Origin of the sequence: Citrobacter sp. Cpo103 (assembly GCF_030332605.1) — a bacterium.
Classification (GTDB): Bacteria; Pseudomonadota; Gammaproteobacteria; order Enterobacterales; family Enterobacteriaceae; genus Citrobacter; species Citrobacter portucalensis.
The window spans coordinates 458,574-689,259 of sequence record NZ_JAOWHO010000029.1 but is presented as its reverse complement, the minus strand read 5'-3'; the positions used below and the strand labels follow the sequence as shown (position 1 = coordinate 689,259).

The window sequence follows — 230,686 nt, the reverse complement described above, 5'->3', positions numbered from 1 at the left end:
TTCGAGCTTGATATCCATGACTTTAGCGTGTCGGAGATCAATCGCTGACTGAGGGCGAAAAAAATCCCGACCCTTATCGGGTCGGGATCAAGCTTGCTTATGCAAGAAGCACTTGTAAATTCGTTACACCAGAAAATCTGATGTGAACCAAACCTTATCTGCAATTTTTTTGCCTGACAAGTAAATAATTCTCACCGGAATGATAAATATAACTAATGGGTGAGAGATCACCAGGTTACGGTCGAGCCAAATGTTCAGGCATCCTGGGAGAGCTGTCTTCGCTCGCCAGGCACCACCAGTTCATCTTCACGGAATGCTTCCCGTTTAACGCCAAAGCCGTCGTACCAGCGACACTCCACCATTCCGCTGGCATACCCGGTAACGATCATACGTGGGCCACCCTCTTTGGAGGTGACTTCCTCACTGACAGAAAAGACCATACCCGCCTCCTGTATCAAGAGAAACCTTTACACCTTAGATGACAAAGAGGCGTTTTGCGTAATCAGTCCTGTAACAATTAGTGCGAAACTCCGCGCACTCTGGCGACAGCTTTTACCAGCAGAACGACAATCCCACCGATGATAAAGCCGAGCACCAGGTTAAGCAGGGTCGGAAGCATTAGCGAAATCAATGTACTTTGCTGCTGAGCAAAATGTTCAATCGCATGATGCAGCGGCGATATTCCGTGTACCACAATGCCGCCTCCCACTAAAAACATCGCCAGCGTGCCGACCACAGAAAGTGTTTTCATAAGCCAGGGGGCAACCACCAGCAACCCTTTGCCCAGCGACTGGGCAAGCAGGCTACGCTTTTCTGCCAACCAGTACCCAATGTCGTCAAGCTTAACGATAATCCCAACCAGGCCATACACGCCCACGGTCACCACTAACGCGATACCAGATAGTACCAACACCTGATTCAGCAAGGGTGCGTCCGCGACAATACCCAGCGTAATTGCGACAATCTCGGCAGACAAAATGAAGTCGGTACGTATTGCCCCTTTGATTTTATCCTTCTCAAAGGTGAGTGGATCCTGTGCGGCCAGAGCAGTCAGACGCTGCTGACGCTCTTCCGGGCTTTCTTTGTGCTTACGCGCCTCCAGGGTATGCAGAACCTTTTCCACCCCTTCAAAACAGAGAAATGCCCCGCCTACCATTAATAAGGGGGTGATCGCCCAGGGAATAAATGCGCTTATCAATAGCGCCAACGGCACTAGAATAACTTTGTTAACAAACGATCCTTTCGCCACGCTCCAGACTACCGGGAGTTCGCGGTTCGCCCGCACACCCGACACCTGCTGCGCATTAAGCGACAGATCATCCCCCAGCACGCCCGCGGTTTTTTTCGCGGCCAGTTTTCCCATCACTGAGATATCATCGAGCAGCGTGGCGATATCATCGAGTAAGGTCAGTAAGCTACTTCCTGCCAAAATTTTCACCCTCAATATTATTTTTTTGCAGTCATAAGTATGAAGTAAAACACGCCATGCTGAAACTGACCTTTCTGGTCAACAAGTTTTTAACATCAACACGTAATTATAAGTCTCGCCAGTAAGATAGTTTTGACGTTTACTATGTTGCACCTTTTTATTTTCACCGTGAGGGATTATGCGTTTCAGGCAATTGTTACCGCTTTTCAGTGCGCTATTCGCGCTGTACATCATTTGGGGTTCCACGTACTTCGTTATTCGCATTGGCGTTGAAAGCTGGCCGCCGTTAATGATGGCAGCCGTACGTTTTCTCTCCGCGGGAATTTTATTAACAAGTTTCTTACTTATTCGCGGGCATAAGCTGCCCCCCTTACGCCTAATCCTGAACGCCGCGTTAATTGGTATCCTGCTGCTGGCAGTGGGTAATGGGCTGGTCACCGTCGCAGAACATCAAAATGTCCCTTCTGGTATTGCCGCCGTGGTGGTCGCAACCGTCCCGCTATTTACGCTGTGTTTTAGCCACTTTTTTGGCATCAAAACGCGCAAGCTGGAATGGTTGGGGATAGCGATTGGGCTAGCAGGGATCATCATGCTAAACAGCGGAGGCAATTTAAGTGGCAATCCGTGGGGCGCTATTTTAATCCTGATCGGTTCGATAAGCTGGGCGTTTGGCTCGGTGTACGGTTCACGCATTACCCTACCCGTTGGCATGATGGCCGGAGCCATTGAAATGTTAGCCGCCGGTATAGTGCTGATGTGTGCATCGCTACTCTCCGGGGAAAAACTGACCACCATGCCAACATTTTCAGGCTTTATGGCGGTGGCTTACCTGGCCCTATTTGGTTCCATTATTGCCATTAATGCGTATATGTTCCTGATCCGCAATGTCAGCCCGGCGCTAGCCACCAGCTATGCCTACGTCAATCCGGTTGTTGCCGTGCTGTTAGGTACCGGTCTGGGGGGAGAAAGACTGGCTCCTATCGAATGGCTGGCACTCGGCGTGATCGTGTTTGCTGTGGTGCTGGTGACGTTGGGGAAATACCTGTTCCCTGTTAAAGCGGATGCCGTTGCTACCCCGTCGGAAAAAACGTTACAGTAAATGAATACCGAGAGTGTCGATCTGCGCGGTGTCACCACCGCCGCAGATCCACTCGATGACACGTTCAGATAACGCTTCATCGTCCAGCTTTTCGCGACCACGCAGGGCACACTCCCAGACAATCAGTACGCGCCAGCCCAGAACCTGCAACTTTTCACAATCCCGCGCATCGCGCTGGACATTTTTGCCTATTTTTTCCAGCCAGAATTCCGTTCGTGTCGCGGGGACTTTAAACAAATAGCAATCGTGGTGGTGCCAGAAACAGCCGTGAGTAAAAATCACACAATGATAATCATCCACCACAAAATCGGGGCGACCGGGTAACGTCCCATCCTGCACGCGAAAAGTTACCCCCTGCTCTGTCAGCACGCTGGCAAGGCGTTTTTCAATTGCGGTATCGCGGGTAGCTATCGCCCGCATATTTTTACTGCGTGTTGCTTTATCGTGAACGTCTGCCACGCTGATTCTCTTTCTCGCGAATAGCAACTGCCTGCCTGATTTTCGGCTCCAGCAGCCTGGCCACCGCCGCAAATGCCGGAACGACCACCGAATTACCAAACTGGCGATAAGCCTGGGTATCCGACACGGGGATCCTGAACTGATAGCCCTGCGGAGATTCAAACCCCATCAGACGCGCGCACTCTCTGGGCGTAAGTCTGCGTGGGCGGTGTCGCTGATTCTGCGGATCGTCAAAATCTTTTTCACCCAGCGCCATATCCCAGCCACGGTCAATCAGGATCTCCGCCCCATCCTTATAATAACGCGCAGATAATGTGCGCGTTACGCTATCAGGGTTACCGGGATACACCATGCCATAGCCAAATCCATTGCCCCGCGCCTGATGCTTTTTCGCATAGCGATAGAGGTATTTCCACAGCACCGACGTCAGCACATATTTCGCATCGACGGTCGGCTCAAGCAGTTCCGCCAGCGTGGTACGCCGCGGCGGATAACGCGTGACGATATCCCGCAGCGTGAAGTCTGATTTCAGATTTAGATCGCGTCGGAAGCCGACAAGCACGATACGTTCGCGATGCTGAGGCAAAAAATGTTGCCCATCGATAATTTTCGGATCGTCCGGACCGTTATCCGCCGCATCCGCCACGTCATAACCCAGCTCGTCCAGCGTTTGCATAATGATGCGAAACGTTTTGCCCTGATCGTGACTCTTCAGGTTTTTGACGTTTTCGAGCACAAATATGGCTGGCCGACGCGCATCGATAATGCGCACCACGTCAAAAAATAGCGTGCCTTGCGTATCACAGGCGAAACCATGGGCCCGCCCTAACGCGTTTTTCTTTGATACACCAGCCAGAGAAAATGGCTGGCAAGGGAATCCGGCCAACAGCACGTCGTGTTCAGGAACATGCTGGCGAATATGTTCTGCCGCCTGCTGGTCACTCACCCCGTCATGATGGCTGAGTGTGATATCACGAATATCTTCATTAAAGCGGTGTTGGAGCGGATCGCAGTAGTTGTTCGCTTTATAGGTGCGCACAGCATGCTTGTTCCACTCACTGGTAAACACGCACTGCCCGCCAATCGCTTCAAAGCCGCGACGAATACCGCCAATGCCAGCAAAAAGATCGATAAAGCGAAAGGCATAGTGCGGATGATGCGCAGGTGGTTTCGGCAACAAAGTATTCAGATGAATGAGCTCGCGGTCGCTGAGGCGATGCCATGTTTCATTAGCAACCACTCGCTTAAAGATGGCCGGGCTCCAGCGGTTCTCGCCAACGCCATTCAGATGAGCAACCAGCGTTTTCACGTCATATATTTCAAGCAACTTGGCCAACATCACCTGCACGTCGGTCTCGTTTTCATCTGTCATCGGGTTCATGGAGCCTGCTACTGAAAAATTATCCTGCATACATTTAACCGGCAGAAATGGATAACCGACAGATTAACATAAATTAGCGCGATTGACGTTTCAGCCGAACTGGCGACTAGCGCGCTTTAAAGGGTTGAATCGCGTCAAGATCCAGCATTTCGTATTCTCCTTTTAACTCCGCACTCAGCTTCGCCATATACGTCAGTAAAAAATCCGTATTATGTTGTGCCAAATGCCGCCCTCGTTCGGTTTGCATCGTCAACGGCAACGTCAATAATTTGGTCTGGAAGTGATCGAGCGCATACTGTTTATCGTCAAGACTACGCTTGCGGGCAAACGGATCTTCCGCATCAAACAGCGAAACCCCCAACGCCCCTGAAACGGCAAATACGCGCGCTAAACCAATTGCACCCAGCGCCTCAAGCCGGTCAGCATCCTGCACGATTTTGGCTTCAAGGGTTTCTGGCGCGATTTTGGCGCTAAAACTGTGCGCCTCAATGGCATGACACACTGCCAATAACCGCTGTCGTGGAAAATCCGGAAAATCGCGCATCAAAACGCGACGTGTTTCCAGAGCTGCCAGTACCGACGAACGATAACGCTCAGGATGGTTCTTCGGCAGGCTGACGAGATCGTGGAAGTAGCATGCGGTCAGCACCACCAGCCAGTCCACGGTGGCAGCTGTACTCAGCTTTTGCGTCGTCATCCACACACGTCGAAAGTGAAAGATGTCATGCGCAGCATCTTGTCCGGAATGGTTATCAGCTAACCAGGCTTCAAATCGCGACTGCCAGTCGTGCAGTTTCATGCTATCTCCCTTTGCAGAAAGAAAATCACCTTAGCAACAATTTTCATTGCAAACCACTGCCTGCCCCATCACATAATTATTTTTTATTATCACACCGAAAACAAAACCCTCATGAATTTATAAAACCCAAAATCCCAATATCGACAAATATATTATATGAATAACAAAAACAAATTCTCATGACAAATAAAATGCACTCCAAAAATAAATAATGCACCATACATAATGCATTGATTAAAAATGATTTATTTTGCAAATAACAATGTAATGCACATACATTCAAAGTTATAAAAAGGCACCCAAGAAACACTTGGAAATATTTTAAATACATTTGTTACATGTTATATTTTAAATTAAATGAACTTCATAGATAGTATCCAAATGTAGTCACTCGGATAGTGCTACATATTCATTTTAATTATCATGCAAAGGGAATACATAATGAAAAGAAAAGTATTGGCACTGCTTCTCCCTGCTTTATTAGCTGCAGGCGCAGCAAATGCGGCTGAAATCTATAATAAGAACGGCAATAAACTGGATCTGTACGGTAAAGTCGATGCACGTCATGTCTTCTCCGAAGATACTACTGAGGACGGGGACGCTACATATGTACGTCTGGGTTTTAAAGGTGAAACTCAGATTAATTCTGATCTGATCGGTTTTGGTCAGTGGGAATACAACATTCAGGCAAATGAAGTTGAAGATGGTAGTACGAATACTGCTACTCGTCTGGGTTTTGCGGGTCTGAAATTCAGTGATTATGGATCCTTCGACTATGGCCGTAACTATGGCGTGCTGTATGACATCGAAGCATGGACCGATATGTTGCCTGTATGGGGCGGTGATTCATACACCTACACTGATAACTTTATGACAGGCCGTACCAACGGTGTAGCAACTTACCGCAACACTGATTTCTTTGGCTTGGTTGAGGGCCTGAATTTTGCACTGCAGTATCAAGGTGCAAATGAGAGCGAAAACTCTGTCTTTGGTCAGGAAGGAACCAACAACGGTCGTAATGTGCGCAAACAGAACGGTGACGGTTTCGGTATGTCCACCACTTACGACTTCGGCATGGGTATCACTGCTGGTGCAGCATTCTCAACGTCTGACCGTACCAATGAACAACAGTATGGTACCACTGCAAATGGTGAAAAAGCAGAAGCCTGGACCGTTGGTCTGAAATACGATGCTAACGACATCTATCTGGCAACCATGTATGCGGAAACCCGCAATATGACCCCAGTAGGAAGTAGTAGCAAATGTGATAACTGTTTTGCTAACAAAACTCAGAACTTCGAAATAACGGCTCAATACCAGTTTGATTTCGGTCTGCGTCCGGAAATTTCTTACCTGCAGTCTAAAGGTAAGGACCTGACTGAAGACATGGGATTCATTACCAATAAGTACAACAACAAAGATCTGGTTAAGTACGTATCTATTGGTGCTAACTACTACTTCAACAAAAACTTCTCCACCTACGTTGATTACAAAATCAACCTGCTGGACGGTGATGATGCATTCTACGACGCTGTCGGTATTTCCACTGATGATGTCGTGGGTGTTGGTATGATCTATCAGTTCTAATTGACGCAAAAACAAGCAAGCCCGCTTCATATGAAGCGGGCTTTTTATTTATACGAAACGTATTTTTTTATCACACGGGCATTACAACGATAAACTTGTGAGGATACTCAAAGAAAAAAACATCCATGAGAACTGTCGTTGAAAGCGAGGCGTGCAAGTGCTTGAATAGTGGCGGAGAGAGGGGGATTTGAACCCCCGGTAGAGTTGCCCCTACTCCGGTTTTCGAGACCGGTCCATTCAGCCGCTCTGGCATCTCTCCGTTTTGGCGGTTGCCATGATGCCAGGTAATTTGGCATTTTAACAGACCCCGTTCCGTCAATTTCGTTCAAGTGACGAGTTTGCGAGCAAAACGATGATTAAGTGGCCCTGGAAAGAGCAAGAAACAACCCGGAGTGACGACTGGCCGTGGGACGACGCCCTGGCTATACCTCTTCTGGTGAATCTCACCGAGCAAGAACAAGCCAGGCTTATCGCCCTGGCCGAGCGCTTTTTACAGCAAAAAAGACTGGTAGCGCTTCAGGGGTTTGAACTTGACCCACTGAAAAGTGCGCGTATTGCGCTGCTTTTCTGTTTACCTGTTCTGGAATTAGGGATCGAGTGGCTCGACGGGTTTCATGAAGTTCTCATCTACCCTGCCCCGTTTGTCGTGGACGATGAATGGGAGGACGATATTGGGCTGGTGCATAATCAACGCGTTGTACAGTCCGGGCAGAGCTGGCAACAAGGTCCGATAATCCTTAACTGGCTCGACATTCAGGATTCTTTTGATGCCTCCGGCTTTAATCTGATCATCCATGAAGTGGCACATAAGCTTGATATGCGTAATGGCGACCGTGCCAGCGGTGTTCCGGCAATCCCCCTGCGCGATATCGCCAGCTGGGAGCACGACCTGCATGCCGCAATGAATAACATTCAGGATGAAATTGATCTGGTCGGTGACACCGCGTGCAGTATAGATGCCTACGCAGCGACCGATCCTGCCGAATGCTTTGCCGTTCTATCGGAGTATTTCTTCAGTGCCCCTGAATTATTTGCACCACGCTTTCCGGCCTTATGGCAGCGTTTTATTCAGTTTTACCGCCAGAACCCCATGGAGCGGTTACGCGATACCCGCTAAGGTGGCCATTGTCGCTCACCAAATGTGCATTAACGCTGAATTTGAAGATTAATTAACCAATTGAAATGACGTGCTAATTTTACTGTTGACACCTCATGGTGAGGTCAGTAATATGCGCCTCGTTCACACGATTCCTCTGTAGTTCAGTCGGTAGAACGGCGGACTGTTAATCCGTATGTCACTGGTTCGAGTCCAGTCAGAGGAGCCATATTCTCGTTTTCATGCCTCTTTGCGAATCCTTATCTAATGTTGGTTCAATAAGTTAGCGTGAAAAATCTTCCCGATGCATTTTGATTTTACTCTCTGCATCGGAAGAATTTGGTGGTCAGATTTGGGGTCAGTTTGGTTCGATTATGGAGTGACCCCCATATGTCTCTCAACGACACGAAAATCCGCAGTATCAAGCCTTCTGAAAAATCCTTCAAAGTCTCCGATTCACACGGTTTATACCTCCTGGTCAATCCAGGCGGCTCACGTCTTTGGTATCTTAAGTATCGAATTAACGGTAAAGAATCCCGCCTTGGCTTAGGCGCTTATCCCGATGTATCCCTTTCCGACGCCCGGCAACAACGAGACGGTATCCGCAAGTTGCTGGCGCAGAACATTAACCCCGCTCAGCAACGTATAGCCGAAAGAGCCGCCCGCTCACCGGAAAAGGTCTTTAAGACAGTGGCGCTGGCGTGGCATAAAAGCAATAAAAAATGGTCGCAGAACACCGCCGACCGTCTGCTTGCCAGCATGAACAGGCATATCTTCCCGGTCATCGGGCATCTGTCCGTTACGGAGCTTAAACCCCGTCATTTCATTGACCTGCTGAAAAGCATTGAGAAAAAAGGTCTGCTGGAAGTCGCGTCCCGCACGCGGCAGCACCTCTGTAACATCATGCGTCATGCGGTTCATCAGGGATTCATTGACAGCAACCCGGCGGCAAACCTTGACGGCGTGACAGCGCCCCCCGTTAAGCGCCACTACCCCGCCCTGCCGCTGGAACGCCTGCCGGAATTGCTGGGGCGCATTGATGGTTATCAGCAGGGACGAGAGTTAACCCGTCAAGCGGTCCTTCTGACCCTTCACCTGTTTATCCGTTCCAGTGAACTGCGTTTCGCCCGATGGAGCGAGTTTGATTTCAGGAACTGTATCTGGACCATCCCCGCTACCCGCGAAGCTCTTCCCGGTGTTCGTTATTCCGGACGCGGAGCCAAAATGCGCACGCCCCACATTGTTCCATTATCCCGGCAAGCCATCGTTATCCTGAAACAAGTAGAGGAAATCTCAGGTCATCTGGAACTGGTGTTCCCCGGTGACCATAACCCTTACAGGCCAATGTGTGAAAATACAGTCAACAAGGCACTGCGACTGATGGGCTATGACACAAAAATGGACATTTGCGGCCATGGCTTTCGGGCAATGGCATGCAGCGCCTTAATGGAATCCGGACTCTGGTCAAAGGATGCTGTTGAACGCCAAATGAGTCATCAGGAACGCAACAGCGTGCGGATAGCTTATATCCACAAAGCTGAACATCTGGAAGCCCGCAAAGCGATGATGCAGTGGTGGTCTGATTATCTTTATACATGCCGGGAAAACTATGTTCCCCCATATATATATAGTAAAAATATCAGTCATGAAGCTACCTGAGTCAGCAAAAAACTAATCAGGATTACGATAACAATAGCATCTGACAACGCAGATGCTGTTGTTATTTTTCTGTATCTTCTTCATGGTATTTCCCCTTCCATTTGTCCTTGTCAGTTGGTATTAAAATCCGCCCTGTAATTTTAGAACAAAACAATGAGGGGTATGATATTCATCAGAGGGTTATAACTCATCACGCTTTATACCAGAACTCTTTTTCAGAACAGGTTTATTCCTTCTGACAGCCCCTGGTGTATGATGCATTTCATTTCTCATCGCTCGGGTAAATACCTGCTGACTGGTAAACCCGAGCATAAAGCACACCTCTATGACGGGTATATCCGTATTCTCCAGTAAAAAACAAGCACGTCTTAGTTTTTCAAGCTTTATATATTTCCCTAGACTTATTCCTGCCACCTCCTTGAACATCCGTTGAAAATGCCATTTAGAATAACCAGCTTTTGCGGAAACATCCTCAACCTTCAGCGGCTCCTCCAGATGCTCATCAATCCATTGCATAATTTCATACACCACAAGCCGGTTTATATTTTTCTTTCGTATTTTATTTATATCCATATCCCCCCCACAATGAGGCAGTCTGGAATAACAGAAAGACAGCAATCCTTCTCATACCATCCGGTGATTAAGATTCCACATGATCCATAACGACCCGGTAATCACGATAAAGATAATGACCGCGGTAAAGACAATAACCACAAGGTTCCATCGTGTTTCAGAAGCGGTATTTAGATGCAGGAAATAGATAAGATGCACCAACACCTGAACAACAGCACACACCAGAACGCCTCCCAGGATGGATCCCTCAGTGGTGCCCCTACCCATAACCAGCCAGAACGGAATTGCAGTCAGCATGACCGACAGGAGAAAACCGGTCATATAAGACTTCACACTGCCGTGCGCGGCCCCTTCCGTATTTACAGAGTGATTCATGACATGACCCCCATCAGGTAAACGATACTGAATACACAAATCCAGATAACATCCAGGAAGTGCCAGAACAGGCTCAGGCACATAAGACGGGTGCGATTGATCTCAGACAGGTCCCGTCGGGCAATCTGATACATCAGGACCAGCATCCAGATCAGTCCGCAGGTCACATGCAGACCGTGAGTCCCCACCAGGGTAAAAAGCGCCGACAGAAAGCCACTGTGCTGCGGACCAAAATCCTCAGCAATCAGGTGACTGAACTCCCAGATTTCCATTCCGATAAAGCCCAGACCGGACAGAAATGTCAGGGTCAGCCAGCCAAGAACTCCCCCTTCACTGTTTTTGTCCATGCTGATAACGGCAAAACCATAGGCAATCGAACTCAGCAGAAGCAGTGCGGTTTCCACCAGGACAAACGAGGGTTCGAAGATATCTTTACCCGACGGGCCACCTGCGATGTTGTTTACCATGACGCCATAAGTCGCGAACAGAGTGGCGAAGATAATGCAGTCGCTCATCAGGTAGATCCAGAAGCCAAAAATCTTACTGTTTCCTGGCTCCTGATGCCCGTGCACTGCACGGGCGCGATCAGATGAATGCAGGGCTTCACTTACCATATGTCACACCGGCTTTGCTTATTTCTGCAAAACGCTGATCCTCGATTTTTTGGATCTCGGGCACTGGCACATAATAATCCACATCTTCATCGAAACTTTTAATCACCCACGTCAGGATAATCCCGAGGAATGACAAGCCCGCAAGCCACCAGATATGCCAGATAGCCCCGAAGCCAAACCCGATACAAAGCAGACCAATAATCAGCCCCGCCCCACTGTTTTTCGGCATATGAATTTCTTCATAGCGGGCTGGCTGTTTGTACACGTCGCCTTTTTCCTTCATTTCCCAGAACGCATCACGTTCACGGACAACGGGCACCTCAGCAAAGTTATAGAACGGCGGCGGGGAAGAGGTAGACCATTCCAGTGTCCGTCCACCCCACGGGTCCCCGGTCAGGTCACGGTTTTCGTGACGATCGCGCACTGACACCCAGAACATAATGACCTGGCACAGGATCCCACAGGCGATCAGCGCTGCACCGCCAGCGGCCACAACCAGCAGGGAATGGAACTGGGGGTCAATATTCTGACTCAGACGGCGGGTCATCCCCATGAACCCCAGTACATACAGCGGCATAAAGGCCACATAAAAACCAATGATCCAGAACCAGAAAGCCCGCTTGTTCCATTTTTCATTCAGGGTGAAACCTGTCGCTTTCGGGAACCAGTAGGTCACCCCAGCCATACTGCCGAACACCACCCCGCCGATAATCACATTATGGAAGTGGGCAATCAGGAACAGACTGTTGTGCAGAACGAAGTCAGCTCCTGGAACAGCCAGCAGGACCCCGGTCATTCCCCCTATGGAGAAAGTGACGATAAAGCCTATTGTCCATAACATGGAAGAGTGCATCTGAATGCGCCCCTGATACATGGTGAACAACCAGTTGAAGATTTTCACACCCGTCGGGATGGCAATAATCATCGTCATGATCCCGAAGAAGGCATTCACGTTCGCACCGGCTCCCATGGTAAAAAAGTGATGCAGCCATACCAGAAAGGAGAGCACCGTGATGGCGACCGTTGCCCAGACCAGTGAGGTATAACCGAAAAGGCGTTTTTTAGAGAAAGTTGCCACCACTTCCGAGTAGATCCCGAAGACCGGCAACACCAGGATATACACTTCCGGATGGCCCCACGCCCAAATCAGGTTGACGTACATCATCATGTTGCCGCCCATATCATTGGTAAAGAAATGGAAGCCCAGATAGCGGTCAAGGGTCAGCAATGTCAGCGTGACGGTCAGCACAGGGAAAGAGGCGATAATCAGTACGTTGGTACACAACGACGCCCAGGCGAACACCGGCATCTTAAACATCGTCATACCCGGTGCACGCATTTTCAGTATGGTGACGAAGAAGTTAATCCCGGTCAGTGTGGTCCCGATCCCCGACAGTTGGAGTGTCCATATCCAGTAATCCACCCCGACACCGGGACTGTACGCTAACTCCGAAAGCGGCGGATATGCCAGCCAGCCGGTGGTCGCAAACTCCCCCACTCCCAGGCAAAGATTAACCAGCACCACGCCTACCACCGTTAACCAGAAACTCAGGTTGTTCAGGAAAGGGAAAGCCACATCACGCGCACCAATCTGCAGAGGCACAACAATATTCATCAGGCCGATAACGAAAGGCATCGCCACGAAAAAAATCATGATTACACCGTGACCCGTAAAAATTTGATCATAGTGCCAGGGCGGCAGATACCCTGCCCCTTCCACTCCAGATGAGGCCAGTACCTGCTGGCTGCGCATCATGATTGCATCGGAAAAGCCGCGCAGTAACATCACAAACGCGACGATGATATACATGATCCCGAGCTTTTTATGGTCAACGGAGGTCAGCCATTCGGACCATAAATATTTCCACTTACCGTAATATGTGATGGCAGCAACAATTGCCACACCAAGTATCAGAATAGCAACGATCGTCACCCTGACAATCGGGTCCTCAGGTATGGCATCCAGCGTCAGTTTTCCTGTAAGCATAATTAATTTCCCCGCGCTCTGTGTGAGAGGTGTTGTTCCGGCTCTGACCCAGTCATGCCCGTCTCCTTATCGTGATCGTGTGCTTTAAATTTTTTAGTCACGTATCTGAACAGCGTCGGATCGACGACAGAGAAGAATTCAACCGAGTGGTTTTCGTCAGGCTCAGCCAATTTTTCAAAATCAGCCGGACCAAGCAGCATATCCGGTGATTTCTTCACATCAGCGATCCACTGTTCAAACGCGGTATTATCCGGTACGGCAGTCGCTTTAAATTTCATGCCGGAAAAGCCCCTGCCGCTGTAACTGGACGAGATTCCGTTGAAGGTTCCCGTTTCACCGGCGATCAGATGCAGCCGGGTCTGCATGCCCGGCATCGCATAAATCTGGCTGCCGAGTGCCGGAATAAAAAAGCCGTTCATCACGGAATTGGATGTAATACGCAAATTCAAGGGGGTATTTATCGGGAATACAATCTGATTGACGGTGGCAATACCCTGTTGGGGATAAATAAACAACCATTTCCAGTCCAGGGAGATGACTTCGATATCGATGGGTTTCACCGCAGAGGTCAGTGGCCTGGATGGGTCCAGCGCATGGGTAGACTTCCATGTCAGCACGGCCAGAAACAGAATAATCAGGACGGGCACCGTCCAGACCACCGCCTCCACTTTATTGGAGTGGGACCAGTCAGGCGTATATTTCGCCGTGGTATTCGTGGCCCGGTATTTCCAGGTAAACACAACTGCCATCAGAACCACAGGAATAACGACCACTAACATCAGACAAAATGCCGTAATGATTAGCGCCCGTTGTTCAATAGCGATTTGCCCTTTGGGATCAAGTAAAACGGCATGACATCCGCTCAGTAATAACGTCCCTGTTATTACCGGCAGGCACTTCACAATGGTCTTATATTTATGATGTCGCATGGGACAACCTCATTTCACGGACTTGCAGACCGGCAATAAATAATGAAACCTTTTCACGGGGAGACGCTCTGCCCTTCTCATTCCCGCTACCGCCATTCCTGTTATTTAATGGCCCGACATCTTCTGAAGCGGCCCTTTCGGTTTTTTGATTAGCCAGATAATGCCTATGGACCCCAGCATCAGAACGGTAGCCGACTGATAGAAATCGTTCGTTGCCAGCATGATGGCCTGACTATCGATCATTCTCGAAAACAGGGCCGCTGACGTGTCTGCCGGAATACCGGTCGCGCCCAGCGTGTTGCTGACAATCCCTGGCACGTCAGGATTGATTGCCGTCACCAGCTCCGCCCGGTTAAATTTTGTCATATGTTCCCAGTAGGTCTGGGTCAGGGAAGAGCCTACCGCCATGCACATGACACGCAGGAAGTTCTGCAGCCCGGAACCGGCTGCCACTTTCTCCGGCGGCAGTTCGGACACGCCCAGCGAGGTGAGCGTGATAAGGCAGGCGGGAACTCCGGCCCCCAGAACGAACATGGGAACGGCAACTGACATAAAGTCAGCCTGCGACGTCAGCAGGGCACGCATCACAAAGGAGACCGCCAGCACCCCCATGCCATAGCTCACCAGCAGACGGGGATCGACCTTCGGCAGCAGACGACCAATTATGGGCGAGCTCAGGACGGCCAGGATCCCAATGGGGCCCGTCGCATACCCGGCCCAGGTTGCCGTGTACCCCATCCATTGCTGTAACCAGAGGGGGGTCAGCACAATATTCCCGAAGAAAATACCGAACATCAGACAGAGCGTGACGGTTGATACCACCCAGTTACGTGACTTAAACACGCTCAGATCCAGCACCGGTTGCTCAGCGGTGAGCTCCCAGATAATCAGCGAGATCAGGGCAATAGCGGCCACAATGGCGCAGACAATGATGATATCCGAGGAAAACCAGTCCAGTTCACGCCCTTTATCCAGCATGATCTGAAAGGCTGCCACAAAGATGACGAGCAGACCCAGCCCCACGCTGTCCAGCCGGGAACGGCTGATATGTGTTTCTTTCCCCTTCAGCACCCACCAGGTCCCAAACCCCACAATCAGACCAAAGCCGATATTGATGTAAAATACCCACTGCCAGCTCCAGTTATCCGAGATAAGCCCACCCAGTATCGGACCGAATATAGGCGCTACTACCGTCATCATTCCCCAGAGCGCCACGGCAATGTTGGCCTGTTTCTTCGGGAAGGCTGCAAGCAGTAACGTGGAAGAAAGCGGGATCAGCGGGCCACCGGCAAGCCCCTGTAGCACACGGAAAATGGCCAGGCTCGGTAGTGACCAGGAAAGACCGCAGCAGACAGAAAAAATCACAAATGCAACAACAGAAAAAAGGAATACGCGCACCTGACCGAACTGCATCGCCAACCAGCCGGTCAGCGGCACCGTGATGGCTTCAGCCACCGCATAGGCGGTGATGATCCAGATTCCTTCTGTTGTCGACACGCCCAGGTAACCGGATATTGTGGGCATCGCGACGTTAGCAATGGTGGTATCGAGTACCACCATAAAATTCCCGAGCGAGAGCACGATTGCCGCAACCACCAGTTTGAATCCGGACAGAGGTGGAAATGCTGAACCAGACATACCTTATTTCTCCGTGTGGTCATCTTTGGCATTCGATGTCAGGTCCACCGTAACTTCCATGGACAGCCCGATGCGCAGAGGATTTTTACGCAGTTCTTCCCGCTCCAGACGAACGCGCACCGGCAGTCGCTGCACGACCTTAATCCAGTTACCCGTGGCATTCTGCGCCGGTATCAGTGAAAGCGCGGAACCGGAGCCGCCGTCAAATCCCTGAACCACGCCGTGATAAACAACACCGCTGCCGTACAGGTCTGAAGTCAGCTCTACCTTCTGGCCCGGTCTGACGTCGCTGAGCTGACCTTCCTTGAAATTCGCATCAACATAAATATCCTCGATGGGCACAACCCGCATCAGCCGGTTTCCGGCCTGAACATGCTGCCCGATATCCACTGAGCGCTGTGTTACCACTCCATCCACCGGGGCCCGGATAACCATACGCGCCAGGTTTATACGGGCCTGATCGAGACGGGTTCTGGCCGCCACCACAATGGGGTTAGTTTCAACGGTACTGTTTAGAAACAGGGCCTCGTTCGCCTGCCGGTATCCTTTTGCTTCGACACTGCCAGCGCGAGCAGCTTTCAGACTGGCTTCCGCTTCTCCCAGCGCGGCCGTTGCCTCCCGTAATTCTGTCTGCGCATCCGTAAAATCCTGCTCAGATACGGCCCCGGCTTTCACCAGATTCCGGCGACGTCGCTCATCAAGGGTGGCCTTATCAAACCGGGCCCGTGCCCTCGCCACATCATGTTCGGCGCTCTGAATACCTGCTTCACGCGAATCAAGCTGTCCGCCCAGAGCGGTGTCATTGGCCATAATCTGCATCACCTTCCGCCGGGCGCTGCCAAGCTCAGCTTCAGCCTGTGACACCGCAATTCTGGCGTCCGTATCATCAAGCACGACCAGTACATCACCGGCATGCACAAGCTGCGTGTTGACCACATTTACTTTCTTCACCGGTCCGCCGACAAGCGGCGTGACGTCTGCGACTTCGGCAGCGGTATAGGCGTTATCCGTTGAGACGGATTTACCGGCAAAGAAAATCAGCCAGATGGCATAACCGATGGCGATAAGAATCAGGACGCCACCAAACAAAGCGAATAATTTACGGCGATGCTTTTTTTTATCACCGCTATCCGGTTTTGCATTCGTGTTATCCAGAGCCCTGTCCATATCCTGTGGGCCGTTTTTATCTTTATCTTCAGTCATTACGGTTTCACCTGCGCATCAAATGTTGAACTGGATTCAAATCCGCCCCCAAGGGCTTTGACGAGTGACACATCCAAGACATAACCCCGGGAATGCATGGCTGTATTCGCCAGCTCAGCCTGGAGTAACGCATCTTCAGAAATGAGAACTTCCTGATAATCGGCCAGCCCACCCTGATACCGGGCTTTTGCCAGCTGATAAGCTTCCTCGCTGTGGGACAAAGCAGATGCGGTTGCTTCTGACCTGCCCACCAGAGCAGCAAGGCTCCGTGTAACATCAGCTGTTTCACGTAATGCCTGTGTCAGCGCCTCGTTATACGACGCCACCGCATATTCATATTCCGCTCTCGCACCTTTATAGTTAGCGCCTAAACGCCCGCCTTCAAAAAGGGGTAAGCTGATGGCAGGCCCGACGCTCCCGATATCAGAGCCCGAGCTGAACAGGTTATTCAGCCCCAGTGACTGGTATCCGACGAAGGCCATCAGGTTCACGTTCGGGTAAAACTGCGCTCTGGCAACACCGATATTGCTGGCGGCGGCTTCAACCCGCCACCGTGCGGCCACCACTTCCGGATTGCGTCCGAGCAGGTTTGCGTTCAGCGCATCAGGTAATCCGACAGGGCGGCGCATCTGCAACCGGGGTCTGAGGATATCCAGCCCTCTGTCCGGCCCCCGGCCCAGTAAAGCCGCGATGCCGTTTTGGGTTAATTTGATTTGCTCATCGGCTTCAGCCAGCGCCGCTCTGGCGGCATCCAGCCGGGCACCGCTTTCTTCCACGGAGACTCTGGAATCGAGTCCCTGAGCATGGCGTAACTGCACCAGCCTGACGGTATCCGTCCGGTTACGCAGCTGTCGGGCCGCAATATCACGACTGTCATACTGGTACTGCAGACGGATATAAGCGTCCGCGAGCATCGTCGTCAGCATCAGTTTCGCGGCGGCGGCATCTGCCTCAGCGGCGCTGGCTTCGGATGTCGCGGCACGCAGCGCATCCTGGTTTTTACCCCAGAAATCCAGTTCCCAGCTAAAGTTGAGGCTGGCCCGCCCCATATCATTCCATCCGTGCGGCACGGCTGTTTTAGGGTAGATGTAGTTGTAGCTGAGCTTCTCTTTATCAATGGACGCGCTGGCGTCCATTGACGGGTATAACCGGGAACGGGCGACACCGGTTCTGGCCGTGGCTTCACGCACCCGGGCTTCTGCCTGTGCCAGAGAAGGTGAATGCGCGGTGGCTTCACTCATCAGCTGGTTAAGCTGCGTATCGCCGAAGGCCATCCACCATTTTTCCTGCGGCCAGTCAGCATGTGGAGCGGAAAAACTGCGTTGTGAAATCAGCGCCGCAGCCTGCTCCGGCTGAGGAGCAGTTCCCAGATCGGGGATCGCAGCACATGACCCCAAAGCAAGGCTGAGCACGGAGATAACACATCCTTTCAGATAATGCGGACGGTACCTTACTGACTTCGTCCCATGTGCAAATCTGTAACCTGACACACACCTCATTCTTGATCGCCCTGTTTATTCTAGTTTATGGCGAACAAAGTAAACCGATCGGTTCGGTACAGTCAAGGCCAAATTGCACTCAACTACGTCGCAAAAATACGCGAGTAGCACTCAGGCCTGAACGATATGATTTCGAGTTTCATCTTATGGTAAGATCAAGCTTTATTCCGGATAAGGAAGTGCAGATGTCGGTATCAACAAAGACCTCAATTGACACTAGAAGAAAAAATAAAATACTTTCTAATGATATAGTTAGTAACTTACCTGAAAAAGCACAACGCGTGCTTGAAGGAGCAAAAGCTATTTTTCTGGAAAGAGGCTATGCAGCAGCATCAACAGATATGATCCAACAGGCTGCTGGGGTCTCAAAATCAACCGTATATGCATATTATCCGAATAAAGAAGCATTATTTACAGCGGTGATTGAGATAGAATGCGAGCGTTTTCTTCAAAAAGTACATAAAATTAAAATTTCGGGAAAAGATATTTATGATAAATTATTTAAAATAGCCCGAACGTATCTGGATATTGTGCTTTCTGAAAATGGCCTCGCCCTCTACCGTGTTGTAGCTTCTGAAGCACCGCGTTTTCCTGAATTAGGTAGACGTTTCTATTTAGCAGGTCCAAAAAAGATAAATAACATTGTTGCAGAAATACTACAACAAGCTGAATCTAAAGGAGAAATTTCGTTAGGTGGTATTGGGCGAAATGCAGTTGCTTCCTTATTCGTGAATATGGTACGCGGTGAGCCTCAAATACAGTGCTTAATGCATCCAAAATCTTCCACTTCTGCTGCACAGCGTGATCAATGGGCAAAGGATGCGGTCAATGCCTTTTTATTAGCCTTTCGTAAAGGATACTTATAATCATCTGTTATAAAGAAATTAGAAGATGCTCAGGAGTTTATAATATTATCAATTTGTTCCATATTATTATATGGAACACTACCATCAAGTGGATTACATTTTCCGAATCGTTCTTCTCTATAACTCTAGGCGACTAAATTTAGTTAGCGCCCTAACTTGCCTCTTGACAGAAATCTTGTCTATTCTGATCAAATCGAACCGTACCGTTCGTTTTAGTCAGGAGACGTTAGCATGATCGGAGTAGTAAGGTTTTCAGAACTAATGGAGCACTGGGAGGCAATTTCTCTACCAGCACCAGGAAGCATCTATGAGACAAAGCAGCGCTCAAGCAAATGCCTCAAACATAACCCTTGCAATATAAAAGATTGGATTACTATTGAATTCTCTCAACAGGGATCCTACAAACGAAAATATGAACATTTTCGCCATAAAGATCTTGTACTACTACTCTTTATTATTTCTGCTCGACATTTTATTCATAGAGTTTTATCTTCATTAGTCTTAATATTATTCAGTTCATCCTTCATTATGCTCTTAGGAAATCGTCTCCTCATCCATAGTTACAAGAGAAAATTTCATAGCGAACTAAAAACTAGTTTAACAATTTTATTTTTAAACTCTTTACTTTATAAAATAGGATTCATGTGTACATTATCGATAATATTCAGAAATAATGAAACCGTGAATCGTAATTTAAGTTTTGCATAGAAAAATATGTAAAAGGAGTTTTTCATGTTGAAAAGCAGCGAGATCATAAACAGTTCGCTTCCGAAACCTGACTGGGTAACCATACAAGAAGCCGTTAGCATAATTAATACAGAGAGCAACGAAAGAATCAAAGAGAGTGATATTTACCGTTATGCATTATATAATAAAATTAATCTCGCCATATACTTTCAATCTCCAATTATTCTGCGAAAAATAAAATATGCATTTCAAAAAGTAAAAATGCATCCAGCTAGAGGGACATTGATTCATCGTTTATGTCTGCTAGAAAAAAATAGCTTTATTAATGGATGGGACTCAATTTTCAGTACTGAGGGCAGATACGTCCACTCCACACAAAATATTATTGATACATCACTTATTGGATTTGAATGTATTTTGATAAAGCAATTTCTCGCATGCTCATTGAATATACCATTACCAATTATTGGGAAAAACACGGTAAATTATGGCATCACTGTTACAATGTCCAATGAAGTTTTTCAGCTGTTTGAAAAAACAACCTGGAAGTGTAGAATTGATCATCAAATAAAAAACCTACCAACAGATCTGGCATTTGATATTATGGAGAGAATTTCTTCAGAGGGAACGATAAATCAAAAGACAAAGCAAGAATATTTCCCCCTCTATAATTTGCCTCAGGATTCCTGCTTTGTTATTCGTTACTCAGAGATTGAGAAACTAATTAGCACCCAGGTTACAGAGAAATCCCTCCCCTCTTCAACCAGAATATCCACGCCCTTGTCAAGGTTATTTTGGCTCGCTTGTAGGCACAATGATGTTATCAGCCCATTAATAAAACAACCCTATAAATTATTGACAATTTTTGAAGAATGGGCGGCAGCTGATGGCATCACTGACCGTCTAAGCGGTGATACTTTAAAAACAGCACTAGAGCGTGGTTCCCCTCCTTCCTCATCCTTATTAAATTGATATTGTGTTTATCTGTCAATAATATGATCCCGTATTTAGTTTATTAAACCCCGTAATACGGGGTTTACCACTACCACTTCTCCTTCCGTTATGCTTTTTTATTATCTCCAGACATACCAATGTTTGTTTTGCTACAGGAGACAATCATGACATCACATCAGTTATTACGCTTAAAAAAGGTTGAAGAAAAAACCGGCTTGAAACGTTCACAAATCTATCTGTATATGAAAGAGGGTACATTTCCTCGTTCAATAAAAATCGGCCCAGCCAGTGTGGCCTGGCTGGAATCAGAAATTGACGAATGGATCAATATTAAATTGTCCCGGCGCTAAAGGCGGTCAAGGGAAGGCGAATCAAAGCCACTGATTCGACTAAATGCCCTCCGACAGGCTACATACCAAGATATTTCTGCATCTATCTTGCCTGTTGGACAAAATATACGGAGTACATATTATGATCCCTTCACTAAATTACGCCGTGCTCACCAATGCCCTGCAGGCGCTTAATGAAGGCAATATTCGTCACTGTGAAGAACTCGGTTTCACATTTGACGAAATGAATGCCCTCAGCCAGCTCTCGCCAGATGCACTCTTTACGCTGAGCCGAGCAGCCGCGCCTTTTATCGCGGTCTCGCTACGCCACGATGTTCTGCACCAGTTGCTGGCCCATTCTGGTCAGGAAGAACAGCGCCGACAACTGATTGACCGGGCCATACGACTGGGTGGCTCCATCGCACTGCTGAACCACTATTTCGGTCTCACCTCCAATGAAGTCTGCCTTCGCCGTCGGTTGCTGGGTGTCAGCGTGCCGTATGGCCGAACCCCTGAGCCGGATGAAAAGACAGATGTGGCTATCTGGCTGCAATGGCAGCAGCGCAGGGTAGAAAACCTTGAATCGCCCGATGCACTGATCACCATGATGCAGGTGACGGAAATCCTGCAGCCAGAGGCCGAAGCGCTGTCACTCACCACGGTCTGGAAACGTATCGCACTGTGCGAACAGGGAGCCGCTACTGGCAGGAGGACTCTCCATGCCGGATGAGATCGACCGCGATCAGGAATTTAATGAACAGCGACTGGAAGAGATGATTGAGCAAAACCGTTTTAAGCCGGGTTCAACACCATCATTATTTCACTGTCGTATATGTGGTAAACCTATTCCTGAAAAACGACGGCAGACCCTGCCGGGCATAACCACCTGTACAAAATGTCAGGAACAACTTGAGCATCGCAGACGCTAATAATAGCGATAAAGACGTTCGGAGATATTATTTCTCTGCACGTCTTTCTGTTTCCATGAAAATAGAATGCCTTCTTTATTATCTGTTCTGCATCCTTCTCCTTCTTTCCGCATCTGATAATCCTCGCCAGTTTATCTCTCTTTTTTTTGTTTTGAATTTATCGTTTATATCCCGCACTGAATATCTGATTCTGAAAATGCCATAACAACATGGTTGCCCTGATGGACGTTCATTCGTCCAGGCTGGGGATTGTTCTTTAACAAATTGGATCGGGCTGTCACGTAACCACAATTCAGGGTGCCGCTGAATGTTCTCGCTGACCCGTTAAAACCGGAATGCAGGATCGGGATGTGACCAATGTTTCACGCGCTTTTTTATCAGAGGAAAAATCATGCGAAAACCCCTATATCACGTCTTTATCACTCAGGAAAGTCAGCCCGATGCACAGGGCGAGAAAAACACGTACTGGACCCGGGTTGGTGTGGCCTTCGCACATAACGGTAAGCCTGGCCTGAATATCGTGCTGATCCCCGGTATTGCGGTTTCCGGCAGGCTGGTACTGCTCGAACCGAGAGAAGAGAGTGACATTTCACAGAATGCCGCAGCCGTTTAACCCGCTTTTGTCCTTCTCCCCGGTAACGTGTTTTTGTGTGCGCTGCCGGACCCACGGTTACGAGGCCACTATGCTTTCCACCGCAGCCTTTCTGGCGCTGGCGACGCAGTGCGCCACCAGTGTTCACCCGTCCACGGCGCTTGATGTGGCACGGGTCGAATCCGGTTTTCACCCTTACGCCATTGCTGAAATCGTGCCGGGCGGTAAAGGTGTGATTTCACATTTTCCCACGAGCCTGCCGGAGGCGATCCACCTCACCAGACAGCTGGCTGCACAAGGCCGACGCTATTCGGTCGGGCTGATGCAAATCACCAGCACCAATTTCCGCCATTACGGCGTCACGGCCAGCGACCTGCTTAACCCTTGCATCAACCTGTCGGTATATGAGCGCATTTTCGCCGACTGCTACCGGCGCGGCAGAACGCTGAAACGGGCGCTCAGTTGTTACTACTCCGGCAACTTTGAAACCGGACAGCGACCGGAATCCACCTTTAACCAGACCAGCTACGTGCAACGCATTGGCTATGTCGTCCCGTCCACGCGGGAAGACCGGCAGCGTGACCCTGACCGGAACGCACAGCCGTCTGTCCGTTATCCCGCCGTTGTGCTGCGCGGCGAGCCTGCCGGTGCCACTGTGCCGGTCCTGACTTCCCTGCATTATCCCGGTGCCGTCATTCGCGGCGCTACCCCCGTTATCTCTGATGAGGAGAAATGATCATGCGTAAACGCCGTTACTCCGCTGTTGCTTCCGTGCTGCTGTCTGCCCCGGTGCTGGCGGCGGACAGTGGTTTTAACAAGGCCAATGAAACACTGAGCAATACCTCGACCGGCCTGCTGGGACTGGCCGCCGTCACCATCACACTGGCGACTATGTGGGTGGGCTACAAGGTGCTGTTCGACGGCAAGAGCCTGCATGACATGCGTAACATCATCATCGGCGCGATCCTGATTGTCGGCGCGTCCGGCTTCGGTGCCTACTGGGCGTCATAAGGGAGGCAACGATGGCTACGCTGAATAAAGCACTGACGCGGCCTGCCGCCATTATGGGTATTCCTCTGGTGCCGTTCGTTCTCGTCAGCGGGGCCATCGTCCTGCTGGCAGTCTATGCCAGCTATTACCTGGCGATTCTGCTCATTCCTGCCTGGGCGGAAATGAAAAATAAAACCCGAAAGGACATTCATTATTTCAGTCTGCTCTGGCTGGCGTTTAAAACCCGTGGACGGCTTTTCACCAATACCCATTTTGGCGCGAATGCCCTGCTGGCAAACCAGTACGATAACGTTGATGTCTCGGAGTTTATTCAGAAAATGAAATTAAGCGAGCGTATTACGCTGGATAAATATATTCCGTATTCCTCCCATATTCACCCCTACGTCATCAGAAACCGTCACCGTGATTTGGTTGCCACCTGGGAGCTGGGCGGCACAGTCTTTGAATGTGAAGACGAACATCACCTGACCCTGATGGCTACGCACCTGAATAACGTTATTCGTTCGTATGAGGGTCTGCCGGTAACATTCTATATTCACCGGCTACGCGAAAAATACCATGATGCTTTTGAAGCCTGTTCGGGTATTCCCTTTTCCGATGACGTGACCCGGCGGTATTACCAGCCGGTAAAAGAAAAACCGTTCTGGCGGCACCGGCTGTTTTTCACCGTCTGCTACGCGCCGTTCTCTCAGATTGAGAAGAAAACCATGAAAGCGCAGTCGCACGGTAAACGCCAGGCAGCACTGGATGACGCGCTCAAAATCATGCTGGAATACCGCGAAGCACTGGGATCTTCATTATCCCGCTATATGGCAACGCCGCTGGGGATATATGAAGAAAACGGGCAGGTGTATTCCTCACAACTGGCGTTCTTCCATCGTCTGCTTACCGGTCAGTGGCAGAAGGTGGCCGTAACGCGCTCACCATTTTATGAAACGCTCAGTACGCCAGACGTCTTTTTCACCACCGACACCGGTGAATGCCAGACGGTCAGCGGTTCCCGTTTCTTCCGCAACCTGGAGATTAAGGATTATTCCCCGGAAACCCATACCGGTATGCTGGATGCGCTGCTGTACGCCGAAAGCGAGTATGTTCTGACGCAGTCCTTTACCTGCATGGCACGGGATGAGGCGCAGAATCATATCCGTCTGGCGGAAAAACGGCTTAACTCCACGGACGACGACGCGACTTCCCAGCGCGAAGAGCTGATTGTCCTGCGCGACCTGCTCCAGTCCGGACATGTGTCGTGCGGTAAATTCCACTTTTCCCTGCTGATCTCCTCAGACAATGCTGGACAGGTGGTGAAGGACACTAATGTTCTGGCCCAGCCCTTCGCCGATCTTGGTATTATGACGACGCTCTCCACCCTGTCACTGCCCGCCGCGTATCTGGCGCAACTGCCGGGCGTGTATACGCTGCGACCCCGACTGGTGGCCGTCAGCAGCCAGAATTTTGCCGATATAGCCTGCCTGCATAACTTCCATCCCCACAAACGCAGCGGTAATCCGTGGGGGGAATCCATCGCCATCCTCACATCTCCCGGCGGTGGCGGGTATTACCTGAACCTGCACGACAGCCAGGCCGGGCGGGATGACACCGGTGAGAAAACGCCGGGGAATACGGCGATTATCGGGAAAACCGGATCCGGCAAAACCCTGCTGATGACCATTATGCAACAACTGATGCAGAAGTACCGTAACCCGGCGTCGTTTGCGCCTTCTGCCACCATCAAACGGCTGACCACGGTGTATTTCGATAAGGACCGGGCAGCGGAGATGGCGATCCGCCAGGCGGGCGGGCGTTATTTCCGCATCCATACCGGCGAGCCCACCGGCTTCAACCCGTTTGCGCTGGAGCCAACCCGCCGGAACATCAGTTTCATCAAACGGCTGGTACGCATGCTGTGCCGCCGCAACGGTAAGCCGCTCGATCCGCGCGATGAGGAGCGGATCAGTGCCGCCGTGGACACCATCATGCTGGACTATCCGCCGGAGTACCGCCGGTACGGGATCACCCGGCTGCTGGAAGTGCTGCCGGAGCCGCCGACCACAGATGCCCGCACCAACGGGCTGCGTATTCGCCTGAAACAGTGGGCGCAGGGGGGCGAGTTCGGCTGGGTGTTTGATAACGAGGCCGATACTTTCACCATCAACGATGTCGATAACTTTGGTATCGACGGCACCGAATTTCTGGATGATGACGATATTCGCGGCCCCGTGACCTTTTACCTGCTGTACCGTGTGACCAGTCTTCTGGATGGTCGCCGCCTGGTGATGTTTATGGATGAGTTCTGGCGCTGGCTGGCCGATGTCGAATTTTCCCGCTTCTCCCTCAATATGCTGAAAGTCATCCGAAAGCTGAACGGTATCTTCGTTCCGGCAACACAGTCACCGGATGAAATCGTCAGACACCCCATCGCCCCGGCGATTATTGAGCAGTGCGGTACCCAGATTTTCCTCGCCAATCCGAAAGCAAGCTATGCGGATTACGTGGAGAAAATGAAAGTGCCGGACAGCGTTTATGAGACGGTCAGAAACCTTGATCCGGGCGAGCATTATATGGTCATCCTGAAAACACCTTTGCAGGCCGGAGAAACTCGCCCGTTTGTGGCAATGGCGAAAATGGATCTTTCCGGACTGGGTAAACTCACCCGGCTTCTCAGCGGCAGTGAGGACAACCTGAAAATATTCGATGCCATTTATCAGGACGGTATGCGACCTGATGAATGGAAAGACACTTTCCTTGAGCGGGCAATCTGAAAGCCAACCGGAGGTAATATCAATGCGTACCCGGGATCATCTTCTGGCATTATTGTTATTTTTCTCGACGCAGGCATTCAGCGCCGGAATACCGGTTTTCGATGCCGTGCAGAATACCGAATCCATTAATCAGTGGATGCAGAAACTACAGCAATGGGAGGATACGGTTACCCATTATAAAAGTGAACTTGATGCGTATAAAAAGCAACTGGCTACCGCAACCGGTGTGCGGAATATTCAGGGTTTTCTCAGCGATGCCAGAAGCCTGAAAACCGATATTGATAATCTCCGTAAGAGCGGTATTTCACTGGATGAACTGCTGACCACGCAGAACAGTTCATATTCTGCTGAACTGCAAAACCTTTACAGTAAATACAAATCGTTCAGCGTATGCAGCCCGGAACAGGAAGGAATAAAATCTCAGGCTCTGGCCGACAGTTGCAAACAGATAATCCTCAATCAGGCAATGGCGATTGAGAATACCACCGACGTTGAAAACAGGATCAACAGCACACTCAGCGATATATCAGACTTATCCGATCGTATATCGAATGCACAGGACTCGAAAGAGTCTCAGGATCTGGCTAACACCATCGCGGCGAAAAGCGTACAGTTAAATGCGCTGACGAATCAGTGGGAGATGTCTGTCAGACAGGCTGAACAGCGAACGACATTGCTGGAACAGCAAAGACAGAAAGCCTTTGAACAGCAGCAGCTAACGGCACCTGTTGCTGACCTTAATAATTTATAAGGAGGTTATCCGTGCTCAGATCCTTTTTAACCTTATGCGCACTTACAGGCGTTATCGTGCTGTCCGGCTGTAAGGAAACCAAATCCGAAGCCTGGTATAAGCAGCATCCAGACGAAACATATGCGGTTTATACGCAATGCCTGAAGGATGGTGAGGCAAGCGATAACTGCGAGTTTGCTCAACGGGCTGCCATTATGTTCGCTCAAATTGGCAAGCCCGGAATAAAAGAAAAATTTGAGACACTCTTTCAGCAGGAAGCCGAAAAGAGAAAATCCGTCACCCGGTAATATCTCCTCCAGCAAAACAGGGAGTTCTCCCTGTTTTTTATTTCCTTTCTTTATATATCAGGTGAGGCACCATGTCCGGTGGTATTTTTGTTGGTATGGACAAAAACATCATGGATGGACTGAATGCCGTACTGGAAGGTCAGTCTTCCGCTTACGGTACGATGATCAGCGTCATCATTGTCAGCTCTTTCACCTTATTTATTCTCTATCGCGGCTATCAGACACTGGCTGGCAAACTCCGGACCCCGGTTGAAGATGTCGTCTGGGATGTGGGGCGAATGTTGCTGATCACCACCTTTGCGTTAAACCGGGATGGCTGGCTGGATATGGCAGTAGCGGCTATCCAGGGACTTAAAGACGGTGTCAGCGGCGATGATAACGTCTGGGCGCTGCTCGATACTGTCTGGGAAAAGGCACAGACACTGGGGCAGACGCTGTTCAGTATGGACACCTCGACTTACGTCAAACTGAATGGTGGCTTTGCCGAAGTGCTGGTATGGGGCGGCGCGATCATTCTGTTACTGGCGGCCACCTTTGTGAACCTGCTCGCTGAAATTACCATCCTGTTAATGACGACCACCGCGCCGCTCTTTATTTTCTGCCTGCTGTACGGTTTTCTTAAGCCGATGTTTGATAACTGGCTGAAAACGATTTTCGCGGCAATATTGACGATCATGTTTTCCGCCTTATCCATCCGTATCGCCATCAATTACCTGAATAAAATCCTTGACGCAGCGACCCGGACATCCAATATCAGCAACATGGTGACGCTGGCGGCGCAGTGCCTGCTGGCCGGGATTGCGGCGGGTGTGGTGGTCTGGTTCTCCGCGAAGCTCGCCAGCGCACTCAGCGGGGCCGCCGTACAGGCGGTGCTGCAGGGGGCAGCCATGAGTGGTCTGAGCGGACTGGCGAATAAATCCGCCGACCTCGCCGGGCCGGGGATAAAGGGCGGTGCCCGCCTGGCTGCGAAAGGCGGCATGGCCGTCGTCGCTGCGGCGACCGGCAGGCTCACCGGCGCAGGCGCGGGTAAAACCGTGAGCGCCTGGCAGAAACGCGCCGCCGCCATCGAAAGCATGAAACGCCTGAACCAGCAGCGTCATCGTTAATCCTCCCGACCCTTAATTTCCTTTCCCCGTCACGCCGTGGCCTACGCCACCGGTGTGGCATTCCTGCATCCCTGCAATAAGGGGCTTCCATGAAATTCAGCATCTTCCTTCTGATGCTGTGCGCGCTCACCGGCTGCGCACGGCATCAGGGCGACCTTCCGCCGGTATCCGGCGAACCCGAGCCGGTGAATTCCCCCGCCATCATTCAGGAGCTGACTCACCATGTCTGATATTCAGAACGTTATTAATGTCTCCCGCTCTTTTGAATCCATCCTGCTGGAAAAGGAAGAGCGTTCCCGAAAAACCGCCTGGCGGGTGGCCGCTGCCGGACTGATTCTGGCCGCAATGGCAGTTGCGGCCATTATTATTCTGCTGCCGCTGAAAACTACCGACACTGAATTATGGTCAGTGGATAAACAGACCGGGCGCTATGAATATATGACCCGCGTGAAGGAGCGGGATATTTCGTCTGAAAAGGCACTGGCGCATTCACTGGCAGCACACTATGTCAGACTCCGCGAGGGATATAATTATTTCTCCCTCCAGCGTGATTATGACGACGTGCAGTTATTTAACAGCGACAGCGTGAACCGGGACTATCTGGACGGGTTTAACGGCGACCAGGCACCGGACGTGATTTTTAATAAGGCGGAATATGTTGTTGATATCGCCATTATATCCAATGTGCATGCGCCTGCCACCGGGCCGGATAATCTGGCAACCCTGCGTATCAAGCGCACTATCCGCCGTATTGCTGATAATTCCGTGAAAACGGATGTATGGAATATCCGCCTCACATACCGCTACGTCCCGCACCGGCAACTGACCGACAGCCAGCGCGAAGTAAACCCGCTGGGCTTTATCGTCACCAGCTACCAGCGCGACAAAGAGCTGAGGGGGGAATGATGCTGAAACATACCCTGCTCTTCACGGGTTTACTGGCGTCATGCGTGGCATGGAGCGCGGCGACACCACGCGGCAGCGCGTATGACAGCCGGATGCAGAACGTCACGTACAACAGCCAGAACGCCACGGTCGTCAGTACCCGCCCCGGCTACGTCACCATGCTGGTGTTTGATGACAATGAAACCGTTATCGATGCGCAGGCGGGCTTTCCCAAAGGCTGGACCGTGACGAAAAGCGATAACCGGGTGGGTGTCAGCCCGAATCCCATCGCCCAGCCGGTCACGGATGCCAGCGGCAACACCGTCAGCCAGGTCTTTCTGCCGACGGCAAAAGACTGGAAAACCAACCTGTTCGTGGTGACATCAAAGCGCGATTACAGCCTGGAACTGAACGTGCTGGATAAAGACTCGCCCGCCCAGGCCTTTGTTATCCGCTACCGCTATCCCGACGAACTGCGGAAAAAGTCAGCCGCCGCCAGTGCCACCCGCCAGCAACAACAGCAGGAAGCGCTGGACCGGCAGCGGATAGCGGCGGCATTCTGGCAGGCCACCACGCCGCGCAACTGGCGCTATACAAAACGGGTGGCAGCCGGTTCCGCCGCCATCGCCCCGGACTTTACCTGGGATGATGGTCGTTTTGTATATATCGGTTTTTCCCCCACGAAAACCCTGCCTTCCGTTTTCCGGGTGGTGAACGGCCAGGAGCAGGCAGTCACGCCCGGAACGGTTAAACGGGGCAACTACACCATTATGGCGGTTCCGGCATCGCCGCAACTGGTTCTGCGCTACGGGAGCTCGGTGGTGGGGATCGAAAACGACGGATTCGGGCGCATCCCGCTGACCAACAGTGACACCGTTTCACCCTCCGTTATGCTGGAGGAAAAATGACCGACAAACATTTCCCGGATGAACCGGAAAAAACCACCGCAGAACGGGAAGCGGAAGCCCGTGAACGCGCCCGCGCGGCAATGGCATATCAGGAGCCGGAGCAGAAAACGCCGCCCGGCCAGCCGGAAGTGACCCGTTTCCGTAAGGCTTCCGGTCGCCGCACGCTGATCGTCAGCCTGCTGAGTCTGGTCCTGGTCATCGCGCTGGCATCCGGTGGCGATCGTTTTCTCAGCGCCCTGAAAAGGGGCGATGAGAAGGAAACTGACACAGCACCGCCGCCCTCCATCGGCGCGGTGCGGCAGGAGCGTAAAAATCTGGGTATGGACAGTAACCCGTTTGGCCTGTTCGGGCAGCGCAAACAGCAAAGCGCAGACCCGGCCAGTCAGACCGTCACTACTGGACCAGCCCTGCCAGCGGAACCGCCCGCCCTGAACAAGGCGGCAGCGCTGGCAGGCGGGCAGAACAGCGGCAGTACAACGGCTGGCGGCAATGCCCACACGTCCCGTAGCGAACCGCGCAACAGCGCGGGAACGTCGGACAGCCCGCCAGCCTCCACGGCGTACACATCCTGTCAGTCGGTACTGATCAGAGGGGCGGATGGCCGCCTGCGCTGCCCGGATCCCGCCGCACCGGAAACCGCGTCGGATAAGCCTGACAGCGACTATCCGGGCGTCGCCCGTGTCACCGGTGTCAGACGGCTGGGCCTTGATCCCGATCTCTATATCCCGGTAGACCGCTATATTCCGTGTTCGATGATGCGGCGCTTCGTGTCCGATGTCGGTGGCCATATATCCTGCCTGATTGGGGAGGATGTCTGGAGCGCCAGTAATCATGTGAAGCTGATCCCGACCGGAACAGTCGCCCGTGGCGTCTACCGTACCGGGGCACTGCAACACGGGCGCAGCCGGATGTTTGTGCTGTGGACGGAGCTGCGCACGCCGGAGCCCGGCAGCCTGCAAATCCCGCTCACCGATACGCAGACCACCGGCCCGCTCGGTGAGGCGGGGATCGCAGGCTGGATCGACAGCCATTTCTGGGAGCGTTTCGGCAACGCCCTGATGCTGAGTACCGTGCAGGACGTGGCGGCAGCGGCATCAGATGCCGCGCCGGGTAAAGACCGCAATACCGACTATACCGAAAACACCCGCGCCGCCACGGCGGAAATGGCGAAAACGACGCTGGAAAACAGCATCAGTATCCCGCCCACGATGTACCTGAACCAGGGCGATGTGATCGGCATCATGACCGGCACGGATATTGATTTTTCCTCTGTTTATAAACTAAGGCTGAAAAAGAAATGGTATGAGCGCTGAAAACCTGTCACTGGATTTTATGAAAAGCCGGCTGTTTGGTGATTTTCTTGCTCAGGATGGCCTGACAGAAATTGCTGTTAACCGACCGGGTGAGCTGCATACAAAAATTCGGGGAAAATGGCAAAAACAGGCCTCCCCCATCACGTTGCGTCAGTGTCATGCCTTTGCCAGAGCGCTGGCGTCCTGGCATGACGATAATATTGACGATACATCACCCATCCTTTCTGCAACATTAGGGTCCGGCGAACGTATTCAGGCGATTATTCCCCCGGCCTGTGAACGTAATACGGTGTCCATTACGCTGCGCAAACCCTCGTTTGAGCAGAAAGCACATCAGTCATGGATTGATGCTGGATTTTATCAGCGCGTGGCCGGTCAGGAAAAAACGGAAAGCCAGGATAATGCACTGGTCCGGTTATATCACAGCGGGGATATTCCCCGCTTTATGGAAAAGGCGGTGGAATACGGCAAAACGATTTTTATTGTGGGTGAAACCGGCACAGGTAAAACCACCTATATGAAAACGCTACTGCATTATATTCCGCTGCATCTCCGGCTGGTAACGATTGAGGATAATCCCGAAATCCGTTTTTATCACCACGGCAATTATGTTCATCTTTTTTACCCGGCGGATGCCGGGGATAACGCCATTGTCACGCCAGGCAGGCTGATCCGTGCTAATTATCGTATGAACCCTGACCGGATATTACTGGCGGAAATTCGTGGACGGGAAGCGTGGGACGCGCTGAAAATTATCGGCTCCGGGCATGAGGGGTTAATCACCTCCCTGCATGCGGGCAGCCCGGAAGAATGTATTGAAGGGATTATTGACCGCTGCTATGAAAACCCCGACTGCCGGAACATTCCTTTCGATGTGCTGTTACGCAAGGTACTTAAAAGCATTGATGTCATCATCAGTATTGATATACACGGCGATGTGCGCCGGATGTGTGATATTTACTTTAAGCCAGTTCATTTAAATAGCATGAAAGAGACATTCAGAAAATAACTCCGGCAAATAACGTTATCCAGAATACGTAATCTTTCATTAATCATAACGGTGACTGAAATGAAAAAAGCAATATCCTCCGTATTATTTCTCTGCGTTATGGCGTTATGTTCAACATCTGTACTGGCTGCTGATGCCTGCGAAGTGGTGTTATGTATGTATGGTAAAGCAACCGGAAATGGCGGTGGCAGTGAATGTCAATCCGCTGAACGGGTATTCTTTAATATCGTAAAAAAGAATAAACATGGTTTTCTTCCTGACCATACGGCCAATGCCAGACAATCATTTTTAAGTGAATGTGATTCGGCAGACCCGGCGGCTATCGGTCAAATCATCAGTAAATATGGCCGCGTTCGTGATTAATACTGGCGAGACGGCACAGAGCATGACGGTTTTCAGGTTTTTACGGCTTCTGTTTTTCGCGGATTAAGGAGCGAAGAAACAGGGGCCGTAAAAATGAGGCAGCGGACAGAAATATTTTCGCGGGTTAAGGAGCGAAAATAATTCAGGCACCGCGCCTCACCTGCAAACAGCCGCGCCCACGCGGATTTTGCAGGCCGGGGGGAGCCGGATAAATTTCGCCGCCCCAGCGAGCGAAAAGCTGTCGCCCACGACAGCGGTTTATCTGGGGGGCATAGCCCCGCACACCGTCGCGGCTAAGTCTCCGGCCTGAAGCCGGTAGCGTGGCGCGACCACCCCCTTTAAAGGTCAGCTTCCCTTTTATTCCCGCTGCGAGGAACGAGCAAAGGGAAGAAAAAGGCGAAAGCGACCGTCTTAAAGGGGGTGGTCGCGCGTAGCGGGCGACGGTGTGCCGCCGTTGAAGTTGGGGGTTTTGGCGCGGCGTCCAGCCACGACATTACCCCCATGTGACATATCATAAGGGCGTCCAGCCCGCATGTACTGGCGCACGCCGTTTAGTGCAGGGAAGCATGCTTTCCTGCATATGGCCGCACAGCGGCCACCCTCTTTACCCCATACGCTCGCCCCGCCTTTTCGCCCGACACCGTGGGGCGAACTGATGGGGCGATGTCATGGGGCGAACCGCTGACGAAGGAGGCAACGTGATTTTGAATAAGCTGGCCGTTTCACTGTCGCCGATAGTGAATGGCGCGCTTAGCTTCATTGCTTTTATGCAACAGCATCAACTGATGCTGGCGCTGTTATCGGGGCTGACGATGCCGTTTTTCGCGTCGATGAAAAGCGATGAACGGCAAAAAGCCCCATTATGGCAAAAGCTGATTATTGCTTTCTCCATGCTGTGTTTTCTTTGCGGTACCATGGGGCCGGTACTTATCTGGATTATCCAGTGGCTTTATCGGGGCCGGGTCATAGCCAGCGTCCCCGTGCTCACCTGGCCGGTGCTTATTTCCTTTACTGTTGCCGGTTTTATTTTCCATATTATGCTGCGCAGGATATTAACCCCTGAATTAGACAAAATAAAGAAACGCCTTGTCAGAAAAACCACGCTTGAACGGGAATTACGCACCGATGTCCGCACAGTGAAATCACTGCTGCCGGAAACGCTGCATTATGATCCGCTGGATTATATAGACCTGAACAACGGGTTATTTATCGGCATGAACCGAGATATTCAGCCGATGTACCTGCCCTTAAAAGACTGGCAAAAACAACACGCAGATATTATCGGCACCACCGGCGCCGGTAAAGGGGTGGCCACCGGCATATTACTATATCAAAGCATTCTGGCCGGCGAAGGCGTTTTTGTTATGGACCCCAAGGATGATGAATGGGCCCCCCACCTTTACCGCAAAGCCTGCGAGGATGCAGGCAAACCCTTTGCCTTAATTGATCTAAGGAAACAGGCATACCAGTTAAACCTGATTGAAGAGATTAATGCAGATGAACTGGAAGAGCTTTTTGTTGCCGGCTTCAGTCTGGCAGAGAAAGGTCAGGAGTCGGACTTTTATCGCATTGACGACCGGAAAGCGGCCCGGATAGCCGCGCAGTTTGTCACCCGTAATACTGCCTCAACCATTCGGGATGTTTATAACGGAGACTACGTTCAGGGTATTGCCGATAAGGTAAAAGCCTTCTTCGGGAAAATTGAGGAGCTGGCCTTACTCAATGCCATCAATGCGCCCACCGGATTTTCGCTTAATAGGATATTTGAAGAAGGCGGTTGTTGTTATGTGATTGGCTCAATGCGCAACAGCAAAATCATTACCGCGCAGCGCATGCTACTGGTTCGCCTGTACCAGCTGGCAGAAAGGCGCGAGCGAGTGAAAGACGTGCCCCGCCCCATTGCTATTTATCTTTCCGAACTGAAATACCATTTATCCAGGCCCGCGCTGGAGGGTTTAGGCGCGGCGCGGGATAAAGGCGTGCATATTATTATGGACCATCAGTCGATTGCCGATTTAAAAGACTGCCCGGCAGATTTGAAAGGTGACGCCGTTGTCGGCGCGGTCGTTGAGAACGCCAAATTCAAACTGGTTTATCGTGTCATGGATCCGGACACTGCTGAATGGGTGGCCAGGATGTCCGGCACCATCTTAGTCGATGATGAGGTCCGCAAAGCGAAAACCGATGCCGTGCTGACAGAGACTATCGACAGTGAACGCACCATCAGGCAGGCAGAGCGTTTCTTTACCGACAGCAATATGATCCTGAACCTACCCGATTTTGTCAGCTTCATCTTCACGACAAAAACACTCCCGGCTGCTTCGCTGATTTCGCCCATCAGGGTGAAAAAACGCGAACTGGAGATCTGCGCTGTGTCGCCCGCGATTGCCGCCACCGCCGCAACGGTAAACATCATCCTGAATTTTAGCGAGGAGGAGACTTCCCCCGGACCCGCATCAACGCCGGATATCACCACAACGCGGCCCGATCTTTTTTTTGATGAGACGGGAGAAAAAGACACGACAATGCCGAATACCGACAAAGAAGAAAACCCGTCAATGCTGGATTTTTAAAGGGGGGAATGATGCTGATCACCGCATACAGCGAACGCCAGGCGCGACACCGCAAAAAAATACAACGACTGCTGAATTTCCTGAAAGAAGAGACGTACAGTGACTTTAAAACGCTGATGCTGCTGTTCGGCTTCAGGGATCATAAATCGCTGTATTCCCTTCTTTCAAAAGTCGAGGGAATGGGGTTAATACACAAGCATGTCCTGGTATCGCGCACGATGAAGATTTCATTGTGGGGCATTACCATTGACGGACTGGCCGTTGTATTGACCCCCGACGATGTGCTTTTCCCGGCGCGGTTTGAGCCTTCAAAAATCACCGGCTGGACGCTGGAGCACCACCTTGATAATCAGGTTGCCCGGATCATCCTTGAGCAAAAAGGCGCATCCGGATGGATAAACGGCGATCGCACAAACTTCTTCAGTCGTTATCAGACCAGCCATCGCCCGGACGGACTGATTACCCTGCCGGGCGGCACCGTGATCGCCATTGAGACCGAGCGCCGTCTTAAAACCAAAGCCCGTTATCAGTCGATCATCGCCAGTCATTTGCTTGCCCGAACCAGTAAAGACTGGATTTACGTTTTTTATATCGTGCCGGACCCGCAGAAAAAGCGCGGTCTTGAACGGCTGTTTGAAAGCATCAGGAACGTGATCGTTAACCATCAGCACATCCCGCTGGAAACCCGCCACCGGAATGTCTTTCGCATCTACACGCTCGACGAGCTGCAACGGCTCGATTTAAACCACGGCATATAGTTCTTCTCTATCACTTACAGTCCCAACCCACCCAACCAGCAGCGCAACGACCTGAAATAATACCCCTCGAAATACTCATCCAACATCAGAACAGACAGGACACCAAAATGAACAGAGAAACTGGCCGACTTTCGGACGTACTGACTGAAATGAGCGCAAAAGCGCTGGTGACATGGATGACGCATTCCGCTTTGCAGGACATACCGCGCGAAGCATTACTGGTTCGCGGCCACGATTTTGTGTATGCCCTACATGCAAATTTTGTGCTGCTGCGTGATGTTCTGTCAGAAACGATGGAAGATATTGAGCAGCAGAGCCATGACCTCGAAGAAAGACTGAATAGCCTGGAACAACGCCTTCAGACGCTTCAGAAAGATACTGATAATTTATATTAGCTCACCTTTGACCTAGCACAACTACGACATAGGGCCAAACCTAATCTGACAGGCAGCTTTGTGCCAAATATAGTCATTCGTACCCTGAGAGTTACACTTCTTAGTGATTCAGGGTATGCGCTTACTGGTTACGAATATTGTGCCAGAATCATGTGACTTGATGATTGCTGCTTTTCTTTCGAGCCAGTAGGTGCTCCACGTTCGCTAACGAATACTCAGGGCATGCAGATAAACTGCTGACTATATTTCTTTCGAAGAACGTGGAATGCATACCAATCCCCGATAAAAAGGAGTTGGTTATGACCGCGATAGATCAGTTTGCTGCTCATGTTGGTCTGGACTGGGCGGATAAAAAGCACGATGTCTGCGTTCAGTGTAAAAACGGTGAGCGCACATTCCATATAATTGAACACACGCCGGAAGCGCTTGATATCTGGCTCATCGGGTTGCACCAAAAGGTGAAAGGCAGGATCGCCATCGCCCTTGAGTTGAAGAAAGGCCCTGTGGTGTACGCTCTCCAGAAGTACCCTTTTGTCACTGTCTTTCCCGTGCACGTGCTATCGCTGTCCCGTTATCGGCAAACCTTATGGCCAAGTGGTGCGAAGGATGATCCACAGGATGCTGAGTTAGCTTTAGAGCTAATGCTACGTTATCCCCAAAAGATAAAAGCCATAGAACCCGACAATGCGGATATTCGGTTACTTCAGCAGTTAGTTGAGCAGCGTCGACTGCTGGTCGAAGACAAACGCCGCTTTGTGAACAGGCTCATCAACACGCTTAAGCAGTATTATCCTCAGCCGCTGGAGTGGTTCTCACTCCGGGGCAGCTTGCTGTTGTGTGAACTGATTATACGGTGGCCCAGTCTGCAGCAACTGAAGCGTGCCAGGCGCGACACGGTCCGCAACTTTCTGAATGCCAAAGGTGGCCGCGCAATGGTCCTTACCGGGCAGCGCGTTGCGAGTATTGATAACGCTATCCCATTGACTACAGATCAGAGTGTTATAGAGGCTAATGCCCTGATGGCAACAGCACTGGCGACACAAATTAAAGTCGTGAGTGAAATCATCAAAACCTATGACGAACGAATCGAAACACTGTTTGACACATTGCCTGATGCAGGGTTGTTCAAATCACTTCCGGGTATGGGGCCGTGCATGGGCCCACGGATGCTTGCTGCACCTGGTGATAACCGTGACCGGTTTAACAGCGCTGAAGAAATTCAAAACTATGCAGGTATTGCACCGGTGACAGAACGAAGTGGCCAGAAATCCTGGGTCCACTGGCGATGGCAGTGTGCCAGGTTCATCAGACAGACCTTTGTCGAATGGGCTGCCAAAACGGTTAACTCATCATACTGGGCCCGGCTGTATTATCAGGGGTTGCGAGTAAAAGGAAAATCTCACCAGTCTGCAATTCGGGCTCTGGCATTCAAGTGGATAAGGATCATTTACCGCTGCTGGAAGACCAGAACCCGGTACGACGAAGCAAAATATTTGCTGGCTCTTGAAGCGCGAAAATCGCCCTTACTGAAGGCATAAAAAGCTTGTCGAATGTCTCAGGGCGTGAAGCAGACGCTCTCCAAGACATGCTTCGACCAAGAATGGCAATCTATTACTGCTCTTTCAATTCAGTCAGCACCTGCCTTTGATCGACGACTACGTGTCCTCCCTCCCATTTCCGAAACCTCTGAATGCTTCTATAATCGTCGCGGGGTGACGAAGTGACGAAGTTCCTCAATGAATTTCTACAGCCTCTCTCATTTAAATATATAAATCAATGAGATGCGACAGGATAAATGAGCTTATTCGCTATGGTCACCGAAACATTTTTAACTCAGCGCCTTCGGGCGATAGTGAGCTATATATGGAAAATACTGAAAGCAGTATCCCCTTTAGTAAAATGACTGACGGCTTCAAACATGCGGTCGTGCATGTCGCTGTGTTTGTACCACCCAAAAGCTCTACATCTGAGTGGTCTCCTCTGCGTTTGCTGTTCGCATCGGTCTGGTTGTTGGCTTCAGGGAGGCAAGCTCCTTCAAGGCCTATCAAGCCTTACATGAAACGATTTAACAAAGAAGGTTCTATTGCGGTCGACCGTATAGTCATGACCGCAGAAGAAGCCCTTAAGTGGTATCGAAGTACATCGGAAGAACTTCGTACACCTGTTCCCCTTCATGGTTTCCGGGAAAATGCTGACGGTGAACCCCTATCAGCTGGCAGATTTAGTGACTTTCCAAGTTGGCCTGTGTTGGGGATACCTATGGAAAGCGAAGACATCGCCCTAAAATCCGAGCGTTCTTCACTCCCTTTCCGTAATCTTGGTATTATCAGATATTCACGTCGAATTTCAGACAGTCAGGAATGGCCGAGCTTCCTTGATATAGCAGGACAAAGCAAGCAGTGTCAGGAAGCATTCCAATTCTTGGAACACCACATGCATGTCGATTTTAGGGAGTACCCTGAATATATTGGGGGGATGACACTTGCAGTCCCTGATTGCGACGTTCATTCCATTCGACAGTTCGTTTTCCCTAAAGAGGACGGCTCCGAATCTTTGTACTTCCAAGTGAAGTCCCACCCAGGCCGTAAATTCCAAGGTTTAAGCTTGACCTCGATGGAAGGACAGGAAGGAATGCTCACCACCTTCGATACCGTTCCAATTCCAAAGGATGGCTTGGTTGTGATTGAAAGGCCGTCCTCTGTTCATGGAGCTGGTCTCATACTCACACATACTGAACGCGGGGTCTTACTGCAAACGCCCATGCGACAGTTCCTTCGACAAATGAATATGAATATTGAGGTTGTAGAGCGACGTGTCAAGGTTACTGCTCCTGAGACAGATAAAAAGAAAAGTCCAATCAATGAATACGTTACTGAAGATAAAACATTAGCGTCTTCACAAACATTGGGTAAAGCACCTAATACAACAAATGCCTTCCAGCGTTTGCTAGACGCGAAAAACGAGCGACTCCTTAATTACAGTGCCGAATTATATGATCAGACATGGTTTATGGCGGACCAGCGCAAAGAAGCGCTTGAGCACATCAGGGAAAAGCTTAAGCATGCTCGCTCAAGTATCTTCATTGCGGATCCCTACTTCGGCGCAAACCAAATTATCCAATATCTATATGCTATTGAGCGAGATGAGATCAAGATACAAATTTTAACCTCAGGCAGTGCTTTTAAACCAATCAAAGAGGTTGGTACTGAAGTCGATAGTGAGGATAGAGAGTTGACAAAGTACACGCACCAAGCATTGTTGCATAATCTGACTAAGTTCCAGACCATACGAAAAAATAGCATTGAAATCAAAGTCGCCAATACAGAAAATAGCTTATTTCATGATCGTTTCATAGCGATTGATGGTCGTGTATGGATGCTCGGTAGTTCGCTGAACTCTATCGGTATACGACCAACGTTGACCATGCGCATACCTCACGGTGAGAAAATCCTCAGTCACCTTATGCACCTCTACGATAACGCCCGTCCCTTCGAGGACTTTAAAGTCCCGCAAGAGAACCCTAAAAAGCTATGTGTGAACGGGAAACATGAGATAGAGGACTTGCAAAAAGTTCAAGAGACGCAACGATCGGAGGATGGAGCCGAAGTGCAGACAACTCAAGGAGCGCAGGATATGAATAATGGCTAAACTTCCTTTACAAACCGGTGTCAATATGGAACCACTGGTTGTAGAAACAAAATTTACTCCTAAATTACTCATACCTAGTGAGGAGCCCTATCTAGATGGGGCTCACTATCATTTTCCATGTTTTGGTTCCATAAAGTTACGTCATAATACTCAGAATGTGCGGTTAGTCGAGGAATTTAAAAAAGCAATTAGTACCGCACAACGGGTGTGGATAATTGATAAGCATCTATTTTCTGAAGATGGTAAGAATCCTATCCATACTCAAAGAATAAAGAAGGTTGTGGGTTGGTTTTATACAGAGCAAATTCAAACTATAAGAATTTTAACTGGTCATCATGATGACCAAGCCGAAATCGAGAAAGAATTTAAGGTATTAGAAGAAATTGTAACAGGTGCGCGCGCTAGGGTTGACACTCCTTTAAAGGTAGAGCTCTCATTTTTCCTCAAAAACTTCGATTATATTCACGATCGCTTTGCAATTATTGATGACGAGCTATGGCATTTTGGAGCTACTGTAGGTGGCTTCCATCGAGATGTAAATGCTGCGAGCAGAGGCTGGCCTGCTGATACCCATAAGGCAGTCCAATTTTTTGATACAGCTTGGAATATAGCCAACATAAACGGAAAGAAATAGTTATGAAAAAAGAATGGCAATTGCCTACCTCTTATAATTCTGAGCGCTACGAATCATACCTAATCGCCGAATCGGTGATTGAAGATTTTGCACAAGGCCGCGTTGAACTTCCCGATGTATTGGTAAAGTCTATTACAGAATACTTCTGTATCCAGGATGATGCCAAGGATGCTCTTAAGAGATTTTCCAACTATCTGATTGGTTTCAACGAGAACTTTGATGCGTCGGATGATCCGAGAATTCAGGCATGTTTAGCGATCGGAATTGTAACTGTTTGGGCTTCTTCAGAAACTGAAAACCGGTACACCACCTTCAGGGCCCTCGTCCGAAACTCATGGTGGTTCGAACAATTGTGGACAGAAGTGGCGCTGGTTGTAGCCCAGGAAAATGATCTTTTCAAAGAAGCACTCTTAAATTTAGCGGAACAACACTTCGTCGATGCTGAAAAGAAACTGCTTGATGAATACGGGAATGATCCATCAGACCCCATCACCCTTGATGAAATTTGGCATGGATACACTAGGGAAAGACGAACTGACGAATCTAGTTGGCCTTGGATTAAATTACTAGCAAAACTCGATTCCAATAAATTGTTTAAACGGATGGACTCCACACAAAACCTATTCTTGATAAATCGAATACTCGACAGCCCTGAGTTTTACAGTAACTACGACCTGTGGGAGCTACTCACTCTTAGGTCTTCATTTTGTTTCCAAAGTGATGGTTCGTGGAATGGTAGCCTATTGCTTCCTTGCTTACTCAGGTACGGAAGTATGAAACTCATTCATATTTCGGATAAGCGTGTATATCCTTCCTCAATATTAGAGCAGCAATTAGAGCAGCACAACGAATCTCTGCTCGCCTCTTTCGTAGAGACTGTATCCAAAAGGCCCGATTTCGAGGGGCTGTTCAAACGTTGGGGGGCATGGCTCACTCGCCAGCACCTTAAATTCCCCGATAACAATGCAAATCAAGAACGAACTCTGAGCAGCCAAGACATATTATGGGCATTAGCCGAAAAGCTCTCTTGTCCCTATTCCCCAACGGTTTCCGAACAATTAAATCTTTCTTGGGAGCCATGGGTTTACCAATCCATGCTAGCGCTTTTGCATTCGAGGTACCCAGAAAAATTTCCTGTACCCGATGTCAGCACCTTCATTGAAGAATGGGATTTAACGCCTACTGAGTGGGATTCTTTGAAAGGAAAGTTGCTTCGAAGCCATGTTAGTGAATATCACGTTACTCAGCCCAACAACTATGCTTGCCGAGTGCTCGGGTATTCAGTCGCATTAAGCGATGACTTCACCAGTCGCTGGCTGGATATGTGGAACTCTAGCGTTGCACTGAGAGAAATTCTCGAATTCCGTCCCATTTATAAAATATCCAAAGAATGGCAACCTTCGGATGCATCAAGACTGATGTGTACATTGGTTGATGTGGGCTTGGGTATTTTGGACTGTACTGCTAACGCACAGGAAACTCCCAATCCCAAAATGCTTGAGCAATCTGCCAAGTTATTTCAAGCCTTGTGGGAAGCTACAACTGAAATGCTGAGCATCGACTTCTATGGTGACGACTTTTGGCCAATAATGCAACAAAACCTAGTTATTCGCCGACTATGGTGGACAATCGAAGCAAAGAACGCGAATAAAGATCATTACAGCATATACCTAAATCAGACTGCCTATCCAACATCACGGGAAACATTGGCCCATGTCTCCAGCAATCCCTGTTCACTCATAAAACTACTTTCTTTGCTTGAGCAAAACAATATTCCGAAACAAGACTTGAAGGACTTGGCCAACCAGGCCGAAATTGACTTAGTCTCTCTCGCTTCTAGTGCAGCAAGATACCAGAGCGGACCTGAGATGAAATTCAAGATATATCCTTATCACGTTAACTTGATTAAAGAGTTAGCTAGGATCAGATAATAATATCGGGTGTATCGCCCCCCCCCCGGTTTTCTGACTGCATCCGAAAGACTCCTTTTCGCTCGTTGCCGACTATCAGGTGAAATCGTGTTCTAACAGAGAAGACTGCCAGATCAAGTCTGCTCTAATGTATCTAAAAGGAATGAGCGGGCTCTTTGCCGCCCGCTCCGCAGTCTGCGAATTTTCCTGGCACTGTATGCCAGTAAAATTCGCATTGGAATTATACACCCTAACACCACTGCTACTCCTCCCTCGCTATGTAAGGTTAAAGTCACATTCCTTTGCGGCTTCTTGCCCCTGCCCTCAGGCTTTATCCATTAAATAACTATGCGCTTTTGAGGCGGCGCTGACCGCTTTGAAAACATAACGCTTGTCGTTTTTTAGCGCCTGGAGCCATGAGGCAATATAGCTTTCATGCTGCACCTCTCCGACAATCCCCAAATCCGCCATCAGAAAAGCACTTCCCAGCTCCGCCACTAATTCCTCCTCCGCATAATCTGCACTGCCGAATTTCCCTTTCATTTCACGGTTAAGGCGTTTTTTACCACCGCTCCAGTGAACCAGCTCATGCAGGCCGGTAGCATAGAAATTAGCTGCATCAGAAAACAGATGGCGCTCTGGTAGCCATACTTCATCAGTTGAGGGTTGGAAAAAGGCGTTTTGTCCTTTCTCAATGATGTTTGCGCCGCTTTTTCGGATAAGATTTTCAGCCTCCGGCAACGGGTCAAAGGTTGCATCCGGGCTGATGGTTTCAGTTGTCAGCGGAAGACCATCAATTTGCTGAACGTTAAACACGGTGAAGGTTTTCAGCATTGGTATCTGGACAATTTCGCCGTCTTCGCTTTCCTTCTCTAAGGTTGCATAGAAAATGGCTGTCGTGCCGTGCTCCCCTTTGCGCACTTGCCCGCCTTCCGCTTGCGCCTGTTTATAGGTCATCCAGCGTGAATCGTTGAATCCTTGCTCTGACGCACTGCCCCACAACAACATGATATTCATCCCACTGTAAGCAGTACCTGTCGCGTAATTTGAAGGTAATCCTGACATACCAGGTACGCGCTGCCACGGGCATGACCACGGCTTAACTCCTGCTTCAAGTGCAGAAATGATGTTGTCAGTGACAGTCTGATAAATATCGGTTTTGGAAAATTTCGTTTTTGAGGAGCCTGACTGCTCCAGCGGGGATACGCTGGTTGCTGCTGCGGTGTTAGGGGCGCTAGTCTGGGTATGCAGGGAAATAGTCATGTTTTTTCTCCGTCAGTGGTGTGATTTTCGTCTTCGTATCGCCTGACGGTTCGCTTTCCCGACATCGTTCCGGCACGCAAGGACGCAGCATGCGTGCCATTTATCCTTGCGGGACGGGTTGTGTTGGGAAACGATTAACCGGAAGCCGATACAGGAACGAAAAGCGCACAGGAGAAAAAACTGCCCCGGCATAGCCGGGCGTAGACCCCTTACTCCACAGTGGTGAAAAGTAGATTGGTGGTTTTGAGTCTGGGACCGGCACTGACAAGAACTTCATGTAGGTGTTAGCATGCTTTTCTGCCGGGCGAGATGATCCTGCTAACCGGGGGGCGGTTTGTTCTTAAATTGTCTCGTTCCGGCATCAATCACCACCAAGTCTGTGCTTTCTCCTTATTGAGCACCGCGTACAGTCTATCTACCATCACACGGATTCAGGGTGAGAGATTTCTTGAAACAGGCCACAGCGCCGTAACCGTCGCATCCTACTTGGAGTCTCAACGGGTATTATCCTCAATTCCCCGCGCCGGATCGTCGGTTTTATCAGAGTTTCGGCGAAGAGCGCCATACTAGGTCAGGACGGTGAAATTCGTAGCGGAGTTGAAGGGAATGGACTTTAGCCGTGCGCGCACGACACAAAAAAGCGCTAACGCCTTATGTCGTCGATGGAGTTAGTCAGGAGGCCAATCCCGACGCCTGATTTTGCAGGCTCGGGGCAAAGAAACAGCGATTGATGATGAGCGGCAAGAAAATTACTGGAAAGTGGATCGCAGAAAATAAAAAATCCATCCATTGAGTATATAATTATGCTGTCTGTTAAGCATTCTTAATAAACCTCCCTGCTTTCCTCTATTATTTTTCGAGACAATATTTAGTGGTTTTTCTTCCATTGCAGGAAAAACTGAAATGCCGATCTTCTGGGTTCCTGAGTATCCACAACATAAAAATTTCGTGGGATATTGTTCTCCGAACTAGCGCCAAAGACATTCAATCCATACAGAGTAACGTCGCAACCTATCATCTCATTAGACTCAGGAATAAATCGAGTCGGAATATGGAATACTTTTGCCATATAACCATCAGGAAGTAGGAGTCGTAGAGTTGTAAAGTTATTATCCATCTCAACATCCAGTAATCGCCCATGAATATCGATGCTAAAATGACGATCGTCAGGGCAGGATTGTTGCCTGAAATGGCATGAATTTTTTGAGTAAATCGGGCACGAGCAACGGCCAGCACACTGAATACAATGTTTACCCGGCCGAGCTATATTAAGCGCAGAAAAAGAAGTATTACGAGGTAATATTTCATTAAATGAGACAAGAACACGATTGACGCATTCTTGCAGGCTGTTATCCAATACACCGGTCCAGCTACCCCCTACTCCGGCTAGTTCCAGTTCAATATTGATTTCAGGAGCTAGCTCTTTCACCATCATGCCATATGCCGCTATTTGTAACAAATATTCTTCTTTCGGCTGATTTTTTTCGTCTCTCACTTCGCCGGTTTTAAAGTCAACAACCCGTATCTGCCCGGCTTCTTTTCTGTAAATGAGATCAGCACGTCCCTGCATATCGAAACAAGTACTTTTCAGCAGTTTTTCCCGACCTACCGGAATAACACTTTCCCGCATTTTTATCATATCTGGCAAATGTCCAACCCGTTCATCAACCGGAGTAACAAGAGATTTGGCGTAACGAATGTATTTGATCAACGCCTGACGCGATACTAATCCAGCAATGCCATAGCGTTCCCAGACCCATAGCGCCAGTGCTCCTTGCTGAGTCTTTATCAAGGTCGCCAGAAAGTCGTTTTCAAGCCTCTGTATGATTGATTCAGGACTATTCTCACCACTTTTTTGCAACGTGTTAGCCAATCTGTGCACGGCACTCCCCAGAGCAGCCTGAGGAGGCAAAGGCAAACACCGGAAAGAATGCTGCTCGCTTTCCAGCAAGTACCTCATTGGGCAGGTAATAAATACGCCCAGCTTTGAGGGGAGCGCCGGGCGGGTACGCTCCAACGTCATTATATTCATTTTTCGCTCGAACGAGGTGGTGTGCACAGTTTTGCCATCACAGTCCCCATACGGCGAGAAAGCTCAAAGGTGTTTGTAAATACGATATCTTCCTCAAGCGAGAGCACCTCAAGTTCAGGATTAGCTTTAAAAACCCCGTCATAACTCCAGAAAGGATGCAGTACTGCCGCCCAGCGTTGTGGGCTAATACCTATCAGCGGGATATTTCCCACAATTTTTACTTCACTCCCCTTAAATAAAGACGATGCTTCTTCGGCCAGTCGTTTGGCATTAACCGTCCAGTCAATGATGCCGGGGGATGAAAAATCTCCACGTAGTCCGGCATCATAGGTTTTATCCAAAAGCAATTGAATGACATCCAGTCCCAGACGCCAGTCGAGCAAGCCATGATAAGCCTGATTACCGTATCGATGCAGGCAGTAATAACATGCCTGAAAACATACGTCGCGATGCTGTGGTTCTAAAAACTCTTTCAGTGGATAGGATCCTTCGTCATTGATAATCTCATTCATCACTTCAAGAACAATCGGAGAGCCAGAGCTCCCGATCTGCTGTAGTCGCTCGCATAATCCAGAACCATTAACCAGACGATCGGCCATTTGTAATATCGGTGCAGAAATACCGTTTTTTAAAATTTGTACGCGAGGCTCCAGAATTTCAATTTCTTCCGGATCAGTATCAAGTAGCTCTTTCGAAGCATAGTTGACGATGATAAAAGAAGCAGATAGCGCGGCCGCCCGAAATGCAGGAGTCAGTGCGCCTTGCAAGTACTGTAACTGGAGGTCCGCCGGAGTATCCACCAACATCAACGCCAGTAAATCGGTTACTTTAGGTGCCGAGAGATAAAACGATTTTCGGCTTTCCTGCATAGGGGTAAAGCGGTTTTTAAGTGATAAATCAGCCTCAAGAAGGTTACTGTCTACCCATACGTGGTTTGCCCATAGCGGCTGATATACTCCCGCCTTTCTGAATGGAACCCGTAGATTGCCTTGTATCGCATTGAAACCACTCCATGTTTTGTCCGCATAAACACCACGATTTAACCTGTTAAGGCAGGTTTGGGATTTTAGCTGGATGGCAACATTAGAGTCAGGTACAGATACTGCATTCTCAATTGAGTAAGCTTCAGCAATAGATACTCTGCTGGCCACCGTCAGGGTTTGGTCAAAGTCTTCTTTTGCAGATTTATCTTCAAGAGTGGTAATAAATCCGTTGGGTACGTAACACGAATATTGCTCAGCACCATCCATGATCCCACCGCAGGCGCTGCATACAGCGGTCATCGAGCCCACCAGTACCCAAACTTTGCACACCGGGCAAACGGTCATCGCCCTGCACTCTCCCGGTTCGTCAGCTTCAGTGAAAAATTCGGCCGGGTTTTTGTAGCTTTGCTTCAGCATTCCGGCATAGCCTGCGGTAAAGTAACGGCGCTTGTCCTGTACCAGATATTTTCCCGGTGCAAATTCCTGAATCGCAATATCCAGATCGCGATCCATGCTGGCGAACTGTACATCATGTTCGTCCGTACTCACCGGCCTTGTCAGCAGAAGTCGTGTTCGGGTTGGCATACCGTACATAGGGAATTTTCCCTGTTCGGCCAACGCTTCCGCCAGTCCCTTTCCTGCCATAGCGTCGTCGTCCAGTACTGATTTAATATCTTGTATTAGACATTCCGGCATCAGAGGGTGGATTATTGTACGGTAGAATATTTCATCCTGTTGCATACACGCTTGAGCAAACTCATCACGCGCGTTGATGGTTTCTTTCAGCGCGTTACGAATGCGCGGCAACCAGTTTGCCTGATTTTCTTTTAGCCAATGAACCTGAAAAAACTCTCCGTGATTGTCGGGTTTATGTCTGTCACCATCAACAGGCCACGACTGCCCCGAATCCACTACTTGCTCTCTGAGCCACTTAAAAGCGGCCACCAGCCAGATTTTGCGCACTAAGCGCTGGCAGATCATTTCCAGTTTAGTAGTTAAGAAAGGTGGCGGAGGGAGATCGCCGGTGATCTTTTCCGGGTTACGGAAGTAAAATAAATCATGGCTCTTGCTGCGACATGCCGTTAATACAAATGCAAAAGCCTGTCCACGTCGTCCCGCTCGCCCTACGCGTTGCTGGTAATTAAAACGTTGCGGCGGCATGTTGGCCTGAAAAACTGCGCGTAGATCGCCAATATCAACCCCCACTTCCATCGTGGTGGTAACAGAGAGTACATCCACCTCTCTGGCGGCTCTATCCAACTCAGGATGAGGTTCGAAGTCCTCCAGCCCTTTTGGCAATATGTCGTCATCATCAGCAATGAGGATACTTTTAAAACGGCGTAATCTCGCTGCCGGATTCCCCGTCATGCCCGTGAGTTCTTCAGAACGCATTCTACTGATACGGGAAGCATACGATATACGTTTACCGAGATAGTTTTGGGTTTGTAATTCCCCCGCGTTACCAGAAGATGTTTCAGGTAGTGGCGCATAACAGCGGGTGCAAAGTTTTGCCCCCTTGTGCAAATGCACGCGGCCACAGTGACTACAGCGCCAGAAAGGAGCGGTAGCCTCTACTAAACGAAAGTGCACTTTTCCAATGTCAATAATGCCGCCCTGATGACCAGAGCGTTTGAGGTGCACCAGAAAGTCCCCAATCAGCGATAATGTCTTGGCTCTGGAGTGGTTACAAAGCTCATCGCTAAAACGGCGCAACCGATTTTTAGGCTTCACATCCTCTGCAACATGCCAGCGCGTTTCTGTTGTTGTGTACTGGGACGGTGCGACTCGATAGGCATCCGCCAATACGCGAAGCATAGCGTCATAGACAGCCAACTGTTCCCGCGTGCAGCTGTTAGCCAGAGGAAGGCAGGGATAACCCCATCCTGCTTCTTCCAGCGCAAAATAGGTTTTACTGAACACGCTTTCCCCGACCAGTTGTTTTAAGTCGCGGGAGATTTCCTTCCGGGCAACGTCCAGATTATCCTCATAGGAAGGATGTTTCTTCCAACACCATTTGGTCTGTTTGTTTTTTTCAAATAATTGCTGCCATGCAAAAGTGATAGTTTCTTCATCATGTTTTTGTTTTGAGGGCTCAGGAACAGGAGATATCCCCGTTCGATCGGTAGGATGAATACCCGCGTCAACTAATGTTGCCAACAGAGGATTAAGGACGTTACCTGCGATTGGTGCTTCAGGCTCCAGTATGCTGCTCAGCGATACGCTGTCTGCCTGTGGCAGTAGCAAAAAGTCACTCAGCCGCTGTTTTTCGCCAAAAAGCTGTCCTAATTCTTTGTCTTCATCTGCAGAGAGCCGCCCCTCTTTAATCTCTTTGCTGATTAGTTCTTTTCTGCGTTTATTAAGTTGTTCTAACTGTATGGTCACTTCTTTATGGGAGCACTGACTCGCTGACAGTTCCTTCAGCGAGCGCACAACAATCTCACGGCGAACATCATCATGGTGACCTGACTCCAAATCGAGCGCCGCATTGGCAGCATCCTGCCGACTGTCAGAAAATGTGACCAGCCGTTCCCGATCGCCAGAGCGTTGTAATTCAGCCATCAACGTACTGGCTAGGAGCTGCGTGGTTTTCGCAAAGCCGACTCGAAAACTGCGAATAGGTGATAGTTTACCTTTACCATATTTATATGATGTACCACATGCCGGACACTGGAAAGGCAGCGCACTCCCCGGTGACTGGCTGGACGACTGGCCTCTTTTCCTAGAGGAAAAATCACCCGATGGGACATAATAGAACCAGCCTGCAATATGTGTTTGTTCAATCGACCTTATAGGCGATAACGTGTGTTGAATCGCCGCAGTAAACGGATCGTAACCAGCCTTAATCCACTTCCCAAAAGAGTCCTCATCGGCTGGAGTTCCTTCTCCTCTAGGCCAGAATCGATCGACGGTCGGCATAAACAACGCATATTCTTCGGCGGAACGTCGTTCAACCATAACCGATTTAGCATGTTCAGGTAGTTGATCAATATCGGGATCGTTGGGTAAAAGCTCTACGCGGCTATCCGTTGCCGAGAAAGAAGAGGGTTTGCCGCCAAAAAATAGTGTGGCGCAACACTCACAGTAGAGTAATTCTACGCGTCGTGATTTTTTGTTGTCATAGTGACGCTCGCCATAACGCAGGCCAGACTCAACCGTCAGATCGGCAAAAAAGTGCTGATCTCTTTCTTCTGTTGATGCACTTGAGGGGGAAGGTAGCGGTGCTGCATATAATCCTTCCAGCGCCCGTAAAAACGCATGGGCGCGAAAACGTGGCAATGGAATATCGTCGGGAAAGGGATGTGAAAACCACTCAGGCCAGCTATCTGTAGCAGCACGTAACCATATTAATGCACGAATCCCCTCACGTCCTTCGGAATGGGAGGGAAATATACGCGCTGCCAGAGCATTTATTGATGTAGCACGCAGAGACTTTTCACATGTATAGCAACCTTTTTCAAGCATACAGGCGGCCTGCACAACAACCCATTGAGCCAGTTTTTCCATACACTGCTCGTCATGATAGCCCCCCATACTTCGGGCAACGTTTGACCAGTGTTGCAAAGATGGCAGTGAGGATCCCTGTAGCTGTTTTACCGTATTGCAGAAGTCGTTGAGGTCTCCGTGGAAATGCAACGTATTATCCTGTGCTGGAGAAACCATGGCACCATTCACTACGCAATCTGCCCAGTCTTTGGCTGCTGCACTCACAGGCAGTCCTCGCTGACCGAACATCCCCCATAAGTACTCAACGCTTTTCTTACCTTCAGGGCCATCAACGGGCAGTGAGGCACTGGATGCCAGAATACGGAGCTTATGTCGGTGCTGTTCCTGATCTAGCCCCAGACGGTTTATGAGATGTTTGAGCAAATAACTGACTTCGGTCCCTGCTGTACCGCGCTGAAGATGCAGTTCGTCAAGGACAAGATAAAAATAGGCATCAGGATCGTGTTCAATCCATTCTCGGGTTTGGTCAAAAATAGGATCGTCAATCTCTCGTACCAACATCGTGGAAAGCATACTGGTGTTAGTAATCAGTATATCCGGAGGTGATTTTTGCATTTCCCAGCGGCTAAGCATTTCTCCGCCTGATACACCAGGGAAATTGAATTGCAGGTTATCATCATGATCCCGAATCCCCTGTCGCACAGCTTCCCGATGAGTGTCTTCAACGGATTGAAGATATTCGCGCAATTCAGTGATTTTACCAGCGACCCGTTTTTTCTCTATTTTCTCTTTTTCCTCACTCCCCGGTCGGGGATGGTTTAACCAGCCAGTGACTTTCGTTGCGCCAGTATAACGACCAAAAAAGATACGGTTGCCACCCAAGTGTAAATCCATAGCTTCATGTGCTTCTCGGGAATCAAGCGCCCGACGCATACGCACCATTTGATCTTCAACCAGTGCGTTCATTGGATACAAAATTAGCGCTCGCACAGCTTTTGGCCGTGCTGATGCTTCTGCCTCACGCATAAACGTAGGCTGAGTATTTACTCCACTATGCCACCACGGCTGCCAGCATTTAAGCGAGGGACTTTTCGGCCAACCACTCGCTTCTTTCACAATTTGAGCCAGAACTGGCAGCAGAAAAGATTCTGTTTTACCTGACCCTGTTCCTGATGTAACGATACCCGGCATTGCGGGCTGTACACCTCTTTTCAGCATGTCTAGCTGGTGGGTATAAAGTTTAAAACGTCCTTTGGTGGAGTCGGCTTTATCGCGAGGCAAAAGCCCTCCCAGACAAAGATCGATAAATGCGTCCCTTTGTTGCTCGGTAAACCCTGGCAGCCATTCCTCACCTTCAGCCACATTACGTAAATCACTGATGGTTAAACCATAATCCTGATATCTTGGCATTGGTTCCAGAAAAAGATCTGCACATAATGTACCTTGCTGTTCCAGTAAGCTACGTCGGTATGCCTGAATATCGGGCGAACCTATACGAAAAGCAGTTTCAAGATAGGTGATGTAAAAATCCCTTATTGATTCAAATGATTCCAGTGGGTTATTCATAAAATGCCCTTGTTTATTTATAGCTGGAACAGATGATCAAGCACGGTTACAGATGTACCGTGAGTGATTTCCTGAACATAAGGTATCAATGCAGGAGCCAATGGCTCAATTTCTGCGGTTATTTTTTCTGTGGTACTGCGCCCAATAGTGAAAGCCAGCATTGCCAGCGCCTGAGATTTTTCGTCGGAATAACCCAATGCGTTTAACACCGCCCGCATAGTTTGCTGTTGATTATCTTTAGGGTGAGCATCGGCGTATAATGAAGACCATAATTTGGAGGCCATGCACGCGGGCGCAATATCTGAAGTATATTCGGCTGGTGAGTATTCAGTCTGCTCAACCTGCGTACTGCTATATTCGGCTATAAATACGGGCAACTGATTGGCAACCGGCCCCTGTAGTGGGAACGTACTTTTACCAACGGCAAACGTCAATACAAACAATACAGGGTAACTTAACGAAAGGTGCCGCAAGGTATGATTTTGATCCTTCCAGCATAGTCCCGCAGAATATTCACTGCTAAACAGGCATTCGTTAAGTTCGGGAAGTAATGTTTCCGGCGGCATCCGGTTAAACCCACGTAGTTTTACTATCGTCATTAACCCGCTTGATTGTTGGTGCGCCAAGAAGTCACCCAGCGTCATAGAGCTCGTGCTATTTGTACTCCTGATTAGCACAGGCGATTTCATTAAGTCGCTGATACTAAAAAGATCACCATGAATAGAGACCTCCCCCCATATGCTTCCCGACAGAATATTGGCTAAAGAAACGACCGTTTTCTGGGCGTATTTTCCTGTTAATCCGACAACTGATACAACACTTGCGGCAGCAATCAGACTGAACAACAGATTTTCGCTTAGTCCGGTAATCGCTGCCTGTTCTTCGATCGCGGCCTGTAGCACTCTTTTGCTGTTTATTTCATTTACTTCCGGCGGTATTAAAGACCGAGGTAACGGAAGGCTCGAGGCGGGTTCGGTGATTCGTTGTGATGGTATATCGGGTGTGGGTGTGGCCGAACCAGCGATCATCGTTCGCAACAACGCCGTCTGTGCCAACGTTTCTATACCCGCCTGAGACGCTTGCTCAAAGGTTTGCCTGATTCGTGAATCCAGCTCAGCTTCCTGCTGGCGTAGCGCTTTTTTTATACGGTTTGTTTCGCTTTTTAGCGTCTTTTCCTGTCGGTTAATTTCTGCATCCAACTGCGCCTTCTTATCCATCAGTGATGCAATCGTCTGTCTAAGTTGTTCCTGCTCACTTTCATACTGAGCCAGTATTACTTGCTTCTCTGCATAGATTTGCGTCTTTATTGTCGGCAACGTCAACAGTTGTTGAATGCTACCGTCCAGAAATTCTCTTGAAACCGCAACCTTCTCAAGTTGCGTCAATGCACGTAAATACGCACTTCGATTATCTGACTCATATTCAGCCATAAAGTGAGCTAAACGCTGTAAGTGTGATTTGCTGAAAACAGGAAAATCTGTCGATGAATAGTCTAACTTTAACAGCCGTTTTATCCATGTAATGGCAGGCGCACAATCATATTTTTCGCTCAATCCGGGGAGTTGAGGCACTATAGTGATTGACTGAGAGCGCAGTTCCACACAAATTAATTCCCGATAAGAATCCAGAGGTACGTCAAAATCATATTTTTTAGGATCAAGAATGTCTCCGGGTAATCTTAGCGCCAGACCATCGGTTAAGAAGAAGATAGTAGGAGATTTATCTTGAGGTTGGTAACAGGTTAATAGCCATTCACGAATCGCATCCGGTTCGCCAGAATCATAGGGGATTTTGACAACGGAATATACGCGAGACTGGTAGTCAGTCAATGCACACTGGGCCGTTTTATCGGATGGCTTGTGTCTCGCTTGCCATATGCCTAATTCCCCATGGGTCACATTATTTGTAAAATGATTTAAAAATCCTATAACTTCGCCACGATCGGGATAGAGCATATGCCTGTGAGCATCTGAAAGATCCCGCAGTTCATCGCCAATAAACAGGCCAACGGGCGAAACAAAGAATACGCCAGAGGGAAGCACTTTCGTCACTTTACCGACAAAGGACACTCCATCGATATCGCCATTGATATCGTCTGGCGCAACAGGCTCTGCCAATAATACTATTCCGTTGTCAGCCTCTTCCTGAGGACGAACGACGCCAAACATTGAGATGAGCCTACCAAATTTTTGCCCCAGAGGCAGTGGGTGATTGGATAACTGTGACACCCACTGACCTGCAACTTCCGTTTCCCCCTTTAACGTAGCAACAAGCCCAGCAACGAACGCCGGAATTATTCGATCTGAAGGCGATATGTCACGTCCTTGACTTACGAATAGACACTGCTCGATATCTTCATCAGTAACACTAATCGTTGACTGCTCAGGTAATCTATCGCTGGACTCATGAGGATCATCATTATGGAGTAGTGTAATTTCTTCACCGCGAAGAAATTGTGCGACGATGTCAGGGCAAGGTTGAGTGACATAGAACCCAAGGATTGCACGCCATAGCGGTTTTGGTGATGAGATATCTTTATCGTTATTTTCTGCGAGCAGAATCTCATGAATGATTTTTTGGGGATCGCCTTGTTCTGGAAATTGTACGTGAGTACGAAACCACGTTAGCACAATGGAATGGGCCTTAGGTGGTAATGCGCTCAAAAAATGTAAAATCTTGTTCGGAACCTTTGGCAAATTGTCCGCTTTAGCACCAGCCATGATCAGCTTTTGCTGCGATTCTTTCAGGCAGTTCATCAACTCAAAAGGCTCTGCACCAAAGAGATACATCTGCCTCAATCTTTCTTTAATGATATGTTGTTTTTTAGACACCCTGAGTGAGCTCCTTAGTGATTGATTTAAGAGATTAATTGATGCTACTTATCCTGCGTAGCGCCAAAGCTCTCGCCCGCCGAGTGACCGCTCGATTAACCGGGAAAACAGCATTATCATCACACTCAACGCCTCCCCACAATTCATCCCCTCTACCAGCAAATATTATCCTTCCGTCATCACTGACGGTACAACAACCACCGGCGAAATGTAACCACCACTGAGTGACAGAAATCGGTAAAGTAATTAGTGATTTAGACCAGAAGAGATCGCCATAGTGACTTTGAGTACCAAGCGTTTTTTCCGACCTCATGACGTGAGCCATTAACGCCCAGGCAAAGCTATCAGTTTGCCAGTACCCCGTATCTGCCCGAATAAAATAACGATTACGTTGCTTTTCCCGACAGCGCATTAACAGGTCGCTATTTGTTGGCTGGATTTCTTCTGACCATTGGTTTTTTTTTGTCTGCCAGAACGCCACATAAATATCGGGTGGCAAAGCTGGGACTTGCTTTATTTGAGTCATGGATAACAGCACGCCACTTAATGGGCCAACAGAAAAATCTTCTCTGGCTAGAAACTGCCAATTGAACTGTTCAAGCAAATCTTTTACGCGATCGGTTCCTGACAAAATCAATTCAATACTGCCAAGTGCAAAATTATTATCCACTGTTGACCAACGTCTTACCCGTTCACTCTCTTTCAACAAACCTTGCAGATGATGACGCTCGCTTTTCGTCAACATACCGCCTACTCGGGCAGTGAGTCCTTGTACCTTCTCACAAACAGACAATGTACGTTTTGCCAGTGATACCACCGGATACGGCGCATGTCGTCTTTCTATTACGCAAAGCCAGCCTGAGGCAAAAAGCAACCGGCGCAACCGCCATGCAGGAATCCCTGTCGCTAGTGATACGGGCGTTATATGTGTATTAAGCTCATCAAATGGTAGCGTACTGCGTTTTTGAAAACGCAGTGCCAGTGCTTCAGCTAACCAGTCAAATGCGGCAGGAAGCATGTGCAAATCAAACTGTTTACTCTCTACAGGCACACGTTCATCACGTCGCCATAGCGACCATGATCCGCCTAGTGAGGTAGTTTTTTGGTTTTTCAGGGACTCCATTGACTCAACATTGTTTAATGGCACTAATGTTCCCCGTTGACCATCAATAAGCCAGTCATGTTGTTCGGCAACTTTACGATACGGAGCATCCGGCGCATGATCGAGGACGTGAATGTCAAAAACCAACGGTTCAACCTGTTTCTCAAGCGTTAACCGATAGCGGCAAAACGCCTGTCCTGATAATGAAGTGAGTTTTTCCGGAGAAATAAATAGTCCTTCACCGCCTTGTGTTGGTGTTAGTATGCCGCTGCCCAGTTCTGTATGATTGGAATCTCTGATTACATATTCCCCGCCAATAGCACCCACCATATGAATAACCGGCGTACTGGCTGGGTTAAGTAATATTGACTGTCCAAAACGGGCTGCACCTGTGATATAAGGTCGAGCAGGTATCCAACTCTGAACCATAAATCTACGAGCAGCACCAGGAAGTAATTTGGCAAGTTCGGTTAATTCCTGTCTACTCATCGTATCAAAGACGAGAACTTCCCAATCTTCAGAATCTGTATTTTTTCCTAGCGTCATAACAGTCAGTCCAGTATGTTCAAACATGCTGCGGATATGTACAGCATATTCACGACGAATAATCAAACAAACCAGACCATCGTCAAAATAATGACCATCCGAACTGATAAATCCAGAATCATCCCTGAAAAGGGGTAAACAACCAGCATATAGCGCCATGCCAACCCGCGATCTAGGTAAGCCTTTTTTTCTTTTTTGTAGAAATGGAAGTAAACTCGTTAATGTAGCATTAACGTTGGTCTGATAATAAATGCTACTGTAACTCCCCAATTTTTCTGGTAACGATTCAGTTTTAACGGTATCCAAAGTCTGAGCACCAACATCATCCATTAACAGATAAATTTCTGGAAGTTGCGGATCGGTAGCGTCTAAGTGAATGCAGAAAAGCCCATTCTCTCTAGCTTGTTGATTTTCTTCATGCCGCGTAATATCCCTCACAGCCCCCCAGAACGGGCTACTATATGCCTGATGCATGGCTGCAGTTGATAATAGCGTATAGAATTCTTTGAATTCACTGACGAATACTTCGCTAAAATCATCAATTCTCTGGTGTATTACTTTATTAACAGATTCAAATGTTGAATGGCTGTCCAGATTATTACGAACCAGTATGGCTCGCAAACGAATTTCATCTCTATAACAAGGAAAAGAAAGCCTCTTAGAATACCCAATCAGCTTTTCATTTTGGGGGTCGGGTAAAAATAACCGAGAACAACCCTGTTTACTCTGACTCCATTGTTCAACTCTTCGCCATAAGCTAGGCAAATCTCTAAAAATAAATTTCTTATTCCTATTCAGTCCCAATAATACAGAAAATCTAACCCTAAAGTCTCCTTCATCATGAGTATCATTATCAGCACTGGCGGCGAGTAACGTTAAATATAGAATAGAAAAATGAGGTGGGATGCCTTTTATTCGAGTCAGACTATCAAGCGTTGAATCATCTCTGAGATAACGTTGTATTTTTCTTTCATCCTTACCAAATGAATCAAGAAAGCTTTGCTTAGCTTCTTCTTTACTACGAGAACCCGCCAATTGCTCAAAAATTCTTCCAGTAGTATCGATTCGACTCAAAAATACGCCTGCACGGGAAGGCTCAAAAAAAACGGCGTTAACTAATGCTGCATTCCACTCTTCTAAAGAAATAGGGAAAGATATACTCATGATTTTTATTCGCCCTTCCTCAAATTCATTTTCAACCCATCACCAGAAAATAGATGTTGAAAAATGATTTCGGCCAGTAACGGAGGAACTGCATTGCCTATCTGAGTAAATCGAGATTCAATATCACCAATAGGCTCAAAATCATGACGAAACGTCTGTATTCTGGCACATTCCCGCCATGACAAACGCCTAGCCTGTTCCAGCTTAGGCCGGGTCGAATCAATAGCAACATGTTCATATTCTTCAGAAAAATCCCAGCGTTGCTTCCAGCCGTCCTCAAGATTTGACCATGTTAACTTCATCATTGGGCTGGCTGGATGCAACGTCACATGTCGCCAGTTCGCTACGACGGTATAAGCAGGACTATCCCATTTGGCCTTACGATTTCTGGACATAAAGTACCATGAGAAGTGCCCCTCGGGATCGTGAGGTCGTTCGTAAAACTCACCCTCTGGCCATAATGGCAAATCGCGGATAGCCTCACCATGGGAAACATAAGGTTTTAAGTGCGGGTTCTTTAAGGTCGCTTTACCATGCGTTGCTGCCGGAAATTCAAAATATTGCCCCAGATCGTTTCTGACACCAATAATAAACAGGCGCTTGCGTGACTGTGGAACACCGTAAGATTTTGCATTAACAAGATGGTGACTAACTTGATATCCTGCATCCCGATAGGCGTTAACTTGTTGTTCTAAAAAGCTACCTGCGCCCAACTGCTGTAATCCTGAAACGTTTTCAGCCACAAAATACTTAGGTCGAACGATATTCAATACCCGAAGAAATTGCTTATAAAGATTGGTCCGTGCATCGTCGCTGGGCTTTCTGTTACCAGCCATCGAAAATGACTGGCACGGGTAGCCACCAACGACAACATCCACAGATGGAAAAGTTTGAATTTGAGAGATATCGCCATGCTTAACATCAGTATCAGGAAAATACTTCGCTAATGTTTTACACGCGTTTTCAACGATATCGTTAGCAAAAACAATCTTTCCTCCGGCAGATTCAATACCAAAGTCCATCCCTCCACAGCCAGAAAACAGTGAAAGAACCCGGATTTCATCTCCTTCTCTTGCAAAAATACTATTCATATCACCATACCAGATGTCATCATTTTACTTGACCACACATATGATTTGCCTGAAATGGCAACTATTTTGTTCGAAAAATCATAGAATAAGATTATACCCCTGCATAATGGCATCGATCACTAACTATGTTATTTTTTTGAAAGTGTTTTTACCAGCCAAAGCCCCACCCACAGTCCAGCATCTAGTACCAGTACTCGGCTTACACCCTAACTTTGAAGCGGATTATCTGTAGGCAACCCGGTAAACCGGACCATTTACTTTTAGAGATCTTCCGGCATACTGACTATGTCCCCTGGATGAGATCGCCATGCGCAAAGCCGGATTAACCGAACACCAGATCATCGCCGTTATGAAGTCCGTCGAAGCCGAACGTACCGCTAAGGATGTCTGCCGCGATGCCGGGATCTCTGAGGCCTTGTACTGTAACTGGAAAGCGAAGTTCGGCGGTATGGAAGTCTCTGATATCAAAAAGATGAAAGACCTTGAGGATGAAAACCCCGACTGAAACAGATGCTTGCGGACCTGAGTCTCGAATGCCGCGGACTGAAAGACGTTATTGAAAATAAGCTTTAAAACCAGCGATAAAGCGTGGGTGGTCTATCGATTTTATGCACTATGCGCTGGTGTGCGGCAGGCGCTTCCGGACCTTCAACGTGGTGGATGATTTTAATCGCGAAGCCCTGGCGATCGAAATTGACCTGAATATCCCGGCGCAGCGGGTCGTGAGAGTGCTGGACAGGAACGTGGCAAACCGCGGATACCCGCTGGATGCATTCAATAGGTATCACGGCCCGGAGCTGGTCTAGCTGAAGCTGGCACAATGGGCAGAAGAGCATGGTGTGATGCTGGAATTTATCAGGCCCGGCAAGCCCACGCAGGATGCCTTTATCAAACGGTTCAACCGGACGTACCGGACAGAAATATTGGATTTTTATCTATTCAGAACCCTGAATGAAGCACGGGAAATTACAGAGCGCTGGCTGGCTGAATATAACGGCGTGCGACCTCACTCCCTGAACAACCTGACACCGGAAGAGTACCGGCTGATGGCTGAAATCCCATAAAGTGCGTGGAACTAAAACCGGTGCACTTACAGTCATTTTTGAAACATTGGCCAAATTTCTAGGGGTATCTCCCAATGTTAATTTTCCGATTATTTTAAAAACATGATGGATAAATGGTAGTTCAATAGAGAAGATAAGAAATCCGCCAGTAATTTACTTGAAAAAATTCATGAAGAGGGGAACCTAAATAAATACGAAAGTATAAGTTTTTAATACCAGTGAAGCTCAATTAGTTATACACTTTCAAGTTCCAGAAAAACTAATAATTCGGTTGTAGATGAAATTATTAAAAAGCTTGAAAATCAAACTAAACAACCATCGCATGGTGATATAAAAACTCTCACTTGTCATTCTTTTGATAATTGAAAAATAACATTAGATTAACAATTTTCTATTTATTTACCATCAATAAATATCATTTTTAAGACCAGATACCCCCCACCTATCCAAAGCATCCATTTTGCAATGCTATTAACTTTTTCCAAACGTTCTTTTGCATTATCTATTTTATGATAAAGTTCTAATGAGATTTTTTTGGCTGCATCCCTAACTTCTACCCCTTCATCAAATTTAGAATATCTTGAAAAAGAGTCATTAAGACTATTTTTTAAAGTTATATAGGATTCATATAAAACTTGATTGGACATAGAAGTTATGTAATATACGAGAAAGAGACCTATAAAAATCAATAAAGAATCCCAGAAGCCGCTAGCTTTAGCTAATCCACCGACCGCAATCAGGGCCCCAGGAATTGCAAAAGCTTTTGTCTGGCTAGATGAAACAAAATCATTTATTTTGGTTGTATACTCAAGATTTTTTTGTTCCAATTCAGACAATAATTTGTTAACGGAAAATCTATTTGTATATAACTCCAAAAGATCGTTATACCGGTTAAAAACCCTCTCGCTTATTGTGATTAGCGCTGAAATATCTTTACTCTCAATGTTATTAATCAAATCATATATAGCAGTACGAATAATAGATTTTCTTTCGGGAGACTGAGCATCCTCGACATCAAGCACTTTTATTATTTTATCAACTGAGTCTACAACTACCTTGTTATAGGGAGCTTTTATAATATAGTCCAATCTTTCGTAGGAATTAATAACTAACTCCTTACCACCATTATCACTTGGTATATAGAGTATAAACTTCCCTCCAATTTGATGATTAGCAACACTGGATAATACTGAAATCCATTTTAAGTAAACATCAATACTACCAATTTTATCATCAATTAATAGTGAAGAAATCTTCTCAGCGAGAATAATATAATCATTAGGAACATAACCTAAAGAAATACATGTTCTCAAAAAGGAATCTAGCGTACTATATATATTTGAATCATCCCTAAATGCCCCAGAAGACAACGGAAAAATAATCTCTTTACTTTCAACTTCAGGTTCTACGGCTAAACCATAATCTTTGATTAAGTTAGATATTATGTTAATATCAATTGATTGGTCTTCAAATTCGAGCAACATATAGCCGCTATCGACTTCAATTTTTGCCGATAAGATAGCATTTACTAATGTTTCAAAATCATTCATATCGCTCATCACTACTCCTTGTAAATTAACCAACTATTTTCTCGATTTCAGTTACTGCATTATGCGACAATCGTATTATTAATTGGCCATTAGCTCTATCATATATAACTTTTGCATTTGATGTATCATCCTCACTAATTGCATCAACAGATATTTTACATTCATATTCCTGTTCCGCATCAGAAATTTTTATTTCCCCAAAGCTACTTCCAGAAAATCTGCTTGGTTCGAAAAAATCATCAATAACATATTCATTAACATCCGCGAACTGTACAAACTTCCCTTTTAATTCTTTATTTTCAGGAAGGGTTTTCTCTATACAATTCCCTATATCTTCAATCGTTAACTTTCTATCATTGGGATCTTTTGCTTTTGATTTCATCAAAGCTTCGACTGCTTTCTTTACTTTAACTCTATCGATGTGCTTTAACTTCATTACCTTAACAAAATCATCAACAGCTCTATTTGTTTCATCAATACTTCTATTATTATCAATTTTTGGGTTACAACCCAATGCTCGCTTAAAGAATTCGCTACTAGATCGACCAGATATAAAGTGCAGATAAGGGTCGCCAATGTTTTCTGGGTAGCTTGCTTTGAATAAAGTCAAATCAACAAGGACAGCTTGTCGCAAGGAATCTATATCTATAGATGGTAATTTCTCTGGAATAAGATTCTTATCGAAATTAAAGACTCCCTTTCTATCCACCATGATAATAAAAAGACGACCACTACTTTCTTTATCATTATCTACATTGTAATGAATAAATATTATAGCCCCACCAGAAAGCCTTGATTTGTCATTATTCGCTTCACTTCTCATTCTATCCATCATTGACTGAACAAAGGATTTAAAATCTATATTTTTATTTAGATATTTACTGAAAGAAATAGGTGCACTTAATGGCATTTTATTTTCATCGATTACACCATGAAGTTTCCTTTTAAGTTTAAATTTTTTCTCGATTTGTTTAATGAAAAGCTGAACGTCTTCTGTATCTAATGTCCAAACTTCACCTAAAGACTCTTTAAAAATAGGGCCGGAGTCCCCTGATACTTTATCCAGAGTTGCTGTCAATGCAAACTGAGGGACATAACTTTCCTCCTGCACATCCAAGCTTGGGTCATAGCCACAAGCACATACTTCATCAGAATCAAGCTTGCTACCGCATGAGGGGCAATTATTATTTAAATTTTCATTACTATCAGCCATGTATGGTCCTTATTCAAAATCATTCCAACCGAGAACATATAAAAGCTACATAATATATTATATTCTTATATTTACTTGCTAGTAATCATTGAAGTATACAATCATGTATATAAAAACAGTATATTCCAATGACACTAAACAGCCAAAAGGTTTTACCTATTAATATATATAATTCTACGATTTTTTCTCTCTGAGGAAGAATACATCCAAGAGATATCCCTCTTTATCCATAGTGTCTAACTTTGCAGATGCAGATAAGACCTATTGGTGGTCATTCTGGTGGTCTTGACAGAACGGCAATTCAGGTTTAGCTTACATATTAGCCAGTTACTGGCAAAGGCGATCCCAGTCAGAGGAGCCATATTTAAGAAGCCTGCTCAGGAAACTAAGCAGGCTTTTTGCTTTTCCGGTCGCTATAAAAAACCCTCTAATAAGTCCCCTGCCTGCTCTGCACCGCTGTTACATGCCGCATCACAACGTTGATTAAAGTTATGTAAATGTAAATCGTTTAAACTTTGCAATTATTGTAAGTGCTAGTGATTATCATTTATTGTACGCGAGCCAAAGGAACGAGCCCCCGCTCGGTTCACTGTACGTTCCAATTACTCTGGGATATAAACGATGAATTCTCTGCCTCGCGCCGGACTGCGCCGTATCACACTTGCCTCTGCCCTGGTCTTCTCTGTTAGCCTACCGGCTTTCGCTCAGGAAACGTTAACGCTCTATACCACCCGTGAACCGGGTCTGATCCAGCCTTTGCTTGATAGCTGGACCAAAACCAGCGGCATCAAAGTCAGTACGGTCTATATCAAGGACGGTATGCTTGAGCGCGTTAAAGCTGAAGGTAAAAATTCACCTGCCGACCTGCTGATGACCGTCGATGCCGGTAACCTCATTGATTTAGTGGAAGCGGGTGTAACTCAGCCTGTAGAGTCAGAAGCACTGAAAACCGCTATTCCGGCTAATCTGCGCGGCGCAGATGATCAGTGGTTTGCGCTGTCGATGCGTGCCCGCGTGCTGTATGCCGAGAAGTCACTGCCAATCGATAACTGGCATTACGAACAACTCGCCAGCCCTGAGTACAAAGGTAAAGTCTGTATTCGTTCCGGACAGCACCCGTATAACACGGCGCTGATCGCCGCAATGATTGCTCATCACGGTGAAGCAAAGACCGAAGAATGGCTGCGCGGTGTGAAAGCTAACCTGGCGCGTAAAGCTACCGGTGGCGACCGCGATGTTGCTCGCGATATTCTCGGCGGAATTTGCGATATTGGTCTCGCCAACTCCTATTACGTCGGCCATATGAAAAACGCCAAAGAAGGCAGTGATGCACGTCAGTGGGGCGATGCGATTAAAGTCGTTAAACCCACCTTTGAAAATGGCGGTACACACGTCAACATCAGTGGCGCAGCTGTAGCCCGCTATGCGCCAAATAAAGCCGATGCCGTTAAGCTGATGGAATATCTGGTTTCCGCACCTGCCCAGCAGCAGTATGCGAAAGCGAACTTCGAATACCCGGTACTGAAAGGCGTGACGCTTGATCCGGTTATCAGCGCAACTATTGGTGAAATCAACGTCGATAAAACGCCGTTAACCGAAATCGTTAAATATCGTAAACAAGCTAGTCTGCTGGTAGATAAAGTTGGATTCGATCAATAAACCTCTGCAGTTTCCGACGTTACGCGGCCTGGTTTCCGGGCCGCAGTCATTATTAACGCCGCTACATCTTGGCGCGCTGTGCGTAGCGCTTGGCGTTCTGACACCGATCATTGCGCTGATTTGGCAGGCTACCCAGGCCGATTTATCTCACTGGGATAATCTCCTGACGTATGTACTGCCTGCCGCACTAAAAAATACCGTGCTGTTATTAGCCGGTGTCGCGGTGATGGTCGGCGTGATTGGCGTAGGCAGCGCATGGGCGGTAACGGCATGGGATTTTCCTGGACGTAAAATTCTTAGCTGGGCGTTACTGTTGCCGCTGGCAATGCCAACCTACATTGTGGCCTTTGCGTGGCTCGATCTGCTGCATCCGATTGGCCCCCTGCAAACCTTTATCCGTTTTTTACTGGGCTTTGACAGCCCAAGACAGTTCCGGCTGCCAGATTTACGCTCACTTTCCGGCGCAATCATCCTGCTCGGATTAGTGCTATACCCATACGTGTATCTGACAACCCGCGCTATGTTTATCAGCCAGCCGGCCCATTTACTGGAAGCCGCACGCACGCTGGGATGCAGCGCAACCGGAACCTTTTTTCGTGTTGCTTTGCCCATGGCCCGTCCGGCACTGGCCGTTGGGATCAGCCTGGCACTGCTGGAAACGCTCAACGATATTGGCGCATCGGAGTTTCTCGGGGTACAGACGTTAACCGTTACCGTGTACACCACATGGATCTCGCGTTCTGATTTATCTGCTGCGGCGCAAATTGCCTGCATGATGCTGATGTTTATATTCCTGATTCTGACACTGGAATTTTATGGTCGCAGAAAACAAGGATTCAGCAGCCGCAGCCTGCGGGAAATTCAACCTTCGCGCGTGCAGGGCTGGCGCGGTTGGCTGCTCGGTGGCGTTATTTCACTGCCGGTTGTACTGGGTTTTCTGGCACCGGTACTGTTTTTACTGTGGGAAAGCGCCAAACGCATAGGCGATGAGAACCCCCTTTCCTCTTCGTTACTGTCAGCATTGCAAAATACGCTATCGCTGGCAGCGGGAACCACGCTGGTGGTGGTTTGTGTCAGTATGCTGGTGGCCTGGAGCGCCCGCCATAGCGCCGCAGACAACGCCATGCCGGGATTTCGTCGCGGCGTGATGCGTCTGGCCTCTTTAGGCTATGCGGTTCCCGGCACAATTCTGGCGATTGGTTTTTTACCCCCCGCCATGGCTGTCGACCGCTGGCTGGCCGATTTACTGGATGTTCGCGGTCTGCCGCTGATGTCCGCAGGGATCCTGCTGGTAATTTGTTGTGCCATGCGATTCCAGGCGATTGCCATTGGCGCGCTGGATTCTGGTCTGGGCCGCATTCCACCTTCGCTGGAACAGGCGTCTCGTCTGTTGGGCGAGAATGGTGCGGGGACGTTTGCACGAGTCCATTTTCCCCTGCTGCGCCCGGCATTAGTCAGCAGTGCCCTGCTGGTTTTTGCTGATGCCATGAAAGAGCTGCCAACAACGTTGCTTTTGCGCCCGGTCAATTTTGAAACGCTGGCAACGTTACTGTATGCGGAAGCCGCACGTGGAACCTATGAAGAAGGTGCTATCGCCGCGCTAATGATTGTTTTAGCTGGCACGCTACCGGTTATTTTGTTGGTGCGTCACCAAATGACTCGCCGTGGTTAAGAGAGCAACAATGTCAGAAATTGCATTACGACTCCAGGATGTACACGTTGCTTATGGCAACAGCCAGCAATCGGTACTGAGCGGATTTTCAATGTCGGTACGTAAAGGTGAAATTGCCTGTCTGCTGGGTGCTTCAGGCTGCGGAAAAACCACGGTACTACGCGCAGTTGCCGGATTTGAACGCCTGCAAAACGGAGAGATCTATGTGTCACAGCGACGTGTTGCCGGTCCCGGCGTTCATCTGCCACCGGAAAAACGTCATGTCGGCATGGTCTTCCAGGAATATGCGTTATTCCCCCATCTGACCGCGCAGCAAAATGTGGCCTTTGGATTGCGTCGCATGCCGCGTGAGGAACAACAGGCCAGAGTGACTGAGCTGTTGAAAATGGTGGAGTTACACAGCCATGCCAACCGCTATCCGCATGAGCTTTCCGGCGGTCAACAACAGCGTATCGCCCTTGCGCGCGCGTTGGCGCCACATCCGGAAATCCTGTTGCTGGATGAACCCTTCTCCAGCCTGGATAAGCGCACACGTGAGCGTCTTGGCAACGAGGTACGGGATATTTTGCGCGCCGCCGGGCAAACGGCGCTGTTGGTTACCCACAGTGAACACGAAGCCCAACTAATGGCTGACCATATTGGCGTGGTAAAAATGGGGCAGTATCAAATTAAAAAAGCGACCCATCCGACCTGAAGTTCAACAAAGTCGCCCTGAAAATTAATAATGCTTCTGTACCAGGCTGATGTTCACCGGCATACCGGAGCGCCTTTCCAGTGCCTGACTTCCGCGGCTCACATCCACGTCATTCCCGCTGATAAAGGTGCGCAAAGCGGGAGTGACTGACAAAGGCACCTTTCTGTCAGACTCGTATTCCGAACGGTTTCGTGACAGCGGCTCATGTACTTCCACCCAGCGACTACCGTCCGGCTCTTCGCTGTATTTCACCGGTCGGTCAATTAATTGTACACGCGTCCCTACAGGCACCGTATCAAACAGGTACTTGATGTCATCATTCCGCAAACGGATGCACCCCTGACTTACCCGCAAACCAATACCGAAATTGGCATTTGTCCCGTGAATGGCATAAAGCCTGCCAATATAAATTGCATACAGGCCCATCGGATTTTCTGGCCCGGCAGGAACAAAAGCCGGCAAGCTTTCACCGCGAGCGGCGTATTCACGTCGGGTATTTGGCGTCGGCGTCCAGCTTGGTGCTTCCTGCTTACGTTCGACCGCCGTCACCCAGTTACGCGGCGTTTCTCTACCCGCCTGACCAATGCCAATGGGTAAAACCTCAACCGTATTGCTGCCAGCAGGATAATAGTAAAGCCGCATCTCGGCGACGTTGATGACAATCCCCTCGCGCACGGTATCCGGAAGTATCAGTTGCTGCGGTACAACCAGCGTTGAACCCGATTTAGGCAGAAAAACATCGACGCCCGGATTGGCTTCAAGCATATTGCTCAACCCCTGCCCGTACTGAGCGGCAAATGCCTCCAGCGGCTTGGTGTTTCCTGGTGGAACCGTAATAGTCAAAGGACTACCCACCAGGCGACTCCCCTCTGGCGGCAGCGGATAACTCACCGCCTGTGCGCCCTGACTCGCAAGCAGCATAATGAGTGAACAAAGCAGTTTTACACGACGCATCTTTTTCCTTTCCTTCGTCGCAACAGATATCCGTTAAGTATAGCTTTTATTATCTGTTTTAGTGGGTTACGACATATCTGCGCATAAAAAAACCTCGCCATCAGGCGAGGTTCAGGTTGAGCGGTAACTACGCTTCCTTACCATCTGGAAGCACAATATTGCTGGCAGCTAACTGCCCCATATTTTTGTACATAGCGCAGGCAGCTTCAATAATCGGCATCGCCAGCGCGGCCCCGCTACCTTCACCTAAACGCATCCCCATATTCAGATAAGGATCTAATTCAAGATGCGCCAGCGCGGTGCGGGCACCCTTCTCAGCGGAGAAGTGTGACGGGATTAGGTAGGGTTTAATCTGCGGTGCAATCTGGCTGGCCGCCAGAGCAGCAGAATACGAAAGAAAACCATCCAGCACGACCGGCAGGCCACAGGAGGCCGCACCAAGCATCACCCCCGCCATACCGACAAGATCAAACCCGCCAACCTTAGCCAGCACATCGACACCGTCAAGGCGATCCGGTTGATTGACGGCAATTGCCCGGCGCACAACGTCTACCTTATTCCCCACCCGAGAAAGAGGAAGGTTAGCGCCAATACCCACGACTTCCTCAGCATCACTGCCGGTCAGCACACTGACAATGGCCGCCGCAGGTGTGGTATTTGCCATACCAAGCTCACCGACACCAAACAGCGTTACGCCGTCTTTTGCCAGTTCATGGGTATAGCGGATGACTTCCAGCAACAGCTCTTCTGCCTGCGAACGGCTCATTGCCGGACCTTCGGCTATATTGCCGCAGCCGCGTGCCACACGCATATTCACCACACCGGGAATAGGTTCAGCATCAATCCCAACATCTATCACATGGACCTTCGCCCCCGCCTGAGCGGCCAGGACGCAGACGCCGGTCGTTCCACGCGTCATATTGGCAGCCTGAATAGCCGTGACAACTTTAGGCGAAACGGCAACCCCTTCATCCCACACACCGTGATCGGCGCACATCACCAGCATCGCTTTGCCATTCACATGCGGCACACCCTTCAGGCCAGGCATCCCGGCCAATTGTACGGCGAGAGATTCGAGTCGCCCCAAACTTCCCGGCGGCTTAAGCAAGCCGTCGATATGCTGCTGTGCACGCAGCATCGCGGCACTGTCGGGTGATGGGATCGTGCGGAGTAAAGAGGTTAAAGTCTGCATAAGTGTTCCAGTATGTGGGCTGACTCAGAGCAGAGCCAGCAAGAAAATCAACTCGCCAAGTTCAATGGCAGCGCCCAGCGTATCGCCGGTTTGCCCACCCAACGTGCGTTTTAATAACTGCCCAAGAATAAAAATCGCCACTATTGTGACAACCAGCGCTGCCACGCCGCGCATGCCGGGAAGTAGCACGGCGGCAAGGATCGCCGCTAATCCCAACGTAACGCAGGTTTGACGCCCGGTGACTTTGCCAATAAAAACGTTGCCCAGCCCTTCTTCGCGGGCATAGCGATGCCGATACATCAGCAACACCGCCGTTCCTCGCCCGGCGACACATGCAGCTGCCAGCACGGCCAGCATCGGCGTGCCACGCAAAGCCAGTTCACTCACCACCAGCACCTTCGCCAGTAAAACGAAAATTAACGCCAGTCCACCGTGGGTGCCCAGACGACTGTCGCGCATGATTTCCAGCATCCGCTCGCGTCGGCGCGCCGAAAAAATGCCGTCACAGGTATCCGCCAGACCATCCAGATGAAATCCCCCGGTCAGCAACGCCAGCGTCAGCACCGCAAAAAGGGCCGCCAACGGAATACCGCACCAGGGCTGGAGCGCCATAAAGACCAGCCCCGTCAGCCCTCCCAACACGACGCCAATCAGGGGAAACATCACAATACCGCGGGAATAATGCTCGAAATCCAGTCCTTGCGACCAGCGAGCAGGAACGGGCAAGCGACTGATAAAAGAGAGCATTGCCCAGAACAACTTACTCATTTAATTTTGACTCCAATTCCTGATACCACCAGCCAGACCTCATCCGCTGCCGCCGCCAGTCGCTGGTTCACGCGTCCTGCAATATCACGAAAATGCCGCGCCAGACGGTTCTCCGGCACAATCCCCATTCCCACTTCGTTAGTGACCAATACGATCTTTGCCGGGCAACGCTGACAGGCTGCGATCAGCGAACGGATTTCATCTTCGATAGACTGCTCCATCGCCGCATAATCCCAGCTGTCCGGATCGCTGTCACCGCCCAGCGCAAACAGCAGGTTGGTCACCATCGTGGTGATGCATTCCAGCAGAATAGCTTCCTGAGGATCATTCATGTCCGTGATCAGTTCATCAAGATGTTGCCAACGTTCGGCTGTCCGCCAGTGCGCAGGACGTCCATCGCGATGATGCTGAATTCGCGCAGCCATCTCCTCATCAAAAATCTGCGAAGTCGCAATATACAAAACGTTTGGGGAATCAGCGATCAGCGCTTCCGCATGCCGACTCTTACCGCTTCGCGCGCCGCCAGTAACCAGAATCATCATACTGGCTCCCGGTGTTGCTGCATGATGGTATAAATTTTCTCAATATCGATGTGTTGCCGCATCGCATCCGCCAGCAGATCAAACTGCTGCGATTTATATTGCGCGTAATGGAAGGTGGAATCCAGCGGAGCTAACCCTTTACGTTCTCGCAGGCCATTGATCAACGCTCGGGTGAAATCATCGCTGTCGAAAAGACCGTGAAGATAGGTGCCGAACGCCAGGCCATCCGGAGTGACCGCGCCGTCAGCAACGTTGCCGCCGTCTTTGTGCAACGTCATCACCGACCGGCATTCATCGGTTAATGCTGTTTCGCCCATATGAATTTCATAACCGCGAACGGATAACCCCGCCGTGCCCGCCAACCAGTCAGGCAGCGATGAGGACATTTTTCCCTCAACCAGGGTCGTGGTTTTGTGCTGGGCAAAATGGGTGACTGTATTGAGCAAGCCCAGCCCCGGCAGCGTACCGAGCCCCGACTCTACTTCATCAATGATGGTGTCACCGAGCATTTGATAGCCGCCGCAAATCCCCACCACCGGTACGTTATTACGATGTAATTGCACGACGCCATGTGCCATCCCGCTTTCACGCAGCCACACCAGATCGCCAAGGGTATTTTTACTACCCGGCAAAATCACCAGATCGGCCCCCGCCAACTCTTCAGGCTGACGAACATAGCGCACGCGCACATCCGGCTGCGCAGCAAGCGCATTAAAATCAGTAAAGTTAGATATGTGTGGAATTTGAACAACGGCGATGTCGATGTCGCGTTTGTCAGTGCGCAAATACTTGCCCTTTTGCAGCGCAACGCCATCTTCATCTTCCAGATCAACATCCAGCCATGGCATCACGCCCAGTACCGGAACACCGGTCAGCGCTTCAATTTGCTCGATACCGGAGTGCAGCAGCGTCACATCACCGCGAAACTTATTGATGATCACCCCTTTTACCCGCGCGCGTTCGTGATCATGCAACAGCGCCAGCGTGCCGTAAATGGAAGCAAACACTCCGCCACGATCGATATCCGCCACCAAAACGACAGGGCACTGAGCCATCTCTGCCATACCCATATTGACGATATCGCGATCGCGCAGGTTAATCTCTGCCGGGCTCCCCGCACCTTCCAGCACCAGCACATCAAACTCCTGCGCCAGGCTGTTATAAACTGACAGGATCTGTTCCCGCAGACGTGGCTTGTACTCGTGGTAACTCACCGCGTCCATATCGGTCGCCACTTTGCCCATTAGCACCACCTGCGCTTTTCGATCGCTGGTCGGTTTAAGCAGCACCGGGTTCATACGCACATCTGGCGTAATACCTGCGGCTTCAGCCTGAAAAATTTGCGCGCGGCCCATTTCTTTTCCCTCTGGCGTAATGCCAGAGTTCAGCGCCATGTTCTGCGATTTGAACGGCGCTGTATGCAGTCCATCCTGATAAAAAATACGACACAGCCCGGCGACCAATACGCTTTTACCTACATCAGATGCCGTTCCCTGCAACATTATTGCCTGCGTCATGACGCCTCCTTCAGTGCGTTCTCTCGCATACAGCTAAAAAATTCAGCCTCTGTTTTACACAGCGGGAAGCCCAGCTCTGTATGCAGCTTCACCAGCCAGGGCTGAGTTAATCCCGCTTGTTCAATCAGTTCAGTCTGGGCGAACACGTCGCCTGGCGCGCCGTGCGTGAGTACTTCGCCCCGGCGTAAAACGTACACCGCATCACTAACTTCATAGATAAGATCGATATCATGGCTGGAAATTACGACGCGGTTTCCTTGCGCAACGATGCGTTTGATTATCTCAATCATCTGCGTGCGGCCTGACGGGTCGAGGCCCGCAGTAGGTTCATCCAGCAGCAGATACTGCGCCTGCAACACCAACGCCCCGGCAATCGCTACGCGTTTTTTTTGCCCATGGCTTAAACACTGAATGGGCTGATGGCGAAAATGCTGGGCGTCGACCAGCGTAAGCGCATCTTCCACGCGGCGAGCGATTTCAGCCTCATCCACCCCAAGATTGCGCAGGCTAAAGGCGATATCGCTGTCAATATCGGTATAAAAGATTTGCTGATCGGGGTCCTGAAATACCGTTGCCACCTGTTGACGCAGCGCCAGCAGGCCGCGCTTGCTGTAATCCAGCGGTTTGCCCTGCCACATCACCGCGCCTTGCTGTGGGCGCAATAAGCCACTCAGGTTCATAAACAGCGTGGATTTCCCGCAACCATTAGCGCCTACCAGCCCGGTGACGGCATGCGTAGAAAAATCCAGCGTTAGCCCTTTGAGGATCGGGTCATCCTGATAGCGAAACCAAAGCGCTGAGGTGGCAAGCATACTTTTCCTTACAGGTGAAAATCACCCTGATACAGTTTGATATCCAGTGTGGTGGTCATTTGCTGGTAGCGGATCAACACGCGGGTAAACAGCAATCCCACCAGCATTGCCAGAGAGCGGTAGCCCAACGGCAAGCTACGATAACCAAAACGCAGCGTTTGTGCGCGATGAATAGCCAGCGCCTCGTCTAACAGGATAAAAATAAACCGCCAGGTCAGCAGGATCTGCTCAGTTAGCAGGCGAGGAACATGCGCGCGTTTGAGTAAGATAATTAATTGCGGAAACGGCAGATTCAGCACCAGCCAGAAAGTTGCCGCCAGCGCGGCAAGGCTGCGCCAGAAGGTTTCATTGGCGGTTACCAGACCTGGCGCGCTGATCCCCAACCAATAACTTCCCACAGGTATGCTGGCCAACAGCGTCTGTGGATCGCGGCTGATGCTAAACAAAATGGTCACCACGCCAACCGTGAGAAAACCAAACGGTAATGCCATCCAACGGCACCAGCGCCAGAAGGAAATACGCAGCAGCCAGCAGCTCAGCGCGGCAATAAGTAAAAGCTCAATACCCTGCCCCAATGGGGGCAGAGTAAACGCCAGAATCATCATCACCAGCCAGAGCAGAAATTTCCGCACCGGCGAGACATGAACCCAACGGCTTTGATAGCTAAGCCTGTCAAGCCCGGTCATCACGGCGTTGCCTACCCTTGGTGTAACCCAGGATATAGAAAATCACAGCTGCGCCCAGCGATCCCTGGAGTGTAAACAGCAGACTTTCAATTTCACCGCTTGCGGGTTCATACAACGGCTGGAACCAGGGCTCATAATGCGGGGCAATAGCCTGAATCTGGCTTTCCGCCTCACCATCTGAACCGCCGTATTCCCCACCGTGGTTGATAAAGAACGGCAGGATCACCAGCGCCACTACCATGCCCAATATAATCAGCGTCTTTTTCATCGTTAATGCCCTTGTGCGGTTATCAACTGGCGTTTGGTTAGCTGATCGTAAATCAGCACGGTAAGTAACCCTTCCGCAATCGCAATTGGGATCTGCGTCAGGCAGAAAATCCCCATGAATTTAATGATTGAGCCGGTAGCACCAGCAGAGGGATCCGGGAACGCAACGCCCAGCTGTACCGAGGTCACAAAATAGGTGACGAGATCCGCCAGCATCGCACACAGGAAGACGCAGACATCACGACGCAGCCCTGCGCGGCAGGCCATTTTCCACACCATGTAACCCACTACCGGGCCAATTACCGCCATCGACATGCCGTTCGCGCCGAGCGTCGTTAAACCACCGTGTGCCAGCAGCAGAGCCTGGAACAGCAGGACAATCGCCCCAAGGATGGCAACCACGCCCGGTCCAAACAGGATAACCGCCAGGCCTACACCGGTAGGATGTGAGCAGCTTCCTGTAACGGAAGGAATTTTCAGCGCCGACAGCACAAAAATAAAAGCGCCACACAGGGCCAGCAAAACCTTCTGGTGGTTATCCTCCTGCACAATTTGGCGCAGACGTACCAGCCCGTACCACAGGCAGGGTAAAAACAGCAGCCACCAGGCCAGCGCCCACATCGGCGGCAAGAAACCTTCCATAATGTGCATGGCGAACGCTTGTTCAGGAACAATCATCAGTAATAGCGCCGCAGCCAACCCGCTGAAAGACAGCTGTTTTAGCTGTTGTTCAAGCTTCATTGTGCATACTCCCACTGTTTATTGACCAGAATGGTCGAGAAATAAGGCAGCGGCTGATCGTCGCTCACCTCATCGAGATGACGCCAGCACTGTTCACCTGGCAGCGTGGCTTCAGACATCATTAATGCACAGTCCAACAAACCCTCTTGTTGTAGCAGCGCTTTAATACGCGCAAAACGACCGTACACTTTCATCAACACCAGACTGTCATGCTGTTTTAACGCTTGCTGGATTTCCGCTTCCGGTGCGGTACAGGAGACCACCGCCAGTGACTGCTGCTCCATAGCGAGCGGCGTTTTGGAACGCGCGGCAATCGCGGCGAAAGACGTGACGCCAGGAACGATTTCCAGCCAGTCAGGACAACCAATACGCTGAAGTAAAAAGACCCAGGTGCTGAACAGCATCGCATCGCCGAGAGTGATAAACCCCACCTGCTTACCGGCCTCGACTTCCTGAACCAGCGCGGCAGCAACTTCATCCCAGACGGCCTCTTTTTCAGCGCTGTCGGCACTCATAGGAAAATGACAGCAGCGGACTTCGGTCTGTTCACCGATATACTCACGTACAATCGACAATGCCAGACTGTCACCGCCTTTACGCCCGGCAGGCGCATAGAGAATATCCAGCGCGCCCAGCGTGCGTGCGGCACGCACGGTAATCAAGTCGGAAGCACCTGGCCCGGTGCTCAGTGCATACAGTTTTCCGCTCATGCTGCTTCCTCCAGCGCCACATTAAGCGCCTGCTGTAAATGTGCCACGAACATGGCGCGAACCGCCGGGTTCTCACCCAGACCACTAAGCCACGGCGTAGCCGGAATCCCTGCTGCATTGAACAACGTTTTCCAGGAATCATCTTCGTCGGAGGCCATATCGTTGATGGCATGGTCGCCAGCGACTAACATCAGCGGCATCAGATGCACCGCCGTCACCCCTTCCTGAGATAAACTTTCAATCAACACATCCACTTCCGGATAGCTTTCCACCGCCCCAACCCGCGCGGGAAAGCGCTGCGCCGTCATCATGTGGTCGAGACAGGCATAGGCGGCAAAAGCATGGTGGCTGGCGCCGTGTCCCATAAACACCACTTTTTCACTTTCGCCAAGCGCCGGCATCTGCTGTTGCAGCGCCAGCATCAACTGGGTGTAATCTTCATGGCTGCTCAGCAGCGGTACACCCAGCGTCAGGCGTGAAAACAGCGGACGCATACTTTGCACTTCGCGGACAATTTTTTCGTATTCGTCGCCATTGATAATGTGCAGTGACTGAATAGCCACATCCTGATACCCCTGCTCCGCCAGTTTTTGCAGCGCCTGCAGCGGCGTGTCGATTTCAATGCCGTCGCGCTGCTTGAGCTTGCGGATTATCATCCCGGAGGTAAACGCCCGGAACAGGTCGCGGTCAGGGCAGCTAGCTGCAAGATCGCGCTCACAGGCCACAATATTTTTCTCGCAGGTGTCGTGATAGCTGGTGCCAAAGCTGACCACCAGAAGCGCCTTTTTCATCTCAAACTCCTTAAGCAGTGGCCAGCCAGCGCGTTAAACGCACCCCAAAGGCGGCCTGACTTTCCAGTAACTCTTCTCCCGTCACCAATGGTGCCGGACGTGTAATCACGATGCAGGGGATTCCGGCATCCAGACAGGGCTGAACCTTTTCCTGATAACCACCTTCAGCGCCAGATGCTTTGGTGATCACCACATCAGCCTGGCACTGGCGATAAAACGCGGCGTTGAACTCGGCGCTGAACGGTCCGCACAGTGCGAAGATTTCACCGACACCAAATCCCAGATCCGCGCATTGCTGAATGACCTCAGGAACAGGCAGAACGCGCGCCAGCAGCGTTTTTTCAGGCAACCCTTCGCGCCAGATGGCCAGATCTTTACTGCCGGTCGTCAGCAGCACACGATCGCCGAAGCGTCGCGCCACCTCACAGGCTTGCGGAATGCTTTGTACGGTATACAGGTGCGGGTGAGTTAACCCACTCAACTGCTCAGGGCGCTGGTAGCGGCTTAGCAGTACGCCCGCCGCTTCGCAGGCGCTCATGATGTTGCGGCTCACCACCTCGGCGTACGGATGCGAGGCATCGATCACCCAGCGCGTCCGATTTTCCTGTAGCCAGGCAATCATTTGTTCGCGCTCCAGACGCCCGCAGCGCACCTGGCCTTTGATGTCTCCCGCCAGTTGTTTCCCTGTTGGGGTTGCAACTGACAGGGTGTAGGCCACGTTTGCCGCATCCAGTTGCTGGCACAGCATGCGCGCATCGCTCGTACCGCCCATGACCAGCACATCACCGTAATTCACAGCACATAACCTCGTGGCGTGATCATCAGGCCGTCCTGAACATAGGTTGTTTTGTTACCCACGATCACAAGGCTGGTCATATCAACCGGTTCGAAATCCATTTCACCGAGCGTGGTTAACCATTTTTCCTGCTTTTTACGTCCGGCAGACTTCACAATACCAACCGGCGTTTGCGCGCTTTTGCTGGCGGAAAGCAGCTCAAATGCGCGCGCCAGATGACCTTCGCGACCCCGACTGCGCGGGTTGTAGAAACAGATAACAAAGTCTGCCTCACCGGCGGCAACGATGCGTTTTTCAATAACCGGCCATGGCGTTAACAGATCGCTTAAGCTGATGTGGCAGAAGTCGTGCATCAGCGGCGCGCCCAGCAAAGAGGCCGCGGCAATACTAGCGGTCATGCCAGGTATTAGCCTGACCTCAACATCCAGCTTTTGCTTGCTGACCAGTTCGAGCACCAGCCCGGCCATACCGTAAATCCCCGCGTCACCGCTACTGATCAGCGCCACGTTATGACCCGCCTGTGCCAGTTCGATCGCCGCCTGGCAGCGTTCAATCTCTTTGCACATTCCGGTTTTGATCACCTGCTTGTCACCCGTGAACGCTTTTACCAGATGGGTGTAGGTTTTATAGCCAACGATGATTTCCGCTGCCTGCAGTGCTTCAACGGCTTCCATGGTCATCATTGCCTGCGAGCCAGGGCCAATTCCAATTACGCTTAACATCAGTGTGAAACTCCCAAAGTGATGGTGACGCCCTGTTCTCGCAGGGTCTCGCCTAACAGTTTTCCGTGGCTCAACAGCCAGGCTGCAGGACCGGAAACGCTTCCTGTACCTACCGTTTTGCGAACAAACGATGAGGCCGGAAAACGGTGCTCATGCTCACGCAGCGCGTCAGCGGTAAAGGTTTCGAAAGGAACGCGACAGCACGAAGCCAGTTGGATAAGTCCCTGTTCATCTTTTTTCAGCGTGATGCTGCCAATCGCTTTTAGCGCCAACGGATCGAGCTGTTGAGCTTCAAGTTGCCGGGCAAGCAGCGCAGCCAGCAGAGGGAACGGCGTATCACGGCGACAGCCAATTCCGGCCACAACCCGCTGTGGCACCAACTTCCAGTGCGGAACAGGCAGGTCAGGTAAATTGGTGCGTAAGGTGATGCACACCAACGCATCCAGTTCGGGGAGCTGGTTAAGATCGGTAACCGTAATAAATCCGCGCCGGTCGCAATGGCTGACATCCTGCGTCAGTTCGTCATCCCACCACAGACCAACCCGTTTATTGCTGACCAGCATCTGATTCACGATCTTCACCGCCGAACGGAAATCACTCATCCGGGCATTCAGTTGAAATGCCAGCGTATCCAGTGCCGCCATATCGTTCACATCCGTCGCGGTAGTGATAACCGGGTCAGCGCCCAACATGCCCGCCAGATAACGCGCCAACGCATTGGCACCGCCCGCGTGGCCGGAGAGCAGGCTGATGACATGCTGGGCACGTTCATCAATGACCACCACTGCCGGATCGCAGAATTTGTCATTGACCAGCGGGGCCAGTACGCGGACCGCAATGCCGGTCGCACCGATAAAAATCAGCGCCGAGTAATTCGTAAACGCTTCGCGGGCGGTATTCGCAAAACCGTTTTCAAAGGGAATAAACCCCTCCTCCAGCAGCTTTTCACTGGTAAAACAGGTAACCGGCAGCATGGCTGCCAGACGTTTCGCCAGCACAACGCCACCAGGAGTCAGGCAAAAAAGCGCAATTGACTCAGGCTTTACGGTATTCATGGCTAAAGTCCGCCGCATAGAGTTTGGAGTAGTGATACTCCGAGCCCAGGAAATTACCGACCAGAATAAGGGCCGTTTTACGGATGCCCGCATCGCGAACCTTGTCGCCAATATCCGCCAGGGTCCCGCGCACAGTCTGGCTTTCCGGCCAGGTCGCTTTATAGATCACCGCCACGGGCGTGGTCGCCGGATAGCCGCCTTCAATCAGACGCTCAGCCACCCGATGAATGCGCTGGACGGAAAGATAAATCGCCATAGATGTCTGGTGACTGGCAAAAGACTCCAACTGTTCACGTTCCGGTACCGGGGTGCGGCCTTCCAGGCGCGTAATGATCAGACTCTGTGAAACTTCAGGTACGGTGTACTCCACACCCAGCTCCGCCGCCGCGCCGAGGAACGCGCTGACGCCAGGCACCACCTGCCAGTCAATCCCGCGTTTGGTCAGCTCCTCACCCTGCTCGCGTACGGAACCGTACAACGAGACATCGCCGGTTTGCAGGCGCACAACGGTCTTGCCCGCTTTCACTCCAGCTTCCATCAGATCAAGGATCTGCTCCAGATGCAGTTCAGCGCTGTCGTGACATTCAGCACCGGCAGGGCAATACTCCAGCAGTTCAGTGTTAATCAGCGATCCGGCGTAGATAACAACCTGCGCCTGCTGTAGCAACCGGTAACCTTTGAGGGTAATCAGCTCGCGATCGCCAGGACCTGCGCCAACAAACCACACGCTACGGGGATCAAAAATCTCAGACATGGTTTCCTTCCTTCTGACAGGCGATAACAAATACGGGGTTATTCGGTTTGAAATAGTGACCACTGCCAAGCGTGGCAAGCGAGGAAACCTGTAACTGCAGGCAATCCACTCCCTGTACGCCAAGATGGTCCAGATGTGCCAGCGCGGTGTTGAGGTTTTCCTGGAGGATAAACGTCATCACCAAACGCCCTGCGGGATGCAATTGGCGCATCGACCAGTCAATCAGTTCGGTCAGATGGCCGCCGCTGCCGCCCATGAAGATGGCATCAGCCTTTTCCGTGATGGTCATTGGTGCGACACCGGGAAAAATATCGATATTTGCGCAGGCAAAATGCTGGCGGTTTTCATCCAGCAACCTGAGCGCCGCCGGGTTACGTTCGATGGCCGTTACACGTAATCCGGGATATTGCAACGCCGCCTCTATCGACACACTGCCGGTTCCGGCGCCAATATCAATCAGGTGACTGGCGCGGTGTAATTCAAGTTTTGAGAGGGCAAGTGCGCGTACCGCTTCTTTAGTCATCGGCACTTTCTCTCCACGCAGAAACAGCTCATCTTTCATCAAGGATCACCACTGCATTCATGTCATAGTCAGCGTTAACTTCACGCACAGGCAGGAAATGGATCTGTTCGTTTTCCATCGCCAGGTTTTCGCCAATCACCATCCAGCGATGCCCCTTGCCTCGGGCAATGAGCTGCTGTGCGATTTCACGCGGGCCACACAGCGCATCAGTCACCATCGCCACCTTGTTATGCCGCGCCAGCTCGTCGAAACAGACGCTGCGGCCATGGCTACTGGTCAGCCACATATCGTTCATATCAATACCGGACTGCGCGCACAGGTACTGCACCGCGCTAATACCGGGAATTATCCGCACATTCTCAATGCCAAAATGCGCCACCATGCGCGTCCCGATGCCGTAAAACAGCGGGTCGCCAGACGCCAGTACCACAACATGCTTCTCCTGGTGCGCACTAATCCAGCTCAGGAGTTCCGGGATATTGGCGCCAAGAGCAAACTGTTCACCGGCAAAATCCGGGAATTGCTGCAAATGCCGCTTTCCACCGACCAGAACATCCGCCGTCGCGACCGCTTCACGCGCCGCAGGCGTCATCAAATGCAAACCGGCTGGCCCCATCCCTACAACGGTTAACATTGCATCTCCTCAGCAATCTCTGCGACCGGGCGATTACTGCCAAGCACCTGATTATCAAAAGAAAACATGATAGCGTCGCAGGTCGGGGGATTTTTGGTAAAGCGCAGCGTTTGCAGGACACGCATACAGATGCGCTTAGCCAGGTGGTTATAAATGTGCTGAAAACCGTATGCGTCGATGTGTTCCATCGCCGCCTCGGTGGTATCGCAGTCGCTGACCAGCGTCAGCAGTTCCAGCGGTGCGCCAAGTAGCGCGAGGTGGGCCACCAGCGTTTCCATGCGGGCATCGGCAATATGGCTATGAGTGTGGAAGATCCCCGCCGCGATTTTGACGAGCTTACCGGGGTGCCCCACCAGCACGATTTGCCGGAACCCCAGACGTACGGCTTCTTCAATCATGTAACCGACAAAGTTGCTCATGGTGACCACAACCTGGGTGTCGATACCCATCTGCTCGCGAACAAAACGCTCGCCGTGGTTTCCAGGCACCAGTACGACACGCTCCAGCCCCGCCGCCCGCTTAATTTCCAGCTCCAGCGACAGTGAACGCTTCCAGCTCTCTTCCGACATCGGCGTGACAATACCCGTGGTGCCAATAATCGAAATGCCGCCCAAAATGCCAAGGCGCGAGTTGTAGGTTTTTTGCGCCCGTTCTTCGCCTTCTGGCGCGAAGATTTCAATCTGCGCCCCACGATTTGGGCCAATCGCTTCGCGGACGGCAGATTCAATGGTCTGGCGAGGTGTACGGTTAATCGCCGAACTGCCCACCGGCAGGCCAATCCCTTTGCGGGTTACCGTACCGACCCCTTCACCGCCCTGTAAGGCAATCACGCCACTATCGTCTAACGTCACGCGGGCAAAAATCAGCATGCCGTGGGTGGCGTCCACATCATCTCCACCGTCTTTGCGGATGGCCGCTATTGCCTGCTGCCCTTCGATATGCGGTGACTCCACGCTCAGGCACAGCGTCACCCCGGAAGGCGTCACGATGGAAACCTGATGGATGAGGTGTTGGCGCAATACCATCAACGCGGCAACTTTTGCCGCCGCCGTGGCGCACGATCCCGTGGTATATCCTTTACGCAGCGCTTTACCGTTGTGCCACACCGGCGTATCGAAGGCCTCGCTCATCGCGCCCCCTGCATGTGATAAAGCATGGCGTTGACGATAGCGGCGGCGACATTGCTTCCCCCTTTGCGGCCTAACGCTGCAATGGCGGGCAAATTGCTTTGGGTCAGGGCATCTTTCGACTCTTCAGCACCAACGAACCCGACCGGTACACCCACCACACCGCTGACGGCAACATCATGCTCAAGCAGGCGGAACAGCGCAGTCGGTGCGTTGCCAAAGACAAACAGCTTTTCCCCCTCTTCCTTCACCGCAATGTCGACAGCAGCCATGGACCGGGTAATACCCTGCTCTTTTGCCGTACGCACGACCCGCGGGTCACTGATGTAGCAGCGGCATTCACCGCCGAATTGTGCCAGCAGCGTTTTATTGATCCCGGAAAGCGCCATCGTGGTGTCGGTATAAATCACGCTCGAACGGCTAAGCGCGGCACAAAACTGCTCCAGCACATCACTGGAAAACCACAGAATGTCCAGCCAGTCGAAATCCGCCGTCGTGTGAATGACCCGCTTGATAATGGCTTCATGTAACGGACTGGCAAACTGATAGTCCGGACGCGTTTCACGGATGATCTCGCCAATAATGTCGAAACTTTTGGCTTCAATCGCCTGGGGTTGCTGGATATATTGCATTATGTTGTCCTCAGGCTACACCGACCCACAGCCACCGCAGCGCAATAAACAGCGCCAGTGCCAGCGTCGATGCCACCCACATCAGTCGAATCGTATGGGAAATGTCGTCTACCGAAATGTCGCGTTGAGCATCACCGATCCACGGTTTCTCAACGCGCTCGCCAAAGTAGTCATTAGGACCACCCAGACGAATGCCTAATGCCCCGGCTACGGATGCCTCTGACCACGCACAGTTTGGGCTGCTGTGGTTGTAGCGATCGCGCCAGCCAATCTGTAAAGCTCGCGAGCCGTCTTTACGGCATAAAAATGCCGCCACGCCCAGCAACAGCCAGCTCAGTCTTGCAGGAATAAAGTTCGCAACATCGTCCAGACGCGCGCTGACCATACCAATAGCGCGGTATTTTTCATGTTTGTAGCCCACCATGGAGTCAAGGGTGTTTACCGCTTTGTAGGCCATCGCCAGGGGCGCACCGCCGAGGAGGAGAAAGAACAACGGCGCGATAATGCCGTCTACGGTGTTTTCAGCCACGGTTTCCACCACCGCGCGATTGATCTGCTGCGGTTGCAGTTGTGAGGTATCACGCCCCACAATCCATGACAATTTTTCCCGACTCTGAGCAAGGTCACCGGCCCGCAGCGGACGTTCGACATCCTGCGCGGCCTTTGCCAGGCAGCGCCCGGCCAGCACGGTAAAGATCATCCATACCTCTACCACCCAACCCAACCAGGGATGAACAGATTCTGCCAGTGCCAGCACGCCCCAGGACACAGCCCAGGTCAGACCAACCACCACAATCCACATCACCGCACCGCCAATGCGCAGCGCACGGTCGCTATGACAGTAACGCCGAACAATTCGCTGCACGGCAGAAATCAGATTGCCAATCCAGCGCACCGGATGCGGCCAGTTCTGCGGATCGCCGATGATAAAATCAAGCAGCCAGGCAACACACCACGCAAGGATCGTCATAGCGCACTCCTCGCGGCTGCCAGCCAATGGTTAAGCATCTGCGGACGTTGAGCAAAATGAACGTGTAGATAGCTGGCGAAGGTGTTTCCGACCTGCCAGCCGCCGGACCAGGCTTGCAGCGTTTTACCATCGCGCACTTTGCGACAGTTCATCACCGCTGGCGTTTCAGGAGTAAAATCAGAGTAGTGGAATTCATGTCCGCGCAGCACTTCACCTTCTGCAGCTAACAATGTTTGCTGCGCGGCCTGCGCTTCGCAGTAGCCAAATCGGGTCAGACGTTTCCCCATTTTGCTGTGGCCGGGAATGATATCCGCCATCAGCCAGGTATCGCCGTTGCTGTCCTCAAGCGAACTGCCGAGATACATCAGCCCCCCGCACTCTGCATAAATCGCGACGCCACGTTGATGTGCCTCTCGCAGTTGATTCAGCATCGAGACATTGCGAGCCAGCGCCGCAGCGTGTAGCTCAGGATATCCGCCACCTAACCAGATCATCTGACAGTCCGGCAAACAGGTGTCGTGCAACGGGCTAAAACGAACAATATTTAGCCCCGTACGTTCCAGCAGCGTAATGTTATCCGGGTAGTAGAAGTTGAAGGCTTCGTCATCGGCAATTGCAACCGTTAGCCCTGCTCCGGCGTCTGCGGCGGGCAGCGTTGGCCATTCGCCAGCAGGAAGATTGGTTGACTGGCTTAATGTCAGCAGCGCGTCAATATCAAGAGTTTGCTCCAGTGTCGCGGCAAAAGCCTGCCACGGTTGCTGATTGATAACCGACTCACGTGCGGTTACTAAACCCAGATGACGTTCGGGAAGGGCAACGCCCTCCATACGTGGTACGTAGCCCAAGACGGGTACATCGCAGTAACGTTCGATTGCGACTTTCAGTAAGTGGTAATGCGTTTCGCTGTTAACCCGATTAACAATAACCCCGGCGATGTTCAGGGTGGGATCAAAATGCTGAAACCCCATTACCGTTGCGGCGATTGAAGTGGAAACGGCTTTACCATCAACCAGTAAGATGACCGGACAGCCTAACTGTTTAGCCATCGCGGCGGTGCTGCAGTAGTTTGGGTCGGTACCATAGCCGTCATACAGCCCCATCACACCTTCAATAACGGCAATATCCGCATGTTGCATCTGCTCGTTGAATAGAGCGTTCAGCGTGGGGACGGGAAGCATGAAGCTATCAAGATTACGGGAAGCGGTACCGCATACCGCTGTATGCCAGCCGGTATCAAGGTAATCAGGACCCACTTTGCATGGCTGGACGCGCAAACCGCGTTTTTTCAACAAGCTCAACAAGCCCAGCGTCACCGTGGTTTTACCACAGCCGCTTCCGGTACCTGCAAGAACAAATGCGTGAAAATTGGCCGCCATACCCTGATCCTGTTCAGGGTGGTAGGGGTGTAGAGATACCCAGTCTCTCGACTGTATGCATCTGAACCACCCACTTCCCACCGAAGTTGTTGGTAGTCACTGACAGGCAGGTCTTCTGGCTTAGCGTCATCCTCACCCGTCCTTCCCAATCTTGCGATCAGTGGTCCATACGGGGTCGTCAGCATCACAGCAGCGGGGGCTGCGGGGGATTCTCACCCCCTTCCCTACCACAAATGTGGCAAACCTGTCAGTTCAAGAGCCTGGTTAATTAAGCTCTCTGTTATGAGGTAATTTCACAACCTCATGACAATAATTCAATTTAATATCTTTCCGAGTTCATTCAGCCAATTTTCTGGCCTTAACCCACTTATTCATACGTTCACTTTTTGAATGAAAGTATCAGCTAAGAATAAAGAAAGTCATTCGCGCAGACACTGTATCTCATCACAAAAATAAAAACTGGTGCAGTTTATCCCTCTAATACCATTATTTTGTTGCGCTATGACAATTTATTGACTGCTGTTGTCACATTTCATTTTATAATGACTGACATAGCACCCGATATCAAAAATCGGCAATAGCAAAATATTGCTATTTAAGCGGATTCACCGCGTGAAATGACATTTATTTGCTGGCGAAATGCCTGCGGCGTAACCTGATAGGTCTGGCGGAAAACTTTGCAAAAATAACTTGTTTGCGAAAAGCCTAAATTACGCGCAATGCTGGCTATGCTCCAGTCACTGTGACAAAGCAGCTCTTTGGCACTGGCCATTCTTTGCTGGTTTACCCATGCGTTAAAACCAATACCCTGATATTTTTTGAACAATTTGCTGAAATAGTACGGGCTAAGGAAAACATGAGAGGCAACATCTTCCAGACGCAGATCGTCTGATAAATGTGCATCAATATAGCGCAGGGCTTTTTTCATTTTACTGTCATGAGGGTTGGTACTACGGTTAGCGCGTACCGGCTCTGACTGCTGCGGGTTATCTTTGATAACAACAAAATTAAGTTGTTTCTTAAGGCAATTTTCGACGATGAGCTTGAGTAAATCCGCTGAAGCAATGACTCGAGAATAGTCCATTTCAGGTACATTACGGAACTCGTTTACCAGTTCGGGATCGGCTTGCCAGCGGTCATCGACGTTCAGAATATCAACGAGGCCTACATCGTTACTTAAGCGTACTTGTCCACAAAGCACGAACCCTACCAGGTGTCCCGCGATGACCAGCGGAATTGAGAAATCGGTAAGCCCGGCATGGCAGCGATAAATGCAGGGTTGATCGGATTTAGAGGCTTCCAACCCTCCACAGCGGTCGCTCATACGACAACGCGTACTATGCTGAGGATGCTGGCGCATCAACTGGCAAAAAGGAGTGAAATTAAAAAGCTCAGAAATTTCATCACCGTGAATATTGACAACCACAACAGCCAGACTGGTGGCCTGTGCAAAATCCTGTGCGATTTTATTAATGAGTTCTGAGTTCAGGGCACTCGCAGAAATCATGATAAAACCTCTCAGTTAATTTATTGTTATAAATAAAACATATTATTCACACATTCATTTTCATCTCGCGATCCGGCGCGCTGATGAAAGTCAGCATTGAACATAACAAAAGTCTCCCATTGTTGGGAGACTTTTTAAGCCGTTCAGGAAACCGGATCACGAAAACAGTTTTTACCTTTCAATAATAAACATCTTTCGTGAAGCTAGCTCTCGTTTTCCTCCAACTTACACGAATTACACGGTAAATTTTTGCCAATAAAATAACGATAAATTGCTGCGCCCGCACAGGCGCCGATGATGGGAGCCACAATCGGCACAATAAAATATGGGATATCACGCCCACCTGTCATCGCAACATCACCCCACCCGGCCATCCAGGCAAACAATTTAGGACCAAAATCACGTGCCGGGTTCATCGCAAAGCCGGTAAGTGGACCGGTTGATGCGCCGATAACAGCAACCAGAATACCAATCAGCAGTGGTGCTAACGGGCCTTTGGGAACACCGTTACCGTCGTCCGTTAGCGCCATAATCATCCCCATCAGAATGGAGGTAATCACCACTTCGACCAGTGCGGCCTGCCAGACACTCAGTGCGGCGGCAGGATACGTACTAAAAATGCTGGCAAGTTGCAGGCTTTCCAGACTGCCGCGTACCATTTGGTGGGCTGATTCATACTCAATAAATAAGCTGCCGTACAACAAATAGGCCAGCATAGCGCCACCAAAGGCACCCGCTATCTGAGCGACAGAATAAGGCAGTACTTTACGCCCCGGAAAACAGGCAAACAACCAAAGTGCGATGGTAATCGCGGGGTTGAGATGGGCCCCAGAAATCCCGGCTGTCAGGTAAACTGCAAGCGAGATCCCCAAGCCCCATATGATGCAGATCTCCCACAATCCCAAACTGGCACCCGCGACCTTCAGGGCGCTCAGGCACCCAATACCAAAAAACAAAAATAGTCCGGTACCCAAAAACTCAGCAATACATTGCGCTCTTAGTGAATCGTTCATTGTGACACCTTCTAAGCAGAGTTCGTGTCTTTACCAGCGGACTCCTTGCTGGCAGGAAGATTACTTCAAGGCTTACTATAAAAATCTGTATCGGCAAATTGTTGGCAATCTGCAAGCGACATGCCCTTAAAAATCGTGTTGTGATAGCAAATTCTTGCCATCACCTTTAATAAAGCAGGCGGTAAAACGAGGATTTACCCTATTAAAAGTACATTTTCAAAATAATAAAATATTGCGAACAGCAGAATTCCATTTTCAAACGATCATCACAATTTCATTTTTCTCGCATAGCAAATGATATTTAAACTGTCACTCGGAAAAGTGTAAATATGGAATTAACATAACCAAATAGTCACATTGTTAAAACCAAAAACAACCAATAAAAACAAATTGTTATAATTGTGCGTAGCAATTTTATCTCACCATAACCCCACTATTTTTTCACTCTTACTTTCAACTCAGCCATTCTTTTTCCTCGCTTCTTTTTATAGTCATGAAAATCGGGACAACCCAGGCGAGGTCTTTATGCAACAAGAAGCGTTAGGAATGGTAGAAACCAAAGGCTTAACTGCAGCCATAGAGGCCGCAGATGCAATGGTGAAGTCAGCCAATGTAATGCTGGTCGGCTACGAAAAAATTGGTTCGGGGCTGGTAACAGTCATTGTTCGTGGCGATGTCGGCGCAGTCAAAGCAGCAACAGATGCAGGTGCCGCCGCAGCCCGTAATGTGGGAGAAGTGAAAGCCGTACACGTCATCCCACGCCCGCATACCGATGTAGAAAAAATCTTACCGAAGGGAATTAGCTAATGAGCAGCAATGAGCTGGTTGAACAGATCATGGCGCAGGTGATTGCTCGCGTGGCAACGCCGGAACAGCAGGCTATCCCTGAAAATAATCCTCCAACACGAGAAACGGCTATGGCAGAGAAAAGCTGCAGTTTAACGGAGTTTGTCGGTACCGCGATTGGCGACACCGTCGGTCTGGTAATCGCCAACGTAGACAGCGCCCTACTGGACGCAATGAAACTTGAAAAACGGTATCGCTCCATTGGCATCCTTGGCGCCCGTACTGGCGCAGGCCCGCACATCATGGCCGCCGATGAAGCGGTAAAAGCCACCAATACTGAAGTCGTCAGTATTGAGTTACCACGTGATACCAAAGGCGGCGCAGGTCATGGCTCGCTGATTATTCTTGTCGGCAACGATGTTTCCGACGTGAAACGCGGCATTGAAGTCGCACTGAAAGAACTGGATCGCACCTTTGGCGATGTTTATGCCAATGAAGCGGGTCACATCGAAATGCAGTACACCGCACGCGCCAGCTACGCACTTGAAAAAGCCTTTGGCGCACCGATTGGCCGTGCCTGTGGCGTTATCGTCGGCGCGCCGGCATCCGTTGGTGTCCTGATGGCCGATACGGCCCTGAAATCAGCCAACGTGGAAGTTGTGGCCTACAGCTCCCCTGCCCATGGCACCAGCTTCAGTAACGAAGCCATTCTGGTTATTTCGGGTGACTCTGGCGCTGTTCGTCAGGCCGTTATCTCCGCCCGTGAAATCGGTAAAACCGTACTCGGGACCCTCGGCTCAGAGCCGAAAAACGATCGTCCGTCCTACATCTGATATCAGTGAGGCTGATTCATGAGATCGAAAAGATTTGAAGCACTGGCGAAGCGCCCTGTGAATCAGGATGGTTTCGTTAAGGAGTGGATCGAAGAAGGCTTCATTGCGATGGAAAGCCCGAACGACCCCAAACCGTCGATTAAAATCGTCAACGGTACAGTCACTGAACTGGACGGTAAATCCGCCAGTGAATTTGACTTAATCGACCATTTCATTGCCCGCTACGGCATTAACCTGGCGCGCGCTGAAGAAGTCATGGCGATGGATTCGGTCAAACTGGCCAATATGCTTTGCGACCCTAACGTGAAGCGCAAAGACATAGTGCCGCTGACCACCGCAATGACGCCGGCAAAAATTGTCGAAGTGGTGTCCCATATGAACGTCGTTGAGATGATGATGGCGATGCAGAAAATGCGTGCTCGTCGTACACCCTCTCAACAAGCGCACGTCACTAACGTCAAAGATAACCCGGTGCAGATTGCCGCTGATGCCGCTGAAGGCGCATGGCGCGGGTTTGACGAACAGGAAACAACCGTTGCCGTTGCACGTTATGCGCCATTTAACGCCATTGCGCTGTTAGTCGGCTCGCAGGTTGGACGCCCTGGCGTATTAACCCAGTGCTCGCTGGAAGAAGCTACCGAACTTAAACTCGGCATGCTAGGCCACACCTGCTACGCGGAAACCATCTCCGTCTATGGTACTGAACCCGTCTTTACCGACGGCGATGACACGCCATGGTCGAAAGGCTTCCTCGCCTCGTCCTATGCATCCCGTGGTCTGAAAATGCGCTTTACCTCCGGTTCTGGCTCAGAAGTTCAGATGGGTTACGCCGAAGGCAAATCAATGCTTTATTTGGAAGCCCGCTGCATTTACATCACCAAAGCTGCGGGCGTACAGGGCCTGCAAAACGGTTCAGTAAGCTGCATCGGTGTCCCTTCCGCCGTGCCGTCAGGCATTCGTGCAGTTTTGGCTGAAAACCTGATTTGTTCCTCTCTGGATCTGGAATGCGCCTCCAGCAACGACCAAACCTTTACCCACTCGGATATGCGTCGTACTGCGCGTCTGCTGATGCAGTTCCTGCCGGGTACTGACTTCATTTCTTCTGGTTATTCCGCGGTGCCGAACTACGACAACATGTTTGCAGGTTCGAACGAGGATGCTGAAGATTTTGACGACTACAACGTTCTTCAGCGCGACCTGAAAGTAGACGGTGGTCTGCGTCCGGTTCGTGAAGAAGATGTTATCGCCATTCGTAACAAAGCGGCACGTGCGCTGCAGGCCGTCTTTGCCGGGATGGGATTACCACCAATCACTGATGAAGAAGTGGAAGCTGCGACCTACGCCCACGGTTCGAAAGATATGCCGGAACGTAACATCGTTGAAGACATCAAGTTTGCACAAGAGATCATCAATAAGAACCGTAACGGTCTGGAAGTGGTGAAAGCCCTTGCTCAGGGCGGATTTACCGATGTCGCTCAGGACATGCTCAACATCCAGAAAGCCAAGTTAACCGGGGATTACCTGCATACCTCCGCCATTATCGTTGGCGACGGACAGGTGCTATCCGCTGTCAATGATGTTAACGACTATGCCGGTCCGGCAACAGGTTATCGCCTGCAGGGCGAACGCTGGGAAGAGATCAAAAACATCCCTGGCGCACTTGATCCCAACGAGCTTGGCTAAGGGGTGAAAAATGGAAATTAATGAAAAACTGCTGCGCCAGATAATTGAAGATGTGTTGTCTGAAATGCAGACCAGCGACAAACCCGTCTCTTTCCGCGCATCTACAGCGGCAAGCGCACCTCAGGCTGCGGCGACACAGGGAGACAGCTTTCTGACCGAGATTGGTGAAGCCAAACAAGGCCAGCAACAGGACGAAGTGATTATTGCCGTAGGGCCGGCGTTCGGGCTCTCGCAAACCGTCAATATCGTAGGTATCCCGCATAAGAATATCTTGCGCGAAGTGATTGCCGGTATTGAAGAAGAAGGCATTAAAGCGCGCGTTATCCGCTGCTTTAAATCCTCCGATGTGGCGTTTGTCGCCGTTGAGGGGAACCGTCTGAGCGGTTCCGGGATCTCTATCGGCATCCAGTCAAAAGGTACCACGGTTATCCACCAGCAGGGGTTACCGCCGCTTTCAAACCTGGAGCTGTTCCCTCAGGCACCGCTTCTGACGCTGGAAACCTATCGTCAGATCGGTAAAAACGCCGCGCGTTATGCCAAGCGTGAATCTCCGCAACCGGTCCCTACTTTGAATGACCAGATGGCTCGTCCTAAGTACCAGGCGAAATCAGCCATTCTGCACATTAAAGAGACCAAATACGTTGTGACAGGCAAAAACCCGCAGGAACTGCGCGTGGCGCTTTGATAAAGGATACCTCCATGAATACCGACGCAATTGAATCGATGGTTCGGGATGTGTTGAGCCGGATGAACAGCCTGCAAGGCGAGTCCGCGACTCCGCCCGCGGTGAGTTCATCAGCACATACCGCGAAAGTCACGGATTACCCTCTCGCGAATAAACATCCTGAGTGGGTAAAAACTGCGACCAACAAAACGCTGGACGACTTCACGCTTGAAAATGTTCTGAGCAACAAAGTGACCGCGCAGGACATGCGCATCACCCCTGAAACACTGCGCCTGCAGGCGGAAATCGCCAAAGATGCCGGACGTGACAGGCTGGCGATGAACTTCGAGCGCGCAGCCGAGCTAACCGCTGTTCCTGACGATCGCATTCTTGAGATCTACAACGCGCTGCGCCCGTATCGCTCAACAAAAGATGAGCTGATGGCTATCGCCGACGATCTCGAAAATCGTTATCAGGCAAAAATCTGTGCAGCTTTCGTTCGTGAAGCGGCAGCGCTGTACGTTGAGCGTAAAAAACTCAAAGGCGACGACTAACTCAGGGACAGGATCATGCGATATATAGCTGGCATTGACATAGGCAACTCATCAACGGAAGTCGCTCTGGCTACTCTGGATGAGTCTGGCGTGCTGAGCATCACCGGCAGCGCGCTGGCAGAAACCACCGGAATTAAGGGCACATTACGTAATGTGTTTGGCATTCAGGAGGCTCTTACGCTGGCGGCAAAAAATGCCGGTATCAATGTCAGCGATATTTCGCTCATCCGTATTAACGAAGCCACCCCGGTCATTGGCGACGTGGCGATGGAAACAATAACCGAAACCATCATCACTGAATCCACCATGATCGGCCATAACCCTAAAACACCGGGCGGTGTCGGGTTAGGCGTGGGCGTCACTATTACGCCGGAAGACCTTCTCAGTCGCCCGGCGGATACGCCCTATATTCTGGTGGTGTCATCGGCATTTGATTTCGCCGATGTCGCTACGATGATTAATGCCTCCGTCCGTGCTGGATACCAGTTGACTGGTGTTATTTTACAACAGGACGATGGCGTGTTGGTCAGCAATCGTCTGACTCACCCCCTGCCCATCGTCGATGAAGTCCTTCATATCGACCGTATCCCGTTGGGGATGCTGGCTGCCATTGAGGTCGCTGTACCAGGAAAGGTCATTGAAACCCTTTCTAACCCCTACGGCATTGCAACTGTCTTTGGCCTCAATGCCGATGAGACTAAAAACATTGTTCCGATGGCACGGGCGCTGATCGGCAACCGTTCAGCCGTGGTGGTGAAAACGCCGTCAGGTGATGTGAAAGCGCGAGCGATTCCTGCCGGAAATCTGGAGCTACAGTCTCAAGGTCGTACCGTACGGGTCGACGTTGCCGCGGGCGCCGAAGCGATTATGAAAGCGGTTGGTGAATGCCCAAAACTGGATAACGTTACCGGAGAAGCTGGCACCAATATTGGCGGCATGCTGGAGCATGTGCGCCAGACGATGGCTGAATTAACCAACAAACCCAGTCATGAAATTTTTATTCAGGATCTGCTGGCGGTCGATACCTCGGTTCCCGTCAGTGTGACGGGTGGACTTGCAGGTGAGTTCTCACTGGAACAGGCTGTCGGCATAGCCTCCATGGTGAAATCAGACCGCCTGCAAATGGCGATGATTGCACAAGAGATCACGCAAAAGCTCAACATTGACGTCCAGGTTGGCGGGGCCGAAGCCGAAGCTGCCATTCTGGGAGCCTTAACAACTCCGGGCACAACACGACCACTGGCTATTCTGGATCTCGGCGCGGGTTCAACCGACGCTTCTATCATCAATCCTAAGGGCGAAATTATTGCCACGCACCTGGCAGGAGCAGGCGATATGGTCACGATGATCATTGCCCGTGAACTGGGTCTGGATGACCGTTATCTCGCTGAAGAGATTAAAAAGTATCCGTTGGCGAAAGTTGAGAGCTTGTTCCACCTTCGCCACGAAGACGGCAGCGTTCAGTTCTTCCCTACGCCTCTCCCACCAACGGTTTTTGCGCGCGTGTGCGTAGTGAAACCCGATGAACTGGTGCCACTGCCTGGTGAACTGGCGCTGGAGAAAGTACGGGCCATTCGTCGAAGCGCCAAGGAGCGCGTTTTCGTTACTAACGCACTCAGAGCGCTACGTCAGGTCAGTCCGACCGGGAACATTCGGGATATTCCCTTTGTGGTGCTGGTTGGCGGCTCATCTCTGGATTTTGAAGTTCCACAGCTGGTCACCGATGCTCTGGCGCATTATCGACTGGTTGCCGGGCGCGGCAACATTCGTGGTACCGAAGGTCCGCGCAATGCGGTTGCGACAGGACTGATTCTCTCCTGGCATAAGGCATTCGCTCATGGAAAGTAATCTCACCACACCAGCCATCGTTATCTTCACCAGTGCTGACTGTGCTGACGTCTGGAATGACGTACTGCTGGGTATTGAAGAAGAAGGGATCCCCTTTGTGATTCAGGAGAGTGGCTCAGCTGACGTTATCCACAACGCATGGTTGGCCGCCTGCCAGTCTCCATTGCTGGTCGGTATTGGCTGTAGCCGCGAAAAACTGGTCGTGCACTACAAAAACTTACCCACGTCAGCACCACTTTTTACGCTGACGTATCAACAAAATAGCCACGATCGCCGCAGCATTGGTAACAACGCTGCGCGGCTGGTTAAAGGCATTCCGTTCCGGGAATGCCACTCATAACCCATAGGAGAAAAGCAGTATGAATAACGCACTGGGACTGGTTGAAACAAAAGGGCTTGTCGGCGCTATTGAAGCCGCTGATGCCATGGTGAAATCCGCAAACGTGCAGTTGGTTGGATACGAAAAAATCGGCTCTGGCCTTATCACCGTTATGGTTCGCGGTGATGTCGGCGCGGTGAAAGCAGCCGTAGATGCTGGAAGCGCAGCCGCAAGCGCCGTTGGTGAGGTGAAATCCTGCCACGTTATCCCGCGTCCGCACAGCGACGTTGAAGCCATTTTACCTAAATCCGCATAAGTCGTTGCAACCAAGGAGCACAGCGTGAAGCAATCACTGGGATTACTTGAAGTTAGTGGTCTGGCATTAGCCATCAGTTGCGCGGACGTCATGGCGAAAGCCGCCTCCATCACGCTGGTGGGCCTCGAAAAAACCAACGGCTCAGGCTGGACGGTGATCAAGATAATCGGGGATGTGGCCTCCGTCCAGGCGGCCATTTCCACCGGTGTCAGTTTCGCTGACCAGCGAGATGGACTGGTGGCTCACAAAGTCATTTCCAGACCCGGGGACGGGATCCTGTCGCATAGCGTTGCCCTGGAGCCTGAGCCAACGCCAGAACCCATACCAGCCGTACCGCATGAAGAGATATTTGTAGTCCATGATGTACCCGAAGCCCCGCAAGATGCAGAGTTGATTAGCTGCAATTTGTGTCTTGATCCTGCCTGCCCTCGCCAAAAAGGCGAGCCGCGCACGCTTTGTTTTCACTCTGGCAAACGAGGTGAAGCGTAATGGATAAACAGCAACTGGAGACCACTGTCGCTAAGGTTCTGGATGAAATGCGCGAGCGCCCGATTCCGCTGGGGATCTCTAATCGTCATATTCATCTGTGCGCTGAAGATTACGGTCGCTTGTTTCCCAATCACCCCATTAGTGAGAAAAAAGGGCTATTGCAGCCAGGACAATATGCAGCAGAGCAGACTGTCACGCTGGTGGGGCCAAAAGGTCAGTTAAAAAATGTGCGTTTACTCGGCCCGCTGCGCAGTACCAGCCAGGTCGAAATTTCTCGTACCGACGCCCGCACGTTGGGAATTGCTGCTCCGCTGCGGATGTCGGGCAATATTCAGGGCACACCCGGTGTTCGTCTCGTCAGCCCATTTGCTGAACTGGACTTAGCATCCGGGGTGATCGTCGCCCAACGGCATATCCATATGTCGCCGCTCGATGCTCTGATTCTGCGGGTTTCCCATGGTGATAGAGTCTCGGTCGCCATTAATGGCGATGAACGTCGACTGATTTTCGATAACGTCGCCGTACGCGTTTCGCCGGATATGCGCCTCGAAATGCATATCGATACAGACGAAGCCAATGCTGCAGGCGCTGATAATCCCCAGGCATTCGCCACACTGGTGACCTCACGATGAACAACGAACTGCTGCAACGCATTATCGAGGAGGTTGTTTCCCGATTAAAAAAACGCGCGGAAAGCACGCTCACTCTTAGCGTCGCGCAGTTACGGGAAATCGATTCACGGACAGTATGCTGCCAGTACTCGTCGCTCCATCTCCAGCAAGTGGATCTGCCATTACTGGAGCGAATTGCCGAAGGCTGCCCAGCCAACATGTCTGTGGGAAAGATTCACGACGCGTTGGCATGCGGAGTCCGCGTGAAAATTTCACTACAACACCGATTATTACCCGCAATCCCCGTGAAAAAACTCGCACGTCTACCGCTGGAGTTCAATGACGAACGGGGACGAATCATCTTTTTGCATCCTGAGAAGCTTCTCAGCTATGCCGACGTCGCCCAATTAAGGGATGGCGTACTGGTGTTGCGCCGTCGGTGTGTCGTGACGGCTCTGGCTCAGGAAGCAGTCAGTCTGCGAAATGTCCAACTAATTAAGCAGGAGTGAGCTATGCATCTGGCACGGGTTACAGGCGTTGTGGTTTCCACGCAAAAATCCCCATCACTGGTGGGAAAAAAACTGTTGCTGGTACGTCGGGTAAGTGCTGACGGAGAGCTTCCTGCGTCCCCTGTGAGTGGAGATGAAGTCGCTGTTGATTCTGTCGGCGCGGGAACTGGCGAACTGGTATTACTCAGCAGCGGCTCCAGCGCCAGACACGTTTTTTCTGGCCCTAATGAGGCCATCGATCTGGCTATCGTCGGCATTGTCGACACGCTTTCTCGTTAGGAGGAACTATGGCGATTTATACCCGTACTGGTGATGCCGGAACAACAGCCCTCTTTACCGGACAGCGCGTGAGCAAAACGCATCCACGCGTGGAAGCCTACGGTACGCTGGACGAACTGAATGCGGCGCTAAGTCTGTGCATTTGTGCAGCGAAAAACCCGCAGCACCGGCAGTTACTTGAAAATATCCAGCTGCAGCTTTTTTGGTTCAGCGCCGAACTGGCAAGCGAAAGCGAAGAACCAACGCCGGAGCAGCGCTACATCAGCTCGGAAGAAATTGCGGCACTGGAAGCTGCCATCGATACCGCAATGGGAAGAGTACCGCCGCTGCGCAGCTTTATTTTACCTGGCCGCAGCGAAGCCGCCAGCCGACTGCACTTTGCCCGTACGCTGGCACGCCGCGCAGAGAGACGACTGGTCGAGCTCTCCACCGAGATATCCGTCAGACACGTGCTGATGCGTTATATCAATCGCCTGTCCGACTGCTTATATGCGCTTGCACGAGCAGAAGATCATGACGCCCATCAAAACGACATCATTCAGAAAGTGGCTGAGCGCTATCTCGCTGCCGTTCAAGCACCAGCCATAAAGGAGCCGACTATGTCTCTGTCTTTTCAGGAGCTCCACCAACTCACTCGCGCTGCGGTGACGAGAGCAGAAGAACTTCAGGTTCCGATCGTCATTAGCATTGTTGATGCGAACGGGACCCAAATGGTGACCTGGCGCATGCCTGACGCATTACTCGTGAGTAGCGAACTGGCACCCAAAAAAGCCTGGACTGCCGTGGCGATGAAAACCGCCACACATGAGCTGGCATCGGCAGTTCAACCCGGTGCTGCGCTTTACGGTCTGGAAAGCCATATGCAGGGAAAAGTCGTCACCTTCGGTGGCGGGTACGCATTATGGCGTGAGGGTTTACTCCTCGGGGGTCTTGGCATCAGCGGAGGAAGCGTTGAACAGGATATGGACATTGCAGAAACGGCCATTGCGGCGATTAACGTGAGAACACATCAATGAATACTTCAGAACTTGAAACCCTTATTCGTAATATTTTGAGTGAGCAACTCGCCCCGGCAAAAGCAGAAGTTAAGGGTAACGGTATTTTTCCGTCCGTTGGCGAAGCGATCGATGCCGCGCATCAGGCTTTTCTGCGTTACCAGCAATGTCCATTGAAAACCCGCAGCGCCATCATAAACGCCCTGCGCGAAGAACTGACGCCTCATCTTGCTTCACTGGCCGCTGAGAGCGCTGCCGAAACGGGTATGGGCAACAAAGAGGATAAGTTCCTTAAAAATAAAGCCGCGCTGGACAACACTCCTGGTATCGAAGATCTGACCACCACGGCGCTAACCGGCGATGGCGGCATGGTGTTATTCGAGTATTCACCGTTTGGCGTGATTGGTTCTGTCGCCCCCAGTACTAACCCGACAGAGACCATTATTAACAACAGCATCAGCATGCTGGCGGCAGGGAATAGCGTTTATTTCAGTCCGCATCCGGGTGCTAAAAAGGTTTCACTCAAGCTGATTGCCATGATTGAAGATATTGCTTTCCGTTGCTGCGGAATTCGTAATCTTGTCGTCACGGTCACAGAACCCACTTTTGAGGCTACCCAGCAGATGATGGCGCACCCTAAAATCGCAGTTCTGGCGATTACCGGTGGCCCAGGCATTGTTGCTATGGGCATGAAAAGCGGGAAAAAAGTCATCGGCGCAGGCGCAGGAAATCCACCCTGCATTGTTGATGAAACGGCCGACCTGGTTAAGGCGGCGGAAGATATCATCAATGGCGCATCCTTTGATTACAACCTCCCCTGCATTGCTGAGAAGAGCCTGATTGTTGTTGATGCCGTTGCCGAACGACTGGTTCAACAGATGCAGTCTTTTGGTGCGATGCTTCTCAATAGCGAAGAGGTAGACAAACTGCGCGCTGTCTGTCTACCAGAAGGCATAGCCAATAAAAAACTGGTGGGTAAAAGCCCGGCAACCTTACTGGAAGCAGCAGAAATACCGGTTCCGGCAAAAGCACCTCGATTACTGATAGGCATCGTCAAGGCTGACGACCCGTGGGTTACCAGCGAGCAATTAATGCCAATGCTCCCCGTTGTAACAGTGAGCGATTTTGACAGTGCATTAACGTTGGCCCTGGAGGTTGAAGAGGGATTGCATCACACCGCCATTATGCATTCGCAAAATGTGTCACGTTTGAACCTTGCCGCGCGCACGCTTCAGACCTCCATCTTTGTGAAAAATGGCCCCTCTTACGCCGGGATTGGCGTTGGTGGTGAAGGCTTTACCACCTTCACTATTGCGACGCCAACCGGTGAAGGAACAACATCTGCGCGCACTTTCGCACGCTCTCGTCGTTGCGTGCTGACAAACGGTTTTTCTATTCGTTAATGGGGCCGTTATGAATAGCTTTTCACTGCAAACTCGATTGTACAGCGGCCAGGGAAGTCTGGATGTGCTCAAGCGTTTCACGAATAAGCATATCTGGATTATTTGCGATGCTTTTCTCGCGCGTTCTCCCCTGATTGAAAAGCTGCGCAACGCTCTGCCAGCGGATAACCGCATCAGCATTTTCAGCGATATCACCCCCGATCCCACCATCGGTACGGTAGTTCAAGGGATTGCACAAATGCAGTCCCTGCGACCGGACGTCGTGATGGGTTTTGGTGGCGGCTCAGCACTGGACGCCGCAAAAGCCATCGTCTGGTTCAGCCGACAGTTCGGTATTGAAATTGAAACCTGTGTCGCAATTCCCACCACCAGCGGCACAGGCTCTGAAGTAACCAGCGCCTGCGTGATTAGCGATCCGGATAAAGGCATTAAATATCCATTGTTCAATAATGCGCTTTACCCGGACATGGCCATCCTTGATCCAACGTTGGTCGTCAGCGTACCACCTGCCATCACCGCGAATACCGGCATGGACGTGTTAACGCATGCGCTGGAGGCTTACGTATCCACGAAGGCCAGTGACTTCACCGATGCACTGGCTGAAAAAGCGGCTCAAATCGTCTTCCAGTACCTGCCTGTCGCCGTCAGCAAAGGCGACTGTCTGGCAACCAGGGGGAAAATGCACAATGCGTCAACGCTCGCGGGAATGGCATTTAGTCAGGCTGGACTGGGGATCAATCATGCGATTGCCCATCAGTTGGGTGGTCAGTTTCATCTGCCGCATGGACTTGCCAATGCGCTGCTGCTGACCCATGTCATTCATTTTAATGCCCGCGATCCGCGGGCTGCGAAGCGCTATGCCCGTTTTGCTAAAGCCTGCCATTTATGCCCGGATAACGCGAACGATACAGCGGCATTGAATGCGCTCATCCATCACATCGAGCTACTCAAAAAACAGTGTGCGTTGCCTTCTTTTGTTGACGCGCTTAAAGACGGAAAGCAAGTCTGGTCACAACGTATCCCGTCGATGGTTCAGGCCGCGCTGGCTGACGTCACGCTGCAAACCAATCCTCGTGTTGCCGACGCCAGTGCCATGCAGGAACTGCTTGAGGAATTATTATGAAGACAGCCATGACGGCAGAGTCCACGCTCTATGATGCGCAGACCATTCGTGAACGCGTTCGCGCAGCGGGTGTTGTCGGAGCCGGAGGCGCAGGCTTTCCTGCTCACGTAAAATTACAGGCGCAAGTCGATACCTTTCTGGTCAATGCGGCTGAATGTGAGCCAATGCTGAAAGTTGACCAGCAGTTGATGGCCGTCCAGGCTGAGCGACTTATCCGCGGCGTTCAATATGCCATGACGACTACCGGAGCCAGTGCCGGAATTATTGCACTCAAAGAGAAATACCAGAAGGCTATCAATGCATTAACGCCCCTTCTGCCTACCGGGATCCGCTTACATATTTTGCCCGATGTCTACCCGGCAGGTGACGAGGTTCTGACCATCTGGATGGCAACAGGTCGGAGAGTTCCGCCTGCCGCGCTGCCGGTCAGCGTCGGTGTGGTGGTCAATAACGTCCAGACCGTGCTCAACATCGCCAGAGCAGTTGAGCAGCAGTACCCCGTTACGCGTCGTACCCTGACCGTTAACGGCGCAGTCGCCAGTCCTATCACACTCACAGTCCCTATCGGAATGTCTTTACGTGACGTTCTGGCGCTGGCCGGTGGCACAACCGTTGACGATCCCGGCTTTATTAACGGTGGTCCGATGATGGGCGGCCTGATTACTTCACTGGATACCCCTGTCAGCAAGACCACCGGGGGCCTGCTGGTTTTGCCTAAGTCTCATGCGTTGATTCAGCGGCGGATGCAGGATGAACGCACCGTGCTTTCTGTAGCAAAGACCGTTTGCGAGCAGTGCCGTTTGTGTACGGATTTGTGCCCGAGGCATTTGATCGGTCATGAATTATCCCCGCATCTGCTGGTTCGTGCGGTTAATTATCAGCAGGCGGCCACACCGCAACTGCTGCTCACGGCCCTGACCTGTTCAGAATGCAATGTGTGTGAAAGCGTAGCCTGTCCGGTTGGGATTTCACCGATGCGCATCAACCGTATGCTTAAACGTGAATTGCGGGCGCTCAACCACCGTTATGAAGGGCCGCTAAATCCTGAGGATGAAATGGCGAAGTACCGACTGATCCCAGTTAAACGCCTTATTACAAAACTGGGTCTTAGCGACTGGTATCACGATGCGCCACTGGCTGAAACTGATTATTCCACAGATAAAACGACGCTGTTGTTACGCCAGCATATAGGTGCCAGCGCCATCCCATGTGTAGAACAAGGCGAACGCGTTGTTCGCGGTCAATGTGTTGCCGATGTGCCCTCCGGTGCATTAGGCGCGCCTGTTCACGCCAGTATTGACGGTATTGTCAGCGAAATCACTGAGCAATCCATCACGGTAATTAGAGGTTAATCATGTCTCAGGCTATAGGGATTTTAGAACTCACCAGCATTGCCAAAGGAATGGAAGCTGGCGATGCCATGTTAAAAAGCGCGAATGTGAATTTACTGGTCAGCAAGACCATCTGCCCGGGAAAATTTCTACTCATGCTCGGTGGTGACGTAGGTGCCGTACAACAGGCGATTGCCACTGGAACATCTCTTGCTGGCGATATGCTCGTTGACAGTCTGGTACTCCCCAACATTCATGCCAGCGTACTCCCCGCAATCAGCGGACTAAACAGCGTGGATAAGCGTCAGGCTGTTGGTATTGTCGAAACATGGAGCGTTGCTGCCTGCATCTGCGCCGCCGACCGGGCGGTTAAAGCCTCCAACGTCACGCTGGTACGCGTCCATATGGCATTTGGTATTGGCGGCAAGTGCTACATGGTCGTTGCTGGCGATGTATCCGATGTGAATAACGCGGTGACGGTTGCCAGTGAAAGTGCGGGTGAAAAAGGCCTGCTGGTTTACCGCTCGGTCATACCCCGCCCGCATGAAAGCATGTGGCGACAAATGGTGGAGGGATAATGGAAAGACAACCCACCACGGATCGAATGATTCAGGAATATGTACCTGGCAAACAGGTCACGCTGGCGCATCTTATTGCTAATCCAGGTAAAGATTTGTTCAAGAAACTGGGATTACCCGATTCGCTTTCCGCAATCGGTATTCTGACCATTACCCCCAGCGAAGCCTCAATCATCGCCTGTGATATCGCCACGAAATCCGGGGCGGTAGAGATTGGTTTTCTCGACCGGTTTACCGGCGCGGTGGTACTGACGGGTGATGTTTCTGCCGTTGAGTACGCACTGAAACAGGTAACCCGAACGCTGGGCGAAATGATGCGTTTTACCGCGTGCCCCATCACCCGGACGTAATCTCATGAAACGTATCATGCTAATTGGCCCCAGCCAGTGCGGTAAAACGTCGCTCACGCAGTGCATGCGGGGAGAGGCACTTCACTATCAGAAGACCCAGGCCATAGTCTGGTCTCCTACGACAATAGACACGCCGGGTGAATATCTTGAGAACCGCTGCCTGTACAGTGCGCTGCTGGCCAGCGCCTGTGAAGCAGACATTATTGCGCTGGTACTCAATGCTGACGCGCCGTGGTCACCATTTTCTCCCGGTTTTACCGGACCAATGAACCGACCCGTTATTGGCCTCGTTACCAAAGCCGATTTAGCCAACCCGCAGCGTATTTCTCTTGTGGAGAGTTGGTTAGTTCAGGCTGGTGCGCAAAAAGTATTTGTCACCAGCGCGCTGGAGAATACCGGGGTCGATGAGATGTTCATTTTTCTGAATGCAAAGGAACCTTCATGTCTCATAAAATAATGGCCATTAATGCAGGTAGTTCCTCGCTTAAATTTCAACTACTGGCGATGCCGCAGGGTAAAATGATCTGTCAGGGGTTGATTGAACGTATCGGTTTGTCTGATGCGCAAGTCAGCCTAAAAACGCCAGCGCAGAAATGGCAGGAGACTTTGCCCGTAGCCGATCACCGTGAAGCCGTAACGTTGCTCCTGGAAAAACTGCTCAACCACCACATTATCAGCAGTCTGGATGAGATCGACGGCGTGGGCCATCGCGTCGCGCACGGCGGGGAATCCTTTAAAGACTCAGCGCTGGTAACTGATGAAACGCTGGCAGAAATCGAGCGCCTCGCGGAACTGGCTCCTCTGCATAACCCGGTCAATGCGCTGGGGATCGCGGTATTCCGCCAGCTATTGCCCAAAACGCCAGCCGTTGCGGTGTTCGACACCGCCTTTCATCAAACGCTTGATGAGCCTTCTTTCATCTATCCCCTGCCCTGGCGTTACTATGCAGAGTTGGGTATTCGTCGCTATGGTTTTCATGGTACCAGCCACAAATACGTTAGCTCACAGCTTGCTGAAAAACTGGGTGTACCACTCAGCGCCCTGCGCGTTGTTTGTTGTCATCTGGGCAACGGCAGCAGCATCTGCGCCATCAAAGGCGGACAATCGGTGAATACGTCAATGGGCTTTACGCCGCAGTCTGGCGTGATGATGGGCACGCGAAGTGGCGATATCGATCCGTCCATTTTACCGTGGATTGCCCTGCGAGAAGGCAAAACACCGCAGCAGCTCAACCAATTGCTCAACAATGAGTCCGGATTGCTCGGTGTTTCTGGTATCTCACCTGACTACCGCGACGTTGAACATGCCGCAGATACGGGCAATCACCAGGCTGCGCTGGCGTTGACGCTTTTTGCTGAGCGCATTCGTGCCACCATTGGTAGCTATATTATGCAGATGGGCGGTCTGGATGCCCTGGTGTTTACCGGTGGTATTGGCGAAAACTCCGCACGGGCGCGCGCTGCGATCTGTCGTAATCTGAATTTCCTGGGTCTGGCCGTTGATGAGGAAAAAAATCAGCGTAATGCCACCTTCATTCAGACAGAAAATGCGATGGTCAAAGTAGCAGTGATTAATACCAATGAAGAGCTAATGATTGCGCAAGACGTTATGCGTTTAGCGATATCTGAAACTGTGACATTGGGCATTCCTGCATAATACTGCCGCACCGCAAATTGCGGCAAATCATGGTAATAGCGCGATCGCCATGACACTATGCGCCGAGGATTGCTGATCACATAGGTGAAGACGTGGCTGTTGCGCAATGTCCCGCATCGTGCGGAGAACTTATCCAGGGCTGGATACTGGGCAGTGAGAAATTGGTCTCCTGCCCGGTTGAATGGTATAGCACCGTTGAGGTCACTTCAGGTTCACCGCTGACAGATGAACGTCCACTTTCGCGGGCGATGGTTGAGAGGTTATTGCTGCACTGGCAATACCCGGCACAAATGAGTCAGGATATTCGAATTGATGTCCAGTCAACCATTCCTGTCGCTAAAGGGATGGCCAGCAGCACAGCGGATATCGCCGCCACGGCAATCGCCACGGCGCAGTATCTGGGGCATCAGCTAGACGAATCCACTCTGGCGCAGCTTTGCGTTTCGCTGGAACCTACCGACAGCACCGTTTTCCGCCAGCTTACGCTGTTCGATCATAACGACGCCTCCACGCAAATTGCCTGTGAAGCCCAGCCTCAACTCGATCTGCTGGTTCTCGAAAGTCCGGAAACCTTGCTTACTGCTGATTATCACCGTACTCCACGCCAGTCAGGATTACTGGCAGGCGCTCCAGCACTGAAACGCGCATGGGAAAAGGTACAGGAAGCCTGTATCAGTCAAAATCCCTATCGGATGGGTGAAGCCGCCACGCTGAGCGCGATCGCCAGCCAGTTGCTGTTACCTAAACCAAATTTTGATTCACTTTTAGCGCTGGTAGAAGAATGTGATTTATACGGTGTCAACGTTGCGCACAGTGGCAGCGTAGTCGGTCTGATGCTCGACAGAAAGCGTCATGATGTGGACTACATAAAATGGATGCTGACGCAGAAAAAATTGACGGAGCACTGGCCGGAACAGCATTTGTTGCGGATGGTAACTGGCGGGGTCGAACTGCAATAAGGGCCGCCGCTAAGCAGCGACCCGAACAAGCATAAAATCGTTACTCGGCTTTCGCTTCGCCGTTTTTCACTTCGCCCATCGCTTTCAGCTTTTTAGAGATGTCGCGGCGCTCTTTAGAGATCTCAGCGTTTTTGATGATGTAATCATCAACACGATCTTCATAATCGCTTTTCATGCTGGCGATAATGCCCTGAATCGCTTCCACGCTCATTCCAGGCTTGATGTAGTCACTCAGGTTGTCCAGCAGCAGAACACGTTTCTGGTTGTCACGGATCTTTTTCTCAACGTCCTGGATTTCACGTTGCAGTTTGTTTTTACGACGGAACAGACGAACAAATTCCAGCACGTCCTGGAAAGAAGGCTTGGTAGTTTCCATTTTTACACCCCTGATAATGTGAGATTCGGATTCGTTAAAACAACGGCTAAAGTGGGTCAACATTACTTTCATGCCCGCCATACTTCAAGTTGCATCTGCATCGACCATGCATGGTTGAAACCTGAATTATCGAGGGTAAAGCCATTGCAGTTACCAATGGTTTTAGCCTTTTTCAGTATCATACCTCTAATCGTTGCTGAATCGAAGCAGCAGTAGAACCAATCCCCTCATCTGCTCTTTATTTGCGCAGCGCGCGACAGATCAAATGAGAGAGCAACTCCAGCTGTCGCGCCATTTCCATATTTAGCCAAACGTAGCCGTGAATGGGCGTTTCAGCGACATTATCGCCCTTATGCTCAGCAATAAGCTGACGTAACTCCACCACGGTGTCATTGAGTTTTTCCGTATTGGCAAGCACCGGTTGTGGATTACCTTCATACAATGCGTGGGTTATCGTCAGTAGCGCCTGTTGTGTCCTGAGCTGGGTTTCACGCAAAGTGTGCGCATTCAACATGACAAAGTGGCTGGTACGGCTGGCCCAAAGCGCATTGATTTGCAGCTCAAGCATGCAGACCAGGTTACGATTAACCGTTTGAATAGCTTCAAAGATTGATTTTTGAATGTGGGTTTCCTTGCTGGCGGGGACGATGAGCCCACGCATTTTGACAACATCGCTTAAAAGCTGTTGTAAATGCTTCTCCAGTCGCGGTTGCTCCAGCAGGTTGGGAGATAGCGCAGCCTGATACACCCGATTGTACCCCGTTACACAATGCGCCAGTTGAATTCGCCAGTGTATAAATGCCCGCTGCGGCCAGATACCGGTAAACAGCATTGCCAGTAATGAACCCAAAATAACATCGCCACCGCGCCATAACGCTGTGTTCATATCTCCAGCGGGGGCACCCACAACGACCGCAAGCGTTATACCAATCAGCAACGCCTGATACGGCCTTTTACCCAACGCCAGCCAGCCGCAGAGAAACATCGCCACCGCGCACCATATCAGCATTAGCGGAAGTGAAAAGAGCTCCAGACGAAGGGCCACCAGCCCAAGTACCGATCCCAGAATTGTCCCGCCAATACGCTCAAACGCTCTGGGGACAACGTTCCCCCAAAAGGAAATAGGCCCCATGATTACCACCAGCGTAATCAGAGGCCATGTACCTTCAGGAATGTTCAACAGGCGAACCAACAGAAAAGTAAAAAGAAACGCCAGCGCAATGCGAACACCATGCACCACACGATAATGACGATACAAACGAATTTCAAAAGGACTCAGTGACTTATCTGCACGCACTCATGCACTCCGTCAGGGAATTGCAAAGAACAGAATTGTACCTGTTTTTTGAGTGAAAACATCACCCTGATGACCAGGACATTCATCCTGATTTACACCAAAAACAGTTACTTCGACTGTACCGGCACGTACATTTCAATGTCCCAGTAGCCGTCCTCCATGCCATTGTTCATATAAACTTCAAAGCAGGGTTTAGCGGCTATCGCATACGTCGAATCCTGCAGCAGGCGCTCAAAGAACTGATACCACGGCGTCGCGAAGTCATAATTTTCAACGCGCGCAACGGCGATAGCATAGTCGCCCCCCGCCAGTTCGGTCTGGATCACCCCTTCGCTGTTTTCTGGGATCTCAAAACCTTCAGGCACAGACACCACGGTATCACAACGCAGTTTTTCCGCCGGAACAACGTCAGGATTGTCGTAATAAACGGCTATCCATTCCAGCGGTACGATCTGCTTACCATCGACCCACATCATTAACTGCTCGAAACCCTGCTTTACCGTTTGTTCCCACGGTCCAACCATATGGAAACCAGCAATTATGCGTTTCTCGACCTGCTTTATCTCGTACTCCATATAACCTCCGCTATTACACTGTATTTATATACAGTGTAATTTTTAGGTATGACGGCCACAAGGAATCAGTGATTATTATGTGAGCAGATTCGCACTCTTGCCAGTCAGGCACATCAGGAAAAACTACGCCTTGTGGTGGAAGTAATCGCTCAAACGCGAGAAGATGCCGCCTTCGTTGACAGACTCCAGCGTAACCAGAGGCCAGTGCGCCACCAGTTTATCCCGATCGTAGAGTTCAATTTCCCCCACACGTTGATGGGCAGCAATGGGGGCAACCAGTTCTTTCTTATCAAGAACATATTTTGCCTTGATATTAGCGACTTCGGCTTTAGGCAGGGCCATCCAGAAATCCTGCTCTGTGCCAAGGCTAATTTTTTCTTTATCGCCATACCAGATCCGTTCAATACCAACTTGCTTACCGCTACGTAAAACCTGCACGGTATCAAAGTTCTGTTGTCCCCATTGCAGCAGTTTTCGCGCCTGGTCTTCACGCCCTTTCGCACTCTCCGCCCCCATCACAACCGCAATCAGGCGGCGCTGCCCATCAACGGCAGAAGCAATCAGGTTGAATCCAGCGCCGGAGGTATGTCCTGTCTTCAGACCATCGACGTTCATGGTTTTATCCCACAACAAACCGTTACGGTTTTGCTGCGTAATTCCGTTCCAGGTAAGGCTTTTTTCACTGTACATATGGTAGAAATCCGGCTCTCCATGGATGATAGCTCTCGACAGCACAGCCAGATCGTAAGCTGAGCTATGCTGACCTGGCGCATCCAGACCATGTACCGTTTCAAAATGCGTGTCCCGCAGGTTCAGCTTTTGCACATAGTTGTTCATCATCGCGACAAACTGCGGCTGCCCTCCGGCGATGTAATCCGCCAGCGCCACACAGGCATCATTACCGGAATCAACAATTAACCCGCGACTCAGATCGCGCACAGAAACGCGATCCCCTTCTTTCAGGAACATTAAGGACGAACCGACGAATACCGGATTATCTTTCGCCCAGGCATCTCGTCCTACAGTGACAATATCTGTCGGACTAATACGCTTGCTGTCGATTGCGCGATCGACAACATAGCCGGTCATCAGCTTGGTCAGGCTGGCAGGGTTGCGCTGCTGGTGTTCATTTCCGGCTGTCAGGATTTGGCCCGTGGTGTAATCCATTAATACCCACGCCCCGGCATTAATTGCTGGAGGCTGTGGAGCGAAACTGGCGACGTCGGTCGCATACGCGGGCGAAAAAATCATCGCAAATAGTGAAGCGGCAATAAACAAACGGCGTTTCAACAGCATGTCCTCAGGAAATGGAGAAATAGCCGTTCTTTTTACGGAAGTTCTGGCGAACAAACATGGATAAATTGCAAGAAAATGTGACATAAGGCACATTTTCTTGCTGTAAGGATAGGATTTCAGATATCAACCACGTCTGGCGTTACCCTTTGCGAGGTGCTGTCTCTGCGTGATGGCTGCGATGACGATGATAGCCATCTATCATGCTGCGGAAAATCTGCCCCGGAGTGTCACCCAGCGTGCACAGGTAAATATGTGCACAGATGAATAGTAAGCCGACAATCGCCAACACCATATGCAGCACCAGCATCACAGGCCCTGCCCCTATTACCTGCGGGTAGAGGCATAACAACCCGGTGATGATTAGCAGCGGAACCAGCGCATACATGATGGCCAGATAAGCCAGCTGTTGTAGCGGGTTAAATTTACTCTCTGCCGTTGCGGCAAACGGGTGTGGTTCCCCCTTCATGATACCATACAGATAAAAGCGCGTTTGCAACAAGCAGCGTGATATCAACCCGTTAAACTTCACCCGGTAATGACAACCGTTGCCGCTGGTTGCGTTGATTAGCACAAAACCAACCCAGAAGGCCAACAAGGCGAAACCGCACCAGGTATGTACCTGCACCATCAATGCCACCGGTCCGACAGAGAAGTGCCCAAACAGGCCGCTCAGCAAAAGCAGGATAAAAAGCAGCGCATTACCCCAGTGCCAGCGGCGAACTGCCAGCGAATAGAGGTAATCCCGATGTTCTTCTCCGGTTGCCGTTTTGGGTGCCAGCATCCGACGTAACAGCGCGTGCATAACCAGGCCCGCAATCATCAGCACAATAACAACGCCTGCATAAATAAGCCACAGCGGCCAGTAGTCCGGCGCATAGTTAAGCTCTGCTCCCCAGATAGAATTCATGCTTTACCCTCCTGATGGATCTCTTTACGCCGATAAACACTCACCGGGCCGCTACGCGTATCCAGCTGGCGATAAACCTCTTTTTGATTTATCCAGTGCTGAATTTCCGGGTCGTCGCGACGACCAAATTTCAGCGCATCCGTCGGACAAACGGAAACACAGGCGGGCGATTGTCCTGTCTCCAGTCGCGTATCTGCGCAGAAGTTACATTTGTCGGCAATTCCCGTTTGCGGATTGAGATAACGGACGTGGAACGGACAAGCGGCAACGCAGTAGTCACAGCCAATACAGCGAGACTTATCCACTTGCACAATGCCATTTTCGTCGCGAAATGACGCACCGGTCGGACAAACGCTGACACACGGCGCATCTTCACAATGCTGACAGGAAACGCGAACAAACTGGAAGTGGGACAGCACCTCGGGTTCATGTTCGGGTGAACGGATCTGCACCTGTAAGCGGCTAAATCCCTCTGGCACATCATTCAAAACTTTGCAGGCAACCGTACATGCCTGACAGCCGATACAGCGTTTCTCGTCATGCAGCATGACATAAGGGTTTGTAGATTGATTCATGATGTTCTCCTTTCTCATGCCCGACGAAGCGTAACGCCAGCGGTGTGGACTACCGTACCGGAAACCGGACTGGTAACATGCGGAAGCAAATTACCGCAGTGAATACCGTGCGTTGTCGCTGCGGTTTTGGCTCCCGCCTTGGCGCCAAATCCCATATAAACAAACAGCGTATCGGGCCGAATTCCGGCGGTGACCAGCGCTTTACCTTTTTCCTTGCCGGTCGCATTTTCCAGCCAGATGTCATCACCGCTTTTGATGCCTTTTTCGCGGGCCGTTTGCGGGTGGATCCACACCGCGTTATCCCACATCAACTCGCTAAGCAGTGGCACATATTGCGTCGCACCGTTGGTATGAACCGCCACTTTTCCCTGGATAAAATAGAGTTCACTGTCGCCTTTGAGCGCAAAATTGCGCGCGCGCGGAATACCGTAGCCAGGCAGGAGCGTTTCCAGCTCTTCGGAATAGAGTTCAATTTTTCCTGACGGAGATTTAAAGCGCAGTTGCTCGCCATAGGTACCGTCGCTGTCAACCGCCACCGCGCCCGGATAGCGTTCCACAAACTGACGCACCGCTTCAGGTTCACGCAGCAGCAACGGAATCCCCCACTCCCGGTACCCTTTCTGACGCAATTCAGCAGATAGCGCATGATCGCCATTAAGCTGGTACAACTGACGCGTTTGCATATCCTGCCATGGGTAGAATTGGCCAAGGCCTAACTGCACGGCCAGCTCTTTCCAGATTTGCCAGCTCGGACGCGCATCACCAATAGGCTCCACTACCTGTTGGCGCAGGGCATAGGCTGGATTCAGGCCCGACATGTCTGAAACTTCTTCATCGCGCTCAAGGTAAGTACATTCAGGCAAAAGGTAGTCGGCATACGCCGCGCTTTCGCTTAAATAGACATCACAACTGACCACAAGGTCGAGCTGTTCAACGGTTTTGACCAGATCCGGTCGACAGGTAACGGTTTGGAAAGGGTTGTGTCGGGACATAATCCATCCCTTCACCGGATAAGGCGTCTGGTTTAACACAGCATCAATGATGCTTTGCACCACACCACCGCCCGCCGCGATGTACTTAAACTGCGGGGCTACCAGATCGATACGCTGCGCCGTTGGCTTGGGTAATTTGACATCGGGTTTTGCCAGCACCGGAGCGACCTTCTCTCCAGCCAGCTTATTGTAAGTTGCCGCCACTTTTTTCTGGTACAAACCGCCTTCACGCTCAATATTGCCAAGCAGCACATTGAGGGTAAAGATCATGCGCCGCATATCAATTTCTTCTTGCGAAAACGTCGCGCGATGGCCCGGACTGACGATGGCATGCGGTGCGCAGGCGGCCATTTCGCGGGTGACCCGGACAATAACATCAGCGGGCACATCCGCAAGCTGCTGCGCCCATTCTGGCGTGGTCTCTTGTACCGCTTCTGCCAGTTGCTCAAACCCCGTGGTGTAGCGCGCCACAAAGTCAGCGTCATAAAGATTTTCATTGATCATGACGTGACACATGGCCATCAGCACCGGTAAGTCGCCGCCCGGTTTGAGCGCATGCCATTCATCCGCCTTGCTGGAGAATACGGACAAACGGGGATCGAAGCTGACCATCTTCGCCCCCTTCTCCTGCGCGGTCATCAGCTCATGCGTATCAGCAACCTCGATCCCTTCATAGAGGTTATGGCCAAAAGAGACCATATAACGGGTATTGGCGATATCCATGGCTAAATCACCACCCATCATAACTTTAGCGGCAATGGCTTTACCGGCAGGACACGTTGATGCGTGAGTAAAGGTATTCGGTGACCCGAAAGCCGTCGCGAGGTGGAATAAATGGCCAGACAGCGAGCCGGATTTAGACGAGAAGACGACTCCCTGGGGACCATATTGCGTTTTTATTGCCGTCATTTTTTCGGCGATTTCTTTATACGCCTGTTCCCAGCTAATAACCTGCCAGTCACCGCTCCCGCGAGGTCCTGTGCGTTTCATGGGTTTAACAATGCGATGAGGGTCGTTGACCAGGCTAACGCCGCTGCCGCCGCGAGCGCAGACACGTGTCCCCTGCTGTGGCGCATTAGGGTTTCCCTGAATAAAAACCGTTTTATTATTAATCACCTGAGCCTGAATTGGGCAGCGAAAAGAACACATCTCGCACAAACTTGGCGTCAGGGATGTTTTCCCTTTGATACTCTCCGGATAATTTCGTGCCAGTGCCCCGGGCGGGAAACTGCCTATCGCACAGGCTGAACAGCCTATACCCACTCCTCGCAAAAAATTACGCCGACTAATGCTCATATAACCTCCTGTTATTAGATATATCCAATAATTATATGGCGTTTAGATTATTTATTTTTTACATCAATCACATTTCATTACAATGCATGACAGCGAATTGACATAAATAAAAACCCATTGTTTATAAAAGATTTTTAAAGTTTCCAGAACACAACAAAGAAGAGGAAAATAACAATAATGGTTATCAGTTAGATTATTTACAAACCCGCAACTTCAAGATATTTTATTTCCGTAATTTATTTTAACAGTGCGAAATTTATTAATTAATTCCATTAATGCCCTGTTTATCTCAATTTTATTGCGTGCACAATCCAGCTTCGATAATGCCATGGCTGATTATCTCGCTATTTTTTGGTATTCTTGAACCAGCGCTAAATTGATCCCGGACATAACTGAACAATGAATGACGGCAAGCAGCAACCTGGTTTTCTCTTCCACGACTACGAGACCTTTGGTACCCATCCGGCGCTGGACAGACCCGCGCAATTTGCGGCTATCCGCACAGATAATGATTTCAACATCATCGGTGAACCAGAAGTCTTTTATTGCAAACCCGCGGACGATTATCTGCCGCAGCCTGAGGCGGTGTTGATTACGGGTATCACACCGCAGGAAGCACGTGAAAAGGGAGAAAATGAAGCCGCTTTTGCTGCACGCATCCACGCCCTGTTCACCGTACCGAAAACCTGTATCCTGGGCTATAACAACGTGCGCTTCGATGATGAGGTGACGCGTAACATCCTGTATCGCAATTTCTACGATCCCTATGCATGGAGCTGGCAGAACGATAATTCGCGCTGGGATCTGCTGGATGTGATGCGCGCCTGCTATGCCCTGCGCCCTGAAGGCATTAACTGGCCGGAAAACGACGACGGCTTACCCAGCTTCCGTCTGGAGCATTTGACCAAAGCCAACGGTATTGAGCATACCAATGCTCACGATGCGATGGCGGACGTATACGCCACAATTGCAATGGCGCAATTAGTGAAGTCGCGCCAGCCGCGTCTGTTTGATTATCTCTACAGCCATCGTAATAAGCACAAGCTGGCCGCGTTGATTGATGTCCCGCAAATGAAGCCGCTGGTCCATGTCTCTGGTATGTTCGGCGCATGGCGCGGCAACACCAGCTGGGTAGCGCCATTGGCGTGGCATCCGGAGAATCGCAACGCGGTTATTATGGTCGACTTAGCCGGTGATATTTCGCCGCTGCTCGAACTCGACAGTGACGCCCTGCGCGAGAGGCTTTACACGTCTAAAGCGGATCTGGGTGATAACCCGGCCGTACCGGTTAAACTGGTGCACATCAACAAATGCCCGGTACTGGCACAGGCGAATACCCTGCGTCCGGAAGATGCCGACCGTCTTGGCATTAACCGCCAGCACTGTCTGGATAATCTCAAAGTTCTGCGCGAAAATCCGCACATACGCGACAAAGTGGTTGCGATCTTTGCAGATGCAGAACCCTTTACACCATCAGATAACGTAGATGCCCAACTTTATAACGGCTTTTTCAGCGATGCTGACCGTGCGGCGATGAAAATCGTTCTGGAAACCGAACCACGCAATTTACCGGCGCTGGATATCTCCTTTGTCGATAAGCGCATTGAAAAACTGTTGTTTAATTACCGTGCACGTAACTTCCCGGGAACGCTGGACGAAGCAGAACAGCAACGCTGGCTGGACCATCGCCGCCAGGTATTCACACCGGAGTTTTTGCAAAATTACGCCAATGAACTGCAGTTATTGAGCCAGCAGTATGCGGATAACAAAGAAAAGTTGATGCTGCTGAAATCACTCTGGCAGTATGCCGAAGAGATTGTATAAGTCCCACGCATAAAAAAACGGAGAACATGTCTCCGTTTTTTTTAGTTAAATGCCGTTATTACGCGACATCTTCATCGTACTGCGGCACCGGGTTGCGGAAGCTTTTGGTCACACAAGCCAGGTAAATCAGACCAATACCGGCCCAGATCAGACCCAGAACCATTGAGCTCTCTTCCAGGTTAACCCACAGCGCACCAACTGTCAGCGCACCGCACATCGGCAGAAACAGATACTGGAAGTGGTCTTTCAGCGTCTTGTTACGCTTCTCACGGATCCAGAACTGGGAGATCACCGACAGGTTAACGAAGGTAAACGCCACCAGCGCACCAAAGTTAATCAGCGCCGTCGCCATCACCAGGTCGAAGTTGATTGCCAGCAGAGCAATCGCACCAACCAGAATGATGTTCATAGACGGAGTACGCCATTTCGGGTGTACATAACCGAAGAAACTTTTCGGGAACACGCCGTCACGCCCCATCACGTACATTAAACGCGCTACGCCAGCATGCGCCGCCATACCGGACGCCAGTACGGTAATGGTAGAGAAAATCAGCGCGCCAACCTGGAAGAACTTACCGGCGACGTACAGCATGATTTCCGGCTGTGAAGCGTCTGGATCTTTGAAGCGCGAGATATCCGGGAAGTACAGCTGCAACAGATAGGTGGAGACGATAAAGATCAGGCCACCAATCAGCGCAGTCAGGAAAATCGCACGCGGGATCACGCGCTCAGCGTCTTTGGTTTCTTCTGACAGGTTGCTGATACCGTCAAAACCGGTGAACGAGAAGCACAGGATGGTAGCGCCTGTGATCATCGGGATTACGTGTGCATCACCTGACCAGAACGGACGGCTACTCGCCAGCGTACCGGCACCTTCCCCTTCGAACACGCCATAAACGACCATGCCGAGGATCACTGCAATCAGCACCACCTGCAACAACACGATTACGGTGTTGAAATTCGCAACGGATTTAAGGCTGCGCAGGTTAAAGGCTGTCATAAAGGCCACCAGCGCCACCACGAATATCCATGACGGTATCGACGGCACCAGGGCTTCAAAATAAATTTTTGCCAACAGAATGTTGATCATCGGAGCGAACAGGTAGTCCAGCAGTGATGACCAACCCACCATAAAGCCAACGGTCGGGCTAATGGATTTCTGGGCGTAAGTGTAGGCAGAGCCTGCAGACGGATAGCGACGCACCAGTTTACCGTAGCTCAGTGCGGTAAAGAGGATGGCGATCAGTGCAAAGGCGTAAGCTGTCGGGACGTGACCATCGGTCATTCCTGATACGATACCGAATGTATCGAACAGCGTCATCGGCTGCATATAGGCAAGGCCCATCATGACAACCGGAACCAGCGTAAGCGTTTTACGTAATTCCACGCGAGAGGTGTTTGGAGTAGCGTTATGCGACATGGTTATCCCCCATTACGGCGAAAACCGTCGCGTAAGCAAAAAATTGCCCCATTTTTTGTTAATCCTCAGCGACAACAACTGTCGATTTTTAAGTAAGTATCTATCCGGTACGAAGCCCGGCCTCTTTTATGAATGATTGGTTTGATGCAAAAAAATAACCGACGCGTATTAAAACGTCGGTTAATGTCATTTTTTGCAAGCGGCGTATTTTGCCCTAAATTGGGGAGAAATAACAAGAGATTGAAGCGACCACAAAAGAATATTTTTTCTTAACTGATTGATTTGTCAGCAGCCGTTTTAACATACACCCCCGCAATAGCACTATTTGCTAAAATTTCATCTCGCCACCAGGCACTGGCCAACCCGGCGGTCTGTTCATTCCAGCCTATCCACACGGGCTCAAAGACAATTTGTGCGACCACTTTTTTCTCAATCAGTGCGCCGCTCTCCAGAAATCGCTGCGCCAGGTAGCGCGGAATATAACCACATCCCAGACCGCTGATTTGCAATTCCAGCTTGGTTTTGAAGTCAAAAACGGTAATAGCTTCCTGATCGTCAAGCACCTGGGAACCTGAGACGTTGGCATGCTGCGCATTGTCGCCCACCACAATGGCGCGAAAACGGCGAATGGTACGACGATTTAACGGTTCCTGTTCCTGCGCCAGCGGGTGATGCGGCGCAACCACAAACACCTGTTCCAAAACTCCCAACCGTGCAAAACCAAATTCGCTCGCTGCAGGGGGGTCATGCATGGCGCCAACGATAATATCCGCCCGGCCCTGAATGAGGGCATCCCAGGAGCCGCCCAGCACGCCATTGATAAATTTCAGGCGCGTCACGCTGTGGTGTTGATAGAAAGATTCGATGAGTGGGGCCAGCAGTGAAAAGGGAAACGTATCATCTACGCCAATAACCAGTTCATTCTCCCAGCCTTCGTGAAGTTTAATCGCCTGTTTTTCGAGTTCACGGACGGTGTGCAGCACCTCCCGCCCCTTTTCCAGCAGCATCTGTCCGGTGCGGGTGAACTTAGCCCGGTGTCCGCTGCGATCGAGTAGCTGAATATTAAGATCGCTTTCCAGCTTATGGACCGTGTAGCTAAGTGCAGACGGCGTCTTAAACAATTTTGCCGACGCCGCCGCGAAACTGCCCTCTTTTTCTAATGCATCGAGGATGATAAGAACGTCCAGCAGTGGTTTCATACTCGCCCCCTGGCGGTATACAGCGGCACTCTGCTGGATTGTCACTCCATTGGCATCACCAGCGGGTCGGGATACTGGTACTCAAACCCAAGCTCATTACAAATACGGTTGCCATCAATGACTTTACCTTTACCGTTATCCGTACCGCCGCGAAATTCCGGCGGCTCCATCCCCAACTGGCGGGCCATCTGCGGATAGAACACGTTACGCGCCGGATGCATAGGCGCACATATATTATAGATGTGTCCCCCTTTAGGCGCTTGCAGCAGTAACGTGATGGCAGATACTACATCGTCCAGATGCACCAGATTGACGCCATGATGTCCGTCAGGTGCCGTCTTGCCAGCGAAGAAGCGACCGGGATGTCTTCCCGGACCGACCAACCCGGCCAGACGCAAAATATCCACCGACGTGCCTGGCAAATTGTGCAACCAGTCTTCAAGTTCTTTCAGAACACGACCGCTCGCCGTGACCGGATTACGCGCCGTCCCCTCTTTCACAGTACCTTGAACGTCACCATAGACTGACGTCGAACTGGTAAAAATAATTCGAGGGATGCGGTACGCCAGCGCACTGTCCACCAGTTCCTGCATTGCCTGCAGGTAAAATGCCTCCCCGGGACCGCTACGGCGTGCAGGCAGCGTAATGACCAGCGCATCGGCGTCCATCAGTGCATCGAGATCGTCAGCCTCACAGACCAGTTCAGGTTCCAGGCGCAGCGAGTAGCTCTCGATACCGCTCATGCGGGCCGCTTCCACCCCATCCAATGTGGTTTTGCTGCCGGTAACCTGCCAGCCTCTCGCCGCCAGCGACATGGCTAACGGCATGCCTAACCAACCTAACCCGACAATTGCGACCTTTTTCATGCCTTCTCTCCTGACTTTTGGCCTATAACGCAAGGCTACGCCAGCCCACGGTGGCTGACAATTCATAGTATCAATATGAAATGAATTAATGATCAAAAAAAGCCCTTGCTTTCCGTAGCTAAAGTGGTTTAGGTTAAAAGACATCAAATGAATAAACATTCATCGAGAAAATTTATGACACGCGCTCAATTCAAACACCATCATCACCATCATCCTGACTAGTCTTTCAGGCGATGTGTGCTGGGAGACATTTAAATCTTCCAGCGGTGCATGAGCGTATGAGAAAGCCCCCGGAAGATTTCTTCCGGGGGCTTTTTTTGTGCGTGACCCAAACTGATTCAGACAGGATAACGAGGAATAAAGAATGTTAGACAACACCCGTTTACGCATAGCTATGCAGAAATCAGGCCGCTTAAGCGATGATTCACGCGAATTACTGGCCCGTTGCGGCATTAAAATTAATCTTCACACCCAGCGCCTGATTGCGATGGCGGAGAACATGCCGATCGATATTCTGCGCGTGCGTGATGACGATATCCCAGGTCTGGTGATGGACGGCGTCGTTGACCTCGGCATCATCGGGGAAAACGTTCTGGAAGAGGAACTGCTCAACCGCCGGGCCCAGGGTGAAGACCCTCGCTATTTTACCCTGCGCCGTCTGGACTTCGGTGGCTGCCGTCTCTCGCTGGCAACCCCGGTTGATGAAGCCTGGGATGGCCCGGCAGCGCTGAACGGTAAACGTATCGCGACCTCTTACCCACACCTGCTCAAACGTTATCTCGATCAGAAAGGAGTTTCGTTTAAATCTTGTCTGTTAAACGGCTCAGTAGAAGTCGCTCCCCGTGCGGGTCTGGCTGATGCGATTTGCGATCTGGTGTCCACCGGCGCAACGCTTGAAGCCAACGGTCTGCGCGAAGTAGAAGTGATCTACCGCTCTAAAGCCTGTCTGATTCAGCGCGACGGCGAAATGGCCGAAGCCAAGCAACAACTGATCGACAAACTGCTGACCCGTATCCAGGGGGTTATTCAGGCCCGCGAATCCAAATACATCATGATGCACGCGCCGAGCGAGCGTCTGGACGAGGTCATCGCCCTGCTGCCCGGCGCTGAGCGCCCTACCATTTTGCCTCTGGCAGGCGACCAGCAGCGCGTTGCCATGCACATGGTCAGCAGCGAAACCCTGTTCTGGGAAACAATGGAAAAACTGAAAGCGCTCGGTGCCAGCTCAATTCTGGTGTTGCCGATTGAGAAGATGATGGAGTGATCTGTTGCCTGATAGCGCTTCGCTTATCAGGCCTACAAGAATTGTCACAATTATTGATATTACGGGTCTTGTAGGCCGGATAAGGCAGCGCCGCCATCCGGCAACACCCGATGATGGAGTAACGACCATGAGCTTCAATACCCCGATTGACTGGAATAGCTGTAGCCCTGAGCAGCAGCGCGAACTGCTGATGCGCCCGGCAATTTCCGCCTCTGAAAGCATCAGCCGTACGGTGGCCGAGATCCTTGAGAACGTCAAAAATAACGGCGACCGGGCGCTGCGTGAATACAGCGCAAAGTTCGATAAAACCGAGGTTGGCGCGCTGCGCGTGACCGAGGAAGAAATCCAGCAATCCAGCAGTCGCCTGAGCAACGAGCTAAAACAAGCGATGCAGGCGGCAGTGAGAAATATTGATACTTTCCACACCGCGCAGATCCTGCCGCCGGTGGATATCGAAACCCAGCCAGGCGTGCGTTGCCAGCAGGTTACCCGCCCTATCGCTTCCGTGGGCCTGTATATTCCTGGAGGTTCGGCGCCGCTGTTTTCTACTGTATTAATGCTGGCGACCCCGGCGCGCATCGCTGGCTGCAAAAAAGTGGTGCTGTGCTCACCGCCGCCGATTGCCGATGAAATCCTCTACGCCGCGCAGCTGTGTGGCGTAAAAGAGGTGTTTAATGTGGGCGGCGCGCAGGCCATTGCCGCGCTGGCGCTGGGCACCGAATCTGTTCCTAAGGTCGATAAAATCTTCGGGCCAGGCAATGCATATGTGACCGAAGCCAAACGCCAGGTCAGCCAGCGTCTTGACGGCGCGGCCATCGACATGCCTGCTGGCCCGTCCGAAGTGCTGGTTATCGCCGATAGCGGCGCGACGCCGGACTTTGTTGCCTCTGACCTGCTTTCTCAGGCAGAACACGGCCCCGACTCGCAGGTTATTCTACTGACGCCAGACGCTACGCTTGCCGAAAGCGTTGCCAAAGCCGTTGAACGCCAGCTCGCTGAGCTTTCCCGCGCTGAGACCGCACGTCAGGCACTCTCCGCCAGCCGCTTAATCGTGGCGAAAGATCTGGCGCAGTGCGTTGAAATATCTAACGCCTACGGTCCGGAACACCTGATTATTCAGACCCGCAACGCGCGTGAACTGGTTGATGAGATCACCAGCGCCGGTTCGGTGTTCCTCGGCGACTGGTCGCCAGAATCCGCAGGCGACTATGCTTCTGGCACCAACCACGTTCTTCCGACCTACGGCTATACCGCGACCTGCTCAAGCCTTGGGCTGGCTGATTTCCAGAAACGGATGACCGTACAGGAATTAACCCCACAAGGTTTCTCTGCCCTGGCCTCAACCATTGAAACACTGGCCGCTGCTGAACGACTGACTGCCCACAAAAATGCCGTCACCCTGCGCGTTAACGCCCTGAAGGAGCAAGCATGAGCACTGACAACTTTCTCAGCGTCACTGATTTAGCCCGTAAGAATGTTCGCGAATTAACGCCCTATCAGTCTGCCCGTCGTCTCGGTGGTAACGGCGATGTCTGGCTCAACGCGAATGAATACCCCACTGCCGTGGAGTTCCAGCTCAGTCAGCAGACGCTGAACCGCTACCCGGAGTGTCAGCCGAAAGCGGTGATTGAGAATTACGCGCAGTATGCTGGCGTCAAACCGGAGCAGGTGCTGGTCAGCCGCGGCGCAGATGAAGGGATCGAACTGCTGGTGCGCGCTTTTTGCGAACCCGGTAAAGATGCCATTCTGTACTGCCCGCCAACTTACGGCATGTACAGCGTCAGTGCCGAAACGATTGGCGTTGAGTGCCGCACCGTTCCAACCCTTGATAGCTGGCAACTTGATTTGCAAGGCATCGCGGACAAGCTTGATGGCGTGAAAGTTGTTTACGTATGCAGCCCGAACAACCCAACCGGCCAACTGATCAAGCCACAGGATCTGCGTTCGCTGCTCGACATGACGCAGGATAAAGCTATCGTGGTTGCCGATGAAGCGTATATCGAGTTTTGCCCGCAGGCCACGCTGGCAGGCTGGCTGTCTGAGTATCCGCATCTGGTGATATTACGCACGTTGTCCAAAGCGTTTGCGCTCGCCGGTTTACGCTGCGGGTTTACGCTGGCGAATGAAGAGGTTATCAATCTGCTGTTAAAAGTGATTGCCCCTTACCCGCTCTCTACGCCGGTGGCAGATATCGCCGCCCAGGCGCTGACGCCGCAAGGGATTTCCGCCATGCGTAAACGCGTAGAGCAGATCCTGGAAGAGCGTCAGTATCTGGTAGATAACCTGAAAACAATTCGCTGTGTAGAGCAGGTATTCGATTCTGAAACCAACTATGTTCTGGCGCGCTTCACCGCATCAAGTAGTGTATTTAAATCTTTGTGGGATCAGGGCATTATCTTACGAGATCAGAATAAACAACCTTCGTTAAGCGGCTGCCTGCGAATTACTGTCGGAACCCGTGAAGAGAGCCAGCGCGTCATTGACGCCTTACGTGCGGAGCAAGTATGAGCCAGAAGTATCTTTTTATAGACCGTGATGGAACCCTGATTTCCGAACCGCCAAGTGACTTTCAGGTCGATCGCTTTGACAAACTCGCCTTCGAGCCGGAAGTTGTTCCCGTTTTGCTGAAACTGCAAAAAGCAGGTTTTAAGCTGGTTATGATCACTAACCAGGATGGACTCGGAACCCAGAGTTTCCCGCAGGCTGATTTTGACGGTCCGCATAACCTGATGATGCAAATTTTTACCTCTCAGGGCGTGACGTTTGATGAGGTACTGATTTGCCCGCACCTGCCAGCAGACGAGTGCGATTGCCGTAAGCCAAAAGTGAAGCTGGTTGAACAGTATCTGGTTGAACAGGCCATGGATATGGCGAACAGCTACGTCATTGGCGATCGGGCGACCGATATTCAGCTCGCTGAAAACATGGGCATTAGCGGATTGCGTTACCATCGCGATACCCTGAACTGGGCGATGATCGGCGAGCAGTTGACCAAACGTGACCGCTACGCACACGTTGAGCGTAATACTAAAGAAACGCAGATTGACGTCAAAGTCTGGCTGGACCGCGAAGGCCGCAGCAAAATCAATACTGGCGTTGGCTTCTTTGACCACATGCTGGATCAAATCGCCACCCACGGCGGTTTTCGCATGGAGATTGCCGTCAAGGGCGATCTGTATATAGACGATCACCACACCGTTGAAGATACCGGTCTGGCGCTGGGCGAAGCCTTAAAGCTGGCGTTAGGCGATAAACGCGGCATCAACCGTTTTGGTTTTGTACTGCCGATGGATGAGTGCCTGGCACGTTGCGCGCTGGATATCTCCGGCCGCCCACACCTAGAGTACCGCGCGGAGTTTACCTACCAGCGCGTTGGCGATCTGAGCACGGAGATGATCGAACACTTCTTCCGTTCACTCTCCTACACCATGGGCGTCACCCTGCACCTGAAAACCAAAGGCAAAAATGACCATCACCGTGTGGAGAGCCTGTTTAAAGCCTTTGGCCGTACGCTGCGTCAGGCGATTCGTGTAGAAGGCGACACGCTGCCCTCTTCAAAAGGAGTGCTGTAATGAACGTGGTGATTCTGGACACCGGCTGCGCCAATCTGCACTCGGTAAAATCCGCCGTCGCACGCCATGGATACGACCCGGTTGTCAGCCGTGACCCGGACGTGGTGCTGCGCGCCGATAAACTGTTTCTGCCGGGCGTCGGCACCGCGCAGGCGGCTATGGACCAGTTGCACGAGCGCGAACTGATTGAACTGATTAAAGCCTGTACGCAACCGGTACTGGGGATCTGTTTAGGTATGCAACTGCTGGGCCGTCGCAGCGAAGAGAGTAACGGTGTCTCACTACTGGGCATTATTGAACAGGACGTCCCGAAGATGACGGATTTCGGTCTGCCGCTGCCGCATATGGGCTGGAATCGCGTCTATCCGCAGGCGGGGAACCGTCTGTTCCAGGGCATTGAAGATGGTGCGTATTTCTACTTTGTACACAGCTACGCTATGCCGGTAAACCCGTGGACCATCGCCCAGTGCAATTACGGCGAACCGTTTACCGCGGCAGTACAAAAGGACAATTTCTTTGGCGTACAGTTTCACCCGGAACGTTCGGGCGCGGCTGGGGCACAGTTGCTGAAAAACTTTCTGGAGATGTAATGATTATTCCGGCATTAGATTTAATCGACGGCACGGTGGTGCGTCTTCATCAGGGCGATTACGCTAAGCAACGTGATTACGGCAACGATCCTCTCCCCCGTTTGCAGGATTATGCAGCCCAGGGTGCTGAAGTGCTGCACCTGGTTGATTTAACCGGCGCGAAAGACCCGGCACAGCGCCAGATCCCGCTGATCAAAACGCTGGTCGCTGGCGTCAACGTTCCGGTTCAGGTTGGCGGCGGCGTGCGTACAGAAGCAGACGTGGCGGCGCTTCTTGACGCAGGTGTGGCGCGCGTGGTGGTGGGTTCGACGGCGGTAAAATCCCCCGAGATAGTCAAGAGCTGGTTTGCCCGTTTTGGTGCCGATGCGCTGGTACTGGCGCTGGACGTTCGTATTGACGAGCACGGGAATAAACAGGTTGCGGTCAGTGGCTGGCAGGAAGATTCAGGGGTTTCACTGGAAGAACTGGTTGAGACCTATTTACCCGTCGGCCTGAAGCACGTGCTGTGCACCGATATCTCCCGCGACGGCACGCTGGCCGGCTCAAACGTCGCGCTGTATGAAGAAGTGTGCGCCAAATACCCGCAGGTGGCATTTCAGTCATCTGGCGGCATTGGCGGAATCGAGGACGTAGCGGCCCTGCGCGGGACCGGAGTTCGCGGCGTGATCGTCGGACGCGCCCTGCTGGAAGGAAAGTTCACCGTTGAGGAGGCCATTCAATGCTGGCAAAACGCATAATTCCTTGTCTGGACGTCCGTGACGGGCAGGTGGTAAAAGGCGTCCAGTTCCGCAATCACGAGATTATTGGTGACATCGTCCCGCTGGCAAAACGCTATGCCGATGAAGGTGCAGATGAACTGGTGTTCTATGATATCACCGCTTCCAGCGATGGCCGCGTAGTGGATAAAAGCTGGGTATCACGCGTGGCGGAAGTGATCGATATTCCGTTCTGCGTAGCTGGCGGCATTAAATCCATCGACGATGCGGCGCGCATTCTCTCCTTCGGGGCGGATAAAATCTCCATCAACTCCCCGGCGCTGGCCGAACCGGAGCTTATCACCCGTCTAGCGGACCGCTTCGGCGTGCAGTGCATCGTGGTGGGCATTGATACCTGGTATGACGCCGACACTGGTAAATATCATGTAAATCAGTATACCGGAGATGAAAGCCGTACCCGCGTCACGCAGTGGGAAACACTGGACTGGGTGCAGGAGGTCCAAAAACGCGGCGCGGGCGAAATCGTCCTGAACATGATGAACCAGGACGGCGTACGTAACGGTTATGACCTGGAACAACTGAAAAAAGTACGTGACGTTTGCCACGTCCCGCTGATTGCCTCCGGTGGCGCGGGCACCATGGAACACTTTCTCGAAGCCTTCCGGGATGCCGACGTTGACGGCGCGCTTGCCGCCTCCGTCTTCCACAAACAAATTATCAATATTGGCGAATTAAAAGCGTACCTGGCAACACAGGGCGTGGAGATCAGGATATGTTAACGAAGCAACAATGCCGCGAGCTGGACTGGGAAAAAGCCGACGGACTGATGCCAGTCATCGTGCAGCATGCGGTTTCCGGTGAAGTATTGATGCTGGGTTATATGAACCCGGAGGCGCTGGATAAAACGCTCGAAAGCGGCAAAGTAACCTTTTTCTCGCGGACCAAGCAGCGCCTGTGGACCAAAGGAGAGACCTCCGGTCACTTCCTGAATGTGGTGAGCATTGCGCCTGACTGCGACAACGACACCCTGCTGGTGCTGGTTAACCCGATTGGCCCGACCTGCCATAAAGGCACTTCAAGCTGCTTTGGTGACGCCAGCCACCAGTGGCTGTTCCTGTATCAGCTGGAGCAACTGCTGGCCGAACGTAAAACCGCTGACCCAGCCAGCTCCTACACCGCGAAACTGTATGCCAGCGGCACCAAACGCATCGCACAGAAAGTGGGTGAAGAAGGCGTAGAAACCGCGCTGGCCGCGACGGTGAACGACCGTTTTGAGCTGACAAATGAAGCTTCTGATCTCATGTATCACCTGCTGGTGCTGCTGCAAGACCAGGATCTCGACCTGACGACGGTGATTGAGAATTTACGCAAACGTCATCAGTAAGTTGCGGATATGAAAAAACCGGGCACTGCCCGGTTTTTTGTTGTCAGCTTTAGACTTACTCAGCTTTGGCTTTGTAACCACGCAGAGCATTTCGCCCCAGCACCACGCCTGCACCAATCATCCCACCAAGCAGAACCGCCAGCACGAGGGTAATCGCTTTTTTCGGGCTGTCACGACGAATCGGTAACGTTGGTTTCATCACATAGCGGTAGGCGTGTAACTCAGCCCCTTCAAGCTTAAGACTTTCGATATCCAACAGCTTTTGTTTGGTCTGGAAGTAGTTATCAGACAATATCAAAGGGCGTGTAGATTCGTGCTCAATCATGGACTTCAGGGCATCACTACCCAACAGGAACATACTGTCCTGCGTCACATCCTGCGTCTGCTGAATTTGCGGCTTAATCACCCCGGCCTGCTCGGCATAACGCAGCGCTTCCTGAATTTGCTTAATTCGCAGATCTTTTTGCTCCTGAGCGACCACTTCCTGAGTTTTCAGAGAGTCTTGCAACGTGGTTGTTTGCAACTTGATATTATCAACCAGGTCAAGCTCCAGCTCTTTAGCAACCTTTTCATCTGTTTGTTGAATGTATTCGGCGAGCTGACGCTGAGCGTCTTCTGGTGAGCTACCCACATAAGAAACCGCCAACGGCAGCGGTTGGCCTTTAACAGATTGTTCAATTGACAGTTTCTGTGGTTCTTCCTGATTATCAAGCGTTTCAGCCAATGCAGAGAGAGAAGTACTGAAACGACCAACCACGTTTGTCTGCAGTTCAGTAGCCTTGGGGGCGCTGACACCATACAACACATTGAGGGCGTTGTTATATGTGGCGATCTGACCAACATCCGGTTGAGTAATAATGGCTGTTGAGGTCCATTTCTCCTTAGCAACTGCCAGATAGCCCACAGCAAGCACTATGGCAATAACAATCGCGATAACGATTGTTACTTTCCCACGCCATAACTGTACCAGTAAATCAATCAGATCAATCTGTTCCGGATCGTGACTGCGCCCGGACATGTTGTTATCACTTACAGACATAGAAACCCTAGATAAGGAAAGACTTAAACTGGGATTAGTTTAGCTATAAATTGAGGCAATGCCATAGGATTAATGATAAAAAAATCAAATTGTTTCAGGGATTTTGATTGGTTTTTCAAACACTACTGGAATACGATACGTTTATAAAGTGGACTGATGCAGACACGCAATGGACGTAGAGACGCGCAAGCCCGCGGCCAGCATGCGCCCTATCCCGTTGACAATATCGGCAATAGTTAACTGGTTGATCTAATGGACTATATCCAGGCTCTGGAAGATGCACTGAGTATTGAAGCGAAGAAAAATATGCTACCGCTACAGCCAGGTGATGTTCTGGAAACCAGCGCGGACACTAAAGCACTGTATGAGGTAATTGGTTTTAAACCTGAAACCACGATAAAAGATAGGGTGAAGAACTTTGTTGGCTGGTACCGTGATTTCTACAAAGTTTGATTACTGGCCTGATTAAAATAAAAAAGGCCTTATATTAAGGCCTTTTTTATGGAGACGAGATTAATCACTACCAAACAAATCGCGGGTATATACTTTTTCTGCAACATCAGCTAATTCTGACACCATGCGGTTAGAAATAATAATGTCTGCTTCATTTTTGAACGTATTAAGATCACGCACTACCCGAGAGTGGAAAAATTCGTCCTCTTCTACGACAGGTTCGTAAATAATCACGGGCACGCCCTTTGCCTTAATGCGCTTCATGATGCCCTGAATGGATGATGCACGGAAATTATCGGAACCGCTTTTCATAATTAAACGGTATACGCCAACTACTTTAGGTTGACGGGCAAGAATAGAGTCTGCAATAAAGTCCTTACGCGTACGGTTAGCATCAACGATTGCGCCAATAATGTTATTCGGCACAGATGCATAATTCGCCAACAGCTGCTTAGTATCTTTCGGTAGACAGTAGCCGCCATAGCCGAATGACGGATTGTTGTAGTGATTACCGATACGCGGATCCAGGCACACTCCTTCAATAATCTGCCGTGAGTTCAGACCAAGGCTTTCGGCATAGCTATCCAGCTCGTTAAAGTAGGCCACACGTAACGCCAGATAGGTGTTAGCAAACAACTTGATGGCTTCGGCTTCAGTCGAGTCAGTAAATAAGGTCGGAATATCTTTCTTCACCGCCCCTTCCAGCAGCAACCCGGCAAAGCGCTCGGCACGTTCAGAATGTTCACCAATAACGATACGGGACGGATGCAGGTTGTCGTATAGAGCTTTACCCTCACGCAGGAATTCAGGGGAGAAGATGATATTATCTGTTCTATATTTTTGACGCATTGATTGAGTAAAACCGACAGGAACTGTCGATTTTATTATCATTATGGCATCTGGATTTATTTCAATAACATCCCGTATGACTGACTCGACACTGCTAGTATCAAAGTAATTAGTTTTAGGATCGTAGTCTGTTGGGGTTGCAATAATAACAAACTCTGCACTCTGATAAGCGTAGTATTTATCTAGTGTAGCTTCGAATTTTATATCTTTTGATTGCAGAAACTGTTCAATTTCTTGATCAACTATCGGAGATATCCTATTATTTAGCATCTCGACACGTGAGGGAACAATGTCCAGAGCAATGACCTTATGATGTTGGGCGATAAGAAGACTATTTGACAGACCAACATACCCAGTACCAGAAATGGTGATTTTCATTTCATGCTCTCAGTATTATCTTAATATTTAATCATGATGCCGTACATCTTGATAAGAGGATAATGTTTTAACTTTTTTTTGAATATCATGTCAACGAAGGTTAAAACAATTAAGATTTTCTTTATCAGATTACGCCAGGAATATTAAGAAAAGATTAAGCAATCAACTTAAATCAATAGAATTTGAGGTAAAAAAAAGCCCGGTCAAAAAACCGGGCTAGTGTACGTCAGAAGACTTACTCCATCCATTCGGTGTGGAATACACCTTCTTTATCTGTGCGTTTATACGTATGTGCACCAAAGTAGTCACGCTGGGCCTGGATCAGGTTAGCCGGCAGTACCGCAGAACGGTAGCTGTCGTAGTAGGCTACCGCTGCTGAGAAGGTCGGTACCGGAATACCGTTCTGCACAGCATAAGCCACTACATCACGCAGCGCTTGCTGATATTCATCAGCGATATTTTTAAAGTACGGAGCCAGCAGCAGGTTCGCGATGCCTTTGTTTTCAGCATACGCGTCAGTAATTTTCTGCAGGAACTGCGCACGAATGATGCAGCCCGCGCGGAAAATCTTCGCGATTTCGCCGTAGTTCAGATCCCAGTTGTACTCGTCAGACGCCGCACGCAGCTGAGAGAAGCCCTGTGCGTAGGAGACGATCTTGCCCAGGTACAGCGCGCGACGGACTTTCTCAATGAACTCGGCTTTATCGCCAGCCAGTTTAGCCTGCGGGCCGGACAGCACTTTAGATGCCGCAACGCGCTGGTCTTTCAAAGAAGAGATGTAGCGCGCGAATACAGACTCAGTGATCAGCGACAGCGGTTCGCCCAGATCCAGAGAGCTCTGGCTGGTCCATTTACCGGTGCCTTTGTTCGCCGCTTCGTCAAGGATCACATCAACCAAGTATTTACCGTCTTCATCTTTTTTGGTGAAGATGTCTTTAGTGATGTCGATCAGGTAACTGCTCAGCTCGCCTTCATTCCACTCGGTGAAGGTGGTAGCCAGCTCTTCGTTAGACAGGTTCAGGCCGCCTTTCAGCAGGGAATAAGCTTCAGCAATCAGCTGCATGTCGCCGTATTCAATACCGTTATGCACCATCTTCACATAGTGACCTGCACCATCAGCGCCGATGTAGGTTACGCACGGTTCACCATCTTCGGCAACAGCGGCAATCTTGGTCAGAATAGGCGCAACCAGCTCATACGCTTCTTTCTGGCCACCAGGCATGATAGATGGTCCTTTCAGAGCGCCCTCTTCACCGCCAGACACGCCGGTACCGATGAAGTTAAAACCTTCTGCGGACAGTTCACGGTTACGACGGATAGTGTCCTGAAAGAAGGTGTTACCACCATCAATAATGATGTCGCCTTTGTCCAGGTACGGCTTCAGGGAATCGATAGCAGCATCAGTTCCCGCCCCAGCTTTCACCATTAACAGGATACGACGTGGGGTTTCAAGAGACTCGACGAACTCTTTCACCGTGTAATAGGGAACCAGTTTCTTACCCGGATTCTCGGCAACAACTTCTTCAGTTTTTTCGCGGGAGCGGTTGAAGATGGAGACGGTATAACCACGGCTTTCGATGTTGAGCGCCAGGTTGCGCCCCATCACTGCCATACCGACGACGCCGATCTGTTGCTTGGACATTACATACTCCTGTCAGGTGTGGTACTGCGATACTTAACGCAGCTCAATATAGTATTAAAATAGCTCAGGATATGGAAATTAAATAACTAATTTTTTATACAGCAGATTAATATAGGAAGGACATAGTTCAATTTCATATCATTTGTATAAAAAATTTCAATTCTCTTTGCAAATGCCCTATAATGATTTCTTCAGATGAAATTATCAAAGCATCACTTACACATAGAAACTTTAAGAAACTTAAATGAAAAAAGCTGTAGATATTTAATTTCATTAATAGTCTATATATTTTAGACTATAGGCATAGTACTATTTAAATGAATCCACATGGAATAAAGACATAAGATAAAGCACTAAAATCGATGTAAACCACAATATAACCTCGTTATGAATCATTAAGATTAAGTCAATTACTAATAATCATACATAAACAGTTATATTATTGATATGGTCTTTTTATTTTTTAAAAAAAGATAAATGAATATACTTTTTATGTGCCATACAAAATTTTTTGAGAAAAATGAACGACTCGCTCTCTGTGCCAAATGAATAGCATAGTAATCAGTCAAGCAAGCTAATTGAATACCATTCGATTTAGCCCTATAGCAAATGTCAATATCTTCACAATACATAAAGTAGCGTTGATTAAACCCTTTAAGCTTCGAAAACAAAGGTGCAGTAAAGATCAAAAAAGAACCAGCAGCCCAATCGGCAGAAGATATACCATCTGAAATAGTTCTAAGAGTTACAGCATTTCTCTTTCCTAAAAAAAATGACTTTAGGAAATCAATAAAAACAGGAAAATTCCTAATCGATTCATCTCTCAGTGTTTTGTTTTCATCCAAATATAATGGAATAGTACATAATTGATGATTATCACGTTGCATTATAGAAACCAAGTCTAATATGGTAGTGCCATCCACAATAATATCCGGATTTATTACACAAAAGTAATCATCTCTATCAATTCCTATTTTATCACTTATATATTTAAACACATAGTTATTATTATGACCGAACCCTAACCCATAATCGCCATCATCAATAATAATGATATTTTTATTAAGGCGAAGCTTCGTTAATTTCCCTTTTGATAGTTGTCGATTATTTTTAATAATTACCGTTGCAACTTTAGATATTTCATCAAGAAGTGATGTACTAGATAGAATATCCTCATGCCCATGAGATATAATAGAAACAAATATAGTCATCTAACTATTAAACCTCTAATAACTCTTTAACAAGTAAACCATTACTATCTTTTTCAGAGATAATCAAATCATTTTCTGAAATAGGCCATTCAATATTAATCAAAGGATCATTCCAAATTAAACAGCATTCATCCGAAGGATTATAATACTCTGAACACTTGTATGAAAAATAAACACGTTCAGATAATGTTAAAAAACCATGGGCAAATCCAGGTGGTATCCATAATTGTTTATGTGTTTCTCCATCCAAATAAAAACCTTCCCAACCCAAATAAGTGCTAGAGTTTTTGCGCAGATCAATAATAACATCATAAATAGAACCTGACATCACTTGAATTAATTTACCTTGCGGGTTATGTTTTTGAAAATGCATCCCCCTTAGAACATTTTTAAATGAAAATGAAATATTATCCTGAACAAAATGATGGGAACCGAGAATATCCTCATATTTTCGGCGATTAAAGCTCTCCAAAAAGAAACCGCGTGTATCATGATAAACTTTCGGAGTTATTAGTTTAACATCATTAAGGGTACATTCAACTACGTCCATTATTTTTCCTTAAAAAGTAATCATCTAGAGATGAAAACAAATTATTATGGCCTTCAACGAATTTAGCACTAGTAAAAATTTGCTCAAACGATGTTTTTGCATTTTTGTTAAACCTATTATAATATATTTTATCTGAGCTTAACTTTTTAAGTAGATTACTTAACTCACCTTTTTCCAAATTAAATGGAATTGCAGCCTGAGTAAGATCGCATAATTTTTTATTACCACCTATAAAGGAAACTGCAACGGGACGTGATAAAGAAAGACATTCAAGTGGTAGTAAATCAAAGTATGTATGACGATTAGGAATCACAACAATATCGCAGGCATAAATCAATTCATTGATATCTGTTCTCCAACCATAATTCTTATAATTAGTCCTTTCCTCCTTTGTAATAGGACCAATACCAGCGGATATAAATAGAATATTTTCATTTTTCGTTAACTCTAACTCATCATAAAAATAATCATAACCTTTATGATAATTATATCTACCAAAAAAACCAACAACAAATTTATCACGTGGGATATCTAAACGTTCCCTGATCTCATTTTGCGGTATATCACACATCAATGGTGGTAAACCTGTTGTGACCTCAAACAATTTATGTTCATAGCTAACCTTTATGTCGGAATAGGATTCCAACCCTTCTTTCGCAGCGACAACTATAAAATCAGCAAGATAAAATATCCGATTCTCAAGATAACTCATTATTCTGAAATAGACAAATCTAAATAATAACGCGCCGTATTTTGCTTCAATATCATCCAGAGTTTCAACAGTATAGCTAACAGGGCCATGGGGCATAAAACCTATTTTCACTTTATCTTTCTTATAGCGTTTCAATATACGAGCGGCAACAGGGGCAGAGTGACATAAAACATATTTATAGTTATTAACGTTACCTTCCCCTGCAGTTGCTTTTAATCCAAGCAACGAGATTATATATTTAATACATAATAAATTTTTTAGCAAAAAATGAGGGATATTTTTTATTTTATTGTAAGAGGTATTACTTCTAATTTTACTTTCATTACTGTCATCGACAATGAAATTAGCATGAATGGATTTAGATGACTGATGAAGATTATAAAGATATCCTGCTGGCCCACCGCCGGGCCTTATACCCGAACAAAGGTGAAATATTTTATGCTCCATTTTTTTTTCCTCTCCTCTTGATTAAACTATATATTGTTCTTATATATGGATGTACACGTAAGATACCTAGCAAATATTTATAGTTATGTGTAAGCAAAAACTCCGAGAATAAAAAAGCACTTATTTGACAATAATTTTCTTTCGACTTAGATAGATCAGTTATTTGTAACTCATGACGACGGTAAGAATACAGTCGTTCAACCATATTCATAAATATAATTTTATTATCTCTAGCAAGCCTAATAAATAACTCATGATCTTCTGACATTAGCCCATATTTATAACCACCAACCGACATTAATATACTTTTCTTGCACATGATTGAAGCATGCACTATCGGATTTTTGTATGGTAGACAATTTCTTATAGACTCATTATCAGTGATTGATTTAAACTGTCTATTAGGCAGTTCTTCATCGTCTGGACCAATAAACTTACATGCAGTTCCCAATAATGAAATCGATTGATTTTCATTTAGAATAGAATATTGTTTTTCTAACCGATCAAAAGAACATATATCATCACCATCCATTCTGGCAATATACTCTGCCTTTGCTATGTTTATGCCATAATTTAATGCAAACGCAAATCCACCTAGTTTTGTACGATGTAGAACAATTCGTTTATCCATCTGTTCATATAATTTTAGCTCAGAAAACAAGTCATCATCACAACCGTTAGCAATAATTATAAACTCAAAATCTGTAAAAGATTGATTTAAAATACTATTTATTGCCTTATGTAAATAAGGAGTATACTTATTTATAGCCATTACAACTGATACTTTCGGCATTTAAGACCACCGTATTTTGTTTATACCAAATAAGGAAAAAAATAAAACACCAATAGATTGCGTAGGTGGGAGTAGAAAGCTTCAACAAAACAACGTTTATCAATAAAAAATCTTTAATTGAAAATTTGAGAATAAACATAAAAGTAACCAAATTAACAATCAAACCAACAACAATCCCATATAACGTAAAATTCGCGCCCCAAAATGTTAGATCGTATAATCCCTGATAATACAGTGGAAATGATTGGTTATAACCAACCAAACCATATCCAAACAACCATTTAAATCCTAAAAACAAATTTTTAATAGTATCTAGCTTTGTATTATTACTACCATCATCGCCACTTACAAACTGAATGTAACGCTCATGAATATTATCTTTAAAAAGAAAGATAACAATAAAACAAATAACACATGGAACAATTAAATTTCTTTTATTTTTGATAAAAAGACAACTTAAGAGTATAGCCTGGATGACTGCGATAAATGAAAAAGATAAAAACAAACTTGCTAATGTGACTGAAATTAAACCTGAGAACTTCCTTTCTTGCATATAAAGCATAACAAGTAACGCAACCATATGTAGAGAATATACTGCAGGCTCATCAAAAAATCCTGCAGCTCGAAACAGCTCTCCCCAATAAAAACGCCCCCCCAAGCCACCACTTAATAAATTGTAGTCAATCACATAATGAAAGAAATAATAGGAAACAAATTGTATATAAAAAGCCAGAAGATTTATAACGATAACAAATTTTATAGCGCTACTAAAAACATTATGATTAATTGAATTATCTTTATAAAACATGACTGCCATAAACATTCCAATCAATGACAGACATACATTATTAATAACCCTTGAATTATATATATCAAGAAAATAGCCAGACAAGCCAGCCATAGATATAATAAAAACCCCAAAGCTAGCGATTAAAAAATTCTTCCTATGAACAACTGGCTTTTTTAACAGAAAAAGACATAATGTTATCAATGGAATGGTTAACCAACTGATTATCACTCCCAATTTACTGGTTAATGCCACACCAGAAAATAACAAGTATAAATAGTTCATATGATGGCTTTTTAGTGATTTTTATTAATATAATTCAACGCGGATTTAATCACTTGATGCATATCATAATACTTATACTCTGCTAGGCGACCGCCAAAATGAACATTCTTTTCTTGCGAGGCTAACTCTCTGTAACGGGCAAAGAGCTCCATATTTTTCTTATCATTTATAGGGTAATACGCATCATCACCTCTCTTCCATTCAACAGGGTATTCCTTCGTAATAATAGTATGAGGGGTGTCTACATAATCAAAATGCTTGTGCTCAATAATTCTTGTATAGGGGATAGTACTCTCCGTATAGTTTATAACAGCATTCCCTTGGTGATTTTCAACGTTAAGTTCAGTATGTTCGAATTTTAGAGAACGATACTCTAATTCACCATGAGCATAATCGAAATACTCATCAATAGCACCAGTATAAATAATATTATTTGCTATTTTATTATACTCATTTTTATTTCTTAAATAATCTACACCTAATTCAACTTTAATACCATCCAGAAGTCCTTTGAAAATTTCCGTATAACCTCCAATTGGAATACCTTGATATCGATCTGAAAAATAATTGTTATCAAATGAAAATCTAACTGGCAGACGGCTAATAATAAAAGGTGGTAGTGTGGTTGCCTTACGCCCCCACTGTTTCTCAGTATAGCCCTTAATTAAAATGTTATATATATCCTCACCCACTAAAGATATAGCTTTCTCTTCTAAATTCGAAGGCGTCTTACCTAACAGTTTTGCACGCTGTTCATTAATAACCTCCATCGCCTCATGCGGTGTTTTTACCCCCCACAGTTGATAGAATGTATTCATGTTAAACGGTAAGTTATATAACTTATCTTTATGTATTGCTATTGGTGCATTAGTAAATCTATTGAAATCAGCATATTGGTTAACATAATCCCAAATCAACTTATCATTTGTATGAAAAATATGAGCTCCATATTTATGAACTTGTATGCCCTTTATATTATCAGTAAATGCATTTCCACCAATATGCTCTCTCTTCTCCAGAACTAAGACTTTTTTCCCTTTTTTATGTAATTCCCTAGCGCATACAGCACCATAGAAACCAGCTCCAACTATCAAATAATCATACATATGGCTTTACCTTTTAGATTAGATTTATTTTCTTCTTTTTTAAGAAAAAATACATCATTATTGTTACAAAAGACTCTGTTAGTAGCAGTGAAATGGCAGCGCCATTTTCTTGATAAAAATAAACAAGTGGAAAAATTATTGTAATGTTCATTACCCCGCTATAAATTAGAATCCTTCCAAATTCTTTTTTATAGCCATGAGTCAACATGGTTTGCACTCCAAATACATTACTTATAGCAACAATAAAGGGAATAAATGCCATCCATCTCAACACAGATACTGAATTTATATAACTACTACCAGCTACAATTTGAATGATTGGAGATGCAAAAAAGAATAAACATAAAGAACAAAAAAATGAAATACCACAAAAATATTTAAAAGTCTTTTTTATTAATTGCAATGCATTATTATAGTTATTACTAATCATAAAACATATTCGAGGATAGATTGCCTGGGCTATAGGATTTAATAATCCTTGAGTAGCACCTCGAATAGTATTCGCCGCATTATAGTAACCTACCGCAATGGGACTAATCATGGCTCCCAAGATTATTGCCGTGCTCGTTGTATATAAACTTATTGCTGATGTAGATACAAAAAGATGCCATCCATCAGTTAGACATTTTTTAATAATTAAAAAATCAAAATCAAAACCAGAAATCCATTTACCTCTAGCTATAATATATATTGAAATAAGTCCAGATAAAAACACTGCACAACTTTGAATTAGTGCAGCAATCCAAACATCACCCATATCTCTGACAAATACAAATGTCATTGGTATAACTATTATTCTAGCCAGTAAGGTAGAGATTGTAATCCACTTCATTTCTTCTATACCTTGAAAAAACCATACTGGATAAATTACATTCCCAATAATCAAAGGTAAAAAAGCAATAATCACAATAAAATTCTGATTAAAAATATCAAAAAGCATGCATATTACAAATAATAGAATTACTGAAATTATCGCCAATAGAGACTTTGCCCAAAAAAAACCCCAGAATAACTTTGTAAGAACAATTGTGTTATTTTTATTTTTTGCAACTGTTTCTGTTGCTGTCCAATTAAAACCGTACTCAATAAACAATATGAAATATTGAATAGTAGCTTGAAAAAAACCAAATAACCCGAAAGACACTGGACCTAATACCCTGAGCAAATACGGGAATGTTATCAGTGGAATAAGATAATTCCCGCCCTGCACAATAAAAAGGTAAAAAATATTTTTTTTCAACACTTGATTATACCTTTTTATTAACTATCAGCAATAAAAAACACAGCAATTAATATAATGATGATTTTGTCTATTCATATAATTTACATATCCAAATATATAAAAACTATCTTTTACAACAATGATAGATATATGCCATATGCGCTTTTACCAAATTTTGAAGCAGCCATGTCTAACTGTTCCTTTGTAATATAACCTTTTCTGTAAGAAATCTCTTCTAAACAAGCGACTTTGAGCCCTTGACGCTCTTCTATTGTAGCAATAAAATTACTTGCCGCGATTAAACTCTGATGAGTACCCGTATCCAACCAAGCATACCCCCGTCCCATCATTGCAACAGATAATCTTCCCTGTTCCATATAAATTCGGTTAATGTCGGTAATTTCAAGCTCACCACGTGCAGAAGGTTTTAAGTTCTTTGCCATTTCAACAACATCGTTGTCATAGAAATACAACCCGGTTACTGCATAATTACTTTTCGGTTCGAGTGGCTTTTCTTCAAGGCTAACTGCTGTACCACTTTTATCGAACTCAACTACACCGTAACGTTCAGGATCGTTGACATGGTAGGCAAATACTGTTGCACCGCTTTCTTTATTTACGGCAGTATCCATTAATTTTGGTAAGTCATGTCCGTAAAAAATGTTGTCACCCAGAACCAGAGCACAATCATCATTACCGATAAACTCTTCACCAATAATAAATGCCTGGGCTAGGCCATCCGGCGTCGGTTGTACTTTATATTGTAAATTTAGTCCCCACTGGCTACCGTCACCCAATAACTGTTCAAATCGTGGGGTATCCTGAGGAGTACTAATAATCAAGATGTCTCGAATCCCTGCCAACATTAGCGTCGAAAGCGGATAATAGATCATTGGTTTATCATAAATCGGCAGCAGTTGCTTGCTTACAGCCATAGTGACAGGATAAAGACGAGTACCTGATCCCCCAGCTAAAATAATCCCTTTACGCGTTTTCATTTCATCATCTCTTTGTGTACAAAATGCCCGCTCACGGGCATTAAAAAGGTTCAAATCGCCGTCGTCGTGAACAACTCATTCAGCATACGTTTTACACCAACGTCCCACTGCGGTAATACCAGACCAAAGTTATTCTGGAATTTGTCGGAGTTCAGGCGAGAATTTGTTGGGCGGCGTGCGGGTGTAGGATACGCACTGGTCGGCACTGCATTTAACTGGGTCAATGCCAGTTCAATTCCTGCTTTACGGGCTTCGTCGAACACCAGTGCAGCATAGTCATGCCAGGTCGTGGTTCCACCCGCAACCAAGTGGTAGAGTCCAGCCACGTCGGGTTTGTTCATCGCAACACGGATAGCATGCGCCGTACAGTCAGCGAGAAGTTCAGCCCCGGTTGGCGCACCGAACTGGTCATTAATCACCGAAAGCTCTACGCGCTCTTTTGCTAGTTTCAGCATCGTTTTCGCAAAATTATTGCCTTTACCTGCATACACCCAGCTGGTTCTGAAAATCAAATGGTTGGCGCAGTGCGTCTGAAGCGCCTTTTCTCCCGCCAGTTTGGTTTCACCGTAGACATTAAGCGGCGCTGTAGCGTCCGTTTCGCGCCATGGTGTTTCGCCGGTGCCAGGAAAAACATAGTCCGTGGAGTAGTGCACCACCCACGCCCCGATTTCTGCGGCAGCTCTGGCAATTGCCTCCACACTGGTCATATTAAGCAACCGGGCAAATTCAACTTCGGACTCAGCCTTATCTACTGCTGTATGGGCAGCTGCGTTGACGATAACGTCAGGCCGGATACTACGTACGGTGTCTGCCACGCCCTGTGGATTACTAAAGTCACCACAATAATCAGTCGAATGTACATCTAACGCAATCAGGTTCCCCAGCGGGACTAGCGCACGTTGCAATTCCCAACCCACCTGGCCCGTTTTACCAAACAGCAGAATATTCATTACTGGCGTTCTCCGTAATTCTGTTCGATCCACGTCTTGTAGGCGCCGCTTTTCACATTTTCAACCCATTGCGTATTCGACAGATACCATTCAACAGTCTTACGGATCCCGCTCTCGAAGGTTTCCTGCGGCTTCCAGCCCAGTTCACGGCTGATTTTCTCAGCATCAATCGCGTAGCGACGGTCATGCCCAGGGCGATCCGCGACATAAGTAATCTGATCGCGGTAGGAACCTTCCTTCGGTATGATTTCATCCAGCAGGTCGCAAATAGTATGTACCACGTCCAGGTTTTTCTTCTCGTTATGACCACCGATATTGTAGGTTTCACCTACAACTCCCTGAGTCACAACTGTGTACAACGCTCGGGCGTGATCTTCGACATAAAGCCAGTCGCGAATCTGGTCGCCTTTGCCATAAATTGGCAATGCTTTACCTTCCAGCGCATTCAGAATCACCAGCGGGATTAGTTTTTCAGGGAAGTGATATGGCCCGTAGTTATTGGAACAGTTGGTGACAATTGTTGGGAAGCCGTAGGTGCGCAACCATGCGCGAACCAGATGATCGCTTGAGGCCTTTGAAGCAGAATATGGGCTACTCGGCGCATATGCTGTCTTTTCCGTAAACAGAGACAACACGCTACCGGCAGATACTTCGTCAGGGTGTGGCAGGTCGCCATATACTTCATCTGTGGAGATATGATGGAAACGAAATGCCTGTTTTTTATCTGCATCCAGCTCGTTCCAGTAGCCACGAGCAGCTTCCAGCAGTACATAAGTACCGACGATATTCGTTTCGATAAATGCTGCTGGCCCTGTAATGGAGCGGTCAACGTGACTTTCAGCTGCCAGGTGCATCACCGCATCCGGTTGATGAGTGGCAAAAATACGCTCCATTGCCGCTTTATCACAGATATCCGCGTGTTCAAAATAGTAGCGATTATTTTCGCTGACTTCGGCAAGGGACTCCAGGTTACCGGCGTAGGTAAGTTTATCGACATTAACAACGGTATCCTGAGTATTTTTAATAATATGACGAACTACTGCAGATCCAATGAAACCCGCTCCACCAGTAACTAGTATTTTCACGTTTAATTCCGAATATCGTTTATACGAATACTATTAATATGCTGGCACATAATGCACGTTTCTGGGCATTACGCACGCTACCGCCCCTGGCTTTGCAGCAACCAGAGCACTACTTAATGATAATGATGTAACTAGCCTCACCAGTTAGCGCGAAGCTATCTAAAATTCAAACGCTAATTGTCTTACCAAATGCGACCAGAAACAAGAAAAAATCCAACAAAAAACAGATTAAACTTGGTAGGTTAACTTATTGTAATCCTTCATTTTTAATATAAAAAACGACAGTAACATTCCATTGCTTAAAGCATAGAAGCTGGGATGTTAACTGCCGCTATTTTTTCTGGCTTGCCGTCACAAAGACGTGAACTTCTATTCGCTCAGTAGATTCTCGATGCTCTTACGGAACTTCGGACCTTCCTTCAGATTACGCAGTCCATACTTAACGAATGCCTGCATGTAACCCATCTTCTTGCCGCAGTCGTAGCTGTCGCCTGTCATCAGCATAGCATCAACAGACTGTTTTTTAGCCAATTCTGCAATAGCATCAGTTAACTGAATACGCCCCCAAGCACCTGGTTCAGTTTTTTCCAGTTCTGCCCAAATATCAGCCGAAAGCACGTAGCGCCCTACGGCCATCAGATCGGAATCCAGCGTTTGCGGTTGGTCGGGTTTTTCAATGAACTCAACGATACGGCTGACTTTACCTTCGTTGTCCAAAGCCTCTTTGGTTTGAATAACAGAGTATTCAGACAGATCACCTTCCATACGTTTAGCCAGCACCTGACTGCGCCCGGTTTCATTGAAACGTGCCACCATGGCAGCGAGGTTGTAGCGCAACGGATCCGCACTTGCGGTATCCAGAACGACGTCAGGTAATACCACGACAAACGGGTTATCGCCAATGATAGGGCGAGCACAAAGAATGGAATGCCCCAGACCCAGCAACTGAGCCTGACGAACGTTCATGATAGTCACGCCCGGAGGACAGATAGACTGAACCTCGGCTAATAACTGGCGCTTAACACGCTGCTCAAGGAGTGATTCGAGTTCGTAAGAGGTGTCGAAGTGGTTCTCAACCGCGTTCTTAGACGCATGAGTCACCAGAACGATTTCTTTGATACCGGCAGCTACAATTTCGTCGACAATGTACTGAATCATCGGCTTGTCTACGATCGGCAGCATCTCTTTAGGGATTGCCTTCGTGGCTGGCAACATGTGCATCCCCAGACCTGCTACCGGAATAACTGCTTTCAAATTAATCATTAAGTCATTCACCTATTCAATTGTTGCTGAATTATAGCTTTTTAGCTTGTTTTAGCCAGTATGAATTACATTACTCCGATGCCGCGTATGTTACGCCGCTTAACTGCGGAATGCAGTAATCTTAATCCCAGGCGGGTATAACTTTTGCCAGGAATGGTCGCAAAGTTACCTCCCCTGCCCCGGCAGTCGAAAATTCACCGCTTCGACATTCACCACCTGATGGTTTACCCGATCGATGTCAACTGAACTTTGCCCGCTTTCGTTTACCGCATGTACGTTGGCCAGTGAGAGTAGTGTGTCCTGTCTGGCCATAAACTTGCCGCGCACATCCTGGCGTAGATCGAAGTGCATCTTTAGCGCGGGTCCTGTTGCGGATTGCTGCATCACTCTGATGTTACGTAAAAAAAGGTGCTGCGGTTGGTTGTGCAACTCAAGCGTGGCTCGCTTCATCTCAACGTTGGTGATGGCCACGAACGACGTTGCATTACCTGATGAGATCTGAATGCCGCGTAATTTATATTCAAGTTTTGTGTTATCCAGATGGATATTATTTAACTTAAAGTTCTGCGGAATGGATAAATATCGTCCTTTAATAACACCGTAGCCAATGAGCATACCTGCGCTATTTTCCATATTGATATTATCAATCACGAAATTATCACAGCCATAAATAGCGATCGTCGCATTATCGATGCCCGCTTTCTTACTAAAATCTGGGGTAATATTTCGTGCAGTGATATTACGAATGATAAAATGTTTGCCGTTCTCTACATGGACTAGCTGTCGACAGTCGGTACCGGTGATATTCGCCACGACAAAGTTTTTTACCGCCAGTTCATCGGGATAGGTATTGTCATAGGTACTGCCCGCCAGTCCAATGCCGATGCCCCAGTTCACATTGCCGTTGGTACAGTTAATACGTTCAATGACATGATCAGAAATGAGGATGTTGCTGTCGTTGATCGCCACATTCCACTCAATGGCATCTCCCTGTAGATCGCTAAAACGGCAGTTTGTAATCTTTACGCCGTCCATCCGATTATGAAAGCCCTGACGCAGAATCCCATAGTTAGCACGTGTGACGGTAATATCCTGAATAGTCAGATTGCGCATCAGCCTCGGTGTTTTGCCGCCGATATAGATTTGCGTCACTGGCCCGAAACCACTCATGGCAATCCCTTTTATTACGCAGCCCGAACCGCGCACATCGAGGGTAACGTTCCTCAGGCTCCCGCCCTGCTCGCCCATCACCTTACATCCATCCTGCAGAATAAAGCGCCCTCGGCCATTGCCGCTTATTCGCCCTTGGAGGTGTAGCGTTTTGCCAGGAGGAATAACGATAGCGGTATTGAGATCCTTACATTCCAGTCCTTTGGGTACGACTACCGTTTGTCCTTCTTTGAACGCCTGCCTGAAAGAAGCGACCCAATCCTTTGGGTTGTAATCCTGAATGTTGACGCTGTCCGATGATTCAAGCGCCCGGACAACGGGAGAATGCAGCACGACAAGCGCAGAGCCTGCCGTCAGAAAAGTACGGCGTGAGAGTTTGTTCTCTGACATACAACCTCGATTTACATCGTTTGCAGCAGGCTGGCTAACTGTTTATTGATAGCTAACTGATTAAATTCAGTTTCAATTTTTTCGCGCGCGCACTGCACAATCGGCTGTACCTGCTCACTGTCGAGCAGGCTAAATGCCGTTAAACGCTCTGCCAGTGCCTGCGCGTCATTTTCCGGTGCCAGCCAGCCAGACTTGCCCGACTCGACCAGCTCAGGGATCCCACTGTGAACGGTAGAAATCACCGGAATACCTACCGCCATCGCCTCCATCAGCGCCACCGGGATCCCCTCCATATCGCCGTCTCTTCCGGTAATCGACGGCAGTAAAAATACATCCGCCTGCTCAAGCATCTCCTTTACCTGATGACTGGGCTTAAAGCCAGGCATCTCAATCACGTCATCAAGTTGATATTGCTCGATCAGCGTACGTAAACGACGCTCCCAAGGGCCGATACCCAGGATGCGATAACGAAATGAGACGCCCTGCTCTTTTAACTGTCGACAGGCTTCGATGGCGACGTGCAGTCCTTTTTTCTCGGTTAACCGGGCGACAGAGATAATTTCCAGCGGTGCAGCTGGTGCTTTCAGTTGGCGAGGGGTAAAACGCGTCATGTCGATACCCATACGCGAAACCGCGATTTTTTGCGGCGGGCATCCCATGTTTTTTAAACGTCCGGCCCAGAGATTGCTGATGGGTAACATCAAATCTCCACGTTGAAACAGTTGCTGATACTCAGGGGTATAGCGGGTAAGCACATCCCGATGCGAAACATCGACGCCGTGAAAAACCGTGGCGATTTTTCCGCGGATCATCCCAAGCTCACGCAGCTTGGCGGCGGTTACGCCTGCCGGCCCAAAATGAGCAATAAAGACATCTGCCTGAAACGCCTGCGGATTCCCGCCGCAAATAGCCGCCAAAATCAGATTGCGCGCCTCCTCGCCATAGCGTGCAACATTAAGCGCCTTCCAGGTCGCTGCGCGGGTGAGACCGTGCAGAGCCGCCGCGGCCCTATATTTCAGCTTCGCCAGTTTGCTTTCCGGTTCATTGAGCAACCAGCGCGTTTTTTCACCCAACCGGTAGGTATTAAATGAGGCATGCGTATTTTCAAGATCGCCCTTCTGCAAAGCGACAATCTCCACGTCGTAGCCCATATCGATAAATGCGGTTATCTGATTGAGTACAAAGGTCTCAGAAGAGAGCGGAAATTTAAGCAGGAAAAAGCCAATCTTCATTTTTCCCCCTCAATACGCGTTAAAACCGACTGCACCATGTGTACCCCGCGTTCGCGTTCGCGTGTCACAGCATCCCCAAGCCGTATGTTCAGATCAGGTAACTGTCCGAGGGTATCGGCGACCTTTCCTTCCAGACTGCCATCGAGCAGGTGGCGAATATCGACAGCCATCTCCGGTAACCCCAACTGTTGCATAATCCCTGCCGATTTATGCTCGTAGTTAATGGCGATGGCTGGCGTCATAAAATTCATCGAGATGATGGCCGAGTGCAAGCGAGTACCCACCGTCAGATCGCATGCTCCCAGAATCTTCCCCATCTCCAGATCGTTAAGTTCATCCATCACCACGTGATATCTGGACGAATCGTTAACATACTGGCGCAGGTTTAACGCCACCATGCGATCATCTTTGTTGTAACTATCAATACCGGTGCAGGTTGACAGTGCAATCACCTGGTAACCTTCATCGAGGATGCGGTTCACCACCCCGGCAAAGGCTTGCTCATAGGCCTGCTGCGTTGTCCCCAGACGCTTATCAAAAGGGGCCAACTCGCGTAATGTAATGGCAACGGTCTTCTGTTTAGCCGCCATATCTAACCAGTGCTGTACCGCATAACCTGGCTCAAAATCCTCATGATGATTGTCGACCAGCCAGGCCGTATCCACGCCTGTTTCAACTTTATCCGTGGTAATTGCGCTGCGCTTCATCAGATCAAGACTGACGGATTCACGTAAAATCAACGCATTACAGTGACCAAACACGTAGTTCGCCAGTTGATTAAACTGCTCATCCTGGAATGGCCCCACGCTGTGACCAATCATGTACAACGGTTTTTTCGCCATAAACGAACACAGGGCATGTTCAAACTGCGGTACGCCATACAGATCGACAAAGAACGATCCGCCGACCTGGATGATGGCGTCATAGCGCGACAGCAGACGAACAAAATCGGTAAAACCCTGGGCGATAGCGATATTGCGCAGATTACCGGAGTCGGTAACACGCGAGAGCAGTACCTGATGCTGATAGCGGCGACGCAGCACTTTCTTCACGCGCCCCATAACACCCGCTGCGTTGTTGTGTTGCTTCATCTGCGAATACAGCGGATCGCCCATCACCGGGCGGTTCAGCAACCATGAGGAGCTCACCGGGTAACGGCTCATAACATCCACTTCAGTCTCAGGACGCAACGCGTTAATGGCATCCAGCAAACCGCGCAGGATCGCGCTATCCCCTCGGTTCCCGCAGGTATGGTTGCCCAAAATTAATAGTTTCATTATGACCTCTTAAAGCGTTGTTCTTATCCTGCACGGAGCAAGGTTTTCATTTTTTCACTGCGACAGAGCTGGCGTTTTATTTCCACCACCAGCGGATGACGCGACAGCACCATCATTAGCGCAAACGCCAGCGCCCCTGCCGCTATCTGGCTCCCCAACAACACGCCCAACGACAGTTGCCCATGCAGCAACACACCCAGCGCATAACTCACCACAAGGGTTGGCAAGGAGAGATACAACGGCAGCCAAAGACTGAGCATGTACTGGCGGTAGCTGGGGCCAAGAACAGGTTTAATCATCACGAAATAGCTGAGGACTGTGTTAATCACCTGGACCAACAAAAAGCCCAGCGTCACGCCAATTGCCCCGGCCAGATGTCCACCGATGAAAATGGCGGGAATAAACAGAAAGGTTTTGAACACATTGAATTTAAAGCTGATATCAACCCGCGCTTTCGCCATCAAAAGCGATCCTATTGGATTCCCCACCGAGCGCAGCAGCCCAACAATGCACAGCAGTTGCAGGATGGGGATAATGCCGTTCCACTTCTCGCCGAATACCAGCGGCACCACGTTATTCGACACCACCATCAGTCCCAGCAGCGCCGGGAAGTTGATAATCCCAACCACCGACAGCAGCTTGTAAAAATTCACTCGCAGCTTTTCACTGTCGTCCTGGATTTTGGCAAACGCCGGAAACAGCACGCGGGTGATAATCGGGTTCAGTTTGATCGGGGGGACAACCGCCACATTCCAGGCGAGATTGAATCCGCCCGCCACGCCAGCTCCCAACGTGCGGGCTAAAACCAGCGTGGAAAGGTTGGTATTGATGTAATTGATGATGCTGTCTGCCGTCAGCCACGCACCAAAACACAGATTCGACGAAACCGATGCCAGAGAAAAATGCAGCCCCGGACGGTAAATCCGGCGACCAAAATAGCCGAACAGCAGCGTACGTAGCGTACTGTTTACCAGATACCCGAGAATGGCCGTCAGTGCGAGCGGCCAGAAATGGGCGCTGACTACGGTAAAGGTAAAACCGGCCAGTACCGAACTGGTTTCAATCATGCCAATTTTGTTGAAGGCCAGCTCTTTTTGCATCAGCGCGCGAAACTGCTGCCCGTGCGGTATCACCACAAACGCCAGTGATAAGGTTTTGATGAGCGGTGCCAGTTCTGGGTTATTGAGCACATGGGCAATCGTCTCGCTCAACAGAAACATCGCCACGCATACCACGATACCCATCCCAACGTTGAGCCAGTACAGCGTGGTCAGTTCAAGATAGCCAATCTCTTTACGCTGAATAATTGAGTTGGCGATACCAAAGTCAGACAACGTATCGGCCAGCGCGATGATCACCAGCGCCACGGTTAACAACCCGAACTGGTGGTTATCAATAATCCGTGCCAGTACGGTCATCTGGATAAGCCCCAGACCAATGATGATCACCGTGGCAATCGCCGACCACTTTGCGCCGTTAAGCGTTTTTTCTCGTAAACTCATGTTAATACGCCGCTTTGTTGACAAAGCCTTTGAATACCGTCAGAAAAACAATTTTGATATCGAACCACACGCTCCACTCGCGAATGTATTCGAGGTCAAATTCCACACGTTTTTCCATTTTTTCCAGCGTATCGGTTTCACCCCGCCAGCCGTTGATTTGCGCCCAGCCGGTAATCCCCGGTTTCACCTTATGGCGTAACATGTACCCCTCGATCAGTTGGCGATACTGTTCGTTATGCGCTACCGCATGTGGGCGTGGCCCGACGATAGACATGCCTCCGGTCAGCACGTTAATAAACTGCGGCAGTTCATCGAGCGATGTTCGGCGCAGGAAATTCCCCACAGGGGTAACGCGCGGATCGTTTTGCGTCGCCTGCGTCACCACCGCGTCGTTTTCCATCACTTTCATCGAACGAAACTTCCAGACTTTGATCGGTTTGCCGTCCATGCCATAGCGGGTCTGGCGGAAAATCACCGGTCCTTTGGAGGTCAGTTTTACCAGTAGCGCTATGCCACACAGCACCGGAGAAATAAGCAGCAGGATCAGCGAAGCCAGCACGATATCTTCCGCGCGCTTTAACAGACGATTAATCCCCGAGAGCGGCGTGTCATACAGCGGCACCACCGGAACGCCATTCATCTCCTCAATCCGTGAATGCAGAATGTTAAAGGTAAAGACATCAGGAATAAGGATCACCGAACAGGTGGTGTCGGCCAGCTCACGAACCAGTTTTTTGACGCTGGCGCCATCGCTCATCGACATGGCGATATAAACGTTATGAATACGAGAGGCTTTGGCGTCGTCCACCAGCTGTTGCAGATTACCGGCCCAGTCGCGGGAGTTTTTTCCAGGGATAGGATCGTGATAGACCCCCGCCACTTCAAATCCCAGCCAAGGTTCATGGCGAAAACTGTCCAATAGCATTTGTCCGGCGGGCAGGTCCCCTGCCACCGCCACCCGGCGCGTGTTATAACCGCGATTACGCAACCATCCCGCGCCGTAGCGAATAAACGAACGGCTCAACACCAGGCCAACGCTGGATAGCAGATACCACGCCAGCCAGACAGCGAGACGGTTATCAAAATCGTTATTAAAGGCGATCAGACCTGCGCAAAAAATCAGACTCAGCGTCCAGTTTTGCAGCAACAGCACCAGCTCAGTGGAAATTTTGACACCGCGCCAGGAGCGATAAAAATCCGTTATGCCACCGAGCATCTGAAAAACGACCAGCGTGATCAGCGCCACCAGCAGGTGCATGTACAGGAAAGGCAAACCGCTTAATTCGCAGATTACCCACAACCCGCCAAACATGATGGTGATATCTGAAAAGCGTTGCACCATCGAAATTAACGACGCATTGGTTTTGGCGCGTTCGCGCTTTTTTAGATGTGTCATCGTGGTTCCTGTTAGTCACCCTTTGCCCAGCTTCGGGCAAAGGAAGCACCAGCATTACTGATTCAGTAATGCCAGAAGAGTGCGCGTTCGCGCTTCCATCAACGGAATATCTCCGCGCGATTCCACGTTCAGGCGCACCACCGGTTCGGTATTGGATGAGCGTAAATTAAAGCGCCAGTCGACAAACGACATGCTGATACCGTCCGTTCTGTCCACCGACAACGCCTCACGGGAAAAATGCTGCTCCACGCGCGCAATCGCCGCCGTCGGCTCTGCCAGTGTACTGTTTATTTCTCCGCTCGCCGGGTAGGCCACCATCCGGTCACGAACCAGTTCGCCCAGCGACTGCCCTTTCAGACACAGCAGCTCCGCCACCAGCAGCCACGGGATCATTCCGCTGTCGCAATAGGCAAAATCGCGGAAATAGTGGTGCGCGCTCATTTCACCGCCATAAATGGCATCTTCACGGCGCATCCGCTCTTTGATAAACGCGTGCCCGGTTTTAGACATCACCGGTTTACCGCCTGCCGCCGTCACCACATCCACGGTGTTCCAGGACAGGCGTGGGTCGTGGATAATTTTCGCCCCCGGATTCTTCTCCAGAAACGCTTCCGCCAGCAGGCCGACAATGTAGTAGCCTTCAATGAACTGACCTTTTTCATCGAACAGGAAGCAGCGGTCAAAATCACCGTCGAAGGCAATCCCCATATCCGCGCCGTGTTCAATCACTGCATTGCGCGTGTCGGCCCGGCATTCCGGCAGCAGAGGATTGGGAATACCGTTGGGGAAGTTGCCATCCGGCATGTTGTGAATTTTGATGAACTCGACCGGCGCGCCCAGCGCCTTAAAACGGGCTTCAATGGCGTCAACCACCGGACCTGCCGCGCCGTTGCCGGAATTGAGCACCAGCTTCATCGGTTTCAGGTTGGCTGGATTGATGTAACCCAGCAGGTGGTCAATGTAGGCATCACGGGTAGTAATGCGCTGGTAGCGGCCACGTTTTGTCTCATCAACCGCCGGGAAGTCATTGGCTTCCGCCAGGCGCTGCACGTCGCGCAGACCGGTATCACCGCTGATGGGCCGAGCCCCTTCCCGCACCAGCTTCATGCCGTTGTAATCCATCGGATTATGGCTGGCGGTCACTTCAATACCGCCGTCAATGCCCAGGTGGAAAGTGGCAAAATAAATCTCTTCGGTACCCGACATGCCAATATCCAGCACATCCACGCCTGCATCCTGCAGTCCTTTCGCCAGCGCCAGCTTCAGCGTCTCACTGGTCAGGCGCACATCGCCACCGAGGACAATGGTTTTTGGCTTCAGTAACTCACCGTAAGCGCGGCCAATACGCCACGCGATATCTTCATTCAGCTCTTCGCCCAGCCTGCCGCGAATATCGTAGGCTTTGAAACAGGTTAATTTCGTCATGATTTACCCTTCTTCAGGCAACAGTTAGCCCTCTCCTGACTGGAGATATTTTTCAAAAAATGACTAACCGTTCGTTTGTAGGCCGGATAAGGCGTACACGCCGCCATCCGGCAACGATGATGTTGTGTTAAGCGCGCCCGTATCTGTCCGCAAACCGCACCACATCATCCTCATCGAGATAAGATCCGGAGCGCACTTCAATCAGATCGAGCGGGATTTTCCCCGGGTTCTCCAGACAATGGGTCGCCCCCAGCGGAATATAGACAGACTCGTTTTCAGCGAGCAGTTTAATGTCGTCATTGATTGTCACCTTCGCGGTACCAGCCACCACAACCCAGTGTTCAGCCCGGTGATGATGCATCTGCACGGACAATCCCTCACCGGGTTTAACGGTAATCCGCTTCACCTGGTAACGGTCTCCGGCATCAATAGAGTCGTACTTGCCCCATGGACGGTAAACTTCACGGTGAATATGGTGTTCATGGCGTCCGTCAGCTTTAATTTGCTCCACCACTTTTTTGACGTCCTGCACCGCGTTGCGATCGGCTATCAGCACCGCATCTTTGGTCTGCACCACCACCAGATCCTTCACCCCGACGGTCGTCACCAGGCCAGACTCGGCATACACGTAGCTGTTTTCCGTTTTATGGCTAATGACGTCACCATGATGCACATTGCCTTCAGCGGTATGGGCGCTGATTTCCCACAGCGATGACCAGGAGCCAACATCGCTCCAGCCTGCGTTCATGGGCATAACCACCGCATCGGTCGTACGTTCCATTACCGCATAGTCCACAGACTCTTCCGGGCAGGCGAGAAATGCCTGTTCATCAACGCGGATAAAATCAAGATCGGGGTCAACCGTACTCATGGCGTTTTCGCAGGCCTCAAGAATGTCGGGGCGATATTTTTTCAGTTCTTCCAGATAGCGCCCGGCCCGGAACAGAAACATGCCGCTGTTCCAGTAGTAGTCGCCGCTCGCCACGTAAGCCTGCGCGGTTTCCAGATTGGGCTTTTCAACAAACTGCGCCACCTGAAAAGCCACGGCGTCAGTATTGGATGGCGAAACCTCGCCGCGACGTATATAACCATAGCCGGTCTCCGGCTGGTCCGGCACGATGCCAAACGTCACCAGCTTACCCGCGCTGGCATAGGGCATCGCATTGCGAACCGCCTCGCGAAATGCCTCCTCGTCGGCAATCATGTGATCGGCCGCCAATACCAACAGCAGCGGATCTTCCCCCGGACTTTGACGTTTTGCCGCCAGCGCGGCCAGTGCTATCGCCGGTGCCGTATTGCGCCCGGCGGGTTCGAGAATAATATTCTCAGTCAGCTTGTGCAGTTGTCGTAGCTGTTCCGCCACAATGAAACGGTGTTGTTCATTACAGATAACCACCGGGCTTTCGCACTCCACGCCGTTCAGACGACAAATCGTTGTCTGCAGCATGGTGAGGTCGCCTTTCAGGCACAGGAACTGCTTTGGATACAACACGCGGGACAGAGGCCATAAACGGCTACCCGAGCCACCGGCCATCACCACCGGAAAGAGTTTGCTTTGACTCATCATGTACCCCGAATATCTGCAATAAATTGGCTCAGCACGTTTTCTTTATCCAACGTGCGTTCGGCATACTCACGTGCCACCGTGTTCACTTTTGGCATGGTTAACGCCTGTTGAATCCCGCCAACCAGCGCATTCATTGATTCAGGTTCGACACACACCGCGATGCCTGGGTGAGCGTCACACAGCTGACCCAACTCGGTCTCAGGTTCGGCGGTAATCACCGCGTTACCGCCAACGGCGAGGATATTGGTCAGTTTGGAGGGCAATACGGCATCCGCCGCACCGCGCTTTTGTACCACCAGATGGCAGTCCGCCATCTTGAGCAGCGCAGGCAGCGCGTCATAAGATTGCAGCGGAAAGAACATCACATTGTTCAGGCCGCGTTCACTAGACATACTCTCCAGCCGCGCTTTCCCCCCGCCCTGCCCGACAATCACAAACAGCCAGGGCTGTTCGCTCAACAGGGCCGCTGCGTCGATCACACTCTCCAGCCCTTGCTTTTCACCGATATTGCCTGAGTAGAGAATGATTTTTTTATCATCAGGCAAGCCCAGTTGCTGGCGCAACGCCAGAGCATCGGCATCGTTCACGTCACGAAAACGTGTTACTTCTGACCAGTTCGGAAAGAAAATGACCTTCTGTGCATCAACGCCCTTCTCCTGCGCTTTATTCATCATTGAGCGAGAAATGGTCGAAATATGATCCATATTCAACAGCCCACTGCGCTCAAAGGCGCTGGCCAGTTTTGCCACCGCGCCACGCTTGCCTTTGCCCGCCATGCCAAGCCCCAGCATGGCATCGACTTCGTAATCCTGAATATGCAGCAGCGTGCGCGCCCCGGACAGCTTCGCTAGCAGGCGCATGCCCGGCGTACAAAACAGCGTTGGCACTACCCCAATGATGCGATCCGGCTTCCAGCGGCGCTGCGCCAGCAGCGGGAAGAAACTGCTCAGGGCAAAACTGCCTAGATGCAGCACGCGCTTGAGCGTAGAAGGCTGCTCAGGTACATACAGCGGGCAACGCCAGACGATGGCATCGCCCTCTTCACGACGATAGCGCCAGGATGAATAGCGACCGTTGACCTTCCACTGCGGATAATAAGGCGGCGCAGTGATCACCCGTACGTCATGCCCCTGTTGCGCCATCCACTCCACCATTTCACCGGTGTATTTACCGATACCGGTCAACTCCGGCGAATAGTTGATGCCATACACAAGGATCTTCATAGCCCGGGTACTCCGGCCTGACTCTTCTCACAGAAGTAAGCCCGGCTGTTGTCGTGCACGTGGTCACTGGTCAGAATCTCTTCAATTGCCAGCCAGCGGTACGCGTCATGTTGAACGTCAGGCAGCTGCAGGTCGTTTTCCGACACCCGCAGACGAAATCCCAGCACGATGTAATGCGTTGAGAAATCTTCCCCGGAAAAGTTGTCGTCATAGAAGTGCTGCCAGACCCCGTAAAACTCTGCAGCGGACAGCGGTAAACGTAACCCCAGCTCAGCGCCAGTCAGCCGCTCAAAGGCCGCGCGCAGCGGTTCATCTTTTTGCACCCGACCACCGGGCACGAACCAGTACCCCTGCGCCGGACGATTGAGGCGCTTGCCAAGCAGAAATTCGCCGTGGGCGTTTTCCACGATCAAATCGATGGAAATCAGCGGAGTTGAACGTACAACGGTGGCAAAATCCTCATGACGTAAAAACATGCTTACCCCCGGTAACGCTGCTGGTTTTCAAGGAACCACTGATATGTACTGGCAAGCCCCGCTTCCAGAGATATCTCGTGATACCAGCCCAACTGATGCAGACGCGTAACGTCGAGCAATTTGCGCGGCGTGCCGTCCGGTTTGCTGGCGTCAAACACCACGCGCCCCTTGTAACCCACAACCTGCGCGATGGTCTGGGCCAGTTCACGGATGGTGCAGTCCACGCCAGTGCCCACGTTGATATGCGACAGCATTGGTTGGGTATATTCCTGCAACACTTCCTGAGCCAGCTCCATCACGTGGATACTGGCCGCCGCCATATCGTCGACATGCAGAAATTCACGCATTGGCGTCCCGCTTCCCCACACCACCACATCCGGCGTATTTTGCTCGCGAGCCTCATGAAAGCGGCGCAGCAGAGCCGGGATCACATGCGAATTACTCGGATGAAAGTTGTCATGCGGTCCGTACAGATTGGTCGGCATCACCGAGCGATAATCACGGCCATACTGCCGGTTATACGATTCACACAGCTTGATACCGGCAATTTTGGCAATCGCATACGGTTCATTGGTCGGTTCAAGAGTCCCCTGCAACAGTTCACTTTCAGCGATTGGCTGGGTGGCTTGCTTGGGATAAATACAGGATGACCCGAGAAACAACAGTTTATTCACGTTATGCAGATGCGCTGCATGAATAATGTTGCTCTCAATCATCATGTTTTCATAAATAAAATCAGCAGGATAAGTATTGTTTGCCACAATCCCCCCTACTTTTGCCGCCGCCAGATAAACCTGATCAAGGTGTTCAGTGGCGAAGAACGCCTGCACCGCACCGGCGTCCAGCAGATTAAGCTGGTCGCGGGTACGCAGCACCAGCTCTACGTTATTTCGCTGCGACAATTGTCTGACGATGGCGGCCCCCACCATCCCGCGATGGCCCGCCACAAAAATACGTTGTGTCTTCATCCTTAGTACTCCAGCGCGATAGCGACCTCGTAACCGTGCGACTTGAGCAGGGAATGTTTCTTCGCCGCATCAAGATCGTTGGCAACCATTTCCGAGATCATCTGGCGCAGTGTGATTTCCGGTTTCCAGCCCAGTTTTTCATGGGCTTTGGCCGGATCGCCCAGCAGCGTTTCCACCTCAGCCGGACGGAAGTAGCGCGGATCAACGGCAATCATGACATCCCCGGGTTTCACCCCCGGCGCATCGTGTCCGGTCACAGAAACCACGATGCCTTTCTCATTCACGCCCTCACCTTCAAAGCGCAATTTAATCCCCAGCTGAGCGGCCGCCATTTCTACAAACTGGCGCACGGAATACTGCACGCCGGTGGCAATCACGAAATCTTCCGGCTTATCCTGCTGCAGCATCATCCACTGCATCCTGACGTAATCTTTGGCATGCCCCCAATCGCGCAGTGAATCCATGTTGCCCAGGTACAAGCAAGACTCCAGCCCCTGAGCGATGTTGGCGATCGCCCGGGTAATTTTGCGAGTAACAAAGGTTTCGCCGCGGCGCGGAGACTCGTGGTTGAACAGAATGCCGTTACAGGCATACATCCCGTAAGACTCGCGGTAGTTGACGGTTATCCAGTAGGCGTACAGCTTGGCAACGGCATACGGCGAGCGCGGATAGAACGGCGTGCTCTCTTTCTGCGGGATTTCCTGTACCAGACCGTACAGCTCAGAGGTGGACGCCTGATAAAAACGGGTCTTTTTCTCCAGACCAAGGAAGCGGATCGCCTCCAGCAAACGCAAGGTGCCGATCGCATCAACGTCTGCGGTGTATTCCGGTGAATCAAACGACACCGCGACATGGCTCATGGCGCCCAGGTTATAGACCTCATCCGGTTGGACTTCCTGTAAAATACGGGTCAGGTTGGAGGAGTCGGTCAAATCGCCATAGTGCAGATGAAATTTGGGATTGCCTGAATGCGGATCCTGGTAGATGTGGTCCACACGTTCGGTGTTGAATGATGAAGCGCGACGCTTAATACCGTGTACTTCGTACCCTTTTTCCAGCAGGAGTTCTGCCAGGTAAGAACCATCCTGCCCGGTTACGCCAGTAATGAGAGCGACTTTTGACATGTTATAACCTCTTCAGTGATCCCCTCAGGGAGTAACTTTCTCGACGCGTTCGCGCGTGACTACTGCGGGATTTCCCCGACAAATGACATTTGCTGGCAGCGATTTAAATACGCTGCTTCGTGCTCCAACGACGGTGCCATCGCCAATCGTCACGCCAGGCGCGACAAAGACATCTGTCGCCAACCAGCATTTAGCGCCAACCACAATCGGCGTGGCGTTAATATCAAAATGTTGACTGGCATAATCATGACTCCCGGTGCATAAATAACTTTTTTGCGAAATAACCGCGTGGGCGCCAATCGTAATATCACCTAACGTATATAAAACCGCGTCGTCACCCACCCAGGCATAATCGCCCAGGGTTAGTTTCCACGGATAAGTAATTCTTACTGAAGGCCGAATAACTACGTTTTTTCCTATTTTTGCGCCAAACATTCGTAATAAAAATGCACGCCAGCGATACATGACCTGTGGAGACCAGCGAAATAATGTTGCTTGCACCGCCCACCATAATTGCACTTTAATAGCGCCACCGCCGCGAAAACCTCCAGGCACTTCAAATCCGCTTAAATCTTGCATACTATGCCCTTACGTTTTCCCATATAAGGTTTTAGTTTTACCAGTTGTGCGCAGACGTAAATATTCTGACAATCCGGTCCAAAAACCTGGCATGTGTAATATCTGGCGCTGTACTTTTTTGGCATCCCGACACAATTCAAGATTATTCGTCGTTGACACTCCGCCCATGGAAAATTCCGACACCAACCCGCTCAGTTTTTTAAAAGCGTAACCGGACTTGTATAATTGGGCTGCCAACGCGTAATCAGACGATATTTTATATTGCAAATCATAATGCCAGACATTCAGTCCTGAGAGCGGAAAGAATATCGCCTGATGGCTGGCGGGCAAGCTGTGGTAAATATACCAACCTGGTTTTGCCCGGCGCTTAATTTTGTTGCCATTGCCGAAATCCAGCAACGCATCGCCAATGACCATGGTTTGGTCGCTCTGCGTTTTTAACTGGCGGATAAAATGTGCCGCATCCGCATGCAGAATATCCCCGGAGTTGAGGAACAGCGCGAACCGCCCGCGCGCCATCGCGATGCCTTTGTTCATCGCATCATAGATACCGTTATCCGGCTCACTGACAAACCTTAACCGGTGTTCCCCACTGAGCCCTTCAAGAAACGCCGACGTACCATCCGAGGAGCCGCCATCAACAACAATCCACTCAAAACTGATATCACCCGCTTGCGCCAGATGTGCCAGCGATGCGTGAGTTTTGACGATCCCTTCCAGATTGCGAAAGGCGACGGTAATGATACTGAGCAGCATGTGAGTTACCTCGCGATATTCAGCGCCTTGCGCAATATAAACGGACATACAATTAAAAATGCGTATTCCGGACTAAATACTGAACCTGTAAAAAACAGGGACAACGGTGTAAAAAGATAAAGCTGCACCCGATAATTCTGATTATCGCCAAACGCATTGATCATCATTTTCATGACCTTCCCCATGTACCATAGGGCTAATATCACCGCGAACCATGAAAAATAAATAATCAGCAGATACAAACCATTGTCTATTGTTTTACCGACATCTGCACCGTTAAAAATTCCGAATGACGCGACGTATTCATAAAGTGAGCCAAATCTCACTACGCCATCAACATTCAGTAATGAATAACCGACCATCACCAATGGTCCTACGATACGATAATACGATGACGAACCTTCAGTTCCTAAATCACCAAGCCGCGTTGCGATGTACGGAAAAGCAAATATCACCCCAACTAAAAACACGCTTAATGAGATTATCGCCAGCGGTAGCTTCTTTTTTATCGCATCCTTATTCAGGTACTGGAATGCCCACTCCAGGAGATAAAACAAAATAAACGTCATTACCCCTGAAAAAGATCCTGATAATATTACCCCTGCCAGAATCATAGCATCGGACTTAGGTGTTTTGATACCAAACTGTTTGATACTGAGCCAAATTGAGATTAACGCCAGAGCGAAGAATGCCGGTTCGAAATAGAGTGCGGTGGTACGTTTCCCACCAAACTTAATAAAATTCAGAACATAGCTGTTACTGTAAATAAGATATTTCGAAATAACTTCCATTAAACTGCTGCCGCCGCTGAGAATTATTTGTGCCATTTCAACCGCAGCTAACCCCACCACCAGCCCCACCACCAGCCAGAAAAAACGCAAAATCTTAATGTAGTTATGCGGTGAAATGGTTTTGAAGCGAATACTCCACACCATGCCAATAATCACCACGGTATAAACAAACAGCATCGCTGACGTTACGTACTTGCTGGCATCCAGTGATTGACCGAACAGGTAGTTAAACGCCGTCAGCCCGCCCCCCACACCCAGTGCGATCATTAATTTTTTGATATTGATGCGCTCGACAAACAGCAACAGCAGAACGGGCAAGAACGTGACGATGGTTATCGGGAAGCTCTCGCCAAGCTGGGCAAGTTTGACGTTAACCAGCAGATAAAGCAGTGGTAGCACCAGATAGCTACAGATTCTGATAGAACGAGACATATTCCTCCAGCATCTGTTGCCCACTGTATGCCACCCGACTGCGCTGGCTGAACGCGGTAAGGGACGTGTCAAATACCGCCTGCGCAATGTCTGATTTTTTCAGCTGCACCAGCTGCAATACGTCCGCTTCGCTGAACGTTTTGCCGCCTGATTTAGCCAGCACTTCCTGCGCGGCATCGCTGCGTGTGGCAATTACCGGTACGCCGATGGAAAGTGCTTCGCACAGAATCAGCGGGTAGTTATCGACACGGGAGCTGAACACCAGTCCATCCATCTGGTTAAGCGCACTCATCAACGTGCGCTTATCGCTCTCAAAACCGTGGTTGATGACGTTATCTCCCGCAAATGGCGAAAATTTGCCGAAGGTATGCAGCTCAATTTTGTCCCCAAGCGCGGCAATCGCTCGCACCAGTTGTTGACTGGTTTTGCCGTCATAGCGCAGGTCATGAGCCACCACGGCAATTTTCGGCCGACCGCTCTCCGCAGGCATCGCGGGTAGTTCGCCAAGAATGGCTTCAGTTGCCACATCAATGCCATTATTGATAATACGGCAGCGTCCCACGCCATACAGGCTGTTGAATGCCTCAGCCACATGTTGACTGGGCGAGATAAACTGGCAACCCAGCGCCAGCATCGCACGGAACATCTGCCGCTTACCGGGCAACTGCTGATGGGCTTTATCGACTTTTACCGGCGGATAATTGCTGAGCGTTGGGCATTTCTGGCAGCCCGTTTTCCAGCCTTCGCAGCCATCAGTAAAGGCACAGCGCCCGGTCACGCTCCAGTGATCGTGCAGCGTCCAGACGAAGGTGATATCCGGTTTATGCGCCTTCACTTTTTGGCAAAAAGCGACCACCTCTTCCAGGTTCAACCAGTAGCTGTGCAACACATGAAAATGCAGTACCAGCGGGCCGGAGGTGCGGGTAACTTCACGATATAACTTGTTGAGATTGCCAAACATGTCGCGGTTCGCGAAACGAAACAGCGCAATGTTCGCCGCCGACGTCAGGCGCGGCGTATATTTGATAACCTGCGGGAAATTCGCATGACTGGCGCTTTTTTTACCGCCTTTGCCATAGCCATAGACAAACCGCGACGACAGCCCTTTTTCCAGCGACCTCAGATGCAAATCTAACGCCACACCTGCCGCCCCACCTTCTGCGAGTCGCACATTAAACTGTAATATCTTCATTTTATTACCTTCACCCGTGCCTTCTCGCCCACGACCAGCGTATTGTCCGGGACGCTATCCACCACAACGCTCCCGGCGCCAATCGTCACGTTATCGCCAATAGCAACGTCGCCGAGCAGGGTGACATTGGCCCCCAACTCAACGCCGTTACCGATGACCGGACAGGATGGATCGTTGGCACCAAGATTGCCGATAGTGACGCCGTGGCGTAGGGTAAAATCATCCCCCGCCACCACGTGTTTATTGATAACCACCCCATAGCCATGATGGATGGTGAAACGACGACCGATTGATGCAGCAGCCTGAATTTCATAGCCAAACAGGCATTCGGTGATAAGGCGGTACATCACCAGCACCGGGGCGGCCCACAGGTTGTTTATGATATTTTTTTTACGCCAGACGGAGCAAAAATGGGCAATCCGATAGGCCGCCACCATGCAGCAGGGGCGCAGACTCCAACCGTTCGCGCGTAAATCTTCCAGCATAATTAGCGTCCTCGCAGTCCGTCGGCCAGACGCTTACTGTTGCGAACAGAAAGCAGCGTCAGCAGCGTGCGCCAGTTCATCCGTTTGTTGCGGATCTGATAGAGGGTAAACAACTGATATTTCTTGCTGGCCCGGTCAAATTTGCCTTTGTGCTTGCGGTAAAACTGAAAGTAGCCGGAGAATTTATTCGGCGATGAGGTAATACGCATCTCGCCGTGATTCACATGCAGGATCTGCGTCGCCTCTTTGACCTTCCACGGTTTGCCATACGCCACCACCATGCGCAGGAAGATGTCGTAATCCTGCGCCGCTTTCAGCGTGGTATCGAACAGGCATGCTTTAAACCGCCATGCCCAGGTAAATACCTGATTACCAATGATGTTGCGCTTATAAAACCTGCGGCGTGAATAAACGGACTTCGGATAAAGCGGCAGACTGGTCGGCTGCGAATACACTTCGCCCTCACAGACATAGTCATTGGCATACAGAAACGCCCGTGTGACCAGTTGATGCCGATACTGCAGGAACACGCTCAGGCGGTTCGGCGTCCATTCATCATCATCATCAATCCCCGTAATGTATTGCCCGTTGGCCTGCATAATGGCCTGATTACGCACCGCACAGGCCCCGGAGTTGGTGGAATTATGTGTATACGACACGCGCGGATCGTTGAGTTCCTCAACAAACTGCTGCAACTGCTCATATGAGGAAGAGCAATCATCCACAATGATCATCTCCCAGTGAGGGTAGTCCTGGCGCAACACCGATTTAATCGCCCGAATGGCCAGCTGCTGGCGGTTCCAGGTTGGCATATAAATTGAAATTAGCGGGTTTTCTGTCGTCATTTTCGTTTCCGGATAGATACGCTTTTGTAGGCCGGATAAGGCGTTTTTGCCGCATCCGGCAGGGTTGGTGATTTATTTCGCATCCGACGTGTATTCGTATTCGTAGTAGCCGTAATCCTGATACCCGCTGGCACGACGGAAGATCGAGTTGAGGATCACCCCTTTAACCTGAATGCCATTTTGCTCGAAGCGACTCAGGCTGGTTTCCACCTCTTTCAGCGTGTTGACCGCATAACGCGCCACCATCAGCGTGGTGCCGACATGACGGCCAACAATCGCCGCATCGGTCACCGCCAGAATTGGTGGAGTGTCAATCAGCACCAGGTCATAGTGCGAGCTGGCCCAGGCAATCAGTTCGCCGAAACGCTCGCTCATCAGCAGCTCGGAAGGATTGGGAGGGATTTGACCGCGAGGGATCAGATCAAAATGCGGAATCGATGTCGGTTTGGCGCTGGATGAGATATCCCCCTTGCCAATCAGGATCTCAGACAGGCCGTTGACATTATTGGTACCCAGCAGTTCGTGGGTATAGCCTTTGCGCATATCGCAGTCGATCAACAGCACGCGTTTATTGGTCTGGCTGATGACTGCCGCCAGGTTGGCGCAGACAAACGTTTTGCCAATCGACGGGCTGACGCCGGTCAGCATCAATACGTTGTTACGCGCCTGCATCATGGCAAAGTGCAGGCTGGTACGCAGGCTACGGACCGCTTCTATGGCGAGATCGGTTGGATTACCCACGGCCAACAGCTGGCTTTGCTTGTAGCGTTTCACACCTTTAATGGTCTGAACGTTATCACGTGCTTTTTGCCATTCAGACAGAGGAATACTGGCATACACGCTGATACCATGCTCTTCCAGTGCCTGCGGGCTTTCAATACCGCGATTAAACAGAGAACGCAGCAGTACGCCCACCACGGAAAGCATCAAACCGAGAATGATACTGCCGAGAATAATCAGCGCCGTTTTCGGCTTCAGCACGCCAGGCTGGGCAATCGCGGGATCGACAATGCGCACATCGCCAACCGTACTGGCCTCGGTAATCTTCAGTTCCTGTTGCTTGTTCAGCAACTGCATATAGACCTGCTGACCGGACTCCACATCACGCGTCAGACGAACAATTTCCTGCTGCGTTTTCGGCATCGCCGTTACGCGCCCGTTCAGCTTACTTTTCTCATCTTCCAGCGCCTGGCGTTTTTCCAGCAGCGTGCGGTACGCCGGATGCGCTTTGGTGAACAGCTTGGAAATCTCCGCTTCTTTGAAGGTCAGTTCATTCAACTGCGCATCGATATTCACCATCGAATCCAGCACCGCTTTGGCTTCCAGCGGCAAATCCACGGAGTCTTTATCCTGGCGAAAGGCGTTCAGCTTGTTTTCAGCAACGTCCAGCCGATTACGCACCTCAGGCAGTTGCTTTGCCAGAAACGCCAGGCTTTTGGCGGCCTCTTCGGATTTACGTTCCACATTTTGTTGCAGATAGTTGCGGGTAATACTGTCGAGGATCTGGCGGATTTGCTCGCGGTCTTCGCCGGTAAAGGTCAGGCTCAATACGCCGGTGTCTTTGCCCGTTTCCGTCACCGTCAGGTTATTTTGCAGGGTGTTTATCATGCCCAGCGTGGAGAATTTGCTGACGGTAAATTGGCTCTCCGGGCTGGCATGAATCGCCTCAACCAGCATCGTCACGCCATCATGTTCCAACACCTTGCCGACTTGCCCCCGGGCGCTAAAACCCCCGTCACTCGCCAGTTGATAGCTTGTGTCATTCAGCACATTGAGCGTGAAGGTCTGTTCATTCATTGCCTTTGGCAGCGTGAAGGTGGTCACATTAACCGTTTCGTTCTGACGCCCCATCAGCCGGTCCCAGCCCGCGCCAAAAATAGGGAATGTATCTTTGGTAACGGCGATATCGAGGTTAAGATCGTCTACCGTTTTTCCTAATACCAAACGCGACTGGATGAGCTGAATTTCCGCTTCCGAGGCCGGAGGTTTGTTCGACAACGCCGAGCCAATATCCTGCACCAGTGAATTTCCGGTATTTTGCTCAATTTGCACCAGCGCGTCCGCACTGTAGATGGGTGTGGCGAACAACGTGTAGACCGCGGCACACAATGCAAAAGCCGTGGTAATGCCAAGAACCCACCAGCGGGCTTCCACCACCGTTGCGACCAGACGACCAATATCGATTTCATCATTGCCCGTTACCGGCGCAGCAGACTGTTTTACTTTTTCTGTCATTGTTTTCCCTGCTCTGCGTTCAGTGCCTGAGCCCATTGGCGGGCAGACCGTTCAAGTAATGCGTACACCGCGTCAAACGAATCACGGCTTTTACGATACGGATCGGGAATTTCGCGCTCGCTGTCCCAGTGCCCAAAAAGCATCACTTTGCCGCGCATCTCCGGCACCATTTCACACAGGGCAGAGATATGGCGCTTTTCCATGGTCAGGATCAGGTCATACTCCCGGCACATTCGTCCCGTGATCTGCCGGGCACAATGATTATCCAGGGACAAGTTGTGCGCCTGCGCCACGCTAATGGCGCACGGATCCGCGCCTTTCCCCACCAACGCCCCAAGACCGGCAGAAGAGACCGTTAACGCCGGATGAAATTGCCTTAACAAGCGCTCTGCTGTCGGGGAACGGCAAATGTTCCCCACACAGACAACTAAGATTTTGTTAAACATGATGATTACCAGTTGTGAAGGTCGCTGGCCGTGTCCGTCATATAGCGAACACCGCTAATAGTCGGCAGCAACTGATTGATCAAACGGTTCCAGCGAGCAACCGGCGCGGTAGTGACGTACACCACATCGTATGGCTGGAGTCGGAATGATGTTGCCATCACCAGCGACGTCGCATCGGACATATCAAGCTGATAGATATTGGCGATCTTGCCGTTGTTCCCGCCCTCGCCTTTCAATGGTCGAATAACGAAAATGCCGCTGGCGTTGGAGGTGGTCAGGTCGATACCTTCGGCATTGCCCAGCGCTTCGGTAAGCGTCATGCCGCTGAAGTCCATTTTGAGGGTGCTCTGTTTTTTCACTTCCCCCATTACGAAGACTTTCAGATCGTCATTACGCGGAACAAACAGAATGTCGCCAGGATAGAGCAGGCGGTTCTGGCTCAGGTCGCCATTTTGCATCAGCGCTTGCAGTGAAATACGTTGCTCCTGCCCTTTATGAGTCAGCACAACGTTGCGCCAGTCTGCTGCCTCGGTGAGACCGCCAGCGGCGTTAATGGCATCGAGAACGGTAAGCGGTACGTTGGTGATGGCCTGCTGGCCGGATTTGTTCACCTGCCCGGAGACATAGGCCTTCTGCGAGCGGAAAGCGGCGATATTAACGTCCACCTGCGGGTCAGCAATGTACTTCGCTAAGCGCCCGGTAATATCACTACGAATCTCTGCCAACGTTTTCCCTACCACGCTGACTTTGCCGATGTAGGGGTAAAACATGGTGCCATCAGGCTGCACCCAGTTGCCGGTATCGCTTGAGCTACGGTACTGCCCGGCTGGCGTGGTGAGTTCAGGATGGTCCCAGACTGTCACATTCAGGACATCCCCCGGGCCGACCCGGTACTGATATCCGGAAATCTCCTGGTCCAGCGACATATTAGGCTGTGCAACATTTGGTCGAGGACGTAATTGTTCGACCAGCCGTGGCGTGAGTGGATAAACATTCACCATGCGATCGATATCAAAATCAGCGTCCTGCTGTTTAATCACATCTTTGCCCATCGTAGACATATTGCTGCCCGGAAGCACGGTACAACCGTTTATCAAGATCACCGATACCAATACTGGCATCAATTTAAGTTTGGATTTCATCATTGATTATTTATCACTTTGGCAGAGTATTTATCACATGCAATCTAAATAGCGACTTCGCCTGTACGTATTTACCTTGCCGTTAATTGAAATGGAATTTAACTGGCATCAGTCCTAAAAAAAATGTATTCATCTGCGGTCTCTTGACAGAATAATTTAGGCTTGTTTCAGGCGACCAGACACGCTACCGCCCCTGGCTTCACTAGCTACCAATGCACTGATTAATTTAAATTTTTATCTTCTCCTTTATTTTCATCACATTTACAGCGTTAACGCATCGGGAATGGCGTCACTGATTGATGAGGAAATATTTATCTTTTGATTATTACCGCAAGAATTGTTGCAGCTATGCGAATATCAGGCAAGATAACAAACCGCCGATACCCGGCTTTTAAGATTAATATTAAGCGTCGGATTTATATATTTTTAGGATTTTATTGATATTGACAATGTTGATATAAAAATATTCCACCTGCGATATTTCCTAAATATTTTTAGATTAATAAAAACATTTCCTGTAGTTACATTAAGGCTATTATCCTGCGTCTGTTCTGATATAACCGACAGAGAAATCCCTTCTCGCCATTGCATTTTTCGCCAGTTTTACCCATGATCGAATTGTGACAATTGTCATACAACTATGGGTATAGCATTTACTATGGAATGGATTGCCGATCCGTCAATCTGGGCCGGACTGGTCACGTTAATCGTGATCGAACTTGTTCTTGGCATTGATAATCTTGTTTTTATTGCCATCCTCGCGGAGAAATTGCCTCCTGCCCAGCGGGATAAGGCGCGTATTACCGGGCTACTGCTGGCGATGGTTATGCGCCTGCTGCTGCTGGCATCAATATCCTGGCTGGTAACGCTGACCACGCCGCTGTTCAGCATTCGCGATCTCAGCTTCAGCGCCCGCGATCTGATCATGCTGTTCGGTGGTTTCTTCCTGCTGTTTAAAGCCACTATGGAGCTCAACGAACGGCTGGAAGGGAAAGACAGCGATAACCCCACCCAGCGTAAAGGCGCTAAGTTCTGGGGGGTGGTCGCGCAGATCGTGGTGCTGGACGCCATCTTCTCTCTGGATTCCGTCATTACCGCTGTTGGCATGGTCGATCACCTGGCGGTGATGATGGCGGCAGTCATTATTGCCATCAGCCTGATGTTGCTGGCCAGCAAGTCGCTGACGCGCTTTGTTAACAGCCATCCAACTATTGTTATTCTGTGTCTGAGCTTCCTGCTGATGATTGGTTTCAGTCTGGTGGCCGAAGGGTTTGGTTTCCATATCCCGAAAGGTTACCTGTACGCGGCCATCGGCTTCTCGGTCATGATCGAAGCATTGAACCAGTTGGCTATCTTTAACCGTCGTCGCTTCCTCTCAGCCAACCATACTCTGCGCCAGCGCACCGCCGAGGCGGTAATGCGACTGCTGAGCGGGCAAAAAGAAGATGCTGAACTGGATGCCGAAACCGCGGCGATGCTGGCGGATCATCATGAAGGTCAAATTTTTGCGCCTCAGGAGCGGCGGATGATTGAACGTGTGCTGAACTTCAATCAGCGTACCGTCAGCAGTATCATGACCTCGCGCCACGATATTGAACATATCGACCTCAATGCGCCCGAAGCAGAAATCCGCGCCTTACTGGAAAAAAACCAACATACGCGTCTGGTGGTCACTGGCGAAGACGAGCAGGAGGAACTGCTGGGCGTGGTGCATGTCATCGATTTGCTGCAGCAGTCTCTGCGCGGCGAGCCGCTCGACCTGCGCGTATTGATTCGCCAGCCGCTGGTGTTCCCAGAAACTCTGCCGCTGCTTCCTGCGCTTGAGCAGTTCCGTAATGCCCGCACGCATTTCGCGTTTGTAGCCGATGAATTTGGTTCCGTCGAAGGGATTGTGACGCTGAGTGATGTGATGGAAACCATCGCCGGCAATCTGCCAAACGAGGTAGAGGAAATCGACGCCCGCCATGATATTCAGAAAAACGCCGATGGTTCGTGGACCGCTAACGGACATATGCCGCTGGAAGACCTGGTGCAGTACGTGCCCATCCCATTAGATGAAAAACGTGAGTATCACACTATTGCCGGGCTGTTAATGGAGTATTTGCAACGCATTCCAAAAACCGGGGAGGAAGTCCAGGTTGGTGACTATCGGCTAAAAACCCTGCAGGTGGAAAATCATCGCGTGCAAAAGGTCCAGCTGATACCGCTACACGGTGAAGAAGAGATGGATTACGAGGTGTAAGTCACGAGCCGGATGGGGCATTAGCCACCATCCGGCAATATGAATCAGAGCTTATCCAGCAACTTTTTAACATCTTTGCCGTTGCGGGAATCTTTATTGCGATCTGCCCAGTCATTCAGACGACGTTTTGCTTCATCCTGCAGATGCTTACGCAAAAGCTGATCAACTTGCAGACTGTAGTTCAGTGATTGCCACTGGCCATAGACCCTGAGAGGAACTGGGGTGGCCTTCAGGAAACTAATCAACTTACTTTCGCCATCCCAACCGCCCAGCACGCGAATGTTAAACAGCGTGTCGCAATTCTGCTTCACCAGATCTAACGTTCCTTTGCCGGTTAGCGCCAACATCGCGGACTCCCCTGCCATGTTATCCAGCGTCACCTCTCCGTTATCCAGCGTCATATCGGTTACAAAATGATCCAACCGGGTCACGTTATCGAGGTTTTGCTGAGATTTAACATCCCCACCGCTGCGTTCTACAGCCTGTTGAATCATCTGCTGGAAGTTCATCCCTTCCATTCGCGTATCGTTCATTTCGACATGAGCCTGCCCTTGCCAGCTATGGCGAAACGCCTGGGCATCAATATCTGAGCCGGAAAAATCCCCTGCCAGCGACAGCTTGCCGGTGAGTGCGATGGGGTAATCAAAGGCCTTCAAAATAGTGCCAATTTCCACACCTTCCAGGCGCGGATGAAAGACCGCTCGCGGTTCTCCCTTTCTGGCATCCAGTGTGCCGGGCAGTGAGATCAGCCCGCCATCACTTTTTCCCTGCAACTGCGCAATGTTCAGTAAGCCGAACCGGTTGTCTATTTTTGCCGAGACATTCTCAAACGCCATTTTCCGCCACAGCACTTTGTCAGCCTGCAAAGCGATGTCTGCCGAAAAACCTTTGAGTCCTTGATACGAAACGGCATCAACCTGGGAAGCAATGACGGGGCGCACCAGCGTTGGCTGACTCTGACCTTGCTGAACGTCACCGTTTGCTGTCGCCGCTGCGTCATGTTGTACGAGCAGATTATCCAGATTGAGCTGGCCAAATTTTAGGTCGACGGCCCATTCCGGTTTTTCCAACAAGGCCACATGCGCTTGCCCAGAGAAAGAAGAGTCATTAGCGGTCAAATTTATCTGGCTAAACGAAAGCTGTTTTTTCTCTTCCAGCCATTGCGCCTGAAGATGTCCCTGACCGTTGATTCCCTGCGGCGGCAGATCGGCCCCCTGCAGTTGCCAGCTTAACTGCGCAATATTCGCAGATAAGTTGTGCGGATAATCGGAGGCATCGACCGTGCCGTTAAAGGATAACGCGAGATCGCGCTGATCGCGGTTCACACGCCCGGAAAAATCAAACGTGCCGCGGTGCTGGCTATCTTGTTCCATCTCCAGACGAATATCACGAACGGTAACTTGTTCGTCGTCTTCATGCTGGAATACCAGAACACTGTCGGCAACCCGCAAACGGGCGATATCAAACGACCACCCTTTGTCTTCCGCCAGATCGGGCAACATATTGTCTTTTGGGGCAACGGGCGCATCTTTACCGCGCACCGCCTCAGTTTGCGGGGTCAGTTGAATCACTGCGCCTTTGAGCATCACCTGCTTCACGCTGAGCTGGTGGCTCAACAGCGGCCATAACGCAACGTCAAGACGCATATTGTCGGCACGAACCAGAGGTTCGCTGGCACCTTCAGCCGTTAACACCACTCGCCCTGAGAGGATACTCAGTTGCGGCCATACGTGCCAACGCAGGGGGCCATCCAACTGCAGCTGATATCCGCTACGTGCGGCAACCTGCTTGACCATATACGCGCGGAAATCATTCGGATTAACCAACAGTACTAACGCAGAAAAGCCGGCCACCAGCACGACCAGAAGAATCATCAGCGTCGTCAGAAATCGTCTCATGCTATCCCCAATGGACTGAAAAACACTCAGTCTTTATCGATCCGGCTGGCAACAGCGCCCTGCTGGTCGCGATACTTCGCATCCTGACGACGGTTGTATGGTCGCGCTGCCGGACCAGAAAGCGGTTCGAAACTTAACGCGCCAATCGGCATGCCCGGACGCAGAGCCAGGGGTAATTTTCCGGAGTTGTAAAACTCCAGTACGATACAGCCAGACCAGCCCGGATCGATACGGTGTGCGGTGACGTGTACCATCAGTCCCAGACGAGCCAGCGAAGAACGGCCATCTAACCAACCGACGAGATCGGAAGGCAGCGTCACAGATTCAAATGTTACTGCCAGCGCAAGCTCACCCGGATGCAAGAAGAATGCCTCGCCGTCCTTGAGGACGATTTCATCACTCATCACGCGATCCAGCGCGGCGCTGACTTCATCTTTCGGTCCGCTCAAATCGATATACGCCGCTGTATGACCGCGGAACGTACGGAATTTGTTGCCAAGACGCACATCTACCGTGGCGCCATTGATTCGCTCGACAGGAGGGCGTGGAGTGATCGACAGGCGACCTTCATCCAACCAGGCTTCAATATCTCGGTCACATAAACGCATGGCACTTTCTCCTTTCGTGCTTCAAACCCTTAATGCCAGGTGCGTTAAGGGTGAACCAGGTTATCACTGAACGGTACACAATTCGCTGAACTTATTCAAAGAACTGACTGATTTTAGCCTTCAGAATATCGATGGCGATGCGGTTTTTACCCCCGCGCGGCACAATGATGTCGGCGTATTGTTTTGAAGGCTCAATAAATTGCAGGAACATTGGGCGGACGGTTTTCTGGTATTGCGCCATCACCGAATCCATTGAACGACCACGTTCATTCACATCGCGCTTGATACGGCGCATCAGACAAATATCCAGCGGCGTATCAACAAAAATAGAAAAGTTCATCTCATCGCGCAAACGCGCATCCGTCAGCAGCAAAATGCCTTCCAGGATGATGACTTTCTTCGGTTCGATATGAATAGTGTCTTGCGTACGCGTGTGCTCAACATAGCTATAAACCGGCAGCTCAATGGCAGAGCCGCGTTTCAGCGTTTGCAGATGTTGAAACAGCAGGCTGTGGTCCATCGCGTTCGGATGGTCGTAGTTGGTTTTTACGCGTTCTTCCATCGACAGATGGCTTTGATCTTTGTAATAGCTGTCTTCGGGAATAACGCCAATATGTTCGTCACCGACTTGTTCACGCAATTCGCGATAAAGAGTACTGGCAATAAGGCTCTTGCCGGAAGCCGATGCGCCGGCAATGCCGATAATGACGCACTGATGGGACTGATCAGTCATAAATTTAGCGACCTGATTAACCTGGATGTTAGGAAGGGCGGCGCCGAAACGCCAAACGCGGCAATTATAGGGATTTCAGCGGCGCGATGCCACCCCAGGCTGCACCAATGCTGTCCCTGTCGCAAATTAAAATGGTCAGATTTAGAACAGCCGCTATATTTATTCACCTGCCTTAGGAATTAATAGCTTGGGAGTGTTAATTTATGAGCAGCTGGCGTATAAATTGTAAATTGTTTGTACTAGCATAATCCCAGATTAAATGTGATGCGTTCGGCATCTCTGCTGGGCGACAACGGCTATTTGGGTAGAGTGGTAATGAGTAAACAATCCCAACATGTTTTAGTTACCTTACCCCATCCTCTACTGCGCCTGGCCAGTTTAGGTCTGGTGGCTTTCATCTTTACGTTGTTTTCGCTGGAACTGTCACGTTACGGCGCACAGCTTGCACCGCTGTGGTTTCCAACCTCTATCATGATGGTGGCTTTTTACCGTCACGCGGGAAAGATGTGGCCAGGGATCGCGCTGGCTTGCTCATTCGGTAGCATCGGCGCCTCTTTACTTTTTTTCCCCGGACAGTCGCTTAATTTCTCCTATACGGTCATTAACATTATTGAGGCTGTTGTTGGCGCAATGTTATTGCGTAAACTGCTGCCCTGGTACAATCCCTTACAAAATTTGAATGACTGGGCGCGCCTGGCATTTGGTAGCGCGGTTGTTCCGCCACTGTTGGGCGGCATATTGATGTGGTTGTTGCTGCCGAAGGACACATCATTAAATACCTTTCTCATTTGGGTACTGTCAGAATCCATTGGCGCACTGGCGTTGGTGCCGTTAGGTTTACTGTTTAAACCACATTACCTGTTGCGCCATCGCGACCCGCGATTATTGCTTGAGACCCTGATCACCCTGCTGGTGACCTTAACGCTCAGTTGGCTGTCCATGATGTACATTCCATGGCCATTTACCTGCGTTATTGTCCTGCTGATGTGGAGCGCTGTCCGTCTGCCGCGTATGGAGGCGTTTTTAATATTCCTCAGCACCGTGATGATGGTTTCGCTGATGCTGGCTGCCGACCCTTCGCTGCTTTACACCCCGAAACCGAACATGATGACGGACATCCCCTGGTTACCGTTTTTGATGATCCTGTTGCCCGCTAATATGATGACCATGGTGATGTACGCGTTTCGAGCCGAACGCAAGCACATTTCAGAAAGCGAGTCACGCTTTCGTAACGCCATGGAATATTCCGCGATTGGCATGGCTTTAGTCGGTACCGAGGGACAATGGTTACAGGCCAATAAAGCCTTGTGCCAGTTTCTGGGCTATAGCCAGGAGGAGTTACGTTCACTGACCTTCCAGCAATTGACCTGGCCGGAAGATTTGAACAACGACATTGAACAGCTGAACATGCTGGCACGCGGAGAGATTAATAGCTATTCCATGGAAAAACGCTATTACACCCGCGCAGGCGACGTCGTCTGGGCGTTGCTGGCGGTTTCGTTAGTGCGTCATAGCGACAATACCCCACTCTACTTTATTGCGCAGGTTGAGGACATTAACGACCTGAAGCATACCGAATGGATCAACAAACGGTTGATGGAGCGCATCACCCTCGCCAATGAAGCCGGGGGGATTGGGATTTGGGAATGGGAACTCCAGCCTGACGTGATCAGCTGGGATAAACGGATGTTCGATCTCTACGAAGTTCCTGCGCATATCAAGCCCAGTTGGCAAGTCTGGTATGAGTGCGTGGTACCCGAAGATCGTGAGTACGCCGAAAATGTGATTCGTGATTCACTGGCCGCACGGGCTCCGTTTAAGCTTGAGTTTCGTATCGCGGTAAAAGATGGCATACGCCATATCCGTTCGTTGGCCAACCGGGTACTGAATAAAGACGGTGAAGTTGAACGCTTGCTTGGTATCAATATGGATATGACCGAAGTCAAGCAGCTTAACGAAGCGCTGTATCAAGAAAAAGAGCGTCTGCACATTACGCTGGATTCAATCGGCGAAGCGGTGATTTGTATTGATGTCGATATGAACGTGACCTTTATGAATCCGGTCGCTGAGAAAATGAGCGGCTGGCAGCAGGACAGTGCCATCGGCATTCCGCTATTGACGGTACTACATATTACTTTTGGCGAGAACGGTCCGCTGATGGAAAATATCTACAGTGCTGACATGTCGCGTACGGCAATCGAACAGGAAGTGGTCCTGCATTGCCGTAACGGCAACAGTTATGACATTCAGTACAGCATCACGTCTCTCAGCACCCTCGACGGCGGCAGCATTGGCTCAGTGTTGGTTATTCAGGACGTCACAGAGTCACGGAAGATGCTCCGCCAGCTTAGCTACAGCGCCTCGCATGATGACCTGACGCAGTTGGCAAACCGGGTCAGTTTCGAAAACCATCTAAAACAATTGCTGCATTCGGTACACGATACGCACCAGCGTCATGTGCTGGTTTTTATCGATTTGGATCGTTTTAAAGCGGTGAACGACAGCGCGGGTCATGCCGCTGGCGATGCCCTGCTGCGTGAACTCTCAGCGCTTATGCTCAGCATGTTGCGATCCAGCGATATGCTGGCGCGCCTGGGCGGCGACGAGTTTGGTCTGTTGCTACCGGATTGTAATATCGAAAGCGCCCGCTTTATTTCAGGTCGCGTCATCAGCGCCATTAATGATTACCACTTCATGTGGGAAGGCCGCTTACACCGTATTGGCGCCAGCGCAGGGATTACGCTCATTGATGAGAAAAACCATGTCGCGACCGATGTGATGTCTCAGGCCGATATTGCCTGTTATGCGGCGAAAAACAGTGGGCGTGGACGCGTCTGCGTTTATGAACCGCAGCAAAGCCAGGGTCATGACGCGTGTAGTCAACTGACATTGGATGAGCAAAGACACACCATTATGCACAACCCAATGCTGATGATCGCCAGAGGTGTGGCTTCCCCGCGTATACCGGAGACGTTTAGCTTCTGGCTTCTCTCGCTTCGCTTAGGCACCGCTGAAGGTGAAGCCATTGAGGAGCAAGCCTTCCGCGCCGGGCTGGTCGATCCCGCGTTAAGCAAGGCGCTTGACCGTCGGGTATTTAGCGAGTTCTTCCAGAATGCTGCCCCAGCCATCGCCAACAAGGGTCTCAGTATTGCCCTGCCCCTTTCCGCCGCCGGCCTGCTCAACACAGAACTTATCGATGAGCTGCTGGAGCACTTGCAACACAGTCCTCTACCGCCGCGATTGCTGCATCTGACCGTTCCGGCAAGCGTCATCAAAACCAACCCAACGCAGGCGATATCCGCCCTGCATCGACTGCGTCAGTACGGTTGTCGAATTGTGTTAAGTCAGGTTGGTCGCGATTTAGAGCTTTTTGACAACCTGAAATATCACATTGTCGATTACCTGTTGCTCGACAGCGAGCTAAGTGCCAGCGCTCCCGGCAACCTGATCGACGAAATGTGGGTGTCCATTATCCAGGGTCATGCCCAGCGCCTGGACATAAAAACTATCGCCGGCCCGGTGCAGTTGCCACTCATCATGGATACGCTTTCTGGCATCGGTATTGATATGATTTATGGCGATATTATTGCCGATGCCCAACCGCTGGATCTGCTACTGAATACCAGTAATTTCGCCATCAACTGACGGCTGCCAGCCATCCGTATACCAGATATGCAACAGCGCATAGGAGCGCCAGGGTTTCCAGCGCTCTGCATACCGTCGGATCTGGGCCGGTGTCATGCCGGGAAAACGCTGCTTAATCAGATAATCATCCGGCAGAAAAACGTCCTTCGCCTGCCAGCCGCGCAGTGCAAAGTAGTTGGCGGTCCAACGTCCTATCCCGGGAAACGTTTGTAGCTGCTTAACGCCTTGTTCGATATCGGTAGGGGCTGTTGTCGCGAGCGCTCCCTCAAGCATTGCGCGAGCCAGATGAATCAACGCTTCAGCGCGTTTGAGCGGCATTCCTAACGCTTTCAGGTGCAGCGGATCGGCATTGGCAAGCGCTTCCGGCGTAGGAAAACACACATACTCGGGTGCATCCTCCAGCGCTTCCCCGTAAGCATGCGCCACTTTCGCCGTCAGTTTCGCGGCCATCAATACGCTGACTAACTGCCCTAAAATCGCCCGCACCCCTTGCTCAAACGCATCGACACATCCCGGTAGGCGCAGTCCAGGACGCGCCGCACCGAGGCTACCCAGCGCGGCGATAATTTGCTGCGGGCAACAGCCAAGATCGAACAAGCGCGTTATTTTTGCCAGGCACTCGGAAGCTACCGGCTGTAACCCTGTGCTCAATGTCACGTGTAGCACGTTGGCGTGCAGATCCGGGACAACGCGCACCAGACCACGATGTCCCCCTACGGACAGGCTTCTGACATAATCCAGCTTTCCTACGGTTTCGACACCTTCCACCGCACGGGCGGCAAGAAACCCCAGCATCCAGGGCCAGTCATAAGGCGGTTGCCAGCTCAGCGTGAACATTCAGTTTTCCTTTTTACGCAAACCTACAGCATAAACGGTATTCAATCAGTACGCCTTGCTTTCATATTCCAGTTGTCGGGGCGTCAACTATTCGTTAAAGTCACGCCCCTTCTTCACTGGCATGGGGATTTTTACGGTGTTTATTGGTTTTGACTACGGTACGGCAAACTGTTCAGTGGCCGTTATGCGTGACGGGCAGCCTCACCTGCTCAAAATGGAAAATAACAGCACGCTGCTACCCTCAATGTTGTGCGCACCAACGCGCGAAGCGGTTAGCGAGTGGCTGTATCGCCATCACGACATCCCAACTACGGACGATGAAACGCAGGCGCTGCTTCGCCGCGCGATGCGCTACAACCGCGAAGAAGACATCGACGTTAACGCCAACAGCGTGCAGTTCGGTCTGGCATCGCTGGGTCAGTATATTGAAGACCCGGAAGAGGTGTACTTCGTTAAATCGCCAAAATCATTTTTGGGTGCCAGCGGTCTGAAGCCACAGCAGGTTGCGCTGTTTGAAGATCTGGTCTGTGCAATGATGCTGCACATTCGCAACCAGGCGCAAAGCCAGCTGCCGGAAGCTATCACTCAGGCCGTGATTGGTCGTCCCATCAACTTCCAGGGATTAGGTGGCGATGACGCCAACACCCAGGCGCAGGGTATTCTTGAACGTGCAGCCAAACGTGCCGGTTTTCAGGATGTCGTCTTCCAGTACGAGCCGGTAGCCGCGGGACTGGATTACGAAGCCACACTGCAGGATGAGAAACGCGTGCTGGTGGTAGATATTGGCGGGGGTACGACCGACTGTTCACTGCTGCTGATGGGGCCGCAATGGCATCAGCGCGCCGATCGCGAAAACAGCCTGCTGGGACACAGTGGCTGCCGCGTAGGCGGGAACGATCTGGATATCGCGCTGGCGTTTAAACACCTGATGCCGCTGCTGGGTATGGGCGGTGAGACTGAAAAAGGTATCGCCTTACCGATTCTCCCCTGGTGGAACGCGGTCGCAATCAACGACGTTCCCGCGCAAAGTGATTTCTACAGCAGCGCCAATGGTCGTTTACTGAACGATCTTGTCCGCGACGCGAAAGAAGCCGATAAAGTCGCTTTTCTGCTTAAAGTCTGGCGCGAGCGTCTGAGCTACCGCCTGGTGCGCAGCGCAGAAGAGAGCAAAATCGCGCTTTCTGACCAAACCATTGTAACGGCGGCGATACCGTTTATCAGCGACACGCTGGCAACCGATATCAATCAACACGGACTGGAAGCCGCGCTCAATCAGCCCCTGGCGCGCATTCTGGAGCAGGTCCAGCTGGCGCTGGACAACGCGCAGGAAAAACCGGACGTGATTTATTTGACCGGCGGCAGCGCGCGTTCACCGCTGATTAAAAAAGCCCTCGCCCAGCAGCTTCCCGGAATCCCTATCGCGGGTGGCGATGATTTCGGTTCAGTTACCGCCGGACTGGCCCGCTGGGCTGACGTTGTTTTCCGCTAAGCCACTCGCATGGTGAAAAGTGTGCATATTGACATCATCCTTGCTGTGGCTTATTTTCAGGAGTGAGGGTTAGGGAGGGTTTCCCCTCCCCCTGGTGTCTTAGTAAGCCGGTAAGCTAATGACTAAGAGTATCACCAGTATGATGACGTACTTCATCATAACCCTTTCCTTATTTTGGCCCCTTCCTCGGGAGGGGCTTTCCCGTTCCAGCGTCCCGCTGAAATCTCTGGCTTTCCTCCTTTTTGCCTTGTCAGCACTCTATCGCACAATTGCGCATTCGCTATCTTCACCACCGATTGTTGCGTAACACCTCGCAAAGCCGCGTCAGCATTCAGACGAATCCCGACAGTGTTTCATAATTCCTCCATTTTTCTCCCTTGTTCACTGGCTAAACTAGTATCATTCCGCGAATCGTTTCAGGATGAGAAACTCATAACAATGAAAGGCAGTAATAAATCCCGCTGGGTGATAGCAATCGTGATCGTCGTGGCCGCCGTCGCCGCCATCTGGTTCTGGCAAAGCCGCAGTGCATCCCAGGGAACCGCACCGGGCGCGACCAAACCCGCGCAGCACACGGCGGGGTCAGGACGGCGTGGAATACGCTCCGGACCGTTGGCTCCCGTGCAGGCTGCCACCGCCACCGAGGAAGCCGTGCCACGCTATCTGACAGGGCTGGGGACCGTTACTGCCGCAAATACCGCCACGGTGCGTAGTCGGGTGGATGGTCAACTCATCGCCTTACACTTTGAGGAAGGACAACAGGTGAAAGCCGGCGACCTGCTGGCAGAGATAGATCCCAGCCAGTTCAAAGTTGCTCTGGCTCAGGCGCAGGGACAACTGGCAAAAGATAAAGCCACGCTGGCGAATGCCCGTCGCGATCTTGCCCGCTATCAACAGTTGGTTAAAACCAATCTGGTCTCCCGCCAGGAACTGGATGCCCAGCAGGCGCTGGTCAACGAGACGTTAGGCACAATCAAAGCGGATGAAGCCAGCGTCGCCAGCGCTCAGTTGCAGCTCGACTGGAGTCGGATAACCGCGCCTGTCGATGGTCGTGTCGGCCTGAAACAGGTCGATGTCGGTAACCAAATTTCCAGCGGCGATACCACCGGAATTGTCGTCATTACGCAAACGCATCCCATCGACCTGATATTTACTTTGCCTGAAAACGACATTGCTACCGTGTTGCAGGCACAAAAATCGGGGAGCCAGCTGAAGGTCGAAGCCTGGGACCGAACCAATTCGCAAAAGCTCAGCGAAGGCGTCCTGCTCAGTCTCGACAATCAGATTGATGCCACCACCGGAACAATCAAAGTTAAGGCTCGTTTTTCCAATCAGGATGATGCCTTATTCCCTAACCAGTTCGTTAACGCCCGCATGCTGGTCGACACACAACAAAATGCCATTGTGATCCCAACTGCCGCCCTGCAGATGGGCAACGAAGGCCACTTTGTCTGGGTACTGAATAGCGATAACAAAGTGAGCAAACATCTGGTGAAACCGGGTATTCAGGATAGCCAAAAAGTGGTGATCGCCGCCGGGCTGTCTGCGGGCGATCGAGTCGTGACCGACGGTATCGATCGTCTGACGGAAGGCGCAAAAGTCGAAGTCGTTGAGGCGCACGACGCCTCTGTTTCCGATGAGAAAACAGCGCCACGCGGATACGGCAAAAAAGGAGCCAACTCCTGATGCAGGTGTTACCTCCGGACAGCACAGGCGGACCATCGCGCCTGTTTATTCTGCGCCCCGTCGCCACCACTCTGCTGATGGTCGCGATTTTGCTTGCCGGTATTATCGGCTATCGCTTCCTGCCAATCGCCGCCTTACCTGAAGTGGATTACCCCACGATTCAGGTCGTTACGCTCTACCCCGGCGCCAGCCCGGACGTCATGACCTCGGCGGTCACCGCACCGCTTGAACGTCAGTTCGGGCAGATGTCTGGCTTAAAACAGATGTCATCACAAAGTTCCGGTGGCGCATCGGTCGTTACGTTACAGTTTCAACTGACGCTCCCGTTGGATGTTGCCGAGCAGGAAGTTCAGGCCGCGATTAACGCCGCCACCAATTTATTACCCAGCGATCTCCCTAACCCTCCGGTCTACAGCAAGGTAAACCCGGCAGATCCGCCGATCATGACACTGGCGGTCACTTCCAGCGCCATGCCGATGACGCAGGTGGAAGATATGGTCGAAACCCGCGTCGCGCAGAAAATCTCTCAGGTATCCGGCGTGGGTCTGGTAACACTTTCCGGAGGGCAACGTCCGGCGGTCCGCGTGAAACTTAACGCTCAGGCCATTGCCGCACTCGGTCTGACCAGCGAAACCATCCGTACGGCCATTACCGGTGCCAACGTCAATTCAGCAAAAGGGAGTCTTGATGGCCCAACGCGTGCCGTTACCCTTTCAGCCAACGACCAGATGCAGTCCGCAGACGAATATCGTCAGCTCATTATTGCCTATAAAAACGGTGCGCCGGTTCGTTTGGGCGATGTCGCCACCGTCGAACAAGGAGCAGAAAACAGCTGGCTGGGCGCATGGGCCAATAAGCAACAAGCTATAGTGATGAATGTTCAGCGCCAACCTGGCGCGAACATCATCTCCACGGCAGACAGTATCCGCCAGATGCTGCCGCAGCTTACCGAAAGCCTGCCCAAATCGGTTAAGGTCAGCGTACTTTCCGATCGTACGACCAATATCCGTGCGTCCGTAGCGGATACCCAATTTGAGTTGATGCTGGCGATTGCGCTGGTAGTCATGATTATCTACCTGTTTTTGCGCAATATTCCGGCAACCATTATTCCTGCGGTCGCCGTACCGTTATCGTTAATCGGTACTTTCGCGGTGATGGTATTCCTCGATTTCTCCATCAACAACCTGACCCTCATGGCGCTAACCATTGCGACAGGTTTTGTGGTGGATGACGCTATCGTGGTTATCGAGAATATTTCACGCTATATCGAAAAAGGCGAAAAACCGCTGACTGCTGCCCTGAAGGGCGCGGGCGAGATTGGTTTTACCATTATCTCTCTGACATTTTCACTGATCGCCGTACTGATCCCACTGCTGTTTATGGGAGATATCGTAGGTCGATTGTTCCGTGAGTTCGCTGTGACGCTGGCCGTAGCGATTCTGATTTCCGCCGTTGTCTCGCTCACTCTTACGCCGATGATGTGCGCGCGTATGCTGAATCAGGCCTCATTACGTAAGCAAAACCGCTTCTCCCGTGCCTCAGAGCGAATGTTTGATCGCGTTATTGCCGGGTACGGACACTGGCTGGCGAAAGTGCTCAACCATCCGTGGCTCACGCTCAGCGTAGCGCTCGGCACGCTGGCGCTGAGCGTTATGCTATGGGTCTTTATCCCCAAAGGCTTCTTTCCGATCCAGGATAACGGCATTATCCAGGGAACGCTACAGGCGCCACAGTCCAGCTCATTTGCCAGCATGGCCCAGCGCCAGCGTCAGGTTTCAGATGTCATTCTGAAAGATCCGGCAGTAGAAAGCCTGACCGCTTTTGTCGGTGTGGACGGCACTAATACGGCATTGAACAGCGCGCGCTTACAAATCAACCTTAAGCCGCTGGATGAACGCGACGATCGGGTGCAGAAAGTGATTGCGCGCCTACAGGACGCGGTTGACAGAGTTCCCGGCGTTGACCTTTATCTTCAGCCCACTCAGGACCTGACGATTGATACTCAGGTCAGCCGGACGCAATATCAGTTCACGCTGCAAGCAACATCCCTTGATGCCCTCAGCACCTGGGTTCCACAACTGATAGCAAAACTAAATCAGCTACCGCAACTGTCCGATGTCAGTAGCGACTGGCAGGACAAAGGGCTGGTAGCATATGTGAACGTCAATCGCGACAGCGCCAGCCGTTTGGGCATCAGCATGTCAGATGTCGACAACGCCCTGTACAACGCCTTCGGCCAGCGACTGATTTCAACCATCTACACCCAGGCAAATCAGTATCGCGTGGTGTTAGAACATGACACCAACAATACGCCAGGGCTTGCGGCACTGGATACAATTCGTCTGACCAGTAGCGACGGTGGCATAGTACCGCTCAGCGCGATCGCCAGTGTTGAACAGCGTTTTGCCCCGCTGTCGATTAACCACCTCGATCAGTTCCCGGTCACCACCATCTCGTTCAACGTGCCAGACGAGTGGTCGCTGGGTGATGCGGTACAGGCCATTCTGGATACCGAAAAAACGCTTAACTTGCCCGCAAATATTACCACCCAGTTCCAGGGCAGTACGCTCGCTTTCCAGGCCGCGCTGGGAAATACCATCTGGTTGATTGTGGCTGCGGTTGTCGCGATGTATATCGTCCTCGGCGTGCTGTATGAGAGCTTTATTCACCCAATTACTATTCTCTCCACGTTGCCGACGGCGGGTGTCGGGGCGCTTCTGGCGTTAATGATTGCCGGCAGCGAACTGGACGTCATCGCGATTATCGGCATAATTTTGCTCATCGGTATCGTCAAGAAAAACGCCATCATGATGATCGACTTTGCCCTTGCCGCGGAGCGCGAACAGGGAATGTCACCACGCGATGCCATTTTCCAGGCCTGTCTGCTGCGTTTTCGCCCAATCCTGATGACTACACTGGCGGCACTGCTCGGCGCGTTGCCGCTGATGTTGAGTACCGGCGTGGGCGCAGAGTTACGTCGCCCATTAGGTATTGGCATGGTCGGTGGGCTGCTGGTGAGTCAGGTATTAACCCTGTTTACCACCCCGGTGATTTATCTGCTGTTTGACCGTCTGTCGCTGTATGTGAAAAGCCGCTTCCCGCGCCAGGAAGAGGAAGCGTAAATGAAATTTTTCGCGCTTTTCATTCATCGTCCAGTGGCGACCATTCTCATTTCGGTAGCCATCACCCTGTGCGGCATACTCGGATTTCGTCTGCTGCCGGTCGCTCCGCTGCCGCAGGTGGATTTTCCGGTGATCATGGTCAGCGCATCGTTACCGGGTGCCTCACCCGAAACGATGGCGTCCTCGGTCGCAACTCCGCTGGAGCGCTCGCTGGGGCGCATTGCGGGCGTGAACGAAATGACATCAAGCAGTTCACTTGGCAGTACGCGTATTATTCTCGAATTCAAATTCGACCGTGACATCAATGGCGCGGCGCGGGACGTTCAGGCCGCAATTAACGCCGCGCAAAGTCTGCTACCCAGCGGGATGCCGAGCCGACCAACATATCGCAAAGCCAACCCTTCCGATGCGCCAATCATGATCCTGACGCTAACATCGGACACGTACTCGCAAGGTGAATTGTACGATTTCGCATCAACCCAGCTGGCGCAGACCATCGCTCAAATCGACGGCGTGGGCGACGTGGACGTTGGAGGCAGCTCACTGCCTGCCGTGCGTGTAGGGCTTAATCCGCAGGCGCTGTTTAACCAGGGTGTGTCACTGGATGACGTGCGTAGCGCAATTGACAACGCCAACGTGCGTAAGCCGCAGGGTGCTATCGAGAATGATACTCACCGCTGGCAGGTCCAAACCAACGATGAGCTGAAAACCGCCGCCGAATACCAGCCGATCATCATCCACTACAATAACGGCGCGGCGGTGCGACTGGGCGACGTTGCGTCTGTAACCGACTCGGTGCAGGACGTACGCAACGCGGGGATGACCAATGCCAAACCGGCCATTCTGTTGATGATCCGCAAGCTACCGGAAGCCAATATCATTCAGACGGTAGACAGCATTCGCGCCAAATTACCGGAGCTACAAACGCTGGTACCGGCCGCCATCGATCTGCAAATCGCCCAGGACCGCTCGCCGACCATTCGCGCTTCACTGGAGGAAGTCGAACAGACGCTGATTATCTCCGTGGCGCTTGTTATCCTGGTGGTCTTTGTTTTCCTGCGCTCCGGGCGTGCGACGCTGATCCCCGCGGTAGCAGTCCCGGTCTCGCTGATCGGTACCTTTGCCGCTATGTATCTGTGCGGATTCAGCCTGAACAACCTGTCGTTGATGGCGTTAACCATTGCCACGGGATTTGTCGTCGATGACGCCATCGTGGTGCTGGAAAATATTGCCCGCCACCTGGAAGCAGGAATGAAGCCTCTCCAGGCAGCGTTACAGGGTACGCGCGAAGTGGGATTCACCGTGCTTTCCATGAGTCTGTCGCTGGTGGCGGTGTTCCTGCCACTGCTATTAATGGGCGGATTGCCTGGGCGCTTGCTGCGCGAATTTGCCGTCACGCTGTCGGTTGCTATCGGTATCTCGCTGCTGGTGTCGCTGACATTAACACCAATGATGTGCGGCTGGATGCTCAAATCTAGCTCCCCGCGCGAACAGTCTCGCAAACGGGGTTTTGGTCGTGTGCTGGTGGCGCTGCAACAGAGTTACGGCACCTCGCTTAAATGGGTGCTGCACCATACGCGGCTGGTAGGCGTGGTGTTGCTTGGCACCATTGCGCTGAATATCTGGCTTTATATTTCCATCCCCAAAACCTTCTTCCCGGAGCAGGATACGGGTGTATTGATGGGTGGGATCCAGGCCGACCAGAGCATCTCATTTCAGGCCATGCGCGGCAAACTGCAGGACTTTATGAAGATCATCCGCGACGACCCGGCGGTGAATAACGTCACCGGTTTTACCGGTGGTTCGCGGGTTAACAGCGGGATGATGTTTATTACCCTCAAGCCACGCGATGAGCGCCGTGAAACCGCTCAGCAGGTGATCGACCGCCTGCGCGTCGCGCTTTCAAAAGAGCCAGGTGCGAATCTGTTTTTAATGGCGGTGCAAGATATTCGCGTTGGTGGACGCCAGGCCAACGCCAGCTATCAATACACATTGCTGTCCGACGATCTCGCGGCGCTGCGTGAGTGGGAACCGAAGATCCGTAAGGCGCTTGCCGCACTGCCCCAACTGGCAGACGTCAACTCCGATCAGCAGGACAATGGCGCGGAGATGAATCTGATTTACGATCGCGACACCATGTCTCGTCTGGGGATCGACGTGGCAGCCGCCAACAGCCTGTTGAATAATGCTTTCGGACAACGGCAGATCTCTACCATCTATCAGCCGATGAACCAGTACAAAGTGGTGATGGAGGTTGATCGACGTTACACCCAGGACATCAGCGCACTGGACAAAATGTTCGTCATCAACAATGACGGTAAAGCGATCCCGTTATCGTACTTTGCCAAATGGCAGCCGGCGAATGCGCCACTGTCTGTGAACCATCAGGGCTTGTCTGCCGCCTCAACCGTGTCGTTTAACCTGCCGACAGGTTCTTCACTGTCAGAAGCGACAGAGGCCATCAACAGAACCATGACCCAGCTCGGCGTCCCTTCCACGGTTCGCGGTAGCTTTGCCGGTACCGCACAGGTATTTCAGGACACGATGAATTCGCAGGTGATCCTGATTATCGCCGCCATCGCCACGGTCTATATCGTGCTGGGTATGCTGTATGAAAGCTATGTCCATCCGCTGACCATCCTCTCCACGCTACCTTCGGCTGGCGTCGGGGCGTTGCTGGCGCTGGAACTGTTCAATGCCCCGTTCAGCCTAATCGCCCTGATAGGGATCATGCTATTAATTGGCATTGTGAAGAAAAACGCCATCATGATGGTCGATTTTGCGCTGGAAGCGCAGAGAAACGGCAAGCTACAGCCGGAAGAAGCTATTTTCCAGGCCTGCCTGTTGCGCTTTCGCCCAATAATGATGACCACGCTGGCGGCGTTGTTTGGCGCGTTGCCGTTGGTGTTATCCGCAGGAGATGGCTCTGAACTGCGTCAGCCCTTGGGGATAACCATTGTCGGTGGGCTGGTCGTGAGCCAACTCCTGACGCTGTACACCACGCCCGTGGTCTATCTCTTTTTCGACCGTCTGCGTCTGCGTTTTTCGCGTAAAAACAGCAAACCGGTAGCAGAGTTATGACAGAACTTCCCGACAGCACCCGCTGGCAACTTTGGATTGTGGCATTTGGCTTTTTTATGCAGTCATTGGATACCACTATCGTTAACACCGCGCTTCCCTCGATGGCGGCAAGCCTCGGGGAAAGCCCGTTACACATGCATATGGTCATTGTGTCATATGTTTTAACTGTTGCCGTGATGCTGCCCGCCAGCGGATGGCTGGCGGACAAAGTTGGCGTGCGTAATATCTTCTTCACCGCCATCATCCTGTTTACGCTTGGCTCGCTGTTTTGCGCCGGGTCCAGCACGCTCAACGAGCTGGTGATGGCGCGCGTCTTACAAGGCGTTGGCGGCGCGATGATGGTGCCGGTCGGCAGGCTAACAGTGATGAAAATCGTCCCGCGTGAGCAATATATGGCGGCAATGACGTTTGTCACTTTACCCGGTCAAATCGGCCCGCTGCTGGGCCCGGCGTTAGGCGGAATTCTGGTTGAATACGCCTCCTGGCACTGGATATTTTTGATTAACATTCCGGTTGGTATTGTCGGTGCGATAGCGACGTTAATGCTGATGCCCAACTACACCATGCAAACCCGACGTTTCGACCTCTCTGGGTTCGCGATGCTGGCGGTCGGCATGGCGGTACTGACGCTGGCGCTCGATGGCAGCAAAGGAACCGGCCTCTCCAGTATCACGCTGGCGGCGCTGGTTATCTGCGGGGTGTTGGCTATTGCGCTGTATCTGAAACACGCCCATCGTAATCCGCGTGCGCTATTCAGCCTGAATCTGTTTCGCACACCAACCTTCTCGCTAGGTCTGTTCGGCAGTTTTGCCGGACGCATCGGCAGCGGCATGTTGCCGTTTATGACACCGGTGTTTTTACAGATTGGCCTCGGTTTTTCACCTTTTCATGCCGGGCTGATGATGATCCCGATGGTGCTGGGCAGTATGGGCATGAAGCGCATTGTGGTGCAGGTCGTTAACCGCTTTGGTTACCGTCGTGTGCTGATTACCACTACGCTTGGCCTTTCGCTGGTCAGTCTGTTGCTAATGACCACGGCACTGCTGGGCTGGTATTACGCCCTGCCCTTCGTGCTGTTTTTACAGGGAATGGTCAACTCAACGCGTTTTTCATCCATGAACACGCTTACGTTAAAAGATCTGCCTGACGATCTGGCCAGCAGCGGTAACAGCCTGCTGTCGATGATCATGCAGCTATCGATGAGTATTGGTGTGACCATCGCAGGCCTGCTGCTGGGCATGTTCGGCCAACAGCATATCGCCATCGACAGCGGAAGTACGCATACCGTCTTTATGTATACCTGGCTGTGCATCGCCTTCATTATTGCGCTGCCCGCCATTATTTTTGCCCGCGTGCCGAACGACACGCAAACCAACGCGGTGATTTCACGGCGCAAAAGGAGCACCTGATGAAGTTCTGGCGGCCCGGTATCACCGGCAAACTGTTTCTGGCAATTTTCGCCACCTGCATTGTGTTGCTGATCAGCATGCACTGGGCCGTACGCATTAGCTTCGAACGTGGTTTTATTGACTATATCAAGCACGGCAACGAGCAGCGGCTGCAAATGCTCAGCGACGCATTAAGCGAGCAGTACGAGCAGCACGGCAACTGGAGATTCTTACGCAATAACGATCGTTTTGTTTTCCAGATCCTGCGCTCTTTTGAACACGATAACGACGATGATAAACCGGGCCCAGGCATGCCGCCACACGGCTGGCGTACACAGTTTTGGGTTGTCGACCAAAATGCCCGCGTGCTGGTCGGCCCGCGCGGCCCAGTTCCTCGCGACGGCATGCGCCATCCCATACGCGTTAACGGTAGCGAAGTGGGCGCCGTGATCGCCTCTCCTGTAGAACGCTTAACGCGGAATACGGATATCAATTTCGACATGCAGCAAAGACGATCCAGTTGGCTTATCGTTGCGCTCTCCACGATCCTGGCCGCGCTGGCGACGTTTACGCTGGCGCGCAGCCTGCTGGCCCCGGTTAAGCGGTTGGTGGAAGGCACGCACAAACTGGCAGCGGGCGATTTCACCACTCGCGTTACGCCAACCAGTACGGATGAGCTGGGCAAGCTGGCGCAGGACTTCAACCAGCTCGCCAGTACGTTGGAAAAAAACCAGCAGATGCGTCGTGACTTTATGGCCGATATTTCTCACGAACTGCGTACGCCGTTGGCGGTGTTGCGCGGTGAACTGGAGGCCATTCAGGATGGCGTACGCCAGTTTACCCCTGACTCCGTTGCCTCGTTGCAGGCTGAAGTCGGTACGCTCACCAAACTGGTTGACGACCTTCATCAGCTCTCCATGTCAGATGAAGGCGCGCTGGCCTATCAGAAAACATCGCTGGACCTCATCCCCCTATTGGAAGTGGCAAGCGGCGCATTTCGTGAACGCTTCGCCAGCCGTGGATTGACCATACAGCTTTCGCTCCCCGACAGCATGACGGTATTTGGTGACAGGGATCGTCTGATGCAGCTGTTCAACAACCTGCTGGAAAACAGTCTGCGCTACACCGATAGCGGTGGCGGGTTGCATATCAGCGCCGAACAACGCGAACGCATGGTGTTATTAACCTTCGCAGATTCCGCTCCTGGCGTAAGTGACGAGCAGTTACAGAAGCTGTTTGAACGATTTTATCGCACCGAAGGCTCGCGCAACCGCGCCAGCGGAGGTTCCGGATTGGGGCTGGCGATTTGCGTCAATATCGTACAGGCGCATAATGGTCTGATTCGTGCCGCCCATTCGCCTTTTGGTGGGGTTAGCATTACAGTAGAGTTACCGCTGGAACGCGATTTACAGAGAGATGTATGACTGAGTTACCCATTGATGAAAACACACCGCGTATTCTGATCGTGGAAGATGAGCCTAAGCTGGGGCAACTGCTGATCGACTACCTGCGGGCAGCGAGCTATGCCCCTACGCTGATCAACCACGGCGACCTTGTTCTGCCTTACGTGCGCCAAACGCCGCCCGATCTGATCTTGTTGGATCTGATGCTGCCCGGTACCGACGGTCTGACCCTGTGTCGGGAAATCCGCCGCTTCTCAGAAGTCCCCATCATGATGGTAACCGCTAAAATCGAAGAGATTGATCGCCTGCTGGGGCTGGAGATCGGTGCTGATGATTATATTTGTAAACCTTACAGCCCGCGCGAAGTTGTCGCGCGCGTAAAAACGATCCTGCGCCGATGCAAACCGCAGCGCGAACTGCAACAAATGGATGCAGAAAGCCCGCTTATCGTCGATGAAGGCCGTTTTCAGGCCTCCTGGCGTGGGAAGATGCTCGATTTAACGCCCGCCGAATTCCGCTTACTTAAAACGTTGTCACATGAGCCGGGAAAAGTGTTCTCCCGTGAACAGTTGCTCAATCATCTCTATGACGATTACCGCGTCGTTACCGACCGCACCATCGACAGCCATATTAAGAACCTGCGACGCAAGCTGGAGTCGCTGGATGCCGAGCAGTCGTTTATCCGCGCGGTCTATGGCGTGGGGTATCGCTGGGAAGCCGACGCCTGCCGAATTGCTTAAACTCTCCTGCCCTTCAGGGCTCCGTGAGCCCTGGTAACTAGCAACTCTCCAAATATCGCTCATACTGTTTCTGACAATACTGTCGTCAATAACTGTTTGATATAAAACTTTTAATCAAGGAGTTCATATGGCTGGTTGGTTTGAATTAAGTAAGAGTAGCGATGATCAGTACCGCTTTGTTCTTAAAGCTGGGAACGGGGAAATAATCCTTACCAGTGAGCTTTACACTACAAAAGGCGCTGCAGAAAAAGGGATCGCATCTGTCCAGGCTAACAGCCCTCTGGATGAGCGTTATGAGAAAAAAACAGCGGCTAATGGCAAATTACATTTCAACCTGAAAGCTGCAAACCACCAGATTATTGGTAGCAGTCAACTGTATGCGAATGAACAGTCACGCGAGACCGGTATTGCTTCAGTTAAGACCAATGGTGCCAGTCAGACGATAAAAGATAAGACCTGATAATTACTCGCTCAGCCGGGTAACGCAACGCTGTCGCCCGGCGTTTTTCTTTACCTGACTTCCTCGCAGCGCTACAATGCCCGCCCTTAATATGGGGGCACTCCCCTAACCGCCTCATTGAGTGAGGCGAGTCTGACCTGTCATCAGAACGAGAAAATTATGTTTAAACCGGAACTCCTTTCCCCGGCGGGAACGCTGAAAAACATGCGTTACGCTTTCGCCTATGGCGCAGACGCTGTGTATGCGGGCCAACCGCGTTACTCACTGCGCGTACGCAACAACGAATTCAACCACGAAAACCTGCAGCTCGGCATTAATGAAGCTCATGAACTGGGTAAAAAATTCTATGTGGTGGTTAACATTGCCCCACACAATGCCAAGCTGAAGACCTTCATTCGTGATCTGAAACCGGTGGTGGAAATGGGGCCGGATGCACTGATCATGTCAGACCCTGGTCTGATTATGCTGGTGCGCGAAAACTTCCCTGACATGGACATTCACCTTTCAGTACAGGCTAACGCCGTAAACTGGGCGACGGTGAAATTCTGGAAGCAGATGGGGCTGACCCGCGTGATCCTCTCCCGCGAGCTGTCGCTGGAAGAAATCGAAGAGATCCGCACCCAGGTGCCGGATATGGAGCTTGAGATCTTCGTTCACGGTGCGCTGTGTATGGCCTACTCCGGCCGTTGCCTGCTTTCTGGCTATATCAACAAACGTGACCCTAACCAGGGTACCTGCACCAATGCCTGCCGCTGGGAATACAACGTGCAGGAAGGCAAAGAAGACGTGGTGGGCAATATCGTGCATAAGTACGAGCCTATCCCGGTACAAAACGTTGAGCCTACGCTGGGTATTGGCGCACCGACAGACAAAGTCTTTATGATCGAAGAAGCCCAGCGCCCGGGCGAGTACATGACCGCGTTCGAAGACGAACACGGCACTTACATCATGAATTCGAAGGATTTGCGTGCCATTGCCCACGTTGAACGTCTGACGCAGATGGGTGTGCATTCCCTGAAGATCGAAGGCCGCACCAAGTCATACTATTACTGTGCACGTACCGCGCAGGTCTATCGTAAAGCCATTGATGATGCCGCAGCCGGTAAACCGTTCGACCCGCAACTGCTGGAAACGCTGGAAGGTCTGGCGCATCGTGGTTACACCGAAGGGTTCCTGCGCCGTCATACGCATGACGACTATCAGAACTACGAATACGGCTTCTCTGTTTCCGAGCGTCAGCAGTTTGTCGGCGAATTCACCGGCGAACGTAAAGGTGAACTGGCAGCCGTACTGGTGAAAAACAAATTCACCGTCGGCGACAGCCTGGAGCTGATGACCCCACAGGGCAACATCAACTTTACTCTCGAACAGATGGAAAACGCGAAAGGCGAAGCGATGCCGGTTGCGCCGGGCGATGGTTACACCGTGTGGATGCCTGTACCGGAGGATATCGATCTGAATTATGCATTGTTGATGCGTAATTTTACCGGTGAGTCCACGCGCAACCCGCATGCTAAGTAGTTAATTACGGTTATTTTTCAGCGTTCGGAAGATTCTTAGAAATCGATCACATACCGCTTCGTTCATTAAGGGTATTATCCCCTCCGCTGAAAAACATAACCCATAAATGCTAGCTGTACCAGGAACCACCTCCTTAGCCTGCGTAATCTCCCTTACGCAGGCTTATTTTTTGCCTGCCGTTTAAACTCCCTGAATATCCCAATTCAAATCACTTTTATCAGGCGAAAAAAAACCGGGCATTACGCCCGGCTGATTAGGTGATTAAAGATTAATGTGCAGCTTCTGGCTTGTGCTTTTGCGCACTCTGGAAACCATAAGTCAGCTCATTTTTCTCTTTATCCAGCGCAACGGTCACCTGGCCACCATCCACCAGCGAACCGAACAGCAGTTCGTTAGCCAATGGTTTTTTCAGGTTATCCTGGACAACACGCGTCATTGGACGTGCGCCCATTGCGCGGTCGTAGCCTTTCTCTGCCAGCCAGTCACGTGCTTCCTGGCTCACTTCCAGAGAGACACCTTTCTGATCCAGCTGAACCTGAAGCTCGACGATAAACTTATCAACAACCTGATGAATCACCTCGGTAGAGAGATGATCAAACCAGATAATGTTGTCGAGGCGGTTACGGAATTCCGGCGTAAACACTTTTTTGATTTCGCCCATTGCATCAGTACTATTGTCCTGATGAATCAACCCAATCGATTTACGCTCAGTTTCACGCACACCGGCGTTGGTGGTCATGACCAGCACCACATTGCGGAAATCCGCTTTACGCCCGTTATTGTCGGTCAGCGTGCCGTTATCCATCACCTGCAACAGCAGGTTAAAGACATCCGGGTGTGCTTTTTCGATTTCATCCAGCAGCAGTACCGCATGCGGATGCTTAATAACAGCATCGGTCAGCAAACCGCCCTGGTCGAAACCGACATACCCCGGAGGCGCACCAATCAGGCGGCTGACGGTGTGGCGTTCCATATATTCGGACATATCAAAACGCAGCAGTTCAATGCCGAGTGCTTTGGACAACTGCACCGTGACTTCGGTCTTACCGACGCCAGTTGGTCCGGCAAACAGGAACGAACCGACCGGTTTATGCTCGTGTCCCAGACCGGCACGGCTCATTTTGATCGCTTCAGTCAGCGCCTCAATGGCTTTATCTTGTCCGAATACCAGCATTTTCAGACGGTTGCCCAGGTTTTTCAGCGTGTCGCGATCGCTCTGCGAAACGCTCTTCTCCGGGATCCGCGCAATGCGGGCCACAACGGACTCGATATCCGCCACGTTGACGGTTTTCTTGCGCTTGCTGACCGGCATCAGACGCGCACGCGCGCCCGCCTCATCAATCACGTCAATCGCTTTATCCGGCAGATGACGATCGTTAATGTATTTCACCGCCAGTTCGACCGCTGCACGCACCGCTTTGGCGGTATAGCGGACGTCATGGTGCGCTTCGTATTTCGGCTTCAGACCGTTGATGATCTGCACGGTCTCTTCTACCGATGGCTCAGTGACATCGATTTTCTGGAAACGGCGCGCTAAGGCACGATCCTTTTCAAAGATATTGCTGAATTCCTGATAGGTTGTGGACCCTATCACACGAATCTTCCCGCTGGAGAGCAGCGGCTTGATCAGGTTAGCCGCATCCACCTGGCCGCCCGATGCCGCACCCGCACCGATAATGGTGTGGATCTCATCGATAAACAGAATGCTGTTAGTATCCTGTTCCAGCTGTTTCAACAGCGCCTTAAAGCGTTTTTCAAAATCACCGCGATATTTGGTGCCTGCCAGCAGCGAGCCGATATCCAGGGAGTAAAGAGTACAATCAGCCATAATTTCAGGCACATCACCCTGGACGATACGCCAGGCGAGACCTTCGGCAATGGCGGTTTTACCGACACCAGACTCTCCCACCAGCAGCGGGTTGTTTTTTCTGCGACGGCACAGTACCTGAATGGCTCGCTCCAGCTCTTTGTCCCGGCCAATGAGCGGATCAATTCCGCCCACTCGGGCAAGCTGGTTAAGGTTAGTCGTGAAGTTTTCCATACGGTCCTCCCCGCCAGCTTGCTCTTCGTTATTTGGCTGATTCCCAGAGTCAGAAGACTGGCTGGGTTCGTCTTTGCGCGTGCCATGAGAAATAAAATTCACCACATCAAGACGACTTACTTCATGCTTACGCAGCAGATAAGCCGCCTGAGATTCCTGCTCGCTGAAGATAGCGACCAGCACATTTGCGCCGGTAACTTCATTGCGCCCGGAGGACTGAACATGAAAGACCGCGCGTTGCAGTACACGCTGAAAACTCAACGTTGGCTGCGTGTCGCGCTCTTCCTCACTGGCAGGCAATACAGGTGTGGTCTGTTCAATGAAGGCTTCGAGTTCCTGACGGAGCGCCACCAGATCCACAGAACACGCTTCCAGCGCTTCGCGGGCCGATGGGTTACTGAGCAACGCCAGTAACAAGTGCTCGACGGTCATAAACTCATGTCGGTGCTCGCGCGCTCTGGCGAAAGCCATGTTTAAACTGAGTTCCAGTTCTTGATTGAGCATAGGCACCTCCCCCAATGTTTATGCCTGCATTCAGGCTTTTTCCAGCGTACACAGCAACGGATGCTCGTTCTCCCTCGCATATTTGTTCACCATCGCTACTTTGGTTTCAGCCACTTCGGCAGTGAACACACCGCAGATAGCTTTACCTTGATAGTGAACTGCAAGCATTAGTTGCGTTGCACGTTCTACATCATAAGAAAAGAATTTTTGTAACACGTCAATAACAAACTCCATCGGAGTGTAATCATCATTGACTAATATCACTTTATACATAGATGGCGGTTTTAGCGCGTCGCGCAATTTATCTTCCGCCAGCAGATCGAAATCCAGCCAGTCGTTCGTCTTACCCATTGTCAGTCGTCATCTTCAGTTACGGTTTCCGGCAGAAAATCTTGCCGCTGACAAGCAGCCTATGCGCACAATCAATCTACCTCAAGTATTAGATAACTATCATCTATTAGTGCCATCCGCGACATCTGTCACATAACCGACAATAGCGTTAACTGCTTCAAATTTTGATGCATTTTTACCCTATTCCGTCTGTATGGCGCTTGACGCCCCGCCTGATTTCTCTAAATTGTAGTTTCGAGAGTTGGCGAGGTTTTGAACAGCCCCCACTCCGCCACCGGTTCATTCCATCTTACTTATATAAGATTTACGAAGGATGTCGAAGTATGGAAACGGGTACTGTTAAGTGGTTCAACAACGCCAAAGGGTTTGGTTTCATTTGCCCCGAAGGCGGCGGCGAAGATATTTTCGCCCATTACTCCACCATTCAGATGGATGGTTACAGAACGCTAAAAGCCGGACAGTCTGTCCAGTTTGATGTCCACCAGGGGCCAAAAGGCAATCATGCCAGTGTCATCGTGCCTGTCATTGAAGCAGAAGCTGTCGCATAGCTCTTCTGTCTCATTGTGTACATCCCGCAGTCAAAATGCCAGCCCTTGCGGCTGGCATTTTTATCTCTGTGGCATTATTCCCGCGCCAGAGCATCTACCGGATCCAGACGTGCCGCATTCCGCGCCGGTAGCCAGCCAAACAACACCCCGGTTGCAGTCGAACACAGGAAAGCCGTCAACAGCGCGACGGGTGAAAATCCAATTTCCCAGCCCGGCAGAAATAGCTGTAGCGTAAAGGCGATCAGCATCGACAGGCTAATGCCCAACGCGCCGCCAACCAGACACACCAACACTGCTTCAATTAAGAACTGTTGCAGCACGTCACTGGCGCGAGCGCCAACCGCCATACGAATGCCAATCTCACGCGTTCGTTCGGTTACCGAAACCAGCATAATATTCATCACGCCAATCCCACCGACCACCAGCGAAATCACCGCCACCAGCGTCAGGAAGAGTTGTAATGTACGTGTGGTCTTTTCGGCGGTTTTCAAGATACCGTCCATATTCCAGGTGAAGAAATCCTTTTTACCGTGGCGCAACGTCAACAGTCGGGTCAGTTGCTGTTCGGCCTGGGCACTGTCAAAACCATCCTTCACCCGCACGGTGATCGAGTTCAGCCACGACTGTCCCATTATGCGCCCGGACATAGTGCTGTAAGGCAGCCAGACACGCAGGATCTTGCTACTGCCAAACATCGACTGTTTCTCTTCTGCAACACCAATCACCGTGGCAGGCATATTCCCCACCAGCACGACCTCGCCAACAACTTTCGCTTTGTTGGGGAACAACTGACGACGGGTATTGCTGTCGAGCACCACCACCTGAGCACGCCCCGCCAGTTGCTCGGCGTTAAAGGTGGTCCCTTCGCTAAATGTCATGCCGTAGACGTTGAAATAGTCGCCGCTAACGCCATTAGCACTGGCAGCAACATCGATGTTGCCATAGCGTAACCGCAGGTTCTTCGACACTGCAGGCGTTACTGAACTGACCCAGGGCTGCTTCTGTAGCGCCGTCAAATCGTCATACTTCAACGCCTGTTGATATTGCGGATCGTCGTCGCCGAAATCTTTGCCTGGATAGATATCAATGGTGTTAGTACCAATAGCGCGAATATCTGCCAGTACCAGCTGTTTAGCCGCATCGCCTACCACCACAATCGACACCACCGAAGCAATACCGATGATGATCCCAAGCATGGTCAGAAGCGTTCGCATTTTATTCGCGGCCATTGCCAGCCAGGCCATGGTAAGCGCTTCACGAAAACCGCTGACAAATTGGCTCCAGCCGGATGCCGTTTTCACCGTTGGCTCCGCGATATCGCGTCCGCCAGAGGGTTTCTGTGGCGGTGGATTGCGCACAATCTCGCCGTCACGAATTTCAATGACCCGTTCGGCCTGCGCGGCGACCTGGCTGTCGTGAGTAACGATAATTACCGTATGCCCGCGATCGCGCAGCTGATGCAAAATCGCCATCACCTCTTCGCCGGAATGGCTATCCAGTGCACCGGTGGGTTCGTCGGCAAGAATAACCTGCCCCCCGTTCATCAGCGCACGCGCGATACTGACCCGCTGCTGCTGACCACCGGAAAGCTGGGAAGGTTGATAGTCAACCCGGTCACCCAACCCCAGCCGCTGGAGTAATTCCTGCGCACGCGCCAGGCGCTGCTTACGTTCAGTGCCAGCGTAGACCGCGGGTACCTCAACGTTTTGTGCGGCGGTTAAATGCGACAGCAGGTGATAGCGCTGGAAGATAAAACCAAAATGCTCACGACGGAGTTGCGCTAGCGCATCGCTATCCAGCGTAGAGACATCGCGTCCGGCAACGCGATACGTACCGCTGGTTGGCTTATCCAGACAGCCGAGAATGTTCATCAGCGTCGATTTACCCGAACCCGACGCCCCGACAATCGCCACCATTTCCCCGGCCTGAATGCTCAAGGATACGTCCTTCAACACCTCAACCTGGCCTTCACCTGACGGATAGCTGCGGCGGATATGGCTCAGCTCAAGCAATGCTGTCATTTTGCAGCTCCAGCGTTGCCCTCACCGGTAATGACTTCATCCCCCTCTTCCAGCCCTTTCACGATCTCCACATCGGTGTCATTACGCGCGCCGATAACCACTTCACGTTCGCGGGTTTCGCCGTTACGCAGCAGCCTGACGTTATAACGATTATTGCCAATAGGATCGCCCAGCGCCGACAGCGGGATGGTCAGGACATTTTTGACATCCGTGAGCTGGATATGGACCTGCGCGGTCATATCCAGACGCAGGATCCCTTTCGGGTTTGGAACTTCGAAGCGGGCATAGTAGAAAATCGCATCATTCACTTTCTCTGGCGTCGGAAGAACATCTTTGAGTTTACCTTCATAGCGTGTTTGCGGATCGCCCAGCACGGTAAACCAGGCCCTTTGCCCTGGATGCAGGTGAATTACATCAGCCTCAGAAACCTGCGCTTTTACCAGCATGGTGCTCATATCCGCCAGCGTCAGAATATTAGGGGCCTGCTGGGCGGCAATAACGGTTTGCCCTTGCAGCGTAGTAATTTGCGTTACTTCGCCAGCCATTGGCGCAACGATGCGGGTGTAATCAAGGTTGGTTTTTGCCGTATCGAGTGAGGCCTGATTACGTTTAATTTGCGCGTCAATTGTGCCAATTTGCGCCTGTTTGACCGCCATTTCGGTGGCCGCCGTGTCGAGATCCTGCTGTGAAACAGCCTGGGTTTTCGCCAGCTGTTGTTGGCGGGAAAGAGTAACCCGCGCCAGCTTCCACTCAGCTTCGGCTTGTAAACGCTGGGCGCGCAATTCCATCAGCGTTGCTTCAACCTCTTTGATTTGGTTTTGCGCCTGTTCAGGATCGATAACGCCGAGCAACTGATCCTTTTTTACTTTATCGCCAATCGCAACCGACAGCGTTTTTAACTGCCCGCTGACCTGCGCCCCGACGTCAACTTTACGCAGCGCATCCAGCTTACCGGTAGCCAACACGCTTTGCTGCAGATCGCCAGGACGAACAATTAATGTTTGATACTGAGGTAAAGGCGCATTAAGCGTTCGCCAAAGTGCAATTACCGCCACAATAAGGATGATGGCGAACAGAAAATAGCGTTTTTTGATTTTTCCCTTGAGCTTCATAAATGTCCCAATTCCCCCAATACGTCCACCAGAGTGGAGTGCTAAACATCAACGTTAAATAAATCGCCGTTGAAAAGCGCAAGAATAACAGAGTTATTGATGAATGGTTAAGATCCGCTGTGCTGAAATTAGTACAAGGGTATCAATCGGATTTATATTATGAGCCAGCTAACTGAAGGCACTTTTCATTCTTCAAAACCAGTTACAAGTTTTAGCCTCTTTTGTAGCCTGATGACCGGACATTGGCGCCCCGGACAATTTTGGCATCAGCGTAGCTTTCGTCGTAAGTTTTTGTTGCGCTCAGCGCTTATGCCGCGATTAACGCGCGAATGGATGACCGAGTTGGCGCAATGGCCTGACCTTGATAGCATACTTGCACGCCAGCCACGATTGCCGGTTCGTTTGCATCGCGCCTATCTCGCGAAAAATCTTGACCACAAAACGAAACTGGATGCCGTGCGTTATCATTACAATGCTATCCGTAGCTTTTTTTCAGCCACTGAATTTAAGAATTATTTAAGTGAAGATGGATTACAACTAGCACAAATTGAGGGAAAAAATAGCGAAGTATTTAGCGTAATAATGACTTCATTCATCATACTGGATAAAGAAGGTGAAAGCACCATTCTGGTACGCAATTGCACTGGCGAGACTTTAGCGGAAATGACGTTTACGCTGTGCAATTATGAAGGGAGCAGTACACTGTTTATTGGCGGGTTACAGGGAGGCAGCCGATTACTGCCACATGAAGAAATTCAAAAAGCGACCAAATCATGCCATGGGATTTTCCCAAAACGTATTGTGATGGAAGCCATTTGCTGTTTTGCGGAACAATTAAATATCGAACAAATTCTGGCTGTAAGCAATGAACAGCATATTTTTCGCAGCCCGCGCTACGACGATAAAAACAAGGTAATCCTTTCCGACTACAACACTTTTTGGGAGTCGGTTGGCGGTGAGTGCGACAGCAACGGGTACTATCATATTCCGCGCACGCTGGCGCGAAAAAGCGAGGCGGATATTGCGAGCAAAAAACGCGCAGAATACCGCCGCCGCTATCAGCTACTGGACAGCATCCATTCGCAGCTGTCGTCGATGTTTCGCCACTAATCCGCTCTGCCGCGTGCCAGCCACAGCACGCGGGAAAACATTTTTCGCAGCAGCGTTGGCACCGCATCAACGCCCCGCCGCCCGGCTTCCATCGCCACCTCGATCGCCAGATCCGGTTTTGACGACCGATGAATCGCCTTGGAGATTATTTTGCGCATATTCATAGGCACGTTCTCCGGAATTTGCGCCACCCGGTGAAAGACGTCAGCAAACCCCTGGCGATACATAAAGTGTTCCATATCCAGCGCGGGGAGCATGGTCAAATGCTCGCGCTCTTCCTCTCTGTCGTCATTCAATAAGCTACGTACCGTGGCGGCGTACTTTTTCCCGGCTTCATCTCCATCGACCAGCACATGCCACTCTATTCCCATCCGGCGGGCGAATTTAACCAGCGGCTTAAGACCGGACTGGGCAAATTCAATGACTTTAATCCCTTCCGCATCAAAGTGGTGTCCGCACTGGCGGGCCAGTTCGTTAATCACCCAGGTTTCCGTTTCACCTTCTACCAGCAGCCAGCAGCGGGCAAACAACGATGACGCACGATTAAAACGAATATGAAATGCGATTCGCCGACCATCTTCTGCACTGATCCCACCCGGCCCCAGCCGCCAGGCAGCGACGCGGGATGATTCACGTACCAGACGAACAACATGTTCAACAGGCGTAAGGGACAGCAGCTCACCGGAGTTGGTGGTCGCCACTCGCTGCAGAGGCAGTAAATTCAACAAGTGCCAGGCCACCGACAGCATGATGGGATGTAAACGCGTTTCTGGATCTTCCACCAGCAATAAAGGTCGGGCGTCTTTATCCAGCCTTAGCGTGCCTTTGGCCTGCAACAAGGTCGAAAACAGGCCCAACAGAATAACCCGGTGCGTACGTCCGCCGGGTTTATCAATCATGCGGTTAATAATGTCCAGATAGCGCCAGCTCCGTTGTTCGTTATTGGAGCGACGGCGCATCAGACGGTAGCGGGACTGGCCAGCCCCCTGCTCGGAAAAATAGTGCTCCAACAGCTGTACCATGGCCGATAAACCCTGACGGATCTGCCCGTCTGTCAGGTTTTGCGGCCGGGTAGCCAGCTCACGCGCCAGAAAATCCAGTTGGCGGGCAGTGACTTCGACATCCGCCGAATCTGGCACCGTACCGTTGCGGATCCGTCGCATAAATCGCGCGTCACGCAGACGCAGTACTGGCATCAGGCGCACGAGGTGTCGCGCCTGATCGTTAATGTCATCGAGAGGTAATGGATGGCCGTCGCCGTCAAGAAAACTGCGCAAGGTCAGAACGCTACCGTCATCCGCACACTCGCCTTCCAGGCGATAAAAAATGCGGTGATAGCCATCCTGGCACGGCGTCCAGCTGGCTTCCAGAGGACGATAGCGACGCACCCGGTGACGACCTGGTTGGGATTCACGAAACGTCAGGATAATGTGCAGGTGGTGTTCCCGGCCCTGTATATCACCCGGCGGGAACCAGAAATCCTCGCGGACAAAATGATACAGGTCTGACTCCGGCGACAGCAGCAGAGTCAAGGCATCCAGCAGACTGGATTTACCCCACGCGTTCTCCCCAATCAGCACGTTGCTCTGCTCCAGCATCAACGACAGACGGTTAATACCACGAAATCCAACAATCTCAACGCGTTCGAGAATCATATAGCCTCCGGAAATGCTAACTTTTTCCTTCAAGTTATCAGGAGTATAACGGCAAGCGGGCGCTCAGGACACCCGGTATGATCAGGAGGTTAGTAGCAGAAATTGAAAAATATAAGAATATTCTTCTTATGTTTTCCTCGGAATATTATTTCTGAACTCAATCATCACCTTTTCCTAATTGAACTATGCTTCATTCATCCAATATTCATAAAGGAATAACAACATATTGCCTTAAATCAAATTTTTTCATCAATTTAACTGGCGAAGGGATGATGTTTTTTTCTAAAATACCCGCTCTTTCATCATCGTCCCTTTTTAGCGATGAATTACCGGGCAAGGAACTCGAACCCGGAACTTTTAATTGAGGTGGTTATGTTCAGGAAATTAGCAGCTGAATTCTTCGGTACGTTTTGGCTCGTCTTTGGCGGGTGCGGTAGCGCAATACTGGCCGCAGCATTCCCGGAGTTGGGTATTGGATTTGCCGGTGTGGCCCTGGCGTTTGGTCTGACGGTACTGACCATGGCTTTCGCCGTAGGACATATTTCCGGTGGACACTTTAACCCAGCGGTAACCTTCGGTTTATGGGCTGGCGGTCGCTTCCCGGCAAAAGACGTTATTGGTTACGTTATTGCTCAGGTTGTGGGCGGTATTGTTGCAGCTGCGGCACTGTATCTTATTGCCAGCGGTAAAGCAGGTTTTGATGCAACGGCCAGTGGTTTTGCTTCGAACGGCTTTGGTGAACATTCACCAGGCGGTTATTCCATGCTTTCTGCCGTCGTCATTGAAATTATTCTGACCGCAGGTTTCTTATTAGTGATCCACGGCGCGACCGATAAACATGCTCCGGCAGGTTTTGCACCTATCGCAATTGGTCTGGCGTTAACACTGATTCACTTGATCAGTATTCCGGTCACCAACACTTCTGTAAACCCGGCACGTAGTACCGCAGTCGCCATCTTCCAGGGCGGTTGGGCACTGCAACAATTGTGGTTCTTCTGGGTTATGCCGATCATCGGTGGGGTACTCGGCGGTCTTATTTACCGCACTCTGCTGGAAAAACGCGATTAATCGCTAACAAAAAGACCTGACTATTGTCAGGTCTTTTTTCTCCACGCTATATTTCCTTTTATTTGCAACTTTACTCCCCTCTTTGCATTGAGTAGTGTGTATACCCGTTATACTTCAAGTTGCAGATGTGTTGACTGCGCTCGCTCCCCCCAGTCACGTACTTATGTACGCTCCCGGGGATTCACTCCCTTGCCGCCTTCCTGCAACTTGAATTATTTAGGTTATAGTGACGCATTTCGTCTTACTTCTCAGCAAGGATCTGATTTTCATGTTTTCAGGGCTGTTAATCATTCTGGTTCCCCTTATTGTGGGCTACCTTATTCCGCTCCGGCACAGGACTGCATTACAACTTATCAATCGCCTGTTAAGCTGGATCGTCTACCTTATTCTCTTTTTTATGGGTATTAGCCTGGCGTTTCTGGATAATCTCGCCAGCAACCTGTTAGCCATTCTTCATTATTCTGCGGTCAGCGTGACAGTCATTATACTATGTAATATTGCGGCGCTGTTCTGGCTGGAGCGTTCGCTGCCCTGGAGACACAACCACAAGCAAGAAAAGCTCCCTTCGCGAATTGCAATGGCGCTTGAGTCGCTTCAGCTTTGCGGCGTCGTCGTCATCGGTTTCCTGCTCGGCCTCACTGGGCTTCCCATTCTGCAACATGCCACCGAAGCCAGCGAATATACGTTAATCTTTTTACTGTTCCTGGTGGGGATTCAACTGCGCAACAGCGGTATGACCTTAAAACAAATTGTGCTGAACCGTCGGGGGATGATCGTGGCCGTCGTCGTCGTCGCCAGTTCGATGCTGGCGGGGGTTATCAATGCCTTGATCCTCGGTCTACCGCTGAAAACCGCGCTGGCGATGGCATCAGGTTTTGGCTGGTATTCCCTGTCCGGTATTCTGTTAACCGAATCATTCGGGCCCGTAATTGGTAGTGCCGCCTTCTTTAACGACCTGACCCGTGAGCTGATCGCCATTATGTTGATTCCAGGAATGGTGGGCCGCAGCCGCTCTACCGCGCTGGGATTATGCGGCGCAACATCAATGGATTTCACCCTGCCCGTTTTACAACGCAGCGGCGGTCTGGAAATGGTCCCGGCAGCCATCGTCCACGGCTTTATTCTGAGTCTGTTAGTGCCTCTGCTGATGGCGTTTTTCTCCGCCTGACGCCGGGACAAATACCTCTCTGGCGGTAGTCAGCTACCGCCAAAATTGCGCTAAATCAATCTCCCTGCAAGTAGTAGCAGAAATCCCTTTTATCCCTTCGCGCACAGGCATAATCTTAAACATGTATATTAAATATAACTTTAAAAGGTGTGACCATGTTTTGTGTGCAATGTGAACAAACCATCCGTACTCCGGCAGGAAACGGCTGCTCTTACGCGCAGGGTATGTGCGGTAAAACGGCTGAAACCTCCGATTTGCAGGATCTGCTGATTGCTTCCCTACAAGGTCTGTCTGCATGGGCTGTTAAAGCACGTGAATACGGCATCATCGACCATGAGGTTGATAACTTTGCGCCGCGTGCGTTCTTCTCCACACTGACGAACGTTAACTTCGATTCCCCGCGTATTGTTGGCTATGCCCGTGAAGCTATCGCCATGCGCGACGCCCTGAAAGCGCAATGCCTGAACATCGACGCGAACGCAGCGGTCACCAACCCGATGGCCGATCTGCAACTGGTCAGCGACGATCTGGGTGACCTGCAACGTCAGGCCGCTGAATTTACTCCGAACAAAGACAAAGCAGCCATCGGCGAGAACATTCTCGGCCTGCGTCTGCTGTGTCTGTACGGCCTGAAAGGTGCGGCAGCTTACATGGAGCACGCACACGTTCTCGGTCAGTACGACAACGAAATCTACGCTCAGTACCACAAAATCATGGCATGGCTGGGTACCTGGCCTGCCGATATGAACGCTCTGCTGGAGTGTTCAATGGAAATCGGCCAGATGAACTTCAAAGTGATGAGCATTCTGGACGCCGGTGAAACCACCAAATACGGTCACCCAACCCCGACTCAGGTCAACGTAAAAGCGACCGAAGGTAAGTGCATCCTGATCTCCGGTCACGACCTGAAAGATCTGTACAACCTGCTGGAGCAGACCGAAGGTACTGGTGTTAACGTCTATACCCACGGTGAAATGCTGCCGGCGCACGGCTACCCGGAACTGCGTAAGTTCAAGCACCTGATCGGTAACTACGGCAGCGGTTGGCAGAACCAGCAGGTTGAATTCGCTCGCTTCCCTGGCCCAATCGTGATGACCTCTAACTGCATCATCGACCCGACCGTTGGCGCGTACGACGACCGTATCTGGACCCGTAGCATCGTCGGTTGGCCGGGTGTGAGCCACCTCGAAGGCGACAACTTCGGTCCGGTTATCGCTCAGGCACAGCAGATGGCTGGCTTCCCGTACAGTGAAATTCCGCACCTGATCACCGTAGGTTTCGGCCGTCAGACCCTGCTGGGCGCTGCTGATACCCTGATCGACCTGGTGAGCCGCGAAAAACTGCGTCACATATTCCTGGTTGGCGGTTGTGACGGTGCACGTGGTGAACGTAACTACTTCACCGACTTCGCCACCAGCGTGCCGGATGACTGCCTGATCCTGACCCTTGCTTGCGGTAAATACCGCTTCAACAAACTGGAGTTCGGCGATATCGAAGGTCTGCCGCGTCTGGTGGATGCTGGTCAGTGTAACGATGCTTACTCTGCCATCATCCTGGCGGTAACCCTGGCTGAGAAACTGGGCTGTGGCGTGAACGATCTGCCGCTGTCTCTGGTGCTCTCCTGGTTCGAACAGAAAGCGATTGTTATTCTGCTGACCCTGCTGTCTCTGGGCGTGAAAAACATCGTTACTGGCCCGACTGCGCCTGGTTTCTTCACACCGGATCTGCTGGCAGTTCTCAACGAGAAATTTGGTCTGCGTTCCGTGACCACCGTTGAAGAAGACATGAAGCAACTGCTGAGCGCGTAAGGAGTAAAGAATGACAATGCCAACTCATCAGTGCCCATGGCGGATGCAGGTTCACCACATCCATCAGGAAACGCCGGATGTATGGACAATTTCGTTGCTGTGCCACGATTATTATCCTTACCGCGCCGGGCAGTATGCACTGGTCAGCGTACGTAATTCAGCGGATACGCTGCGTGCTTACACCATTTCTTCAACGCCGGGCGTTAGCGAGTACATCACGTTGACCATCCGCCGGATTGACGATGGCGCAGGTTCACAGTGGCTAACCCGCGACGTGAAGCGCGGCGACTATATCTGGCTGTCGGATGCAATGGGTGAGTTCACCTGTGAAGATAAAGTGGAAGACAAGTTCCTGATGCTGGCCGCCGGCTGTGGTGTCACGCCAATCATGTCAATGCGTCGCTGGTTGGCAAAGTACCGTCCACAAGCGGATGTACAGGTAATCTTTAACGTTCGCTCGCCGCAAGATGTCATTTTTGCCGACGAGTGGCGCGAATATCCGGTGACATTAGTTGCTGAAAACAATGCCACAGAAGGTTTTGTTTCCGGCCGACTGACGACTGAACTGCTGAAAAGCGTACCGGATCTGACCTCGCGTACCGTGATGACCTGTGGCCCGGCACCGTATATGGATCTGGTCGAGAAAGAAGTCAAAGCGCTGGGCGTGACGCGCTTCTTTAAAGAGCAGTTCTTCACACCTGTTGCCGAAGCCGCCACCAGCGGTCTGAAGTTTACCAAGCTACAGCCGGCGAAAGAGTTCTACGCGCCGGTGGGCAGTACGCTGCTGGATGCGCTGGAAAGCAACAAGGTTCCGGTTGTCGCCGCATGCCGTGCAGGCGTTTGCGGCTGCTGCAAAACCAAAGTGGTTGACGGTAACTACACGGTCAGCAGCACCATGACGCTGACCGACGCAGAAATCGCTGAAGGTTATGTGCTGGCTTGTTCCTGTCATCCGCAGGGTGATTTAGTGCTGGCGTAATTGGCCGGTATCTAATGTGCAAAAGGCTGCCTGGCTGTACCGGGTGGCCTTTTTTTATGCTGTCAGGCGTTGCAAAATTCTGATGTTTTCACTCTCCCCGCAAATTATCGACCACACTTACCCTGCGCATATTAAACATAATCCCCGACTAGTACGTCGAACTTTCTACAAGGATCCCCATGAAAAAAGTGGCCATTGTCGGCGTCGGTCCCACCGGGATTTATACGTTTCATGCCCTGGTTGAGCGCGGTGAACCGCTGGAAATAGAGCTTTACGAGCAAGCTGAAGAGGCGGGCGTTGGCATGCCTTATAACAGCGATAACAACGCAGACCACATGCTGGCAAATATAGCCAGCATTGAGATCCCACCGATTTATATCAACTATCTGACGTGGCTACAAAATCAAAGTGATGACTATCTGGCCCAGTTTCAGATTGAACGCACCTCTTTGCATGAGCGGCAATTTTTACCCCGCGTGATCCTCGGCGGCTATTATCGCGATCGTTTCTTAGCCATTGTCGATAAAGCGCAACAAGCCGGCTTCACGATTCGCGTACATGAAGCAAGCAAAGTCACCGACCTGCAAGCGACCCCGAATGGGGTTTCTTTGTGGATCAACCACGCTTCACAGCCCGTTGAGGTGGATTTCGCCGCTATCGCCACTGGTCATCTGTGGCCTGAAACGGATGCTCAGGCACGCAAATTTTTCCCCAGTCCGTGGACCGGTCTGATGGACGCGCAGATTGGTGCTTGCCGGGTAGGGATTCTGGGCACCTCGTTAAGTGCTATCGACGCCGCGATGGCTGTGGCCAGTCAGCATGGCACCTTCACTACCAATACCGACCATTCACTGCAATTCACACCTAAATCCGACAGTCAAAACCTGAAACTGACCCTGATGTCGCGCAGCGGGGTACTGCCTGAAGCGGATTTTTACTGCCCCCTTCCGTATGAATCGCTGAATATCGCGACGCCAGAAGCGATTGAAGATGCCATTGCCCATGGCCAAAACGGATTACTGGACCGCATCTTTCAGCTTATGGCGCAACAACTGCAAGACGCAGCGCCAGGCTGGTGCCAACAGGTGGCGCTTGCGACGCTTAACGCCGACACGTTCCCCGAAGTCTATTTCGCCGACAGGCTCAGACATGACCCTTTTGACTGGGCGAGACGTAACCTGGTAGAAGTTGAGCGCAACAAGCAAAAACAACATACCGTCGCCTGGCGCTATACCTTGCTGCGCCTGCACGAGGTTATCGAGGAGATAGTCCCTCATCTTGATACCCGCGACGAAAAACGTTTTAGGTGCGGACTGGCGCGGGTATTTATTGATAACTATGCGGCAATCCCGTCAGAGTCAATTCGCCGAATGCTGGCGCTGCACGAAGCCGGGCTGATTGAGATCCTCGCGCTTGGCACAGATTATGAGCGTATGAATGAACAGGAAATGACGGTAATTTCCCACCACGGTCAGCGCAGCGAATTTGATGTGTTTATTGACGCCCGAGGACAACGGGCATTGCAGAGCAAAGATATCCCATTCCCAACGCTACGCGATCAACTGCAGGCCTGTGGCGATGAGATCCCGGATGTCGGCGAAGATTACACGCTGCAAGCGCCGGAAAACGCCCGCAATCGCATCGCTTTTGGCGGGCTGCCGTGGTTGATGCACGATCGTCCGTTTATTCAGGGATTAGTGGTCAGCGCTGAAATAGGCGCCGCAATGGCAAGGGCATTGACGCAGCGAGCGCTGAGACGTCGGCACAAACTATGGAACAGTGACGACATAGATTAGCGACAGATTGAACGACGAGGCGGAGCAATGCTACGCTTTCCCGCCTCGGTATTGACTCTCAGATGGTAACTATCGCCAGGCTGAATTTCCGGCAACGGAGTAACGCCCCGCCCCCAAAAACGCCACGGCCAGCGCGCCGATGAAGAAATAAACCAGACTTTCAATCGCCCATGCACCGGTTTTATCCAGTGTCCAGGTTTCGCCCATCCCGACCATCAACCATGCCACAACCATCGTAAACGCCAGCCCCAACGCCGCCGGACGCGTCAGGATGCCAAGAATAATCAGGCACGGTGCCACGACCTCTCCCAACAGAACGCCATACGCAATAAAGCCAGGGAAACCTTTCGCGATCAACATACCGCTGATGCCATCAATACCTGCAAAGAGTTTATGCAGCCCATGAAACAGCATCAGCCCACCGACGGCAAAGCGTAACAATAACTTGCCAAAATCTTCGTGAGTCAGCACTCGGTTAACTGAATTTAATAGTTTTATAACCATTTGAATTTATTCCTTGTTTCACCATGTCCAAAACAAACTACGCTTAATACAGGTTAAATGAAACCTGCCGGAAATAAGGGGGAAATGAGAAGCATAACTATTATCTTCATCTAAACTTGTAACCGGTATCACATTAGAGGAGAAGGAAAACCATGAAACAAACGGTTGCCGCTTTTATTGCTAAAACACTCGAACAGGCTGGCGTAAAACGCATTTGGGGTGTAACGGGTGACTCGCTAAATGGTCTGAGTGACAGTCTGAATCGTATGGGAACAATTGACTGGATGCCAACCCGTCATGAAGAGGTTGCAGCCTTCGCTGCGGGCGCTGAAGCGCAGTTGACGGGCGAACTGGCCGTCTGCGCAGGCTCGTGCGGGCCAGGCAACCTGCACCTGATCAACGGGCTATTTGATTGTCACCGTAACCACGTCCCGGTACTGGCAATCGCCGCGCATATTCCCTCCAGTGAAATAGGCAGCGGTTATTTTCAGGAGACCCACCCGCAAGAGTTGTTCCGCGAATGTAGCCACTATTGCGAGCTGGTTTCCAGCCCAGAACAGATCCCACAGGTGCTGGCAATTGCCATGCGTAAGGCGGTGCTCAACCGTGGCGTCTCCGTGGTGGTTTTACCCGGTGACGTGGCGCTAAAACCTGCGCCTGAAAGCGCCACCACGCACTGGTATCATGCGCCGCTCCCGGTGGTGACTCCACAAGAAGAAGAGCTGAGAAAACTGGCGCAACTGCTGCGCTACTCCAGCAATATCGCCCTGATGTGCGGCAGCGGCTGTGCCGGTGCACATAAAGAACTGGTTGAATTTGCGGCTAAAATCAAAGCGCCGATTGTTCACGCCCTGCGTGGTAAAGAGCATGTTGAGTACGATAACCCCTATGACGTGGGAATGACCGGGCTGATTGGCTTTTCATCCGGCTTCCATACCATGATGAATGCCGACACACTTATCCTGCTTGGCACCCAGTTCCCCTATCGCCCGTTCTACCCCACCGATGCCAAAATTATTCAGATTGATATCAATCCGGCGAGCATTGGCGCGCACAGTAAAGTTGATATGGCGCTGGTTGGCGATATTAAATCCACTCTCCGTGCCCTACTGCCGCTGGTGGAGGAAAAAACCGAGCGGCAGTTCCTGGACAAAGCGCTGGAGCACTATCGCGAGGCGCGCAAAGGGCTGGATGATTTAGCCAAACCCAGCGATAAAGCCATTCACCCGCAGTATCTGGCGCAGCAGATCAGCCACTTTGCCGCTGACGATGCCATCTTTACCTGCGACGTTGGCACGCCAACGGTGTGGGCAGCACGCTATCTGAAAATGAACGGCAAACGTCGCCTGCTCGGATCGTTTAACCACGGGTCGATGGCGAATGCCATGCCGCAGGCACTCGGCGCACAAGCCACAGAACCAGGACGCCAGGTTGTGGCAATGTGCGGTGACGGCGGCTTTAGCATGCTGATGGGAGACTTTCTGTCGGTTGTCCAGATGAAGCTGCCGGTGAAGATTATTGTCTTCAACAACAGCGTGCTGGGATTTGTCGCAATGGAGATGAAAGCGGGCGGTTATCTGACCGACGGCACCGAACTGCACGACACCAACTTCGCGCGGATTGCCGAAGCCTGCGGCATTACAGGCATTCGCGTGGAAAAATCCTCAGAGGTTGATGAAGCGCTACAAAGGGCGATGTCGATTGACGGCCCGGTGCTGGTCGATGTAGTCGTGGCGAAAGAAGAGCTGGCGATCCCGCCGCAGATCAAACTCGAACAGGCCAAAGGTTTTAGCCTGTATATGCTGCGCGCAATCATCAGCGGACGCGGTGATGAAGTGATCGAACTGGCGAAAACGAACTGGCTCAGGTAAAACATCCTTATTAAATCACACACAAAATCATTCATGATGCATCTAGGCGGCTAGCCCGAAAATCCCCAGGAGCATAGGTATACTATGTGACTGGGGTTTAAGGGTGCGGCCAACGCCGAAGCAGCTTGAAGGATGAAGTGTAATAAGGAGACACCATGATTGATTTACGCAGTGATACCGTCACCCGGCCGAGTCGCGCCATGCTGGAAGAGATGATGGCAGCCCCGGTCGGGGATGACGTGTATGGAGACGACCCTACCGTTAACGCCCTCCAGCAATTCGCCGCAGAGCTTTCTGGTAAAGAAGCCGCTATTTTCCTACCCACCGGCACTCAGGCAAACCTGGTGGCGCTGCTCAGCCATTGTCAGCGTGGCGAAGAGTACATTGCCGGTCAGGGCGCACATAACTATCTCTACGAAGCAGGTGGCGCAGCGGTGCTCGGTAGCATTCAACCGCAGCCTATCGACGCCGCACCGGATGGCTCCCTGCCGCTGGACAAAGTGGCTGCAAAAATCAAAGTGGACGATATCCATTTTGCCCGCACCCGCTTGCTCAGCCTGGAAAATACCCACAACGGCAAAGTGCTGCCGCGCGCGTATCTGAAAGACGCCTGGGAATTCACCCGCGAGCGTAATCTTGCCCTGCACGTCGACGGCGCACGTATTTTTAACGCCATCGTCGCCTACGGCTGTGAACTTAAAGATGTCACGCAATACTGTGATTCGTTCACCATTTGCCTCTCCAAAGGCCTCGGCACCCCCGTTGGTTCACTGCTGGTCGGCAGCCACGAGTACATCAAACGCGCTATTCGCTGGCGCAAAATGACCGGCGGCGGAATGCGTCAGGCCGGTATTCTGGCAGCAGCCGGACTGTATGCGCTGAAAAATAACGTGGCGCGTTTGCAGGAAGACCATGACAACGCCGCCTGGATGGCGGAGCAGCTGCGCGAAGCAGGGGCGGACGTCATGCGCCACGACACAAATATGCTGTTTGTTCGCGTTGGCGAAGAGCACGCTGCCGCGCTGGGCGAATATATGAAAGCGCAAGGCGTGCTGATTAACGCCTCCCCAATTGTGCGCCTGGTGATGCACCTGGACGTATCGCGTGAACAACTTGCTGAAGTCGTCGCCCACTGGCGCGCTTTTTTAACCCAATAAGGAGATGGGCGTGCCGCAACGGATTTTGGTTCTTGGCGCCAGTGGCTACATTGGTCAGCATTTGGTACAGGCGCTCAGTCAGCAAGGGCATCAGGTGTTGGCTGCGGCACGTCGCATTGAACGGCTGGAAAAGCAGCAACTGCCCAATGTCAGTTGCCACAAGGTCGATTTGAATTGGCCAGAAAACCTCACCCCGCTGCTGACGGGTGTTGATACGGTTTATTATCTGGTTCATGGTATGGGCGAAGGCGGTGATTTTATCGCCCACGAACGTCAGGTGGCGATGAACGTGCGCGATGCGCTGCGTAATACGCCAGTTAAACAGCTTATTTTCCTGAGCTCATTGCAGGCTCCCCGGCATGAACAATCCGATCATCTGCGTGCGCGACAGATAACCGCAGACACCCTGCGCGAGTCAGGCGTGCCAATGACGGAATTGCGCGCGGGCATTATCGTGGGAGCGGGTTCCGCTGCCTTTGAAGTCATGCGCGATATGGTTTACAACCTGCCGGTTCTCACCCCTCCACGCTGGGTACGCTCGCGTACCACACCTATCGCGCTGGAGAATTTAATGTACTACCTGGTGGCGTTGCTGGATCATCCCATACAGCATCACCGCGTCCTCGAAGCCGCCGGGCCGCAGGTGTTGAGCTATCAGGAACAGTTCGAGCATTTTATGGCGGTCAGCGGTAAACATCGCCTGCTCATCCCCATCCCCTTCCCTACCCGCTGGATTTCGGTCTGGTTTTTGAACGTCATTACGTCAGTGCCGCCGACCACGGCCAAAGCGCTGATCCAGGGCTTAAAACACGACCTGCTGGCTGATGACACCGAATTACGTGCGCTGATCCCGCAAAAGCTGATTGCCTTTGATGACGCGGTGCGCAGCACCTTGAAGGAAGAAGAGAAGCTGGTCAACTCCAGCGATTGGGGTTACGACGCACAGGCGTTTGCCCGCTGGCGTCCAGAATATGGCTATTTTGCTAAACAAGCTGGCTTTAGCGTTGAAACCTCCGCCAGCAAAAAGGCTCTGTGGCAGGTTGTGAATCGACTCGGCGGCAAAGAAGGCTATTTCTTTGGCAATATTCTATGGAAGACGCGCGCGGCGTTGGACCTGCTGGTCGGCCATAAGCTGGCAAAAGGTCGTCCCAAACACCCACTATTGCAAGTTGGCGATACCGTTGATAGCTGGAAAGTCATCATCGTTGAGCCGGAGAAACAGCTGACGCTGCTGTTTGGGATGAAAGCGCCGGGACTGGGTCGCCTGAGCTTCACACTGGAAGATAAAGGTGACCACCGACGCATTAATGTACGCGCGTGGTGGCATCCGCACGGTATGCCTGGCCTGTTCTACTGGCTGTTGATGATCCCCGCCCACCTGTTCATTTTCAGGGGGATGGCGAAGCGTATAGCCAAACTTGCAGAACAAATCACAGACTAATGATAAAAAGAGCCTGTATTCTTTCATGTTTCCCATTGCATACAGGCGTAATTCACGGAAGAATGCGCACGACGTTTTTTAAACACAGTGGATTGATATGAAGGTACTGGTTACCGGAGCCACCAGCGGCTTGGGCCGAAACGCGGTTGAGTTTTTATGCAGCAAAGGCGTCAGCGTCAGAGCCACCGGTCGCAACGAAGCGATGGGCAAGCTGCTGGAGAAAATGGGCGCAGAATTTGTGCATGCGGATTTGACCGAGCTGGTTTCTTCGCAGGCAAAAGTGATGCTTGCCGGCATTGACACGCTGTGGCACTGCTCCAGCTTCACCTCTCCATGGGGAACTCAGGAAGCTTTTGATCTGGCCAACGTTCGTGCTACCCGCCGTCTGGGCGAGTGGGCCGTAGCCTGGGGCGTACGTAACTTTATTCATATCTCCTCTCCGTCGCTGTATTTTGATTATCACCATCATCGCGATATCAAAGAAGACTTCCGTCCCCATCGCTTCGCCAATGAATTCGCCCGCAGCAAAGCGGCTGGAGAAGAGGTGATTGCGCTGCTCGCCCAGGCCAATCCGCAGACTCGCTTTACTGTCTTGCGCCCGCAAAGCTTGTTCGGACCTCACGATAAAGTCTTTATTCCCCGCCTCGCCCATATGATGTACCACTACGGCAGTATCCTGTTGCCGCACGGCGGGAGTGCGCTGGTGGATATGACCTATTACGAGAACGCAGTTCACGCGATGTGGCTGGCGAGTCAGGAAGTCTGCGATATGCTGCCGTCGGGTCGTGCGTACAATATAACCAACGGTGAACATCGCACCCTGCGCAGTATTGTGCAGAAACTTATCGACGAGCTGAATATTGACTGCCGTATCCGCTCCGTGCCCTACCCGATGCTGGACATGATTGCCCGCAGCATGGAGCGCTTAGGCAATAAATCGGCGAAAGAGCCAAAGCTTACGCATTACGGCGTTTCGAAGCTAAATTTTGACTTTACGCTGGATACCAGCCGCGCTCAGGAAGAGTTAGGTTATCAGCCCGTTGTGACGCTGGATGAAGGGATTGAGCGTACCGCGGCCTGGCTGCGCGACCACGGTAAGCTGCCGCGTTAGGCTGATATCCATTGCAGGGTGGCGGCACAAGCGCCACAAATACCTGCCAAATTAACCGTAGGCCTGATAAGCGAAGCGCCATCAGGCATTGGTGTCTGCGTTAACCCTGCCCGTATTTCTCCAGTAACGCTTCGGCAATCGCCTGCGTTTCCGCGTCCGCCACGCCATTCCACAACGTCGGGCGGAAGTGCATCTGGAACGCCATAATCACCCGCTGCTGTTCACGCGGCGTCATCTCGGGTTTTACCTCATAGCCATAGCGTGACAGTAGATCGAGCAATGACGCGGTTTCTACCGGCGTATGGGGCGCTCGTCCGGCGAGATAAAATGCCACACGCTGAGCATCCGGCCATGCGCCAATGCCCTGAACGGCCAGTGCTTGCCACGGAAACAGCGGACCGGGATCGTCCTTACGCTGCGGCGCAATGTCTGCATGAGCCACCACGTTTTGCGGTTTTATGTCGTAGCGGGCGATGATATCTTTCGCCAATGGGACTAACGCCTGAATCTGCGCGGGCTCAAACGGCGCAAAATACTTGCTGCCCGCTGATTTTTGCCAGCCGCGGTTTTCCAGCTCAATGCCAATTGAGGTATCGTTAATACGCGTAGCGCCGCGCCAGAAGCTAATCCCCGCATGCCAGGCCAGATCTTTTTCCGGCACCAGTTGCCAGATACGCGGCTTACCATGGTAAAGCGGCGGCACTGCTGGGATCAAATAGTGCGAACTGACGTTTTTATCGGTCAGCGTAGCCAGAGAAGAGTCAAAATCATCGGCCGTGTAATGGATAACCAGCACTTTAATGCGCGGATAAGCAGCCTGTGCCTGTCGGCGGGTATCTAACTGATACCCGTCTTTGTCGACAATCCCTTTTTCGCCAGCACATCCCACCAGCAACAGCGTAAATGCCAGCAGACACAACAGACGTTTCATCGGCGAGTTTTCACCGCGGTACCGCTGACGCTCACCATCAGCATGCTACCGTCTTTGCCTACGGTTTCGTAATCGATATCGATACCGACCACCGCATCAGCACCCAGCGCTTTCGCCTGTTCGCCCAGCTCCTGAAAAGCAATTTCACGCGCTTTACGCAGCTCTTTTTCATACGCGCCGGAGCGACCACCGACAATATCGCGAATGCCGGCGAAGAAATCGCGGAAGATATTCGCGCCTAAAATGGCTTCACCGGTAACAACACCGCAGTATTCCACGATGCTCTGTCCTTCCAGCGTAGGGGTTGTCGAAAACTGCATGGTTAATCTCCTTTTTGCGCTAAGAGCACGATCTCAAAAGCATTATCGAACCGATCCACTATCATTGAAAGGATATATTCTATCAACGTAGAACACTAATCGTAGAAAGCTAATAAGGAAATCATTATGCGCTACTCGAAACTCTCTCTGCTGGTTCCCTGTGCACTTCTTCTCAGCGCCTGTACTACCGTGACGCCGGTCTATAAAGATAACGGCACACGTAGTGGTTCATGCATAGAAGGTGGGCCAGACAGCGTGGCTCAACAATTCTATGATTACCGTATTCAGCATCGAAACAATGACATTACCGCCCTTCGTCCGTACCTGAGCGACAATCTGGCTAAACTGCTGACCGACGCCAGCCGCGATAATGCACACCGCGACCTGTTTAACAGCGATCCGTTCTCCAGTCGCGCTACGTTACCAGACAGCGCCAGTGTCGCTAGCGCATCGACTATTCCGAATAGTGATGCACGCAACATTCCACTGCGCGTAGAGCTGAAACAGGGTGACCAAAGCTGGCGTGATGAAGTGCTGATGATCCGTGAAGGTCAGTGCTGGGTCGTTGATGATGTACGCTATCTGGGCGGCAGCGTACACGCGCCAGCCGGGACGTTGCGCCAGTCTGTCGAAAACCGCTAACCGCCCCATTCACCCGCTTAAATCATAACCCCCATAAATTGTCTGGCATTCTGCATAGAATGCCGACAATTATTCTTACCCACTGGTGACCTCGCTATTTTGTGCTATGTTTAGAGAAGAATGCGGTTTGCATTTAACTTTTAACGCATAAATATTGCATAACTATTCTGTCAAAGGTAGTATCTGCGGCTTCAATAGCTATCAGACTGCCAGTATCGAGTGTCAATGAGTATTCAATTAAACGGCATTAACTGCTTCTACGGCGCACATCAGGCGCTGTTCGATATCACGCTGGATTGCCCTCAGGGTGAAACACTGGTGTTACTTGGCCCAAGTGGAGCCGGGAAAAGCTCGCTGCTGCGCGTACTCAACCTGCTTGAGATGCCGCGCTCGGGCACGCTCTCTATTGCGGGCAACCGTTTCGACTTCACGAAGACCCCGTCAGATAAAGCCATTCGGGATCTGCGTCAGAACGTGGGCATGGTCTTTCAGCAATATAATCTCTGGCCGCATCTCACGGTGGTGCAGAACCTGATTGAAGCGCCCTGCCGCGTACTGGGTCTGACAAAAGAGCAAGCGATGGCGCGCGCCGAGAAACTGCTGGAACGTCTGCGCCTCAAGCCTTACAGCGATCGTTACCCATTACATCTTTCCGGTGGCCAGCAACAGCGTGTAGCCATTGCCCGCGCGTTGATGATGGAGCCGCAGGTGCTGCTGTTTGATGAACCGACCGCCGCGCTTGACCCGGAAATTACCGCCCAAATCGTCAGCATCATTCGCGAACTGGCGGAAACCAATATTACTCAGGTGATCGTCACCCACGAAGTGGAAGTTGCACGTAAAACGGCCAGTCGTGTGGTGTATATGGAAAACGGTCACATCGTCGAGTTTGGGGATGCGAGCTGCTTTGCCAACCCGCAAACCGAAGCGTTTAAAAACTATCTTTCTCACTAAGATTCGGGACAATACAATGAAAAAAGTTCTGATTGCCGCGCTAATCGCAGGTTTTAGTCTTTCCGCTACCGCAGCCCAAACCATTCGTTTCGCCACCGAAGCGTCTTATCCTCCGTTTGAATCTATCGATGCGAATAACAAGATCGTAGGTTTTGACGTTGATCTGGCAAACGCGCTGTGTAAAGAGATTGACGCTACTTGTACCTTCACCAATCAGGCCTTCGACAGCCTGATTCCGAGCCTGAAATTCCGTCGTTTTGACGCGGTGATGGCCGGTATGGACATCACGCCTGAGCGTGAAAAACAGGTGCTGTTCACCACCCCTTACTACGACAACTCTGCGCTGTTTGTGGGCCAGCAGGGTAAATACACCAGCATCGACCAGCTGAAAGGTAAAAAAGTCGGCGTTCAAAACGGTACCACGCACCAGAAATTCATCATGGATAAACATCCGGAAGTGACCACTGTGCCGTATGACAGCTACCAGAATGCCAAACTCGATCTGCAAAACGGTCGTATTGACGGCGTCTTTGGTGATACCGCAGTAGTAACCGAGTGGCTGAAAGACAATCCTAAGCTTGCCGCGGTTGGTGACAAAGTCACGGATAAAGATTACTTCGGTACAGGTCTGGGCATCGCGGTACGCCAGGGCAATACCGAGCTGCAGCAGAAATTTAACGCTGCGCTGGAAAAAGTGAAGAAAGATGGGACTTACGAGACCATCTACAACAAATGGTTCCAGAAGTAATATTTGATGAATGAATTTTTTCCTTTAGCAAGCGCCGCCGGGATGACCGTCGGCCTTGCCGTTTGTGCGCTGATCATTGGCCTTGCACTCGCCATGTTTTTTGCCGTCTGGGAGTCAGTAAAATGGCGCCCGGTGGCATCGGCGGGCTCGGCCCTGGTCACCATCCTGCGCGGTCTGCCAGAAATCCTGGTGGTTCTGTTTATCTATTTCGGTTCCTCACAATTGCTGCTGACGCTGGCCGATGGCTTTACGATCAATCTCGGGTTTGTACAAATCCCGGTTCAGATGCAGATCGAAAACTTCGACGTCAGCCCGTTCCTGTGCGGTGTCATTGCACTGTCATTATTGTACGCCGCTTACGCGTCGCAAACGCTGCGTGGCGCGCTGAAGGCCGTGCCACTCGGACAATGGGAATCAGGTCAGGCGTTGGGTTTGTCTAAAGCCGCGATCTTCTTTCGTCTGGTGATGCCGCAGATGTGGCGTCATGCCTTACCGGGACTGGGTAACCAGTGGCTGGTATTGCTGAAAGATACCGCGCTGGTCAGCCTTATCAGCGTGAACGATCTGATGTTGCAAACCAAGAGTATTGCCACCCGCACCCAGGAGCCGTTTACCTGGTACATTGTGGCGGCCGCTATTTACCTGGTGATTACGCTGGTGAGTCAGTACATTCTCAAACGCATTGACCTGCGCGCGACACGTTTTGAGCGGAGACCAGGCTGATGCTTGATTATTTACCTGAATTGTTGAAAGGGCTGCATACCAGCCTGACACTGACGGTCGCCTCCATCGTGGTTGCTCTGGTGCTGGCGCTAATCTTCACCGTCATCCTGACGCTGAAAACGCCGGTGCTGGTGTGGCTGGTACGCGCGTATATCACGCTGTTTACCGGTACACCGCTGCTGGTGCAAATCTTCCTGATCTACTACGGACCTGGACAGTTTCCGGCATTGCAAGAATATCCGGTACTGTGGCATCTGCTCTCTGAACCCTGGTTATGCGCCTTAATTGCGCTGTCGTTAAACAGTGCGGCCTACACTACGCAACTGTTCTACGGCGCTATTCGTGCAATCCCGGAAGGTCAGTGGCAGTCCTGCGGAGCGTTAGGGATGAGCAAAAAGGATACGCTGGCGATTCTGTTGCCGTATGCCTTTAAACGCGCCCTCTCCTCGTATTCCAACGAAGTGGTGCTGGTATTTAAAAGTACCTCACTGGCTTACACCATCACGCTGATGGAAGTCATGGGTTATAGCCAACTGCTGTACGGTCGTACTTATGACGTTATGGTCTTCGGTGCCGCGGGTGTGATTTACCTGATCGTCAACGGCTTGCTGACGCTGATGATGCGCTTAATCGAACGTAAAGCGCTGGCGTTTGAACACCGGAATTAAGCATATGCCTGATGGCGCTACGCTTATCAGGCCTACGGTTCATGCACCTTTTGTAGGCCGGATAAGGTGCTAGCACCGCCATCCAGCAAATGTGCATAAGTAAAAAACATAAAGACGGACAACAACCTAAATTGTCCGTCTTTTTTCACACCAATAAAAATATTTAATCATTTTTATTGCATATAAATTCATTAAATGGCATTGTTACTCCACGCCGCAGACACGGTAATAATCATAAGATTGACAGACGGGAGTTCCACCATGAAAAAGTTAGTACTGGCCGCATTACTTGCTACTTTCGCCGCTGGCGCCTCAGCTGCTGATAAAATTAGTTTCGGTGTATCAGCCACATATCCGCCATTTGAATCACTGGACGCAAGCAATAAAATTGTCGGTTTTGACATCGACCTGGCAACGGCGCTGTGCAAACAAATGCAGGCAGAATGTACTTTCACCAATCACGCTTTCGACAGCCTGATCCCCGCGCTGAAATTCAAGAAATATGATGCGGTAATTTCCGGAATGGATATCACACCTGAGCGTAGCAAGCAGGTTGCATTTACTCAGCCTTACTATGCCAACTCCGCGCTGGTGATTGCGAAAAAAGACACCTATAAAACCTTTGCCGACCTGAAAGGTAAGCGCATCGGTATGGAAAACGGCACCACGCATCAGAAATACCTGCAGGATAAACATCCTGAGGTGAAAACCGTGGCCTACGACAGCTATCAGAATGCGATTATTGACCTGAAAAATGGCCGTATTGATGGTGTATTTGGTGATACTGCTGTGGTTAACGAATGGCTGAAAACCAACCCACAGTTAGGCGTAGCCACTGACAAAGTTACCGATCCGCAATACTTCGGTACTGGTCTTGGCATCGCGGTTCGCCCGGATAACAAAGCCCTGCTGGAAAAACTGAACAGCGCGCTGGCGGCCATCAAAGCTGACGGCACGTACCAGAAAATCAGCGACCAATGGTTCCCGCAGTAACGTCTGCTCAATCTGAAAAGCCGCGCTCTGCGGCTTTTTTTATCTCTTCGCCTGCGCTTTCAGTCAGTTCTTACGCCATAAATGCTTTCCTGGCATACACTTGTTAAAACGAAAAAAAGTGAGGCAAACGGATGATAGCGTTCCCTGCCAGTTTACTGATCCTCAATGGAAAAAGTGCTGATAATCTCCCCCTGCGTGATGCCATCGCGAAGCTTCGTGATGAAGGCGTGGAAATCCATGTTCGCGTGACCTGGGAAAAAGGCGATGCCCAACGCTACGTTGATGAAGCTCGTCAGCTAGGCGTTGAAACGGTAATAGCCGGCGGCGGCGACGGCACAATAAACGAAGTTTCGACGGCGCTTATCCAGTCGCAGGGCGGCAATATTCCGGCGCTGGGTATTTTACCGTTGGGAACGGCGAATGACTTTGCCACCAGCGTTGGTATACCCGACGACCTTGATAAGGCGTTAAAGCTGGCTATTGCCGCAAATGCGACTGAGATCGACATGGTACAGGTCAACGATAAAACCTGTTTTATCAACATGGCGACTGGCGGATTTGGCACGCGTATCACCACCGAAACGCCGGAAAAACTCAAGGCCGCACTGGGCGGTGTATCGTATTTTATTCACGGATTAATGCGCATGGATACGCTCAAGCCCGACATCTGTGACATTCGTGGGGAAGATTTTCACTGGCAGGGTAAGGCGCTGGTGATTGGTATCGGTAACGGTCGCCAGGCTGGTGGTGGGCAACAGCTTTGCCCAACGGCGCTAATCAACGACGGTCTGCTGCAACTGCGCATTTTTACCGGCGAGGAACTACTGCCAGGGCTGCTTTCGGCATTAACGCAATCCGAAGACAACCCTAATATTATTGACGGCGCATCGTCGTGGTTTGATATCCGCGCCCCGCACGAAATTACCTTTAATCTCGATGGCGAACCGCTCAGCGGACAAGAGTTTCATATTGAAATCTTGCCCGCTGCGCTACGTTGCAGACTCCCGCCGGGTTGTCCACTGTTGCGCTAACCCGACGACAATCCGAGGGATCAGGCAATAGTGACTTTGCTGTCCAGATAAACGTCCTGTACGGCGTTAATCAACTTAACGCCGTCGGCCATGGTTTTCTTGAACGCTTTACGCCCCAGAATCAGCCCCATGCCGCCCGCACGTTTGTTAATCACCGCTGTACGCACTGCATCGCTCAGGTCGGTGTCGCCGCCGGCCGCCCCGCCAGAGTTAATTAATCCGGCGCGCCCCATATAACAGTTCGCCAGTTGATAACGCACCAGGTCAATTGGATTCTCACTGGTCAACTTGGTGTAAACGCGATCGTCGGTGTAGCCAAAATTAACCGCTTTATACCCGCCGTTTTTTTCCGCCATTTTTTGCTTAACGATATCCGCTCCGATAGTGGCAGCCAGATGGTTAGCCTGCCCGGTAAGATCGGCGGAAACATGGTAATCCACGCCATCTTTTTTAAACGCGGAGTTACGCAGATACGCCCACAGCACGGTAACCATACCCAACTCATGGGCGCGCTCAAACGCTGCTGAAATCTCTTCAATCTGGCGGCGAGATTCCTCAGAACCGAAATATATGGTTGCCCCTACCGCAACCGCACCCATATTGAACGCCTGCTCTACGCTGGCATACAGCGTCTGGTCAAAGGTATTCGGATAGCTGAGCGTTTCATTGTGGTTAATTTTAACGAGGAACGGGATGCGGTGCGCGTAGCGGCGGGAGACAGAAGCCAGCACACCGTAAGTCGATGCCACGCAGTTGCACCCTGCTTCGATAGCCAACTCCACAATATTCTTCGGATCAAAGTACAGCGGGTTAGCGGCAAACGAAGCCCCAGCAGAATGCTCTACCCCCTGATCCACCGGTAGGATCGACAGATACCCTGTCCCGGCAAGTCGCCCCGTGTTATACAGCGTCTGCATATTACGCAGAACGGCAGGCGGCCGATTGTTATCCACCATTACGCGATCGACGTAATCATGTCCAGGCAGGTAAAGTTGGTCAGAAGGAATGGTCATACAACGATGCTGTAAAAGGCTGTCGGCATCTTTGCCAAGCAACTGCGCAATATCAGTCATAGCTATGCTCCCGTAAGTTCCGGTTTAAAACCGGAATATGGATTGTCCTGACCCGCCTTTTTGCGGGCAGCATTAAGCCTGGTACCGACTGCGCTTTTTTTCCATCTTTAGCGCACTTTTCAGCAACTTCTGCTGGCTCGATTCAGGAAAAAATAATGTTAAGACGGTCAAAGTTTAATCTCAAAGGTATTTTAAAGGTATTGTTGAATGGTACTATCAGCGCGTACCTTACCTGTCATGAAGGATTTAAAGATGAAAACTACAGTTAAGCTGTCGTTCATGATGTTTGTAGAGTGGTTTATCTGGGGCGCCTGGTTTGTACCACTGTGGCTGTGGCTGAGTAAAAGTGGCTTTAGTGCCGGAGAGATAGGCTGGTCCTACGCCTGCACCGCCATTGCGGCGATCCTGTCGCCCATTCTGGTCGGTTCAATCACTGATCGCTTTTTCTCCGCGCAAAAAGTACTGGCGGTGTTGATGTTCGTCGGCGCTATTCTGATGTACTTCGCCGCCCAGCAAACCACCTTTAGCGGATTCTTCCCGCTGTTACTGGCCTATTCGTTGACCTATATGCCGACGATTGCGCTGACCAACAGTATTGCTTTTGCCAACGTACCGGATGTTGAATGTGATTTCCCGCGCATCCGCGTGATGGGCACCATTGGCTGGATTGCCTCCGGTTTGGCCTGCGGTTTCTTACCGCAAATGCTTGGCTATAACGACATCTCACCCACCAATATTCCCCTGCTTATCACTGCCGGAAGTTCCGCATTGTTAGGTGTTTTTGCCTTCTTTTTACCGGATACGCCGCCAAAAAGTACCGGCAAAATGGATTTCAAAGTTATGCTGGGTCTGGATGCGCTGATCCTGCTGCGCGATAAGAACTTCCTCGTCTTCTTCTTTTGCTCTTTCCTGTTTGCGATGCCACTGGCGTTCTATTACATCTTCGCCAACGGCTATCTGACAGAAGTCGGAATGAAAAACGCCACCGGCTGGATGACGCTGGGCCAGTTCTCTGAAATCTTCTTCATGCTGGCGCTACCGTTTTTCACCAAACGCTTTGGTATTAAAAAGGTGTTGTTGCTTGGTCTTATTACTGCGGCGATCCGCTACGGATTTTTCGTTTACGGCGGTGCGGAAGAATATTTCACTTACGCCCTGCTGTTTCTCGGCATTCTGCTGCACGGCGTCAGTTACGACTTCTATTACGTCACGGCTTACATCTATGTCGATAAAAAAGCGCCGGTCCACATGCGCACCGCAGCGCAAGGGCTTATCACCCTCTGCTGTCAGGGATTCGGCAGCCTGCTCGGGTACCGTCTGGGCGGCGTGATGATGGAAAAAATGTTTGCTTATCAGGAGCCCGTTAATGGTCTCACCTTTAACTGGGCTGGCATGTGGGGATTTGGCGCGGTCATGATTGCCATCATTGCCGTGTTGTTCATGATTTTCTTTCGCGAATCAGACAAAGAAATCACCGCCATTAAGGTGGACGATCGCGATATAGCGTTGAAACAAGGGGAAGTAAAATGAAAGCAGAACGTATTCTCGGTGCTCTTTATGGGCAGGCGTTAGGGGATGCGATGGGCATGCCGTCGGAACTGTGGCCAAGAACCCGGGTAAAAGCACACTTCGGTTGGATCGACCGTTTTTTGCCCGGCCCTGCGGAAAATAATGCCGCCTGCTATTTTAACCAGGCGGAGTTCACTGATGACACGTCCATGGCACTGTGTCTGGCAGATGCCCTGCTTGAGTGCGACGGCGAAATTGTGCCTGACGTTATTGGTCGCAATATTCTGGCCTGGGCCGAGCAGTTTGATGCTTTTAATAAAAACGTGCTCGGCCCGACCTCGAAAATTGCGTTAAAAGCCATTCGTGACGGTAAACCGGTCGCCGAACTGGAAAACAACGGCGTAACCAATGGCGCGGCAATGCGCGTTTCCCCGCTGGGATGCCTGCTGCCCGCTCGCAATCTTGATGCCTTTATCGATGATGTGGCATTGGCCTCCAGCCCGACGCATAAATCGGATCTGGCTATCGCGGGAGCCGTTGTCGTCGCGTGGGCGGTATCGCGCGCCATCGACGGAGGAAAATGGTCAGAGATTGTCGACGCGCTACCTGCCATTGCCCTGCATGCGCAGCAAAAACGAATCACCACTTTTAGCGCATCGCTTTGTGCACGCCTTGAACTGGCGCTAAAAATCGTCCGTAACGCCGATGGCGTCGAGTCCGCCAGCGAGCAGCTGTATCAGGTTGTAGGTGCCGGAACCAGCACCATTGAGTCCGTGCCTTGCGCCATCGCCATGGTTGAACTGGCGCAGACCGATCCTAACCGCTGCGCCATTCTGTGCGCGAACCTCGGCGGTGATACCGACACCATCGGGGCGATGGCAACCGCCATTTGTGGTGCATTACACGGCGTGAGCGCGATCAACCCAGCATTGAAGCAGGAGTTGGATGCGGTTAATCAGTTGGACTTTACCCGCTATGCCAGTGGGTTAATGCGACTGCGTGAGCAGCGGGAGGCGCTATGAGCAACACGCATCTGCAACAACTTCTCTCGCAGTTACGTACACAGCGGCCAGTAACGGTGGTGGGTGCGGCGGTGATTGATGTCATTGCCGATGCGTATGCCCTCCCCTGGCGCGGCTGTGATATCGAGCTCAAGCAGCAAAGTGTTAACGTTGGCGGCTGCGCACTCAATATCGCCGTCACGCTTAAGCGTTTAGGTATCGATGCCTGCAATGCTCTACCGCTGGGTCAGGGAGTGTGGGCCGACATTATCCGCAACCGGATGGCAAAAGAGGGACTGCACAGCCGGATCGACAATGCCGAAGGCGATAACGGCTGGTGTCTGGCGCTGGTGGAGCCGGATGGCGAGCGTACCTTTATGTCTTTCAGCGGCGTTGAGAATCAGTGGAATGCCGCCTGGCTGGCACAGCTGGATATCCCGCGTCATAGCCTGGTGTATCTTTCGGGTTATCAGCTAGCGTCCCCGTGCGGTGAATTGCTGGTGCAGTGGCTGGAAGGTCTGGAAGAGGTGACACCGTTTATCGATTTTGGCCCGCGCATCGGCGACATTCCTGAGCCTTTACTGGCACGAATTATGGCCTGCCGTCCGCTGGTGTCACTTAATCGTCAGGAGGCGGAAATTGCTGCCGATCGGTTTGCATTGAGTCAGGATGTGGAAGGTTTTGGCGCAGAATGGGTGCAGCGTTTCACCGCACCGGTGGTCGTGCGTCACGATAAAGACGGCGCATGGTATTTCAGCGCACAGACATCCGGCTGCGTACCGGCATTTGCAACGGCGGTCATTGACACCATTGGCGCAGGTGACAGCCACGCTGGCGGCATGCTGGCTGGGCTGGCGGCTGGCTGGACGCTGGCCGACTCAGTGCTGTTAGGTAACGCGGTGGCGTCCTGGGTAGTTGGGCATCGCGGCGGCGATTGCGCCCCGTCGCGCGAGGAACTACTCCTCGCACACAAAGACGTATAGATCGCTACGACAGTAACTGATGCTGTATTCAATAGGCCGTTGCTGCTGGTCAAGCGCTACCTGCTTGATCACCAGTACCGGCACTTTGCTATCCATTTGAATGTGCGCCTGGAACTCTGCGTCAGGCATTCTGGCGCTAACGCGTGAGCGCGTGCGCTGTGGGAAAATATGCTGGCTACGAAAATAGTCATACAGCGAAACACCGATGGCATCCACATCATGAATTAGGTGTGCGGGTACCCAGGACTCTTCAATAGAAACGGCATCTTCATCAACGTAGCGAATACGTTTGAGCAAGAAGACATCACTCCCCACGGCGACAGCCAACTGCTGGGCCACCTCTTCCGGGCAAGGCACAATGCGCTTGTTGACCCACAGCGTATCCGGTTTTTTACCGCGCAACACCACCTGCTGAGAAAAACCGCGCGCTTCTTTAAGCGAATACTCGAAGATATTATTAATTTGCGTTCCATAACCGCGGGCACGTGTTACTACACCTTCTTCTTCCAGGGCCTGCATCGCCTTGCGTACCGTAATCCGAGAAACGCCGGTCAACTGGCTGAGGTCGCGCTCGCCGGGCAGGATATTGCCGTGCTCCAGGATCCCACTGCGCACAGCATTCTTCACCGTCTGCGCAAATTTCATATACAGCGGCGTATTATCCGCCGCTGAAATACGTTCATTCAGTTGTGCGATAAGCTGGGTATGCGCTTGTTCCATTTATCTTTTTCCTGGCCGCCGTTTCTGCAGCCAGTATACCCATTACCACCACGCGTGGAAATGATGGACCGGACCAATTCCTTCGCCAACTTCCAGCGTGTCGGCCTGCGCCAGCGCCGCTGAAAGCCACAGTTTGGCTTCCTGTACGGTATCGGCCCAGTTGTTATGGCGCGGACGCAGGGCTGCCAACGCCGCCGATAGCGTACAACCGGTGCCATGGGTATTTTTGGTCATCACCCTTGGCGCGGTAAAACGCTGCTCACCATCGCGAGTAAAGAGCCAGTCGGGGCTTTGTGCATCATCCAGATGACCGCCCTTCATCAACACCGCCTCGCAGCCCAACGCCCGTAGCGCCCTTCCCTGCTCTAACATCTCCTGCTCAGTCTGCGCATGCGATGCCCCGAGCAGTGCAGCAGCTTCGGGTAAATTAGGAGTGATAATCGAAACCTGCGGCAGCAAACGGGTACGCAGCGTCTCTACCGCCGAGGGAGACAGCAACGGATCGCCGCTTTTCGCCAACATCACCGTGTCCAGCACCACATTTTGTACCCGATGGCGACGTAAACGTTCGGCGACAGCTTCGACAATGTCCGTCTCCGCCAACATACCGATCTTAGTCGTATCAATACGCACATCACTCAACACCGAATCCAGCTGCGCGGCGACAAAATCAGGTTCAATACGATACACCGACTGCACCCCGCGCGTATTTTGCGCCACCAACGCCGTGATAACCGAACAGCCGTAAGCGCCCAGCGCCGAGAAGGTTTTTAAATCAGCCTGAATACCCGCGCCACCGCTTGGGTCGGTTCCGGCGATCGTTAATGCGTTAATCCGTTTCATGCTTGCTCCTGGGCGTTCAGGTTATAGAGGGCGTCGAGAAATGCCGGGACAAAGCTACCCGGTCCGTTTGATTGCTCGGTGGCTATTTGCCCGGCCTGTTTCATCCAACTACAGGCGGAGGAGACGTTATCAAGTCGGTCACCACGCAAGGCACAACTGGCCGCAACAACCGCTGAAAGAGCGCATCCAGTGCCCACCACGCGAGTCATCAACGGGTCACCGCCGTCAACGCGGACGGTACGCTGACCATCGGTGACGTAATCCACTTCGCCGGTAACCACGACAATGGTCCCAATCTGACGAGCCAGCGCCTGCGCTGCCGGAAGCGCAGCAACAGCCGTATCGGTTGTATCCACGCCGCGTCCACCACCGTTCATGCCGGCCAGAGCAAGTATTTCCGAAGCGTTGCCACGAATAGCAGCAGGCTGTAGTGACAATAATTCCAGGCAGAAGTGACGGCGAAACTCAAGCGCACCTACGGCAACGGGATCGAGCGTCCACGGGGTTTTAGCATGATGAGCCTGCTTAACTGCGGCACGCATCGCCGCGGCCCGTTCCCGAGTTAAGGTGCCGACATTAACCAGCAATGCACTGGCAATAGCGGCGAATTGGCTGGCTTCCTCAGGCTCGATCACCATCGCAGGCGATGCGCCCAGCGCCAGTAATGTATTGGCAGTAAAGCTTTGCACGACCTCATTGGTCATACAGTGTGTGAGCGGGGATAAGGTTCTAAATTGGTGCAAAGTGTGAGCCGCGAGCGCGCGGCTGTGCAGGTCAGGCTGCATGGTTCAGCTCCTGCCCGCGCGAAGAAGGGACACGAGCAGTGTCAGACTTCCCTACGCTGGCATTATCCAGATCAGGTGGTACGGGTATTTCTCAGCCTTCACCAGAAGGGCACCCCGAGTCGTTGAAACACAAACGTAATACGCTGGTTTCAGTAACAGGATACTGCCTGTGCTTAACGATGTAAATTGGCGCACTCCCCACTCCCGCAGTGAAACTACTGGTCAAGGTTGCTGCAATTCTGTACTTTCATTTACACTTTTTACGAAATGACTGGAGTGATCACAAAATAGTGCTTGTCAGACATCCGGTATGCCAGGAATGATACATGACTGATTTTGATGACCCGAAGAGGTAGAGAGGATGGGTATGAAGAATAAAATGTTGCTGGGTGCACTTCTGCTTGCAAGCAGCGTCGTCTGGGCCGCACCAGCTGCAACAGCTGCCCCCACCGGTATCGATAAGTATGAACTGAGCAGCTTTATTGCTGACTTCACCCATTTCAAACCCGGTGACAAGGTTCCACCACTGTATCTCACCGAAGAATACACCATTAAACAGTGGAATCTGCGCAACCTGCCCGCACCGACGGCAGGCACCCACTGGACCTACATGGGCGGCGCATATGTGCTGGTCAATGATGCTGATGCTAAGATCATTAAAGCCTACGACGGCGAGATTTTTTATCATCGGTGAAAAAACACGCACTCGCTCTGATGAGGGAGTGCGTAAAATACCATAGCATGATCAATCATAATCGATAACAATTTTTACACGGCTTAGTACCTGCCCGGCTTTAAATATCTTATTTCCATAAGGAGTATATTTATATTTCAGCGGTATAATCGTATTTCTGGCCACGTTTTCTTTTAAATCTCCCCATGCTATCAGACCATAACGGTTATTGCTTAAATTCACTACAGAACCATCTTTTATTAACTCAAAGCCAATATTTCCCGCGCTATCACTATTCGTATATTCATTAGGCAAAACATTACCTACAGCATTATCAGAAACGAATCTGTAATGAACAGATCTTGTGGCATAGGCCACAGTTTGGTCACAATCAATTTTTACTTCGGCATCAGCATCATGCGCAAGCCCTTTACTTACATCTCCGTAACTTATGCTGCTAACTTTAACGGTAGTATCATTAAAAGAACATGTGGTTGGAGTGTAATTAAACTTAACTCTTATATTTTGTTTTAAATTATAAGAATTCGATCCAGGACTTTCATTAAAACGCACATGATCTTTAAGAGTCACTGTATCCCCTATGTTTTTTGTTTCAGATGAAACAGGTTTATTTTTCGTTAATCTGTATTTAATTGCATAGGTTACCTTAGAATTAAGATCATCTCTTGGGAAATTAAAATAATAACGAGCAAAACCATAAAGACTATTCTCAACGCTATAAGAACCGAGTAAACTATTAACAGACAGCTGAACTTCAACATATACACCATCATTATTTCCAGTTGTTAATATCTGATAGTATTCAGAGGTGCCAGATTCTTGACTTCTGGCTGTTAACTTATAAAGTGAGCCTGGGTTAGACATTCCAAAATCACAATGATAGGTACTATTTCCTCCCGTAAAATTAAGAGGAATGTCTTCTGTTGATTGAAATGAATTAAGAGAGGCATCATTCAAATCCAACTCAATCACGTCACTTTCAGCTGTTGCACCAGTAGTACTTGGATTAAAATCCAAAAATTTAAATGAAACCGGAAAACAATTGCAGAATACTGAACTTGACATCATAACCAAAATTAATCCCAGGATAAATCTCATATCTCCTCCTCACCGACAAATATAAATTTTACTTTCATCAATCGTTTTACCAAAGGAGATTGAGCATGAAAGTCCCTGTTGTTTATCCACTGCGACTTTAATTTCCGGCGGCGCACTGTCGGTACGAATAAAGAGCTGGCTTCCCTGACCTACCACACCGATATTGTGTCCATGAATATCCTCTACTTCGTAACCAAACGTCAGCGGTGAACCATCAGGACGCAACGCCCGGATATACCAGGGTTTGCGTTGGTCGGTATCAAACCTTGTCAGCACTACCGCTCCGCGGTACGGGGCGGCGCTGCGGCGGTTGCCTTGCAGGTCGGTTTCACTATTGGTGTTAGACACATCCAGCGTCAGGTGGTTTTCACGATACGGCGTTAAACCGTCGTAGACCACCACGCCATTACGGTTGGTGGTACGGTATTTCTGCCCGTTCACATACGCTCCTTCCAGACCCGGCGCATGCATCACGGCAAACGTTTCCGACAGTCGGTTGGCTAAATTCACGCCACCAGACCAGGCCACAAGGCCACCCGAAATGCTGCCGCCAGCTTGCGTATATTTAGACGACTGGCTGTAGCTGCCGTTAAGCGTAGCAACTGGCGCATTCCACGTCAGATTGCCGCCCGCTGTTGTCTCGCTGTCCTGCCGTTGATGACTGAGATTCACCCCATAGTTAAACTGATCGCGACTGCCTGCGGTACCGGAAAGCCCGGTATTGTTAGACGCAAAACCATCATCATCAAAAGTCGTTGAGTTAGACACATACAAATGTCTGCGCGGAGCGCTAATATCATCTCCCCAGTCAAACGGAATGGAGATAAAGATGTTAAAACGTTTATCTTCGTGATGATCTTCATCGTAAGTCTGACTAGCTGAAAAGGTATAGCTAATCCGTTGCCAGCTATTGGAATAACTCAGTTGATAATCTTTGCTGCTACCGCTACGCCCCCAGTAATCTCGCCACAGCGTACTGAGCGAGAATGAACCCCAGCCTTGCGGCAGAGACTGGCTGACGTTGGCCGAAAAACTGTTCTTACGACCAAAATCATTCTGATAATAATCTGCAATGTCATACACATCGTTTTCATCACGACGGTAGCTATTTTTGTTATTGGCCCAGACATGATCGTTAAACGTGCGATAGTCTTTTGAAGAGTAGCGATACGCCGCTAAGCCAAAACGGGTGGCGGTTTGCGTCAAATACTTGTTATAGGCAATCTGGTAGCTCTGCCCGTCAAACACATCACCGCTATCCTGCTTACTGTGGGACTGTGTTGCATCAACGGAAATCGCGCCAATACGCGTATTCCAGCCGGTACCCAACGTAAACGCATTGTAGTTATCCGCCAGCATGGTACCGCCGTACAGCGTTAACAGATTATTCAGCCCGTACTGATAGCTCATCTGTGCAAAGTCGGTCTGGTTACTGGCGCCTTCGATATGGCTACGCCCGGCGGCAAAATCATATTTTGAGACACCCGGCTGCAACATATTGGGCACCGCAGCATAGGGCACCAGATAGGTTGTTACCGATCCGTCCGCCTCTTTGATACTGACGTCAAGATCCGCACCGCCACCAGCCAACTGCAAATCAGCAATTGAGAACGGGCCAGGCGGAACCTCTTTCTGGTAAACCACAAAGCCGTTCTGTTCGATGGTGACCAACGCATTGCTTTGCGCAATCCCCTGAACCAGCGGCGTAAAATTCTGCTTTGAGTTTGGCAGCATCTGCATATCGCGATACAACCGTACGCCACGAAAGCGCACAGCATCAAAAATATCTGATGAGGTATACATATCCCCGGCACGCAGAGTGCCCAAAATTTGCGGGATGCCGCGTTCCAGATACAGGGTGTTGCTTTTCCACTCCCCGCTGCTGTCATCGGTTTTGTTATAGCTGGCATCAGAATGCAGCTGCCAGCCCAGCAGGTTTAACCCACTGGTAAAACGCGCATAGGTACTTTTGCTGTTACCAGAATCCTTATAGTCGCTGTAATACTGACTGGCATAATAGGAAGTATAGAAAGCATTGATGCCACGATCCCAATTCTCAGGAGGAACATACCCTTGCTCAAGTTCATCGACAAACGCCTGCGGAACGCTGAGATCCAGACGAAACGTGCCGATATTCCAGGCATAACTGCCCCCTTGCACCACCTGCTTTAGGGTTGGGCATTCATTCTGCTTGTCCAATGCTTGTATATTTATCCCCAGACGCGTTAATGCATCGCGGGATAGACAGGTGTCATCCGGATTATCCTTAACCGTAATTTCATACTTACCACGCCACTGTTTATTGACGTAGATATCAATATCATATTGGCCTGGCAGGGGTTGATTATCGTCGAGGCGAAAATCAGAAACTTTCTCGCCTTTCATGCCACCCATCATAAAGTGAGTGTCAAACGTTTCCTCTGCGGCATGGACATCAATGCCGAGTAGCAACAGTAATACCGCCGAAGCAATCGGAGTCATCCTTAACATAACCAGCTCCTGTTATTTTAAGCTGACGTTATCGCTAATATAATTACCGTGATCGTCAATAATGGTTATTTTATACTGATTGGCATTAGCACTTTTTAATGCCACATTTGCACTGGAGAGCGGTGCAAGCATAATACTTCCGTTGTTGATCTTGACATTATTAACTTTAACTTCTGTCACCGTGATCCAATTAGCGGCATCATTCTTAATGGAGTAAATGCTACCACTACGTTGCATAGACAGTTTTTGAAATGTGTTTTTATTAACTGGCGCTATTCCTTTAGGCCGATAGAATAATTTAATTCGATTCTGCATTGCAAATTTCAATACATTTTTACCGGTGCTGTCTGGATTGTTTGGTGGAATATCCAGCACATTGAGATAAAAAAGGCTCTCTTTGTTATTGGGCAGCATATTTGGTAATTTTTTTATTTTTAACTGCTGGCCAGAATCCCTGGCAATTTTTGCCACCGGGGGGGTGAGCATAAAAGGTACGTGAATTTTTTCCGGTGGCAACGAGCTATCGCCATCATCGATCCACGACTGTACCAGAGAAGATCGTTCCCCCTGGTTCATCAATTGTACCAGAACTTCGTTTTTTTCTGCCGGGTAGATAACACGCGTACCATAAATCACAAGGCCAGCATGGACGGGTTGCACAGATGCGATTAATAAAGCGCTTAGAATCCATTTCATGTTGCGTTCGTCCTTTTAAAAAACTGCCGGTGAATACACCGGCATAAAAATCTATTCTGCAGAAACAGAAATAGTTAAAACCGATGATATTTCCCCTGCAACAACTGGTGTTGCTTCATTTAACCTAGCGTACTGAGCTGAAAAATCCAGAGAATATTCCACCCCTGAAGGATCATCTTTAGTTGCGGTAAGAATATCTCTGATATTAGTTTCCTCATCATTAGTAATCAATTTAGTACCTAATTTCAATTTAACACCAACGCCCTTAGAAGCATCCATATCACCGTTTACTTCTTTTGTATTTTTAAGCACACCATCTGTAGTAAATTCCCCATTAGAAATTCTTATTGTATTTAATTTTGTACCTGCTGGACATATTATCTTCATTGGTGTTGCATTAGCCACTTCAGTACCAACAACTGCACCTGCAGACAATCCAGAAAAACGTGAAGCATCAATTTCCGGCAATGTGATAACACTTGAGTTCTTGTTGTCTTCAAAATGGCAAGAACTATTAATAATAGTACCTTCGATTGTTAACGTCCCTTCTTCTCCAGCAGCAAAAGCCCCGGCACTCATAAATACAGAAGACAGCACAGCAGCAGAAATAATTGAACGTTTCATAGTATCTTCCTTAATTAAGTAATTTCTATTTATTAAGAGTTGTTATCTCTTGAAATTAAATTCGCACAACAAAAACGTTATCGCAATGTGAACACGTTGTTTTGTTGATTTAAAACAAGTTACCAATTGCAATATAATTGCAACAAATAAGTGAAGATAAACACTATTTATATATTTAATAAATTAGCGTTATTAATTGTCGTTTTTTATTTGTTAGAGAAATAGAAAAGCACTCATCATTCATATAAATGATGAGTGCTTAATATAAACACTGAGATTCTTAGTTTAATCGTAACGGTTTAACACTATCTGTCGCATAGAATCCCCTGGTACAGAAACGATCTCGGTCACGACGCCCTTCGCTGGAACAGGATCCACATGACTAACATTTGAAAGATGAAGAGATTGACCGCATTTCTGTTGAACGTTGTTATTCACGACGTCAGCACTACAGGTTGGTTCAACGACTCGCCCACTGATTGTTAAGGTCGCAGTATCGGAAGCAAAGGTAGGGGCGCTCATTCCATAAGTCAGAGCTATAATTCCCATCAGTAAACTTTTTTTCATTTTAATCGTTATTCCTGTGGTTAGCATCAAATAGCATACAGAGGACCTGTTCAGCAGATTATGGGCATAACACCCTGTTTGAACCAATTGAAATGGTAGATTAATGAGATAGATTTGATCAATTATAATGATGCATTGAGGTGATTTATTCGGAAAAAGGCATGAATTATAAACGCAGAATGAACAATATCGTGAGATTTTTAAATTTAATATATTCACCGCATCAATAATACATTGATGCGGTGAATATCTGTAACGCTATAAATTACACCGCGCGGAAGGCAATCTCGCCCGGAATAACTTCTCCTTGCCAGTAGAGCTGTGCAGCCACTCGTCCTGCCAGGTCGCGGTAAATAGCAGTAAATTCGCTATCAGGACGGCTGATCACCGTCGGCGTACCACGATCGAGGTCCTCACGCAGAGAAATATGCAGCGGCATCTGTCCCAGCAGTTGAGTGTGATACTGTTCCGCCAACTTCTGTGCCCCACCGGTACCGAAGATCGGTTCATGGTGACCGCAGTTGCTGCAAATATGCATACTCATATTCTCAACAATACCCAGTACCGGCACTTCGACTTTTTCGAACATCACGATGCCCTTTTTCGCATCGATCAGCGCGATGTCCTGCGGCGTAGTGACAACAACCGCGCCCGTTACCGGAATGTTCTGCGCCAGCGTC

Annotated in this window: 208 protein-coding genes, 2 tRNA genes, 3 pseudogenes, 2 riboswitches and 1 other annotated feature (2 of these 216 only partly in view); of the genes and pseudogenes, 100 read left to right on the top strand and 113 right to left on the bottom strand. The window is 50.5% G+C overall.

Features of this window, described 5'->3' with window-relative positions:
• A protein-coding gene (gene yodD, locus OGX89_RS11920; RefSeq protein WP_003030417.1) for a YodD family peroxide/acid resistance protein crosses the window boundary here: on the top strand, nucleotides 1-48 show its end. It extends 180 nt beyond the left edge of the window; only the last 48 of its 228 coding nucleotides appear in the window; its start codon lies beyond the left edge, outside the window; its stop codon occupies nucleotides 46-48.
• 206 nt (nucleotides 49-254) lie between these two features.
• On the opposite strand, the gene OGX89_RS11915 is transcribed toward yodD, so the two are convergent.
• Together OGX89_RS11915 and OGX89_RS11910 are read right to left on the bottom strand one after the other, a co-directional pair.
• Nucleotides 255-440, bottom strand: a complete 186-nt coding sequence (locus tag OGX89_RS11915) for a YodC family protein (RefSeq protein ID WP_003834060.1) — start codon at nucleotides 438-440, stop codon at nucleotides 255-257.
• 77 nt (nucleotides 441-517) lie between these two features.
• A complete protein-coding gene (locus OGX89_RS11910) occupies nucleotides 518-1,429 on the bottom strand; it encodes a DUF808 domain-containing protein (RefSeq protein WP_003834061.1) in 912 nt (303 codons plus the stop codon).
• Nucleotides 1,430-1,607: 178 nt separating this feature from the next.
• Here OGX89_RS11910 and yedA point away from each other — a divergent pair, with 178 nt between their 5' ends.
• The gene (yedA, locus tag OGX89_RS11905; RefSeq protein WP_003834062.1) at nucleotides 1,608-2,528 is read left to right on the top strand and encodes a drug/metabolite exporter YedA; all 921 of its coding nucleotides are present in this window, start codon (nucleotides 1,608-1,610) and stop codon (nucleotides 2,526-2,528) included.
• Here yedA and OGX89_RS11900 read toward each other — a convergent pair.
• The 3 genes from OGX89_RS11900 to OGX89_RS11890 all read right to left on the bottom strand — a co-directional run bounded on the left by OGX89_RS11900 (nucleotide 2,520) and on the right by OGX89_RS11890 (nucleotide 5,167).
• Nucleotides 2,520-2,987 carry a very short patch repair endonuclease gene (locus OGX89_RS11900; protein ID WP_003834064.1) on the bottom strand — a complete coding sequence of 156 codons (468 nt, stop codon included), beginning with the start codon at nucleotides 2,985-2,987 and terminating at the stop codon, nucleotides 2,520-2,522. The genes yedA and OGX89_RS11900 overlap by 9 nt on opposite strands.
• Complete coding sequence (locus OGX89_RS11895; protein WP_125112515.1) at nucleotides 2,968-4,398, bottom strand: DNA cytosine methyltransferase; 1,431 nt, start codon at nucleotides 4,396-4,398, stop codon at nucleotides 2,968-2,970. The genes OGX89_RS11900 and OGX89_RS11895 overlap by 20 nt, the downstream gene beginning before the upstream one ends.
• 76 nt (nucleotides 4,399-4,474) lie before the next feature.
• A complete protein-coding gene (locus OGX89_RS11890; protein ID WP_125112516.1) occupies nucleotides 4,475-5,167 on the bottom strand; it encodes a phosphohydrolase in 693 nt (230 codons plus the stop codon).
• Nucleotides 5,168-5,608: 441 nt separating this feature from the next.
• Between OGX89_RS11890 and ompC the strand changes: the two genes are divergently transcribed.
• A complete protein-coding gene (gene ompC / locus OGX89_RS11885; protein ID WP_286560538.1) occupies nucleotides 5,609-6,754 on the top strand; it encodes a porin OmpC in 1,146 nt (381 codons plus the stop codon).
• Nucleotides 6,755-6,923: 169 nt separating this feature from the next.
• Here ompC and OGX89_RS11880 read toward each other — a convergent pair.
• Nucleotides 6,924-7,013: transfer RNA gene (locus OGX89_RS11880), tRNA-Ser, on the bottom strand.
• A gap of 93 nt (nucleotides 7,014-7,106) precedes the next feature.
• Between OGX89_RS11880 and mtfA the strand changes: the two genes are divergently transcribed.
• The 3 genes from mtfA (at nucleotide 7,107) to OGX89_RS11865 (ending at nucleotide 9,509) form a co-directional block, all read left to right on the top strand.
• Nucleotides 7,107-7,871: a DgsA anti-repressor MtfA gene (gene mtfA / locus OGX89_RS11875; protein ID WP_125112518.1), complete on the top strand. Its 765-nt coding sequence runs from the start codon at nucleotides 7,107-7,109 to the stop codon at nucleotides 7,869-7,871.
• Between the two features lie 132 nt (nucleotides 7,872-8,003).
• A tRNA-Asn gene (locus OGX89_RS11870) sits at nucleotides 8,004-8,079 on the top strand.
• Between the two features lie 161 nt (nucleotides 8,080-8,240).
• The gene (locus OGX89_RS11865) at nucleotides 8,241-9,509 is read left to right on the top strand and encodes a tyrosine-type recombinase/integrase (RefSeq protein WP_058654371.1); all 1,269 of its coding nucleotides are present in this window, start codon (nucleotides 8,241-8,243) and stop codon (nucleotides 9,507-9,509) included.
• Between the two features lie 180 nt (nucleotides 9,510-9,689).
• Here OGX89_RS11865 and OGX89_RS11860 read toward each other — a convergent pair whose 3' ends face one another.
• The 8 genes from OGX89_RS11860 to OGX89_RS11825 all read right to left on the bottom strand — a co-directional run bounded on the left by OGX89_RS11860 (nucleotide 9,690) and on the right by OGX89_RS11825 (nucleotide 18,240).
• A complete protein-coding gene (locus OGX89_RS11860) occupies nucleotides 9,690-10,082 on the bottom strand; it encodes a helix-turn-helix domain-containing protein (RefSeq protein ID WP_058654372.1) in 393 nt (130 codons plus the stop codon).
• Between the two features lie 51 nt (nucleotides 10,083-10,133).
• Complete coding sequence (locus tag OGX89_RS11855) at nucleotides 10,134-10,457, bottom strand: cytochrome o ubiquinol oxidase subunit IV (protein ID WP_058654373.1); 324 nt, start codon at nucleotides 10,455-10,457, stop codon at nucleotides 10,134-10,136.
• A complete protein-coding gene (cyoC, locus tag OGX89_RS11850; RefSeq protein ID WP_058654374.1) occupies nucleotides 10,454-11,071 on the bottom strand; it encodes a cytochrome o ubiquinol oxidase subunit III in 618 nt (205 codons plus the stop codon). The genes OGX89_RS11855 and cyoC overlap by 4 nt, the downstream gene beginning before the upstream one ends.
• A complete protein-coding gene (cyoB, locus tag OGX89_RS11845; protein WP_100280143.1) occupies nucleotides 11,061-13,058 on the bottom strand; it encodes a cytochrome o ubiquinol oxidase subunit I in 1,998 nt (665 codons plus the stop codon). The genes cyoC and cyoB overlap by 11 nt, the downstream gene beginning before the upstream one ends.
• Before the next feature lie 2 nt (nucleotides 13,059-13,060).
• Complete coding sequence (gene cyoA, locus OGX89_RS11840; RefSeq protein WP_095282498.1) at nucleotides 13,061-13,987, bottom strand: ubiquinol oxidase subunit II; 927 nt, start codon at nucleotides 13,985-13,987, stop codon at nucleotides 13,061-13,063.
• Nucleotides 13,988-14,092: 105 nt separating this feature from the next.
• Nucleotides 14,093-15,625 carry a DHA2 family efflux MFS transporter permease subunit gene (locus OGX89_RS11835; RefSeq protein WP_181633567.1) on the bottom strand — a complete coding sequence of 511 codons (1,533 nt, stop codon included), beginning with the start codon at nucleotides 15,623-15,625 and terminating at the stop codon, nucleotides 14,093-14,095.
• Between the two features lie 3 nt (nucleotides 15,626-15,628).
• The gene (locus OGX89_RS11830) at nucleotides 15,629-16,828 is read right to left on the bottom strand and encodes an HlyD family secretion protein (RefSeq protein WP_181633566.1); all 1,200 of its coding nucleotides are present in this window, start codon (nucleotides 16,826-16,828) and stop codon (nucleotides 15,629-15,631) included.
• The gene (locus OGX89_RS11825; protein WP_058654378.1) at nucleotides 16,828-18,240 is read right to left on the bottom strand and encodes an efflux transporter outer membrane subunit; all 1,413 of its coding nucleotides are present in this window, start codon (nucleotides 18,238-18,240) and stop codon (nucleotides 16,828-16,830) included. Before OGX89_RS11825 ends, OGX89_RS11830 begins: the two co-directional genes overlap by 1 nt.
• Nucleotides 18,241-18,512: 272 nt before the next feature.
• Between OGX89_RS11825 and OGX89_RS11820 the strand changes: the two genes are divergently transcribed.
• From OGX89_RS11820 to OGX89_RS11700, 25 genes are all read left to right on the top strand, one after another.
• The gene (locus OGX89_RS11820; RefSeq protein ID WP_181633565.1) at nucleotides 18,513-19,193 is read left to right on the top strand and encodes a TetR/AcrR family transcriptional regulator; all 681 of its coding nucleotides are present in this window, start codon (nucleotides 18,513-18,515) and stop codon (nucleotides 19,191-19,193) included.
• Between the two features lie 732 nt (nucleotides 19,194-19,925).
• Nucleotides 19,926-20,852, top strand: coding sequence for a hypothetical protein (locus OGX89_RS11815; protein WP_286560531.1), 927 nt, complete (start codon nucleotides 19,926-19,928; stop codon nucleotides 20,850-20,852).
• Between the two features lie 146 nt (nucleotides 20,853-20,998).
• A complete protein-coding gene (locus OGX89_RS11810) occupies nucleotides 20,999-21,184 on the top strand; it encodes an AlpA family transcriptional regulator (protein ID WP_003036401.1) in 186 nt (61 codons plus the stop codon).
• A gap of 121 nt (nucleotides 21,185-21,305) precedes the next feature.
• The gene (locus OGX89_RS11805; RefSeq protein ID WP_072205886.1) at nucleotides 21,306-21,893 is read left to right on the top strand and encodes a DUF2857 domain-containing protein; all 588 of its coding nucleotides are present in this window, start codon (nucleotides 21,306-21,308) and stop codon (nucleotides 21,891-21,893) included.
• The gene (locus OGX89_RS11800) at nucleotides 21,883-22,092 is read left to right on the top strand and encodes a TraR/DksA family transcriptional regulator (RefSeq protein ID WP_045418705.1); all 210 of its coding nucleotides are present in this window, start codon (nucleotides 21,883-21,885) and stop codon (nucleotides 22,090-22,092) included. Before OGX89_RS11805 ends, OGX89_RS11800 begins: the two co-directional genes overlap by 11 nt.
• Nucleotides 22,093-22,483: 391 nt before the next feature.
• Nucleotides 22,484-22,705 carry a hypothetical protein gene (locus tag OGX89_RS11795; protein ID WP_058654379.1) on the top strand — a complete coding sequence of 74 codons (222 nt, stop codon included), beginning with the start codon at nucleotides 22,484-22,486 and terminating at the stop codon, nucleotides 22,703-22,705.
• A gap of 70 nt (nucleotides 22,706-22,775) precedes the next feature.
• Nucleotides 22,776-23,420, top strand: coding sequence for a lytic transglycosylase domain-containing protein (locus OGX89_RS11790; protein WP_058654380.1), 645 nt, complete (start codon nucleotides 22,776-22,778; stop codon nucleotides 23,418-23,420).
• Nucleotides 23,417-23,695 (top strand): TrbC/VirB2 family protein, encoded by a 279-nt coding sequence (locus tag OGX89_RS11785; protein ID WP_045418700.1) that lies wholly within the window; start codon nucleotides 23,417-23,419, stop codon nucleotides 23,693-23,695. The genes OGX89_RS11790 and OGX89_RS11785 overlap by 4 nt, the downstream gene beginning before the upstream one ends.
• An 11-nt stretch (nucleotides 23,696-23,706) precedes the next feature.
• Nucleotides 23,707-26,454, top strand: a complete 2,748-nt coding sequence (locus OGX89_RS11780) for a VirB4 family type IV secretion/conjugal transfer ATPase (RefSeq protein WP_100280145.1) — start codon at nucleotides 23,707-23,709, stop codon at nucleotides 26,452-26,454.
• Nucleotides 26,455-26,476: 22 nt separating this feature from the next.
• A complete protein-coding gene (locus tag OGX89_RS11775) occupies nucleotides 26,477-27,205 on the top strand; it encodes a TrbJ/VirB5 family protein (protein WP_100280146.1) in 729 nt (242 codons plus the stop codon).
• An 11-nt stretch (nucleotides 27,206-27,216) separates the two neighbouring features.
• Nucleotides 27,217-27,492, top strand: coding sequence for an EexN family lipoprotein (locus OGX89_RS11770; protein ID WP_045418696.1), 276 nt, complete (start codon nucleotides 27,217-27,219; stop codon nucleotides 27,490-27,492).
• Between the two features lie 71 nt (nucleotides 27,493-27,563).
• Nucleotides 27,564-28,598, top strand: coding sequence for a TrbL/VirB6 family protein (locus OGX89_RS11765; protein WP_045418694.1), 1,035 nt, complete (start codon nucleotides 27,564-27,566; stop codon nucleotides 28,596-28,598).
• An 89-nt stretch (nucleotides 28,599-28,687) separates the two neighbouring features.
• Entirely contained in the window at nucleotides 28,688-28,828 is a 141-nt protein-coding gene (locus OGX89_RS11760; RefSeq protein WP_032936799.1) for a hypothetical protein, read from the top strand.
• Complete coding sequence (locus tag OGX89_RS11755; protein WP_045418688.1) at nucleotides 28,821-29,504, top strand: VirB8 family type IV secretion system protein; 684 nt, start codon at nucleotides 28,821-28,823, stop codon at nucleotides 29,502-29,504. Before OGX89_RS11760 ends, OGX89_RS11755 begins: the two co-directional genes overlap by 8 nt.
• Nucleotides 29,501-30,391 carry a P-type conjugative transfer protein VirB9 gene (gene virB9 / locus OGX89_RS11750; RefSeq protein ID WP_395032128.1) on the top strand — a complete coding sequence of 297 codons (891 nt, stop codon included), beginning with the start codon at nucleotides 29,501-29,503 and terminating at the stop codon, nucleotides 30,389-30,391. The genes OGX89_RS11755 and virB9 overlap by 4 nt, the downstream gene beginning before the upstream one ends.
• Nucleotides 30,388-31,704, top strand: a complete 1,317-nt coding sequence (gene virB10, locus OGX89_RS11745) for a VirB10/TraB/TrbI family type IV secretion system protein (RefSeq protein WP_100280147.1) — start codon at nucleotides 30,388-30,390, stop codon at nucleotides 31,702-31,704. Before virB9 ends, virB10 begins: the two co-directional genes overlap by 4 nt.
• Nucleotides 31,694-32,713 (top strand): P-type DNA transfer ATPase VirB11, encoded by a 1,020-nt coding sequence (gene virB11 / locus OGX89_RS11740; protein WP_045418681.1) that lies wholly within the window; start codon nucleotides 31,694-31,696, stop codon nucleotides 32,711-32,713. The genes virB10 and virB11 overlap by 11 nt, the downstream gene beginning before the upstream one ends.
• 60 nt (nucleotides 32,714-32,773) lie before the next feature.
• Nucleotides 32,774-33,076, top strand: coding sequence for a TrbM/KikA/MpfK family conjugal transfer protein (locus OGX89_RS11735; RefSeq protein WP_100280148.1), 303 nt, complete (start codon nucleotides 32,774-32,776; stop codon nucleotides 33,074-33,076).
• Nucleotides 33,077-33,774: 698 nt separating this feature from the next.
• A complete protein-coding gene (locus OGX89_RS11730) occupies nucleotides 33,775-35,649 on the top strand; it encodes a type IV secretory system conjugative DNA transfer family protein (protein WP_286560521.1) in 1,875 nt (624 codons plus the stop codon).
• Between the two features lie 11 nt (nucleotides 35,650-35,660).
• A complete protein-coding gene (mobC, locus tag OGX89_RS11725) occupies nucleotides 35,661-36,407 on the top strand; it encodes a MobC family replication-relaxation protein (RefSeq protein WP_286560568.1) in 747 nt (248 codons plus the stop codon).
• 107 nt (nucleotides 36,408-36,514) lie between these two features.
• On the top strand, nucleotides 36,515-36,802 hold the full coding sequence (locus OGX89_RS11720) for a hypothetical protein (RefSeq protein WP_286560520.1): 288 nt from the start codon (nucleotides 36,515-36,517) through the stop codon (nucleotides 36,800-36,802).
• A 299-nt stretch (nucleotides 36,803-37,101) separates the two neighbouring features.
• A complete protein-coding gene (locus OGX89_RS11715; RefSeq protein ID WP_286560519.1) occupies nucleotides 37,102-38,340 on the top strand; it encodes an IS110 family RNA-guided transposase in 1,239 nt (412 codons plus the stop codon).
• 325 nt (nucleotides 38,341-38,665) lie between these two features.
• Nucleotides 38,666-40,450: a VPA1262 family N-terminal domain-containing protein gene (locus OGX89_RS11710; protein ID WP_286560517.1), complete on the top strand. Its 1,785-nt coding sequence runs from the start codon at nucleotides 38,666-38,668 to the stop codon at nucleotides 40,448-40,450.
• Nucleotides 40,443-41,084 carry a hypothetical protein gene (locus OGX89_RS11705; protein ID WP_286560515.1) on the top strand — a complete coding sequence of 214 codons (642 nt, stop codon included), beginning with the start codon at nucleotides 40,443-40,445 and terminating at the stop codon, nucleotides 41,082-41,084. Before OGX89_RS11710 ends, OGX89_RS11705 begins: the two co-directional genes overlap by 8 nt.
• Before the next feature lie 2 nt (nucleotides 41,085-41,086).
• Complete coding sequence (locus OGX89_RS11700; protein ID WP_286560513.1) at nucleotides 41,087-43,015, top strand: hypothetical protein; 1,929 nt, start codon at nucleotides 41,087-41,089, stop codon at nucleotides 43,013-43,015.
• Between the two features lie 303 nt (nucleotides 43,016-43,318).
• Here OGX89_RS11700 and OGX89_RS11695 read toward each other — a convergent pair whose 3' ends face one another.
• The 6 genes from OGX89_RS11695 to OGX89_RS11670 form a co-directional block, all read right to left on the bottom strand.
• On the bottom strand, nucleotides 43,319-44,257 hold the full coding sequence (locus OGX89_RS11695; RefSeq protein ID WP_286560511.1) for an ArdC family protein: 939 nt from the start codon (nucleotides 44,255-44,257) through the stop codon (nucleotides 43,319-43,321).
• Nucleotides 44,258-45,125: 868 nt separating this feature from the next.
• Nucleotides 45,126-46,280: a RecB family exonuclease gene (locus OGX89_RS11690; protein ID WP_286560509.1), complete on the bottom strand. Its 1,155-nt coding sequence runs from the start codon at nucleotides 46,278-46,280 to the stop codon at nucleotides 45,126-45,128.
• 5 nt (nucleotides 46,281-46,285) lie between these two features.
• Entirely contained in the window at nucleotides 46,286-52,282 is a 5,997-nt protein-coding gene (locus OGX89_RS11685) for a DEAD/DEAH box helicase (RefSeq protein WP_286560507.1), read from the bottom strand.
• Nucleotides 52,283-52,299: 17 nt separating this feature from the next.
• On the bottom strand, nucleotides 52,300-55,113 hold the full coding sequence (locus OGX89_RS11680; protein ID WP_286560505.1) for a coiled-coil domain-containing protein: 2,814 nt from the start codon (nucleotides 55,111-55,113) through the stop codon (nucleotides 52,300-52,302).
• A gap of 34 nt (nucleotides 55,114-55,147) precedes the next feature.
• Entirely contained in the window at nucleotides 55,148-57,925 is a 2,778-nt protein-coding gene (locus OGX89_RS11675) for a hypothetical protein (RefSeq protein WP_286560504.1), read from the bottom strand.
• 5 nt (nucleotides 57,926-57,930) lie between these two features.
• Nucleotides 57,931-59,016: a DNA cytosine methyltransferase gene (locus tag OGX89_RS11670; protein WP_045338337.1), complete on the bottom strand. Its 1,086-nt coding sequence runs from the start codon at nucleotides 59,014-59,016 to the stop codon at nucleotides 57,931-57,933.
• Nucleotides 59,017-59,323: 307 nt separating this feature from the next.
• Between OGX89_RS11670 and OGX89_RS11665 the strand changes: the two are divergent.
• A pseudogene (locus tag OGX89_RS11665) lies at nucleotides 59,324-60,080 on the top strand (integrase core domain-containing protein).
• Between the two features lie 395 nt (nucleotides 60,081-60,475).
• Here OGX89_RS11665 and OGX89_RS11660 read toward each other — a convergent pair.
• Together OGX89_RS11660 and OGX89_RS11655 are read right to left on the bottom strand one after the other, a co-directional pair.
• Nucleotides 60,476-61,639, bottom strand: coding sequence for an anti-phage protein (locus OGX89_RS11660; RefSeq protein WP_286560502.1), 1,164 nt, complete (start codon nucleotides 61,637-61,639; stop codon nucleotides 60,476-60,478).
• Nucleotides 61,640-61,655: 16 nt separating this feature from the next.
• The gene (locus OGX89_RS11655) at nucleotides 61,656-62,843 is read right to left on the bottom strand and encodes a nucleoid-associated anti-phage protein (protein WP_286560500.1); all 1,188 of its coding nucleotides are present in this window, start codon (nucleotides 62,841-62,843) and stop codon (nucleotides 61,656-61,658) included.
• A gap of 621 nt (nucleotides 62,844-63,464) precedes the next feature.
• Here OGX89_RS11655 and OGX89_RS11650 point away from each other — a divergent pair.
• From OGX89_RS11650 to OGX89_RS11640, 3 genes are read left to right on the top strand one after another with little or no spacing between them, the layout of a single operon-like run.
• Nucleotides 63,465-64,502, top strand: a complete 1,038-nt coding sequence (locus OGX89_RS11650; RefSeq protein WP_125112519.1) for an extracellular solute-binding protein — start codon at nucleotides 63,465-63,467, stop codon at nucleotides 64,500-64,502.
• Complete coding sequence (locus OGX89_RS11645; RefSeq protein ID WP_125112520.1) at nucleotides 64,486-66,174, top strand: ABC transporter permease; 1,689 nt, start codon at nucleotides 64,486-64,488, stop codon at nucleotides 66,172-66,174. The genes OGX89_RS11650 and OGX89_RS11645 overlap by 17 nt, the downstream gene beginning before the upstream one ends.
• A 10-nt stretch (nucleotides 66,175-66,184) precedes the next feature.
• Nucleotides 66,185-66,868, top strand: a complete 684-nt coding sequence (locus tag OGX89_RS11640) for an ABC transporter ATP-binding protein (protein ID WP_032669186.1) — start codon at nucleotides 66,185-66,187, stop codon at nucleotides 66,866-66,868.
• A 24-nt stretch (nucleotides 66,869-66,892) separates the two neighbouring features.
• Here OGX89_RS11640 and ldtA read toward each other — a convergent pair whose 3' ends face one another.
• The 23 genes from ldtA to pduF all read right to left on the bottom strand — a co-directional run bounded on the left by ldtA (nucleotide 66,893) and on the right by pduF (nucleotide 86,957).
• A complete protein-coding gene (gene ldtA, locus OGX89_RS11635) occupies nucleotides 66,893-67,822 on the bottom strand; it encodes a L,D-transpeptidase (RefSeq protein WP_003834078.1) in 930 nt (309 codons plus the stop codon).
• A gap of 127 nt (nucleotides 67,823-67,949) precedes the next feature.
• Nucleotides 67,950-69,014: a nicotinate-nucleotide--dimethylbenzimidazole phosphoribosyltransferase gene (cobT, locus tag OGX89_RS11630; protein ID WP_003834080.1), complete on the bottom strand. Its 1,065-nt coding sequence runs from the start codon at nucleotides 69,012-69,014 to the stop codon at nucleotides 67,950-67,952.
• Between the two features lie 24 nt (nucleotides 69,015-69,038).
• A complete protein-coding gene (gene cobS / locus OGX89_RS11625) occupies nucleotides 69,039-69,782 on the bottom strand; it encodes an adenosylcobinamide-GDP ribazoletransferase (RefSeq protein WP_125112521.1) in 744 nt (247 codons plus the stop codon).
• Nucleotides 69,779-70,324 carry a bifunctional adenosylcobinamide kinase/adenosylcobinamide-phosphate guanylyltransferase gene (gene cobU / locus OGX89_RS11620; RefSeq protein WP_125112522.1) on the bottom strand — a complete coding sequence of 182 codons (546 nt, stop codon included), beginning with the start codon at nucleotides 70,322-70,324 and terminating at the stop codon, nucleotides 69,779-69,781. The genes cobS and cobU overlap by 4 nt, the downstream gene beginning before the upstream one ends.
• A complete protein-coding gene (locus OGX89_RS11615; protein WP_003834085.1) occupies nucleotides 70,321-71,841 on the bottom strand; it encodes a cobyric acid synthase in 1,521 nt (506 codons plus the stop codon). Before OGX89_RS11615 ends, cobU begins: the two co-directional genes overlap by 4 nt.
• Nucleotides 71,838-72,653 carry an energy-coupling factor ABC transporter ATP-binding protein gene (locus OGX89_RS11610; RefSeq protein ID WP_003834086.1) on the bottom strand — a complete coding sequence of 272 codons (816 nt, stop codon included), beginning with the start codon at nucleotides 72,651-72,653 and terminating at the stop codon, nucleotides 71,838-71,840. The genes OGX89_RS11615 and OGX89_RS11610 overlap by 4 nt, the downstream gene beginning before the upstream one ends.
• A gap of 8 nt (nucleotides 72,654-72,661) precedes the next feature.
• Complete coding sequence (locus OGX89_RS11605; RefSeq protein WP_003834087.1) at nucleotides 72,662-73,339, bottom strand: energy-coupling factor ABC transporter transmembrane protein; 678 nt, start codon at nucleotides 73,337-73,339, stop codon at nucleotides 72,662-72,664.
• The gene (locus OGX89_RS11600) at nucleotides 73,326-73,607 is read right to left on the bottom strand and encodes an energy-coupling factor ABC transporter substrate-binding protein (RefSeq protein ID WP_003030289.1); all 282 of its coding nucleotides are present in this window, start codon (nucleotides 73,605-73,607) and stop codon (nucleotides 73,326-73,328) included. Before OGX89_RS11600 ends, OGX89_RS11605 begins: the two co-directional genes overlap by 14 nt.
• Before the next feature lie 2 nt (nucleotides 73,608-73,609).
• Nucleotides 73,610-74,347: a cobalt ECF transporter S component CbiM gene (gene cbiM, locus OGX89_RS11595; RefSeq protein WP_003834098.1), complete on the bottom strand. Its 738-nt coding sequence runs from the start codon at nucleotides 74,345-74,347 to the stop codon at nucleotides 73,610-73,612.
• Nucleotides 74,344-75,057: a cobalt-factor II C(20)-methyltransferase gene (locus OGX89_RS11590; protein ID WP_003834099.1), complete on the bottom strand. Its 714-nt coding sequence runs from the start codon at nucleotides 75,055-75,057 to the stop codon at nucleotides 74,344-74,346. Before OGX89_RS11590 ends, cbiM begins: the two co-directional genes overlap by 4 nt.
• Nucleotides 75,054-75,848 carry a sirohydrochlorin cobaltochelatase gene (cbiK, locus tag OGX89_RS11585; RefSeq protein WP_003834103.1) on the bottom strand — a complete coding sequence of 265 codons (795 nt, stop codon included), beginning with the start codon at nucleotides 75,846-75,848 and terminating at the stop codon, nucleotides 75,054-75,056. Before cbiK ends, OGX89_RS11590 begins: the two co-directional genes overlap by 4 nt.
• Nucleotides 75,849-75,858: 10 nt before the next feature.
• Nucleotides 75,859-76,644 (bottom strand): cobalt-precorrin-6A reductase, encoded by a 786-nt coding sequence (locus OGX89_RS11580; protein WP_003834104.1) that lies wholly within the window; start codon nucleotides 76,642-76,644, stop codon nucleotides 75,859-75,861.
• Complete coding sequence (locus OGX89_RS11575; protein ID WP_003030278.1) at nucleotides 76,641-77,366, bottom strand: precorrin-3B C(17)-methyltransferase; 726 nt, start codon at nucleotides 77,364-77,366, stop codon at nucleotides 76,641-76,643. Before OGX89_RS11575 ends, OGX89_RS11580 begins: the two co-directional genes overlap by 4 nt.
• Nucleotides 77,366-78,421, bottom strand: a complete 1,056-nt coding sequence (gene cbiG / locus OGX89_RS11570) for a cobalt-precorrin 5A hydrolase (protein ID WP_003834107.1) — start codon at nucleotides 78,419-78,421, stop codon at nucleotides 77,366-77,368. The genes OGX89_RS11575 and cbiG overlap by 1 nt, the downstream gene beginning before the upstream one ends.
• A complete protein-coding gene (locus OGX89_RS11565) occupies nucleotides 78,402-79,175 on the bottom strand; it encodes a cobalt-precorrin-4 methyltransferase (protein ID WP_003030275.1) in 774 nt (257 codons plus the stop codon). The genes cbiG and OGX89_RS11565 overlap by 20 nt, the downstream gene beginning before the upstream one ends.
• The gene (locus tag OGX89_RS11560; RefSeq protein ID WP_003834109.1) at nucleotides 79,168-79,737 is read right to left on the bottom strand and encodes a decarboxylating cobalt-precorrin-6B (C(15))-methyltransferase; all 570 of its coding nucleotides are present in this window, start codon (nucleotides 79,735-79,737) and stop codon (nucleotides 79,168-79,170) included. The genes OGX89_RS11565 and OGX89_RS11560 overlap by 8 nt, the downstream gene beginning before the upstream one ends.
• Nucleotides 79,727-80,332 carry a cobalt-precorrin-7 (C(5))-methyltransferase gene (locus OGX89_RS11555; RefSeq protein ID WP_003834111.1) on the bottom strand — a complete coding sequence of 202 codons (606 nt, stop codon included), beginning with the start codon at nucleotides 80,330-80,332 and terminating at the stop codon, nucleotides 79,727-79,729. Before OGX89_RS11555 ends, OGX89_RS11560 begins: the two co-directional genes overlap by 11 nt.
• Entirely contained in the window at nucleotides 80,326-81,462 is a 1,137-nt protein-coding gene (cbiD, locus tag OGX89_RS11550; protein ID WP_003834113.1) for a cobalt-precorrin-5B (C(1))-methyltransferase CbiD, read from the bottom strand. The genes OGX89_RS11555 and cbiD overlap by 7 nt, the downstream gene beginning before the upstream one ends.
• A complete protein-coding gene (locus OGX89_RS11545; protein WP_063940447.1) occupies nucleotides 81,459-82,091 on the bottom strand; it encodes a cobalt-precorrin-8 methylmutase in 633 nt (210 codons plus the stop codon). The genes cbiD and OGX89_RS11545 overlap by 4 nt, the downstream gene beginning before the upstream one ends.
• Nucleotides 82,092-82,101: 10 nt before the next feature.
• Nucleotides 82,102-83,061 carry an adenosylcobinamide-phosphate synthase CbiB gene (gene cbiB / locus OGX89_RS11540; RefSeq protein ID WP_003834117.1) on the bottom strand — a complete coding sequence of 320 codons (960 nt, stop codon included), beginning with the start codon at nucleotides 83,059-83,061 and terminating at the stop codon, nucleotides 82,102-82,104.
• Nucleotides 83,058-84,437, bottom strand: a complete 1,380-nt coding sequence (locus OGX89_RS11535) for a cobyrinic acid a,c-diamide synthase CobB (RefSeq protein WP_125112523.1) — start codon at nucleotides 84,435-84,437, stop codon at nucleotides 83,058-83,060. The genes cbiB and OGX89_RS11535 overlap by 4 nt, the downstream gene beginning before the upstream one ends.
• Nucleotides 84,438-84,525: 88 nt before the next feature.
• A riboswitch (cobalamin riboswitch) is annotated at nucleotides 84,526-84,700 on the bottom strand.
• Nucleotides 84,701-85,032: 332 nt separating this feature from the next.
• A complete protein-coding gene (gene pocR / locus OGX89_RS11530; protein WP_003834122.1) occupies nucleotides 85,033-85,944 on the bottom strand; it encodes a transcriptional regulator PocR in 912 nt (303 codons plus the stop codon).
• A 203-nt stretch (nucleotides 85,945-86,147) separates the two neighbouring features.
• Nucleotides 86,148-86,957, bottom strand: coding sequence for a propanediol diffusion facilitator PduF (gene pduF, locus OGX89_RS11525; RefSeq protein ID WP_003030258.1), 810 nt, complete (start codon nucleotides 86,955-86,957; stop codon nucleotides 86,148-86,150).
• Nucleotides 86,958-87,482: 525 nt separating this feature from the next.
• Here pduF and pduA point away from each other — a divergent pair.
• The 21 genes from pduA (at nucleotide 87,483) to OGX89_RS11420 (ending at nucleotide 104,243) form a co-directional block, all read left to right on the top strand.
• Nucleotides 87,483-87,764 carry a propanediol utilization microcompartment protein PduA gene (pduA, locus tag OGX89_RS11520; RefSeq protein WP_003030255.1) on the top strand — a complete coding sequence of 94 codons (282 nt, stop codon included), beginning with the start codon at nucleotides 87,483-87,485 and terminating at the stop codon, nucleotides 87,762-87,764.
• The gene (pduB, locus tag OGX89_RS11515) at nucleotides 87,764-88,576 is read left to right on the top strand and encodes a propanediol utilization microcompartment protein PduB (RefSeq protein ID WP_125112524.1); all 813 of its coding nucleotides are present in this window, start codon (nucleotides 87,764-87,766) and stop codon (nucleotides 88,574-88,576) included. The genes pduA and pduB overlap by 1 nt, the downstream gene beginning before the upstream one ends.
• 18 nt (nucleotides 88,577-88,594) lie before the next feature.
• Nucleotides 88,595-90,259, top strand: coding sequence for a propanediol dehydratase large subunit PduC (gene pduC / locus OGX89_RS11510; RefSeq protein WP_003030249.1), 1,665 nt, complete (start codon nucleotides 88,595-88,597; stop codon nucleotides 90,257-90,259).
• 10 nt (nucleotides 90,260-90,269) lie between these two features.
• Nucleotides 90,270-90,944, top strand: coding sequence for a propanediol dehydratase medium subunit PduD (pduD, locus tag OGX89_RS11505; protein WP_003834131.1), 675 nt, complete (start codon nucleotides 90,270-90,272; stop codon nucleotides 90,942-90,944).
• A gap of 14 nt (nucleotides 90,945-90,958) precedes the next feature.
• Entirely contained in the window at nucleotides 90,959-91,477 is a 519-nt protein-coding gene (pduE, locus tag OGX89_RS11500) for a propanediol dehydratase small subunit PduE (RefSeq protein WP_003834133.1), read from the top strand.
• 15 nt (nucleotides 91,478-91,492) lie between these two features.
• On the top strand, nucleotides 91,493-93,325 hold the full coding sequence (locus OGX89_RS11495; protein WP_003839013.1) for a diol dehydratase reactivase subunit alpha: 1,833 nt from the start codon (nucleotides 91,493-91,495) through the stop codon (nucleotides 93,323-93,325).
• Nucleotides 93,315-93,665 (top strand): glycerol dehydratase reactivase beta/small subunit family protein, encoded by a 351-nt coding sequence (locus OGX89_RS11490; RefSeq protein WP_111465407.1) that lies wholly within the window; start codon nucleotides 93,315-93,317, stop codon nucleotides 93,663-93,665. Before OGX89_RS11495 ends, OGX89_RS11490 begins: the two co-directional genes overlap by 11 nt.
• Nucleotides 93,666-93,684: 19 nt before the next feature.
• Nucleotides 93,685-93,960, top strand: a complete 276-nt coding sequence (pduJ, locus tag OGX89_RS11485) for a propanediol utilization microcompartment protein PduJ (RefSeq protein ID WP_001057752.1) — start codon at nucleotides 93,685-93,687, stop codon at nucleotides 93,958-93,960.
• A gap of 24 nt (nucleotides 93,961-93,984) precedes the next feature.
• Complete coding sequence (locus OGX89_RS11480) at nucleotides 93,985-94,449, top strand: BMC domain-containing protein (protein ID WP_125112525.1); 465 nt, start codon at nucleotides 93,985-93,987, stop codon at nucleotides 94,447-94,449.
• Complete coding sequence (locus tag OGX89_RS11475; RefSeq protein ID WP_003834146.1) at nucleotides 94,449-95,081, top strand: phosphate propanoyltransferase; 633 nt, start codon at nucleotides 94,449-94,451, stop codon at nucleotides 95,079-95,081. Before OGX89_RS11480 ends, OGX89_RS11475 begins: the two co-directional genes overlap by 1 nt.
• Nucleotides 95,078-95,569 carry a microcompartment protein PduM gene (pduM, locus tag OGX89_RS11470; RefSeq protein WP_003834149.1) on the top strand — a complete coding sequence of 164 codons (492 nt, stop codon included), beginning with the start codon at nucleotides 95,078-95,080 and terminating at the stop codon, nucleotides 95,567-95,569. Before OGX89_RS11475 ends, pduM begins: the two co-directional genes overlap by 4 nt.
• Nucleotides 95,570-95,572: 3 nt before the next feature.
• Nucleotides 95,573-95,848, top strand: a complete 276-nt coding sequence (locus tag OGX89_RS11465) for a EutN/CcmL family microcompartment protein (RefSeq protein WP_003030211.1) — start codon at nucleotides 95,573-95,575, stop codon at nucleotides 95,846-95,848.
• Between the two features lie 8 nt (nucleotides 95,849-95,856).
• Nucleotides 95,857-96,864, top strand: coding sequence for a two-domain cob(I)yrinic acid a,c-diamide adenosyltransferase PduO (gene pduO, locus OGX89_RS11460; protein ID WP_125112527.1), 1,008 nt, complete (start codon nucleotides 95,857-95,859; stop codon nucleotides 96,862-96,864).
• Nucleotides 96,861-98,246, top strand: coding sequence for a CoA-acylating propionaldehyde dehydrogenase PduP (pduP, locus tag OGX89_RS11455; protein WP_125112528.1), 1,386 nt, complete (start codon nucleotides 96,861-96,863; stop codon nucleotides 98,244-98,246). The genes pduO and pduP overlap by 4 nt, the downstream gene beginning before the upstream one ends.
• A 10-nt stretch (nucleotides 98,247-98,256) precedes the next feature.
• Nucleotides 98,257-99,369: a 1-propanol dehydrogenase PduQ gene (locus OGX89_RS11450; RefSeq protein WP_125112529.1), complete on the top strand. Its 1,113-nt coding sequence runs from the start codon at nucleotides 98,257-98,259 to the stop codon at nucleotides 99,367-99,369.
• On the top strand, nucleotides 99,366-100,721 hold the full coding sequence (gene pduS, locus OGX89_RS11445; protein ID WP_125112530.1) for a cobalamin reductase PduS: 1,356 nt from the start codon (nucleotides 99,366-99,368) through the stop codon (nucleotides 100,719-100,721). Before OGX89_RS11450 ends, pduS begins: the two co-directional genes overlap by 4 nt.
• A 2-nt stretch (nucleotides 100,722-100,723) precedes the next feature.
• Complete coding sequence (pduT, locus tag OGX89_RS11440) at nucleotides 100,724-101,278, top strand: propanediol utilization microcompartment protein PduT (RefSeq protein WP_003030201.1); 555 nt, start codon at nucleotides 100,724-100,726, stop codon at nucleotides 101,276-101,278.
• The gene (gene pduU, locus OGX89_RS11435; RefSeq protein WP_003834168.1) at nucleotides 101,278-101,628 is read left to right on the top strand and encodes a propanediol utilization microcompartment protein PduU; all 351 of its coding nucleotides are present in this window, start codon (nucleotides 101,278-101,280) and stop codon (nucleotides 101,626-101,628) included. Before pduT ends, pduU begins: the two co-directional genes overlap by 1 nt.
• Nucleotides 101,629-101,632: 4 nt before the next feature.
• Nucleotides 101,633-102,085 carry a propanediol utilization protein PduV gene (gene pduV, locus OGX89_RS11430; protein WP_103771349.1) on the top strand — a complete coding sequence of 151 codons (453 nt, stop codon included), beginning with the start codon at nucleotides 101,633-101,635 and terminating at the stop codon, nucleotides 102,083-102,085.
• Nucleotides 102,070-103,284 carry an acetate/propionate family kinase gene (locus tag OGX89_RS11425; protein WP_232397915.1) on the top strand — a complete coding sequence of 405 codons (1,215 nt, stop codon included), beginning with the start codon at nucleotides 102,070-102,072 and terminating at the stop codon, nucleotides 103,282-103,284. The genes pduV and OGX89_RS11425 overlap by 16 nt, the downstream gene beginning before the upstream one ends.
• A 92-nt stretch (nucleotides 103,285-103,376) precedes the next feature.
• Nucleotides 103,377-104,243, top strand: coding sequence for a GHMP family kinase ATP-binding protein (locus OGX89_RS11420; protein ID WP_003834174.1), 867 nt, complete (start codon nucleotides 103,377-103,379; stop codon nucleotides 104,241-104,243).
• 40 nt (nucleotides 104,244-104,283) lie between these two features.
• On the opposite strand, the gene OGX89_RS11415 is transcribed toward OGX89_RS11420, so the two are convergent.
• The 7 genes from OGX89_RS11415 to phsA form a co-directional block, all read right to left on the bottom strand.
• Nucleotides 104,284-104,619 (bottom strand): DUF496 family protein, encoded by a 336-nt coding sequence (locus OGX89_RS11415; RefSeq protein ID WP_003834176.1) that lies wholly within the window; start codon nucleotides 104,617-104,619, stop codon nucleotides 104,284-104,286.
• A gap of 238 nt (nucleotides 104,620-104,857) precedes the next feature.
• The gene (locus OGX89_RS11410; protein ID WP_003834178.1) at nucleotides 104,858-105,916 is read right to left on the bottom strand and encodes an FUSC family protein; all 1,059 of its coding nucleotides are present in this window, start codon (nucleotides 105,914-105,916) and stop codon (nucleotides 104,858-104,860) included.
• Between the two features lie 107 nt (nucleotides 105,917-106,023).
• The gene (sbmC, locus tag OGX89_RS11405) at nucleotides 106,024-106,491 is read right to left on the bottom strand and encodes a DNA gyrase inhibitor SbmC (protein WP_003834180.1); all 468 of its coding nucleotides are present in this window, start codon (nucleotides 106,489-106,491) and stop codon (nucleotides 106,024-106,026) included.
• A 123-nt stretch (nucleotides 106,492-106,614) separates the two neighbouring features.
• Nucleotides 106,615-107,787 carry a serine-type D-Ala-D-Ala carboxypeptidase DacD gene (gene dacD / locus OGX89_RS11400; protein WP_125112532.1) on the bottom strand — a complete coding sequence of 391 codons (1,173 nt, stop codon included), beginning with the start codon at nucleotides 107,785-107,787 and terminating at the stop codon, nucleotides 106,615-106,617.
• Between the two features lie 139 nt (nucleotides 107,788-107,926).
• The gene (gene phsC / locus OGX89_RS11395) at nucleotides 107,927-108,694 is read right to left on the bottom strand and encodes a thiosulfate reductase cytochrome B subunit (protein WP_125112533.1); all 768 of its coding nucleotides are present in this window, start codon (nucleotides 108,692-108,694) and stop codon (nucleotides 107,927-107,929) included.
• The gene (gene phsB / locus OGX89_RS11390; protein ID WP_125112534.1) at nucleotides 108,691-109,269 is read right to left on the bottom strand and encodes a thiosulfate reductase electron transport protein PhsB; all 579 of its coding nucleotides are present in this window, start codon (nucleotides 109,267-109,269) and stop codon (nucleotides 108,691-108,693) included. The genes phsC and phsB overlap by 4 nt, the downstream gene beginning before the upstream one ends.
• 14 nt (nucleotides 109,270-109,283) lie before the next feature.
• Entirely contained in the window at nucleotides 109,284-111,557 is a 2,274-nt protein-coding gene (gene phsA, locus OGX89_RS11385; protein WP_125112535.1) for a thiosulfate reductase PhsA, read from the bottom strand.
• Nucleotides 111,558-111,956: 399 nt separating this feature from the next.
• Between phsA and sbcB the strand changes: the two genes are divergently transcribed.
• Complete coding sequence (gene sbcB, locus OGX89_RS11380; RefSeq protein WP_003834187.1) at nucleotides 111,957-113,381, top strand: exodeoxyribonuclease I; 1,425 nt, start codon at nucleotides 111,957-111,959, stop codon at nucleotides 113,379-113,381.
• A gap of 58 nt (nucleotides 113,382-113,439) precedes the next feature.
• Here the strand turns inward: sbcB and plaP are convergent, their stop codons facing one another.
• The 4 genes and pseudogenes from plaP to OGX89_RS11365 form a co-directional block, all read right to left on the bottom strand.
• A complete protein-coding gene (gene plaP, locus OGX89_RS11375; protein ID WP_003834188.1) occupies nucleotides 113,440-114,801 on the bottom strand; it encodes a putrescine/proton symporter PlaP in 1,362 nt (453 codons plus the stop codon).
• Complete coding sequence (gene yoeI / locus OGX89_RS23775) at nucleotides 114,791-114,853, bottom strand: membrane protein YoeI (RefSeq protein WP_099045591.1); 63 nt, start codon at nucleotides 114,851-114,853, stop codon at nucleotides 114,791-114,793. Before yoeI ends, plaP begins: the two co-directional genes overlap by 11 nt.
• 162 nt (nucleotides 114,854-115,015) lie before the next feature.
• Nucleotides 115,016-116,000, bottom strand: a pseudogene (locus tag OGX89_RS11370) (LysR family transcriptional regulator).
• 41 nt (nucleotides 116,001-116,041) lie between these two features.
• Nucleotides 116,042-116,866, bottom strand: coding sequence for an SDR family oxidoreductase (locus tag OGX89_RS11365; protein ID WP_003834190.1), 825 nt, complete (start codon nucleotides 116,864-116,866; stop codon nucleotides 116,042-116,044).
• Between the two features lie 174 nt (nucleotides 116,867-117,040).
• On the opposite strand from OGX89_RS11365, the gene hisL reads away from it, so the two are divergent.
• From hisL to hisIE, 9 genes are all read left to right on the top strand, one after another.
• Complete coding sequence (hisL, locus tag OGX89_RS11360) at nucleotides 117,041-117,088, top strand: his operon leader peptide (protein WP_100250077.1); 48 nt, start codon at nucleotides 117,041-117,043, stop codon at nucleotides 117,086-117,088.
• Nucleotides 117,064-117,186 (top strand) — a sequence feature (His leader region). Its footprint overlaps the gene before it by 25 nt.
• A gap of 44 nt (nucleotides 117,187-117,230) precedes the next feature.
• Nucleotides 117,231-118,130, top strand: a complete 900-nt coding sequence (gene hisG / locus OGX89_RS11355; protein ID WP_003834191.1) for an ATP phosphoribosyltransferase — start codon at nucleotides 117,231-117,233, stop codon at nucleotides 118,128-118,130.
• Between the two features lie 127 nt (nucleotides 118,131-118,257).
• Entirely contained in the window at nucleotides 118,258-119,562 is a 1,305-nt protein-coding gene (gene hisD, locus OGX89_RS11350; RefSeq protein WP_286560485.1) for a histidinol dehydrogenase, read from the top strand.
• Nucleotides 119,559-120,638, top strand: a complete 1,080-nt coding sequence (gene hisC, locus OGX89_RS11345; RefSeq protein WP_125112539.1) for a histidinol-phosphate transaminase — start codon at nucleotides 119,559-119,561, stop codon at nucleotides 120,636-120,638. Before hisD ends, hisC begins: the two co-directional genes overlap by 4 nt.
• Nucleotides 120,635-121,702, top strand: a complete 1,068-nt coding sequence (hisB, locus tag OGX89_RS11340; RefSeq protein ID WP_000080054.1) for a bifunctional histidinol-phosphatase/imidazoleglycerol-phosphate dehydratase HisB — start codon at nucleotides 120,635-120,637, stop codon at nucleotides 121,700-121,702. The genes hisC and hisB overlap by 4 nt, the downstream gene beginning before the upstream one ends.
• Nucleotides 121,702-122,292, top strand: a complete 591-nt coding sequence (hisH, locus tag OGX89_RS11335) for an imidazole glycerol phosphate synthase subunit HisH (RefSeq protein WP_001103544.1) — start codon at nucleotides 121,702-121,704, stop codon at nucleotides 122,290-122,292. Before hisB ends, hisH begins: the two co-directional genes overlap by 1 nt.
• On the top strand, nucleotides 122,292-123,029 hold the full coding sequence (gene hisA / locus OGX89_RS11330; protein ID WP_008785166.1) for a 1-(5-phosphoribosyl)-5-[(5-phosphoribosylamino)methylideneamino]imidazole-4-carboxamide isomerase: 738 nt from the start codon (nucleotides 122,292-122,294) through the stop codon (nucleotides 123,027-123,029). Before hisH ends, hisA begins: the two co-directional genes overlap by 1 nt.
• The gene (gene hisF, locus OGX89_RS11325) at nucleotides 123,011-123,787 is read left to right on the top strand and encodes an imidazole glycerol phosphate synthase subunit HisF (RefSeq protein WP_000880132.1); all 777 of its coding nucleotides are present in this window, start codon (nucleotides 123,011-123,013) and stop codon (nucleotides 123,785-123,787) included. The genes hisA and hisF overlap by 19 nt, the downstream gene beginning before the upstream one ends.
• Complete coding sequence (gene hisIE / locus OGX89_RS11320) at nucleotides 123,781-124,392, top strand: bifunctional phosphoribosyl-AMP cyclohydrolase/phosphoribosyl-ATP diphosphatase HisIE (RefSeq protein WP_125112540.1); 612 nt, start codon at nucleotides 123,781-123,783, stop codon at nucleotides 124,390-124,392. Before hisF ends, hisIE begins: the two co-directional genes overlap by 7 nt.
• A gap of 55 nt (nucleotides 124,393-124,447) precedes the next feature.
• On the opposite strand, the gene wzzB is transcribed toward hisIE, so the two are convergent.
• Complete coding sequence (gene wzzB / locus OGX89_RS11315; protein WP_063940466.1) at nucleotides 124,448-125,431, bottom strand: LPS O-antigen chain length determinant protein WzzB; 984 nt, start codon at nucleotides 125,429-125,431, stop codon at nucleotides 124,448-124,450.
• Between the two features lie 204 nt (nucleotides 125,432-125,635).
• On the opposite strand from wzzB, the pseudogene OGX89_RS11310 reads away from it, so the two are divergent.
• A pseudogene (locus tag OGX89_RS11310) lies at nucleotides 125,636-125,884 on the top strand (protein CapI); the annotation flags it as partial.
• A 60-nt stretch (nucleotides 125,885-125,944) separates the two neighbouring features.
• Here OGX89_RS11310 and ugd read toward each other — a convergent pair.
• The 33 genes from ugd to OGX89_RS11145 all read right to left on the bottom strand — a co-directional run bounded on the left by ugd (nucleotide 125,945) and on the right by OGX89_RS11145 (nucleotide 162,818).
• Nucleotides 125,945-127,111 (bottom strand): UDP-glucose 6-dehydrogenase, encoded by a 1,167-nt coding sequence (ugd, locus tag OGX89_RS11305; protein ID WP_125112542.1) that lies wholly within the window; start codon nucleotides 127,109-127,111, stop codon nucleotides 125,945-125,947.
• Between the two features lie 235 nt (nucleotides 127,112-127,346).
• On the bottom strand, nucleotides 127,347-128,753 hold the full coding sequence (gene gnd, locus OGX89_RS11300; protein ID WP_125112543.1) for an NADP-dependent phosphogluconate dehydrogenase: 1,407 nt from the start codon (nucleotides 128,751-128,753) through the stop codon (nucleotides 127,347-127,349).
• Nucleotides 128,754-129,187: 434 nt separating this feature from the next.
• Nucleotides 129,188-129,964, bottom strand: coding sequence for a glycosyltransferase family protein (locus OGX89_RS11295; RefSeq protein WP_125112544.1), 777 nt, complete (start codon nucleotides 129,962-129,964; stop codon nucleotides 129,188-129,190).
• A gap of 7 nt (nucleotides 129,965-129,971) precedes the next feature.
• Nucleotides 129,972-130,514, bottom strand: coding sequence for a dTDP-4-dehydrorhamnose 3,5-epimerase (gene rfbC / locus OGX89_RS11290; protein ID WP_125112545.1), 543 nt, complete (start codon nucleotides 130,512-130,514; stop codon nucleotides 129,972-129,974).
• Entirely contained in the window at nucleotides 130,501-131,673 is a 1,173-nt protein-coding gene (locus OGX89_RS11285; RefSeq protein WP_125112546.1) for a glycosyltransferase, read from the bottom strand. Before OGX89_RS11285 ends, rfbC begins: the two co-directional genes overlap by 14 nt.
• Nucleotides 131,663-132,466, bottom strand: a complete 804-nt coding sequence (locus OGX89_RS11280; RefSeq protein ID WP_125112547.1) for a glycosyltransferase — start codon at nucleotides 132,464-132,466, stop codon at nucleotides 131,663-131,665. Before OGX89_RS11280 ends, OGX89_RS11285 begins: the two co-directional genes overlap by 11 nt.
• Nucleotides 132,432-133,538, bottom strand: coding sequence for a hypothetical protein (locus OGX89_RS11275; RefSeq protein WP_125112548.1), 1,107 nt, complete (start codon nucleotides 133,536-133,538; stop codon nucleotides 132,432-132,434). The genes OGX89_RS11280 and OGX89_RS11275 overlap by 35 nt, the downstream gene beginning before the upstream one ends.
• Nucleotides 133,539-133,549: 11 nt before the next feature.
• Nucleotides 133,550-134,644 (bottom strand): UDP-galactopyranose mutase, encoded by a 1,095-nt coding sequence (gene glf / locus OGX89_RS11270; protein ID WP_125112549.1) that lies wholly within the window; start codon nucleotides 134,642-134,644, stop codon nucleotides 133,550-133,552.
• Between the two features lie 13 nt (nucleotides 134,645-134,657).
• Nucleotides 134,658-135,887 carry a flippase gene (locus OGX89_RS11265; RefSeq protein ID WP_125112550.1) on the bottom strand — a complete coding sequence of 410 codons (1,230 nt, stop codon included), beginning with the start codon at nucleotides 135,885-135,887 and terminating at the stop codon, nucleotides 134,658-134,660.
• 110 nt (nucleotides 135,888-135,997) lie between these two features.
• A complete protein-coding gene (gene rfbA, locus OGX89_RS11260) occupies nucleotides 135,998-136,864 on the bottom strand; it encodes a glucose-1-phosphate thymidylyltransferase RfbA (RefSeq protein ID WP_125112551.1) in 867 nt (288 codons plus the stop codon).
• 50 nt (nucleotides 136,865-136,914) lie between these two features.
• On the bottom strand, nucleotides 136,915-137,814 hold the full coding sequence (rfbD, locus tag OGX89_RS11255; RefSeq protein ID WP_125112552.1) for a dTDP-4-dehydrorhamnose reductase: 900 nt from the start codon (nucleotides 137,812-137,814) through the stop codon (nucleotides 136,915-136,917).
• Nucleotides 137,814-138,899: a dTDP-glucose 4,6-dehydratase gene (gene rfbB / locus OGX89_RS11250; protein WP_125112553.1), complete on the bottom strand. Its 1,086-nt coding sequence runs from the start codon at nucleotides 138,897-138,899 to the stop codon at nucleotides 137,814-137,816. The genes rfbD and rfbB overlap by 1 nt, the downstream gene beginning before the upstream one ends.
• Nucleotides 138,900-139,268: 369 nt before the next feature.
• Nucleotides 139,269-140,162 carry a GalU regulator GalF gene (gene galF / locus OGX89_RS11245; RefSeq protein ID WP_125112554.1) on the bottom strand — a complete coding sequence of 298 codons (894 nt, stop codon included), beginning with the start codon at nucleotides 140,160-140,162 and terminating at the stop codon, nucleotides 139,269-139,271.
• A 165-nt stretch (nucleotides 140,163-140,327) separates the two neighbouring features.
• Nucleotides 140,328-141,722 carry a colanic acid biosynthesis protein WcaM gene (gene wcaM / locus OGX89_RS11240; protein ID WP_125112555.1) on the bottom strand — a complete coding sequence of 465 codons (1,395 nt, stop codon included), beginning with the start codon at nucleotides 141,720-141,722 and terminating at the stop codon, nucleotides 140,328-140,330.
• An 11-nt stretch (nucleotides 141,723-141,733) separates the two neighbouring features.
• Complete coding sequence (wcaL, locus tag OGX89_RS11235; RefSeq protein ID WP_063940480.1) at nucleotides 141,734-142,954, bottom strand: colanic acid biosynthesis glycosyltransferase WcaL; 1,221 nt, start codon at nucleotides 142,952-142,954, stop codon at nucleotides 141,734-141,736.
• Complete coding sequence (wcaK, locus tag OGX89_RS11230; RefSeq protein ID WP_003834242.1) at nucleotides 142,951-144,231, bottom strand: colanic acid biosynthesis pyruvyl transferase WcaK; 1,281 nt, start codon at nucleotides 144,229-144,231, stop codon at nucleotides 142,951-142,953. The genes wcaL and wcaK overlap by 4 nt, the downstream gene beginning before the upstream one ends.
• 23 nt (nucleotides 144,232-144,254) lie before the next feature.
• Complete coding sequence (gene wzxC, locus OGX89_RS11225) at nucleotides 144,255-145,733, bottom strand: colanic acid undecaprenyl disphosphate flippase WzxC (RefSeq protein WP_125112556.1); 1,479 nt, start codon at nucleotides 145,731-145,733, stop codon at nucleotides 144,255-144,257.
• Between the two features lies 1 nt (nucleotide 145,734).
• Nucleotides 145,735-147,129, bottom strand: a complete 1,395-nt coding sequence (wcaJ, locus tag OGX89_RS11220) for an undecaprenyl-phosphate glucose phosphotransferase (RefSeq protein ID WP_008785190.1) — start codon at nucleotides 147,127-147,129, stop codon at nucleotides 145,735-145,737.
• A 54-nt stretch (nucleotides 147,130-147,183) separates the two neighbouring features.
• Nucleotides 147,184-148,554 carry a colanic acid biosynthesis phosphomannomutase CpsG gene (cpsG, locus tag OGX89_RS11215; RefSeq protein ID WP_125112557.1) on the bottom strand — a complete coding sequence of 457 codons (1,371 nt, stop codon included), beginning with the start codon at nucleotides 148,552-148,554 and terminating at the stop codon, nucleotides 147,184-147,186.
• Nucleotides 148,555-148,681: 127 nt separating this feature from the next.
• Entirely contained in the window at nucleotides 148,682-150,118 is a 1,437-nt protein-coding gene (gene cpsB, locus OGX89_RS11210; protein ID WP_125112758.1) for a mannose-1-phosphate guanyltransferase, read from the bottom strand.
• Nucleotides 150,118-151,344: a colanic acid biosynthesis fucosyltransferase WcaI gene (gene wcaI, locus OGX89_RS11205; protein WP_003834255.1), complete on the bottom strand. Its 1,227-nt coding sequence runs from the start codon at nucleotides 151,342-151,344 to the stop codon at nucleotides 150,118-150,120. The genes cpsB and wcaI overlap by 1 nt, the downstream gene beginning before the upstream one ends.
• Nucleotides 151,341-151,820, bottom strand: a complete 480-nt coding sequence (locus tag OGX89_RS11200) for a GDP-mannose mannosyl hydrolase (RefSeq protein ID WP_003834256.1) — start codon at nucleotides 151,818-151,820, stop codon at nucleotides 151,341-151,343. Before OGX89_RS11200 ends, wcaI begins: the two co-directional genes overlap by 4 nt.
• A gap of 2 nt (nucleotides 151,821-151,822) precedes the next feature.
• Complete coding sequence (gene fcl, locus OGX89_RS11195) at nucleotides 151,823-152,788, bottom strand: GDP-L-fucose synthase (RefSeq protein WP_125112558.1); 966 nt, start codon at nucleotides 152,786-152,788, stop codon at nucleotides 151,823-151,825.
• Nucleotides 152,789-152,790: 2 nt separating this feature from the next.
• The gene (gmd, locus tag OGX89_RS11190) at nucleotides 152,791-153,912 is read right to left on the bottom strand and encodes a GDP-mannose 4,6-dehydratase (protein ID WP_003036748.1); all 1,122 of its coding nucleotides are present in this window, start codon (nucleotides 153,910-153,912) and stop codon (nucleotides 152,791-152,793) included.
• A gap of 24 nt (nucleotides 153,913-153,936) precedes the next feature.
• Entirely contained in the window at nucleotides 153,937-154,491 is a 555-nt protein-coding gene (gene wcaF, locus OGX89_RS11185; protein WP_003834258.1) for a colanic acid biosynthesis acetyltransferase WcaF, read from the bottom strand.
• Between the two features lie 9 nt (nucleotides 154,492-154,500).
• Entirely contained in the window at nucleotides 154,501-155,247 is a 747-nt protein-coding gene (gene wcaE, locus OGX89_RS11180; RefSeq protein ID WP_069219547.1) for a colanic acid biosynthesis glycosyltransferase WcaE, read from the bottom strand.
• A gap of 5 nt (nucleotides 155,248-155,252) precedes the next feature.
• Nucleotides 155,253-156,470, bottom strand: a complete 1,218-nt coding sequence (wcaD, locus tag OGX89_RS11175) for a colanic acid polymerase WcaD (RefSeq protein WP_125112559.1) — start codon at nucleotides 156,468-156,470, stop codon at nucleotides 155,253-155,255.
• Nucleotides 156,445-157,662: a colanic acid biosynthesis glycosyltransferase WcaC gene (wcaC, locus tag OGX89_RS11170; RefSeq protein WP_125112560.1), complete on the bottom strand. Its 1,218-nt coding sequence runs from the start codon at nucleotides 157,660-157,662 to the stop codon at nucleotides 156,445-156,447. Before wcaC ends, wcaD begins: the two co-directional genes overlap by 26 nt.
• Nucleotides 157,659-158,147 (bottom strand): colanic acid biosynthesis acetyltransferase WcaB, encoded by a 489-nt coding sequence (gene wcaB / locus OGX89_RS11165; protein ID WP_032943932.1) that lies wholly within the window; start codon nucleotides 158,145-158,147, stop codon nucleotides 157,659-157,661. Before wcaB ends, wcaC begins: the two co-directional genes overlap by 4 nt.
• A gap of 2 nt (nucleotides 158,148-158,149) precedes the next feature.
• Nucleotides 158,150-158,992 carry a colanic acid biosynthesis glycosyltransferase WcaA gene (gene wcaA, locus OGX89_RS11160; protein ID WP_000206145.1) on the bottom strand — a complete coding sequence of 281 codons (843 nt, stop codon included), beginning with the start codon at nucleotides 158,990-158,992 and terminating at the stop codon, nucleotides 158,150-158,152.
• A gap of 72 nt (nucleotides 158,993-159,064) precedes the next feature.
• Entirely contained in the window at nucleotides 159,065-161,227 is a 2,163-nt protein-coding gene (gene wzc, locus OGX89_RS11155) for a tyrosine-protein kinase Wzc (protein ID WP_125112561.1), read from the bottom strand.
• Complete coding sequence (gene wzb / locus OGX89_RS11150; RefSeq protein ID WP_003834265.1) at nucleotides 161,224-161,673, bottom strand: low molecular weight protein-tyrosine-phosphatase Wzb; 450 nt, start codon at nucleotides 161,671-161,673, stop codon at nucleotides 161,224-161,226. Before wzb ends, wzc begins: the two co-directional genes overlap by 4 nt.
• Before the next feature lie 5 nt (nucleotides 161,674-161,678).
• Nucleotides 161,679-162,818 (bottom strand): polysaccharide export protein, encoded by a 1,140-nt coding sequence (locus OGX89_RS11145; RefSeq protein ID WP_003834266.1) that lies wholly within the window; start codon nucleotides 162,816-162,818, stop codon nucleotides 161,679-161,681.
• 655 nt (nucleotides 162,819-163,473) lie between these two features.
• On the opposite strand from OGX89_RS11145, the gene OGX89_RS11140 reads away from it, so the two are divergent.
• On the top strand, nucleotides 163,474-165,057 hold the full coding sequence (locus OGX89_RS11140) for a TerC family protein (protein ID WP_032934495.1): 1,584 nt from the start codon (nucleotides 163,474-163,476) through the stop codon (nucleotides 165,055-165,057).
• A gap of 44 nt (nucleotides 165,058-165,101) precedes the next feature.
• On the opposite strand, the gene asmA is transcribed toward OGX89_RS11140, so the two are convergent.
• The 3 genes from asmA to udk all read right to left on the bottom strand — a co-directional run bounded on the left by asmA (nucleotide 165,102) and on the right by udk (nucleotide 168,296).
• Nucleotides 165,102-166,955 (bottom strand): outer membrane assembly protein AsmA, encoded by a 1,854-nt coding sequence (gene asmA / locus OGX89_RS11135; RefSeq protein ID WP_125112562.1) that lies wholly within the window; start codon nucleotides 166,953-166,955, stop codon nucleotides 165,102-165,104.
• Between the two features lie 26 nt (nucleotides 166,956-166,981).
• The gene (gene dcd, locus OGX89_RS11130) at nucleotides 166,982-167,563 is read right to left on the bottom strand and encodes a dCTP deaminase (protein ID WP_003834269.1); all 582 of its coding nucleotides are present in this window, start codon (nucleotides 167,561-167,563) and stop codon (nucleotides 166,982-166,984) included.
• Between the two features lie 91 nt (nucleotides 167,564-167,654).
• Nucleotides 167,655-168,296, bottom strand: a complete 642-nt coding sequence (udk, locus tag OGX89_RS11125; RefSeq protein ID WP_003036776.1) for a uridine kinase — start codon at nucleotides 168,294-168,296, stop codon at nucleotides 167,655-167,657.
• A 315-nt stretch (nucleotides 168,297-168,611) separates the two neighbouring features.
• On the opposite strand from udk, the gene OGX89_RS11120 reads away from it, so the two are divergent.
• Entirely contained in the window at nucleotides 168,612-171,941 is a 3,330-nt protein-coding gene (locus OGX89_RS11120) for a diguanylate cyclase (protein ID WP_279890854.1), read from the top strand.
• Here the strand turns inward: OGX89_RS11120 and alkA are convergent.
• On the bottom strand, nucleotides 171,909-172,778 hold the full coding sequence (alkA, locus tag OGX89_RS11115; protein WP_003834271.1) for a DNA-3-methyladenine glycosylase 2: 870 nt from the start codon (nucleotides 172,776-172,778) through the stop codon (nucleotides 171,909-171,911). The two genes, OGX89_RS11120 and alkA, sit on opposite strands and share 33 nt — an antisense overlap.
• Nucleotides 172,779-172,914: 136 nt before the next feature.
• Here alkA and yegD point away from each other — a divergent pair, with 136 nt between their 5' ends.
• Nucleotides 172,915-174,267: a molecular chaperone gene (yegD, locus tag OGX89_RS11110; protein ID WP_125112563.1), complete on the top strand. Its 1,353-nt coding sequence runs from the start codon at nucleotides 172,915-172,917 to the stop codon at nucleotides 174,265-174,267.
• 99 nt (nucleotides 174,268-174,366) lie between these two features.
• Here yegD and OGX89_RS11105 read toward each other — a convergent pair whose 3' ends face one another.
• Nucleotides 174,367-174,426, bottom strand: coding sequence for a type I toxin-antitoxin system Ibs family toxin (locus tag OGX89_RS11105; protein WP_106672390.1), 60 nt, complete (start codon nucleotides 174,424-174,426; stop codon nucleotides 174,367-174,369).
• A gap of 279 nt (nucleotides 174,427-174,705) precedes the next feature.
• On the opposite strand from OGX89_RS11105, the gene OGX89_RS11100 reads away from it, so the two are divergent.
• The 8 genes from OGX89_RS11100 to trhP all read left to right on the top strand — a co-directional run bounded on the left by OGX89_RS11100 (nucleotide 174,706) and on the right by trhP (nucleotide 187,668).
• A complete protein-coding gene (locus OGX89_RS11100; protein ID WP_125112564.1) occupies nucleotides 174,706-175,953 on the top strand; it encodes an MdtA/MuxA family multidrug efflux RND transporter periplasmic adaptor subunit in 1,248 nt (415 codons plus the stop codon).
• Complete coding sequence (locus OGX89_RS11095; RefSeq protein ID WP_125112565.1) at nucleotides 175,953-179,075, top strand: MdtB/MuxB family multidrug efflux RND transporter permease subunit; 3,123 nt, start codon at nucleotides 175,953-175,955, stop codon at nucleotides 179,073-179,075. Before OGX89_RS11100 ends, OGX89_RS11095 begins: the two co-directional genes overlap by 1 nt.
• Nucleotides 179,076-182,156, top strand: coding sequence for a multidrug efflux RND transporter permease subunit MdtC (mdtC, locus tag OGX89_RS11090; RefSeq protein WP_063940494.1), 3,081 nt, complete (start codon nucleotides 179,076-179,078; stop codon nucleotides 182,154-182,156). It begins immediately after the preceding gene.
• A complete protein-coding gene (locus OGX89_RS11085) occupies nucleotides 182,153-183,565 on the top strand; it encodes an MFS transporter (RefSeq protein ID WP_003834276.1) in 1,413 nt (470 codons plus the stop codon). The genes mdtC and OGX89_RS11085 overlap by 4 nt, the downstream gene beginning before the upstream one ends.
• Nucleotides 183,565-184,968: an envelope stress sensor histidine kinase BaeS gene (gene baeS, locus OGX89_RS11080; protein WP_003834277.1), complete on the top strand. Its 1,404-nt coding sequence runs from the start codon at nucleotides 183,565-183,567 to the stop codon at nucleotides 184,966-184,968. The genes OGX89_RS11085 and baeS overlap by 1 nt, the downstream gene beginning before the upstream one ends.
• On the top strand, nucleotides 184,965-185,687 hold the full coding sequence (gene baeR / locus OGX89_RS11075) for an envelope stress response regulator BaeR (protein ID WP_003834278.1): 723 nt from the start codon (nucleotides 184,965-184,967) through the stop codon (nucleotides 185,685-185,687). Before baeS ends, baeR begins: the two co-directional genes overlap by 4 nt.
• Before the next feature lie 127 nt (nucleotides 185,688-185,814).
• Nucleotides 185,815-186,147: a YegP family protein gene (locus OGX89_RS11070; protein ID WP_003834279.1), complete on the top strand. Its 333-nt coding sequence runs from the start codon at nucleotides 185,815-185,817 to the stop codon at nucleotides 186,145-186,147.
• A 159-nt stretch (nucleotides 186,148-186,306) separates the two neighbouring features.
• The gene (gene trhP / locus OGX89_RS11065; RefSeq protein ID WP_043016896.1) at nucleotides 186,307-187,668 is read left to right on the top strand and encodes a prephenate-dependent tRNA uridine(34) hydroxylase TrhP; all 1,362 of its coding nucleotides are present in this window, start codon (nucleotides 186,307-186,309) and stop codon (nucleotides 187,666-187,668) included.
• Between the two features lie 268 nt (nucleotides 187,669-187,936).
• Here the strand turns inward: trhP and clpA are convergent, their stop codons facing one another.
• Nucleotides 187,937-190,213 (bottom strand): ATP-dependent Clp protease ATP-binding subunit ClpA, encoded by a 2,277-nt coding sequence (clpA, locus tag OGX89_RS11060; protein ID WP_003036804.1) that lies wholly within the window; start codon nucleotides 190,211-190,213, stop codon nucleotides 187,937-187,939.
• A 30-nt stretch (nucleotides 190,214-190,243) separates the two neighbouring features.
• Nucleotides 190,244-190,564: an ATP-dependent Clp protease adapter ClpS gene (gene clpS, locus OGX89_RS11055; protein ID WP_003036810.1), complete on the bottom strand. Its 321-nt coding sequence runs from the start codon at nucleotides 190,562-190,564 to the stop codon at nucleotides 190,244-190,246.
• Between the two features lie 323 nt (nucleotides 190,565-190,887).
• On the opposite strand from clpS, the gene cspD reads away from it, so the two are divergent.
• A complete protein-coding gene (cspD, locus tag OGX89_RS11050; protein ID WP_003036813.1) occupies nucleotides 190,888-191,112 on the top strand; it encodes a cold shock-like protein CspD in 225 nt (74 codons plus the stop codon).
• A gap of 74 nt (nucleotides 191,113-191,186) precedes the next feature.
• On the opposite strand, the gene macB is transcribed toward cspD, so the two are convergent.
• Together macB and macA are read right to left on the bottom strand one after the other, a co-directional pair.
• On the bottom strand, nucleotides 191,187-193,133 hold the full coding sequence (macB, locus tag OGX89_RS11045; RefSeq protein WP_048215946.1) for a macrolide ABC transporter ATP-binding protein/permease MacB: 1,947 nt from the start codon (nucleotides 193,131-193,133) through the stop codon (nucleotides 191,187-191,189).
• Entirely contained in the window at nucleotides 193,130-194,245 is a 1,116-nt protein-coding gene (macA, locus tag OGX89_RS11040) for a macrolide transporter subunit MacA (protein ID WP_003834288.1), read from the bottom strand. The genes macB and macA overlap by 4 nt, the downstream gene beginning before the upstream one ends.
• Before the next feature lie 159 nt (nucleotides 194,246-194,404).
• Here macA and OGX89_RS11035 point away from each other — a divergent pair, with 159 nt between their 5' ends.
• The gene (locus tag OGX89_RS11035; RefSeq protein ID WP_125112566.1) at nucleotides 194,405-195,355 is read left to right on the top strand and encodes a VirK/YbjX family protein; all 951 of its coding nucleotides are present in this window, start codon (nucleotides 194,405-194,407) and stop codon (nucleotides 195,353-195,355) included.
• On the opposite strand, the gene OGX89_RS11030 is transcribed toward OGX89_RS11035, so the two are convergent.
• Complete coding sequence (locus OGX89_RS11030; RefSeq protein WP_003834292.1) at nucleotides 195,352-197,010, bottom strand: ATP-dependent endonuclease; 1,659 nt, start codon at nucleotides 197,008-197,010, stop codon at nucleotides 195,352-195,354. The two genes, OGX89_RS11035 and OGX89_RS11030, sit on opposite strands and share 4 nt — an antisense overlap.
• 372 nt (nucleotides 197,011-197,382) lie before the next feature.
• On the opposite strand from OGX89_RS11030, the gene aqpZ reads away from it, so the two are divergent.
• From aqpZ to OGX89_RS11005, 5 genes are all read left to right on the top strand, one after another.
• Nucleotides 197,383-198,078, top strand: coding sequence for an aquaporin Z (aqpZ, locus tag OGX89_RS11025; protein WP_003834293.1), 696 nt, complete (start codon nucleotides 197,383-197,385; stop codon nucleotides 198,076-198,078).
• Between the two features lie 268 nt (nucleotides 198,079-198,346).
• Entirely contained in the window at nucleotides 198,347-199,246 is a 900-nt protein-coding gene (locus tag OGX89_RS11020; RefSeq protein ID WP_286560460.1) for a LysO family transporter, read from the top strand.
• A 155-nt stretch (nucleotides 199,247-199,401) separates the two neighbouring features.
• Nucleotides 199,402-201,054, top strand: a complete 1,653-nt coding sequence (gene hcp / locus OGX89_RS11015; protein ID WP_008785224.1) for a hydroxylamine reductase — start codon at nucleotides 199,402-199,404, stop codon at nucleotides 201,052-201,054.
• 10 nt (nucleotides 201,055-201,064) lie between these two features.
• A complete protein-coding gene (gene hcr / locus OGX89_RS11010) occupies nucleotides 201,065-202,033 on the top strand; it encodes an NADH oxidoreductase (protein WP_125112567.1) in 969 nt (322 codons plus the stop codon).
• A gap of 179 nt (nucleotides 202,034-202,212) precedes the next feature.
• Entirely contained in the window at nucleotides 202,213-203,829 is a 1,617-nt protein-coding gene (locus OGX89_RS11005) for an FAD-NAD(P)-binding protein (protein ID WP_286560456.1), read from the top strand.
• 69 nt (nucleotides 203,830-203,898) lie between these two features.
• Here the strand turns inward: OGX89_RS11005 and OGX89_RS11000 are convergent, their stop codons facing one another.
• Complete coding sequence (locus tag OGX89_RS11000) at nucleotides 203,899-204,333, bottom strand: DoxX family protein (RefSeq protein ID WP_003834302.1); 435 nt, start codon at nucleotides 204,331-204,333, stop codon at nucleotides 203,899-203,901.
• 152 nt (nucleotides 204,334-204,485) lie between these two features.
• Here OGX89_RS11000 and poxB point away from each other — a divergent pair, with 152 nt between their 5' ends.
• The 4 genes from poxB (at nucleotide 204,486) to OGX89_RS10980 (ending at nucleotide 209,913) form a co-directional block, all read left to right on the top strand.
• Nucleotides 204,486-206,204 (top strand): ubiquinone-dependent pyruvate dehydrogenase, encoded by a 1,719-nt coding sequence (gene poxB / locus OGX89_RS10995; protein WP_032943955.1) that lies wholly within the window; start codon nucleotides 204,486-204,488, stop codon nucleotides 206,202-206,204.
• Nucleotides 206,205-206,359: 155 nt separating this feature from the next.
• A complete protein-coding gene (ltaE, locus tag OGX89_RS10990) occupies nucleotides 206,360-207,361 on the top strand; it encodes a low-specificity L-threonine aldolase (protein ID WP_125112569.1) in 1,002 nt (333 codons plus the stop codon).
• 10 nt (nucleotides 207,362-207,371) lie between these two features.
• Complete coding sequence (locus OGX89_RS10985; RefSeq protein ID WP_286560454.1) at nucleotides 207,372-208,802, top strand: SDR family oxidoreductase; 1,431 nt, start codon at nucleotides 207,372-207,374, stop codon at nucleotides 208,800-208,802.
• 97 nt (nucleotides 208,803-208,899) lie between these two features.
• The gene (locus OGX89_RS10980; RefSeq protein WP_125112570.1) at nucleotides 208,900-209,913 is read left to right on the top strand and encodes a 3-beta-hydroxysteroid dehydrogenase; all 1,014 of its coding nucleotides are present in this window, start codon (nucleotides 208,900-208,902) and stop codon (nucleotides 209,911-209,913) included.
• Nucleotides 209,914-210,013: 100 nt separating this feature from the next.
• Here OGX89_RS10980 and OGX89_RS10975 read toward each other — a convergent pair whose 3' ends face one another.
• Together OGX89_RS10975 and OGX89_RS10970 are read right to left on the bottom strand one after the other, a co-directional pair.
• Nucleotides 210,014-210,844, bottom strand: coding sequence for an N-acetylmuramoyl-L-alanine amidase (locus OGX89_RS10975; RefSeq protein WP_003834315.1), 831 nt, complete (start codon nucleotides 210,842-210,844; stop codon nucleotides 210,014-210,016).
• Entirely contained in the window at nucleotides 210,841-211,164 is a 324-nt protein-coding gene (locus OGX89_RS10970) for a heavy metal-binding domain-containing protein (RefSeq protein WP_001160725.1), read from the bottom strand. Before OGX89_RS10970 ends, OGX89_RS10975 begins: the two co-directional genes overlap by 4 nt.
• A 126-nt stretch (nucleotides 211,165-211,290) precedes the next feature.
• Here OGX89_RS10970 and OGX89_RS10965 point away from each other — a divergent pair, with 126 nt between their 5' ends.
• From OGX89_RS10965 to yegS, 7 genes are all read left to right on the top strand, one after another.
• Entirely contained in the window at nucleotides 211,291-211,806 is a 516-nt protein-coding gene (locus OGX89_RS10965; RefSeq protein WP_003834409.1) for a lipoprotein, read from the top strand.
• A gap of 225 nt (nucleotides 211,807-212,031) precedes the next feature.
• Nucleotides 212,032-212,760: an arginine ABC transporter ATP-binding protein ArtP gene (gene artP, locus OGX89_RS10960; protein ID WP_003027295.1), complete on the top strand. Its 729-nt coding sequence runs from the start codon at nucleotides 212,032-212,034 to the stop codon at nucleotides 212,758-212,760.
• A 16-nt stretch (nucleotides 212,761-212,776) separates the two neighbouring features.
• Nucleotides 212,777-213,508: an arginine ABC transporter substrate-binding protein ArtI gene (artI, locus tag OGX89_RS10955; RefSeq protein ID WP_003027298.1), complete on the top strand. Its 732-nt coding sequence runs from the start codon at nucleotides 212,777-212,779 to the stop codon at nucleotides 213,506-213,508.
• A 6-nt stretch (nucleotides 213,509-213,514) separates the two neighbouring features.
• Nucleotides 213,515-214,231: an arginine ABC transporter permease ArtQ gene (gene artQ, locus OGX89_RS10950; RefSeq protein ID WP_286560451.1), complete on the top strand. Its 717-nt coding sequence runs from the start codon at nucleotides 213,515-213,517 to the stop codon at nucleotides 214,229-214,231.
• Nucleotides 214,231-214,899 (top strand): arginine ABC transporter permease ArtM, encoded by a 669-nt coding sequence (gene artM, locus OGX89_RS10945; protein ID WP_003834415.1) that lies wholly within the window; start codon nucleotides 214,231-214,233, stop codon nucleotides 214,897-214,899. The genes artQ and artM overlap by 1 nt, the downstream gene beginning before the upstream one ends.
• 261 nt (nucleotides 214,900-215,160) lie before the next feature.
• Entirely contained in the window at nucleotides 215,161-215,892 is a 732-nt protein-coding gene (artJ, locus tag OGX89_RS10940) for an arginine ABC transporter substrate-binding protein ArtJ (protein WP_003027308.1), read from the top strand.
• Between the two features lie 131 nt (nucleotides 215,893-216,023).
• Nucleotides 216,024-216,923: a lipid kinase YegS gene (yegS, locus tag OGX89_RS10935; RefSeq protein WP_003834418.1), complete on the top strand. Its 900-nt coding sequence runs from the start codon at nucleotides 216,024-216,026 to the stop codon at nucleotides 216,921-216,923.
• Nucleotides 216,924-216,943: 20 nt separating this feature from the next.
• Here yegS and fbaB read toward each other — a convergent pair whose 3' ends face one another.
• On the bottom strand, nucleotides 216,944-217,996 hold the full coding sequence (gene fbaB, locus OGX89_RS10930) for a class I fructose-bisphosphate aldolase (RefSeq protein ID WP_232397918.1): 1,053 nt from the start codon (nucleotides 217,994-217,996) through the stop codon (nucleotides 216,944-216,946).
• A gap of 252 nt (nucleotides 217,997-218,248) precedes the next feature.
• Between fbaB and OGX89_RS10925 the strand changes: the two genes are divergently transcribed.
• The 3 genes from OGX89_RS10925 to OGX89_RS10915 are packed head-to-tail and all read left to right on the top strand — an operon-like array spanning nucleotide 218,249 to nucleotide 221,489.
• Nucleotides 218,249-219,526 carry a nucleoside permease gene (locus OGX89_RS10925; protein ID WP_279890832.1) on the top strand — a complete coding sequence of 426 codons (1,278 nt, stop codon included), beginning with the start codon at nucleotides 218,249-218,251 and terminating at the stop codon, nucleotides 219,524-219,526.
• Nucleotides 219,523-220,527 carry an ADP-ribosylglycohydrolase family protein gene (locus OGX89_RS10920; RefSeq protein ID WP_125112574.1) on the top strand — a complete coding sequence of 335 codons (1,005 nt, stop codon included), beginning with the start codon at nucleotides 219,523-219,525 and terminating at the stop codon, nucleotides 220,525-220,527. Before OGX89_RS10925 ends, OGX89_RS10920 begins: the two co-directional genes overlap by 4 nt.
• Nucleotides 220,524-221,489: a PfkB family carbohydrate kinase gene (locus OGX89_RS10915; protein WP_125112575.1), complete on the top strand. Its 966-nt coding sequence runs from the start codon at nucleotides 220,524-220,526 to the stop codon at nucleotides 221,487-221,489. Before OGX89_RS10920 ends, OGX89_RS10915 begins: the two co-directional genes overlap by 4 nt.
• Here the strand turns inward: OGX89_RS10915 and OGX89_RS10910 are convergent.
• From OGX89_RS10910 to thiM, 3 genes are read right to left on the bottom strand one after another with little or no spacing between them, the layout of a single operon-like run.
• On the bottom strand, nucleotides 221,463-222,209 hold the full coding sequence (locus OGX89_RS10910) for a GntR family transcriptional regulator (protein ID WP_125112576.1): 747 nt from the start codon (nucleotides 222,207-222,209) through the stop codon (nucleotides 221,463-221,465). The two genes, OGX89_RS10915 and OGX89_RS10910, sit on opposite strands and share 27 nt — an antisense overlap.
• A gap of 42 nt (nucleotides 222,210-222,251) precedes the next feature.
• Nucleotides 222,252-223,052 carry a bifunctional hydroxymethylpyrimidine kinase/phosphomethylpyrimidine kinase gene (thiD, locus tag OGX89_RS10905; RefSeq protein ID WP_003844369.1) on the bottom strand — a complete coding sequence of 267 codons (801 nt, stop codon included), beginning with the start codon at nucleotides 223,050-223,052 and terminating at the stop codon, nucleotides 222,252-222,254.
• Nucleotides 223,049-223,837, bottom strand: a complete 789-nt coding sequence (gene thiM, locus OGX89_RS10900) for a hydroxyethylthiazole kinase (protein ID WP_125112577.1) — start codon at nucleotides 223,835-223,837, stop codon at nucleotides 223,049-223,051. Before thiM ends, thiD begins: the two co-directional genes overlap by 4 nt.
• A gap of 31 nt (nucleotides 223,838-223,868) precedes the next feature.
• Nucleotides 223,869-223,964: riboswitch (TPP riboswitch) on the bottom strand.
• Between the two features lie 234 nt (nucleotides 223,965-224,198).
• Here thiM and OGX89_RS10895 point away from each other — a divergent pair.
• Nucleotides 224,199-224,531 carry an RcnB family protein gene (locus tag OGX89_RS10895; protein WP_003834436.1) on the top strand — a complete coding sequence of 111 codons (333 nt, stop codon included), beginning with the start codon at nucleotides 224,199-224,201 and terminating at the stop codon, nucleotides 224,529-224,531.
• Between the two features lie 51 nt (nucleotides 224,532-224,582).
• On the opposite strand, the gene OGX89_RS10890 is transcribed toward OGX89_RS10895, so the two are convergent.
• The 6 genes from OGX89_RS10890 to apbC form a co-directional block, all read right to left on the bottom strand.
• Nucleotides 224,583-225,629, bottom strand: a complete 1,047-nt coding sequence (locus tag OGX89_RS10890; RefSeq protein ID WP_125112579.1) for a fimbrial protein — start codon at nucleotides 225,627-225,629, stop codon at nucleotides 224,583-224,585.
• A 9-nt stretch (nucleotides 225,630-225,638) separates the two neighbouring features.
• Entirely contained in the window at nucleotides 225,639-228,119 is a 2,481-nt protein-coding gene (locus OGX89_RS10885; protein WP_125112580.1) for a fimbrial biogenesis outer membrane usher protein, read from the bottom strand.
• Between the two features lie 12 nt (nucleotides 228,120-228,131).
• The gene (locus OGX89_RS10880) at nucleotides 228,132-228,815 is read right to left on the bottom strand and encodes a fimbria/pilus periplasmic chaperone (protein WP_125112581.1); all 684 of its coding nucleotides are present in this window, start codon (nucleotides 228,813-228,815) and stop codon (nucleotides 228,132-228,134) included.
• Between the two features lie 51 nt (nucleotides 228,816-228,866).
• Nucleotides 228,867-229,439: a fimbrial protein gene (locus OGX89_RS10875; protein ID WP_125112582.1), complete on the bottom strand. Its 573-nt coding sequence runs from the start codon at nucleotides 229,437-229,439 to the stop codon at nucleotides 228,867-228,869.
• Nucleotides 229,440-229,724: 285 nt separating this feature from the next.
• On the bottom strand, nucleotides 229,725-230,006 hold the full coding sequence (locus OGX89_RS10870) for a DUF2574 family protein (RefSeq protein WP_048234930.1): 282 nt from the start codon (nucleotides 230,004-230,006) through the stop codon (nucleotides 229,725-229,727).
• A 265-nt stretch (nucleotides 230,007-230,271) separates the two neighbouring features.
• Nucleotides 230,272-230,686: the 3' end of an iron-sulfur cluster carrier protein ApbC gene (apbC, locus tag OGX89_RS10865; protein WP_003027343.1), read on the bottom strand. 695 nt of this gene lie beyond the right edge of the window; 415 of the gene's 1,110 nt are visible here — the last part of the coding sequence; the start codon falls outside the window, past its right edge; its stop codon occupies nucleotides 230,272-230,274.

Excerpts from the sequence above, each read along its gene's own strand:
- hisH (WP_001103544.1), top strand. The coding sequence starts at position 121,702 with ATGAACGTGGTGATTCTGGACACCGGCTGCGCCAATCTGCACTCGGTA.
- clpA (WP_003036804.1), bottom strand. The coding sequence starts at position 190,213 with ATGCTCAATCAAGAACTGGAACTCAGTTTAAACATGGCTTTCGCCAGA.
- cobU (WP_125112522.1), bottom strand. The coding sequence starts at position 70,324 with ATGATGATTCTGGTTACTGGCGGCGCGCGAAGCGGTAAGAGTCGGCAT.
- OGX89_RS10970 (WP_001160725.1), bottom strand. The coding sequence starts at position 211,164 with ATGCAGTTTTCGACAACCCCTACGCTGGAAGGACAGAGCATCGTGGAA.
- phsA (WP_125112535.1), bottom strand. The coding sequence starts at position 111,557 with ATGAGCATTAGTCGGCGTAATTTTTTGCGAGGAGTGGGTATAGGCTGT.
- wzxC (WP_125112556.1), bottom strand. The coding sequence starts at position 145,733 with ATGAGTTTACGAGAAAAAACGCTTAACGGCGCAAAGTGGTCGGCGATT.
- OGX89_RS11285 (WP_125112546.1), bottom strand. The coding sequence starts at position 131,673 with ATGGAGCATAAAATATTTCACCTTTGTTCGGGTATAAGGCCCGGCGGT.
- cyoB (WP_100280143.1), bottom strand. The coding sequence starts at position 13,058 with ATGCTTACAGGAAAACTGACGCTGGATGCCATACCTGAGGACCCGATT.
- OGX89_RS11640 (WP_032669186.1), top strand. The coding sequence starts at position 66,185 with ATGTCAGAAATTGCATTACGACTCCAGGATGTACACGTTGCTTATGGC.
- OGX89_RS11760 (WP_032936799.1), top strand. The coding sequence starts at position 28,688 with ATGAAATTCAGCATCTTCCTTCTGATGCTGTGCGCGCTCACCGGCTGC.
- wzzB (WP_063940466.1), bottom strand. The coding sequence starts at position 125,431 with ATGTCTGTAAGTGATAACAACATGTCCGGGCGCAGTCACGATCCGGAA.
- cpsB (WP_125112758.1), bottom strand. The coding sequence starts at position 150,118 with ATGAGTCAAAGCAAACTCTTTCCGGTGGTGATGGCCGGTGGCTCGGGT.
- artJ (WP_003027308.1), top strand. The coding sequence starts at position 215,161 with ATGAAAAAGTTAGTACTGGCCGCATTACTTGCTACTTTCGCCGCTGGC.
- aqpZ (WP_003834293.1), top strand. The coding sequence starts at position 197,383 with ATGTTCAGGAAATTAGCAGCTGAATTCTTCGGTACGTTTTGGCTCGTC.
- gnd (WP_125112543.1), bottom strand. The coding sequence starts at position 128,753 with ATGTCCAAGCAACAGATCGGCGTCGTCGGTATGGCAGTGATGGGGCGC.
- OGX89_RS11800 (WP_045418705.1), top strand. The coding sequence starts at position 21,883 with ATGCCGGATGAGATCGACCGCGATCAGGAATTTAATGAACAGCGACTG.
- OGX89_RS11020 (WP_286560460.1), top strand. The coding sequence starts at position 198,347 with ATGTTTTCAGGGCTGTTAATCATTCTGGTTCCCCTTATTGTGGGCTAC.
- OGX89_RS11000 (WP_003834302.1), bottom strand. The coding sequence starts at position 204,333 with ATGGTTATAAAACTATTAAATTCAGTTAACCGAGTGCTGACTCACGAA.
- plaP (WP_003834188.1), bottom strand. The coding sequence starts at position 114,801 with ATGTCGCATAACGCTACTCCAAACACCTCTCGCGTGGAATTACGTAAA.
- pduA (WP_003030255.1), top strand. The coding sequence starts at position 87,483 with ATGCAACAAGAAGCGTTAGGAATGGTAGAAACCAAAGGCTTAACTGCA.
- mdtC (WP_063940494.1), top strand. The coding sequence starts at position 179,076 with ATGAAATTTTTCGCGCTTTTCATTCATCGTCCAGTGGCGACCATTCTC.
- artM (WP_003834415.1), top strand. The coding sequence starts at position 214,231 with ATGCTTGATTATTTACCTGAATTGTTGAAAGGGCTGCATACCAGCCTG.
- OGX89_RS11865 (WP_058654371.1), top strand. The coding sequence starts at position 8,241 with ATGTCTCTCAACGACACGAAAATCCGCAGTATCAAGCCTTCTGAAAAA.
- OGX89_RS10895 (WP_003834436.1), top strand. The coding sequence starts at position 224,199 with ATGGGTATGAAGAATAAAATGTTGCTGGGTGCACTTCTGCTTGCAAGC.
- OGX89_RS11100 (WP_125112564.1), top strand. The coding sequence starts at position 174,706 with ATGAAAGGCAGTAATAAATCCCGCTGGGTGATAGCAATCGTGATCGTC.
- pduD (WP_003834131.1), top strand. The coding sequence starts at position 90,270 with ATGGAAATTAATGAAAAACTGCTGCGCCAGATAATTGAAGATGTGTTG.
- hisIE (WP_125112540.1), top strand. The coding sequence starts at position 123,781 with ATGTTAACGAAGCAACAATGCCGCGAGCTGGACTGGGAAAAAGCCGAC.
- phsC (WP_125112533.1), bottom strand. The coding sequence starts at position 108,694 with ATGAATTCTATCTGGGGAGCAGAGCTTAACTATGCGCCGGACTACTGG.
- OGX89_RS11765 (WP_045418694.1), top strand. The coding sequence starts at position 27,564 with ATGTCCGGTGGTATTTTTGTTGGTATGGACAAAAACATCATGGATGGA.
- cbiB (WP_003834117.1), bottom strand. The coding sequence starts at position 83,061 with ATGACGATCCTTGCGTGGTGTGTTGCCTGGCTGCTTGATTTTATCATC.
- OGX89_RS10885 (WP_125112580.1), bottom strand. The coding sequence starts at position 228,119 with ATGTTAAGGATGACTCCGATTGCTTCGGCGGTATTACTGTTGCTACTC.
- OGX89_RS11495 (WP_003839013.1), top strand. The coding sequence starts at position 91,493 with ATGCGATATATAGCTGGCATTGACATAGGCAACTCATCAACGGAAGTC.
- wcaA (WP_000206145.1), bottom strand. The coding sequence starts at position 158,992 with ATGACGACAGAAAACCCGCTAATTTCAATTTATATGCCAACCTGGAAC.
- OGX89_RS10975 (WP_003834315.1), bottom strand. The coding sequence starts at position 210,844 with ATGAAACGTCTGTTGTGTCTGCTGGCATTTACGCTGTTGCTGGTGGGA.
- OGX89_RS11775 (WP_100280146.1), top strand. The coding sequence starts at position 26,477 with ATGCGTACCCGGGATCATCTTCTGGCATTATTGTTATTTTTCTCGACG.
- OGX89_RS10920 (WP_125112574.1), top strand. The coding sequence starts at position 219,523 with ATGAAAGCAGAACGTATTCTCGGTGCTCTTTATGGGCAGGCGTTAGGG.
- glf (WP_125112549.1), bottom strand. The coding sequence starts at position 134,644 with ATGTATGATTATTTGATAGTTGGAGCTGGTTTCTATGGTGCTGTATGC.
- OGX89_RS11590 (WP_003834099.1), bottom strand. The coding sequence starts at position 75,057 with ATGAGCGGAAAACTGTATGCACTGAGCACCGGGCCAGGTGCTTCCGAC.
- pduJ (WP_001057752.1), top strand. The coding sequence starts at position 93,685 with ATGAATAACGCACTGGGACTGGTTGAAACAAAAGGGCTTGTCGGCGCT.
- hcr (WP_125112567.1), top strand. The coding sequence starts at position 201,065 with ATGACAATGCCAACTCATCAGTGCCCATGGCGGATGCAGGTTCACCAC.
- OGX89_RS11915 (WP_003834060.1), bottom strand. The coding sequence starts at position 440 with ATGGTCTTTTCTGTCAGTGAGGAAGTCACCTCCAAAGAGGGTGGCCCA.
- OGX89_RS11145 (WP_003834266.1), bottom strand. The coding sequence starts at position 162,818 with ATGATGAAATCCAAACTTAAATTGATGCCAGTATTGGTATCGGTGATC.
- OGX89_RS11685 (WP_286560507.1), bottom strand. The coding sequence starts at position 52,282 with ATGAATAACCCACTGGAATCATTTGAATCAATAAGGGATTTTTACATC.
- fcl (WP_125112558.1), bottom strand. The coding sequence starts at position 152,788 with ATGAAGACACAACGTATTTTTGTGGCGGGCCATCGCGGGATGGTGGGG.
- hisG (WP_003834191.1), top strand. The coding sequence starts at position 117,231 with ATGTTAGACAACACCCGTTTACGCATAGCTATGCAGAAATCAGGCCGC.
- artP (WP_003027295.1), top strand. The coding sequence starts at position 212,032 with ATGAGTATTCAATTAAACGGCATTAACTGCTTCTACGGCGCACATCAG.
- cbiM (WP_003834098.1), bottom strand. The coding sequence starts at position 74,347 with ATGAAGCTTGAACAACAGCTAAAACAGCTGTCTTTCAGCGGGTTGGCT.
- OGX89_RS11805 (WP_072205886.1), top strand. The coding sequence starts at position 21,306 with ATGATCCCTTCACTAAATTACGCCGTGCTCACCAATGCCCTGCAGGCG.
- OGX89_RS10890 (WP_125112579.1), bottom strand. The coding sequence starts at position 225,629 with ATGAGATTTATCCTGGGATTAATTTTGGTTATGATGTCAAGTTCAGTA.
- OGX89_RS11655 (WP_286560500.1), bottom strand. The coding sequence starts at position 62,843 with ATGGCTGATAGTAATGAAAATTTAAATAATAATTGCCCCTCATGCGGT.
- cobT (WP_003834080.1), bottom strand. The coding sequence starts at position 69,014 with ATGCAGACTTTAACCTCTTTACTCCGCACGATCCCATCACCCGACAGT.
- hisA (WP_008785166.1), top strand. The coding sequence starts at position 122,292 with ATGATTATTCCGGCATTAGATTTAATCGACGGCACGGTGGTGCGTCTT.
- galF (WP_125112554.1), bottom strand. The coding sequence starts at position 140,162 with ATGATTAATTTGAAAGCAGTTATTCCGGTAGCAGGTCTGGGGATGCAC.
- OGX89_RS11795 (WP_058654379.1), top strand. The coding sequence starts at position 22,484 with ATGCGAAAACCCCTATATCACGTCTTTATCACTCAGGAAAGTCAGCCC.
- trhP (WP_043016896.1), top strand. The coding sequence starts at position 186,307 with ATGTTTAAACCGGAACTCCTTTCCCCGGCGGGAACGCTGAAAAACATG.
- OGX89_RS11610 (WP_003834086.1), bottom strand. The coding sequence starts at position 72,653 with ATGCTTGCCACCTCAGCGCTTTGGTTTCGCTATCAGGATGACCCGATC.
- hisB (WP_000080054.1), top strand. The coding sequence starts at position 120,635 with ATGAGCCAGAAGTATCTTTTTATAGACCGTGATGGAACCCTGATTTCC.
- wzb (WP_003834265.1), bottom strand. The coding sequence starts at position 161,673 with ATGTTTAACAAAATCTTAGTTGTCTGTGTGGGGAACATTTGCCGTTCC.
- macA (WP_003834288.1), bottom strand. The coding sequence starts at position 194,245 with ATGAAGCTCAAGGGAAAAATCAAAAAACGCTATTTTCTGTTCGCCATC.
- hisC (WP_125112539.1), top strand. The coding sequence starts at position 119,559 with ATGAGCACTGACAACTTTCTCAGCGTCACTGATTTAGCCCGTAAGAAT.
- wcaB (WP_032943932.1), bottom strand. The coding sequence starts at position 158,147 with ATGCTGGAAGATTTACGCGCGAACGGTTGGAGTCTGCGCCCCTGCTGC.
- cspD (WP_003036813.1), top strand. The coding sequence starts at position 190,888 with ATGGAAACGGGTACTGTTAAGTGGTTCAACAACGCCAAAGGGTTTGGT.
- OGX89_RS11715 (WP_286560519.1), top strand. The coding sequence starts at position 37,102 with ATGACCGCGATAGATCAGTTTGCTGCTCATGTTGGTCTGGACTGGGCG.
- thiM (WP_125112577.1), bottom strand. The coding sequence starts at position 223,837 with ATGCAGCCTGACCTGCACAGCCGCGCGCTCGCGGCTCACACTTTGCAC.
- hisD (WP_286560485.1), top strand. The coding sequence starts at position 118,258 with ATGAGCTTCAATACCCCGATTGACTGGAATAGCTGTAGCCCTGAGCAG.
- pduU (WP_003834168.1), top strand. The coding sequence starts at position 101,278 with ATGGAAAGACAACCCACCACGGATCGAATGATTCAGGAATATGTACCT.
- OGX89_RS11605 (WP_003834087.1), bottom strand. The coding sequence starts at position 73,339 with ATGACCGGGCTTGACAGGCTTAGCTATCAAAGCCGTTGGGTTCATGTC.
- alkA (WP_003834271.1), bottom strand. The coding sequence starts at position 172,778 with ATGTTCACGCTGAGCTGGCAACCGCCTTATGACTGGCCCTGGATGCTG.
- fbaB (WP_232397918.1), bottom strand. The coding sequence starts at position 217,996 with ATGACTGATATTGCGCAGTTGCTTGGCAAAGATGCCGACAGCCTTTTA.
- mtfA (WP_125112518.1), top strand. The coding sequence starts at position 7,107 with ATGATTAAGTGGCCCTGGAAAGAGCAAGAAACAACCCGGAGTGACGAC.
- OGX89_RS11785 (WP_045418700.1), top strand. The coding sequence starts at position 23,417 with ATGATCATGCGTAAACGCCGTTACTCCGCTGTTGCTTCCGTGCTGCTG.
- clpS (WP_003036810.1), bottom strand. The coding sequence starts at position 190,564 with ATGGGTAAGACGAACGACTGGCTGGATTTCGATCTGCTGGCGGAAGAT.
- wcaF (WP_003834258.1), bottom strand. The coding sequence starts at position 154,491 with ATGCAAGATTTAAGCGGATTTGAAGTGCCTGGAGGTTTTCGCGGCGGT.
- OGX89_RS11695 (WP_286560511.1), bottom strand. The coding sequence starts at position 44,257 with ATGACTATTTCCCTGCATACCCAGACTAGCGCCCCTAACACCGCAGCA.
- ldtA (WP_003834078.1), bottom strand. The coding sequence starts at position 67,822 with ATGCGTCGTGTAAAACTGCTTTGTTCACTCATTATGCTGCTTGCGAGT.
- OGX89_RS11735 (WP_100280148.1), top strand. The coding sequence starts at position 32,774 with ATGAAAAAAGCAATATCCTCCGTATTATTTCTCTGCGTTATGGCGTTA.
- OGX89_RS11535 (WP_125112523.1), bottom strand. The coding sequence starts at position 84,437 with ATGGCGGCCAATTTTCACGCATTTGTTCTTGCAGGTACCGGAAGCGGC.
- OGX89_RS11600 (WP_003030289.1), bottom strand. The coding sequence starts at position 73,607 with ATGAAAAAGACGCTGATTATATTGGGCATGGTAGTGGCGCTGGTGATC.
- cbiK (WP_003834103.1), bottom strand. The coding sequence starts at position 75,848 with ATGAAAAAGGCGCTTCTGGTGGTCAGCTTTGGCACCAGCTATCACGAC.
- OGX89_RS11295 (WP_125112544.1), bottom strand. The coding sequence starts at position 129,964 with ATGACTATATTTGTTTCTATTATATCTCATGGGCATGAGGATATTCTA.
- wcaE (WP_069219547.1), bottom strand. The coding sequence starts at position 155,247 with ATGCTGCTCAGTATCATTACCGTCGCCTTTCGCAATCTGGAAGGGATC.
- artQ (WP_286560451.1), top strand. The coding sequence starts at position 213,515 with ATGAATGAATTTTTTCCTTTAGCAAGCGCCGCCGGGATGACCGTCGGC.
- cyoC (WP_058654374.1), bottom strand. The coding sequence starts at position 11,071 with ATGGTAAGTGAAGCCCTGCATTCATCTGATCGCGCCCGTGCAGTGCAC.
- virB10 (WP_100280147.1), top strand. The coding sequence starts at position 30,388 with ATGACCGACAAACATTTCCCGGATGAACCGGAAAAAACCACCGCAGAA.
- rfbA (WP_125112551.1), bottom strand. The coding sequence starts at position 136,864 with ATGAAAACGCGTAAAGGGATTATTTTAGCTGGGGGATCAGGTACTCGT.
- OGX89_RS11200 (WP_003834256.1), bottom strand. The coding sequence starts at position 151,820 with ATGTTTTTACGTCATGAGGATTTTGCCACCGTTGTACGTTCAACTCCG.
- cobS (WP_125112521.1), bottom strand. The coding sequence starts at position 69,782 with ATGAGTAAGTTGTTCTGGGCAATGCTCTCTTTTATCAGTCGCTTGCCC.
- OGX89_RS11815 (WP_286560531.1), top strand. The coding sequence starts at position 19,926 with ATGTTGAAAAGCAGCGAGATCATAAACAGTTCGCTTCCGAAACCTGAC.
- pduM (WP_003834149.1), top strand. The coding sequence starts at position 95,078 with ATGAACAACGAACTGCTGCAACGCATTATCGAGGAGGTTGTTTCCCGA.
- wcaM (WP_125112555.1), bottom strand. The coding sequence starts at position 141,722 with ATGTCAGAGAACAAACTCTCACGCCGTACTTTTCTGACGGCAGGCTCT.
- OGX89_RS11670 (WP_045338337.1), bottom strand. The coding sequence starts at position 59,016 with ATGAATAGTATTTTTGCAAGAGAAGGAGATGAAATCCGGGTTCTTTCA.
- OGX89_RS11705 (WP_286560515.1), top strand. The coding sequence starts at position 40,443 with ATGGCTAAACTTCCTTTACAAACCGGTGTCAATATGGAACCACTGGTT.
- OGX89_RS11545 (WP_063940447.1), bottom strand. The coding sequence starts at position 82,091 with ATGCAATATATCCAGCAACCCCAGGCGATTGAAGCCAAAAGTTTCGAC.
- macB (WP_048215946.1), bottom strand. The coding sequence starts at position 193,133 with ATGACAGCATTGCTTGAGCTGAGCCATATCCGCCGCAGCTATCCGTCA.
- OGX89_RS10880 (WP_125112581.1), bottom strand. The coding sequence starts at position 228,815 with ATGAAATGGATTCTAAGCGCTTTATTAATCGCATCTGTGCAACCCGTC.
- OGX89_RS11030 (WP_003834292.1), bottom strand. The coding sequence starts at position 197,010 with ATGATTCTCGAACGCGTTGAGATTGTTGGATTTCGTGGTATTAACCGT.
- OGX89_RS11070 (WP_003834279.1), top strand. The coding sequence starts at position 185,815 with ATGGCTGGTTGGTTTGAATTAAGTAAGAGTAGCGATGATCAGTACCGC.
- OGX89_RS11005 (WP_286560456.1), top strand. The coding sequence starts at position 202,213 with ATGAAAAAAGTGGCCATTGTCGGCGTCGGTCCCACCGGGATTTATACG.
- OGX89_RS11710 (WP_286560517.1), top strand. The coding sequence starts at position 38,666 with ATGGAAAATACTGAAAGCAGTATCCCCTTTAGTAAAATGACTGACGGC.
- rfbD (WP_125112552.1), bottom strand. The coding sequence starts at position 137,814 with ATGAATATTCTGCTGTTTGGTAAAACGGGCCAGGTGGGTTGGGAATTG.
- ugd (WP_125112542.1), bottom strand. The coding sequence starts at position 127,111 with ATGAAAATCACCATTTCTGGTACTGGGTATGTTGGTCTGTCAAATAGT.
- pduC (WP_003030249.1), top strand. The coding sequence starts at position 88,595 with ATGAGATCGAAAAGATTTGAAGCACTGGCGAAGCGCCCTGTGAATCAG.
- mobC (WP_286560568.1), top strand. The coding sequence starts at position 35,661 with ATGCTGATCACCGCATACAGCGAACGCCAGGCGCGACACCGCAAAAAA.
- OGX89_RS10980 (WP_125112570.1), top strand. The coding sequence starts at position 208,900 with ATGAAGGTACTGGTTACCGGAGCCACCAGCGGCTTGGGCCGAAACGCG.
- OGX89_RS11860 (WP_058654372.1), bottom strand. The coding sequence starts at position 10,082 with ATGGATATAAATAAAATACGAAAGAAAAATATAAACCGGCTTGTGGTG.
- wcaL (WP_063940480.1), bottom strand. The coding sequence starts at position 142,954 with ATGAAGATTGGCTTTTTCCTGCTTAAATTTCCGCTCTCTTCTGAGACC.
- OGX89_RS11120 (WP_279890854.1), top strand. The coding sequence starts at position 168,612 with ATGAGTAAACAATCCCAACATGTTTTAGTTACCTTACCCCATCCTCTA.
- OGX89_RS11895 (WP_125112515.1), bottom strand. The coding sequence starts at position 4,398 with ATGCAGGATAATTTTTCAGTAGCAGGCTCCATGAACCCGATGACAGAT.
- wzc (WP_125112561.1), bottom strand. The coding sequence starts at position 161,227 with ATGACAGAAAAAGTAAAACAGTCTGCTGCGCCGGTAACGGGCAATGAT.
- dcd (WP_003834269.1), bottom strand. The coding sequence starts at position 167,563 with ATGCGTTTATGTGACCGAGATATTGAAGCCTGGTTGGATGAAGGTCGC.
- thiD (WP_003844369.1), bottom strand. The coding sequence starts at position 223,052 with ATGAAACGGATTAACGCATTAACGATCGCCGGAACCGACCCAAGCGGT.
- OGX89_RS11820 (WP_181633565.1), top strand. The coding sequence starts at position 18,513 with ATGTCGGTATCAACAAAGACCTCAATTGACACTAGAAGAAAAAATAAA.
- OGX89_RS11700 (WP_286560513.1), top strand. The coding sequence starts at position 41,087 with ATGAAAAAAGAATGGCAATTGCCTACCTCTTATAATTCTGAGCGCTAC.
- wcaJ (WP_008785190.1), bottom strand. The coding sequence starts at position 147,129 with ATGACACATCTAAAAAAGCGCGAACGCGCCAAAACCAATGCGTCGTTA.
- OGX89_RS11575 (WP_003030278.1), bottom strand. The coding sequence starts at position 77,366 with ATGTTAAGCGTAATTGGAATTGGCCCTGGCTCGCAGGCAATGATGACC.
- OGX89_RS11565 (WP_003030275.1), bottom strand. The coding sequence starts at position 79,175 with ATGTCTGAGATTTTTGATCCCCGTAGCGTGTGGTTTGTTGGCGCAGGT.
- rfbC (WP_125112545.1), bottom strand. The coding sequence starts at position 130,514 with ATGGACGTAGTTGAATGTACCCTTAATGATGTTAAACTAATAACTCCG.
- OGX89_RS10925 (WP_279890832.1), top strand. The coding sequence starts at position 218,249 with ATGAAAACTACAGTTAAGCTGTCGTTCATGATGTTTGTAGAGTGGTTT.
- OGX89_RS11830 (WP_181633566.1), bottom strand. The coding sequence starts at position 16,828 with ATGACTGAAGATAAAGATAAAAACGGCCCACAGGATATGGACAGGGCT.
- pduO (WP_125112527.1), top strand. The coding sequence starts at position 95,857 with ATGGCGATTTATACCCGTACTGGTGATGCCGGAACAACAGCCCTCTTT.
- ltaE (WP_125112569.1), top strand. The coding sequence starts at position 206,360 with ATGATTGATTTACGCAGTGATACCGTCACCCGGCCGAGTCGCGCCATG.
- pduF (WP_003030258.1), bottom strand. The coding sequence starts at position 86,957 with ATGAACGATTCACTAAGAGCGCAATGTATTGCTGAGTTTTTGGGTACC.
- artI (WP_003027298.1), top strand. The coding sequence starts at position 212,777 with ATGAAAAAAGTTCTGATTGCCGCGCTAATCGCAGGTTTTAGTCTTTCC.
- OGX89_RS11425 (WP_232397915.1), top strand. The coding sequence starts at position 102,070 with ATGTCTCATAAAATAATGGCCATTAATGCAGGTAGTTCCTCGCTTAAA.
- cbiG (WP_003834107.1), bottom strand. The coding sequence starts at position 78,421 with ATGAATACCGTAAAGCCTGAGTCAATTGCGCTTTTTTGCCTGACTCCT.
- OGX89_RS11490 (WP_111465407.1), top strand. The coding sequence starts at position 93,315 with ATGGAAAGTAATCTCACCACACCAGCCATCGTTATCTTCACCAGTGCT.
- OGX89_RS11280 (WP_125112547.1), bottom strand. The coding sequence starts at position 132,466 with ATGCCGAAAGTATCAGTTGTAATGGCTATAAATAAGTATACTCCTTAT.
- gmd (WP_003036748.1), bottom strand. The coding sequence starts at position 153,912 with ATGTCAAAAGTCGCTCTCATTACTGGCGTAACCGGGCAGGATGGTTCT.
- yegS (WP_003834418.1), top strand. The coding sequence starts at position 216,024 with ATGATAGCGTTCCCTGCCAGTTTACTGATCCTCAATGGAAAAAGTGCT.
- udk (WP_003036776.1), bottom strand. The coding sequence starts at position 168,296 with ATGACTGATCAGTCCCATCAGTGCGTCATTATCGGCATTGCCGGCGCA.
- OGX89_RS11810 (WP_003036401.1), top strand. The coding sequence starts at position 20,999 with ATGACATCACATCAGTTATTACGCTTAAAAAAGGTTGAAGAAAAAACC.
- pduP (WP_125112528.1), top strand. The coding sequence starts at position 96,861 with ATGAATACTTCAGAACTTGAAACCCTTATTCGTAATATTTTGAGTGAG.
- OGX89_RS11890 (WP_125112516.1), bottom strand. The coding sequence starts at position 5,167 with ATGAAACTGCACGACTGGCAGTCGCGATTTGAAGCCTGGTTAGCTGAT.
- OGX89_RS11415 (WP_003834176.1), bottom strand. The coding sequence starts at position 104,619 with ATGGAAACTACCAAGCCTTCTTTCCAGGACGTGCTGGAATTTGTTCGT.
- OGX89_RS10875 (WP_125112582.1), bottom strand. The coding sequence starts at position 229,439 with ATGAAACGTTCAATTATTTCTGCTGCTGTGCTGTCTTCTGTATTTATG.
- phsB (WP_125112534.1), bottom strand. The coding sequence starts at position 109,269 with ATGAATCAATCTACAAACCCTTATGTCATGCTGCATGACGAGAAACGC.
- OGX89_RS11140 (WP_032934495.1), top strand. The coding sequence starts at position 163,474 with ATGGAATGGATTGCCGATCCGTCAATCTGGGCCGGACTGGTCACGTTA.
- OGX89_RS11095 (WP_125112565.1), top strand. The coding sequence starts at position 175,953 with ATGCAGGTGTTACCTCCGGACAGCACAGGCGGACCATCGCGCCTGTTT.
- virB9 (WP_395032128.1), top strand. The coding sequence starts at position 29,501 with ATGATGCTGAAACATACCCTGCTCTTCACGGGTTTACTGGCGTCATGC.
- OGX89_RS11690 (WP_286560509.1), bottom strand. The coding sequence starts at position 46,280 with ATGACGTTGGAGCGTACCCGCCCGGCGCTCCCCTCAAAGCTGGGCGTA.
- baeR (WP_003834278.1), top strand. The coding sequence starts at position 184,965 with ATGACTGAGTTACCCATTGATGAAAACACACCGCGTATTCTGATCGTG.
- OGX89_RS11615 (WP_003834085.1), bottom strand. The coding sequence starts at position 71,841 with ATGACGCAGGCAATAATGTTGCAGGGAACGGCATCTGATGTAGGTAAA.
- OGX89_RS10910 (WP_125112576.1), bottom strand. The coding sequence starts at position 222,209 with ATGGAACAAGCGCATACCCAGCTTATCGCACAACTGAATGAACGTATT.
- OGX89_RS11835 (WP_181633567.1), bottom strand. The coding sequence starts at position 15,625 with ATGTCTGGTTCAGCATTTCCACCTCTGTCCGGATTCAAACTGGTGGTT.
- OGX89_RS11035 (WP_125112566.1), top strand. The coding sequence starts at position 194,405 with ATGAGCCAGCTAACTGAAGGCACTTTTCATTCTTCAAAACCAGTTACA.
- OGX89_RS11650 (WP_125112519.1), top strand. The coding sequence starts at position 63,465 with ATGAATTCTCTGCCTCGCGCCGGACTGCGCCGTATCACACTTGCCTCT.
- pocR (WP_003834122.1), bottom strand. The coding sequence starts at position 85,944 with ATGATTTCTGCGAGTGCCCTGAACTCAGAACTCATTAATAAAATCGCA.
- OGX89_RS11465 (WP_003030211.1), top strand. The coding sequence starts at position 95,573 with ATGCATCTGGCACGGGTTACAGGCGTTGTGGTTTCCACGCAAAAATCC.
- OGX89_RS11555 (WP_003834111.1), bottom strand. The coding sequence starts at position 80,332 with ATGTTAACCGTTGTAGGGATGGGGCCAGCCGGTTTGCATTTGATGACG.
- sbcB (WP_003834187.1), top strand. The coding sequence starts at position 111,957 with ATGAATGACGGCAAGCAGCAACCTGGTTTTCTCTTCCACGACTACGAG.
- yedA (WP_003834062.1), top strand. The coding sequence starts at position 1,608 with ATGCGTTTCAGGCAATTGTTACCGCTTTTCAGTGCGCTATTCGCGCTG.
- hisF (WP_000880132.1), top strand. The coding sequence starts at position 123,011 with ATGCTGGCAAAACGCATAATTCCTTGTCTGGACGTCCGTGACGGGCAG.
- OGX89_RS11475 (WP_003834146.1), top strand. The coding sequence starts at position 94,449 with ATGGATAAACAGCAACTGGAGACCACTGTCGCTAAGGTTCTGGATGAA.
- pduV (WP_103771349.1), top strand. The coding sequence starts at position 101,633 with ATGAAACGTATCATGCTAATTGGCCCCAGCCAGTGCGGTAAAACGTCG.
- OGX89_RS11560 (WP_003834109.1), bottom strand. The coding sequence starts at position 79,737 with ATGAAAGATGAGCTGTTTCTGCGTGGAGAGAAAGTGCCGATGACTAAA.
- OGX89_RS11275 (WP_125112548.1), bottom strand. The coding sequence starts at position 133,538 with ATGAACTATTTATACTTGTTATTTTCTGGTGTGGCATTAACCAGTAAA.
- pduB (WP_125112524.1), top strand. The coding sequence starts at position 87,764 with ATGAGCAGCAATGAGCTGGTTGAACAGATCATGGCGCAGGTGATTGCT.
- poxB (WP_032943955.1), top strand. The coding sequence starts at position 204,486 with ATGAAACAAACGGTTGCCGCTTTTATTGCTAAAACACTCGAACAGGCT.
- OGX89_RS11790 (WP_058654380.1), top strand. The coding sequence starts at position 22,776 with ATGCTTTCCACCGCAGCCTTTCTGGCGCTGGCGACGCAGTGCGCCACC.
- wcaI (WP_003834255.1), bottom strand. The coding sequence starts at position 151,344 with ATGAAGATCCTTGTGTATGGCATCAACTATTCGCCGGAGTTGACCGGT.
- pduS (WP_125112530.1), top strand. The coding sequence starts at position 99,366 with ATGAAGACAGCCATGACGGCAGAGTCCACGCTCTATGATGCGCAGACC.
- OGX89_RS11675 (WP_286560504.1), bottom strand. The coding sequence starts at position 57,925 with ATGAGTATATCTTTCCCTATTTCTTTAGAAGAGTGGAATGCAGCATTA.
- baeS (WP_003834277.1), top strand. The coding sequence starts at position 183,565 with ATGAAGTTCTGGCGGCCCGGTATCACCGGCAAACTGTTTCTGGCAATT.
- cpsG (WP_125112557.1), bottom strand. The coding sequence starts at position 148,554 with ATGACGAAATTAACCTGTTTCAAAGCCTACGATATTCGCGGCAGGCTG.
- asmA (WP_125112562.1), bottom strand. The coding sequence starts at position 166,955 with ATGAGACGATTTCTGACGACGCTGATGATTCTTCTGGTCGTGCTGGTG.
- ompC (WP_286560538.1), top strand. The coding sequence starts at position 5,609 with ATGAAAAGAAAAGTATTGGCACTGCTTCTCCCTGCTTTATTAGCTGCA.
- OGX89_RS10915 (WP_125112575.1), top strand. The coding sequence starts at position 220,524 with ATGAGCAACACGCATCTGCAACAACTTCTCTCGCAGTTACGTACACAG.
- OGX89_RS11720 (WP_286560520.1), top strand. The coding sequence starts at position 36,515 with ATGAACAGAGAAACTGGCCGACTTTCGGACGTACTGACTGAAATGAGC.
- OGX89_RS11780 (WP_100280145.1), top strand. The coding sequence starts at position 23,707 with ATGGCTACGCTGAATAAAGCACTGACGCGGCCTGCCGCCATTATGGGT.
- hcp (WP_008785224.1), top strand. The coding sequence starts at position 199,402 with ATGTTTTGTGTGCAATGTGAACAAACCATCCGTACTCCGGCAGGAAAC.
- sbmC (WP_003834180.1), bottom strand. The coding sequence starts at position 106,491 with ATGGAGTACGAGATAAAGCAGGTCGAGAAACGCATAATTGCTGGTTTC.
- virB11 (WP_045418681.1), top strand. The coding sequence starts at position 31,694 with ATGAGCGCTGAAAACCTGTCACTGGATTTTATGAAAAGCCGGCTGTTT.
- cyoA (WP_095282498.1), bottom strand. The coding sequence starts at position 13,987 with ATGCGACATCATAAATATAAGACCATTGTGAAGTGCCTGCCGGTAATA.
- OGX89_RS11085 (WP_003834276.1), top strand. The coding sequence starts at position 182,153 with ATGACAGAACTTCCCGACAGCACCCGCTGGCAACTTTGGATTGTGGCA.
- wcaK (WP_003834242.1), bottom strand. The coding sequence starts at position 144,231 with ATGAAACTATTAATTTTGGGCAACCATACCTGCGGGAACCGAGGGGAT.
- OGX89_RS10870 (WP_048234930.1), bottom strand. The coding sequence starts at position 230,006 with ATGAAAAAAAGTTTACTGATGGGAATTATAGCTCTGACTTATGGAATG.
- wcaC (WP_125112560.1), bottom strand. The coding sequence starts at position 157,662 with ATGAAGATATTACAGTTTAATGTGCGACTCGCAGAAGGTGGGGCGGCA.
- dacD (WP_125112532.1), bottom strand. The coding sequence starts at position 107,787 with ATGCTGTTGAAACGCCGTTTGTTTATTGCCGCTTCACTATTTGCGATG.
- pduT (WP_003030201.1), top strand. The coding sequence starts at position 100,724 with ATGTCTCAGGCTATAGGGATTTTAGAACTCACCAGCATTGCCAAAGGA.
- cbiD (WP_003834113.1), bottom strand. The coding sequence starts at position 81,462 with ATGAGCGAGGCCTTCGATACGCCGGTGTGGCACAACGGTAAAGCGCTG.
- pduE (WP_003834133.1), top strand. The coding sequence starts at position 90,959 with ATGAATACCGACGCAATTGAATCGATGGTTCGGGATGTGTTGAGCCGG.
- OGX89_RS10965 (WP_003834409.1), top strand. The coding sequence starts at position 211,291 with ATGCGCTACTCGAAACTCTCTCTGCTGGTTCCCTGTGCACTTCTTCTC.
- wcaD (WP_125112559.1), bottom strand. The coding sequence starts at position 156,470 with ATGTCTCGTTCTATCAGAATCTGTAGCTATCTGGTGCTACCACTGCTT.
- OGX89_RS11660 (WP_286560502.1), bottom strand. The coding sequence starts at position 61,639 with ATGAGCGATATGAATGATTTTGAAACATTAGTAAATGCTATCTTATCG.
- OGX89_RS11855 (WP_058654373.1), bottom strand. The coding sequence starts at position 10,457 with ATGAATCACTCTGTAAATACGGAAGGGGCCGCGCACGGCAGTGTGAAG.
- OGX89_RS11755 (WP_045418688.1), top strand. The coding sequence starts at position 28,821 with ATGTCTGATATTCAGAACGTTATTAATGTCTCCCGCTCTTTTGAATCC.
- OGX89_RS11365 (WP_003834190.1), bottom strand. The coding sequence starts at position 116,866 with ATGAAAAAGGTCGCAATTGTCGGGTTAGGTTGGTTAGGCATGCCGTTA.
- OGX89_RS11450 (WP_125112529.1), top strand. The coding sequence starts at position 98,257 with ATGAATAGCTTTTCACTGCAAACTCGATTGTACAGCGGCCAGGGAAGT.